General features: G+C 67.2%; 207 protein-coding genes, 1 tRNA gene, 1 other RNA gene, 3 pseudogenes and 1 riboswitch (1 of these 213 cut by a window edge). Of the genes and pseudogenes, 107 read left to right on the plus strand and 105 right to left on the minus strand.

Features of this window, described 5'->3' with window-relative positions; all coding sequences use genetic code 11:
• Nucleotides 1-935, plus strand: the 3' portion of a protein-coding gene (locus tag WS64_RS01635; protein WP_060965572.1) for an NAD(P)/FAD-dependent oxidoreductase. 487 nt of this gene lie to the left of the window's left edge; 935 of the gene's 1,422 nt are visible here — the last part of the coding sequence; its start codon lies beyond the left edge, outside the window; its stop codon occupies nt 933-935.
• A 76-nt stretch (nt 936-1,011) separates the two neighbouring features.
• On the opposite strand, the gene purB is transcribed toward WS64_RS01635, so the two are convergent.
• Nucleotides 1,012-2,400 carry an adenylosuccinate lyase gene (purB, locus tag WS64_RS01640; protein WP_060965573.1) on the minus strand — a complete coding sequence of 463 codons (1,389 nt, stop codon included), beginning with the start codon at nt 2,398-2,400 and terminating at the stop codon, nt 1,012-1,014.
• Between the two features lie 254 nt (nt 2,401-2,654).
• On the opposite strand from purB, the gene WS64_RS01645 reads away from it, so the two are divergent.
• The gene (locus WS64_RS01645; protein ID WP_059581067.1) at nt 2,655-3,620 is read left to right on the plus strand and encodes a LysR substrate-binding domain-containing protein; all 966 of its coding nucleotides are present in this window, start codon (nt 2,655-2,657) and stop codon (nt 3,618-3,620) included.
• 7 nt (nt 3,621-3,627) lie between these two features.
• Here the strand turns inward: WS64_RS01645 and WS64_RS01650 are convergent, their stop codons facing one another.
• Nucleotides 3,628-3,825, minus strand: coding sequence for a hypothetical protein (locus tag WS64_RS01650; RefSeq protein ID WP_060965574.1), 198 nt, complete (start codon nt 3,823-3,825; stop codon nt 3,628-3,630).
• 93 nt (nt 3,826-3,918) lie between these two features.
• On the opposite strand from WS64_RS01650, the gene WS64_RS01655 reads away from it, so the two are divergent.
• The 5 genes from WS64_RS01655 to WS64_RS01675 all read left to right on the plus strand — a co-directional run bounded on the left by WS64_RS01655 (nt 3,919) and on the right by WS64_RS01675 (nt 8,612).
• On the plus strand, nt 3,919-5,205 hold the full coding sequence (locus WS64_RS01655; protein WP_059581070.1) for a Glu/Leu/Phe/Val family dehydrogenase: 1,287 nt from the start codon (nt 3,919-3,921) through the stop codon (nt 5,203-5,205).
• A 289-nt stretch (nt 5,206-5,494) separates the two neighbouring features.
• Nucleotides 5,495-6,388, plus strand: coding sequence for a glutamate/aspartate ABC transporter substrate-binding protein (locus tag WS64_RS01660; RefSeq protein ID WP_059581206.1), 894 nt, complete (start codon nt 5,495-5,497; stop codon nt 6,386-6,388).
• An 84-nt stretch (nt 6,389-6,472) separates the two neighbouring features.
• Entirely contained in the window at nt 6,473-7,213 is a 741-nt protein-coding gene (locus WS64_RS01665; protein ID WP_059581071.1) for an amino acid ABC transporter permease, read from the plus strand.
• Entirely contained in the window at nt 7,213-7,890 is a 678-nt protein-coding gene (gene gltK / locus WS64_RS01670; protein ID WP_059581074.1) for a glutamate/aspartate ABC transporter permease GltK, read from the plus strand. Before WS64_RS01665 ends, gltK begins: the two co-directional genes overlap by 1 nt.
• Nucleotides 7,887-8,612, plus strand: a complete 726-nt coding sequence (locus WS64_RS01675; protein WP_059581077.1) for an amino acid ABC transporter ATP-binding protein — start codon at nt 7,887-7,889, stop codon at nt 8,610-8,612. Before gltK ends, WS64_RS01675 begins: the two co-directional genes overlap by 4 nt.
• 82 nt (nt 8,613-8,694) lie before the next feature.
• On the opposite strand, the gene WS64_RS01680 is transcribed toward WS64_RS01675, so the two are convergent.
• Both WS64_RS01680 and WS64_RS01685 read right to left on the minus strand, forming a co-directional pair.
• Nucleotides 8,695-13,926 (minus strand): autotransporter outer membrane beta-barrel domain-containing protein, encoded by a 5,232-nt coding sequence (locus WS64_RS01680; protein ID WP_060965575.1) that lies wholly within the window; start codon nt 13,924-13,926, stop codon nt 8,695-8,697.
• Nucleotides 13,927-14,544: 618 nt separating this feature from the next.
• Nucleotides 14,545-15,459 (minus strand): class II glutamine amidotransferase, encoded by a 915-nt coding sequence (locus tag WS64_RS01685; RefSeq protein ID WP_179231711.1) that lies wholly within the window; start codon nt 15,457-15,459, stop codon nt 14,545-14,547.
• Between the two features lie 204 nt (nt 15,460-15,663).
• On the opposite strand from WS64_RS01685, the gene pyrC reads away from it, so the two are divergent.
• The 3 genes from pyrC (at nt 15,664) to rnpB (ending at nt 18,039) form a co-directional block, all read left to right on the plus strand.
• Nucleotides 15,664-16,728: a dihydroorotase gene (pyrC, locus tag WS64_RS01690; RefSeq protein WP_059638126.1), complete on the plus strand. Its 1,065-nt coding sequence runs from the start codon at nt 15,664-15,666 to the stop codon at nt 16,726-16,728.
• On the plus strand, nt 16,725-17,615 hold the full coding sequence (locus tag WS64_RS01695; RefSeq protein WP_060965576.1) for a DUF3025 domain-containing protein: 891 nt from the start codon (nt 16,725-16,727) through the stop codon (nt 17,613-17,615). The genes pyrC and WS64_RS01695 overlap by 4 nt, the downstream gene beginning before the upstream one ends.
• Before the next feature lie 12 nt (nt 17,616-17,627).
• Nucleotides 17,628-18,039, plus strand: an RNA gene (gene rnpB / locus WS64_RS01700) — RNase P RNA component class A.
• Between the two features lie 67 nt (nt 18,040-18,106).
• On the opposite strand, the gene WS64_RS01705 is transcribed toward rnpB, so the two are convergent.
• Both WS64_RS01705 and WS64_RS01710 read right to left on the minus strand, forming a co-directional pair.
• Entirely contained in the window at nt 18,107-18,571 is a 465-nt protein-coding gene (locus WS64_RS01705) for an OsmC family protein (protein ID WP_012492957.1), read from the minus strand.
• Nucleotides 18,572-18,981: 410 nt separating this feature from the next.
• On the minus strand, nt 18,982-19,287 hold the full coding sequence (locus WS64_RS01710) for a DUF1090 family protein (protein ID WP_060965577.1): 306 nt from the start codon (nt 19,285-19,287) through the stop codon (nt 18,982-18,984).
• Nucleotides 19,288-19,598: 311 nt separating this feature from the next.
• Here WS64_RS01710 and rplM point away from each other — a divergent pair, with 311 nt between their 5' ends.
• The 3 genes from rplM (at nt 19,599) to erpA (ending at nt 21,033) form a co-directional block, all read left to right on the plus strand.
• Nucleotides 19,599-20,027 carry a 50S ribosomal protein L13 gene (gene rplM, locus WS64_RS01715; protein ID WP_009687896.1) on the plus strand — a complete coding sequence of 143 codons (429 nt, stop codon included), beginning with the start codon at nt 19,599-19,601 and terminating at the stop codon, nt 20,025-20,027.
• Nucleotides 20,028-20,038: 11 nt separating this feature from the next.
• Complete coding sequence (gene rpsI, locus WS64_RS01720; protein ID WP_011883283.1) at nt 20,039-20,431, plus strand: 30S ribosomal protein S9; 393 nt, start codon at nt 20,039-20,041, stop codon at nt 20,429-20,431.
• Nucleotides 20,432-20,661: 230 nt separating this feature from the next.
• On the plus strand, nt 20,662-21,033 hold the full coding sequence (erpA, locus tag WS64_RS01725; protein ID WP_034187117.1) for an iron-sulfur cluster insertion protein ErpA: 372 nt from the start codon (nt 20,662-20,664) through the stop codon (nt 21,031-21,033).
• A gap of 107 nt (nt 21,034-21,140) precedes the next feature.
• Here the strand turns inward: erpA and WS64_RS01730 are convergent, their stop codons facing one another.
• Nucleotides 21,141-22,289 (minus strand): anhydro-N-acetylmuramic acid kinase, encoded by a 1,149-nt coding sequence (locus tag WS64_RS01730; RefSeq protein ID WP_060965578.1) that lies wholly within the window; start codon nt 22,287-22,289, stop codon nt 21,141-21,143.
• 142 nt (nt 22,290-22,431) lie between these two features.
• Here WS64_RS01730 and tyrS point away from each other — a divergent pair, with 142 nt between their 5' ends.
• Genes tyrS through WS64_RS01745 form a run of 3 tightly spaced genes read left to right on the plus strand, consistent with a single transcriptional unit; the run spans nt 22,432 to nt 24,817 of the window.
• Nucleotides 22,432-23,673 (plus strand): tyrosine--tRNA ligase, encoded by a 1,242-nt coding sequence (gene tyrS / locus WS64_RS01735; RefSeq protein WP_060965579.1) that lies wholly within the window; start codon nt 22,432-22,434, stop codon nt 23,671-23,673.
• The gene (dtd, locus tag WS64_RS01740; protein WP_006483442.1) at nt 23,670-24,128 is read left to right on the plus strand and encodes a D-aminoacyl-tRNA deacylase; all 459 of its coding nucleotides are present in this window, start codon (nt 23,670-23,672) and stop codon (nt 24,126-24,128) included. The genes tyrS and dtd overlap by 4 nt, the downstream gene beginning before the upstream one ends.
• 23 nt (nt 24,129-24,151) lie before the next feature.
• Nucleotides 24,152-24,817 carry a histidine phosphatase family protein gene (locus WS64_RS01745; RefSeq protein ID WP_059581098.1) on the plus strand — a complete coding sequence of 222 codons (666 nt, stop codon included), beginning with the start codon at nt 24,152-24,154 and terminating at the stop codon, nt 24,815-24,817.
• Nucleotides 24,818-24,880: 63 nt separating this feature from the next.
• On the opposite strand, the gene WS64_RS01750 is transcribed toward WS64_RS01745, so the two are convergent.
• The 10 genes from WS64_RS01750 to WS64_RS01795 all read right to left on the minus strand — a co-directional run bounded on the left by WS64_RS01750 (nt 24,881) and on the right by WS64_RS01795 (nt 35,433).
• The gene (locus tag WS64_RS01750) at nt 24,881-26,014 is read right to left on the minus strand and encodes a ParB/Srx family N-terminal domain-containing protein (protein WP_081103760.1); all 1,134 of its coding nucleotides are present in this window, start codon (nt 26,012-26,014) and stop codon (nt 24,881-24,883) included.
• A 144-nt stretch (nt 26,015-26,158) separates the two neighbouring features.
• Nucleotides 26,159-27,112: an oxygenase MpaB family protein gene (locus WS64_RS01755; protein ID WP_060965580.1), complete on the minus strand. Its 954-nt coding sequence runs from the start codon at nt 27,110-27,112 to the stop codon at nt 26,159-26,161.
• A 24-nt stretch (nt 27,113-27,136) separates the two neighbouring features.
• The gene (gene ruvB / locus WS64_RS01760; RefSeq protein WP_060965581.1) at nt 27,137-28,207 is read right to left on the minus strand and encodes a Holliday junction branch migration DNA helicase RuvB; all 1,071 of its coding nucleotides are present in this window, start codon (nt 28,205-28,207) and stop codon (nt 27,137-27,139) included.
• Nucleotides 28,208-28,315: 108 nt separating this feature from the next.
• On the minus strand, nt 28,316-28,897 hold the full coding sequence (gene ruvA, locus WS64_RS01765) for a Holliday junction branch migration protein RuvA (RefSeq protein ID WP_031402135.1): 582 nt from the start codon (nt 28,895-28,897) through the stop codon (nt 28,316-28,318).
• 183 nt (nt 28,898-29,080) lie between these two features.
• On the minus strand, nt 29,081-29,623 hold the full coding sequence (gene ruvC, locus WS64_RS01770) for a crossover junction endodeoxyribonuclease RuvC (RefSeq protein WP_059638140.1): 543 nt from the start codon (nt 29,621-29,623) through the stop codon (nt 29,081-29,083).
• 154 nt (nt 29,624-29,777) lie between these two features.
• Nucleotides 29,778-31,343, minus strand: a complete 1,566-nt coding sequence (gene purH, locus WS64_RS01775; RefSeq protein WP_059581113.1) for a bifunctional phosphoribosylaminoimidazolecarboxamide formyltransferase/IMP cyclohydrolase — start codon at nt 31,341-31,343, stop codon at nt 29,778-29,780.
• A gap of 44 nt (nt 31,344-31,387) precedes the next feature.
• The gene (locus tag WS64_RS01780; RefSeq protein ID WP_006476892.1) at nt 31,388-31,621 is read right to left on the minus strand and encodes a Fis family transcriptional regulator; all 234 of its coding nucleotides are present in this window, start codon (nt 31,619-31,621) and stop codon (nt 31,388-31,390) included.
• Nucleotides 31,618-32,685 (minus strand): tRNA dihydrouridine synthase DusB, encoded by a 1,068-nt coding sequence (gene dusB / locus WS64_RS01785; RefSeq protein WP_059581116.1) that lies wholly within the window; start codon nt 32,683-32,685, stop codon nt 31,618-31,620. The genes WS64_RS01780 and dusB overlap by 4 nt, the downstream gene beginning before the upstream one ends.
• A 137-nt stretch (nt 32,686-32,822) precedes the next feature.
• Nucleotides 32,823-34,010 (minus strand): UbiH/UbiF/VisC/COQ6 family ubiquinone biosynthesis hydroxylase, encoded by a 1,188-nt coding sequence (locus WS64_RS01790; RefSeq protein ID WP_060965582.1) that lies wholly within the window; start codon nt 34,008-34,010, stop codon nt 32,823-32,825.
• 37 nt (nt 34,011-34,047) lie between these two features.
• A complete protein-coding gene (locus WS64_RS01795; protein WP_060965583.1) occupies nt 34,048-35,433 on the minus strand; it encodes an aminopeptidase P N-terminal domain-containing protein in 1,386 nt (461 codons plus the stop codon).
• A 184-nt stretch (nt 35,434-35,617) separates the two neighbouring features.
• Here WS64_RS01795 and WS64_RS01800 point away from each other — a divergent pair, with 184 nt between their 5' ends.
• Nucleotides 35,618-36,232 (plus strand): glutathione S-transferase family protein, encoded by a 615-nt coding sequence (locus WS64_RS01800; RefSeq protein WP_060965584.1) that lies wholly within the window; start codon nt 35,618-35,620, stop codon nt 36,230-36,232.
• A 116-nt stretch (nt 36,233-36,348) separates the two neighbouring features.
• On the opposite strand, the gene WS64_RS01805 is transcribed toward WS64_RS01800, so the two are convergent.
• The 3 genes from WS64_RS01805 to WS64_RS01815 all read right to left on the minus strand — a co-directional run bounded on the left by WS64_RS01805 (nt 36,349) and on the right by WS64_RS01815 (nt 39,800).
• Entirely contained in the window at nt 36,349-37,968 is a 1,620-nt protein-coding gene (locus WS64_RS01805) for an FMN-binding glutamate synthase family protein (RefSeq protein ID WP_059581124.1), read from the minus strand.
• Between the two features lie 120 nt (nt 37,969-38,088).
• Nucleotides 38,089-39,294 (minus strand): tRNA 2-thiouridine(34) synthase MnmA, encoded by a 1,206-nt coding sequence (gene mnmA / locus WS64_RS01810; protein ID WP_060965585.1) that lies wholly within the window; start codon nt 39,292-39,294, stop codon nt 38,089-38,091.
• Nucleotides 39,291-39,800 carry an NUDIX hydrolase gene (locus WS64_RS01815; RefSeq protein WP_059501004.1) on the minus strand — a complete coding sequence of 170 codons (510 nt, stop codon included), beginning with the start codon at nt 39,798-39,800 and terminating at the stop codon, nt 39,291-39,293. The genes mnmA and WS64_RS01815 overlap by 4 nt, the downstream gene beginning before the upstream one ends.
• A 282-nt stretch (nt 39,801-40,082) precedes the next feature.
• Between WS64_RS01815 and WS64_RS01820 the strand changes: the two genes are divergently transcribed.
• The 3 genes from WS64_RS01820 to WS64_RS01830 are packed head-to-tail and all read left to right on the plus strand — an operon-like array spanning nt 40,083 to nt 43,011.
• Nucleotides 40,083-41,222 carry a Re/Si-specific NAD(P)(+) transhydrogenase subunit alpha gene (locus tag WS64_RS01820; protein ID WP_059638152.1) on the plus strand — a complete coding sequence of 380 codons (1,140 nt, stop codon included), beginning with the start codon at nt 40,083-40,085 and terminating at the stop codon, nt 41,220-41,222.
• An 11-nt stretch (nt 41,223-41,233) separates the two neighbouring features.
• Nucleotides 41,234-41,560: an NAD(P) transhydrogenase subunit alpha part 2 gene (locus tag WS64_RS01825; protein WP_006476884.1), complete on the plus strand. Its 327-nt coding sequence runs from the start codon at nt 41,234-41,236 to the stop codon at nt 41,558-41,560.
• Nucleotides 41,557-43,011 carry an NAD(P)(+) transhydrogenase (Re/Si-specific) subunit beta gene (locus tag WS64_RS01830; RefSeq protein ID WP_059581136.1) on the plus strand — a complete coding sequence of 485 codons (1,455 nt, stop codon included), beginning with the start codon at nt 41,557-41,559 and terminating at the stop codon, nt 43,009-43,011. The genes WS64_RS01825 and WS64_RS01830 overlap by 4 nt, the downstream gene beginning before the upstream one ends.
• A 103-nt stretch (nt 43,012-43,114) precedes the next feature.
• Here WS64_RS01830 and WS64_RS34805 read toward each other — a convergent pair whose 3' ends face one another.
• The 9 genes from WS64_RS34805 to WS64_RS01875 all read right to left on the minus strand — a co-directional run bounded on the left by WS64_RS34805 (nt 43,115) and on the right by WS64_RS01875 (nt 53,081).
• Nucleotides 43,115-43,387 (minus strand): T6SS amidase immunity protein Tai4 family protein, encoded by a 273-nt coding sequence (locus WS64_RS34805; protein WP_060965586.1) that lies wholly within the window; start codon nt 43,385-43,387, stop codon nt 43,115-43,117.
• Nucleotides 43,388-43,918: 531 nt separating this feature from the next.
• Nucleotides 43,919-44,605 (minus strand): helix-turn-helix transcriptional regulator, encoded by a 687-nt coding sequence (locus WS64_RS01840; protein ID WP_059581139.1) that lies wholly within the window; start codon nt 44,603-44,605, stop codon nt 43,919-43,921.
• A gap of 73 nt (nt 44,606-44,678) precedes the next feature.
• Nucleotides 44,679-45,083 carry a VOC family protein gene (locus WS64_RS01845; protein ID WP_059581142.1) on the minus strand — a complete coding sequence of 135 codons (405 nt, stop codon included), beginning with the start codon at nt 45,081-45,083 and terminating at the stop codon, nt 44,679-44,681.
• Nucleotides 45,084-45,401: 318 nt separating this feature from the next.
• Nucleotides 45,402-46,703 carry a THUMP domain-containing class I SAM-dependent RNA methyltransferase gene (locus tag WS64_RS01850; RefSeq protein WP_059581144.1) on the minus strand — a complete coding sequence of 434 codons (1,302 nt, stop codon included), beginning with the start codon at nt 46,701-46,703 and terminating at the stop codon, nt 45,402-45,404.
• 157 nt (nt 46,704-46,860) lie between these two features.
• Entirely contained in the window at nt 46,861-48,975 is a 2,115-nt protein-coding gene (locus WS64_RS01855) for a site-specific recombinase (RefSeq protein ID WP_060965587.1), read from the minus strand.
• A 477-nt stretch (nt 48,976-49,452) separates the two neighbouring features.
• Nucleotides 49,453-50,175, minus strand: coding sequence for a PqiC family protein (locus WS64_RS01860; RefSeq protein ID WP_060965588.1), 723 nt, complete (start codon nt 50,173-50,175; stop codon nt 49,453-49,455).
• A complete protein-coding gene (locus WS64_RS01865) occupies nt 50,172-51,791 on the minus strand; it encodes a PqiB family protein (protein ID WP_060965589.1) in 1,620 nt (539 codons plus the stop codon). The genes WS64_RS01860 and WS64_RS01865 overlap by 4 nt, the downstream gene beginning before the upstream one ends.
• A complete protein-coding gene (locus WS64_RS01870; RefSeq protein ID WP_060965590.1) occupies nt 51,784-52,419 on the minus strand; it encodes a paraquat-inducible protein A in 636 nt (211 codons plus the stop codon). Before WS64_RS01870 ends, WS64_RS01865 begins: the two co-directional genes overlap by 8 nt.
• Nucleotides 52,416-53,081: a paraquat-inducible protein A gene (locus WS64_RS01875; RefSeq protein ID WP_059581157.1), complete on the minus strand. Its 666-nt coding sequence runs from the start codon at nt 53,079-53,081 to the stop codon at nt 52,416-52,418. Before WS64_RS01875 ends, WS64_RS01870 begins: the two co-directional genes overlap by 4 nt.
• 257 nt (nt 53,082-53,338) lie before the next feature.
• Between WS64_RS01875 and WS64_RS01880 the strand changes: the two genes are divergently transcribed.
• The 5 genes from WS64_RS01880 (at nt 53,339) to WS64_RS35055 (ending at nt 57,197) form a co-directional block, all read left to right on the plus strand.
• Nucleotides 53,339-53,899, plus strand: coding sequence for a cytochrome b (locus WS64_RS01880; RefSeq protein ID WP_060965591.1), 561 nt, complete (start codon nt 53,339-53,341; stop codon nt 53,897-53,899).
• A gap of 8 nt (nt 53,900-53,907) precedes the next feature.
• The gene (locus WS64_RS01885) at nt 53,908-54,468 is read left to right on the plus strand and encodes a YceI family protein (RefSeq protein ID WP_060966873.1); all 561 of its coding nucleotides are present in this window, start codon (nt 53,908-53,910) and stop codon (nt 54,466-54,468) included.
• A 65-nt stretch (nt 54,469-54,533) separates the two neighbouring features.
• Complete coding sequence (locus WS64_RS01890) at nt 54,534-55,115, plus strand: YceI family protein (RefSeq protein WP_060965592.1); 582 nt, start codon at nt 54,534-54,536, stop codon at nt 55,113-55,115.
• 200 nt (nt 55,116-55,315) lie between these two features.
• Complete coding sequence (locus WS64_RS01895) at nt 55,316-56,593, plus strand: MFS transporter (protein WP_060312674.1); 1,278 nt, start codon at nt 55,316-55,318, stop codon at nt 56,591-56,593.
• A gap of 220 nt (nt 56,594-56,813) precedes the next feature.
• Entirely contained in the window at nt 56,814-57,197 is a 384-nt protein-coding gene (locus tag WS64_RS35055) for a hypothetical protein (RefSeq protein ID WP_081103763.1), read from the plus strand.
• A gap of 14 nt (nt 57,198-57,211) precedes the next feature.
• Here WS64_RS35055 and WS64_RS01900 read toward each other — a convergent pair whose 3' ends face one another.
• On the minus strand, nt 57,212-57,454 hold the full coding sequence (locus WS64_RS01900) for a hypothetical protein (RefSeq protein WP_060965593.1): 243 nt from the start codon (nt 57,452-57,454) through the stop codon (nt 57,212-57,214).
• Nucleotides 57,455-57,510: 56 nt separating this feature from the next.
• On the opposite strand from WS64_RS01900, the gene WS64_RS34105 reads away from it, so the two are divergent.
• Nucleotides 57,511-57,762, plus strand: a complete 252-nt coding sequence (locus WS64_RS34105) for a hypothetical protein (RefSeq protein WP_155720379.1) — start codon at nt 57,511-57,513, stop codon at nt 57,760-57,762.
• A 151-nt stretch (nt 57,763-57,913) separates the two neighbouring features.
• Here WS64_RS34105 and secF read toward each other — a convergent pair whose 3' ends face one another.
• The 5 genes from secF to queA form a co-directional block, all read right to left on the minus strand.
• Complete coding sequence (gene secF / locus WS64_RS01905) at nt 57,914-58,864, minus strand: protein translocase subunit SecF (protein WP_059581175.1); 951 nt, start codon at nt 58,862-58,864, stop codon at nt 57,914-57,916.
• Between the two features lie 18 nt (nt 58,865-58,882).
• Entirely contained in the window at nt 58,883-60,901 is a 2,019-nt protein-coding gene (gene secD, locus WS64_RS01910; RefSeq protein WP_059581177.1) for a protein translocase subunit SecD, read from the minus strand.
• Nucleotides 60,902-61,007: 106 nt separating this feature from the next.
• Entirely contained in the window at nt 61,008-61,331 is a 324-nt protein-coding gene (gene yajC, locus WS64_RS01915) for a preprotein translocase subunit YajC (protein WP_006476868.1), read from the minus strand.
• A gap of 233 nt (nt 61,332-61,564) precedes the next feature.
• Nucleotides 61,565-62,764, minus strand: coding sequence for a tRNA guanosine(34) transglycosylase Tgt (gene tgt / locus WS64_RS01920; protein ID WP_060965594.1), 1,200 nt, complete (start codon nt 62,762-62,764; stop codon nt 61,565-61,567).
• A gap of 210 nt (nt 62,765-62,974) precedes the next feature.
• Complete coding sequence (queA, locus tag WS64_RS01925; protein ID WP_060965595.1) at nt 62,975-64,042, minus strand: tRNA preQ1(34) S-adenosylmethionine ribosyltransferase-isomerase QueA; 1,068 nt, start codon at nt 64,040-64,042, stop codon at nt 62,975-62,977.
• A 167-nt stretch (nt 64,043-64,209) separates the two neighbouring features.
• On the opposite strand from queA, the gene recG reads away from it, so the two are divergent.
• From recG to ubiA, 7 genes are all read left to right on the plus strand, one after another.
• Entirely contained in the window at nt 64,210-66,525 is a 2,316-nt protein-coding gene (recG, locus tag WS64_RS01930) for an ATP-dependent DNA helicase RecG (RefSeq protein WP_060965596.1), read from the plus strand.
• Between the two features lie 126 nt (nt 66,526-66,651).
• Nucleotides 66,652-67,611, plus strand: coding sequence for a LysR substrate-binding domain-containing protein (locus WS64_RS01935; protein ID WP_006754461.1), 960 nt, complete (start codon nt 66,652-66,654; stop codon nt 67,609-67,611).
• Between the two features lie 393 nt (nt 67,612-68,004).
• The gene (locus WS64_RS35465) at nt 68,005-68,133 is read left to right on the plus strand and encodes a hypothetical protein (RefSeq protein ID WP_269138936.1); all 129 of its coding nucleotides are present in this window, start codon (nt 68,005-68,007) and stop codon (nt 68,131-68,133) included.
• 101 nt (nt 68,134-68,234) lie between these two features.
• The gene (katG, locus tag WS64_RS01940) at nt 68,235-70,421 is read left to right on the plus strand and encodes a catalase/peroxidase HPI (protein ID WP_060965597.1); all 2,187 of its coding nucleotides are present in this window, start codon (nt 68,235-68,237) and stop codon (nt 70,419-70,421) included.
• Between the two features lie 102 nt (nt 70,422-70,523).
• Nucleotides 70,524-70,694 (plus strand): hypothetical protein, encoded by a 171-nt coding sequence (locus tag WS64_RS34810; protein ID WP_167351603.1) that lies wholly within the window; start codon nt 70,524-70,526, stop codon nt 70,692-70,694.
• 120 nt (nt 70,695-70,814) lie between these two features.
• Nucleotides 70,815-71,303: a non-specific DNA-binding protein DpsA gene (dpsA, locus tag WS64_RS01945; protein WP_059574306.1), complete on the plus strand. Its 489-nt coding sequence runs from the start codon at nt 70,815-70,817 to the stop codon at nt 71,301-71,303.
• Between the two features lie 207 nt (nt 71,304-71,510).
• A complete protein-coding gene (gene ubiA, locus WS64_RS01950) occupies nt 71,511-72,374 on the plus strand; it encodes a 4-hydroxybenzoate octaprenyltransferase (protein ID WP_060965598.1) in 864 nt (287 codons plus the stop codon).
• A 119-nt stretch (nt 72,375-72,493) separates the two neighbouring features.
• On the opposite strand, the gene proC is transcribed toward ubiA, so the two are convergent.
• The 6 genes from proC to WS64_RS01980 form a co-directional block, all read right to left on the minus strand.
• On the minus strand, nt 72,494-73,306 hold the full coding sequence (gene proC, locus WS64_RS01955) for a pyrroline-5-carboxylate reductase (protein WP_060965599.1): 813 nt from the start codon (nt 73,304-73,306) through the stop codon (nt 72,494-72,496).
• Between the two features lie 53 nt (nt 73,307-73,359).
• A complete protein-coding gene (locus WS64_RS01960; protein WP_059642166.1) occupies nt 73,360-74,058 on the minus strand; it encodes a YggS family pyridoxal phosphate-dependent enzyme in 699 nt (232 codons plus the stop codon).
• A gap of 130 nt (nt 74,059-74,188) precedes the next feature.
• Nucleotides 74,189-75,415, minus strand: a complete 1,227-nt coding sequence (gene glcF / locus WS64_RS01965) for a glycolate oxidase subunit GlcF (protein WP_059642162.1) — start codon at nt 75,413-75,415, stop codon at nt 74,189-74,191.
• Nucleotides 75,416-75,422: 7 nt separating this feature from the next.
• Nucleotides 75,423-76,511, minus strand: a complete 1,089-nt coding sequence (glcE, locus tag WS64_RS01970) for a glycolate oxidase subunit GlcE (protein WP_059574301.1) — start codon at nt 76,509-76,511, stop codon at nt 75,423-75,425.
• A 186-nt stretch (nt 76,512-76,697) separates the two neighbouring features.
• The gene (locus tag WS64_RS01975; RefSeq protein ID WP_059574300.1) at nt 76,698-78,191 is read right to left on the minus strand and encodes an FAD-linked oxidase C-terminal domain-containing protein; all 1,494 of its coding nucleotides are present in this window, start codon (nt 78,189-78,191) and stop codon (nt 76,698-76,700) included.
• 38 nt (nt 78,192-78,229) lie between these two features.
• Nucleotides 78,230-79,639 carry an FAD-binding oxidoreductase gene (locus tag WS64_RS01980; RefSeq protein ID WP_059574299.1) on the minus strand — a complete coding sequence of 470 codons (1,410 nt, stop codon included), beginning with the start codon at nt 79,637-79,639 and terminating at the stop codon, nt 78,230-78,232.
• A gap of 157 nt (nt 79,640-79,796) precedes the next feature.
• On the opposite strand from WS64_RS01980, the gene WS64_RS01985 reads away from it, so the two are divergent.
• Both WS64_RS01985 and hmpA read left to right on the plus strand, forming a co-directional pair.
• Complete coding sequence (locus WS64_RS01985) at nt 79,797-80,348, plus strand: cob(I)yrinic acid a,c-diamide adenosyltransferase (protein WP_059642159.1); 552 nt, start codon at nt 79,797-79,799, stop codon at nt 80,346-80,348.
• A gap of 95 nt (nt 80,349-80,443) precedes the next feature.
• Entirely contained in the window at nt 80,444-81,652 is a 1,209-nt protein-coding gene (gene hmpA, locus WS64_RS01990) for an NO-inducible flavohemoprotein (protein ID WP_060965600.1), read from the plus strand.
• Nucleotides 81,653-81,744: 92 nt separating this feature from the next.
• Here the strand turns inward: hmpA and WS64_RS01995 are convergent, their stop codons facing one another.
• The 6 genes from WS64_RS01995 to WS64_RS02020 form a co-directional block, all read right to left on the minus strand.
• Nucleotides 81,745-82,134, minus strand: a complete 390-nt coding sequence (locus WS64_RS01995) for a type II toxin-antitoxin system VapC family toxin (RefSeq protein ID WP_060965601.1) — start codon at nt 82,132-82,134, stop codon at nt 81,745-81,747.
• The gene (locus WS64_RS02000; RefSeq protein ID WP_059574295.1) at nt 82,131-82,400 is read right to left on the minus strand and encodes a type II toxin-antitoxin system Phd/YefM family antitoxin; all 270 of its coding nucleotides are present in this window, start codon (nt 82,398-82,400) and stop codon (nt 82,131-82,133) included. The genes WS64_RS01995 and WS64_RS02000 overlap by 4 nt, the downstream gene beginning before the upstream one ends.
• A gap of 125 nt (nt 82,401-82,525) precedes the next feature.
• A complete protein-coding gene (aroG, locus tag WS64_RS02005) occupies nt 82,526-83,599 on the minus strand; it encodes a 3-deoxy-7-phosphoheptulonate synthase AroG (protein WP_059642150.1) in 1,074 nt (357 codons plus the stop codon).
• 395 nt (nt 83,600-83,994) lie between these two features.
• The gene (gene tldD / locus WS64_RS02010) at nt 83,995-85,461 is read right to left on the minus strand and encodes a metalloprotease TldD (RefSeq protein WP_059574293.1); all 1,467 of its coding nucleotides are present in this window, start codon (nt 85,459-85,461) and stop codon (nt 83,995-83,997) included.
• An 86-nt stretch (nt 85,462-85,547) separates the two neighbouring features.
• Nucleotides 85,548-86,375 (minus strand): carbon-nitrogen hydrolase family protein, encoded by an 828-nt coding sequence (locus WS64_RS02015; protein WP_059642148.1) that lies wholly within the window; start codon nt 86,373-86,375, stop codon nt 85,548-85,550.
• A 60-nt stretch (nt 86,376-86,435) separates the two neighbouring features.
• Entirely contained in the window at nt 86,436-90,635 is a 4,200-nt protein-coding gene (locus WS64_RS02020) for a YhdP family protein (RefSeq protein WP_060965602.1), read from the minus strand.
• Between the two features lie 233 nt (nt 90,636-90,868).
• Here WS64_RS02020 and glnE point away from each other — a divergent pair, with 233 nt between their 5' ends.
• Nucleotides 90,869-93,673: a bifunctional [glutamate--ammonia ligase]-adenylyl-L-tyrosine phosphorylase/[glutamate--ammonia-ligase] adenylyltransferase gene (glnE, locus tag WS64_RS02025; protein ID WP_060965603.1), complete on the plus strand. Its 2,805-nt coding sequence runs from the start codon at nt 90,869-90,871 to the stop codon at nt 93,671-93,673.
• A gap of 127 nt (nt 93,674-93,800) precedes the next feature.
• Here the strand turns inward: glnE and recN are convergent, their stop codons facing one another.
• Together recN and WS64_RS02035 are read right to left on the minus strand one after the other, a co-directional pair.
• Nucleotides 93,801-95,450: a DNA repair protein RecN gene (recN, locus tag WS64_RS02030; RefSeq protein WP_060965604.1), complete on the minus strand. Its 1,650-nt coding sequence runs from the start codon at nt 95,448-95,450 to the stop codon at nt 93,801-93,803.
• A gap of 19 nt (nt 95,451-95,469) precedes the next feature.
• Nucleotides 95,470-96,372: an NAD kinase gene (locus WS64_RS02035; protein ID WP_006492558.1), complete on the minus strand. Its 903-nt coding sequence runs from the start codon at nt 96,370-96,372 to the stop codon at nt 95,470-95,472.
• Between the two features lie 131 nt (nt 96,373-96,503).
• Here WS64_RS02035 and hrcA point away from each other — a divergent pair, with 131 nt between their 5' ends.
• The 3 genes from hrcA to WS64_RS02050 all read left to right on the plus strand — a co-directional run bounded on the left by hrcA (nt 96,504) and on the right by WS64_RS02050 (nt 99,223).
• On the plus strand, nt 96,504-97,526 hold the full coding sequence (gene hrcA / locus WS64_RS02040) for a heat-inducible transcriptional repressor HrcA (protein WP_059451324.1): 1,023 nt from the start codon (nt 96,504-96,506) through the stop codon (nt 97,524-97,526).
• Between the two features lie 140 nt (nt 97,527-97,666).
• Nucleotides 97,667-98,731 carry a ferrochelatase gene (gene hemH / locus WS64_RS02045; RefSeq protein WP_060965605.1) on the plus strand — a complete coding sequence of 355 codons (1,065 nt, stop codon included), beginning with the start codon at nt 97,667-97,669 and terminating at the stop codon, nt 98,729-98,731.
• An 84-nt stretch (nt 98,732-98,815) separates the two neighbouring features.
• Nucleotides 98,816-99,223 carry an RNA-binding S4 domain-containing protein gene (locus tag WS64_RS02050; protein ID WP_059574287.1) on the plus strand — a complete coding sequence of 136 codons (408 nt, stop codon included), beginning with the start codon at nt 98,816-98,818 and terminating at the stop codon, nt 99,221-99,223.
• Here the strand turns inward: WS64_RS02050 and WS64_RS34815 are convergent.
• The gene (locus tag WS64_RS34815; RefSeq protein ID WP_006476841.1) at nt 99,195-99,356 is read right to left on the minus strand and encodes a hypothetical protein; all 162 of its coding nucleotides are present in this window, start codon (nt 99,354-99,356) and stop codon (nt 99,195-99,197) included. The two genes, WS64_RS02050 and WS64_RS34815, sit on opposite strands and share 29 nt — an antisense overlap.
• A 353-nt stretch (nt 99,357-99,709) precedes the next feature.
• Here WS64_RS34815 and grpE point away from each other — a divergent pair, with 353 nt between their 5' ends.
• The 5 genes from grpE (at nt 99,710) to WS64_RS02075 (ending at nt 106,214) form a co-directional block, all read left to right on the plus strand.
• A complete protein-coding gene (grpE, locus tag WS64_RS02055) occupies nt 99,710-100,255 on the plus strand; it encodes a nucleotide exchange factor GrpE (RefSeq protein ID WP_059574286.1) in 546 nt (181 codons plus the stop codon).
• Nucleotides 100,256-100,265: 10 nt separating this feature from the next.
• Nucleotides 100,266-100,721 (plus strand): thioredoxin family protein, encoded by a 456-nt coding sequence (locus WS64_RS02060; RefSeq protein ID WP_060965606.1) that lies wholly within the window; start codon nt 100,266-100,268, stop codon nt 100,719-100,721.
• 148 nt (nt 100,722-100,869) lie between these two features.
• Complete coding sequence (dnaK, locus tag WS64_RS02065; RefSeq protein ID WP_059574284.1) at nt 100,870-102,822, plus strand: molecular chaperone DnaK; 1,953 nt, start codon at nt 100,870-100,872, stop codon at nt 102,820-102,822.
• A 267-nt stretch (nt 102,823-103,089) separates the two neighbouring features.
• Nucleotides 103,090-104,226, plus strand: coding sequence for a molecular chaperone DnaJ (gene dnaJ / locus WS64_RS02070; protein ID WP_006476837.1), 1,137 nt, complete (start codon nt 103,090-103,092; stop codon nt 104,224-104,226).
• 5 nt (nt 104,227-104,231) lie between these two features.
• Nucleotides 104,232-106,214 carry a chorismate-binding protein gene (locus tag WS64_RS02075; protein WP_060965607.1) on the plus strand — a complete coding sequence of 661 codons (1,983 nt, stop codon included), beginning with the start codon at nt 104,232-104,234 and terminating at the stop codon, nt 106,212-106,214.
• 5 nt (nt 106,215-106,219) lie between these two features.
• On the opposite strand, the pseudogene WS64_RS34120 reads toward WS64_RS02075, so the two are convergent.
• The 10 genes and pseudogenes from WS64_RS34120 to hda all read right to left on the minus strand — a co-directional run bounded on the left by WS64_RS34120 (nt 106,220) and on the right by hda (nt 112,934).
• Nucleotides 106,220-106,749 (minus strand): annotated as a pseudogene (locus tag WS64_RS34120) (STY0301 family protein).
• Nucleotides 106,665-106,859, minus strand: a complete 195-nt coding sequence (locus WS64_RS35130; protein ID WP_347876622.1) for a BPSL0067 family protein — start codon at nt 106,857-106,859, stop codon at nt 106,665-106,667. The pseudogene WS64_RS34120 and the gene WS64_RS35130 overlap by 85 nt, the downstream one beginning before the upstream one ends.
• A gap of 2 nt (nt 106,860-106,861) precedes the next feature.
• A complete protein-coding gene (locus WS64_RS34130) occupies nt 106,862-107,308 on the minus strand; it encodes an STY0301 family protein (protein ID WP_155720382.1) in 447 nt (148 codons plus the stop codon).
• The gene (locus WS64_RS02085; protein WP_059642133.1) at nt 107,305-107,685 is read right to left on the minus strand and encodes a BPSL0067 family protein; all 381 of its coding nucleotides are present in this window, start codon (nt 107,683-107,685) and stop codon (nt 107,305-107,307) included. Before WS64_RS02085 ends, WS64_RS34130 begins: the two co-directional genes overlap by 4 nt.
• Before the next feature lie 158 nt (nt 107,686-107,843).
• A complete protein-coding gene (gene panB / locus WS64_RS02090) occupies nt 107,844-108,659 on the minus strand; it encodes a 3-methyl-2-oxobutanoate hydroxymethyltransferase (protein ID WP_060965608.1) in 816 nt (271 codons plus the stop codon).
• A gap of 43 nt (nt 108,660-108,702) precedes the next feature.
• Nucleotides 108,703-109,389, minus strand: coding sequence for a deoxynucleoside kinase (locus tag WS64_RS02095; RefSeq protein ID WP_060965609.1), 687 nt, complete (start codon nt 109,387-109,389; stop codon nt 108,703-108,705).
• Entirely contained in the window at nt 109,386-109,928 is a 543-nt protein-coding gene (gene folK / locus WS64_RS02100) for a 2-amino-4-hydroxy-6-hydroxymethyldihydropteridine diphosphokinase (RefSeq protein ID WP_059574279.1), read from the minus strand. Before folK ends, WS64_RS02095 begins: the two co-directional genes overlap by 4 nt.
• A 35-nt stretch (nt 109,929-109,963) precedes the next feature.
• Nucleotides 109,964-111,505, minus strand: a complete 1,542-nt coding sequence (gene pcnB, locus WS64_RS02105) for a polynucleotide adenylyltransferase PcnB (RefSeq protein ID WP_060965610.1) — start codon at nt 111,503-111,505, stop codon at nt 109,964-109,966.
• Nucleotides 111,506-111,510: 5 nt separating this feature from the next.
• Complete coding sequence (locus tag WS64_RS02110) at nt 111,511-112,188, minus strand: histidinol-phosphatase (RefSeq protein ID WP_011656045.1); 678 nt, start codon at nt 112,186-112,188, stop codon at nt 111,511-111,513.
• 11 nt (nt 112,189-112,199) lie between these two features.
• Entirely contained in the window at nt 112,200-112,934 is a 735-nt protein-coding gene (hda, locus tag WS64_RS02115; protein WP_059574276.1) for a DnaA regulatory inactivator Hda, read from the minus strand.
• Between the two features lie 253 nt (nt 112,935-113,187).
• Here hda and purM point away from each other — a divergent pair, with 253 nt between their 5' ends.
• The gene (gene purM, locus WS64_RS02120; protein ID WP_059574275.1) at nt 113,188-114,243 is read left to right on the plus strand and encodes a phosphoribosylformylglycinamidine cyclo-ligase; all 1,056 of its coding nucleotides are present in this window, start codon (nt 113,188-113,190) and stop codon (nt 114,241-114,243) included.
• 102 nt (nt 114,244-114,345) lie between these two features.
• Here the strand turns inward: purM and tet are convergent, their stop codons facing one another.
• Nucleotides 114,346-115,545, minus strand: a complete 1,200-nt coding sequence (gene tet, locus WS64_RS02125) for a Tet(A)/Tet(B)/Tet(C) family tetracycline efflux MFS transporter (RefSeq protein ID WP_060965611.1) — start codon at nt 115,543-115,545, stop codon at nt 114,346-114,348.
• A 56-nt stretch (nt 115,546-115,601) separates the two neighbouring features.
• Here tet and tetR point away from each other — a divergent pair, with 56 nt between their 5' ends.
• Nucleotides 115,602-116,234: a tetracycline resistance transcriptional repressor TetR gene (tetR, locus tag WS64_RS02130; protein ID WP_060965612.1), complete on the plus strand. Its 633-nt coding sequence runs from the start codon at nt 115,602-115,604 to the stop codon at nt 116,232-116,234.
• Between the two features lie 4 nt (nt 116,235-116,238).
• On the opposite strand, the gene miaA is transcribed toward tetR, so the two are convergent.
• Together miaA and mutL are read right to left on the minus strand one after the other, a co-directional pair.
• Nucleotides 116,239-117,213: a tRNA (adenosine(37)-N6)-dimethylallyltransferase MiaA gene (gene miaA, locus WS64_RS02135; RefSeq protein ID WP_060965613.1), complete on the minus strand. Its 975-nt coding sequence runs from the start codon at nt 117,211-117,213 to the stop codon at nt 116,239-116,241.
• Entirely contained in the window at nt 117,210-119,195 is a 1,986-nt protein-coding gene (gene mutL, locus WS64_RS02140) for a DNA mismatch repair endonuclease MutL (RefSeq protein WP_060965614.1), read from the minus strand. The genes miaA and mutL overlap by 4 nt, the downstream gene beginning before the upstream one ends.
• A 183-nt stretch (nt 119,196-119,378) precedes the next feature.
• Here mutL and WS64_RS02145 point away from each other — a divergent pair, with 183 nt between their 5' ends.
• The gene (locus WS64_RS02145; protein WP_059574270.1) at nt 119,379-120,062 is read left to right on the plus strand and encodes a DedA family protein; all 684 of its coding nucleotides are present in this window, start codon (nt 119,379-119,381) and stop codon (nt 120,060-120,062) included.
• 89 nt (nt 120,063-120,151) lie between these two features.
• Here the strand turns inward: WS64_RS02145 and WS64_RS02150 are convergent, their stop codons facing one another.
• The 5 genes and pseudogenes from WS64_RS02150 to WS64_RS02165 form a co-directional block, all read right to left on the minus strand.
• Entirely contained in the window at nt 120,152-120,964 is an 813-nt protein-coding gene (locus tag WS64_RS02150) for a mechanosensitive ion channel family protein (protein WP_059574269.1), read from the minus strand.
• A 200-nt stretch (nt 120,965-121,164) separates the two neighbouring features.
• A pseudogene (locus WS64_RS35135) lies at nt 121,165-121,319 on the minus strand (mannose-1-phosphate guanylyltransferase/mannose-6-phosphate isomerase); the annotation flags it as partial.
• An 85-nt stretch (nt 121,320-121,404) separates the two neighbouring features.
• Complete coding sequence (gene cysC, locus WS64_RS02155) at nt 121,405-121,935, minus strand: adenylyl-sulfate kinase (RefSeq protein WP_060011431.1); 531 nt, start codon at nt 121,933-121,935, stop codon at nt 121,405-121,407.
• A gap of 601 nt (nt 121,936-122,536) precedes the next feature.
• Nucleotides 122,537-123,370, minus strand: coding sequence for a class II glutamine amidotransferase (locus tag WS64_RS02160; RefSeq protein ID WP_060965615.1), 834 nt, complete (start codon nt 123,368-123,370; stop codon nt 122,537-122,539).
• A 201-nt stretch (nt 123,371-123,571) separates the two neighbouring features.
• Nucleotides 123,572-123,901 carry a carboxymuconolactone decarboxylase family protein gene (locus tag WS64_RS02165; protein ID WP_059574266.1) on the minus strand — a complete coding sequence of 110 codons (330 nt, stop codon included), beginning with the start codon at nt 123,899-123,901 and terminating at the stop codon, nt 123,572-123,574.
• A gap of 130 nt (nt 123,902-124,031) precedes the next feature.
• On the opposite strand from WS64_RS02165, the pseudogene WS64_RS32155 reads away from it, so the two are divergent.
• The 3 genes and pseudogenes from WS64_RS32155 to WS64_RS35630 form a co-directional block, all read left to right on the plus strand.
• Nucleotides 124,032-124,320 (plus strand): annotated as a pseudogene (locus tag WS64_RS32155) (cupin domain-containing protein); the annotation flags it as partial.
• A gap of 124 nt (nt 124,321-124,444) precedes the next feature.
• On the plus strand, nt 124,445-124,888 hold the full coding sequence (yiaA, locus tag WS64_RS02170) for an inner membrane protein YiaA (RefSeq protein ID WP_060966875.1): 444 nt from the start codon (nt 124,445-124,447) through the stop codon (nt 124,886-124,888).
• Nucleotides 124,889-124,925: 37 nt separating this feature from the next.
• Nucleotides 124,926-125,303, plus strand: a complete 378-nt coding sequence (locus WS64_RS35630) for a glycosyltransferase family 2 protein (protein ID WP_244166580.1) — start codon at nt 124,926-124,928, stop codon at nt 125,301-125,303.
• 240 nt (nt 125,304-125,543) lie between these two features.
• Here the strand turns inward: WS64_RS35630 and WS64_RS02175 are convergent.
• The 9 genes from WS64_RS02175 to WS64_RS02215 all read right to left on the minus strand — a co-directional run bounded on the left by WS64_RS02175 (nt 125,544) and on the right by WS64_RS02215 (nt 132,120).
• Nucleotides 125,544-125,620 (minus strand) — tRNA-Lys (locus WS64_RS02175).
• Between the two features lie 108 nt (nt 125,621-125,728).
• Nucleotides 125,729-126,478 carry a tol-pal system protein YbgF gene (ybgF, locus tag WS64_RS02180; RefSeq protein WP_006484965.1) on the minus strand — a complete coding sequence of 250 codons (750 nt, stop codon included), beginning with the start codon at nt 126,476-126,478 and terminating at the stop codon, nt 125,729-125,731.
• 19 nt (nt 126,479-126,497) lie between these two features.
• Nucleotides 126,498-127,010 carry a peptidoglycan-associated lipoprotein Pal gene (gene pal / locus WS64_RS02185; RefSeq protein WP_006484980.1) on the minus strand — a complete coding sequence of 171 codons (513 nt, stop codon included), beginning with the start codon at nt 127,008-127,010 and terminating at the stop codon, nt 126,498-126,500.
• A 17-nt stretch (nt 127,011-127,027) separates the two neighbouring features.
• Nucleotides 127,028-128,323, minus strand: coding sequence for a Tol-Pal system beta propeller repeat protein TolB (gene tolB / locus WS64_RS02190; protein ID WP_059574261.1), 1,296 nt, complete (start codon nt 128,321-128,323; stop codon nt 127,028-127,030).
• Between the two features lie 109 nt (nt 128,324-128,432).
• A complete protein-coding gene (gene tolA / locus WS64_RS02195; RefSeq protein ID WP_059574260.1) occupies nt 128,433-129,488 on the minus strand; it encodes a cell envelope integrity protein TolA in 1,056 nt (351 codons plus the stop codon).
• Nucleotides 129,485-129,934 carry a protein TolR gene (gene tolR / locus WS64_RS02200; RefSeq protein ID WP_006484943.1) on the minus strand — a complete coding sequence of 150 codons (450 nt, stop codon included), beginning with the start codon at nt 129,932-129,934 and terminating at the stop codon, nt 129,485-129,487. The genes tolA and tolR overlap by 4 nt, the downstream gene beginning before the upstream one ends.
• Before the next feature lie 10 nt (nt 129,935-129,944).
• Entirely contained in the window at nt 129,945-130,622 is a 678-nt protein-coding gene (tolQ, locus tag WS64_RS02205; protein ID WP_059574259.1) for a protein TolQ, read from the minus strand.
• A gap of 144 nt (nt 130,623-130,766) precedes the next feature.
• Complete coding sequence (gene ybgC / locus WS64_RS02210) at nt 130,767-131,252, minus strand: tol-pal system-associated acyl-CoA thioesterase (RefSeq protein ID WP_059642101.1); 486 nt, start codon at nt 131,250-131,252, stop codon at nt 130,767-130,769.
• A 121-nt stretch (nt 131,253-131,373) separates the two neighbouring features.
• Nucleotides 131,374-132,120 (minus strand): SDR family NAD(P)-dependent oxidoreductase, encoded by a 747-nt coding sequence (locus WS64_RS02215; RefSeq protein WP_059574257.1) that lies wholly within the window; start codon nt 132,118-132,120, stop codon nt 131,374-131,376.
• Between the two features lie 180 nt (nt 132,121-132,300).
• Nucleotides 132,301-132,401, plus strand: a riboswitch (ZMP/ZTP riboswitch).
• 137 nt (nt 132,402-132,538) lie between these two features.
• On the opposite strand from WS64_RS02215, the gene glyA reads away from it, so the two are divergent.
• The 7 genes from glyA to WS64_RS02250 all read left to right on the plus strand — a co-directional run bounded on the left by glyA (nt 132,539) and on the right by WS64_RS02250 (nt 137,336).
• A complete protein-coding gene (gene glyA, locus WS64_RS02220) occupies nt 132,539-133,786 on the plus strand; it encodes a serine hydroxymethyltransferase (protein ID WP_059574256.1) in 1,248 nt (415 codons plus the stop codon).
• A 6-nt stretch (nt 133,787-133,792) separates the two neighbouring features.
• Nucleotides 133,793-134,272, plus strand: a complete 480-nt coding sequence (gene nrdR, locus WS64_RS02225; protein ID WP_050011738.1) for a transcriptional regulator NrdR — start codon at nt 133,793-133,795, stop codon at nt 134,270-134,272.
• 153 nt (nt 134,273-134,425) lie between these two features.
• Nucleotides 134,426-134,989 (plus strand): GspH/FimT family pseudopilin, encoded by a 564-nt coding sequence (locus WS64_RS02230; protein ID WP_060965616.1) that lies wholly within the window; start codon nt 134,426-134,428, stop codon nt 134,987-134,989.
• Nucleotides 134,986-135,399 carry a type IV pilus modification PilV family protein gene (locus tag WS64_RS02235; RefSeq protein ID WP_060965617.1) on the plus strand — a complete coding sequence of 138 codons (414 nt, stop codon included), beginning with the start codon at nt 134,986-134,988 and terminating at the stop codon, nt 135,397-135,399. The genes WS64_RS02230 and WS64_RS02235 overlap by 4 nt, the downstream gene beginning before the upstream one ends.
• A complete protein-coding gene (locus WS64_RS02240) occupies nt 135,389-136,222 on the plus strand; it encodes a type IV pilus assembly protein (protein WP_060965618.1) in 834 nt (277 codons plus the stop codon). Before WS64_RS02235 ends, WS64_RS02240 begins: the two co-directional genes overlap by 11 nt.
• 143 nt (nt 136,223-136,365) lie before the next feature.
• The gene (locus WS64_RS02245) at nt 136,366-136,893 is read left to right on the plus strand and encodes a hypothetical protein (protein WP_208606842.1); all 528 of its coding nucleotides are present in this window, start codon (nt 136,366-136,368) and stop codon (nt 136,891-136,893) included.
• Complete coding sequence (locus WS64_RS02250; protein WP_059642088.1) at nt 136,890-137,336, plus strand: type IV pilin protein; 447 nt, start codon at nt 136,890-136,892, stop codon at nt 137,334-137,336. The genes WS64_RS02245 and WS64_RS02250 overlap by 4 nt, the downstream gene beginning before the upstream one ends.
• 67 nt (nt 137,337-137,403) lie before the next feature.
• Here the strand turns inward: WS64_RS02250 and WS64_RS02255 are convergent, their stop codons facing one another.
• From WS64_RS02255 to WS64_RS02265, 3 genes are all read right to left on the minus strand, one after another.
• Nucleotides 137,404-137,847 carry a DUF3318 domain-containing protein gene (locus WS64_RS02255; protein ID WP_059574252.1) on the minus strand — a complete coding sequence of 148 codons (444 nt, stop codon included), beginning with the start codon at nt 137,845-137,847 and terminating at the stop codon, nt 137,404-137,406.
• 43 nt (nt 137,848-137,890) lie between these two features.
• The gene (locus tag WS64_RS02260; protein ID WP_059574251.1) at nt 137,891-138,280 is read right to left on the minus strand and encodes a phage holin family protein; all 390 of its coding nucleotides are present in this window, start codon (nt 138,278-138,280) and stop codon (nt 137,891-137,893) included.
• 122 nt (nt 138,281-138,402) lie between these two features.
• A complete protein-coding gene (locus tag WS64_RS02265) occupies nt 138,403-138,705 on the minus strand; it encodes an ElaB/YgaM/YqjD family protein (protein ID WP_006494044.1) in 303 nt (100 codons plus the stop codon).
• Nucleotides 138,706-139,022: 317 nt separating this feature from the next.
• On the opposite strand from WS64_RS02265, the gene WS64_RS02270 reads away from it, so the two are divergent.
• Entirely contained in the window at nt 139,023-139,661 is a 639-nt protein-coding gene (locus WS64_RS02270; protein ID WP_006476788.1) for a peroxiredoxin, read from the plus strand.
• Between the two features lie 130 nt (nt 139,662-139,791).
• On the opposite strand, the gene WS64_RS02275 is transcribed toward WS64_RS02270, so the two are convergent.
• Nucleotides 139,792-140,979, minus strand: coding sequence for an acyl-CoA dehydrogenase (locus tag WS64_RS02275; RefSeq protein ID WP_059574250.1), 1,188 nt, complete (start codon nt 140,977-140,979; stop codon nt 139,792-139,794).
• A 113-nt stretch (nt 140,980-141,092) separates the two neighbouring features.
• Here WS64_RS02275 and WS64_RS02280 point away from each other — a divergent pair, with 113 nt between their 5' ends.
• Both WS64_RS02280 and WS64_RS02285 read left to right on the plus strand, forming a co-directional pair.
• Complete coding sequence (locus tag WS64_RS02280; RefSeq protein ID WP_060965619.1) at nt 141,093-141,884, plus strand: IclR family transcriptional regulator; 792 nt, start codon at nt 141,093-141,095, stop codon at nt 141,882-141,884.
• 157 nt (nt 141,885-142,041) lie between these two features.
• The gene (locus WS64_RS02285) at nt 142,042-142,452 is read left to right on the plus strand and encodes a GFA family protein (protein WP_060965620.1); all 411 of its coding nucleotides are present in this window, start codon (nt 142,042-142,044) and stop codon (nt 142,450-142,452) included.
• 245 nt (nt 142,453-142,697) lie between these two features.
• Here WS64_RS02285 and WS64_RS02290 read toward each other — a convergent pair whose 3' ends face one another.
• Nucleotides 142,698-143,501, minus strand: coding sequence for an EAL domain-containing protein (locus tag WS64_RS02290; protein WP_059574247.1), 804 nt, complete (start codon nt 143,499-143,501; stop codon nt 142,698-142,700).
• A gap of 352 nt (nt 143,502-143,853) precedes the next feature.
• Between WS64_RS02290 and WS64_RS02295 the strand changes: the two genes are divergently transcribed.
• Genes WS64_RS02295 through fahA form a run of 5 tightly spaced genes read left to right on the plus strand, consistent with a single transcriptional unit; the run spans nt 143,854 to nt 149,810 of the window.
• A complete protein-coding gene (locus WS64_RS02295) occupies nt 143,854-145,515 on the plus strand; it encodes an FAD-dependent oxidoreductase (RefSeq protein WP_060965621.1) in 1,662 nt (553 codons plus the stop codon).
• A gap of 28 nt (nt 145,516-145,543) precedes the next feature.
• A complete protein-coding gene (locus WS64_RS02300; protein ID WP_060965622.1) occupies nt 145,544-145,774 on the plus strand; it encodes a DUF2783 domain-containing protein in 231 nt (76 codons plus the stop codon).
• Nucleotides 145,771-147,132: an MFS transporter gene (locus tag WS64_RS02305; protein ID WP_060965623.1), complete on the plus strand. Its 1,362-nt coding sequence runs from the start codon at nt 145,771-145,773 to the stop codon at nt 147,130-147,132. Before WS64_RS02300 ends, WS64_RS02305 begins: the two co-directional genes overlap by 4 nt.
• Before the next feature lie 15 nt (nt 147,133-147,147).
• A complete protein-coding gene (hmgA, locus tag WS64_RS02310; protein WP_059642069.1) occupies nt 147,148-148,482 on the plus strand; it encodes a homogentisate 1,2-dioxygenase in 1,335 nt (444 codons plus the stop codon).
• Nucleotides 148,479-149,810, plus strand: a complete 1,332-nt coding sequence (gene fahA / locus WS64_RS02315; RefSeq protein ID WP_060965624.1) for a fumarylacetoacetase — start codon at nt 148,479-148,481, stop codon at nt 149,808-149,810. The genes hmgA and fahA overlap by 4 nt, the downstream gene beginning before the upstream one ends.
• Before the next feature lie 167 nt (nt 149,811-149,977).
• On the opposite strand, the gene WS64_RS02320 is transcribed toward fahA, so the two are convergent.
• The 5 genes from WS64_RS02320 to WS64_RS02340 all read right to left on the minus strand — a co-directional run bounded on the left by WS64_RS02320 (nt 149,978) and on the right by WS64_RS02340 (nt 155,558).
• Nucleotides 149,978-151,138 (minus strand): MFS transporter, encoded by a 1,161-nt coding sequence (locus WS64_RS02320; protein WP_060965625.1) that lies wholly within the window; start codon nt 151,136-151,138, stop codon nt 149,978-149,980.
• Nucleotides 151,139-151,231: 93 nt separating this feature from the next.
• Nucleotides 151,232-152,401, minus strand: coding sequence for an MFS transporter (locus tag WS64_RS02325; protein WP_060965626.1), 1,170 nt, complete (start codon nt 152,399-152,401; stop codon nt 151,232-151,234).
• Between the two features lie 223 nt (nt 152,402-152,624).
• On the minus strand, nt 152,625-153,362 hold the full coding sequence (bluB, locus tag WS64_RS02330; protein WP_060965627.1) for a 5,6-dimethylbenzimidazole synthase: 738 nt from the start codon (nt 153,360-153,362) through the stop codon (nt 152,625-152,627).
• Nucleotides 153,363-153,545: 183 nt separating this feature from the next.
• Nucleotides 153,546-154,544 (minus strand): 2-hydroxyacid dehydrogenase, encoded by a 999-nt coding sequence (locus tag WS64_RS02335; RefSeq protein ID WP_059574239.1) that lies wholly within the window; start codon nt 154,542-154,544, stop codon nt 153,546-153,548.
• A 30-nt stretch (nt 154,545-154,574) separates the two neighbouring features.
• Nucleotides 154,575-155,558 (minus strand): LysR family transcriptional regulator, encoded by a 984-nt coding sequence (locus tag WS64_RS02340; RefSeq protein ID WP_060011437.1) that lies wholly within the window; start codon nt 155,556-155,558, stop codon nt 154,575-154,577.
• Nucleotides 155,559-156,341: 783 nt separating this feature from the next.
• Here WS64_RS02340 and WS64_RS02345 point away from each other — a divergent pair.
• Entirely contained in the window at nt 156,342-157,553 is a 1,212-nt protein-coding gene (locus tag WS64_RS02345) for a pyridoxal-phosphate-dependent aminotransferase family protein (RefSeq protein ID WP_059574237.1), read from the plus strand.
• Between the two features lie 27 nt (nt 157,554-157,580).
• Here the strand turns inward: WS64_RS02345 and WS64_RS02350 are convergent, their stop codons facing one another.
• Nucleotides 157,581-158,516 (minus strand): AraC family transcriptional regulator, encoded by a 936-nt coding sequence (locus WS64_RS02350; protein WP_060965628.1) that lies wholly within the window; start codon nt 158,514-158,516, stop codon nt 157,581-157,583.
• A gap of 134 nt (nt 158,517-158,650) precedes the next feature.
• Between WS64_RS02350 and WS64_RS02355 the strand changes: the two genes are divergently transcribed.
• From WS64_RS02355 to WS64_RS02365, 3 genes are all read left to right on the plus strand, one after another.
• Nucleotides 158,651-159,541: a DMT family transporter gene (locus WS64_RS02355; RefSeq protein ID WP_060965629.1), complete on the plus strand. Its 891-nt coding sequence runs from the start codon at nt 158,651-158,653 to the stop codon at nt 159,539-159,541.
• Between the two features lie 121 nt (nt 159,542-159,662).
• On the plus strand, nt 159,663-160,316 hold the full coding sequence (locus tag WS64_RS02360; RefSeq protein ID WP_244166561.1) for a hypothetical protein: 654 nt from the start codon (nt 159,663-159,665) through the stop codon (nt 160,314-160,316).
• A gap of 9 nt (nt 160,317-160,325) precedes the next feature.
• Nucleotides 160,326-160,919: an RES family NAD+ phosphorylase gene (locus WS64_RS02365; protein ID WP_060965630.1), complete on the plus strand. Its 594-nt coding sequence runs from the start codon at nt 160,326-160,328 to the stop codon at nt 160,917-160,919.
• A 36-nt stretch (nt 160,920-160,955) separates the two neighbouring features.
• Here WS64_RS02365 and WS64_RS02370 read toward each other — a convergent pair whose 3' ends face one another.
• Nucleotides 160,956-162,170 (minus strand): MFS transporter, encoded by a 1,215-nt coding sequence (locus tag WS64_RS02370; RefSeq protein ID WP_059574233.1) that lies wholly within the window; start codon nt 162,168-162,170, stop codon nt 160,956-160,958.
• A 332-nt stretch (nt 162,171-162,502) separates the two neighbouring features.
• Here WS64_RS02370 and xdhA point away from each other — a divergent pair, with 332 nt between their 5' ends.
• The 4 genes from xdhA (at nt 162,503) to WS64_RS02390 (ending at nt 167,763) form a co-directional block, all read left to right on the plus strand.
• A complete protein-coding gene (gene xdhA / locus WS64_RS02375) occupies nt 162,503-164,134 on the plus strand; it encodes a xanthine dehydrogenase small subunit (RefSeq protein WP_060965631.1) in 1,632 nt (543 codons plus the stop codon).
• A gap of 18 nt (nt 164,135-164,152) precedes the next feature.
• Nucleotides 164,153-166,516: a xanthine dehydrogenase molybdopterin binding subunit gene (xdhB, locus tag WS64_RS02380; RefSeq protein WP_060965632.1), complete on the plus strand. Its 2,364-nt coding sequence runs from the start codon at nt 164,153-164,155 to the stop codon at nt 166,514-166,516.
• Between the two features lie 84 nt (nt 166,517-166,600).
• Nucleotides 166,601-167,260, plus strand: a complete 660-nt coding sequence (xdhC, locus tag WS64_RS02385; protein ID WP_060965633.1) for a xanthine dehydrogenase accessory protein XdhC — start codon at nt 166,601-166,603, stop codon at nt 167,258-167,260.
• Between the two features lie 101 nt (nt 167,261-167,361).
• Nucleotides 167,362-167,763: a polyketide cyclase gene (locus tag WS64_RS02390; RefSeq protein WP_060965634.1), complete on the plus strand. Its 402-nt coding sequence runs from the start codon at nt 167,362-167,364 to the stop codon at nt 167,761-167,763.
• Nucleotides 167,764-167,807: 44 nt separating this feature from the next.
• On the opposite strand, the gene WS64_RS02395 is transcribed toward WS64_RS02390, so the two are convergent.
• From WS64_RS02395 to WS64_RS02405, 3 genes are all read right to left on the minus strand, one after another.
• Nucleotides 167,808-168,755, minus strand: a complete 948-nt coding sequence (locus WS64_RS02395) for a LysR family transcriptional regulator (RefSeq protein ID WP_060965635.1) — start codon at nt 168,753-168,755, stop codon at nt 167,808-167,810.
• Nucleotides 168,756-168,863: 108 nt separating this feature from the next.
• Complete coding sequence (locus tag WS64_RS02400) at nt 168,864-169,502, minus strand: 2-hydroxychromene-2-carboxylate isomerase (RefSeq protein ID WP_059574337.1); 639 nt, start codon at nt 169,500-169,502, stop codon at nt 168,864-168,866.
• 94 nt (nt 169,503-169,596) lie between these two features.
• Nucleotides 169,597-171,039 (minus strand): TAXI family TRAP transporter solute-binding subunit, encoded by a 1,443-nt coding sequence (locus WS64_RS02405; protein ID WP_060965636.1) that lies wholly within the window; start codon nt 171,037-171,039, stop codon nt 169,597-169,599.
• Nucleotides 171,040-171,471: 432 nt separating this feature from the next.
• Here WS64_RS02405 and WS64_RS02410 point away from each other — a divergent pair, with 432 nt between their 5' ends.
• The gene (locus WS64_RS02410) at nt 171,472-171,837 is read left to right on the plus strand and encodes a BON domain-containing protein (protein WP_059574226.1); all 366 of its coding nucleotides are present in this window, start codon (nt 171,472-171,474) and stop codon (nt 171,835-171,837) included.
• A gap of 137 nt (nt 171,838-171,974) precedes the next feature.
• Entirely contained in the window at nt 171,975-174,062 is a 2,088-nt protein-coding gene (locus tag WS64_RS02415) for a D-(-)-3-hydroxybutyrate oligomer hydrolase (RefSeq protein WP_060965637.1), read from the plus strand.
• 287 nt (nt 174,063-174,349) lie between these two features.
• On the opposite strand, the gene WS64_RS02420 is transcribed toward WS64_RS02415, so the two are convergent.
• The 5 genes from WS64_RS02420 to WS64_RS02440 form a co-directional block, all read right to left on the minus strand.
• Nucleotides 174,350-175,138, minus strand: coding sequence for a sulfite exporter TauE/SafE family protein (locus tag WS64_RS02420; protein ID WP_059574336.1), 789 nt, complete (start codon nt 175,136-175,138; stop codon nt 174,350-174,352).
• A gap of 307 nt (nt 175,139-175,445) precedes the next feature.
• The gene (locus WS64_RS02425) at nt 175,446-176,885 is read right to left on the minus strand and encodes a DHA2 family efflux MFS transporter permease subunit (RefSeq protein WP_060965638.1); all 1,440 of its coding nucleotides are present in this window, start codon (nt 176,883-176,885) and stop codon (nt 175,446-175,448) included.
• Nucleotides 176,886-177,030: 145 nt separating this feature from the next.
• Nucleotides 177,031-177,762, minus strand: a complete 732-nt coding sequence (locus WS64_RS02430) for a DsbA family oxidoreductase (protein WP_060965639.1) — start codon at nt 177,760-177,762, stop codon at nt 177,031-177,033.
• A gap of 205 nt (nt 177,763-177,967) precedes the next feature.
• Nucleotides 177,968-178,762: a helix-turn-helix transcriptional regulator gene (locus WS64_RS02435; protein WP_081103765.1), complete on the minus strand. Its 795-nt coding sequence runs from the start codon at nt 178,760-178,762 to the stop codon at nt 177,968-177,970.
• Nucleotides 178,759-179,721 carry an ornithine cyclodeaminase family protein gene (locus tag WS64_RS02440; RefSeq protein WP_060965640.1) on the minus strand — a complete coding sequence of 321 codons (963 nt, stop codon included), beginning with the start codon at nt 179,719-179,721 and terminating at the stop codon, nt 178,759-178,761. The genes WS64_RS02435 and WS64_RS02440 overlap by 4 nt, the downstream gene beginning before the upstream one ends.
• Nucleotides 179,722-180,099: 378 nt before the next feature.
• On the opposite strand from WS64_RS02440, the gene WS64_RS02445 reads away from it, so the two are divergent.
• From WS64_RS02445 to groL, 11 genes are all read left to right on the plus strand, one after another.
• On the plus strand, nt 180,100-180,879 hold the full coding sequence (locus WS64_RS02445) for an ABC transporter substrate-binding protein (protein WP_059642012.1): 780 nt from the start codon (nt 180,100-180,102) through the stop codon (nt 180,877-180,879).
• Between the two features lie 67 nt (nt 180,880-180,946).
• Nucleotides 180,947-182,191 carry an NAD(P)/FAD-dependent oxidoreductase gene (locus tag WS64_RS02450; RefSeq protein ID WP_060965641.1) on the plus strand — a complete coding sequence of 415 codons (1,245 nt, stop codon included), beginning with the start codon at nt 180,947-180,949 and terminating at the stop codon, nt 182,189-182,191.
• A 509-nt stretch (nt 182,192-182,700) separates the two neighbouring features.
• Nucleotides 182,701-184,950 (plus strand): beta strand repeat-containing protein, encoded by a 2,250-nt coding sequence (locus WS64_RS02455; protein WP_060965642.1) that lies wholly within the window; start codon nt 182,701-182,703, stop codon nt 184,948-184,950.
• Nucleotides 184,951-185,278: 328 nt separating this feature from the next.
• Nucleotides 185,279-185,638: a COG4315 family predicted lipoprotein gene (locus WS64_RS02460; RefSeq protein ID WP_060965643.1), complete on the plus strand. Its 360-nt coding sequence runs from the start codon at nt 185,279-185,281 to the stop codon at nt 185,636-185,638.
• Between the two features lie 27 nt (nt 185,639-185,665).
• A complete protein-coding gene (locus WS64_RS02465; protein ID WP_059642002.1) occupies nt 185,666-186,181 on the plus strand; it encodes a sigma-70 family RNA polymerase sigma factor in 516 nt (171 codons plus the stop codon).
• On the plus strand, nt 186,178-186,960 hold the full coding sequence (locus WS64_RS02470; RefSeq protein WP_060965644.1) for an anti-sigma factor family protein: 783 nt from the start codon (nt 186,178-186,180) through the stop codon (nt 186,958-186,960). The genes WS64_RS02465 and WS64_RS02470 overlap by 4 nt, the downstream gene beginning before the upstream one ends.
• 26 nt (nt 186,961-186,986) lie before the next feature.
• Nucleotides 186,987-187,409, plus strand: coding sequence for a cupredoxin domain-containing protein (locus WS64_RS02475; protein WP_060966878.1), 423 nt, complete (start codon nt 186,987-186,989; stop codon nt 187,407-187,409).
• Entirely contained in the window at nt 187,406-188,038 is a 633-nt protein-coding gene (locus WS64_RS02480) for a LolA family protein (protein WP_059641996.1), read from the plus strand. The genes WS64_RS02475 and WS64_RS02480 overlap by 4 nt, the downstream gene beginning before the upstream one ends.
• 44 nt (nt 188,039-188,082) lie before the next feature.
• Nucleotides 188,083-188,598, plus strand: coding sequence for an SRPBCC family protein (locus tag WS64_RS02485; RefSeq protein ID WP_060965645.1), 516 nt, complete (start codon nt 188,083-188,085; stop codon nt 188,596-188,598).
• Nucleotides 188,599-188,990: 392 nt separating this feature from the next.
• Nucleotides 188,991-189,284: a co-chaperone GroES gene (groES, locus tag WS64_RS02490; RefSeq protein ID WP_011351136.1), complete on the plus strand. Its 294-nt coding sequence runs from the start codon at nt 188,991-188,993 to the stop codon at nt 189,282-189,284.
• Nucleotides 189,285-189,330: 46 nt separating this feature from the next.
• Nucleotides 189,331-190,971, plus strand: coding sequence for a chaperonin GroEL (gene groL, locus WS64_RS02495; protein WP_006485462.1), 1,641 nt, complete (start codon nt 189,331-189,333; stop codon nt 190,969-190,971).
• Nucleotides 190,972-191,118: 147 nt separating this feature from the next.
• On the opposite strand, the gene WS64_RS02500 is transcribed toward groL, so the two are convergent.
• Nucleotides 191,119-191,985 (minus strand): hydroxymethylpyrimidine/phosphomethylpyrimidine kinase, encoded by an 867-nt coding sequence (locus tag WS64_RS02500; RefSeq protein ID WP_059574212.1) that lies wholly within the window; start codon nt 191,983-191,985, stop codon nt 191,119-191,121.
• A gap of 256 nt (nt 191,986-192,241) precedes the next feature.
• Between WS64_RS02500 and WS64_RS02505 the strand changes: the two genes are divergently transcribed.
• The 8 genes from WS64_RS02505 (at nt 192,242) to WS64_RS02540 (ending at nt 198,845) form a co-directional block, all read left to right on the plus strand.
• Complete coding sequence (locus tag WS64_RS02505; RefSeq protein WP_004186709.1) at nt 192,242-192,412, plus strand: rubredoxin; 171 nt, start codon at nt 192,242-192,244, stop codon at nt 192,410-192,412.
• A gap of 102 nt (nt 192,413-192,514) precedes the next feature.
• Nucleotides 192,515-193,816 (plus strand): hypothetical protein, encoded by a 1,302-nt coding sequence (locus tag WS64_RS02510; RefSeq protein ID WP_060965646.1) that lies wholly within the window; start codon nt 192,515-192,517, stop codon nt 193,814-193,816.
• A 184-nt stretch (nt 193,817-194,000) separates the two neighbouring features.
• Complete coding sequence (locus tag WS64_RS02515) at nt 194,001-194,579, plus strand: YqgE/AlgH family protein (RefSeq protein WP_006491354.1); 579 nt, start codon at nt 194,001-194,003, stop codon at nt 194,577-194,579.
• Nucleotides 194,576-195,025 carry a Holliday junction resolvase RuvX gene (ruvX, locus tag WS64_RS02520; protein ID WP_059641986.1) on the plus strand — a complete coding sequence of 150 codons (450 nt, stop codon included), beginning with the start codon at nt 194,576-194,578 and terminating at the stop codon, nt 195,023-195,025. The genes WS64_RS02515 and ruvX overlap by 4 nt, the downstream gene beginning before the upstream one ends.
• Nucleotides 195,012-195,524, plus strand: coding sequence for a bifunctional pyr operon transcriptional regulator/uracil phosphoribosyltransferase PyrR (gene pyrR / locus WS64_RS02525; RefSeq protein WP_060965647.1), 513 nt, complete (start codon nt 195,012-195,014; stop codon nt 195,522-195,524). The genes ruvX and pyrR overlap by 14 nt, the downstream gene beginning before the upstream one ends.
• Before the next feature lie 73 nt (nt 195,525-195,597).
• Nucleotides 195,598-196,629, plus strand: a complete 1,032-nt coding sequence (locus tag WS64_RS02530; protein ID WP_006476735.1) for an aspartate carbamoyltransferase catalytic subunit — start codon at nt 195,598-195,600, stop codon at nt 196,627-196,629.
• A 61-nt stretch (nt 196,630-196,690) separates the two neighbouring features.
• Nucleotides 196,691-197,968 (plus strand): dihydroorotase, encoded by a 1,278-nt coding sequence (locus WS64_RS02535; protein ID WP_060312829.1) that lies wholly within the window; start codon nt 196,691-196,693, stop codon nt 197,966-197,968.
• A gap of 19 nt (nt 197,969-197,987) precedes the next feature.
• Entirely contained in the window at nt 197,988-198,845 is an 858-nt protein-coding gene (locus WS64_RS02540) for a lysophospholipid acyltransferase family protein (RefSeq protein WP_060965648.1), read from the plus strand.
• 42 nt (nt 198,846-198,887) lie between these two features.
• Here the strand turns inward: WS64_RS02540 and WS64_RS02545 are convergent, their stop codons facing one another.
• On the minus strand, nt 198,888-199,727 hold the full coding sequence (locus tag WS64_RS02545) for a symmetrical bis(5'-nucleosyl)-tetraphosphatase (RefSeq protein ID WP_060965649.1): 840 nt from the start codon (nt 199,725-199,727) through the stop codon (nt 198,888-198,890).
• Between the two features lie 485 nt (nt 199,728-200,212).
• Here WS64_RS02545 and WS64_RS02550 point away from each other — a divergent pair, with 485 nt between their 5' ends.
• Together WS64_RS02550 and WS64_RS02555 are read left to right on the plus strand one after the other, a co-directional pair.
• Nucleotides 200,213-200,995, plus strand: coding sequence for an ABC transporter permease (locus tag WS64_RS02550; RefSeq protein ID WP_059574206.1), 783 nt, complete (start codon nt 200,213-200,215; stop codon nt 200,993-200,995).
• 10 nt (nt 200,996-201,005) lie between these two features.
• A complete protein-coding gene (locus WS64_RS02555) occupies nt 201,006-201,755 on the plus strand; it encodes an ABC transporter ATP-binding protein (RefSeq protein ID WP_059641972.1) in 750 nt (249 codons plus the stop codon).
• Between the two features lie 155 nt (nt 201,756-201,910).
• Here the strand turns inward: WS64_RS02555 and WS64_RS02560 are convergent, their stop codons facing one another.
• The 6 genes from WS64_RS02560 to WS64_RS02585 are packed head-to-tail and all read right to left on the minus strand — an operon-like array spanning nt 201,911 to nt 208,624.
• Nucleotides 201,911-203,266 carry a glycosyltransferase gene (locus WS64_RS02560; RefSeq protein ID WP_060965650.1) on the minus strand — a complete coding sequence of 452 codons (1,356 nt, stop codon included), beginning with the start codon at nt 203,264-203,266 and terminating at the stop codon, nt 201,911-201,913.
• The gene (locus tag WS64_RS02565; protein ID WP_059641966.1) at nt 203,263-204,300 is read right to left on the minus strand and encodes a glycosyltransferase family 4 protein; all 1,038 of its coding nucleotides are present in this window, start codon (nt 204,298-204,300) and stop codon (nt 203,263-203,265) included. The genes WS64_RS02560 and WS64_RS02565 overlap by 4 nt, the downstream gene beginning before the upstream one ends.
• Complete coding sequence (locus WS64_RS02570) at nt 204,297-205,331, minus strand: glycosyltransferase family 4 protein (RefSeq protein ID WP_060965651.1); 1,035 nt, start codon at nt 205,329-205,331, stop codon at nt 204,297-204,299. The genes WS64_RS02565 and WS64_RS02570 overlap by 4 nt, the downstream gene beginning before the upstream one ends.
• Entirely contained in the window at nt 205,331-206,434 is a 1,104-nt protein-coding gene (locus tag WS64_RS02575; protein ID WP_060965652.1) for a DegT/DnrJ/EryC1/StrS family aminotransferase, read from the minus strand. The genes WS64_RS02570 and WS64_RS02575 overlap by 1 nt, the downstream gene beginning before the upstream one ends.
• A 13-nt stretch (nt 206,435-206,447) precedes the next feature.
• A complete protein-coding gene (locus tag WS64_RS02580) occupies nt 206,448-207,071 on the minus strand; it encodes an acetyltransferase (RefSeq protein WP_059641958.1) in 624 nt (207 codons plus the stop codon).
• Entirely contained in the window at nt 207,068-208,624 is a 1,557-nt protein-coding gene (locus tag WS64_RS02585; protein ID WP_167351604.1) for an FkbM family methyltransferase, read from the minus strand. Before WS64_RS02585 ends, WS64_RS02580 begins: the two co-directional genes overlap by 4 nt.
• Before the next feature lie 699 nt (nt 208,625-209,323).
• On the opposite strand from WS64_RS02585, the gene rfbB reads away from it, so the two are divergent.
• From rfbB to WS64_RS02640, 11 genes are all read left to right on the plus strand, one after another.
• On the plus strand, nt 209,324-210,385 hold the full coding sequence (gene rfbB / locus WS64_RS02590; protein WP_059574202.1) for a dTDP-glucose 4,6-dehydratase: 1,062 nt from the start codon (nt 209,324-209,326) through the stop codon (nt 210,383-210,385).
• 11 nt (nt 210,386-210,396) lie between these two features.
• A complete protein-coding gene (gene rfbA / locus WS64_RS02595; protein WP_059574201.1) occupies nt 210,397-211,290 on the plus strand; it encodes a glucose-1-phosphate thymidylyltransferase RfbA in 894 nt (297 codons plus the stop codon).
• Nucleotides 211,275-211,826 (plus strand): dTDP-4-dehydrorhamnose 3,5-epimerase, encoded by a 552-nt coding sequence (gene rfbC, locus WS64_RS02600; protein WP_059641952.1) that lies wholly within the window; start codon nt 211,275-211,277, stop codon nt 211,824-211,826. The genes rfbA and rfbC overlap by 16 nt, the downstream gene beginning before the upstream one ends.
• Nucleotides 211,827-211,834: 8 nt before the next feature.
• Nucleotides 211,835-212,719 (plus strand): dTDP-4-dehydrorhamnose reductase, encoded by an 885-nt coding sequence (rfbD, locus tag WS64_RS02605; RefSeq protein WP_059641949.1) that lies wholly within the window; start codon nt 211,835-211,837, stop codon nt 212,717-212,719.
• A 241-nt stretch (nt 212,720-212,960) separates the two neighbouring features.
• Nucleotides 212,961-214,406, plus strand: a complete 1,446-nt coding sequence (locus WS64_RS02610; protein WP_059574198.1) for a mannose-1-phosphate guanylyltransferase/mannose-6-phosphate isomerase — start codon at nt 212,961-212,963, stop codon at nt 214,404-214,406.
• Between the two features lie 209 nt (nt 214,407-214,615).
• Complete coding sequence (locus WS64_RS02615) at nt 214,616-216,124, plus strand: class I SAM-dependent methyltransferase (RefSeq protein ID WP_230943830.1); 1,509 nt, start codon at nt 214,616-214,618, stop codon at nt 216,122-216,124.
• Entirely contained in the window at nt 216,124-219,846 is a 3,723-nt protein-coding gene (locus tag WS64_RS02620) for a glycosyltransferase (protein WP_060965654.1), read from the plus strand. The genes WS64_RS02615 and WS64_RS02620 overlap by 1 nt, the downstream gene beginning before the upstream one ends.
• A 12-nt stretch (nt 219,847-219,858) precedes the next feature.
• Nucleotides 219,859-220,899 carry a GDP-mannose 4,6-dehydratase gene (gene gmd, locus WS64_RS02625; RefSeq protein WP_059574196.1) on the plus strand — a complete coding sequence of 347 codons (1,041 nt, stop codon included), beginning with the start codon at nt 219,859-219,861 and terminating at the stop codon, nt 220,897-220,899.
• Entirely contained in the window at nt 220,877-221,794 is a 918-nt protein-coding gene (locus WS64_RS02630; protein ID WP_060965655.1) for an NAD-dependent epimerase/dehydratase family protein, read from the plus strand. The genes gmd and WS64_RS02630 overlap by 23 nt, the downstream gene beginning before the upstream one ends.
• A 202-nt stretch (nt 221,795-221,996) precedes the next feature.
• Nucleotides 221,997-223,061, plus strand: coding sequence for a glycosyltransferase family 4 protein (locus WS64_RS02635; RefSeq protein WP_244166562.1), 1,065 nt, complete (start codon nt 221,997-221,999; stop codon nt 223,059-223,061).
• Complete coding sequence (locus WS64_RS02640) at nt 223,058-224,248, plus strand: glycosyltransferase (protein WP_059574194.1); 1,191 nt, start codon at nt 223,058-223,060, stop codon at nt 224,246-224,248. The genes WS64_RS02635 and WS64_RS02640 overlap by 4 nt, the downstream gene beginning before the upstream one ends.
• The last annotated feature ends 477 nt before the right edge of the window (nt 224,249-224,725 follow it).

Consider the following 224,725-nt stretch of genomic DNA (forward strand, 5'->3'; position numbering starts at 1 on the left):
CGGCAGCGGTTCACCCCGGCCACATGAGCGCGCTGCTCGACGGCGCCGATGCGCGCCGCCATCTGGGCGATGCGGGCGTGACGCTCGTCGGCCGCCATCAGCTGCACGACGAATACGTGCGCTCGGGGCTGTATCACGGCGCGGCGATCGACGCGATCGGCGGGCAGATCCATCCGCTCGCGCTCGTGCGCGGCCTCGTGCACGGCTTCCGGCTGAACGGCGGCGCGCTGTTCGAGGGCACCGAGGTGCTGGAGCTCGACGAGACGCCCGCGGGCGTCGTCGCGACGACGCCGGGCGGCACGATCACCGCGCGCCGCGGCGTCGTGCTCGCGCTGCACAACACGACGTTCCGGCTGCTCGACGACGGCGCGGCGACCACGGTGCCGTTCTTCACGTACGTGAGCGTGACGGCGCCGCTCGACGTCGACGTCGCGACGCTGATGCCGGCCGGCATGCCGGTGTACGACACGCAGTTCCAGATCGACTACTACCGGCCGGTGCGCGGCAATCGCCTGCTGTTCGGCGGGCAGGGCACCGGCAGCTGCTGGGCGCAGTCGGACGTGAACGCGTACTTGCTGACGCGGCTGAACACGGTGTTTCCGCAGCACGACGGCCGCTTCGCGCTCGACTACTGCTGGAGCGGCGTCAGCGACTTCACGCTGAACGGCGCCACCGACAGCCGCAAGACCGACGGCCGCGTGCCGATGTACATGGTGCAGGGCTGGAGCGGCCACGGCGTCGCGCAGACGGTGCGGATCGGCAAGGCGATCTGCGACGATTTCGTGGGCCGCAACGACGATTTCTCGATGCTCACGGGCATCGACCATCGCGCAATTCCGCTCGGCCGGCAGCTGTCGCCGATCGCGATCCCGGCCGCGAAGGCGGCGATGAGCGTGATGAGCGCGCTGAACCCGGGGCGGATGATTTCGTTCTGACCGACTGCGGCAGGCAACAAAAAGCCCGATGCGAATCGCTTCGCATCGAGCTTTTTTTCGTCCGGCGACGCGGCGCTTACGCGATCCGCTTCGCGAGTTCGACGGCCGTGCCGATGTACGACGCCGGCGTCATCGCCAGCAGGCGATCCTTCGCATCCTGCGGGATCGCGAGCGTGCCGACGAATTCCTGCAGCGCTTCGCGCGTGATGCCCTTGCCGCGCGTCAGTTCCTTCAGTTGCTCGTACGGGTTCTCGATGCCGTAGCGGCGCATCACCGTCTGCACCGGCTCGGCAAGCACTTCCCAGCAGTTGTCGAGATCTTCGTTCAGGCGCTGCGGGTTCACTTCGAGCTTGTCGAGGCCGCGGATCAGCGAGTCGTACGCGAGCAGCGAGTAGCCGAGCGCGACGCCCATGTTGCGCAGCACCGTCGAGTCGGTCAGGTCGCGCTGCCAGCGCGACACCGGCAGCTTGTCGGCGAGGTGGCGCAGCGTCGCGTTCGCGAGGCCGAGGTTGCCTTCCGAGTTCTCGAAGTCGATCGGGTTGACCTTGTGCGGCATCGTCGACGAGCCGATTTCGCCGGCCTTCGTCTTCTGCTTGAAGTAGCCGACCGAGATGTAGCCCCACACGTCGCGGTCGAGGTCGAGCAGGATCGTGTTCGCGCGGGCGACCGCGTCGAACAGCTCGGCCATGTAGTCGTGCGGCTCGATCTGGATCGTGTACGGGTTGAACGTGAGCTTCAGGCGGTTTTCGATCACGTCGCGCGAGAACGCTTCCCAGTCGAATTCCGGATATGCGGACAGGTGCGCGTTGAAGTTGCCGACCGCGCCGTTCATCTTGCCGAGGATCTCGACCTTCTCGATGCGCGCGATCGCGCGGGCGAGGCGCGCGGCGACGTTCGCGAGCTCCTTGCCGAGCGTCGTCGGGCTGGCCGGCTGGCCGTGCGTGCGCGACAGCATCGGCTGCTCGGCGTGCGCGTGCGCGAGCGCGACGAGGCGCTGGTGGACCGTGCGCAGCGCCGGCAGGATCACGTGTTCGCGCGCGCCGGCGAGCATCATCCCGTGCGACGTGTTGTTGATGTCCTCGGACGTGCACGCGAAGTGGATGAACTCGCTCGCCTTCTCGAGTTCGGCCTGGCCCTTCACCGATTCCTTCAGCCAGTATTCGACGGCCTTCACGTCGTGGTTCGTCACGCGCTCGATTTCCTTGATGCGCGCGGCGTCGTGCGCGGTGAAGCGCTCGGCGAGCTGCAGCAGGAATTGCTCGGAGGCTTCCGAGAAGCGCGGGACTTCCGCGAAGCCGGCGCGCGACAGCGCGATCAGCCAGTGCACCTCGACGGTGACGCGGTGGCGCATGAAGGCGGCTTCGGAGAGCCAGTCGCGCAGCGCTTCGGTCTTGCTGGCGTAGCGGCCGTCGATGGGCGAGAGCGCGGTGAGGGCGAAAAGCGTATCGGGACGAGTGTCGGACATGATCGGGCAGGGCCTTTTGGGGCCGGGGCGAACGAGGGGAGGAGAATCCGGCATTTTACCATCGGCGCGCGTCGCTCCCGACCGAATCGGTCCGGCCGCGGGCGCCACGGTCGAGCGATGCTCGGCGGCGCGCGAATGGCGTGCCGGCGCGCGCCTGCCCAGGCGCGCCGGGCCGCGCGCCAAGCCGCCGGCCGGGCCCGCCCGCCGGTAGAATGCAGGCTTCTTCCCGACCGCCGCCCGCCGCGCCCGCCTGCATGGAACTGAAATGGCTCGAAGACTTCGTCTCGCTCGCGGAAACGCGCAGCTTTAGCCGGTCCGCCGAGCTGCGGCACGTGTCGCAGCCGGCGTTTTCGCGGCGCATCCAGGCGCTCGAGGCGTGGCTCGCGACCGAGCTGATCGATCGTTCGGTGTATCCGACGCGGCTCACGCAGGCCGGGCAGATCTTCTACGAGCAGGCGCTGACGATGCTGTCGCAGGCGCACGAGGCAAGGACGCTGCTGCGCGGCCACGTCGGCGCGCCGGTCCCGACGATCGAGTTCGCGGTGCCGCACACGCTGTCGCTCACGTATTTCCCGCGCTGGCTCGAGCGGATCGAGGCGAAGATGGGCCAGGTCCACACGCGGCTGCGCGCGCTGAACGTGCACGACGCGGTGCTGTCGCTCGTCGAGGGCGGCTGCGACCTCGTGATGGGCTACCACCACCCGAGTCACCCGGTCGCGCTCGACCCGGCCCGCTACGACATGCTGGTCCTCGGCAGTGAGCCGATCAGCCCGTTTTCCGCGCCCGGCCGCGCGGGCCGGCCGCGCCATACGCTGCCGGGCGCGGCCGACGCGCGCGTGCCGTACCTGTCGTATACGCCGAACGCGTATCTCGGCCGGATGACCGAAGTCATCATCGCGAACGCGCCCACCCGGCTGTTTCTCGATCGCGTGTACGAAACCGACATGGCCGAAGGGCTGAAGGCGATGGCGCTCGCCGGCCACGGCGTCGCGTTCCTGCCGCACAGCGCGGCCGACGATGCGGTCGCGGGCGGCCGGCTGATCCGCCTCGACCGGTCGGCGCGCGGCGGCGCGCATCCGTTCACGCTGACGATGGAGATCCGGCTGTACTGCGACAAGCTCGCGCTGCAGGGCGACGATCCGCGGCAGAAGCTCGTGCGCGCGCTGTGGGACGTCGTGCGCGACGAACTGCGCGAGACTGCCGGCGACACCGCCGGTTGACCGACGGTTAACCGCCGACGGTTAATCCGGCCGGCGGCCCGGCGGCCCGGCGGCCCGGCTGACGGCGGCCTTGCGGCGCCTGTCGGACGGCCGTCCGCAGCCCCGCCCGTGCCTGCCCGATCCGGTTTTCCCCGAACGCGATGCACGGCCGATCGCCGGCGTTCTTGCGCAGATCGACCGCGGATTTGCGGAAAATCGCGATCATGCAAGAAACGCATAATCGAATAAACAAACGGCATTGGATAAAAAAAACGGCTTTTTCGACAATGGGCGCAATCCGTTGAACGTTGGAGCTTCCATGTCTTCGCAACAGCAGTCCATCCCGTCCTACCTGCACGCCGACGATCTCGGCCCGTGGGGCAACTACCTTCAGCAGGTCGATCGCGTCGCGCCGTACCTCGGTTCGCTGTCGCGCTGGCTCGAAACGCTGAAGCGTCCGAAGCGCATCCTGGTCGTCGACTGCCCCATCGAGCTCGACAACGGCACCGTCGCGCACTTCGAGGGCTATCGCGTGCAGCACAACGTGTCGCGCGGCCCGGGCAAGGGCGGCGTGCGCTACCACCAGGACGTGACGCTGTCGGAAGTGATGGCGCTGTCGGCATGGATGTCGGTGAAGAACGCGGCTGTGAACGTGCCGTACGGCGGCGCGAAGGGCGGTATCCGCGTCGACCCGCGCAAGCTGTCGCGCGGTGAGCTCGAGCGCGTGACGCGCCGCTACACCAGCGAAATCGGCATCATCATCGGCCCGAACACCGACATTCCGGCGCCGGACGTCAACACCAACGAACAGGTGATGGCGTGGATGATGGACACGTACTCGATGAACCAGGGCCAGACGTCGACCGGCGTCGTGACCGGCAAGCCGATCGCGCTCGGCGGTTCGCTCGGCCGCAAGGAAGCGACGGGCCGCGGCGTGTTCGTCGTCGGCTCGGAAGCGGCGAAGAAGAAGGGCCTCGAGATCGAAGGCGCGCGCATCGCGGTGCAGGGCTTCGGCAACGTCGGCGGCATCGCGGCGAAGCTGTTCCAGGAAGCGGGCGCGAAGGTGATCGCGGTGCAGGATCACACGGGCACGATCTACCAGCCGGCCGGCCTCGATTCGAACAAGCTGCTCGACCACGTCGCCCGCACGGGCGGCGTCGCGGGCTTCGAAGGCGCGGAGCCGATGCCGAACGACGAGTTCTGGACGGTCGAGACCGACATCCTGATCCCGGCGGCGCTGGAGAACCAGATCACCGAGAAGAACGCGGCGAAGATCCGCACGAAGATCATCGTCGAAGGCGCGAACGGCCCGACGACGACGGCGGCCGACGACATCCTGAGCGCGAACGGCGTGCTCGTGATCCCCGACGTGATCGCGAACGCGGGCGGCGTGACGGTGTCGTACTTCGAGTGGGTCCAGGATTTCTCGAGCTTCTTCTGGACGGAAGACGAGATCAACCATCGCCTCGAGCGCGTGATGCGCGAAGCGTTCGCCGGCGTGTGGGCGGTCGCGGAAGAGCACAAGGTGACGGTGCGTACGGCGGCGTTCATCGTCGCGTGCAAGCGCATCCTGATGGCGCGCGAAATGCGCGGCCTCTACCCCTGACCGGGCGTCCCTGATCGGGCGTCCCTGACCGGGTGTCCCTAACCGGGCGTCCCTAACCGGGCGTCCCTGATCAACGACCATGATCGATTCATGATGCAATCCACCCGATTGCGGAAATGAACCCTCGCGGGCGATGCCGAATCCGGCATCGCCCGCGCGCGCATTCGGGGCGCCCGAAGCCGGGAGGACGGCTTCTCGCAGGGCGATTCGTAGTGCGGTTAACAACCAGTACTTTCAAAAATATTACTTTGATACACTGGCGCGGGTTTTAGCCAAGGAGATGACCAAAATGAAATACCACAAGGCAGTCCTGATGGTCGCGGCGCTTTGCGCGTTCGCAAGCGGCGCGCATGCTCAGGAGACGGGCACGCTGAAGAAGATCAAGGACACCGGCGTGATCGCGCTGGGCCACCGCGAATCGTCGATTCCGTTCTCCTATTACGATCAGAACCAGCAGGTGGTCGGCTATTCGCGCGAATTCCAGATGAAGATCGTGGACGCGGTGAAGAAGAAGCTGAACCTGCCGAACCTGCAGGTGAAGAACATCCCCGTCACGTCGCAGAACCGCATTCCGCTCGTGCAGAACGGCACGGTCGACATCGAGTGCGGCTCGACGACCAACAACCTCGAGCGCCAGCAGCAGGCTGCATTCTCCGACACGATCTTCGTGATCGGCACGCGCCTGATGACGAAGAAGGATTCGGGCGTCAAGGATTTCGCCGACCTGAAGGGCAAGACGGTCGTGACGACGGCCGGCACGACGTCGGAGCGCCTGCTGCGCAAGATGAACAACGACAAGCAGCTCGGCATGAACATCATCAGCGCGAAGGATCACGGCGATTCTTTCAACACGCTGGAATCGGGCCGCGCGGTCGCGTTCATGATGGATGACGCGCTGCTCGCGGGCGAGCGCGCGAAGGCGAAGCAGCCGGGCGAGTGGGTGATCGTCGGCACGCCGCAATCGGAAGAGGCTTACGGCTGCATGATGCGCAAGGGCGACGCCGACTTCAAGAAGGTCGTCGACGACGCGATCTCGCAAGTCGAGAAGTCGGGCGAAGCCGCGAAGATCTACGCGAAGTGGTTCGAGAACCCGATCCCGCCGAAGGGGCTGAACCTGAACTTCCCGCTGTCCGATTCGATGAAGAAGCTGTACGCGAACCCGAACGACAAGGCGCTCGACTGACCAAGCGGCCGTTGACGCAGAAATGACGCTACTGAAACGGAAGAGGCCATGCTTCTTCCGTTTCTTTTTGCTGGAGTCTTGCCCATGTCTTACCACTGGAACTGGGGCATCTTTCTGAGCCCCGTGTCGACCGGCGAGCCGACGACCTATTTCGGCTGGCTGCTGTCCGGCTTCTGGGTGACGATCGAGGTGTCGCTCGTCGCCTGGGTCATCGCGCTGATCGTCGGATCGCTGTTCGGCGTGCTGCGCACCGTGCCGAACAAATGGCTCGCCGCGATCGGCACCGTGTACGTGTCGATCTTCCGGAACATCCCGCTGATCGTGCAGTTCTTCGTCTGGTATCTCGTGATACCCGAGTTGCTGCCCGCGTCGATCGGCACGTGGATCAAGCAGTTGCCGCCCGGCACGCAGTTCTTTACCGCGTCGATCGTCTGTCTCGGCCTGTTTACGGGTGCCCGCGTATGCGAACAGGTGCGCTCGGGCATCAACGCGCTGCCGAAGGGCCAGCGCGCGGCCGGCCTCGCGATGGGCTTCACGCAATGGCAGACGTATCGCTACGTGCTGCTGCCCGTGGCGTACCGGATCATCGTGCCGCCGCTCACGTCGGAATTCCTGAACATCTTCAAGAACTCCGCCGTCGCGTCGACGATCGGCCTGCTCGATCTGTCCGCGCAGGCGCGCCAGCTCGTCGACTACACCGCGCAGACCTACGAGTCGTTCATCGCGGTCACGCTCGCGTACGTGCTGATCAACCTCGTCGTGATGGCGTTCATGCGCTGGATCGAAGGCCGTACGCGGCTGCCCGGCTATATCGGAGGCAAGTGATGCATCAGTTCGACTGGAGTAGTATTCCCGGCGCGCTGCCGACGCTGTGGTCGGGCGCGATCGTCACGTTCAAGATCACGCTGATCGCGATCGTGGTCGGGATCGTCTGGGGCACGCTGCTGGCGCTGCTGCGGCTGTCCGGCGTGAAGCCGCTCGCATGGTTCGCGAAAGCGTACGTGACGGTGTTCCGCTCGATCCCGCTCGTGATGGTGCTGCTGTGGTTCTTCCTGATCGTGCCGCAGGTGCTGCAGGGCGTGCTCGGGCTGTCGCCGACGATCGACATCCGCCTCGCGTCGGCGATGGTCGCGTTCTCGTTGTTCGAAGCCGCGTATTATTCCGAGATCATCCGCGCCGGCATCCAGGCGGTGCCGCGCGGGCAGGTGAATGCCGCGTTCGCGCTCGGCATGAACTACGCGCAGGCGATGCGCCTCGTGATCCTGCCGCAGGCGTTCCGCGCGATGGTGCCGCTGCTGCTCACGCAGGCGATCGTCCTGTTCCAGGATACGTCGCTCGTGTACGTGATCAGTCTCGCGGACTTCTTCCGCACGGCCGCCAACATCGGCGATCGCGACGGCACGACCGTCGAGATGGTCCTGTTCGCCGGCGCATGCTATTTCGTGATTTGCTCGTTGGCGTCTGCTCTCGTCAAGGGTCTCCAGAAAAAGGTCACAAGATGATTTCCATCAAGAACGTTTCGAAGTGGTACGGCCAGTTTCAGGTCCTTACCGAATGCACGACCGAGGTCAAGAAAGGCGAAGTGGTCGTCGTGTGCGGCCCGTCGGGCTCCGGCAAGTCGACGCTGATCAAGACCGTGAACGGCCTCGAGCCGTTCCAGCAGGGCGAGATCCTCGTGAACGGCCAGTCGGTCGGCGACAAGAAGACGAACCTGTCGAAGCTGCGCTCGAAGGTGGGGATGGTGTTCCAGCATTTCGAGCTGTTCCCGCATCTGTCGATCACCGAGAACCTGACGCTCGCGCAGATCAAGGTGCTCGGCCGCGGCAAGGACGAAGCGGCGGAGAAGGGCATGAAGCTGCTCGATCGCGTCGGCCTGAAGGCGCATGCGCACAAGTTTCCGGGCCAGTTGTCGGGCGGCCAGCAGCAGCGTGTCGCGATCGCGCGCGCGCTGTCGATGGACCCGATCGCGATGCTGTTCGACGAGCCGACGTCCGCGCTCGATCCCGAGATGATCAACGAAGTGCTCGACGTGATGGTCGAACTCGCGCAGGAAGGCATGACGATGATGGTCGTCACGCACGAGATGGGCTTCGCGAAGAAGGTCGCGCATCGCGTGATCTTCATGGACAAGGGCGCGATCGTCGAGGACGACCGCAAGGACGATTTCTTCTCGAATCCGAAATCGGAACGCGCGAAGGACTTCCTCGCGAAGATCCTGCACTGAGCGTTCGCGCGTTTTCGCGCGCACCCATGCGAAAACCGCCCAGCACGTAGCCGGGCGGTTTTTTTTCGTCCGCCGCCGGGCGTTACCAGCTGTACCGGTAGCCGACCTGCCCGACGATGCCGCGCCGGTAATCGCCGCCGATGTTGCGCGCGATCTTCGCATTCGCGTACAGCTCGCCCGACTTGCCGAAGCCGGCGGTCACGCCGACGCCGAGCTCGTACCAGGTGCGCCCGAGATGCGTCGCGAACGGCGTGCCGCCGACCACGGTTTGCCCCGGCGACAGGAAGTCGTGCAGCACGTCGGCCGTGAAGTACGGCGTCGCGGCGCCGCCGCCCGCGTCCGACGGGAGGTTCGGCCGGAAGATGCGCACGCCGACGCGGCCGCGCAGCGCATTCGACGTCGTGCCCGATACGGCCGACACGTTGTCGTTGAACCCGTTCAGCTTCAGGTACTGAACCATGAGCTGCGCCTGCGGCTCGACCGCGACCGGCAGCGTACCGATCGCGAACGGTTTGCCGACTTCCTGCGACAGCGCGACGCCGAAGCCGTTCTGCGACGCTTCGTTGCCGTAGCTGTCGCGATAGCGGTTGCCGTAGTGCGTGACCTGGCCGACGCTGTCGAAGTAGGTGCCGTCGGACAGGTAGCGCGTCCAGTAGCCGCCGACGCTCTGCGCGTGCATCTCGACCGAGCCCGTCGACGTCGACAGGGTGGGCGAGCCGGCGCGCGCCATGTCGCTGAAGCTCGCGTTCGACACGCCGATGCTGGCCGTCACGCCCGCATGCGTGCTGCCGGCGCCGTCCGGCGCCTGGTCGAGGGTCCAGTCCTTGCCGAACTGCGCGAAGAACGTGCGCTCGTCGGCGGAGAAACGGCCCGCGTTCGCATCGAGGCTTTGGCCGCCGATGCGCCCCCACACGCCGTCGCGATTGCCCGGCGCCTGCTTCTCGACGTTGTAGATGTCGCCGACGCGCTCGTGCAGCCTGCCGAGCGTCGAAAAGCCGTAGTCGGCGTTCAGCAGCGGTGTCATCGCGTAGCCGGAGACGCCCGGACGATACGCGAGCGCGCCGCCGTTGCCATTCCCGTTTCCGTTGGTGCCGCCGTCGCCGCCGCCGGACGGGTGGATCGGGCCGCCGGGGTCGGTCGGGTCGAGCTGCGAACGCAGGTACCAGCCGTTCGCATCGCCTTGCCCGCCGCGATAGAGCCGGTATTCGTACGCGCCGGCCTGTACCGGGCCGGCGAGATGGAACGCGGACGCGGCGGTCGTGCCGCCGTTGGCCGTGACGACCACGGGAATCCCGTCGCCGGTCGTCTGCGCGCCGGTGCCGGCCGTGTTGGCGATCTTCAGGCCGGTCGTGCCGCTCGCCGTGCCGCCGTTCACGATCAGACGGTCGGTCGGCGACGCGTCGGCGCCGAGATACGTGTTCAGCGCGATCGTGCCGCCGTTGCCGACGTAGCCGCCCGTCGTCAGCGTCTTGTAGCTGCCGGTCAGCGTCGGCGAGCCGGTCGGCGCGGCGAATGCGACGAGGCCCGCGTTGTTCAGGCGGCTCAGGACCGAACTGCCCGTCATGCGCCACGTGCTGGTGCCGTCGACGGTCAGCGCGACCGGGTCGATTTTCCCGGTCAGCGTCGTGCCGTTCGCGAGGAACACGTTGCCGGTGCTCGACGCGTCGGAAACGATGTCGCCCGCGAGGTTCACCGCCGATGCGTCGAACGTCACGTTGCTGCCGTTCGCGAGGTTCAGCAGCGTGCCGTTGCCGGCCGTCACGACCGTGCCGTTGCGCACCGCGATGTCGGCCGTGCCGCCGCGCGCGGCGAAGGCCGGCCCGGTGACGGACGTCACGCTGCCGCCGTCGACGAGCACCGAGCTGGTCGCGCCGTTCGCGAGCGTGTCCGACGTCAGCACGCCGGCCGTCGCGCCCGTGAGCGCCGTGCCGGTCAATGCGAGCACGCCGCCGCTGTTCGCCGTTGCGCCGTTGCCGGCCGCGCTGGCGAGCGACGAACCCGTATCGGCGATGCGCCCGCCGTCTTGCGCGACGATGGCGTCGGCCGCATTGCCCGACGCGGTGACTTTCGCACCCGACAGCAGGGTCGTCGCGCCGCCGTCCATGACGATCGCATGGGCGTTCGCGCCGGTCGTCGCGACGGTCGTCCCGTTGGCCGCGAGCGTGGAATCGGCGCCCGACACGAACAGGGCGCGCGCATCGGCGCCCGTCGTGCGGACGACCGTGGCCGCATCGGTCGCGATGCGCGCGCCCGCGCCGGTCGACGTGAGGCCGGCGGCGCCGTTGCCGGTCGTCGCGATCTGCGTGCCGGACAGCGCGATCGTCGCATTCGCACCGAGGTTGCGGATCGCGCTGCCCGATCCGCCGACCGCGATCGACGTCGCGCCGGCCGCGATGCCGCCGCCCGTGACGGTCGAGTCGATCAGCACGCCGTCGGCGCTGCCGTTCGCGACGACGGTGCCGGCGCCCGACAGCGCGACCGATGCGCCGGCCCCCGTCAGGCGCACGCCCGCGACGCCGTCGTCGGCCTCGATCGAGCCTGCGTTGGCGAGCGTGGCCGACGCGCCTTGCACGAGCGCGCCGGTGCCGTTGGCGACGCGGATCGTCGACGCGTTGTTCACCGTGCCGAGCGTGCCGGCCACGACGCCCGTCGAGCCGGCGCCGGTCAGCAATATCGTGCTGCGATTCTCGAGCGTGCCGAGGTTCCGCGCGATGAAACCGGTCACGCCGGCGGTCGACGCCGTGACGGCGGCGTGGTTGGTGAGCGTCGTCGCGACCGGCGCGCCGGCATTCGCGCCGGCGAGGTCGTGCGCCTGCCCGTCCACCACGCCCGCGGTCGCGCCGGCCGCGTTCAGGTCGATCGTCGCGCCGGCGTCGATCGTGCCCTTCGCGCCGCCTTCGACCGCGATCGCGATGCCGTTCGCGCCGTTGACGTGGTAGACCGCGTTGCCGGTCGACAGCGTGGTGCCGGCGTCGGTCGCGAGTACGCCGCGCGCCCGCTGGCCGTTGACGTCGGTCGTCAGCGCGCCGGCCGCCGACGCGCCCGTGTAGGCCGCGCCGCCCGCGACGCGGAACAGCGTCGAATCGTCGGTGTCGACGCCCAGATGCTGCGCGGCGACGTTGATTTTCGAGCCTGCACCGTATGCATAGAAGCCGATCTGGTTCGTGCCGGACATGAAGGCCGGCACGGCGTTCGCACCGACGTCGATCGTCGCGCCCGAACGCGCATGCACGCCGATCGCGCCGGTGCCCGTCAGGTTCAGCGCTCCGTCGAGCGTGGCCTTCGCGCGCGGCCCTTCGGCCCAGACGCCGTAGTTGCGCGTGCCCGACGCGGGATCGAGGCCGCCGGCGACGTCGATCGTGCCGGTCGACGTCGCGGCCGTCGCGTTCGCGCCGGTCCCGACGACCATGATGCCGATGCCGTTCACGCCATTCAGCGTGATCGTGCCCGTGTTGGTCACGGTCGCGGCGGTGTCGACGGCGAGCATGCCGACGTTGGCGAGCGGCGTGCCGGGCGCGGCGCCGTTGACGACGATCGCGCCCGCGTTGGTCAGCGTGCCGGAGCTCGAGCCGATGCTCGCCAGCGCGGCGCCGTTCTGCGTCTGTGTGCCGATCACGATCGTGCCGAGATTGCTCGCGGTGCCCGACGCGCCGAGCAGGATGCCGTACGCGTGCGCGGCGAGCGCGACGTCGTTTGCCGTCTGGCCGGGCGCGTACTGCGCGGCGCGGCCGAGATAGATCGTGCCGCCGGCTTCGTTCGTGAAGCGGCCGCCGGCGACGAGGCCGCCGATCACCTGGCTGTCGAGCGTCGTCGCGTTGACGCCGACATTGATCGTGCCGGCGTTCGACGCCGTTGCGCCGTCCGTCACGGCGACCGCGTAGTTCTGCAGGTCGGGCCGGTTGCCGTCCAGCGTCCACGCGCCGACGTTCATCACGCCGTTGTTGACGAACGACGTGCCCGCGCCGTTCGCGAACACGCCGGCGCCTTCGGTGTACGCGTTGTAGTTGAAGTTGTTCGGCGGCGCGCTGCCGCTCGTGTCGAAGTCGTCGCCGGACGCGTACCCGGACGAGATCACGCCGTTGTTGACGCCGCTTGCGCCGCTCAGCAGGCGCACCAGCGTGAAGTCGCCCGACAGGCGGCCGTCGTTGATGAAGTGCGCGCCGTTTTCCGCGAGGACGGCCGAGCTCGACACGATCGTGTTGGTGCCGCGAAAGTCGATCTGGCCGTCCTTGCCGATCTGCAGCGTCGCGTTCGCGCCCGTGCCGTGCATCACCGACAGGAAATCGATCGGCAGCGTGTTCTTGTCGCCCGCGGACACGTCGTTTCGATACTGGAAGGCTTGCTGCGAGAACGTGACGGCCTGGCCGAACGCGCTGTCGTAGGCGGCCTGCGAGCCGAGCGCGCCGCTTTGCACCGAGCGCACGAGAAAATCGTTGTACGCGGCGAGCGACGCGGCGTCGGTCACCCGCCACGTGCTGCCGTCGAATGCGGTGAAGGTGCCCGCGTAGGCCGGCACGTCGAGCTGGCGGGTGCCGACCGCGCCGCCGTCCGCCAGGTAGTCGCCGGTGGTGAACCGGATCTGGTTGCGCGAATTCCAGTTCACGGTGCTTGCCGCGGCACCCGTGCCGTCCGCGACGGTAAGGTCGGTCGCCTTCGCGGCCATCGAGATCGCGTTGCCCGGCGCATCGGGGGCATTCGCCGCATTGCCGATCGACACGTTGAGCGTACCGCCGGTGGCGGCGACGGTGCCGATGCGCGTGTTCACATACTGATCGCCGTTCACGTCGTGGTAGACGGGCACCTCGGTCGCGCCGGCCGTCGACGGGGAGAACGCGGACGAATCGTAGGTCGCGACCGACGTGTGGGTGCGGGTGATCGAGTCGGGTGTGCTGACGCTGTGCGTCTTGCCGCCGAGCGACAGCAGCGGCTGGTTCGGGTTGCCCGACACGAGGGTCGTGCTCCCGATCGGCGTGAGCGCGTAGCCCGGGTCGCCCGCGGCGGCGCTCCATGCGCCCGACACGCCGACGGTATCGCCGCCGGACACGGTGGCGGAGCCGGCCAGGTTGTCGTTGACGGTCGGGCTGAAACTGTCGAGCGCGCAGGCGCCGCCGTTCGCGATGGCCGTACCGCCGCCGCACGTCGATGCATGCGCGGCGCCGACCGACAGCGCGGTCAGCAACGCGCCGAGTGCCGCCGCGCGACGGCCCGTGCCCGATTCGCCGCCCGAGCGCTTGCCGCGCGCGCGAGTCGTTTCCGCCACCGCGACCCAGCAGCCGGCGGCTTCGCTCCATATCGATCGAAATGAGTGATTCACGACATACCCCTCTTTCTTCTTTTTGACGTGGCATTCGCCGCCATTCGGCGAATTCGCATTCCGCGGTGGAGAAATGATTCGAAGGGGGCGTGCGGCGGCTATGGCTGCGTGTCGCGCCAATCGTGTTTCGTTGACACCGAGGATGGGCGGAGTCTACTGATTCGAGTGGCCGTCGATTATCGATAAGCCGGAAACTGTAATGATGCGAACCGTAATGCGTGGTATTTTTGATTTGTGTGGTTAATCGAACCGAAAGCCGTGGTGGGGGCGGCGGTTGGGCCGGTGCGTGAAAATCCGGAGCGGTTGCCGGAGTAGGTGGGATAGCGCACGGTTCCCGCCGGGACGATACGTTAAAATGCCGGTCCGGGATCCTGTTTTTAATTGATGGTTATTTATTTGATTCCTTCTGCTATTTTATTTTCGCTCGTCAATTAATAAAATCAAGCGAATGTCGTGCGGCATCGGGCGATTGGCGCCGGTCGGCGGCCGAAGTGAAACCGTATTGGCTGGAGCGGGCGATTTGCGCCGATGGCGGGCGTGGCCGGTTGCGCGGCATGAAGTCCGCGCAGCAGGCAGGAAATGAGCAGAAAGCAGGCGCGGCCGGTACCGCGCCGGGTTTCAGAAATCGATCGCGTCGTCGGCGTCGCCGTCGGCCGCGGTGGCGAGCGCTTCGCGAACCGCCGTGCGCGGCGCCGATGCCGACGCGTCGAGCGACGGGTTGCGCAGCTTCTCGAGCACGCGCTCGGGCACCGGAATCCGCATCCGCGCGGCGACGTCGCCGCACTGGAACATGATCAGCTCGCCCGGCTCGAACGCGGTCCAGACCTCGTTGTCGGTGAGCGGCTGCGTCGCGATCACCGCGACGCGATCCTCGGGCGTCGTGTATTTCGCGAAATCGATCGACAGGTCTTCGTCGACGAGATGCGCGGTCGAGAACGGCCAGCGCCGCACGAGGTAGTGCAGCCGCGTCGAGCAGTGCGCGAAGAGCGCCTGGCCGTTCGACATCAGGAAGTTGAACACGCCGTGATCGGTGATGCCGCGCGTCAGTTCGCCGACCCGCTCGAACAGCTCGGGCAGCGGCGGCTGCGCGCCGGGAAAGGCCTCGCGCAACCCCTGCATCAGCACGCAGAACGCCTGTTCGCTGTCGGTCGTGCCGACCGGATGGTAGACGCTGCCGTCCATGTCCGGCGCGTAGTCCTGCAGGTCGCCGTTATGCGCGAAGATCCAGTGCCGGCCCCACAGCTCGCGCATGAACGGATGGCTGTTCTCGAGCAGGATGTGCCCTTGCGTCGCCTTGCGGATGTGCGCGATCGTGTTCTTGGATTTGATCGGGTAGCGTTTCACCATTTCGGCGATCGGCGACGTGGCCGATGCCTGGTGATCGATGAAGAGGCGACAGGCCTTGTCCTCGAAGAACGCGATGCCCCAGCCGTCGGCATGGTGATCGGTGAGCCCGCCCCGGGCCGCGAAACCTGTGAAGGAGAATGTGACGTCCGTCGGCGCGGCGCAGTTCATTCCAAGGAGTTGGCACATTTTACGTGGGGCGGCAGGCTGAAGCGGGGGTAACGAACCGGGCGAACCCCGGTACAATGCGGCTTCTAGCATATCACCGAGCCCTGAGCGGTAAAAAGCGGATTCCGCTGGCCAAAGGCCCCGTGTTGCGGTTTGCCGTCAGTCGGCCCGCGCACGCGCGTTCCGGCCCCGCCGATGGCAAGCCCGTTCCTCACGACGCCTCCTATGACTGCCTCGAACGCTTCTTCCCCGGCGACGCTTTCGCTCGCCCGTCCCGACGACTGGCATCTGCACCTGCGAGACGGCGACATGCTCGCCGCCGTGCTGCCGCACACCGCCCGCCAGTTCGGCCGCGCCATCGTCATGCCGAACCTGAAGCCGCCCGTCACGACCACCGCGCAGGCGCAGGCCTATCGCGAGCGCATCCTCGCCGCGCTGCCGGCCGGGATGACGTTCGAACCGCTGATGACGCTGTACCTGACCGACAACACGCCGCCCGACGAAATCCGCCGCGCGCGCGAAAGCGGCTTCGTGCACGGCGTGAAGCTGTACCCGGCAGGCGCCACGACGAATTCCGACCACGGCGTCACCGATCTCGCGAAATGCGCGAAGACGCTCGAGGCGATGCAGGAAACCGGCATGCCGCTGCTCGTGCACGGCGAGGTGACCGATGCGTCGATCGACCTGTTCGACCGCGAGAAGGTGTTCATCGATCGCGTGATGACGCCGCTGCGCCGCGATTTCCCGGGCCTGAAGGTCGTGTTCGAGCACATCACGACGAAGGACGCGGCCGATTACGTGCGCGATGCCGACGCGGCGCCCGGCCTGCTCGGCGCGACGATCACCGCGCACCACCTGCTGTACAACCGCAACGCGCTGTTCGTCGGCGGGATTCGCCCGCATTACTACTGCCTGCCGGTGCTGAAGCGCGAGACGCATCGCGTGGCGCTGGTCGAGGCCGCGACGTCGGGCAACCCGCGCTTCTTCCTCGGCACCGACAGCGCGCCGCACGCGCGCGGCGCGAAGGAAACCGCGTGCGGCTGCGCGGGCTGCTACACGGCGCTGCACGCGCTCGAACTGTACGCGGAAGCGTTCGACACGGCCGGCGCGCTCGACAAGCTGGAAGGCTTCGCGAGCTTCTTCGGCGCCGATTTCTACGGGCTGCCGCGCAGCGCGGAGACGGTCACGCTGCGCCGCGAGGCATGGGAACTGCCGCGCGAGATCTTCGCGGGCGACACGCCGGTCGTGCCGCTGCGCGGCGGCGAGACGATCGGCTGGAAGCTCGTGTGAGCGGCGCGCCGCCGCGCGGATCCGGCCCCGCGGCCGGGCGCCCGGCGGCGGATTTCGCGCGGATCGACTGGTCCGCGCCGTGGCTCGCGCCGTACGCGGAGCCCGGCCGCGTGTGGCAGGCGGCCGCCCGTGCGGGCGAGGCCGCGCTGCTCGATGCGTTGAACGGCGCGTTGGCCGGCGTGTCGCGAGGCGGCGATCGCGTCACCGGTCGCGGCAGGCCGCTGCGCTTCGTGCCGCAGGCCGGGCTGCCGCCCGGCGTCGCGTACGAGACCCATATCGCGGGCACCGGCGGCGTGCCGACCCGCCACAATCTTCACGACTTCTTCAATGCGCTCGTCTGGTTCGCGTACCCGCGCACCAAGGCCGCGCTGAACGCCCGCCAGGCCGCCGCGATCGACGCGGCGGGCGGCGTCGGCCCCGTACGCGGCACGTTGCGCGATGCACTCACGCTGTTCGACGAGAATGGCGCGCTGTTCGTCACCGCCGAGCGCGCGCTCGCCGATGCGCTGCGCGGCTTCGACTGGGCGCGGCTGCTGGTGGCCGCGCGCGATGCGTGGGGCACGCGCTGCGAGGCGCGACTCGTCGGCCACGCGCTCCTCGAACAGCTCGTCGCGCCTTACAAGTCCTGCACTGCGCACGCATGGATCGTCGAAGTGAGCGCCGACTATTTTTCATGGCCCGACGCGCAACGGATCGCGCACGTCGACGCGCGAATCGCCGCCGAACTCGCGACGCGCGCGCTGACGCCCCGCGATTTCGCGCCGCTGCCGGTGCTCGGCGTGCCGGGCTGGTGCGCGGCGAACGCCGACCCCGCGTTCTACGACGATCCGGCCGTGTTTCGCCGCGGCCGCCGCTCGCGCGCTGCCGACGGCGGCGCGCAGTGCTAGAATGCGCGTCGCAAAGCAGGCCAGGCAGTCGCGGCCTCGGCGCCTTCGGGCGCGCGGGGGCGAGGAAAGTCCGGACTCCACAGGGCAGGGTGATGGCTAACGGCCATCCGTGGCGACACGCGGAACAGGGCAACAGAAAGCAAACCGCCGATGGCCCGGCGCAAGCCGGGATCAGGTAAGGGTGAAACGGTGCGGTAAGAGCGCACCGCGGCGACGGCGACGTTCGCCGGCACGGTAACCTCCACCCGGAGCAATTCCAAGTAGGCAGGCGCGCATCTTCGGATGCAGGACGGGGCCCCCGTCTCGTCTGCGGGTAGGAAGCTTGAGCGCGTCAGCAATGGCGCGCCTAGAGGAATGACTGCCACGCGTTGCGCGCTCCGGTGCGCAGCGTGCACAGAATCCGGCTTATCGGCCTGCTTTGCCGTTCGAATGCGAAAGGGCCGGCGCTCCCCACGGGGCGCCGGCCCTTTTTTCATGCGCGCGCCCTGTGCTCAGGCGGCGACGATGTCGAACGAATGCGTGAGTTCGGCCGTCTTCGCGATCATGATCGACGCCGAGCAGTACTTGTCGTGCGACAGGTTGATCGCGCGCTCGACCGTGGCCGGGTTCAGGTTGCGGCCGGTGACCGTGAAGTGGAAATGCACCTTCGTGAACACCTTCGGATCCTCGCTCGCGCGCTCGGCCTTCAGCGTGACCGAGCAGCCGGTCACTTCCTGGCGGCTCTTCTTCAGGATCAGCACGACGTCATAGGCCGTGCAGCCGCCGGTGCCGAGCAGCACCATTTCCATCGGCCGCGGCGCGAGGTTGTGGCCGCCGCCTTCGGGCGCGCCGTCCATCGTGACGAGATGGCCGCTGCCGGTCTCGGCGGAAAACGCCATGCCGTCCTGACCCATCCAGCTTACTTTGCATTCCATGCTTGCACTCCAGCGTTGCCTGATTCGGATTCGATCCGGCATTGTAGCCCGTGGCGCAACGGTCGGCTGATGCGCTGCACGACGTGCAACGCCCGTGCCTCGCGAGCGGAGTGACGGGTGGCGATTTCCCTGTCGGATTTAGGGGTTTTGCTCTAGGTGCGGGCGATTTTGAATCATGTCTGACGTATTTATGCCTTTGATTTGCAACAGGAATTTGTTCTTGTGAACGCGTCGGCCGGTATCTCGTATCGTGAGATTTGATTTCGCAATGCAAATTTTCTTGCGAAGTCGGCGGGGCATTCGTATAATGAGATCCATTGGTTGTCGCGCTGCGGCAACCTCCGAATGTCTCCTCCACCCTCCTCCTAAGGTGGATTAAGCCCGAACCAGCCGTTCGGGCTTTTTTTCGTCCCATGCAAACGTCGGCGCACGGTTTGTGTGCGCCGCGATCGTCACGCCGGCTGTCGCGCGGCCGGCTGCGACGTCGCGTCGGGCGGCGTGCCGCGCGAGCCGGCTTCGGTCGCCGGCGCATGGGCGGCCGACGCGTGGCCGTGGCCGCGTGCGCAGAAGTGGCGCACGCGTTCGCGCACCGCGCGCAGGCGCGCGATGCGGTCTTCGGCATGGGCGGTTCGGGCTTCGGCGATGCGCGCATCGATCGCGTCGAGCTTGGCTTCGCAGCCGGAGCCGGCGGCGACGGCGGGCGCCGCCGCAGCCACCAGGGCGGCCGCGAGGAAGGGCGTGAGTCGTTGTTTCATCATGCTGGTTTGTTGTTTTTCGGGTTCGGCCGGTCTGGCGCGGCAAGGTCATGTGCCGCGCGTCGATGGGTGCCGCCGCAGGCGCTCGGTTCGCCTGGCTTGGCGGGGCACGACCGAATTTTGGCCCATTTCGGCCGCCGCGAACACGGGGCGCGGATTCTCTTTGACCACGCAGCCGTATTTCCTTTATAATTCAGGGCTTTTCCGCATTCATGCCCACGGAAAAAGAACAGGGAGAGCCTGCACCGCGCCTCGAAGCGCACACAGACAAGCAGGAAGAACACATCGGGCAAAGCATTTTTTTTGGATCGATCATGAAGACGTTTTCCGCAAAAGCCCATGAGGTGACGCGCGAATGGTACGTGATTGACGCGACGGATAAGGTTCTCGGCCGTGTTGCCAGCGAAGTGGCACGCCGTCTGCGCGGCAAGCACAAGCCTGAGTTCACCCCGCACGTCGACACTGGTGATTTCATCATCATCATCAACGCGAGCAAGTTGAAGGTCACGGGCAACAAGACGCTGGACAAGAAGTACTACCGTCACTCGGGCTACCCGGGCGGTATCTATGAAACGACGTTCGGCAAGATGCAGGAACGCTTCCCGGGCCGCGCGCTCGAGAAGGCGGTCAAGGGCATGCTGCCGAAGGGCCCGCTCGGCTACGCGATGATCAAGAAGCTGAAGGTCTACGCAGAAGCGACGCATCCGCATTCGGCTCAACAGCCGAAGGCGCTCGAGATCTAAGGGGAGCCCACATGATCGGTAACTGGAACTACGGCACGGGCCGCCGCAAGAGCGCAGTCGCACGTGTCTTCATCAAGGCTGGCAAGGGCGACATCATCGTCAACGGCAAGCCCATCGCTGACTACTTCTCGCGCGAAACGTCGCTGATGATCGTGCGCCAGCCGCTGGAACTCACGAACCACGGCCAGACGTTCGATATCAAGGTCAACGTCAACGGCGGCGGCGAAACGGGTCAGGCAGGCGCAGTGCGCCACGGCATCACCCGTGCACTGATCGACTACGATGCGACGCTGAAGCCGTCGCTGTCGAACGCAGGCTTCGTCACGCGCGATGCACGTGAAGTCGAGCGTAAGAAGGTCGGTCTGCGCAAGGCACGCCGCGCGAAGCAGTTCTCGAAGCGTTAATTCCGCTTCATGGCCTCGCCGCTTCCGGGCGGCGTCCGCCGGAAAAACCGTCAGCTTTCACGCTGGCGGTTTTTTTTATGCCCGCTGGTTTACCCGCGCCCGGGCCGCCGTGGCGGCCGCCCGTGCAGGCACGCTTGACGAAATCGACAAGAACCTATTGATTTCATGGACATCAGCACGATCTTCTGATCGGCCCTACAATAGCGGCTAAAGCTTTTTGGAGAGTTCGAATGAACGCTGTTACCGAATCCGCAGCAACGACGACCGATATGCCGCTGCCGTTCGTCTTCACCGACGCCGCGGCCGACAAGGTCAAGCAATTGATCGACGAAGAGGGCAATCCCGACCTGAAGCTGCGCGTGTTCGTGCAGGGTGGCGGCTGCTCGGGCTTCCAGTATGGCTTCACGTTCGACGAGGAAGTCAACGAGGACGACACCGTGATGGACAAGAACGGCGTCCAGCTCCTGATCGACTCGATGAGCTACCAGTACCTGGTCGGCGCCGAGATCGACTACAAGGACGACCTCAACGGCGCCCAGTTCGTGATCAAGAACCCGAACGCGACCACCACCTGCGGGTGCGGTTCGTCGTTCTCGGTCTGAGCGCACCACAGATCCGCGCCGGTTCGCCGGAATGAAAAACGGGGCTTCATGCCCCGTTTTTTAATGCGCGCTCGTCCTGCAGCGCCCGCGACAGGCCGGGTACCGCATCAGCGCGGATAGAGCGCGCCGAGCACGCGGTTGGCGGCCGCGCCGGTGACCGTCGCGAGATTGCCGGGCTGGCGCGCGGTGAAGCGGTACGCAAGCCACGCGAACGCGAGCGCTTCGACCTGCTGCGGCGGCACGCCGAGCGCGGCCGTCGTATCGACGCTCGCCGGCACGCCGGCCTCGCCTAGCGCGTGCCGAAGCGCGTCGAGCAGCACCGGATTGCGTGCGCCGCCGCCGCATACGAAAACGGCCTTGCAGCCCGGTGCGTGCTGCGCGATTTCGCGCGCCACCGACACGGCGGTGAGCGCGGTGAGCGTGGCCTGTACGTCCTCCGGCGCCACCTGCGGGAATGCGGCGAGCTTCGCGTCGAGCCACGCGGGATTGAACAGGTCGCGCCCGGTGCTCTTCGGCGGCGGCGCGGTGAAATACGGTTCGTCGAGCAGCGCATCGAGCAGCGCCGCGTGGAGGGCGCCGCGTGCGGCGAACTTTCCGCCGTCGTCGTACGGCTTGCCCAGATGGCGGGTCGCCCATGCGTCGATCAGCGCATTCGCGGGGCCGCAGTCGAAGCCGCGCACGTCGCCGCCCGCGCCGGGCAGGATCGTGATGTTGCTGATCCCGCCGAGATTGCACACGACCCGCGTTTCGCCCGGCGCGCCGAACACCGTCGCGTGGAAGGCCGGCGCGAGCGGCGCGCCGTGGCCGCCGGCCGCCACATCGCGGCTGCGGAAATCGGCGATCACGTCGACCTGGGTCAGCTCGGCGAGCAGCGCCGGATTGTTGAGCTGGCGCGTGTAGCCGCGCTCGGGGCGGTGGCGCACCGTCTGGCCGTGCACGCCGATCGCGCGGATCTCGTCGCGCGACAGCCCGGCCGTGCGCTGCAATTCATGGCAGCACACCGCATAGCGCGCGACGAGCGCATTCGCCGCGAGCGATTCGCGGTCGATCTCGTTGTCGCCCGGCTGCTGCAGCGCGAACAGCGCGTCGCGCAGCGATTGCGCGAAGCCGACGAACGCTTCGGCGAGCACGACCGGCGCGCGGCCGGCCTCGAAACGCACGGCGACACCGTCGACGCCGTCCATGCTGGTTCCCGACATCAGCCCGAAGTAGATGCCGTCTGCCGGATCGGCATGCTGCGGCTGTCGTTGCGGCACGTTGGATTCTCCTGGGTCGTGCGGCGCGGGCCGGTGCCGCGCGCCTTGCGCCCGATTATCCGCGCAACGCGACGCGTCGTTAAGCGATGCGCGCGCAAGTTATGGGAAAATCCCTGTTTTTGCGACATTCTTCCTGGCACCGATGAGCACCGAACCCAGTTCCAAGCCCGTTTTCCCGATCACCGACGAAGTCCGGCATGCGCTCGCCGTCACGAAGCGCGGCGTCGACGAGCTGCTGATCGAGGAAGAGTTCGCGCAGAAGCTCGCGCGCAGCGCCGCCACCGGCACGCCGCTGCGCATCAAGCTTGGCCTCGACCCGACCGCACCGGACATCCACATCGGCCATACGGTCGTGTTGAACAAGATGCGGCAGTTGCAGGACCTCGGTCACACGGTGATCTTCCTGATCGGCGATTTCACGTCGCTGATCGGCGATCCGTCGGGCCGCAACGCGACGCGCCCGCCGCTCACGCGCGAGCAGATCGAATCGAACGCGAAGACCTACTTCGAGCAGGCCGCGCTCGTGCTCGATCGCGACAAGACCGAGATCCGCTACAACAGCGAATGGTCGATGCCGCTCGGCGCGGACGGGATGATCAAGCTCGCGTCGCGCTACACGGTCGCGCGGATTCTCGAGCGCGAGGATTTCACGAAGCGCTTCCAGGGCGGCGTGCCGATCTCGATCCACGAATTCCTGTACCCGCTGATGCAGGGCTACGATTCGGTCGCGCTGAACGCCGATCTCGAACTCGGCGGCACCGACCAGAAGTTCAACCTGCTGGTCGGCCGCGAACTGCAGAAGCAGTACGGCCAGGAACAGCAGTGCATTTTGACGATGCCGCTGCTCGAAGGCCTCGACGGCGTCGAGAAGATGTCGAAGTCGAAGGGCAACTACGTCGGCATCAGCGAGAAGCCGACCGAGATGTTCGGCAAGCTGATGAGCATCTCGGACACGCTGATGTGGCGTTACTTCGAGCTGCTGTCGTTCCGCAGCCTCGACGAGATCGCCGGCTTCAAGCGCGAGGCCGAAGGCGGCCGCAACCCGCGCGATTTCAAGGTGCTGCTCGCGCAGGAAATCGTCGCGCGGTTCCACTCGCAAGCCGATGCCGAGCGTGCGCTGGAAGACTTCAACCACCGCGCGAAGGGCGGCGTGCCGGACGACATTCCGTCGGTCACGCTGGCCGGCGCGCCGCTGGCGATCGGCCAGTTGCTGAAGCAGGCCGGCCTCGTGCCGTCGACGAGCGAAGCGCTGCGCAACATCGAGCAGGGCGGCGTGAGGATCGACGGCGCGACCGTGTCGGACAAGGGCCTGAAGGTCGAGGCCGGCGAGTTCGTCGTGCAGGTCGGCAAGCGCCGCTTCGCACGCGTCACGCTGACCGCATGATCGCGCTGATCCAGCGCGTGACGCGCGCCGACGTCCGCGTCGGCGGCCGCACGACGGGCGAGATCGGCGCGGGCCTGCTCGCGCTGGTCTGCGCGGAGCGCGGCGATACCGAGGCCGCGGCCGACAAGCTGCTCGCGAAGCTGCTCGGCTACCGCGTGTTCAGCGACGCAGCCGGCAAGATGAATCTGCCGGTGTCGAACATCGATGGCGAAGGTCGCGCAGGCGGCCTGCTGCTTGTGTCGCAGTTCACGCTCGCGGCCGATACCAACAGCGGGCTGCGTCCGAGCTTCACGCCGGCCGCGCCGCCCGACGAAGGCGCGCGGCTGTTCGACTATTTCGTCGCGGCCGCGCGGGCGCGCCATCCCGTCGTCGAGACGGGCGAGTTCGGCGCCGACATGCAGGTGTCGCTCGTCAACGACGGCCCCGTGACGTTCTGGCTGCAAGTGCGGCCCTGATTCTTTCCCGGAGGCGCGCCGCGATGGCCACCACGCAGATTCTTTTCATCCGCCATGGCGAGACGGCCTGGAACCGCATCAAGCGCATCCAGGGGCATATCGACATCCCGCTGGCCGATACGGGGCTCGCACAGGCGCAGCGGCTGGCGGCGCGGCTCGCGCGCGAGGCGCGCGACGGCGCGCGGATCGACGCGGTGTATTCGAGCGACCTGATGCGCGCGCAACAGACCGCCCAACCGTTCGCCGATGCGCTCGGGCTGCCGCTGCTGCTGCGCGAAGGGTTGCGCGAACGATCGTACGGCGCGTTCCAGGGGCACGACAGCACCGAAATCGAGGCGCTGTTTCCGGACGCGTATGCGGTGTGGCAGACGCGCGATCCGGGTTTCGCGCCGGAGGGCGGCGAGTCGCAGCGTGAGTTCTATCACCGCGTGCTGCATGCGCTCGAACCGATCGTCGCCGCGCATCCGGGCGGCCGGATCGCATGCGTCGCGCACGGTGGCGTGCTCGATTGCGTGTATCGCTTCGCGAACGGGATCGAGCTGTCGGCGCCGCGCAACTATCAACTGCTCAACACCAGCATCAACGTCGTCGATTACGTCGATGGTCGCGCGCAGGTCGTGCGGTGGGCCGACGTGTCGCATCTCGAAGCCGCGAGCGACGATGACGACGGGTACCGCAAGGTGCTCTGAGCAAGCCAATCGCGTCCGGCCCGGGCGGCTCCCCGGGGGCCTTGCTGTCTTCCGGCGTGACGCTTACTGCGGCAGCCCGTGGCGCGTCTTGTAGTCGAGCGCGTACGCGATCTTGCCGGGCTTGTCGGCCGTGATCGGCTGGCGCAGCTTGTCGAATTCCCCCTTGCTGTATTTCTTCCCGCCGTTGATCGCATCGGCGCGCCCGAGGTCGGCGCCCGTCTTGCCGTCGATCACCGGGTCCGTGGCCGCGACCATCCGCGCAGACGCATTCCAGACCGCATTCAGGTAGCCCGTGTCGGCCTTCGCCGGATCGGGATCGGTCGTGCCGCCGCGCGTCAGGTCGTAGCTCGCCAGCGCGAACGTGCCCGGCTGCGCCCGCAGCCAGTCGGCCCAGTAGAACTCGAGGTAGTCGGTTGTTTGCGCGGGTTTGCTGTAGCCGATGTCGCGCGTGAAATAGACGAGCGACCGGTAGCGGTCGTTCGTCATCCCGAGCGTCAGGCCGAGGCCGCTCGGCAGTTGCGCGGTCGCGATCGGCTTGCCTTCGCCGTCCTTCAGGCGCAGATAGCCGCGGCTTTGCATCTGCTGCCAGAACGCGTCGCCCGAGTAGTCGCCGAGGTTGTCCTTGACGACGACGTGCACGTGCAGCGCCGGGCCGCCGTCGGGCGTCTCGTAGTAAGTCGACAGGCCGTGGTGGCCGTCGGTCAGGTACAGCGTATCGCCGTTCGGGCCGATCACGACGGGGTTCAGCACCGAGCGGTCGCGGGCGGTCGCGTCGGTCGTCGCGCACGTGTAGCTCGCCGGATCGCGCAGCGACGATCGGGTCGTGTAACCGCCCGATGCGATGCCGCCGAGGCCCTCGTCCGCGCAGAAGTCGTCGAACTTCTTGTCGGGCTGCAGTTCGTAGCGGCCGAGCTTGTAGTAGATCTGGTCGTAGCCGAGCGCGCCCTGCGTCGGATGGAGATCGCCTAGCGTCACGTCGAGCAGGTCGCCGGCGCGGGCGGCTTTCCACTTGCCCGGTTGCGGCGTGGTGGTTGCGGGCGGCGTGGGAGCCGACGTCGTCGTGCCGCCGGACGGCAGTTGCGCGTCCGTGCGCGCGACGGCGGCGACATCGTCGCCTCCGCACGCGGCGAGGGCGAGGACGCCGGACAGGCTGGCGGCAAGGGCGAGACGGATCGGCAGGCGTGGCATCACGGGCATCGGGTGTCGTAGCGGGTAGGCGGAACTCCGCGCGGGCCACCGGCGTGCGTGACGAGCCGGACGTGCGACCGTGCGCGGGTGCGAGCGTGTCAGCTTGCCACAGGTATTTGACGGTAAATTGAAATGATCCGAAGAAACGGATCGTCAGCCAGGCGGGGCGCCGTCGGACGGGGCGGCCGTCGCGCGGCGGCGCGCACGCTTCGACGCGCCGTTGACGAGCGCCCAGCGCAGCACGGGCGCGACCGCGCGTATGCCCGGCCGGACCAGCGCGCGCCGCACCGGCGCGAACGCTGACACGCCGAGCATGCGCTGCGCCCACGGCGGCAGCAGGTCGATTCCGGCATGCATCACCAGCGACGCGGCAGGCCGCAGCGCCGGCTTCGCGACCGGCACATTCAGCAGGATGGACATCACGTCGAACGTGCGCGGCCCGGCTTCGAGTTCGGGCAGCATGCGTGCGAGATAGGCCGCCACCTCGGCGCGCGAACGCGGCACCGCTTGGGCGCCCAGCAGCTCGGCGATCAGCGCCGTCTCCGCGTAATAGCGGTCCTGCAGTTCGCCCGGCAGCGCCGGATTCACGTAACGCAGATGCGCGGCGAGGAAGCTCGACACTTCCGCGACATGCACCCAGGTCAGCAGCGCGGGATCGTCGGCGCGGTACGGCCGGCCGTCCGGCGCGTTGCCCGAGATGTGCGCGTGGATCGCCTTCACGCGCTCGATCAGCGCGAGCGCGTCCGCGCGGCTGCCGAACGTCGTCCCCGTGATGAACGTGGCGGTGCGCCGCAGACGGCCGAGGATATCGGTGCGGAACGACGAATGATCCCAGACGCCGGCGAGCGCTAGCGGGTGGAGCGCCTGCAGCAGCAGCGCGGCGATGCCGCCTGTCATCATCGACGTGAAATCGGCATGCACGTGCCAGCAGACGGCGTCGGGGCCGAACAGCCCAGGGTCGCCGGGCGGTGAAGAGAGATCGATCGACGGGCCGCCGCCGCCCACCGTCAGGTGCGTGATGCCGGCCACGAGCCGCTTGCGGATCGGCTCGGCCCAGCGCGGGCCCGGCGCGGGTGCGGTGGGGCGGTGGCTGGGCGGCGTCGTCATGGCGGGTGCGACTCGGGCGACGGACTACTTCCCGTCCGGAGTATCCCACTCGTCGCGTTCGGTGCGGCGGGCCTCGGGCACCGACAGCCCGAAGTGGCGATACGTGAGCAGCGTCGCGACGCGCCCGCGCGGCGTGCGCTGCAGGAAGCCCTGCTGGATCAGGTACGGTTCGAGCACGTCCTCGATCGTGTCGCGCTCCTCGCCGATTGCCGCCGCGAGGTTGTCGATGCCGACCGGGCCGCCGTCGAACTTGTACAGGATCGCTTCGAGCAGCTTGCGGTCCATCAGGTCGAAGCCGACCGGATCGACGTCGAGCATCGCAAGTGCGGCATCGGCGACGGCCGCGGTGATCTGGCCGTCGGCCTTCACTTCCGCGAAGTCGCGCACGCGGCGCAGGAGCCGGTTCGCGATCCGCGGCGTGCCGCGCGAGCGCTTCGCGATTTCCAGCGCGCCGTTCGGATCGATCTGCGCATTGAGCAGCGACGCCGAGCGCCGCACGATGCGCGACAGTTGATTGGCGTCGTAGAACTCGAGGCGCGCGACGATCCCGAAACGATCGCGCAGCGGGTTGGTCAGCATCCCCGCGCGAGTGGTCGCGCCGACCAGCGTGAACGGCTGCAGGTCGAGCTTCACGCTGCGCGCGGCCGGACCTTCGCCGATCATGATGTCGATCTGGTAATCCTCGAGCGCCGGATACAGGATTTCCTCGACGACTGGCGACAGCCGGTGGATTTCGTCGATGAACAGCACGTCGTTCGCCTCGAGGTTCGTCAGCAACGCGGCGAGATCGCCCGCGCGCTCGAGCACGGGCCCCGACGTCTGGCGCAGGTTCACGCCCATCTCGCGCGCGATGATGTGGGCGAGCGTCGTCTTGCCGAGACCCGGCGGCCCGAACAGCAGCACGTGGTCGAGCGGCTCGGAGCGGCGTTTCGCGGCTTCGATGAAGATCTCGAGCTGGCCGCGGACCTTTTCCTGGCCGACGTAGTCGTCGAGCTGGCGCGGCCGCAGCGCCCGTTCGAACACCTCCTCGTGCGACGAGGCGGGCGTGGCGGCGATGATCCGCTGCTCGGTGGCGAGTTTGTCGGTTTCAATCATGCGGCCATTGTACCGCGCGACGGAGCCCGGGCCACCTGGCCGAAGGGCCGACTGGCGCGCGCCGCGCGGCGGCGCGACACTGGCTTCGACGGCCGGATCGACCGCGTGTTACGCCTTCGACAACGCCTTCAGCGCGAGCTTGATGCCTTCGGACACGCCGGTGCCGGCCGGCACGTTCTTGATCGCGGCAAGGCCTTCCTTCTCGGAGTAGCCGAGCGCCAGCAGCGCGTTGAGGATGTCGGTCGCGTGGTCGGACGGCGAAGCCGCGCCGGCGAGCGCGCCGAGGTCGGCGCCGAGCTTGCCCTTCAGCTCGAGCAGCAGGCGCTCGGCTGTCTTCTTGCCGATGCCGGGCAGGCGCGTGAGGCGTGCGGCGTCCTGCATCGTCACCGCCTGTGCGAGCTCCTGCACGCTCATGCCGGACAGCACGGCGAGCGCCATGCGCGCGCCGATGCCGGTGATCTTCAGCAACTCGCGGAAGGTCGTGCGTTCCTGCGGTGTCAGGAAGCCGTACAGCAGGTGCGCGTCTTCGCGGACGATCTGCTGCGTGAGCAGCACGATGCGTTCGCCCGTTTGCGGCAGGTTGTAGAAGGTGCTCATCGGCACGTCGATTTCATAGCCGACGCCGTTGCAGTCGACGAGCAGATGAGGCGGGTTCTTTTCGAGCAGGATGCCGGCGATGCGACCGATCATGGAGGACGGGATGCGAGGAAGAAAGCGCGAGTGTAGCGCACGCGCGGCGCGATGCCGATGGGCGCGGCCGTCAGGCCGAAGCGGCGCGCGTCGCGGGCATGTCGGGCGTGGGTGAAACGATCGAGGCGGCAAACGCAGCCCGCGCAGTCGAGCCGACGCGCGCGGCCGAAGCGCGCGGCCGCGTCAGCCGACCAGCCTGCCGCGCCGCACGCGCAGCCCTTTCTGCGCGAGCGCCGGCGCGAGCCCGCCGAGCGTGCTGAGCGTGTTGCCGCCGTGCGCGTGGCAGATCGCCATGCCGAGCGCGTCGGCGGCGTCCGAGCCCGGCTGGCCGGACAGGTTGAGCAGCCGCGTGACCATGTCCTGCATCTGCGTCTTGGTCGCGCGGCCGTAGCCGACCACGGCCTGCTTGAGCTGCAGCGCCGTGTATTCGGCGACCGGCAGCCCGCCCGCGACGAGGCCGCAGATCGCGGCGCCGCGTGCCTGGCCGAGCAGCAGCGTCGACTGCGGGTTCACGTTGACGAACACCTTTTCGATCGCGGCCTGGTCGGGCGCGTGTTCGCGCACGATCGTCGAGATGCCCTGGAAGATCGTGCCGAGCCGGGTGGCCAGGTCGGCCGTCGGCGTGCGGATCACGCCGCTCGTGACATAGGCGAGCCGGTGGCCGCTGACGTCGATGACGCCGAAGCCGGTGACGCGCAGGCCGGGGTCGATGCCGAGAATTCGCATGAGTGAGGAGAGTGGCGTGATGCAGCGATACTACAACGAATGGGGCGGCAAGCCGGTCGCGCGGTCGCGCGCGAAGGCGCCGCGCAATAAAAAACCCGGCGGAGGGGATGCCGCCGGGTTCCGGTACAGCGGCCGCGCGGGCCGCATGCGGCGATCAGTGACGGAAGTGGCGCACGCCCGTCAGGATCATCGCGATGTTGTGCTCGTCGGCTGCCGCGATCACTTCGTCGTCGCGCATCGAGCCGCCCGGCTGGATCACGCAGGTCGCGCCGGCCGCCACGACCACGTCGAGGCCGTCGCGGAACGGGAAGAACGCATCCGACGCGACGGCCGAGCCGGCGAGCGTCAGCCCCGCGTTCTGCGCCTTGATGCTCGCGATACGGGCGGAATCGACGCGGCTCATCTGGCCGGCGCCGACGCCGAGCGTCATGCCGTTGCCGCAGAACACGATCGCGTTCGACTTCACGTACTTCGCGACGCGCCATGCGAACAGCAGGTCGTCCATTTCCTTCGGCGTCGGGTGGCGCTTCGTGACGACGCGCAGCTCGTGCGGCTGCACGTTCTTCGAATCGAGCGACTGCACGAGCAGGCCGCCGCCCACGCGCTTCAGGTCGAATGCGTTGTGGCCGTCGCCCAGTGCGATTTCGAGCAGGCGCACGTTCTGCTTCGCGGCGAACACCTGCTTCGCGGCGTCGGAGAACGACGGCGCGATCAGCACTTCGACGAACTGCTTCGCCACCGCTTGCGCGGCCGCTTCGTCGACTTCGCGGTTGAACGCGATGATGCCGCCGAATGCGGAGGTCGGGTCGGTCTGGAATGCCTTCGCGTACGCGTCGGCCGAGTCGTTGCCGACCGCGACGCCGCACGGGTTCGCATGCTTGATGATCACGCAGGCCGGCGCGTCGAACGTCTTCACGCATTCCCACGCCGCGTCCGAATCCGCGATGTTGTTGTACGACAGTTCCTTGCCCTGCAGCTGGCGGTAGTTCGCCAGCGCGCCGGCCGGCGCCGCGAGGTCGCGGTAGAACGCCGCGCTCTGGTGCGGATTCTCGCCGTAGCGCAGGTCCTGCACCTTGTCGAACGCCAGGTTCAGCGTGGCCGGGTACGTGCTGCGCGATGCGTGCTTCAGCTCGTCGGTCAGGCTGGTCAGGTAGTTCGTGATCGCGCCGTCGTATTGCGCGGTGTGCGCGAACACCTTCGTCGCGAGACGGAAGTTGGTCGGGTAGCCGACGGTGTTGCCGTTCGCCTTCATTTCATCGAGCACGACCGCGTAGTCGGCCGGGTCGACCACGACCGTCACGTCGCGGTGGTTCTTCGCTGCCGAGCGCAGCATCGTCGGGCCGCCGATGTCGATGTTCTCGATCGCGTCGGCGAGCGTACAGTCGTCCTTCGCGATCGTCGCGACGAACGGATACAGGTTCACGACGAGCAGGTCGATCGTCGGGATGCCGTGCTGCTCCAGCGCCTGCATGTGCTCGGGCAGGTCGCGGCGGGCGAGGATGCCGCCGTGCACCTTCGGGTGCAGCGTCTTCACGCGCCCATCGAGCATTTCCGGGAAGCCCGTGTAATCGGCCACTTCGGTCACGGGCAGGCCGGCGTCGGCGAGGAGTTTCGCGGTGCCGCCCGTCGACAGCAGCTTGACGCCGAGGTCGGACAGCGACTTCGCGAAGTCGACGATGCCGGTCTTGTCGGAAACGGAAATGAGCGCTTGCTTGATCATGATGGAACCACCAATAGCCAGGGAAACGGGGACGGGACGGCCGCCTACAGCAGGCCGTGCTGCTGCAGCTTCTTGCGCAGCGTATTGCGATTGATGCCGAGGTACTCGGCGGCGAGCGACTGGTTGCCGCCGGCCTGTACGAGCACGACCTCGAGCATCGGCTTTTCGACGCAGGACATCACCATTTCATAGACGTCGTGCGGATTGGAGCCGTCTAGATCCCGGAAATACACGTCCAGGCTCTCGCGGACACATTGTTCGATGTTGTGCTTGCTCATGCTGCTAACTGGTTATGGTCGTCCGGCTCGCCCCGGCCGTTTTCCGCTTCGTCATCGACGTAGACGAGGTGGTCCGACAGCGCTTTTTGCGCCTCGAAGAATGCATTGACGGCGGCGAGCTGCTCGCGGGTGGAATCGAGCGTGTTCATTCGGTGCCGGAACCCGTTGGCACCGGAAAGGCCGCGAGTGTACCAGCCGATGTGCTTGCGCGCAGTACGGACGCCGGTGAATTCGCCATAGAAAGCGTAGTGGTCTTCCAGGTGTTCGTTCATCACGTGCTGGATCTCGTCGATCCGCGGCGGGGGCAGCAGCTCGCCGGTTTGCAGGAAATGATCGATTTCGCGGAACAGCCACGGCCGGCCTTGCGCGGCGCGACCGATCATCAGCGCGTCGGCGCCGGTTGCGTCGAGCACGGCCTTCGCCTTGGCGGGCGACGTGATGTCGCCGTTCGCGACGACCGGAATCCGCACGGCCGCCTTCACGGCCGCGATGGTGTCGTACTCGGCGTCGCCGCGGTACAGGTCGGCGCGCGTGCGGCCATGCACGGTGAGCATCGAGATGCCGGCCGCTTCGGCCAGGCGCGCGACCGTGATCGCGTTCTTGTGCTCGCGGTCCCAGCCGGTGCGGATCTTCAGCGTGACGGGCACCGCATCGGGCCCGGTGCCGACCGCCGCCACGACGGCCTCGACGATCCGCTGCACGAGCGGCTCGTTCTGCAGCAGCGCGGAGCCGGCCGCGACGTTGCAGACCTTCTTTGCCGGGCAGCCCATGTTGATGTCGATGATCTGCGCGCCGTTGTCGACGTTGTAGCGGGCCGCTTCGGCCATCATCGCCGGATCGGCGCCGGCGATCTGCACCGCGATCGGCTCGACCTCGCCTTCGTGGTTCGCGCGCCGCATCGTCTTCGCGCTCTTCCACAGCTGCGCGTTGGACGCGACCATCTCGGACACCGCGTAACCGGCCCCCAGCCGCTTGCACAGCTGGCGGAACGGACGATCCGTCACCCCGGCCATCGGGGCGACGAACAGGTTGTTACGCAATACGTGAGGGCCGATAACGGGCATCGCAATGGCGCCGCCCGCGACACGCGCGGGCAGGGGAAGGGAAGGCGGAAAACGGGCATTTTACCGTATTCCCATGCCCCGCCGATTTGACCCGGTTTGCCTGGTGTGCCCGGAGGGGCCGTACGGTGCGCCGCGCGTCAGTTGCGCTGGCCGAACATCATCTGGCGAGCGATCGCCTTCTTGAGCGGCGGCACGAATTCGAGCGCGGTGAGCGCCGCGCCGCGCAGCAGCGGAAGCGGGCCCGAGTCGATCGTAAACAGGCGCGCCAGCGTGTCGGTCGCGCCGATCGTGAGGCGCCGGTCGAGCGCGCGGCGCGCGTTGAAGGTCGCGAGCGCGGTCGCTTCGAAGCCTTGCGCGGAGAGTGCGTCGACGAGCGTATGCGCATCGCGCAGCCCGAGGTTGAGCCCCTGGCCCGCGACCGGATGCAGCGTTTGCGCGGCGTTGCCGACGATCGCGATGCGGCCGCTCACGAGCGTTTGCGCCGCGCTCAGCCCGAGCGGGAACGACGCCCGCCCCGCGATCGCGACGAACTGGCCCATCCGCTCGCCGAATGCCGCGCCGAGCTCGCCAAGGAACGCGTCGTCGGGCAGCGCCGCGCGGCGTGCGGCCTCGTCGGGCGTGCAGCACCATACGAGCGAATACTCGGCCTGACGCGGCCCGCCGAGCGGCAGCAGCGCGAGCGGGCCTTCGTGCGTGAAGCGCTCCCACGCGACGTTCGGGCGCGGTGCCGATACCGTGACCGTCCCCACGATCGCGGTCTGCCCGTAATCGCGGCGATGCTTGCCCGTATCGGCGTGCCGTTCATGAAACAGCCCGCCTTCGGCATTGATGACGATGCGCGCGCGCAGCGTGCGTTCGCCCTGAGGGCCGTCGAGCGTCAGCGTGACGCCGTCGGTGTCCTGCCGCGGCGTGCGTGCGGTGGTGGACGTGAGCCAGTCGACCCGCGTGTCGCGCACGGCGCCCGCGAGCGCCTGCACGATCGAGCCGTAACGCACGACGTAGCCGAGCGCGGCGAGCGCGTGTTCGTCGCGGTCGATCAGCGTGCGGCCGAAATGGCCGCGTTGCGACACGTGGATATGTTCGATCGGCGTGGCGTCGGCCGGCCACGCGAGCGTGTCGAGCAGCACGCGGCTGCCGTGCGATACGGCGATCGCGCGCGGGTCGTTCGCGCTCGCGGCAGGTTCGCGCGCGTCGATCAGCGCGATCGACGCATGCTGGGTCGCGCTGCGGCGTGCGAGCCAGCCGGCGAGCGCGAGTCCGACGGGGCCCGCGCCGACGATGGCGAGGTCGTAATCCGGCGTGGCCGGCGAGGAAGCGGTCGTCATCTTGATTCGTGAAACGGAGGTAACGGTCGGCGGCCGGTCATGCGTCCGCGCGCATCAGCGCCTCGATTTCGTCGGCCGCGACCGGCACGCCGCGCGTGATCAGCTCGCAGCCGTGCTCGCGCACGATCGCGTCGTCCTCGATGCGGATGCCGATGTTCCAGTACTCGGGCGGCACGTCGTCGGCCGCGCGCACGTACAGGCCGGGCTCGACGGTGAGCGTCATGCCCGGCTTCAGCGTGCGCCACGGCAGCGCGCCGTTCGCGTCGCGCGCGGCGAGCCGCTCGCGATAGTCGCCGCAGTCGTGCACGTCCATCCCGAGCCAGTGGCCGGTGCGGTGCATGTAGAAGCGCGTGTATGCGCGCTCGGCGATCACGTCGTCGACGTTCGAGAAGCGCGTTTTCGGGATGATGCCGGTGTCGAGCAGCCCCTGCGCGAGCACGCGTACGGCCGCATCGTGCGGCGCCTCGAACGGCACGCCCGCGCGCGTCGCGTCGATCGCGGCCTGCTGCGCGGCGAGCACGATGTCGTACAGCGTGCGCTGCGCGGGCGAGAAGCGGCCGTTGGCCGGAAACGTGCGCGTGATGTCCGATGCATAGCCGTCGAGTTCGCAGGCGGCGTCGATCAGGATCAGGTCGCCGTCCCGCGCGGCCGCGTTGCCGGCCGGGTAGTGCAGCACGCACGCATTCGCGCCGGCCGCGACGATCGACCCGTACGCGGGCGCCTGCGCGCCGTGCTTGCGGAACAGGTACAGCAGCTCGGCCTCGAGTTCGTATTCGCGGATGCCGGGGCGGCACGCCTGCATCGCGCGGCGGTGCGCGAGCGCGGAGATGTGCGCGGCGCGCATCATGATCGCGAGTTCGTGTTCGTCCTTCACGAGCCGCATGTCGTCGAGCAGCGGCGTAAGGTCGAGCAGCGCGTCCGGCGCGGCGACGCCGGTGCGTGCCTGCGCGCGCACCGCGTCGATCCAGCCGGCGAGCCGGCGCTCGAAGTCGGGCGATGCGCCGAACCGGTAGTGCACGGTGCCTGCATCGGCGAGCAGGCGCGGCATCTCGGTGTCGATCACGTCGACCGCGAATGCGGCATCGAAGCCGAACGCGTCGCGCGCGGCGTCGGGCCCGTAGTGAAAGCCTTCCCAGATTTCGCGGTCGACGTTCCTGGCGCGGCAGAACAGGATCGATTCCGGCGCGCCGTGCGGCGCGGCCGCGTTCAGCACGAGCACGGCATCCGGCTCGGTGAAACCCGTCAGGTAATGGAAGTAGCTGTCGAACCGGTACGGGTAGGCCGTGTCGCGGTTGCGCAGCATTTCCGGCGCGGTGGGGACGATGGCGACGCCGCCGCCCGCGGCACGCAGTGCGGCAAGCACGCGTTCACGGCGCTGGCGGTAGACGTCGACGGCGATGGCGGTATCGAGGGGCGCGTTCATTCGTGCGATTGTAGCGCCGCGCGCCGCGGTGCGTGAGAGTGGGGCGGAAGCCGCGCCGGCCGGGCCGCGCGCGGCGGCTGTTGCAAACCATCCACAGGCCGGACGGCCGATTTTCTACCCGGCCGCGCGGGCCGGTTATGATCGGCGACAACGTATACTCGCGGCGGTTCCCTTAAAAAGGCAGATGATGAAATTAATCGGTTCGCTCAGCAGCCCGTACGTCCGAAAGGCGCGGATCGTGCTTGCCGAAAAGAAGATCGACTACAAGCTGGAGCTCGAGAACGTGTGGGCGCCGGAGACGGATATTCACGCGTCGAATCCGCTCGGCAAGGTCCCGTGCCTCGTGATGGAAGATGGCGCCGCGGTGTTCGATTCCCGCGTGATCTGCGAATACGTCGATACGCTGTCGCCGGTCGGCAAGCTGATTCCGCCGTCGGGCCGCGAGCGACTCGAAGTGCGGTGCTGGGAAGCACTGGGCGACGGCGTGCTCGACGCGGCCGTCGCGATCCGCCTCGAGCACACGCTGCGGGAAGAAGCGCAGCGCAGCCCGAGCTGGATCGCGCGCCAGCAGCGCAAGATCGACGACGCGCTCGTCGCGATGTCGCAGGGTCTCGGCGGCAAGACGTGGTGCGTCGGCAATCATTACACGCTCGCCGACATCGCACTCGGCTGCGCGCTCGGCTATCTCGACTTCCGGATGCCCGAGCTCAACTGGCGCGATCGCCACCCGAACCTCGACAAGCACTTCGTGAAGCTGCAACAGCGACCGTCGTTCGCCGATACGCTGCCGCAGAACTGAGCCGCGGCACGGCCTTCACGCATTCGCCAGACGAAAGAAAAGCAAAAGCGCCCCGCGGGGCGCTTTTGCTTTTGCGGCGCGGGCCGGCCGCCGTCGTAACGGGGCTGCCGTGCGCTTTACTCGATCGACGCGTACACGGCTTCGCCGAGCGTGAACGAATCGCTGCGCGCGATCGGCCACCACTTGTCGTACAGCGAGAAGCCGCAGGTCTGGCCGTCGAGCAGCGCACCGGGTTTCAGATATTTCAGCAGTTGCGACATCAGCCGCACTTCGTGCGGCGCGACCCGCTGCACGATGTGATGCGCGCGCAGCTCGGACGGATGCGCGAGGCCGGCCGCCTGCACGAGTTCCTGCAGCGCATGCAGCGTATTGCGGTGGAAGTTGTATACGCGCTCGGCCTTGTCGGGCACGACGAGCGCGCGCTGGCGCACCGGGTCCTGCGTCGCGACGCCGGTCGGGCAGCGGTCGGTGTGGCAGTGCTGCGCCTGGATGCAGCCGACCGCGAACATGAAGCCGCGCGCCGAGTTCACCCAGTCCGCGCCGATCGCGAGCGTGCGCGCGATGTCGAACGCGGTGATGATCTTGCCGCTCGCGCCGATCTTCACGCGGTCGCGCACGCCGATCCCGACGAGCGTGTTGTGCACGAGCAGCAGCCCTTCCTGCAGCGGCACGCCGACGTGGTCGGTGAATTCGAGCGGCGCCGCGCCCGTGCCGCCTTCCGCGCCGTCGACGACGATGAAGTCGGGCACGATGCCCGTCTCGAGCATCGCTTTCGCGATCCCGAAGAACTCCCACGGATGGCCGATGCACAGCTTGAAGCCGGTCGGCTTGCCGCCGGACAGCGTGCGCAGCCGTTCGACGAATTCGAGCAGCCCGCGCGGCGTCGAGAATTCCGAGTGCGTCGCGGGCGAGATGCAGTCCTTGCCCATCGGCACGCCGCGCGTCTCCGCGATTTCCGGCGTGATCTTCGCGGCCGGCAGCACGCCGCCGTGGCCGGGCTTCGCGCCTTGCGACAGCTTCACCTCGATCATCTTGACCTGCGGATCGGCGGCCTGCTTCGCGAACTTGTCCGGGTTGAAGGTGCCGTCGTCGTTGCGGCAGCCGAAGTAGCCGGACGCGATTTCCCAGATGATGTCGCCGCCGTTCTCGCGGTGGTACTTCGACAGCGAGCCTTCGCCGGTGTCGTGCGCGAACCCGCCTTTCTTCGCGCCGAGGTTCAGCGAGCGGATCGCGTTCGCGGACAGCGAGCCGAAGCTCATCGCCGAGATGTTGAAGATCGAAATGTCGTACGGCTGCGCGCGATTCGCGCCGACGCGGATGCGGAAATCGTGGTTCGGCAGCTTCGTCGGCGCGAGCGAATGGCTGATCCATTCGTGCGCGACGGCCTTCACGTTCAGCTCGGTGCCGTACGGGCGGTTGTCGGCAACGTTCTTCGCGCGCTGGTAGACGAGGCTGCGCTGCGCGCGCGAGAACGGTTTTTCGTCGGTGTCGTCCTCGACGAAGTACTGGCGGATTTCAGGCCGGATGAATTCGAACAGGAAGCGGAAGTGGCCCCAGAGCGGGTAGTTCCGCAGGATCGCGTGGCGGTCCTGGTTCAGGTCGTACAGGCCGAGCGCGACGAGGGCGATGGGGATGACGATCCACAGCCAGGAAAGGAGGTGGACCGACGCGAGTGCGGCTGCGGCGACGAGCAGCAGGACGGCGCACCACATCGCGAGGTAGCGTCTGGAAAGCATGGGGGACTCCGCAAGAATCTTGAGATACCGCCATGCGTACGCTGCGAAGGCGGCGCGCCGGCCGCGGCGGAATCGTGTTCCGCCGGGCGCGGCGTGCCGCAAGTCTAAACCGAATGGGTGTCAGCGTGCTTCGGCGAGCGCCGGCGCGTGGCCCGCCGCCGCAGCCTGACCGGGCTGGCCGGTCGCCGCGGATTCGATGATGCCGCCGCCCAGACAGATCTCGCCGTCGTACAGCACGGCCGACTGACCGGGCGTGACGGCCCACTGCGCGTCGTCGAACGCGAGCGAGAAGCGCGCCTCGCCTGCCGGGCCGGCTGCCGCGGCGTCGATCGCGGCCCGGCCTGTCGCGGCTCGACCTGTCGCAGCCCGACCGAATGCGCACGCCGCATCGGCCTGCCGGTAGCGCGTCTTCGCGCCGCACGCGAAGCCGTCCGCCGGCGGCTCGCCGGCGACCCAGCTCACGTTGCCGGCGACGAGCTCGCGCGACAGCAGCCACGGATGATCGTGGCCCTGCACGACGTACAGCGTGTTCGACGCGATGTCCTTCGCGGCGACGAACCACGGCTCGCCGCTGCCGCTCTTGCTGCCGCCGAGCCCGATGCCCTTGCGCTGGCCGAACGTGTAGAACGCGAGGCCGATGTGCTCGCCGACCACCTTGCCGTCGGGCGTCTTCATCGGGCCGGGCTTCGTCGGAAGATAACGGTTCAGGAAATCGCGGAACGGCCGTTCGCCGATGAAGCAGATGCCGGTCGAATCCTTCTTCTTCGCATTCGGCAACCCGATCTGCGCGGCGATCTCGCGCACCTTCGTCTTCGGGATCTCGCCGAGCGGGAACATCGTCTTCGACAGCTGCGCCTGGTTCAGCCGGTGCAGGAAGTACGACTGGTCCTTCGTGTGATCGAACGCCTTCAGCAGTTCGAAACGCCCGTCGCGTTCGCGCACGCGCGCATAGTGGCCGGTCGCGATCATTTCCGCGTCGAGCGACATCGCGTGGTCGAGGAACGCCTTGAACTTGATCTCGGCGTTGCACAGCACGTCGGGGTTCGGCGTGCGGCCGGCCGAGTATTCGCGCAGGAATTCGGCGAACACGCGATCCTTGTATTCCGCCGCGAAGTTGACGGCTTCCACGTCGATGCCGATCAGGTCGGCCACCGACACGACGTCGATCCAGTCCTGGCGCGTCGAGCAGTACTCGCCGTCGTCGTCGTCTTCCCAGTTCTTCATGAACAGGCCGACCACGTCGTAGCCCTGTTCCTTCAGCAGCCACGCGGTCACCGACGAATCGACGCCGCCCGACATGCCCACCACTACACGGCGCTTGCTCATTTGCCGACCGCCTGACGTTCGAATGCCTCGGGGCGCGGGGCGACCGAGTGCGTGTGTACGAAATCGAGCGGAATGCGCCGCCCGGCGAGATAGTCGTCGACGCAGCGCATCACCGCGGGCGAACGATGGCGCTCGCTGCAGGCGCGCAGCTCGTCGGCCGTCATCCACAGCGTGCGGACGATGCCGTCGTCGAGCACGTGGCCCGCGACCGGTTCGCCGGCCGTGCCGCAGAACGTGAAGCGCAGGTAGGTCGCGCCGGCGCTGCCGGGGCGGTCGTAGTGCGCGAGATAGACGCCGACGAGCGCGTCGGGCGTGAACGGGTGCGCGGTTTCCTCCAGCGTTTCGCGGATCACCGCGTCGGCCAGCGTTTCGCCGGCTTCGAGGTGACCGGCCGGCTGGTTGATGCGCAGGCCCGTCGAGGTTTCTTCCTCGATCACGAGAAAGCGGCCGGCGCGCTCGACGAGCGCGGCGACCGTCACATGCGGGGTCCAGATTTCGGGTTTCATGGTTCGGCATTTTACCGGTTGCGCCCGAACGCTGCCGGCCGTTCCGTTAGACGAATCCGACCCTTTCGGATTCGTCGGCCCCGGCGGGACATGGCGGCGCGGATCAAACCGACGTCGCATTCGAGCACGATCGTGCGGAAAGTGCTGGCGGGGCCATCGCTTTCGGTTAAAGTGCAGCGTGAACGCCGTTGCTCGTGAGCCGGTAAGTCAGCCTGTCCGGCTCGTTGCGCAGTAAAAAGATCGCAAGAAAAGAAATACTGACAATGACTGGAGGAACTGACGATGCATATTGGAGTGCCTGCTGAAACGCGGGCCAACGAGGCGCGTGTGGCCGCGACGCCGGAAACCGTGAAGAAATACGCGGCGGCCGGCCATCGGGTCAGTATCGCGAAAGGGGCCGGCACCGCGGCCAGCTATCCCGACGAAGCCTATGCGGCCGCCGGCGCCGAATTGACCGACCAGTCGGCCGCTTTCGACGCCGACATCGTGCTGAAGGTCCAGGCGCCCACCGACGCCGAACTGCCGTCGCTCAAGCGCGGCACCGTGCTGGTCGGCATGCTCGAGCCGTTCAATGGCGAGCAGGCGGCGAAACTCGCCGCGGCCGGCGTGACCGGCTTCGCGCTCGAGGCCGCGCCGCGCACGACGCGCGCGCAGAGTCTCGACGTGCTGTCGTCGCAGGCGAACATCGCCGGCTACAAGGCCGTGCTGGTGGCCGCGTCGCTGTATCCGCGCTTCATGCCGATGCTGATGACGGCCGCGGGCACCGTGAAGGCGGCGCGCGTGCTGATTCTCGGCGCGGGCGTCGCGGGCCTGCAGGCGATCGCGACCGCGAAGCGGCTGGGCGCCGTGATCGAGGCGTCCGACGTGCGGCCGGCCGTGAAGGAGCAGATCGAGTCGCTCGGCGCGAAATTCCTCGACGTCCCGTTCGAAACCGACGAAGAGCGCGAAGCCGCGCAGGGTGTCGGCGGCTATGCGCGCCCGATGCCGCCGTCGTGGCTCGGCCGCCAGGCCGCGCTCGTGCACGAGCGCGCGAAGCAGGCCGACATCGTGATCACCACCGCGCTGATTCCGGGGCGCCCGGCGCCGACGTTGATCTCGGTGGAGACCGTGCAGTCGATGAAGCCCGGCGCGGTGCTCGTCGATCTCGCGGCCGGCCGCGGCCCGGAATTCGACGGCCGCAAGGGCGGCAACTGCCCGCTGACCGTCGCCGACCAGGTGATCGTGCACAACGGCGTGACGATCGCCGGCTACACGAACCTCGCGTCGATGGTCGCGTCGGACGCGTCGGCGCTGTACGCGCGCAACCTGCTCGATTTCATGAAGCTGATCGTCACGAAGGAAGGCACGCTGAACATCGACCTGACCGACGACATCGTCGCCGCGACGCTGCTGTGCCGCGACGGTGAAGTCACGCGCAAATAACGGAGGAGACCATGGAAGTCATCAATCACACGGTGATCAACGTGATCATCTTCGTGCTGGCGGTGTACGTCGGCTACCACGTCGTCTGGAACGTCACGCCGGCGCTGCATACGCCGCTGATGGCCGTGACCAACGCGATCTCGGCGATCGTGATCGTCGGCGCGATGCTCGCGGCGGCGCTCACCGTCGGCGCGACCGGCAAGTTCTTCGGCACGCTCGCGGTCGCGCTCGCGGCCGTCAACGTGTTCGGCGGCTTCCTCGTGACGAGGCGCATGCTCGAGATGTTCCGCAAGAAGGAGCCCAAGCGTGTCGAGGGCGGCAAGGAGGGCGCGCGATGAGCATGAACGTCGTTACGCTGCTGTACCTCGTCGCGTCGGTGTGCTTCATCCAGGCGCTGAAGGGCCTGTCGAACCCGAAGAGCGCGCGGCGCGGCAACCTGTTCGGGATGGTCGGGATGGCCATCGCGATCCTCACGACGATCGCGCTGATCGTCAAGCAGGCCGCGTGGCTCGGCGCGAACCTGCCGCTCGGCCTCGCGCTCGTGCTCGGCGCGCTGATCGTCGGCGGCGGCGTCGGGGCATTCGTCGCCGCGCGCGTCGAGATGACGAAGATGCCGGAACTCGTCGCGGCGATGCACTCGCTGATCGGTCTCGCGGCCGTGTGCATCGCGTATGCGGTGGTGTCGGAGCCGGAAGCGTTCGGGCTCGTGCCGCAGGACGCGGTGTCGTCGAGCTTCATCCCGTACGGCAACCGCGTCGAGCTGTTCATCGGCACGTTCGTCGGCGCGATCACGTTCTCCGGTTCGGTGATCGCGTTCGGCAAGCTGTCGGGCAAGTACAAGTTCCGACTGTTCCAGGGCGCGCCGGTCGTGTACGCGGGCCAGCACCTGATCAACCTGATGCTCGCGATCGCGATGCTCGGCTTCGGTATCCTGTTCTTCATCACGCAGGCGTGGCTGCCGTTCATCATCATGACGGCGATCGCGTTCGTGCTCGGCGTGCTGATCATCATCCCGATCGGCGGCGCGGACATGCCGGTGGTCGTGTCGATGCTGAACTCGTACTCGGGCTGGGCCGCGGCCGGCATCGGCTTCTCGCTGAACAACGCGATGCTGATCATCGCCGGTTCGCTGGTCGGCTCGTCGGGTGCGATCCTGTCGTACATCATGTGCCATGCGATGAACCGCTCGTTCTTCAACGTGATCCTCGGCGGGTTCGGCGGCGAAGCGGCGGCCGGCGGCGCGGGGGGCGCGCAGGAGCAGCGGCCGGTGAAGTCGGGTTCGGCCGACGACGCGGCGTTCATGCTCGGCAACGCGGAATCGGTCGTGATCGTGCCGGGTTACGGGCTCGCCGTCGCCCGTGCACAGCACGCGCTGAAGGAGCTGACCGACAAGCTGGTCGAGAAGGGCATCGACGTGAAGTATGCGATCCACCCGGTCGCCGGGCGGATGCCGGGGCACATGAACGTGCTGCTCGCGGAAGCGGAAGTGCCGTACGAGATCGTGCACGAGATGGAGGACATCAACGGCGAATTCGGCCAGGTGGACGTGGTGCTCGTGCTCGGCGCGAACGACGTCGTGAACCCGGCCGCGAAGAACGATCCGAAATCGCCGATTGCGGGGATGCCGATCATCGAGGCGTACAAGGCGCGCACGGTGATCGTCAACAAGCGCTCGATGGCGGCCGGCTATGCGGGCCTCGACAACGACCTGTTCTACATGGACAAGACGATGATGGTGTTCGGCGATGCGAAGAAGGTCATCGAGGACATGGTGAAGGCCGTCGAGTGACGACGAGGCGGCGCGCCGGCGGCGTTCATGACGGAGCGAATGCGGTCGCGCGCATGCCATGACATGTGCAATGCAGGGGGCGCACGTATCGCGCCCCGCCGCGCTAGCGCGCTTTTGTCAGCCGATCGGAAAGCGCGTCGAGTTCCCGACTGTGGAAGAGGTCGATGCACTTCATCGTATTGAACGACGCTGGAATCGATCCGCTGTATTGTCGTTTGACGTACCGTTGCGTGAGCGCGCGGAGCGCGTCGCAGGCCTCGATCGGCTGATCGCCGAATTCCAGATAGGCGCTTGCGGTGGCATTGGCGTCGTCACGATCGCGGGTATCGTGCGCGATCCCGGCCAGGCAAACGCCGAGTGCCCAGTTCTTCAGCAACGTTTTTTGCGAATACCGTTCGACAGCATGGCGAGCATCGGGGGCCGCGACCGTGGCTTGGGGTGCCGCCGTGACGGAGCCGATTGCGAGAGCGCGAGCAGCGGGTCTTTCAGCGCAATACCCATATCGATGCGGTTTCCGGAATCCGTGTCCCGACTTCATCGACCGAAACTTTGACTCTCATGAAGGCGTGCCATGCACTGGAGAATGGCGGCCTCGACATGTTGTTAATCCAATCGGAATTGACTGAGAGGCGCGAGCCGATTCCTTAAATCCTCAGGATCATGGGCGGATCGTGCCGTGAAAAAATCGACAAGCAAGCTCGATTGTGCGCAGTGTGCTGACTATCCAGAAAATGGACGTGTATGAAAAATCTCGCCGGCTTTGTTTATTTTGCGACGAACGGTTCCGTCCGACCGCTTCGTTCCAAGAAGCGGTCGGTACGGAAATTCGAATGAAAACGAGAGAGATTCGAAAGTGACGGCGCCGATTTTCCCGGCGCCGTTTTCCATCCCGCGACGGCCCGATGCGTCACTTCATCGGCGCTTCCGCGATCCGCATGTAGTCGGCGATCCGCCGGCCTTCCATGTCCGGAAACTGCTCGTGCACGGTGATATCGCCCATCCGCGCGATGTCGAAGGTGCGGAAATCGCCGCGCAGCTCGCACCACGCGCCGATCGTCCAGCGCCCGCCCCAGTAGACGAGCCCGAGCGGCCATACGCGGCGCTGCGAATGCGCGCCGAGCCGGTCGCGATAGGCGAAGCTGACGATGTGGCGCGTGTCGATCGCCTGGTGGATCGCGTCGACCTTCGCGCAAAACGTCTCGTCGATGTGGAACGACGGCGCGAACACGGGCAGCCGATCGAGCGCCGTACGCTTGTCGGCCGGCATCGCCGACGCGATCTTCGCGAGCGCCGAGCGCGCGCCGCTCGCGAAGCGCGCACCGCCCCAGGTTTCGAGCATCCGCGCGCCGGTGGCGAGCGCCGCCAGCTCCTCGGCCGTGAACGTGAGCGGCGGCAGGCTCGCGTTGCGGTTCAGCCGGTAACCGATGCCGGCTTCGCCTTCGATCGGCACCCCTGACAGTTGCAGGTCGCGCACGTCGCGATAGACCGTGCGCGGCGACACCGACAGCCAGTCGGCCAGTTGCTGCGCGGTCGTGAGACGACGCCCGCGCAACAGCTCGGCGATCTGGAACAGACGGTCGGCACGGCGGGTCATGACGGCACCTCGATTCCTCTGGCTACGGGGACTTCGCGATGATAGCGCCGCGCCGGCCCGCTGACCGCTGCGCTCAGTGGCATTTCGGCGCGTGCAGGCCGACGCGGTTGCCTTCCGTGTCGATCAGGTAGCCGACGTAGCCGTAGTTGTTCGGCAGCTCGACGACCGAGCCCTGCACGACACCGCCCGCGCGCTTCGCGCGTTCGAGCGCGGCGACGACCGATTCGCCGGCGTTCAGGTAGACGAGCACGCCGTTCGCGCTCGGCTTCATCTGCTGCGGATCGAACACGATGCTGCCGCCCGTGCTCGACGCTTCGTGATCGAACATCGCCATCGGCACGCCGCCGATGACCTCGCGCTGCAACGTGGTTTGCAGCACGGTTTCGTAGAAGCGGATCGCACGGTCGAAATCGAGGGACGGAATGTCGAACCACGCGATCGCGCGTTCCAGGGTTGCGGTTGCAGTTGCGGACGTCATGACGAGCTCCTTGTTGTTCGGGTTGTTCTGGACGGAAACCAGCCTTGCATTGCGCCGGGATTGCAGTGTGAGCGGGGGCTCCTGACAGCGTGCTGTCAGTAGTGATGGCGGTGCTGACAAAAGGCCCCGCCGGCCGCATCGGCGGCGTGCGCCCGGGCGGCGGCGCGTACGGGCCGGGCGGGGCGGGGCGGAGCGGACGCGGCCCCGCTTGCATCGATGCCGCGCAAAGCAAAACGCCCGGCGGATGCCGGGCGTCATCGGAGTGTCAGCAGGCGGCAGCGGCCGCCGCGACGTTCGCGCGAGTTCGGCGCGTCAGGGTCAGGCGTCGCCTTCCTGCGCGGCCGGGCGCGCCTTCACGCTGCCGGCGATCAGGTCGAAGCGGAACAGCCGGCATTCGAGCGCGCCGTTGAACAGCGGCGTCTTGGCCGATTCGCGCAGCCGCAACTGGCCGGGCAGCGAACGGTCGGACGTCAGCAGGAACGCCTGCCAGCCCGTGAAGCGCTGCTTCAGCGCATCGCCGAGCGCGTTGAAGAACTCGCTGTCCGGCGCGTCGGTGTGCGTGCGGCGGAACGCGTCGTCGTTGCCGCGGTTGCGGCCGGTCTCGCGCACCTCGCCGCGCGCGCTGCGGCCGCGCACTTCGATCCGCTCGCCGTACGGCGGGTTCGCGAGAAGGATGCCCGGCCCGTCGCACGGCGGCGTCATCCCGCGCGCGTCGACCTGCTTGAGCCACACCGACGGCACGCCCGCGCGCTCGAGGTTCGCGCGTGCCTTCTCGAGCATGTCGCCGGAGATGTCGCTGCCGTACACGCCGAGCGCTTCGCCGCGCTGGGCCCGCGCCGCGCGCTTCGCGTCGAGCGCCGGGACCTTCAGCCCCTGCCACGCGGTGATGTCGTACTGCTTGAGCTTTTCGAAGCCGAACCGGCGCTCGACGCCCGGCGCCACGCCGAGCGCGATCTGCGCGGCTTCCGCGAGGAACGTGCCGCTGCCGCACATCGGGTCGTACAGCGCGGTACCGGGCTTCCAGCCCGTCAGCCGCAGGATGCCGGCCGCGAGGTTCTCGCGCAGCGGCGCCGCGCCCTTGTCGAGGCGCCAGCCGCGCTTGAAGAGCGGCTCGCCCGACGTGTCGAGGTACAGCGTGCATTCGCCCGCGGTGAGGAACGCGAACACGCGCACGTCCGGCGCACCGGTGTCGATGCTCGGGCGCGAGCCGGTTTTCTCGCGCATCCGGTCGCAGATCGCGTCCTTCACGCGCAGTGTCGTGAATTCGAGGCTTTTCAGCGGCGACTTGATCGCGGTGATGTCGATGCGCAGCGTCTGCGTCGACGCGAACCAGCGTTCCCACGGCTGCTCGAGCGCTAGCGCGTAGACGTCCTGTTCGTTGCGGTACGGGCCGTGCGCGATCTTCAGCAGGATCCGGCTCGCGATCCGCGAATGGAGGTTGGCGGCCATGCCGGCGGCCCAGCCGCCGCTGAAATGGACGCCGCCCGGCACCTGCGCGCCCGCGGTGAACGGCGCGCCGTTCAGGTGGCGGCCGGCGATTTCGGCCAGCTCGGCGGCAAGCGCCGCTTCGAGGCCGCGCGGGCAGGGGGCGAAGAATTCGAACAGGGTGGGCGAGGACATAAGGCGGGTGAGGACGTGCAAAAGTCCACTATTGTACGCGGCGCGGGCGACCGGGGCCGGCGTTTCGGCGCGGCGGCGCCGGCGCAACCGGCGTTCGCGCGCGCCGGCAGGGGCGGCGAGGCGGGGGCGCGGCCGGGCGCCGCCGCCTCGCCGCCGGTCAGTGCGCGCCCGGCTGGCCGACGCGCGTGCTCGGATTGCCGGCCGGCCAGAACAGCGCCTGCGGATTCGACAGCACCGTGCGGACGATCGCCGCGACGAGCGCGCGCACCTTGGTCGGGCGCAGGCTGCGCGAGCGCACGGCCATCGTGAACGCGAGCGCGAAGCTCACGAGCACGTTGAGGATCGCCATGCTGAGCACGCCGGCGGCGGCCCACCACAGCTCGGGCGTGCCGAGCGCACCCTTGCCCAGTACGCCGAGCGCGACCCCGATCGAGCCGGCCGACAGCGTCACGTGCCGCACCTCGAACGGGAACATGAACACGGTGACGATCGCCGGGACGAGGCCGAGCATCAGGCCCAGGCCGACGTTCGCGACCACGCCGGCGACGTTCGACCGGCAGAAGTGCGCGAGCTTCGCGGCGCCGGCCGCGCCGAGCGTGAGGCGCAGCCGGCGGTTGTACGTGAGCGCGTCGCCGACCCGGTGCAACACGAACCAGTTGTCGGCCCAGCCCGCGAGCAGGCTCGACGCCCACAGCAGCACGCCCGTCAGCGCCGCGTAGAACGGCGTCGGGCCCAGCAGCGAGAACGAATGCAGCGTCGCGTGCGCCTTCTCCGGCGAAATCACGTTCGTGTGCAGCACGTTGGCCGCGAACAGCTGCACGAGCAGGCACACGGGCAGCACGACGAGCACGTTGCCGGAAATCGCGGCCGCCTGCGTGCGGATCAGCGCGATCACCGACGCGACGAACGCCTTCACGCCGTCGTCGTGGCCGGTGTCGTCGAGCTCGCGCGCGAGCGTCGGCGCGGTCATCGCGGGCTGCTTGGTCGCGAGCGTGAAGTGCAGGAAGTGCATCAGCATGAAGCTGGCCGCGTAGTTGATGCCGGCGAGCAGCCCTTCGAGCATCGACTGCAGGTGCGCGCCCGTGATCGCGAACTTCACGCACACCGTCGCGACGGTGACGAGGCCGCCGCCCGCGGCCATCCGCAGCATCTTCAGGTACTCGGCGCGGCCGCGCGAGATGTAGTGTTCGCCGGTGTCCGCGTTGGTCTCGACGAGCTTGCGCGCGAACAGCGAGAAGTTGCTGCGCACGAGGTGCGCGACGCTCTGGCTGTTCTGGTTCGCGTCGACGAGCTCCGCCGTCAGGTGCGCCATTCCGTGCAGGTCGTCGCGCGCCATCCACGCGTTGAGCAGCGTTTCCGCGCGCAGGATGCGCATGCGCATCCGCTCGACCTGGAACACGATGTCGACCGACACGCCGTTGCGGTACAGGTGCGCGAACACGTCGTCGACGGCGATCCGGCATTCGTCGAGCAGCACGCGCAGGTAGTTGACCTCGTGCAGCAGCTTGCTCGGGTCGCCGCCGTCCTCGACGGCCGCATGCGCGGTCTCGACCGCGAGCATCGCGCGCGTGAGGCGGTAGAACGGCTGCGATTCGAGCGGCTTGCGCGCATCGTCGTCGGACAGCCGGCTGCGCACCGTCTGCGACAGGCCGGTCGAGCTGATCTGGCAGGTCAGGTTGTGCAGCGCGGCCAGCAAGTCGCGCGAGAACGAGCCGGGCTCGTGGCGCTCCTCGTCGGTGACGTCGAACGACAGCAGCTCGGCGAGGCGCGCGAGCAGGTCGTCGGGCAGCGCGTCGATCCATTTCGCGTCCTCGGGCGCCGGGAACATCAGCGTGAACAGCGCCGACAGCTCGCGGCGGTTCGGCGCGGGCGGGATCAGCGACGAGTCGATCCGCTCGAACAGCGCGCCGAAGAAGCCCGAATGCACGGGCATGCCGGCGTCGCACAGCAGCGAGATGCCGTCGCACTCGCGCAGGATGCCGCGCAGGATGCGCGCGGCGTGCGCTTTCCACGCGGGGTTGCGATCGAGCACATGGAACAGGTAGCGCAGCCGCGCATGGGCCGGATACGCGCGCGTGTCGGCGTCGCGCGCGGCCGGCGCGTCCTGCACCGTGCCGTTGCGGCGCAGCCAGTGCGCGAGCTCGATCAGCCATTCGCTGCGCTCGGCGTACGACGCGTCGGCGTCGGCGTGCGCGAGCAGCGCATCGAGCTGGTGACCGGCATTGCGCGACGCGCGCCACTTCTTGATCAGGGTCGTCAGGGAACGAAACATAAACGGAATAGCGAAAGCCCGGGACGGGCGGGTTCGGGATGCCGGCCGGGAAAACGGCGCGGCGCCGGGAGAACGGGTGAGACGCGCCGGCGCCGAATGCGGCACGGCGGCCCGTGATGCGGCTGCCCCGCCGCGGTGCACGCGGTTCGCGTGCGGGCGCCGGGCGGTACGACGGTTGGGCCAAACGCGGCCCGGCGTCGCTGGCCGATGCGCGCGACGAGCGACGCGAGCCCGAAAGTGCGTAGGATCGTCAATCGGGCCGGAAAACGCAAGCCGACCGCGTTGCATGGCGCGGGTTCCGGGGGCTTTGACAAAGAATGTCAACGGCCGTTTCGGCCGATGGGACGCAGGCGCGAGGCGGGCTGCGGCGTGCTGCCGGTGTCCGGCGCGTGCGACCGGACGCGCCGCGCCGGGCGACACCGCGCACGCGAACGCCGCGCCGTGTCGAACGTTCGCGCCCGTGCCGCCTGCGTTCGCTTATGCGCCCGACTTGCCCGTCGCGCCGGCGTCGCCGCCGGGCGTCGGGTTGGCCGGACACGGCACGACCGGCGCGGCGGCCGTCTTGCCGCCAGCAGCCGGCGCGGCCGCCGCGCCGCCGCGAGCGGCCATCGCGCGCACGCCGGCCGCGGCCTGCGTCGCAATCACGTCGAGCGCGCGCCGGTGGCCGGCGACGAGCGCGTCGTAGCCGTCGGCGACGGGTTCCGCGACGCTCGTGCGGCAGGTCATCACGGCCTGCGTGGCGAGCGAGCGCACGCTCCACACGGCGTCGAGCGCGGCGCGCTTGCCCGGCCACGACTCGAAGCGCTGCACGTTCACGCTGATCCGGTACACGGGCACGCCGGCCGGATAGGCGGAATTCGCGACGTCGATCGTGCCGAGCTGCGCGGCGAGATCGTCCGACAGCGCGCGGCGGATCTCGTCGGCGGGCGGCGACGCCCAGCGTTCCTGCTCGAGCACGTCGACCTGCGCGGCGTTCTTCTGCACGACCAGCTGGTTCTTCGCGACCTGCTCGGGCACGCCGACCGACGGCACCTCGATCAGGAACGCCGGGTTGGCCGGCGCGGTGCGCAGCGGCGCTGCGGCGTCGGCCGGGCTGAGCGTGTAGAACCGCGCGGGCGGCGAGCTGCACGCGGCGAGCGCGAGTGCGGCGAGTGCTGCCGCCGCGCCGCTCGCGAAACCGTTCACGCGTGTCGTCGTCATGGTTGATCTCCTGGCTTGCCCTTGAGCAGCGATTCGGGGTGACGCTCGAGATAATCGGCGAGCGCATTCAGCGATTGCAGCGTGCGCGTGAGCTCCTTCAGCGCGCCGCGCACGTCGGACTGCAGCGGCGAATCCTGCTGCAGCGTCGCCTCGGCGGTCGAGAAGGTCTGCTTCGCGGCCGACAGCGTGTCGCGCGCTTGCGGCGCGACCTGCGTGTCGAGCTGCTTGAACAGCTTGTCGGCGTTCGCGAGCGCGCTGTTCAGGTTTGCGCCGATCTGGTCGAACGGCACCTTGTCGAGCTTCTTCGCGATGTCGGCGACCTGCAGCTGCAGCTCGTCGAGCGTATTGGGCACGGTCGGCAGCTCGAGCGGCTGGTGGGCCGTGTCGATCTTCGCGGCCGGCGCCTTCGGGAAGAAGTCGAGCGCGACGTACAGCTGGCTCGTCAGCAGGTTGCCGGTGCGCAGCTGGCCGCGCAGCCCGTGCTGGACGAGCCGCTCGACGATCTCGCGGCGCGCCGGTTCGCCCTTGCTCTCGATCGTCTCGCGGAAGCGGCGGCCGAGGCGTTCCGGATACACGTTCATCGTCACCGGCATCAGGAAGTTCTTCGTCTTCGGATCGAAGTCGATGCCGATGTTCGTCACCTCGCCGAGCACGATGCCGCGGAAGTCGACCGGCGCGCCGACGGCGAGCCCGCGCAGCGACTGGTTGAAGTTCATCACGACCTGCAGCGGCTGGCCGTCCGGGTCGCGCATTGCGTCGCCTTCGTCGGAGCCGAGACGGAACGTCGTGTTGTTCGGCGCGGTCGTGCCGGTGCCCTGGTTCGGCGGCGTCTGGAACGCGATGCCGCCGAGGATCACCGTCGCGAGCGACTGCGTGTTCAGCTTCAGGCCGCTCGAATCGAGCCGCAAGTCGACGCCGCTCGCCTGCCACCACCGCGTGTTCATCCCGATGTACTGGTCGTACGGCGCATTGACGAACACGTTGAACGTGACGCCCGTGCCGTCCTTGTCGAGCGAGAAGCCGACCACCTGGCCGACCTGCACGCGGCGGTAGTAGACCGGCGAGCCGATGTCGACCGAGCCGAGCGAATCGCCGCGCAGCACGTACTGCGTGCCTTTCTGGTCGCCCGTGACGGCGGGCGGCGTCTCGAGGCCCGTGAAGTCGGTCAGCGTGTCCTGGCCGTGGCCGGCGTCGACGCCGATGTATGCGCCGGACAGCAGCGTGCCGAGCCCCGACACGCCGGTCGCGCCGACGCGCGGCCGCACGATCCAGAAGCGCGAGCCCTTGACCGCGAAGTCCTCGGCTTCCTTCTTGAGCTGCACCTGGACCAGCACGCGCGACAGGTCCTTCGACAGCTTGATCGTCTTGACCATGCCGATCTCGACGTCCTTGTACTTGACCTGGGTCTTGCCCGGCTCGAGCCCTTCGGCGCTGTGGAAGCTGATCGTGATTTCCGGGCCGCGCTCGCGCACGGACTTGATCACGAGGCCGATGCCGATCAGCGCGGCGATCAGCGGCACGAGCCAGACGAGCGACGGCAGCCAGCCGCTTTTCGTCGAGATCGCCGGATCGGGCGGCCGGGGCGCGTCTTGCTGCGGGCCTTGTGGATTATTCATGGTGATTCCCTGAGGTTTCGACTGGATCCCAGATCAGGCGGGGATCGAACTGCATCGACGCGAGCATCGTCAGGATCACGACCGAGCCGAACGCGAGCGCGCCGGGGCCGGCCGTGATGACGGCGAGCGAACGGAAATGGACGAGCGCGACGGTCAGCGTCACGACGAAGATGTCGAGCATCGACCAGCGGCCGATGCGCTCGACGATCCGGTACAGGCGCGTGCGCTGCAGCGGCCGCCAGGCGGCGCGGCGCTGCGCGCTGGTCACGAGAATCGTCAGCACGCCGAGCTTGAGCATCGGCACCAGAATGCTGGCGACGAACACGACCACGGCGAGCGGCCAGTCGCCGGACGTCCAGAAATAGATGACGCCGCTCATGATCGTGTCCTGCTGCGAGCCGACGATCGACGACGTGCGCATGATCGGCAGCAGGTTCGCCGGAATGTACAGGATCGCGGCCGCGAGCAGCAGCGCCCACGTGCGCATGATGCTGTTCGGCGTGCGCACGTGAAGCGCGCTGCCGCAGCGCGCGCAATGCGCGTGCGGCCGGTCGATCGTCTGCACGAGCCCGCATGCGTGGCAACTGGCGTAGCCCTCGCGGGCGGCGGTCGGCGTGGCCCTCGTCATCGGCGGGGCGCGTCCGGCAGCGGCGCGGCGGCGTCGGGCCGCCCGGGCGCGCGGCCGGCGCGCAGATCGTCGGCGATGTCCCACACCGTACGCGGGTCGAACATCAGCACGACGGCGGTCATCAGCGTGAGCGCGCCGAACGCGAACAGCGCCGCGTCCGGCACGACGCGCGCGAGGCTCACCATTTTCACGATCGTGACCACGATGCCGAGCATGAACACCTCGATCATCCCCCACGGCCGCACGAGCTGGATCGTGCGCAGCACGAGGTTCAGGCCCGGCGGCACGACGCCGCGGCGGATCGGCAGCAGCACGTAGAGCAGCGCGGCCATCTCGACGAGCGGGAACAGCACGGTCGAGCAGAACACCATCACGCCGACGGCCGCCATGTCCTGATGCCACAGCGTGTCGATCGCGCCGATCAGCGTCGTCTGCACGCGGGTGCCGTTCAGGTCCATTTCCAGGATCGGGAACGCCTGCGCGATGATGAACGTGACGAGCGCCGCGACCGCGAGCGCGGTGATGCGCTCGATCTGCGTGGTGCTGTTGCGATAGAGCAGCGCGTCGCAGCGCGGACAGCGCGCGATTTCGCGACCGTGAAGACGCGGTTTATGCAACAGTGCGTCGCATTCGTGGCAGGCAATCAGGTCGTATCGTTGCATGGAAAAGGCGGTGTTGCGGCGGCTCGGGGACGCGTCGACGGGGCCGGAACCCGCGCCAATCTTACCAAAACGGCTTTTTCGATGGGTCAACGTCCGGTTGCCGGGTGACCGGGCGGTAACATGACGCAGGCATGGCAGCCGGCTGGCGCGCCTGTTCTCAGAGTCCGCGCGGGACAAAAGGTTGCGGTAGCATGGCGGCCTTGACTCGCGTCGGTCGAATTTGCCGGCGCAGCCGTTCGCTCAACTGAGGACCCACGATGGCATCGAATTCGCTGCCGGCCCGGCCGGTACGTTACTCGCAGACCGCGATCGCGCTGCACTGGCTGATCGCGCTGCTGATTATCTGCGGCTTCGCGCTCGGCTGGGTGATGACGGACATCCCCGGCTTCACGCCGACCAAGCTGAAGTACTTCTCGTGGCACAAGTGGATCGGCGTGACGGTGTTCGCGCTGGCCGTCGTGCGCGTGCTGTGGCGTGCGACCCACGTGCCGCCGCCGCTGCCGGACGACACGCCGGCGTGGCAGCGCGCGGCGTCGCACGGCGTGCACATGCTGCTGTACGTACTGATGATCGTGATCCCGGCGACGGGCTACCTGTACAGCTCGGCGTCGAACATCCCGGTCGTCTATCTCGGCATCGTGCCGCTGCCGCGCCTGATCGACCCCGATCCGGCGCTCAAGGAAACCTTCAAGACGCTGCACGTGACTTTGAATTACATTCTGCTTGCGCTCGTTTCGCTGCACGTGCTCGCGGCGCTCAAGCACCAGCTGTTGGACCGCGACGGCCTGCTGTCGCGCATGCTTCCCTTTGCCAAATGAAGGATCCCATGAAAGTGTCTTTCTCCCGCTCCATGCTGACCGCGTTCGCCGCGGCGGCGCTTGTCGCGTCGGGCGCGGCGCATGCCGATGTCGATCTCGCGAAGAGCAAGGTGTCCGCCGTGTCGAAGCAGATGAACGTGCCGACCGAAGGCGCGTTCAAGAAATTTTCCGCGCAGGTGAAGTTCGACCCGGCCAAAGCCGCGCAGGGCAGCGCGCAAATGACGATCGACGTCGCGAGCTTCGACCTCGGCGACAAGATGTACAACGACCAGGTCGCCGGCAAGGACTGGTTCGACGCGAAGACCTATCCGCAGGCGACCTTCGTGTCGTCGGCGATCGCGCCGGCCGGCGGCAACAAGTACAACGTGACCGGCAAGCTGACGATCAAGGGCAAGGCCGAGACCGTCACGGTGCCCGTCACCGTCACGCAGAGCGGCGCGACGCAGACGTTCGACGGCGTGCTGCCGATCAAGCGTTCGGCCTTCAACGTCGGCACCGGCGAGTGGAAGGACACGTCGATCGTCGCGGACGAAGTACAGATCAAGTTCCATCTCGTCGCAACGAAGTAAGCGGCTGGTTGCCGCCTCAACTGAATGCCGCGCGAGGGCGCGGCGCCGTTTCCAGGAGAAAAAGTTTGAAAAAGCATCTGATCATCGCCGCCGGCGCGCTGGCCGCTTCGCTGTCGTTCTCGGCCTTCGCCGAAAGCGCGACCTACGAGTTCGACTCGAGCCACACGTACCCGAGCTTCGAGGCCGACCATTTCGGCGGCCTGTCGGTCTGGCGCGGCAAGTTCGACAAGTCGAGCGGCACCGTGACGCTCGATCGCGCGGCGAAGACCGGCACGGTCGACGTGACGACCGACATCGCGTCGATCCACACGGGCAGCGCGAAGCTCGACGAGCACCTGCAGACGGCCGAGTTCTTCGACGTGGCGAAGTTCCCGCAGGCGAACTACAAGGGCACGATCAAGTTCGACGGCGACAAGCCGGTGTCGGTGGTCGGCAACCTGACGCTGCATGGCGTCACGAAGCCGCTCACGCTGAAGATCGATTCGTTCAAGTGCATGCCGCACCCGATGCTCAAGCGTGAAGTGTGCGGCGTCGACGCGGTCGGCGAATTCAGCCGCGACGATTTCGGCCTCGACTACGGCAAGCAGTACGGCTTCAAGATGAAGACGAAGCTGCTGATCACGGCCGAAGCCGTCAAGCAGCAGTAATACTCCCCGACGCGGCCGGCCATCGCGTCGGCCCCCCGCGGGCAAACCGCCGCGCTCCCGTTACCGGGGCGCGGCGGTTTTTTTGCGCGCCTATAATCGCCCGAACGTCGCATGTGGCCATGTGGCGCCGGGCAGGCCGACGGCGCGACGTCGGCCGCCTCGAACATCGAACAGAACGTACAACGACAAGGAGATCGCCGATGCATGCCGTCACGCAGTCCAGCTCCATGGCTTCGTCGCCGCGCGTCTGGCGCGCGGTGGTCGCCGCGTCGATCGGCAACGCGCTCGAGTGGTTCGATCTCGTCGTCTACGGCTTTTTCGCGGTGACGATCTCGAAGCTGTTCTTCCCGGCCGGCAACGACACCGTGTCGCTGCTGCTCACGCTCGGCACTTTCGGCGTGTCGTTCTTCATGCGGCCGCTCGGCGCGATCGTGCTCGGCGCATACGCCGATCGCGCGGGCCGCAAGGCCGCGCTCACGCTGTCGATCCTGCTGATGATGGCCGGTACGCTCGTGATCGCGGTGTTGCCGACTTACCAGACGATCGGCGTCGCGGCGCCGCTGATCCTCGTCGCCGCGCGGCTGATGCAGGGCTTCTCGGCGGGCGGCGAGTTCGGCAGCGCGACCGCGTTCCTCGCCGAGCATGTGCCCGGGCGGCGCGGTTTCTTCGCGAGCTGGCAGGTCGCGAGCCAGGGGCTCACGACGCTGCTCGCGGCCGGCTTCGGCACCGTGCTGAACGCGCAGCTCACGGCGGACCAGATGGCTGCGTGGGGTTGGCGCGTGCCGTTCTTCTTCGGGCTGCTGCTCGGGCCGGTCGCGTACTACATCCGCGCGAAGGTCGACGAGACGCCCGAATTCCTCGCGGCCGAAAGCACCGCGAGCCCGCTGCGCGATACGTTCGCGTCGCACAAGGCGCGGCTCGTCGCCGCGATGGGCGTGGTCGTGCTCGGCACCGTCGCGACCTATCTCGTGCTGTTCATGCCGACCTACGGCGTGAAGCAGCTCGGCCTCGCGCCGTCGGCCGCTTTTGCCGCGATTCTCGTGGTCGGCGTGATCCAGATGGCGTTCGCGCCGCTCGTCGGCCACTGGTCGGATCGCTATGGCCGCGTGCGCGTGATGATCGCGCCGGCCGTCGGCATTCTCGTGCTGATCTATCCGGCGTTCGCGTATCTGGTCGCGCATCCGGGTTTCGGCACGCTGATCGCGCTGCAGGTGCTGCTCGCGTTCCTGATGACCGGCTATTTCGCGGCGCTGCCGGGGCTGTTGTCCGAGGTGTTTCCGGTGCAGACGCGCACGACCGGGATGTCGCTCGCGTACAACGTCGCGGTGACGATCTTCGGCGGCTTCGGGCCGTTCATCATCGCGTGGCTGATCAAGACGACCGGGATGAAGACCGCGCCGAGTTTCTACCTGATGTTCGCGGCCGTGCTGAGCCTCGTGGCGCTGGTGGTGCTGCGGCGGCGGTTCGGGTTCCGGTGAGGCTTGGGTGAGGCGGCGATGTGTCCGCCGCCCTCCAAAGGGGGGGCGATTTTTTTATGTGCCGCCTTTTTCGGTTGGTGATATTTCGGAGACTGCCCTGTAGCTCGAAATGAGCCTTACAAAATTCAGTCACGTCTTATGGCGATTTTGCCCTTCGCTTTGTAGAGTCTTGCGGGATATTTCGCAAACCACTCGGGCAATTTAGCCGGAAAGGACTGATATGGCGGTTCAGGCACCACCGAAGACGGGCTTCGAGAAATGGCAGGACGGCATCGACAAGGCGGTAGGCGATACCAGATGGGATTCCCGGGATTGCGAAATCCGGATGGCAGTTGATGAGTACAGCATCTGCAAGTCGTCCCCCTACGAAATTCTGGAGAAGAAATTCGATGGCGACCAGGAGCGAATAGTCTTTCGCTTGAAGAATCGCAGTAGTCGATGCCGTTACTCTGTCGTAGAAGTTGAGCGAGCAAGCGGCTACAACTGGAACGTGAGCGGCTACCAATCTTTGGAAGGGTTTCGGAAAAGAGATTTACCGGAATGGAGTAATTCACCGTTACCAGAAAGGCAAATATTGTCGTGCTCGATGACCGGGCCGGATTGAGTTGGAAGCCGGAATCATGTAGACGGATTACCTTCCGATTCGCAGACCGGCTTCGCCGGCATCGACCATGGTTTCGCATCAACCTTCGCAATCGCGCGCCCTACCAGCGCATCGAGCGCTTGCCGGAGTTGCGAGTCGACGGTCGTGCCGAATTCACGCGGCGGCAGCGCCGCACTCGTCGACCGATCGACCTTCGCGTGCGGGAACGGGACGGGCACGAGCCGGTTCGCATCCGGCGCGCCGGGCGGTGGTTTCACTTATGCGGCAAAGCCAACTGCGCATTGAAGGCGATGCAATACAGGACAGGGCGAATATGCGCAAAATCGTATTATTAGTCGCGGCTATTACTTTTCCAATCATCTCCATAGCCGCGCCGGATACCTCGGTTCAGAGTGAGCGCGAACTGCGCGGCGAATGCTCGAACGGAGTGATTGGCGTCTCCTCATTGGGCGGAGGTGCTATAGGCAATGCACTTGAGATGCAGCGTCTGGCCTGTGTTGCAGAACTCAACAACAGACGCGCCGCGCAACTACGCGACGCGGTGTCTGACTTGCCGTTGAAATAGCGTGGCCATATCCCCATCGCGACGCGACGGCACGATACCGTAGCCCGCCACCTGTGCCGTCGCGCCGCGAGAAGAGGGCGGCGACGCCCACATGAAAAAAGGCCGGTCCAACAGGACCGGCCTTCGTATATCCGCCGAAACCGCGCAGCGCTCAAACCTGCGCGCCCGCGTTCGGATCGTCCGGATCGTGCGCGGTCTTCTTTTCCTTGATCAGGTCTTCGCGCTTGATGCCGAGCCACATCGCGAGCGAGCCCGCGACGAACACCGACGAATAGATGCCGAACATGATGCCGACCGTCAGCGCGAGCGCGAAGTAGTGCAGCGTCGGGCCGCCGAAGAAGAACATCGACAGCACCATCATTTCCGTCGACGTGTGCGTGATGATCGTACGCGACATCGTGGTCGTGATCGCGTGGTTGATCACTTCCTGCACGCTCATCTTGCGTTCGCGGCGGAACGTCTCGCGGATCCGGTCGAAGATGACGACCGACTCGTTGACCGAGTAGCCGAGCACCGCGAGGATCGCCGCGAGCACCGCCAGCGAGAACTCCCACTGGAAGTACGCGAAGAAGCCGAGAATGATCACGACGTCGTGCAGGTTGGCGATGATGCCGGCCACCGCGTACTTCCATTCGAAGCGGAACGACAGGTAGATCACGATGCCGATCACGACGCACGCGAGCGCGAGCAGACCGTCGGTCGCGAGCTCGCGGCCGACCTGCGGACCGACGAACTCGACGCGCTGCAGCGTGACGTCCGGGCTCTGCGCCTTCAGCGCGCCCATCACCTGGTCGCTCTGCTGCGCGGACGTGAGGCCTTCCTTCAACTGCAGGCGGATCAGCACGTTGCGCGACGTGCCGAAGTTCTGCACCTGCGCGTCGGCATAGCCGAGCTTGCCGAGCGTCGCGCGCACGGGTTCGAGCTCCGCGGCCTGCTGGTACTGCACCTCGATCACCGTACCGCCGGTGAATTCGACGGACAGGTGCAGCCCGCGGTGGAACAGGAAGAACACGGCGGCGAGGAACGTGACCAGCGAGATCACGTTGAACACCAGCGCGTGCCGCATGAACGGAATGTCTTTACGGATGCGGAAAAATTCCATGGCTTCGTCTCCGGGGCCTTATTGGGTCGAGCCCGGTTTCTTCGGCGACACGCCTTGCTGCGCGCGGTTGCGCAACTGCGGCTTGCCGGCGCGCGGCGCGTTGCCCTTTGCCGGGGCGGCGAGCTTCGCGGCGCGCGCGGTGTCGGTCGATTCGTCCGCGTCGGTGAACGACGCGGCGGCCGCGCCTTCCGGCTTCCACACCTGGCCGATCGCGAGCGACTTCAGCTTCTTGCGGCCGCCGTACCAGAGGTTGACGATCCCGCGCGAGAAGAACACCGCGGAGAACATCGACGTCAGGATACCGAGACAGTGCACGATCGCGAACGCGCGAACCGGGCCCGAGCCGAACGCGAGCAGCGCGAGGCCGGCGATCAGCGTCGTGACGTTCGAGTCGAGAATCGTCGCCCACGCGTGCGCGTAGCCGGCCTGGATCGCGAGCTGCGGCGGCTGGCCGGCGCGCAGTTCTTCGCGCACGCGCTCGTTGATCAGCACGTTCGAGTCGATCGCCATGCCGAGCGCGAGCGCGATTGCCGCGATACCGGGCAGCGTCAGCGTCGCCTGCATCAGCGACAGCACGGCGACGAGCAGCAGCAAGTTCACCGACAGGCCGATCACCGATACCACGCCGAACAGCATGTAGTACGCGATCATGAACACGGCGATCGCGCAGAAGCCCCAGATCACCGAGTGGATGCCCATCTTGATGTTGTCGGCGCCGAGGCTCGGGCCGATCGTGCGTTCCTCGATGATGTCCATCGGCGCGGCGAGCGAACCGGCGCGCAGCAGCAGCGCGAGATCGGCCGCGGCCTGCGGCGTCGGCTGGCCCGTGATCTGGAAGCGGTCGCCGAGCTCGGACTGGATCGTCGCGACCGTCAGCACTTCGCCCTTGCCCTTCTCGAACAGCACCATCGCCATCGGCTTGCCGATGTTCTCGCGCGACACCGTGCGCACCGCGCGGCCGCCCGCCGAATCGAGGCGGATGTTGACCGACGGACGCTGGTGTTCGTCGAAGCCGGCCGATGCGTCGATGATGCGGTCGCCGGTGAAGATCACGTCCTTCTTCAGCAGCACGGGCGCCTGGTTGCCCTGCGTGAACAGCTCCTCGCCCGGCGGCACGGGGTCGTTCGGGTTCGGGTGCGTGTTGATCGGATCGGCAAGGCGCGCCTCGAGCGTCGCGGTGCGGCCGATGATGTCCTTCGCCTTCGCGGTGTCCTGCACGCCCGGCAGCTCGACGACGATGCGGTCGCTGCCCTGCTGTTGCAGGATCGGCTCGGACACGCCGAGTTCGTTGACGCGGTTGTGCAGCGTCGTCAGGTTCTGCTTGAGCGCGGCGTCCTCGACGGATTTCTGCACGGCCGGCGTGAAGGTGCCGACCACCTGCGTGCCGCCGCCGCCGGGCTGCGTCGCCCATTGCAGCTCGGTGATCGACGCGGCGAGCACCTTGCGGGCATCTTCCGCCGTCTGCGCATCGCTGAAGTTGACGACCACGGACTGCTCGACGCGGCTCACGCCGCCGTCGCGGATGTTCTTGTCGCGCAGCAGCGCGCGTGCATCGGACGCGTCGGAGTCGAGCTTCTTCGTGAGCGCGCCCGTCATGTCGACCTGGAGCAGGAAGTGCACACCGCCGCGCAGGTCGAGGCCGAGATACATCGGCAGCGCGTGCAGCGCGGTCAGCCAGCGCGGCGACGCGCTCTGCAGGTTCAGCGCGACGACGTACTGCGGATCGTTCGGGTCGGTGTTCAGCGATTTCTGCAGCAGGTCCTTGACGCGCAGCTGCGTATCGGTGTCCTTCAGGCGCACGCGGATGTTCGCGCTGGTCGCCGTGTTCTCGAAGGTGATGTCGTCCGGCTTGATCTGCGCGGACGCGAGCGCCGATTCGACCTGGGTCAGCGTGGTCGAGTCGAGCTTGACCGTGGCCTTGCCGCTCGACACCTGCACCGCCGGCGCTTCGCCGAAGAAGTTGGGCAATGTGTACAGAAGGCCGATGGCGAGCGCCACGACCATCACGACATATTTCCAGAGTGGATAACGATTCATGAGGGGGCCGAACGGGTGGTTGGCGTGAAAGCGTCGCGTCCGGCGCCGCGGCGGCCCGCTCTCTCAGGCGGGCACGGCGCGGGGAGCCGGACGCTCGGTGAAGGCCTTACAGCGACTTGATCGTGCCCTTCGGCAGAATGGTCGTGACGGCAGCCTTCTGCACGGTGATTTCGGTGCCTTCGGCGATTTCGACGCCGATGTAGCCTTCGGTGACCTTCGTCACCTTGCCGACGAGGCCGCCGCTCGTGACGACTTCGTCGCCCTTCGCCATGGCCGCGAGCATGTTGCGGTGTTCCTTCTGGCGCTTCATCTGCGGACGGATCATGATGAAGTACAGCACCGCGAACATCAGGATGAGCGGCAGGAAGCTCATCAGGCTCGATTCGGCGCCACCGGCACCTTGCGCGAAGGCATTGGAAATGAACGGCACGTTGGTCTCTCCGTAGGGGAAGATCGAAAAATAAGCCGGTTATTCTACCACCGGCCCCATGCGCAAACGGCGCGGCAAATGCGCTTTCGGATCAAGCTGTTAAAGCATGATCCGATACCATTGCGGCTTGTTTGGAAAGGCAATTGTAATGTTTGGCGGTCGCGACCGGTATCGGGATCGCTCAATTTAGTACGCGTCCTATGCGGCGGGCTGTGATGCGGGCAGTCGGCCCGTCAGTCGACCCCTCTCGCCCGATCCTCCGCGAAGCGCTGCCGGAATGCGTCGAACGTATGCGTTTCGATCGCGTCGCGGATCTCGCTCATCAGTTGCAGGTAGTAGTGCAGGTTGTGGATCGTGTTGAGCTGCGCGCCGAGGATTTCGCCGACCCGGTGCAGGTGATGCAGGTAGCCGCGCGAGAAGTTCTGGCACGTGTAGCAGGTGCAGGTCGAATCGAGCGGCTTCAGCGAGTTCTTGTGCGTCGCGTTGCGGATCTTCACGTCGCCGAAGCGCGTGAACAGCCAGCCGTTGCGCGCGTTGCGGGTCGGCATCACGCAGTCGAACATGTCGATGCCGTTCGCGACGCCGTCGACCAGATCCTCCGGCGTGCCGACGCCCATCAGGTAGTGCGGCTTGCTGGCCGGCAGCTTCGGGCCCACGTGCCGCAGCACGCGCATCATGTCTTCCTTCGGCTCGCCCACCGACAGCCCGCCGATCGCGAGGCCGTGGAAGCCGAGTTCCGAGAGGCCCGCGAGCGATTCGTCGCGCAGATCCTCGAACATCCCGCCCTGGACGATCCCGAACAGCGCGTTCGGGTTGCCGAGCCGGTTGAATTCGTCGAGCGAGCGCTTCGCCCAGCGCAGCGACATGCGCATCGAGTCGGCCGCTTCCTTGTGCGTCGTCGGCACACCGTTGGTCGCGTACGGCGTGCATTCGTCGAACTGCATCACGATGTCCGAGTTCAGCACCTTCTGGATCTGCATCGACACTTCCGGCGACAGGAACAGCTTGTCGCCGTTGATCGGCGACGCGAACGTGACGCCGTCCTCGGTGATCTTGCGCAGGTCGCCGAGCGAGAACACCTGGAAGCCGCCGGAGTCGGTCAGGATCGGCTTGTTCCAGCCCATGAAGCCGTGCAGGCCGCCGTGCGCGTCGATCGTGTCGAGGCCCGGGCGCAGCCACAGGTGGAACGTGTTGCCGAGGATGATCTGGGCCTTGATCTCGTGCAGCTCGCGCGGCTGGATCGCCTTCACGGTGCCGTAGGTGCCGACCGGCATGAAGATCGGCGTCTCGACCGTGCCGTGGTTGAGCTTCACGCGGCCGCGGCGCGCGTGGCCGTCGGTCGTCAGCAGTTCGAATTCGAGCCCGTTGGCGGGGCGGTCCTGCACGGGGGCGCTCGGATGAGCGTGCGTATTGTGGGATGAACCTTCGGTCATCGCGTCATTCTCCTTGCCACCGAAGAACAGTTCGGCGCATGTTGGAAACGCCGCCGGGCAGCCGGCGGCGGGGAAAGCGGGTGCGCGCCATCGTAGCGCGTACGGCGGGAAAACGGGGTAACAGCGCGAGGCGCGACCGCGAGGCGCGACCGCGAGGCGCGCAACGGCTGCTGGCGATCGCAGGCCGGTGCGTGATCGCGCACGCCGCGCTTACGCGCCCGGCGCCTCCGGCGTGTCGCGCCGCGTGAGCAGCATCGCGTCGCCGTAGCTGAAGAACCGGTAGCGTTCGGCGATCGCGTGCCGGTACGCGGCGCGGATCGTCTCGACGCCCGCGAACGCGGACACCAGCATCAGCAGCGTCGATTTCGGCAGGTGGAAATTCGTGACGAGCCGGTCGACCACGCGGAAACGGTAGCCGGGCGTGATGAAGATGTCGGTCTCGGCCTGCGTCGCCGCGAGCGCGCGGCCGGCTTCGTCGGCCGAGCGCGCCGCGGCTTCGAGCGCGCGCATCGACGTCGTGCCGACCGCGATCACGTTGCCGCCGCGCGCACGCGTCGCGGCGATCTTGTCGACGAGCGACTGCGGCAGGTCGTACCACTCGCTGTGCATCTTGTGCTCGGCGATGTTCTCGACGCGCACCGGCTGGAACGTGCCGGCGCCGACGTGCAGCGTCAGCGTCGCGCGCTCGACGCCCATCGCATCGAGCTTCTCCAGCAGCGGCTGGTCGAAATGCAGCCCGGCCGTAGGAGCTGCCACCGCGCCCGGGTTGCTCGCGTAAACCGTCTGGTAGCGCGTTTCGTCGGTCGCGTCGGGATCGTGCTCGATATACGGCGGCAGCGGCAGGCGGCCGTGTTGCTCGATCAGGTCGAGGCACGGCGCGGGAAAGTGCAGCGTGAAGAACGGCTCGACACGCTCGCCGACCGTCACGTCGAACGCATCGGCCAGACGCAGCGTCGTGCCGGCGCCCGGCGACTTGCTCGCGCGGATCTGCGCGAGCGCCGTGTGCGTGCCCGTCACGCGCTCGATCAGCACCTCGATCCTGCCGCCGCTGGCCTTCTGGCCGAAGAAACGCGCCTTCAGCACCTTGGTATCGTTGAACACGAGCAGGTCGCCGGGCGCGATGCACGCCGGCAGCTCGGTGAAATGGCGGTCGACCAGGCGGGCGGGCTCGACGGTGCCGTCCACCTCGAGCAGGCGGCTCGCGGTGCGGTCGGGCAGCGCGGTTTGTGCAATCAGCTCGGGCGGCAGATTGAAATCGAAATCGGAAAGCGTGAACATGCGGGCTGGTTCGAAGCGGCCGGCGGGCGTCGCCGGCAGGGCGGAAACGCGTAATCGGGGCGCGCGAGCCGCTATGATGACGGGATGCGCGGCCTGGCCGGCGTCGTTCGTTCGGACGACGTGAAAGCCGCTATTGTACTTGCCTTGCGAAGCACCCAGACGATCCGATGCCTGTGTCACCACGCCGTTCCCCCGCTGCCGTCGCCGATTCCGCCGATCCGTTCGACGCAGACGATGCCGGCTCGTTAGCGCCGCCCGCAGCGGGCCCCGGCGCGCGCCGCGCCGGCCCGAAGCGCGGCGCCGACGGCCGGCTCGCGCAGCCCGCGGCGGCCGCGCCCGAGGCCGACGGCGCCGCCGCCGCGAGCGACGAAGCAGGCGCGGCCGGCGCGAAGCGCAAGAAGAAGCCGGCCGCCGACAAGCCGGTGAAAACCGCCGACAAGCTCGCGAAGCTCGGCCTCACGCGTTCGATCGATCTCGTGCTGCATCTGCCGATGCGCTACGAGGACGAAACCACGCTCACGCCGATCGGCGAGCTGTTGCCGGGCGGCATCGCGCAGACCGAAGGCGTCGTGTTCGACAACGAGGTCGCCTACCGGCCGCGCCGCCAGCTGGTCGTGAAGATCCAGGACGACGACGGCGAGCAGCTCGTGCTGCGCTTCCTGAATTTCTACGGGTCGCAGGTCAAGCAGATGGCCGTCGGCCAGCGGCTGCGCGTGCGCGGCGACGTGCGCGGCGGTTTTTTCGGGATGGAGATGGTGCATCCGGCCGTGCGCGTCGTCGAAGCCGACGCGCCGCTGCCGCAGGTGCTCACGCCCGTCTACCCGAGCACGGCCGGCGTATCGCAGGCGTACTTGCGCAAGGCGATCGAGAACGCGGTCGAGCGCACGCCGCTGCCCGAACTGCTGCCGCCCGAGATCCAGCGCGATTACCTGAAGCCGCTCGACGTGCCGACGCTCGAGCAGGCGGTGCGCATCCTGCACCATCCGCGCGTCGATTCCGACGAAGCCGCGCTGATGGACGGCTCGCATCCGGCGTGGACGCGCATCAAGTTCGAGGAGTTGCTCGCGCAGCAACTGTCGCTCAAGCGGGCGCACGAAGAGCGCCGCACGCGCGCCGCGCCCGCGATGCCGCGCCGCGGCGCGAGCGATGCCGATGCGCTGACGACGCGTTTCTACGCGGCGCTGCCGTTCACGCTGACCGGCGCGCAGGCGCGCGTCGTCGACGAAATCGCGCACGACCTCACGCTCGCGCACCCGATGCAACGCCTGCTGCAGGGCGACGTCGGCAGCGGCAAGACGGTCGTCGCCGCGCTGGCCGCCACGCAGGCGATCGACGCCGGCTACCAGGCCGCGCTGATGGCGCCCACCGAAATCCTCGCGGAGCAGCACGCGCGCAAGCTGCGCGCGTGGCTGGAGCCGCTCGGCGTGAAGGTCGCGTGGCTCGCGGGCAGCCTGAAGGCGAAGGAGAAACGCGCGGCGATCGAGGCGGCCGCGCTCGGCACCGCGCAGCTCGTGATCGGCACGCACGCGATCATCCAGGATACGGTCGAATTCGCGCGGCTCGGCCTCGTGATCGTCGACGAGCAGCACCGTTTCGGCGTCGAGCAGCGTCTCGCGCTGCGCGCGAAGGCGGCGAATGCGGCCAACGGCGCGCGCGACTTTCAGCCGCACCAGTTGATGATGTCGGCCACGCCGATCCCGCGCACGCTCGCGATGACGTACTACGCGGACCTCGAGGTGTCGACGATCGACGAGCTGCCGCCCGGCCGCACACCCGTGCTCACGCGCCTCGTCGGCGACGCGCGGCGCGACGAGGTGATCGCCCGCGTGCGCGAGGCCGCGCTGACCGGGCGCCAGGTGTACTGGGTGTGCCCGCTGATCGAGGAGAGCGAGACGCTGCAGCTGCAGACGGCCGTCGAAACCTACGAGACGCTCGCCGCCGCGCTCCCCGAACTGAAGGTCGGCCTCGTGCATGGCCGACTGTCGCCGGCCGACAAGGCGGCCGTGATGGACGCGTTCACGCGCAACGAAGTGCAGCTGCTGGTCGCGACGACCGTGATCGAGGTCGGCGTCGACGTGCCGAACGCGTCGTTGATGGTGATCGAGCACGCGGAGCGCTTCGGCCTGGCGCAGCTGCACCAGTTGCGCGGCCGTGTCGGGCGCGGCACCGCGGCGTCGGTGTGCGTGCTGCTGTACACCGGGCCGCTGTCGATCGCCGGTCGCGAGCGGCTGAAGACGATGCGCGAGACGACCGACGGCTTCGAGATCGCGCGGCGCGACCTCGAAATCCGCGGGCCGGGCGAATTCCTCGGCGCGCGCCAGTCGGGCGCGGCGATGCTGCGCTTCGCGAACCTCGAGACCGACGGCTGGCTGATCGACCCGGCCCGCGAGGCCGCGGCGCGGCTGATTGCCGCGTATCCTGAGGTCGTCACGCAGCATCTGGCGCGCTGGCTCGGCGCGCGCGAGCAGTACCTGAAGGCCTGATCCACCGGCTCGGGGCCGGATCGAACGCCACCGATCGACGCATCGCGATGCAGAGAAACTTGGCGAACCGGTGCCAACAGGTGTATAAATTAAACCTATCGCCTGTATATCTCTGATTGACCCACAATGACGCTGACTGAATTGAAATACATCGTCGCAGTCGCGCGCGAGCGGCATTTCGGCCGTGCGGCCGAAGCGTGCTTCGTGAGCCAGCCGACGCTATCGGTGGCGATCAAGAAGCTCGAAGACGAGCTCAACGTGCAGATTTTCGAGCGCGGCGCGAGCGAAGTGAGCGTGACGCCGATCGGCGACCAGATCGTCACCCAGGCACAGCGCGTACTCGAGCAGACTTTCGCGATCAAGGAGATCGCGAAGCAGGGCAAGGACCCGCTCGTCGGCCCGTTCCGCCTCGGCGTGATTTACACGATCGGGCCGTACCTGCTGCCGACGCTCGTCAAGCAGATGATCCAGCGGGTGCCGCAGATGCCGCTGATGCTGCAGGAGAACTACACGCTGAAGCTGCTCGAACTGCTGAAGCAGGGCGAGATCGACGCCGCGATCATGGCGCTGCCGTTCCCCGAAACCGGCCTGATGGTGCGCCCGCTGTACGACGAGCCGTTCGTCGTCGCGCTGCCGGCCGGCCACCCGTGGGAGAAGCGCGACGAAATCGACGCCGAGGACCTGAAGCAGGAAACCATGCTGCTGCTCGGCAACGGCCACTGCTTCCGCGATCACGTGCTCGGCGTGTGTCCGGAACTGATGCGCTTCTCGCAGACGGCCGACGGCATCCAGAAGACCTTCGAGGGCTCGTCGCTCGAGACGATCCGCCACATGGTCGCGAGCGGCGTCGGCATCACCGTGCTGCCGCGGATGTCGGTCGCCGAGATCGGCCCGCGCGCGAACGGCCCGGATGCCGAGCTGTTGTCGTACGTGCCGTTCAACGAACCGGTGCCGGACCGCCGCGTCGTGCTCGTATGGCGCAAGAGCTTCACGCGGATGCCGGCGATCGACGCGATCAGCGACGCGATTGCCGCGTGCGAGCTGCCCGGTGTCGCGAAGCTCGACATGCCGGCCACGATGAACTGACGCGCCTTCTGCATGCGTGTGTGGCAGCGTGATGAACGGGGTCGTGCGACCCCGTTTATTTTTCCCTATCAAATAGATGAAATTTATTAAATTCAAATAATTGATAGATTTATATAGAATCCTCACCATGGATCGGCATCGAGCCGACGTGCGGGATGCACGTTGAATGCAAGCGTCAAAGGAGGATGTCATGATGCGGTCGGTATTGCAGCACGCGCAGTGGAACGTCCCGTCGCGCGGGACAGTCGTGCATCGCGCCAGGGCGGCGGTTCGCAGCCTGCGTCCGATTGCATTCGCGTACCTGGCGGATCGTGTGTATGGCGGATGAGTGCCGCCCCGCGCCGGTCCTGTGTTCCCCGATTCACCCGCCGTCAAGCCATGACGGAGCATCGCATGTCCGATACCGGAAAAAACACCCGCCTCGCCGGCACGACGGCAGCCGGCGACCGCTTCCCCGAGCGCCCCGCCTGCGGCGCGCGACAGCGGGAACGCGTGCGGAAGGCCGCGCACGACGTCCGGTAGCGCGACAGGAGAACCCGCCCGTTCTGTTTCTTACCCCCCGCAATGCTCCACGAACCGCGCCCGGCACGTGGGGGCCTACGAGCAAGTAAAGGAGAAAAAGCATGTCGAACGAAACGAAGTGCCCGTTCAACCACACCGCAGGCAGCGGCACGACGAACAAGGACTGGTGGCCGAATCAGCTGAACCTGAACGTCCTGCATCGGCATTCGGCGCTGTCCGATCCGATGGACCCGGATTTCGACTATGCCGAGGCGTTCAAGAAGCTGGACCTCGCCGCGGTGAAGCAGGACCTGCACGCGCTGATGACGACCTCGCAGGACTGGTGGCCGGCCGACTTCGGCCACTACGGCGGCCTGTTCGTGCGCATGGCGTGGCATAGCGCCGGCACCTACCGCACGGCCGACGGCCGCGGCGGCGCCGGCGGCGGGCAGCAGCGCTTCGCGCCGCTCAACAGCTGGCCGGACAACGTCAGCCTCGACAAGGCCCGCCGCCTGCTGTGGCCGATCAAGCAGAAGTACGGCCGCAACATTTCGTGGGCCGACCTGCTGATCCTGACCGGCAACGTCGCGCTCGAATCGATGGGCTTCAAGACCTTCGGCTATGCCGGCGGCCGCGTCGACACGTGGGAGCCGGACGACGTCTACTGGGGCTCGGAAAAGATCTGGCTGGAACTGAGCGGCGGCCCGAACAGCCGCTACACCGGCAAGCGCGAGCTCGAAAGCCCGCTCGCCGCGGTGCAGATGGGCCTCATCTACGTGAACCCGGAAGGCCCGGACGGCAACCCCGACCCGGTCGCCGCCGCGCACGACATCCGCGAGACGTTCGCGCGCATGGCGATGAACGACGAGGAAACGGTCGCGCTGATCGCGGGCGGCCACACGTTCGGCAAGACGCACGGCGCCGGCCCGGCCTCGAACGTCGGCCCCGAGCCGGAAGCCGCGGGCCTCGAAGAGCAGGGGCTCGGCTGGAAGAGCACGTTCGGCACGGGCAAGGGCAAGGACACGATCACGAGCGGCCTCGAAGTCACGTGGACGTCGACGCCGACGCAGTGGAGCAACGATTTCTTCAAGCACCTGTTCAGCTACGAGTGGGAGCTCACGAAGAGCCCGGCCGGCGCGCACCAGTGGGTCGCGAAGGATGCCGACGAAGTGATTCCCGATGCGTACGACGCGTCGAAGAAGCATCGCCCGACGATGCTGACGACCGACCTGTCGCTGCGTTTCGACCCGGCCTACGAAAAGATCTCGCGCCGCTTCTACGAGAACCCGGCCGAGTTCGCCGACGCGTTCGCACGCGCATGGTTCAAGCTCACGCACCGCGACATGGGCCCGCGCTCGCGCTATCTCGGCCCGGACGTGCCGGCGGAACACCTGCTGTGGCAGGACCCGATCCCGGCCGTCGATCACCCGCTGATCGACGCCGCCGACGTCGCCGCGCTCAAGGCGAAGGTGCTGGCCACCGGCCTGTCGGTGTCGCAGCTCGTGTCGACCGCATGGGCGTCGGCGGCGACGTTCCGCGGCTCGGACAAGCGCGGCGGCGCGAACGGTGCGCGCATCCGTCTCGCACCGCAGAAGGACTGGGAAGTGAACCAGCCGGCGGCGCTCGCGGCGGTGCTCGAAACGCTCGAAGGCGTGCGGAAGGCGTTCAACGATGCGCAGACGGACGGCAAGAAGGTGTCGCTGGCCGACCTGATCGTGCTGGCCGGCGCGGCGGGCGTCGAGCAGGCGGCGAAGAACGCGGGTGTCGCGATCACGGTGCCGTTCGCGCCGGGCCGGATGGATGCGTCGCAGGAAGAAACCGACGTCGACGCGATGGCCGTGCTCGAGCCGGTGGCGGACGGGTTCCGCAACTACCTGAAGCACGCGTACAAGACGCCGGCCGAGGCGCTGCTGGTCGACAAGGCGCAGTTGCTGACGTTGACGGCGCCGGAGATGACGGTACTCGTCGGCGGCCTGCGCGTGCTCGGCGCGAACGTCGGCGACTCGAAGCACGGCGTGTTCACCGATCGTCCGGGCACGCTGACGAACGACTTCTTCGCGAACCTGCTCGACATGGGTACGGAGTGGAAGCCGGTGTCGGGCGCGAACGACGTGTTCGAGGGGCGCGACCGTGCGACGGGCGCGGTCAAGTGGACGGGCACGCGCGTCGACCTGATCTTCGGCTCGCACTCGCAGTTGCGCGCGCTGGCCGAGGTGTACGGCAGCGCGGATGCGAAGGAGAAGTTCGTGCGCGACTTCGTCGCCGCCTGGAACAAGGTGATGAACCTCGACCGCTTCGATCTCGCGTGAACCCGGCCGCATCCTGATGTGGTGATGCAGTAACGTGAAGCGGCCGGTCGAACGACCGGCCGTTTCTTCTCTGAACGATGTCTTGTCGAAGGAGTGACGACCATGACCCAGATGATGCTCAACGTGCGCGCCGCGGCGTCGCCCATTCTGCGATCGCCGGTCGAGCTGGCGCGTTACGCCGTTGGCTTCGCGATCGTCGTCGGCGGGGCGGCGGAACTGGTCTCGCAGGCGCTGCACGCGCTCGGGCCGTTCATGTCGATCGCCGGCGGTTGAGTGCGGTGACGCCTTCGCGACGTTAAACTGGCGAGTCGCGAACGGATGCCGCGCGACGCGGCATGCGGCTTGCTCGACGCATTTTCGCCGGTTCAACATTTCGAATGAGGAGTCTCGAAGATGGCCAAGAAAGGCAACGCCACGCAAATCAACATCGGTATCAGCGACAAGGACCGCAAGAACATCGCGGACGGCCTGTCGCGCCTGCTTGCCGATACGTTTACGCTGTACCTGAAGACCCACAATTTCCACTGGAACGTGACCGGACCGATGTTCAACACGCTGCACCTGATGTTCGAGGAGCAGTACAACGAACTGTGGCTCGCGGTCGATTCCGTTGCCGAGCGCATTCGCACGCTGGGCGTCGTCGCGCCCGGCACGTTCGCCGATTTCGCGAAACTGTCGTCGGTGCCCGAAGCGAAGGGCGTGCCGGCCGCCGAGGACATGATCCGCCAGCTCGTCGAAGGGCACGAGGCGGTCGTGCGCACCGCGCGCGAGATCTTCCCGATCGCCGACGCGGCGAGCGACGAGCCGACCGCCGACCTGCTGACCCAGCGCCTGCAGACGCATGAAAAGACCGCATGGATGCTGCGGTCGCTGCTCGCGTAAGCTTCGCGCTGCCGCGGACTTCAGGCCGGCCCGATGCCGGCCGGTCTTGAATCTGTCCCCGGATCGATGCGTGCGACCGTGCGGCCACGCGCGGCGGGCCTCGGCGGCCAGCCGGCCCGCCTCGGCCGCTGGCCGCGCGTCGCGCCGACATGACGCGGAGCACCGCTCGGCTCTAAAATGCCGGGATTCCCTTCCCGGTGCTTGACCATGCTTGCCCGCTTCCCCCTGTATCTGCGGCTCGTCCGGATGGACAAGCCGATCGGCAGCCTGCTGCTGCTGTGGCCGACGCTCAACGCGCTGTGGATCGCATCGGACGGCCACCCGCGCTGGCCGCTGCTCGTGATCTTCGTGCTCGGCACGCTGCTGATGCGCTCCGCCGGCTGCGCGATGAACGACTACGCCGACCGCGATTTCGACCGCCACGTGAAGCGCACGGCCGACCGGCCGCTGACGTCGGGCAAGATCCGGGCGTGGGAAGCCGTCGCGATCGCGGTCGGGCTGTCGTTCATCGCGTTCCTGCTGATCCAGCCGCTCAATACGCTGACGAAGGAACTGTCGGTCGTCGCGCTGTTCGTCGCCGGTTCCTATCCGTTCATGAAACGCTTCTTCGCGATTCCGCAAGCGTATCTGGGCATCGCGTTCGGCTTCGGCATCCCGATGGCGTTCGCGGCCGTGCAGGACACGGTGCCGGTACTGGCCTGGGTGATGCTGGTCGCGAACATCTTCTGGTCGGTCGCGTACGACACCGAATATGCGATGGTCGATCGCGACGACGATATCAAGATCGGCATCCGCACGTCGGCGCTGACGTTCGGCCGCTTCGACGTCGCGGCAGTCATGCTGTGTTACGCGGTGACGCTCGGCATCTACGTGTGGATCGGCGTGACGCTGGGTTTCGGCCTCGTGTACTGGGCGGGCTGGGCGGCGGCGGTCGGCTGCGCGCTGTATCACTACACGCTGATCAAGGATCGCGAACGGATGCCGTGCTTCGCGGCGTTCCGCCACAACAACTGGCTCGGCGGCGTGTTGTTCGCGGGCATTGCCGTGCAGTACGCGCTGGCGGCGGTCTAGCGATACATCTCGACGATGAAGAGAAGCGGCCCAACAAGGCCGCTTTTGTTCGATCCGTTGAGAACCACGTATTGGGTGGCGACGGTCGGGGCGTGTCCGCCGATTGCAATCGGCTACGGCTACGCGCGGCCGAGCTCGTCGCCCATTTCCTTCGCGCGCGCTTCGGCCGCGAGCGCGCCGCGCACGATTGCTTCCTTCACGCCCTGCGCGTCGAACGCCGCGAGCGCGGCGGCCGTCGTGCCGCCTTTCGACGTCACGCGTTCGCGCAGCACGCTCGCCGGTTCGCCCGACTGCGCGGCGAGCTGCGCGGCGCCGGTGAACGTCGCGACCGCGAGCGCTCGGCCCTGCTCGTCGTTCATGCCGAGGCGGCGCGCGGCTTCCTGCAGCGCTTCGATGAAATAGAACACGTACGCGGGGCCGCTGCCCGAAATCGCGGTGACCGCGTCGAGCTGCGATTCGTCGTCGAACCATACGATCTCGCCGACCGCGCCGAGCACGCTCGATGCGAGTTCACGGCCCGCGGCGTCGACGCCCGGCAGCGCGGCCAGGCCCGTGACGCCCATGCCGACCAGCGCGGGCGTGTTCGGCATCGTGCGCACGACGCGCGCGTAGCCGCCGAGCCAGCGGGCGAGATCCGTGCCGCGGATGCCGGCCGCGATGCTGATCACGAGCTGCGATTTCAGGTGCGGCGCGAGCGCCTGCGCGACGTCGTGCAGCACCTGCGGCTTCACCGCGAGCACGATCGCGTCGTAGTCGGCGAGCGTCGCGTCGACGGTCGCGCCGGTGCGCACGCCGAATTGCTGCGCCGCGCGCGCGCGGACGTCGTCGTTGATGTCGATGGCATACAGGCCGTCCGCGGCGACGCCGCGCTTGATCAGGCCGCCGATCAGGGCCGCGGCCATGTTGCCGCCGCCGATGAATGCGATTTTCATGATGTCGGGAATGAGCGAGTGAATGAACGGAAAGGCGGAAAAGGGCGCGGCGTTCAGTGCGCGTAATCGCGCGCGCCGAAGATCGCGGTGCCGATGCGCACGATCGTCGCGCCCTCGAGCACGGCCGCCTCGAGATCGGCGGACATGCCCATCGACAGCGTGTCGAGCGGCAGGCCGTCGGCGCGCAACGCGTCGAACAGCGCGCGCAGCGCGCGATGCGGCGCGCGTTGCGCGGCCGTGTCGCCGGCCGGTTCGGGAATCGCCATCAGCCCGCGTAGCCGCAGGGACGGCAGCGCGGCGACCGCCCGCGCGACCTCCGCCACGTCGGCCGGCGCGACGCCGCTTTTCGACGCCTCGCCGCTGATGTTCACCTGCACGCACACGTTGAGCGGCGGCAGGTGGGCGGGGCGCTGCTCGGACAGGCGCTGGGCGATCTTCAGCCGGTCGACCGAATGGACCCAGTCGAAGCGCTCGGCGACGGGGCGCGTCTTGTTCGATTGCAGCGGCCCGATGAAATGCCATTCGAGGCTCGCGCGCAGATCGGCGAGCGCGTCGATCTTGTCGATCGACTCCTGCACGTAGTTTTCGCCGAACGCGCGCTGCCCGGCCGCATGCGCGGCGCGCACGTCGTCGGCCGGAAACGTCTTCGACACGGCGAGCAGCGAGACGGTGGCGGGGTCGCGGCCGGCCGCGCGGGCGGCGTCGGCGATGCGGCGGTGAACGGAGTCGAGACGGGCGGCGAGATCGGACATGACGGGCACGAAAGCGGGCACGGAGGCAGCACGGAAGCGGGTATGAAGCCGATGCGCGGCGACGCGCCGCGCATCGATCCGCTCATTATACGGACGGCGCGCGCCGGCACGTCGCGCGCGTGAACAGGCCCTAACCGTACAGCAGATGCTCGACGAGCTGGACCCAGTGGGCGACCGGCACCTGCGTGCCGCTTTGCAGATGCGCGATGCAGCCGATGTTGCCGGACACGATCATCTGCGGCTCGAGCGCTTGCAGCTTCAGCAGCTTCTGCTTGCGCAACCGGTACGACAGCGACGGCTGCGTCAGCGAGTAGGTACCGGCCGAGCCGCAGCACAGGTGGCTGTCGGCCGGCAGCCGCACGTCGATGCCGAGCGTCTCCAGCAGGCGCTCGACCTTGCCGCGCGACTGCTGGCCGTGTTGCAGCGTGCACGGTGGGTGATAGGCGACCGTATGGATCGCGCGGCGCCGCGCGATCGTCGCGAGCTCGGCCTCGAACGCGAGCAGCACGTCGGAGATGTCGCGGGTCAGCGACACGATGCGCTGGGCCTTCTCCGCGTAGGCCGGATCGTCGCGCAGCAGGTGCGCGTATTCGAGCACCGTCGCGCCGCAGCCCGACGCGTTCATCACGATCGCCTCGACGCCCTGTTCGACGTGCGGCCACCACGCGTCGATGTTGCGGCGCGCGTCGTCGAGCGCCTCGTCGTGATAGTTCAGGTGCAGACGGATCGCGCCGCAGCAGCCCGCGTCGGGCGCGACGACCGTCTCGATGCCGAGCGCGTCGAGCACGCGTGCGGTCGCGATGTTGATGTTCGGCAGCATCGACGGCTGCACGCAGCCGCCGAGCATCAGCATCTTGCGCGTATGCGTGCGGTGCGGCCATTCGAGCAGCCGCGTGCGCGGCGGCACCTTGTCGCGCAGCCGCTTCGGCAGCAGCGGCCGCACGTGCTGGCCGAGCCGCATCACCGGCGAGAACAGCGCCGCGTTCGGCACGACGCTCGCGAGCACGCGGCGCATCAGTCGCTGCTGCGCGGGGCGCTGCACCTGCGCCTCGACGTGCTTGCGGCCGATCTCGACGAGCCGGCCGTACTGAACGCCGGACGGGCAGGTCGTCTCGCAACTGCGGCACGTGAGGCAGCGGTCGAGATGCTGTTGCGTGCTGCGCGTGACGGCGGCGCCCTCGACCATCTGCTTGATCAGGTAGATGCGGCCGCGCGGGCCGTCGAGTTCGTCGCCGAGCAGTTGATAGGTCGGGCAGGTCGCGGTGCAGAACCCGCAGTGCACGCACTTGCGCAGGATCGCGTCGGCCTCGTCGCCGTCGGGTGTGTTGCGGATGAAATCGGCGAGGTTCGTTTGCATCCAGCCCTCAGAGTTCAGGGTAAAGCCGGCCGCGATTGAAGATGCGCGCGGGATCGAACGCGCTCTTCAGCCCGCGGTGGATCTTCATCATCGGCGCGGGCAGCGGCGTGAACACGCCCGCGCTGCGGTCGTAGGTGTCGCCCGCGCGGAACAGCGTCGCATGGCCGCCGGCCTGCTTCGCGCTCATGCGCACGGTTTGCGCGTCGGCGTCGGTGATCCACCAGCGCTGCGCGCCGCCCCATTCCATCAACTGGGTGCCGGGCAGGTGCATCGGTTCGGTGATCGACGGCAGCGACAGGCGCCACAGCGCATAACCGGGCGGGATGCCGTTGAAGAACGGATCGGTGTGTTCGCGCACGCCGGACCAGAAGCGCTCGGCCTCGACCGCGTCGACGACCTCGCCGCCGAGCAGCGTTTTCGCGGATTTCACCGCGGCTTCCGCGCCCGACAGGCGCAGCACGAGCGTGCCGTTGCGCCACGCGCTCGCGCTGACGGGCAGCGGATGGCCGCCCCATTCGTTGAGCTTGCGCACCGCGTCGGTCGCGGTCATCTCGAACTTAAGCGTGACTTCGGCGACGGGCATCGGCAGCACCTTGATCGACAGGTCGAGCATCAGCCCGAGCGTGCCGAGCGCGCCGGCCATCAGCCGCGACACGTCGTAGCCGGCGACGTTCTTCACGACCTGCCCGCCGAAGCGCAGCATGTCGCCGCGGCCGTTCATCAGCGTGACGCCGAGCACGAAATCGCGCGGGGCGCCGCAGGTGGCGCGGCGCGGGCCCGCGAGCCCGGCCGCGACGCAGCCGCCGACGGTGGCCGCGCGGCCGAAATGCGGCGGCTCGAACGGCAGCATCTGGCCGCACTCGGCGAGGACGGTTTCAAGCTGCGCGAGCGGCGTGCCCGCGCGGACCGTGACGACGAGTTCGGCCGGGTCGTATGACACGATGCCCTGAAACGCACGCGTGTCGAGTATTTCGCCCTCGAGCGCCTGGCCGTACCAGTCCTTGGTGCCGCCGCCGCGAATCCGCAGCGGCCGGCCGTCGGCACTGGCGGCGCGGATGCGCTCGGCCCATCCGGCGACGATGTCGTCCTCTTCCATGTTCCGTTGCTTTCTCGTCTCGTTGTCCGGTCGATTGTACCGGGGTGGCGCGATTGCACATCGCGACTATCCCTAAGCCCCATCGCGGTTGCGGCACGCCGGCGCCGGCGCGCGAACGCGCCGAGCCGGTACGGCAGAGCCCCGTACCGCGGCCGCCGGTGCGGGGGCGCGACCCGCGCGTGCCGCTCAGAAGCGCGGCAGGTCGGGGTGCGGCAGCAGCCCGCCGCGCACGTGCTGGCGGCCATATTCGGCGCAGCGCGCGCGGGTCGGGATGCCCTTGTCCGGGTTCAGCAGCCCGGCCGGATCGAACGCGCGCTTGACCGCGAAGAACGCGTCGCGCTCCTGCGGCGAGAACTGCACGCACATCGAATTGAGTTTTTCGATGCCGACACCGTGCTCGCCCGTCACGCTGCCGCCGAATTCCACGCAGCATTCGAGGATTTCCGCGCCGAACTGCTCGGCGCGGTGCAGTTCGTCCGGATCGTTCGCGTTGTACAGGATCAGCGGATGCATGTTGCCGTCGCCGGCATGGAACACGTTGATGCAGCGCAGCCCGTAGCGCGTCTCGAGCTGCTCGATGCGCGCGAGCAGCGGGCCGATCGCGCGGCGCGGCACGGTGCCGTCCATGCAGTAGTAATCGGGGGAAATGCGGCCGGCGGCCGGGAACGCGTTCTTGCGGCCGGACCAGAAGCGCAGCCGCTCGTGTTCGTTGCGCGACACCTGGATGCGCGTCGCGCCGTGCTCGCGCAGCACGGCCGTCATCCGCACGATTTCCTCGGCGACTTCTTCCGGCGTGCCGTCCGATTCGCACAGCAGGATCGCCTTCGCGTCGAGGTCGTAGCCCGCGTGCGTGAACGCCTCGACGGCCTGCGTGGCCGGCTTGTCCATCATCTCGAGCCCCGCCGGGATGATGCCCGACGCGATGATCGCAGCCACCGCCTCGCCGCCTTTCACCACGTCGTCGAAGCTCGCCATCACGAGCTGCGCGGTCTGCGGCTTCGGGATCAGCCGCACCGTCACCTCGGTGACGATCGCGAACATCCCTTCGCTGCCGATCATCACCGCGAGCAGGTCGAGGCCCGGCATGTCGAGCGCGAGCGAGCCGAATTCGACGATCTCGCCGTCGATCGTCACCGCGCGCACGCGCATCACGTTGTGCACGGTCAGCCCGTATTTCAGGCAATGGACGCCGCCGGAATTTTCCGCGACGTTGCCGCCGATCGTGCAGGCGATCTGCGACGACGGATCGGGTGCGTAATACAGGCCGTACGGCGCGGCCGCTTCCGAGATCGCGAGATTGCGCACGCCCGGCTGCACGATCGCCGTGCGCGCGTACGGGTCCACTTCGACGATGCGCGTGAAGCGCGCGAGCGACAGCACGACGCCGAGCGCGATCGGCAGCGCGCCGCCCGACAGGCTCGTGCCGGCGCCGCGCGGCACGATCGGCACTTCCATGCGGCGGCAGATCTGCACGATCCGCTGCACCTGCGACTCCGTCTCCGGCAGCGCGACCGCGAGCGGCAGCCGGCGGTAGGCGGACAGGCCGTCGCATTCGTACGGCGCCGTGTCCTCGTCGCGGTACAGCAGGCAGTGGGTCGGCAGCACGGCCATCAGCGCCTGCACGATTTCGCGCTGGCGCTGCGCGCGGGCGGCGCTCGACAGTTCGACGGGAGCGTTCATGGGGTCTCCTGCGTGGGGCGCGACGTCGCGCCGCCGTGTCAGCACGTGAAAATCTTGCCCGGATTCATCAGGTTGCGCGGATCGAGCGCGAGCTTGATCGCGCGCATCGTGTCGATTGCGTTGTCGCCGTGCTCCTTCGGCAGGAAGCGCATCTTGTGCAGCCCGACGCCGTGCTCGCCGGTGCAGGTGCCGCCCAGGCGCAGCGCACGCTCGACGATCCGGTCGTTGATGTGTTCGGCTTCGGCCAGTTCCTCCGGCTTGTCGGGATCGATCAGGATCGCGACGTGGAAATTGCCGTCGCCGACGTGGCCGACGATCGGACAGGGCAGCGACGACGCACGCAGGTCGACCTCGGTTTCCTCGACGCATGCGGCGAGCTGCGAGATCGGCACGCATACGTCGGTCGTCACCGCGCGGCAGCCGGGCTTCAGCTGAAGCATCGCGAAATACGCGTTGTGGCGCGCGGACCAGAGCCGCGTGCGATCCTCGGGGCGCGTCGCCCATTCGAAGCCCTGGCCGGCGTTCTGGCCGGCGAGCGCCTGCACGAGTTCGGCCTGTTCCTTCACGCCGGCCTCGGTGCCGTGGAATTCGAAGAACAGCGTCGGCGCTTCGGCGAGCGTCAGGTTCGAGTGACGGTTGATCGAGCGCACCGCGAGCGCATCGACGAATTCCACGCGCGCGATCGGCACGCCGATCTGGATCGTCTCGATCACCGTGCGCACCGCGTCGCCCATGGTCGGGAACGTGCAGATCGCGGCCGACACGGCCTCGGGCAGCGGGTGCAGGCGCAGCGTGATCTCGGTGATCACGCCGAGCGTGCCTTCGGACCCGACGAACAGGCGCGTGAGGTCGTAGCCGGCCGATGACTTGCGCGCGCGCGAGCCGGTTTTCACCACGCGGCCGTCCGCGAGCACCGCAGTGAGGCCGAGCACGTTCTCGCGCATCGTGCCGTAGCGCACGGCGTTGGTGCCGGAGGCGCGGGTTGCGGTCATCCCGCCGATGCTGGCGTCGGCGCCCGGATCGATCGGGAAGAACAGGCCGGTGTCGCGCAGTGCGTCGTTGAGCGCCTTGCGCGTGATGCCCGGCTCGACCGTCACGGTCAGGTCTTCGGCGTTGATCGACAGCACGCGGTTCATTTCCGACAGGTCGAGCGACACGCCGCCGCGTACCGCGAGCAGGTGGCCTTCGAGCGACGAGCCGGCGCCGTACGGGATCAGCGGCACGCCGTAGAGCGAGCACAGCGACACGACTTCGCGCACGTCGTCGGTGCTGCGGGCGAACACGACGGCGTCGGGCAGTTGCGGGTCGAACGGGGATTCGTCGCGGCCGTGATGGGCGCGGACCGCATCGGCGGTCGACACACGCTCGCCGAAGGCGGCGCGCAGCGCATCGAGCATGGCGGGGGGCAGCGGGCGGCGCGTGGCGGCCGGCGGGGCAGGGTGATTCACGAATGTCTCCTGACTGCTTGTCGTACTGTCGGCTCATTCTACGCCGTAACGTCCGCTGCGCCTCGCGCCTCGCGCCTCGCGCCTCGCGCCGCGGGCTGCGATAATCGCGTTCCAGCCAACCGGGCCGCGTGGCGGCCGCGCACGAGAGGATATTCGCATGGGCAACCGCTTGAGCAAGATCGCGACGCGCACGGGCGACGACGGCACCACCGGCCTCGGCGACGGGCGGCGCATCGGCAAGGACGACGCACGGATCGCCGCGATCGGCGACGTCGACGAACTGAACTCGCATCTCGGCGTGCTGCTGGCCGAGGCGCTGCCCGACGACGTGCGCACGGCGCTCGTCACGATCCAGCACGACCTGTTCGATCTCGGCGGCGAGCTGTGCATCCCCGGCCACACGGTGCTCGACGACACGCATCTCGCGCGCCTCGACCAGTGGCTCGCCGACTACAACGCGACGCTGCCGCCGCTGAAGGAATTCATCCTCCCGGCCGGCTCGCGCGCGGCGTCGCTCGCGCACGTGTGCCGCACCGTGTGCCGCCGCGCGGAGCGCTCGATCGTCGCGCTCGGCCGCGGCGACACGCTCAATGATGCGCCGCGGCGGTACGTGAACCGGCTGTCCGACCTGCTGTTCGTGCTGGCGCGCGTGCTGAACCGCGCCGGCGGCGGCGCCGACGTGCTGTGGGAGCGCGGGCGCGTCCGCTAGCCAACCATCACGCTTGTTACGCGCTGCGACAATTTGCCCGAGGGGCGTTCGTTTTTAAACAAGTATCGTATATGCATGTTTAACGGAGAACGAACATGACCCACCTCACCGCCGACCAGATGGCCCGTGTGAAGGCCACCGCCCCCGTCCTCGCCGAGCACGGCGCGACGATCACGAAGCACTTTTACCAGCGCATGTTCGCGCGTCATCCGGAACTGAAGAACCTGTTCAACCAGACGCACCAGAAGACCGGCAGCCAGCCCGAGACGCTCGCGAAGGCCGTCTATGCGTATGCGGCGAACATCGACAATCTGGGCGCGCTGGGCGGCGCGGTGTCGCGCATCTCGCACAAGCATGCGAGCCTGAACATCCGTCCCGAGCATTACCCGATCGTCGGCGAGAACCTGCTCGCGGCGATCGTCGAAGTGCTCGGCGACGCGGTCGATGCCGGCACGCTCGAAGCGTGGCGCGTCGCATACGGCCAGCTCGCGCAGATCCTGATCGGCGCCGAGGCCGACCTGTACGCGAATGCCGCGTGGAGCGGCTTCCGCCCGTTCAAGGTCGCGCGCAAGGTGCGTGAAAGCGACGAGATCACGTCGTTCTACCTGACGCCCGCCGACGGCGGCGAAGCACCGACGTTCGAGCCGGGCCAGTACATCACGGTGAAGCGCTTCGTCGGCGATCTCGGCGTCGACCAGCCGCGCCAGTACAGCTTGTCCGACGCGCCGCACGGCAAGTGGCTGCGCATCTCGGTGAAGCGCGAGGCCGGCAAGCCGGAAGCGATCCCGGCCGGCAAGGTGTCGACGCTGATGCACGACGGCGTGGAAGAGGGCGCGATCGTCGAGGCGACCGCGCCGATGGGGGATTTCTCGCTGAAGCGCGAGGCCGATACGCCGGTCGTGCTGATCTCCGGTGGCGTCGGCATCACGCCGATGATGTCGATGGCGTCGACGCTGATCGCTGAAGGCAGCAAGCGCGACGTGCGCTTCATCCACGCATGCCGTTCCGGCGCGGTGCACGCATTCCGCGACTGGCTGAACGACGCGGTGCACGAGCATGCGAACGTCAAGCGCACGGTGCTGTACGAGCTGGTCGGCCCGAACGATCGCGCGGGTGTCGATCACGACCTCGAAGGCCGCCTCACGCAGGAGCGTGTGAAGCAGTACGCGCTGGTGCCGGATGCCGATTACTACATCTGCGGCCCGATCGCGTTCATGAAGGCGCAACGCGACGCGCTGGTCGCCCTCGGCGTCGCGCCGGAACGCGTGAACACGGAAATCTTCGGTTCGGGCGCGCTCGAGTGAGGGTCCGGCGGCCGGTGTCGACCAACGCAACGATGCAATGACGAAGCCCGGCGCGAGCCGGGCGTTTTGCTAGCGGCGCCGTGGGGGCGACTTCAGGCGCGCAACATCAGCGTTGCGTGGTAGCGCCACACCTTCGGATCGGCACTGACGAGCGGCATGCCTTCATGGAGTGCCTGCGCGACCATCACGCGGTCGAACGGATCGGCATGGTCCGGGAAATCCGGCAACGCGGCGACTGCCTCGGCGTGATCGCTGCTGATCGGCAACTCCGCAAAACCTGCCAGCCGAAATGCCGAACGCGCATCTCTCGGATGGACGGGCAGATTGCCTTTGCGGTACTTGATCGCGATTTCCCAAATCGACGCGGCGCTGACGTACAGCGTGTTTTGGGGATGTTCGATCAATGCGGCCGCGGTTGCCGAAAGTTGCGGTGCGCCTTCAGCCGCCCAGAGCGCGATGTGCGTATCGAGCAGCAGCTTCACGGTGCAAGCCCTTGGTCCGAGCTGGCATCGAAGTCGGCGGCGATCGATTCATCGCCGGCATTGAATGCCTCGACGCTTGTCGGAATGTTCAGTCCGGCAAGCAACTGACGGGCTGCGCCGATCCGCTTCGGCGCGGTGTACGGAACGATCCGGGCGACCGGATGACCATTGCGGGCGATCACGACTTCGGCTTCGCGCCCCGATTCAAGCGCTTCCACGAGGCTGGAAAGCCGCGACTTGGCATCGTGCATGTTGACGGTCGACATGATCGATCCTCTGGTTAGCTAGATGATGTTAGCTAGTCTAGCAGAGCAACACGTCGGCCGCAGGCTGGCCGTATGGCCAATTCGCCGCCAGGCGGGGGCCATACGGTCAGCCTGGCGGCGTTTCTTCAGTTCCCGCTGCCGCGCGCGACGCGCCGCGCCTTCACCGATTCCGCGAGGCCTTCGAGCACCTTCACGCTGTCGTCCCACGCGATGCACGCGTCGGTGATGCTCTGGCCGTAGGTCAGCGCGCAGCCTTCCTTCAGGTCCTGGCGCCCCTCGACGAGGTGCGACTCGATCATCACGCCGACGATGCGCTCGTCGCCGGCCGCGATCTGGCGGCCGATGTCCGCGCACACGGGAATCTGATTCTCGTGCTTCTTCGAGCTGTTCGCGTGGCTCGCGTCGATCATCAGGCGCGCGGCGAGGCCGGCCTTGCCGATGTCCGCGCACGCGGCGTTCACGCTGTCCGCGTCGTAGTTCGGCGTCTTGCCGCCGCGCAGGATCACGTGGCAGTCCTCGTTGCCGGCCGTCGACACGATCGCCGAATGGCCGCCCTTCGTCACCGACAGGAAATGGTGCGGCTGCGACGCGGCCTTGATCGCGTCCACCGCGATCTTCACGTTGCCGTCGGTGCCGTTCTTGAAGCCGACCGGGCACGACAGCCCCGACGCGAGCTCGCGGTGCACCTGCGACTCGGTCGTGCGCGCGCCGATCGCGCCCCACGAGATCAGGTCGGCGATGTACTGCGGGCTGATCATGTCGAGGTATTCGGTCGCGGCCGGCAGCCCCATTTCGTTGATCTGCAGCAGCAGCTCGCGCGCGGTACGCAGCCCTTCGTTGATCTTGAAGCTGTTGTCCAGGTGCGGATCGTTGATGAGCCCCTTCCAGCCGACCGTCGTGCGCGGCTTCTCGAAGTACACGCGCATCACGATTTCCAGTTCGCCCTTGAAGCGCTCGCGCTCCTTCACGAGCCGGCCCGCGTATTCGATCGCCGCCTTCGTGTCGTGGATCGAGCACGGCCCGATCACGACGATCAGCCGGTCGTCCATTCCGTGCAGGATGCGGTGCATCGACTGGCGCGCGTGGTAGATCAGCTCGGACGCGGCTTCGGAGCACGCGAATTCGCGGATCAGGTGGGCGGGCGGCGTGAGTTCCTTGAGTTCGCGAATGCGGACGTCGTCGGTGTTGTGCGGGGGCATGCTGTTTCTCCTTGGTTCCGGGCGCCGTTCGGTCAGTGCGCGTGCGGCAGATTCATCAATTCAGGCAATTCAGTGGTGCCGGTCGGGGCTGCGGGCCGCTGCGGCGGCGACCGGCTGGCGAAGGGCGAAAAAAAACCGCCGGGTTCGCCGGCGGTTTTTTCGGGAATTTCGGTTGCGCTTCACGCGCCATCAACCCTCTCGATCCGCCAGCGGTCTGAGATACCAAAAAAAGTAAAAGTAAAGCTTGGCGGACATGACGGAAATTCGGCTCGTCAAAAAAGTTGATTCGGAACTTATACCCGGTCAGCGCGCGGCTGGCAACCGGGGGTGCTCAAAAATGCGGACAATCCGCGCGTTTTCATCGAAATGCGCGGATTGTCTGCGCCACGATGCGGTTATGCCGTACCGCCGACCGTCATCTTGTCGATCCGCAGGGTCGGCTGGCCGACGCCGACCGGCACGCTCTGGCCTTCCTTGCCGCATACGCCGACGCCCGTGTCGAGCGACATGTCGTTGCCGATCATGCTCACGTACTTCAGCGACTCCGGGCCGCTGCCGATCAGCGTCGCGCCCTTCACCGGGTAGGTGACCTTGCCGTTCTCGATCATGTACGCCTCGGACGCCGAGAACACGAACTTGCCGTTCGTGATGTCGACCTGGCCGCCGCCGAAGTTCACCGCGTACAGGCCGTTCTTCACCGACGCGATGATTTCCTGCGGATCCTTGTCGCCGTTGAGCATGTACGTGTTCGTCATGCGCGGCATCGGCAGCGCCGCGTACGACTCGCGCCGCGCGTTGCCCGTGACCGGCATCTTCATCAGGCGCGCGTTCAGCGTGTCCTGGATGTAGCCCTTCAGGATGCCGTCCTCGATCAGCGTCGTGCACTGCGTCGGATTGCCTTCGTCGTCGATGTTCAGCGAGCCGCGGCGGTTCGGCAGCGTGCCGTCGTCGACGACGGTCACGCCCTTCGCGGCCACCTGTTCGCCGATCCGTCCCGCGAACGCGGACGAGCCCTTGCGGTTGAAGTCGCCCTCGAGGCCATGGCCGATCGCCTCGTGCAGCAGCACGCCCGGCCAGCCCGGGCCGAGCACGACCGTCATCGCGCCGGCCGGCGCGGGTCGGGCGTCGAGGTTGACGAGCGCCGCGTGCACGGCGTCGTCGACGTAGCGCGACAGGACTTCGTCGGTGAAGTAGCCGTAGTCGAAGCGGCCGCCGCCGCCGCCCGAGCCGATCTCGCGGCGGCCGTTCTGCTCGGCGATCACCGTGACCGACACGCGCACGAGCGGGCGGATGTCGGCCGCGAGCGCGCCGTCGCTGCGCGCGACGAGCACGACATCGTATTCGCCGGCGAGGCCGGCCATCACCTGCGTGACGCGCGGGTCGCGCCCGCGCGCCATCTGTTCGATGCGTTCGAGCAGCTTGACCTTGGCCGTCGCGTCGAGCGACGCGAGCGGGTCGGACGGCAGGTACAGGTCGCGGCCCGAGATGCCCGTCAGCGACGTGGCGGCCTTGATCTTCTGCCGGCCGCCGCCGGCCGCCGCGATCGCCTTGGTGGCGGCGGCGGCTTGCGCGATCGCTTCGGGCGACAGGTCGTCCGAGTACGCGAACGCGGTGCGGTCGCCCGCGACCGCGCGTACGCCGACGCCCTGGTCGATGCTGAAGCTGCCCGATTTGACGATGCCTTCCTCGAGGCTCCATGCCTCGCTGCGGGTCGCCTGGAAATACAGGTCCGCGTAATCGACGCGATGCGTGAAGATGTCGGCGATCGTGCGCGTGAGCAGGCTTTCGTCGAGGCCGTACGGCGTGAGCAGGATGTCCTTCGCCAGCGCGAGGTTGCGGATGCCGGGTTCGATGATGTTCATGCGGATATCGGGAATTCTCAAAAAAGTTGTCGGGTGCTGCCGGGCAGATGGGTGGGCCGCGCGGCGTTTCAAGCGGTGCGGCGGATTCAGGTCAGCACGCGGTGCCGCCACGCGGGCAGGCTCTGGCGTACGTCGGCGATGCGTTGCGGATCGAGCGTGCCGAGCACGACGCTCGCACCCTCGTCGCGCACCGCGACGATCTCGCCCCACGGGTCGATCAGCATGCTGTGGCCCCACGTGCGCCGGCCGTTCTCGTGCTTGCCGCCCTGCGCGGCCGCGAGCACGTAGCACTGATTCTCGACGGCCCGCGCGCGCAGCAGCGTTTCCCAGTGCGCGCGGCCCGTCGTATACGTAAACGCCGACGGCACGACCATCAGCGCGCAGTCGCCCATGCGGCGATACAGCTCCGGAAAGCGCAGATCGTAACAGACCGACAGGCCGACCCGCCCGAACGGCGCGTCGAACGCGACGACCGTGTCGCCCGCGCGGATCGTGCGCGCCTCGTCGAACGATTCGTCGCCTTTCTCGAAGTTGAACAGGTGGATCTTGTCGTAGCGCGCGGCCTCGTTGCCGGACGGGTCGAACACGAGCGTCGTGTTCAGCACGCGGTCGGGCTGCGGCGCCTTCAGCGGCAGCGTGCCGCCGATCACCCAGATGCCGTGGTCGCGCGCGGCGTCGGCGAGGAATTGCTGGATCGGGCCGTCCCGGTACGGTTCGGCGAGCGCGAGCTTGTCGGTGTCGCGGTGGCCCATGAAGCAGAAATACTCGGGCAGCAGCACGAGCTGCGCGCCTTCGCCGGCGGCCTCCGCGATCAGGCGGCGCGCTTCGGCGAGATTGCGGGTGACGTCCGGCGCGCTCACCATCTGCAGCGCGGCGACCTGGAAGGGCGTGGCGGAACGGGCGTGGTCGGTCATCGCGGAATCGCTTGCGTCATAAATGGGGTGCGGCCCGGCACCCTGCGGCGCGATATGCGCTCAATGGCTCGATGCATCGGCCGGACCGTGATTCATCTTACCCTGATCGCTCCGCACCCGCTCGATGTGCGGGTGCGCCCACGAGCCGGTGATCGCGTAGTCGAGCGCGAACGCGTGCGACAGCGTTTCGGACAGCGCGTAGTTCGCGGCCAGCACGCCGACGCCGAGCAGCGGGTTGATGATGGCTGCACCGATCGCGGCCGCGCCCGCGCTGATCTTCGGCGCGACGTGCGCATGCAGGTCCTGCGTTTCGGTGCCGAGGTCGACGGCGCCGCGCACGGTGACGTTCGCCGGGCCCGTCATCATCGAGAAATCGTCGGTGCGCGCGATCCCGTTCGAAATCCGGCCGGTGCCGGTGATCTTGTCGAACGGCAGCCCCTTGCCGACCACGTCGCGGAAGTTCAGCGTCAGGAAGCGCGCGAGGCTCTGCAGGCTCAGCACGCCGAGCAGTTTCGCCGCGCCCGGGTCGACCTTCAGGATCTTCCCGTGTTCGAGGTCGACCGCGACCTGGCCGCCGAGCGACGGGAAGTCCAGCGCGGTCGGGCCGCCGCGCCAGCCGACCTTGCCCGTGACCGAGCCGTGACCGTCCGCGAGCGTGCGCGGCAGGCCGACGCGGTCGAGCAGCGCGCCCGCGTTGTCGATGTCGAGCTTGAAGTCGAACACGGTGCGGCGCGGCGCGTCGTTTTCGTCGGCGCCGCGGGCCAGCGCGCGGCGCGACGTGCGCCAGTTGCCGGTGGCCGTGAGCTTCGCGGCCGGGTTCGACAGTTCGAGCTTGTCGAGCTGCCACACGGGCGTGCCGTCTTCGTCGATGTTGCGCGCGTTCACGACGAGCCGGCCGATGTCGTGATCGCGCGCGACGACCTGGTCGACGATCAGGTCGATCGACGGCATCGGGCGGTCGGTCGGCGTCGGCAGGTTCATCGCGCGGCCGACCAGGTCGTGCTGCGCACTCTGCGGCACGACGAGCTTCGCGAGCCGCGCGTTGAGCACGCCCGCGCCGTTGTGGCCGCCGCCCGGCGCCCACGACAGGTAGCCCGACACCTGGTTCGACGCGATGTTCGCCTGCCAGAGGTCGTCGACGTGCGACGCGCCGACGATCACGTTCTCCCAGTTGCGCTTGAGCAGCTTCAGCGTGCCGAAATGGAACGCGAAGCGCTTCGGCGCGAAGCTCGCGAAATCGACGCGCGGCGCGGCCGGCGGCGCGGGCGCGCGCGGCGTGTCGGGCCGCAGCGTGTGGGCGAGCGCGAGCCACGCGTCGGCGTCCAGCTCGGCGACGTCGACGGCCGCGCTCACGCCGTCCTGCGGCATGTCGGGCATCCGGTGGATGCCCATCGCGCCGCGCACCGCGCGCAGCGGCTGGCCGCGCGTCGCGTCGAGCAGGTAGGTCGCGGACACCGGGCCGAGCGTGAGGTCGGCGTGTTCGAGGCGTTTGCCGTCCGCCTGCGGCGCCGGCTGGAGCGTGAAGCGGAACGGCATCGGCGTGCCGGCCGGTTTCGCGAACGGCGCCGGGAAGTTCAGCGCGACGCCCGTCAGGTCGGATTGCGCGCTGACGTCGGGCAGGCGGCCCGGCGCGCCGCGCACGGCGACCTGGTACGGTGCGTCGCCGACCACGTGTTCGAGCAGCGCGGCGGCCGCGCCGTGCAGGTTCAGGCCGCGCGCGGCGTCGAGCGCGAGCCGGCCGTCGACGTCCACCGCGTACGGGCCGTGCGACCGGAACGTGCCGTTCGCGCGCACCGGGCCGCCGAGGAAGCGCCCCGACAGGCCGTGCAGCGACGCGCCCGCCTCGGTGAAGCGGACGCTGCCGCGCAGGGCCGACAGCGGCGGCACGCCGCTCGTCGACAGCGTGTTTCCGCCGAACGCGAGCGCGCCTTCGACGTGCGTGTGCGGATGGGGGACGTGCTGCGGAATCGTGATCTTGAGCGCGAGCGACGCGGGCCCCTGCGCATCGATCCGCTGGCCGATGTGGCCGCTCATCGTGCCGAGCGAGCTGTTGTCCGCGTAGTCGATCAGGTCGGCGAGCGGGCCCTGCGCATGGCCGTCGATGATCAGCGGCGAGTGCGACGGATTGCCGAGATCGTCGATGCGGCCCGCGACCTTCGTCAGCGTGACGCGCTTGTAGCGCGCGCGCTCGATGTCGAACCGCAGCTTGTTCTGCGCGAGTTCGAACACGCCGTCGATCCCGTCAAGCGCCGGCCAGACGCTCGGCGTGCCGTTCGCGAGCTTGCGCGGCGGGTACGGCGTCGGCTCGAAGCGGCCGCCGGTGAACGGCGCGACGATGTGGAACACGCCGGCGTCCGGCTCGTGTTCGAACGGGAATTTCTCGAGCGGGCCGCGTGCGACGATCGACGCGCCCTTGGTCACCTTGCCGTCCTGCAGCGCATGGCCGAGATAGTCGCGCAGGTGCTCGGACATCCCGGTCGGCAGGTAGCGCGGAATGCGCGCGACCGACGCGCGCGCGAAATCGGCGCGCAGGTCGAGCGAGCCGCGGCCGTGGCCGGGGTTCGTGTACGAGCCGGACACCGCGATTTCGGCATCGGGGTTCGACACGAGCAGATCGGGCAGCGACACGTCGACGCGCGCGTGCCTGTCGCCGGGCGCGGGCGTGATCGTCCATTTGGCGTTGCCGCGCAGCCGGTCGAACGTCAGCCGCGGCTCGTCGAATTCGCCGGGCACGGTGACCGCCGCGTTGACCGTGTCGATATGCGCGGAGCCGCCGGTCTCGTTCGCATCGACGCGGCCCCACAGATTCTCGACGCCCGGCCAGCCGGCGCGCGGGTGGCCGCGCGGCGAGAGCCCGGGCGGCGGCTCCTGCGCCGCGAAGCTGATGCCTTGCAGATCGCCGAGGAAGCGGTAGCGGACGATCGGCGCGGCGCCCATGCGCCCGTCCTCGTCGGCGAGATCGGCGTGCGCGGGTTTCGCGCGCTCGACCTCGATGTGATAGTTCGACACCATCCCGCGCGGGTCGATCTTGATCAGCTCGTTGCGCAGGCGCGCCGGCAGCGGCAGCCCGCGGATGAATTCGCTGAGGATACCGAGATCGACGCGGTCGCCGACCACGCTGAGCAGTTGTCCCTGGGTCGCGGTCGGCACGCGGTAGCGTGCCGTCAGCGTCGACAGCGCGAGCGAGCGGGCGAGCGGCGTGCCGTCCGGCAGCGGCGGCTGGCCGAGCTCCGCATTGAAGCGCGTCAGGTGCAGCGTGTAGTCCTGGCCCGCATCGAGCGCCATGTCCCAGCCGAAGCGGACCGTCGGCACGTCGAGCCGCGGCTGCGTCGGGCGCACGCGCAGCGCGACGTCGGCGCCTTGCAGATCGCCGCCCGCCGAGCGCAGGTGGCCGTCGCCGAAGGTCGCCCAGATTGCGTTGTCGATCCGGCCCGCGTGGATCGTGAGCGGCATGTCGAGGTAGCGCGCGAGCGTCTGCAGGTCGACCGGGCCGGTCGACAGGTACGCGTCGCCGGTCCAGTTCGACGGCTTGCCGATCGGCGCGAGCGGCTTGTGCCTGAAGCGCGCGCGGAAATCGAGCGGGCCGAGCAGCAGCGTGCCGTTCGCGGGCGCCTGCAGCGCGGCCTTGTGCACGCGGCCGTCGTTGAGCACCGCGAGCCGGATGCCCGACAGCACGAGCTCCGGTGCATCGTGCTGCGCGTCGCGCCAGCGCAGCGTGCCGCCGCGCAGCACGATCGCCTCCTGTTTCAGCAGCCACGTGCCGAACGTGTCGTTGCCGCCGTGGGTGGTGGCCACGCCGACGCCCGCGACGCTCAGCGAGCCGTCGGCCGCACGCGCGACGACGAGGTCGGGCTGGTCGACGATCAGGCTCGACAGCGCGGGCGACAGCCGCAGCAGCGACATCCACGACAGCGCGGCCGTCGCGTGCGGCACCGACAGCGCGACCTTGCCGTCGCGGCCGCGGATCGTCAGGTTCGTGAGCTCGACGCCCGGCTGCATGCCGGACCAGTTCGGGGAAAGCTTGCCGATCGAAAGCTGCGCGTGGAGCTTGTCGGATACGGCACGCTCGATGCGCGGGCGGTATTCGTCGATGCGCGGCAGCAGCACGTAGCGCAGCCCGAGGAACGCGCCGGACGCGACGAAGTAGGTGCCGATCCCGACTGCCAGCGTCACCCTGAACACGCGACGCAGGACCGGGTGATCGTGCTTCGGAGGTCCCGCTTCGGGCGCAGCTACGGCGGATTCCTGACGGTCGGACATGCGGCGGACGGGCGGCGATATGGTAGTTTTGCAGACTGACGTTGAAATGTATCACACGGGTTCGTGTCGGCGGCCGTTGGGGGCCGTACGGCACGGGCTTTCCGGCGCGCGGCGTCGCGACGGGCGCACGCGCGTCCGGCGCGGCCGCGCCGAGTCCATTCGGGCCGGTCGGCAGCGGGGCGCGCACACGCCGGCCCGCTGCCCGCCGGTCTTTCCGCCAGGCCCGCTTTTCGATGACCGACGCTTCCGCCCTGCTCAGCACGTCCTATTCCCGATACCTTGCCCGCGCGGCGGCCGCCCGGCCCGCGCTGGCCGCGCAGATCGCCGCGTGGGCGGCCGCGCCGCTCGGCCGCGCGCGGCTCGACGCGCGCCTCACCGAGCTGCTCGCGACGCCGGCCGGCACGTCCGCGCCGGGCGAGGAGCAACTGAAGCGCGCGCTGCGGCAACTGCGGGCCGAGGCGTTCGGCGCGGTCGCGGAGCGCGACCTGCGCGGGCTGGCGGACGTCGCCGAAGTGACGGGCGCGATGACCGATCTCGCCGAAGTGGCCGTGCAGCGTTCGCTCGCGCTGCTGTCGGCCGAACTCGAGGCGCTGTACGGCGAGCCGCGCGGCGCCGACGGCCAGCGCGTCGTGCTCGGCGTGGTCGGGATGGGCAAGCTCGGCGGCCGCGAGCTGAACGTGTCGTCGGACATCGACCTGATCTTCGTCTACGAGGACGACGGCGAGACGACGGGCGGTACGCGTTCGCCGCTGTCCACGCAGGAATACTTCACGCGGCTCGGCCGGCGCCTGATCGGCGTGCTGTCCGAGGTCACGGCCGACGGCTACGTGTTTCGCGTCGACATGCGGCTGCGCCCGAACGGCGATTCGGGGCCGCTCGTCTGCAGTATCGGCATGCTCGAGGAATATTTCTACGTGCAGGGGCGCGAGTGGGAGCGCTATGCGTGGATCAAGGGGCGGCTCGTGTCGGAAGGCGACAGCGACGCGGCGCGGCGGCTCGCGGCGCAGCTCGAGTCGATCGTCAAGCCGTTCGTGTACCGTCGCTATCTCGATTTCGGCGTGATCGGCGCGATCCGTTCGCTGCACCAGCAGATCCGGCACGAAGCCGCGCGGCGGGCGTCGATGCGGCCCGACAAGGCCGACGACATCAAGCTCGGGCGCGGCGGGATCCGCGAGATCGAGTTCAGCGCGCAGGTGTTCCAGTTGATCCGCGGCGGCCAGGATGCGGAGTTCCGCGTGCGGCCGACGCTCGCGGTGCTGCGGCATGCGCAGGCGCGCGGGCTGATCGGCGACGACGTATGCGCGCGCCTGACCGACGCCTACCGTTTCCTGCGCACGCTCGAGCACCGGCTGCAATACCGCAACGACGCGCAGACGCACGCGATGCCGGTCGAGCCCGACGAGCGCGCGGCGCTGGCCGCGTCGCTCGGGTTTGCCGACTACGCGGCGCTGATGACGGTGCTGGACGAGCACCGGAACTTCGTCGAGGCGCAGTTCGACCAGATCTTCGCGGACAAGGTGAAGGGCGGCGGCCCTTGCACGGCCGGCGACGACACGGCCGCCGCGTGGATCTGGAGCGGCGCGCTGGCCGACGACGGCGAGGACGACGCGCTGGTCGCGCGCCTCGACGGCCTGGGCTTCGCCGATCCGGCCGCCGTGCTCGCGCGGCTGCGCGCGATCTGGCAATCGTCGCGCTATACCGGGCTGCCGGAAAAGAGCCGGCAGCGCTTCGACAGCGTCGCGCAGCGCGCGCTCGACGCCGCGCCGACGATCGACGCCGCGCGCCGCGACGAGACGATCGTGCGCCTGTTCGACCTGCTGGAGACGGTCAGCCGGCGCGGCGTCTATCTCGCGCTGCTGACCGAATACCCGGCCGCGCTCGACCGCGTGCTGTCGGTGCTCGGCGCGACGCGCTGGGGCGGCGGCTACCTGATCCGCCACCCGCAGCTGCTCGACGAGCTGCTCGACGACGAGGCGATCGCGAGCCCGTTCGACTGGCCCGCGTTCAAGGAGGCGCTGCGCGCGCGGCTCGCCGCGGCCGACGGCCCCGAGCAGCAGATGGACCTGCTGCGCCATGCGCAGCACGCGGAGGTGTTCCGGATCCTGCTGATCGACCTGGCCGGGCAACTGTCGGTCGAGCACGTGAGCGACCGGCTGTCCGAGCTGGCCGACGCGGTGCTCGACGTGACGATCGAAGTCGTCTGGTCGCAGCTCGCGAAGCGCCATCGCGACGTGCCGATGTTCGCGGTGATCGCGTACGGCAAGCTGGGCGGCAAGGAGCTCGGCTATGCGTCCGATCTCGATCTGATCTTCCTGTACGACGATCCGGACGAGCGTTCGGCGGACGTCTACACGACCTTCACGCGGCGCCTGATCACGTGGCTCACGACGGCGACCGGCGCGGGCGCACTGTTCGACATCGACCTGCGGCTGCGGCCGAACGGCGAGGCCGGGTTGCTCGTCACCGATCTCGACGCATTCCGCCGCTATCAACTGCGCGAGGGCGACGCCGCGAACACCGCGTGGGTGTGGGAGCACCAGGCGCTGACGCGCGCCCGCTACAGCGCTGGCGACGCGCGGATCGGCGCGGCTTTCGAGGCGATCCGCCAGCAGGTGCTGACGACGCCGCGCGACGGGGCGATCCTCGCGAAGGAGATCGTCGACATGCGCGGGAAGGTGTTTGCCGGCCACCCGAACCAGACCGGGCTGTTCGACCTGAAGCACGATCGCGGCGGGATGGTCGACATCGAGTTCATCGTCCAGTACTGGGTGCTGCTGCACGCGTCGAGCGACGCCGAGCTGATCCGCAATACCGGCAATATCGCGCTGCTGCGCGAGGTCGCGCGCTTCGGGCTGATGGGTGCGGACGAGGCCGAGCGCGTCGGCGCGGCGTATCGCAAGTACCGCAAGCTGCAGCACAAGCTGCGGCTCGACGGGATGGAGAAGGCGCGCGTCGATCCGGCCCTGGTGGCCGACGAGCGGGCGGCCGTGACGGCGCTGTGGGCGCGCGTGTTCGGGGCGGTCGAACCGGGCGTTTGAGTCGCCCGTTCGAATCGGGCGTACGATCGGCGGCGCGGGCCGGCCGCGATCGACCGGCTGGCCTGCCGTAACAAAAGACCGGCGCATGCGCCGGTCTTCCCGCATTCGGGCCAACGTGGTGCCGGCGTCAGGCCGCCAGCATTTCCTTCGCGTGCTTGCGCGTCGTTGCCGTGATTTCGAGCCCGCCGAGCATCCGCGCGACTTCCTCGATACGGCTGGCGCGGTCGAGCGCGACAACGGTCGATACCGTGCCGCCGCGCTCGTCGGCGCCCTTCGCCACCTGGAAATGATGGTCGCCGCGCGCGGCGACCTGCGGCAGGTGCGTCACGCACAGCACCTGGCGGTCGCGCCCGAGCTGGTGCAGCAGGCGGCCGACCACTTCGGCGACGCCGCCGCCGATTCCCGTATCGACTTCGTCGAAGATCAGCGTCGGCGTCGGGCTCGCGGCGCTGGCGATGACCGCGAGCGCGAGGCTGATCCGTGCGAGCTCGCCGCCCGACGCGACCTTCGCGAGCGGGCGCAGCGGCACGCCCGGGTGCCCGGCCACGCGGAATTCGACCTGTTCCAGCCCGTGCGGGCCGCCGTCGGCGAGCGGCACGAGCGCGACTTCGAAGCTGCCGCCTGCCATCGACAGTTCCTGCATGCCGGCCGTGACGGCCGTGCCGAGCGCCTTCGCGGCCTGCGCGCGCGCCTTCGACAGGCGTTTCGCATCGGCGAGATAGGCTTCCCGCGCCTTGGCCTGCGCGGCTTCGAGCGCGCCGAGATCGGCGGCGGCGTCGAGCGCGGCGAGTTGCGCGCGGCGCGCCGCATGCTCCTCGTGCAGCGTGTCGGGCGGTAGCCGGAACTTGCGCGCGGTCGAGTGCAGCGCGTCGAGCCGCGTTTCGACCTGCGCGAGCCGCTCCGGGTCGAGATCGACGCGCTGGGCATAGTGCGACAGCGAATACACGGCTTCCTGCAACTGGATCTCGGCCGGCTCCAGCGATGCCAGCGCATCGCCGAGCGCGGTGTCGTAGTCGGCCAGGCTGCGCAGCTTCGACACGATCGCGCCGAGCTGCGCGAGCATCGCGTCGTCGGACTCGGACAGCACGTTGAGCGCGCCGCGCACGCCTTCGATCAGGTTCGCCGAATGCGACAGGCGCTTGTGTTCGTTGCTGACTTCGTCCCATTCGCCGGCTTGCGGCGCGAGCTTGTCGAGTTCGGCGAGCTGCCACGCGAGCTTTTCGCGCTCGAGCTGCAATTCGCGCTCGTGCGCCTTCGCGGCGTCGATCGCCTGCGTCGCGTCGCGCCACACGCGCCACGCGCGCGCGACGTTCGCGGCATCGGCGACGAGCCCCGCGTGCGTGTCGAACAGCTCGCGCTGCGCGTCGGGCCGCATCAGCAACTGGTGCGCGTGCTGGCCGTGGATGTCGACGAGCATCTCGCCGAGTTCGCGCAGTTGGGCGAGCGTGGCGCTGGTGCCGTTGATGAACGCACGCGACCGGCCGTTCGCGTCGATCACGCGGCGCAGCATCACGGTGTCCTCGGCGTCGAACGCGTGGTCGTCGAGCCAGCGCGCGACACGGTCGTGCGGCGTGAACTCGGCCGTGATGTCGGCGCGGCCGCAGCCGGTGCGCACGATGCTCGCGTCGGCGCGTTCGCCGAGCGCGAGGGCGAGGGCGTCGATCAGGATCGACTTGCCGGCGCCGGTTTCGCCTGAAAAGACGGAAAAGCCGCTGTCGAATTCGAGATCGAGCGCGGCGACGATGACGAAGTCGCGGATCGAGAGGTGGCGGAGCATGGTGTCGGGCGGAGCGGCGTCAGGACGCCTTGTCGTCTTCGTTCGATGCGTGTTCGTTCCAGTGCAGCTTCTTGCGCAGCGTCGTGTAGTAGCTGTAGCCGATCGGGTGCAGGAACGGCACCGTGTGCTTCGAGCGGCGCACCTCGATCGTGTCGTTCAGCTCGAGCGACGTGAACGACTGCATGTCGAAGTTCACGTTGACGTCGCGGCCGCCGACGATCTGGATCGCGATCTTCGAATCGTCGGGCAGCACGATCGGCCGGTTCGACAGCGCGTGCGGCGCGATCGGCACGAGCACGATGCCCGCCAGCTGCGGATGGAGGATCGGGCCGGCCGACGACAGCGCATACGCGGTCGAGCCGGTGGGCGTCGCGACGATCAGGCCGTCCGAGCGCTGGTTGTACATGTAGCGGCCGTCGACCGACGCACGCAGCTCGACCATCCCGGAGAAGCCGCTGCGGTTCACGACGACGTCGTTGAACGCGAGCGCGTGGTAGATCGGTTCGCCGTCGCGTACGATCCGCGCCTCGAGCAGCGAGCGCTCCTCGCGCTCGAACTTGCCGGCCAGCATCACGGGCACGAGCGCCTGCATGTCGGAGGCCGCGATGTCGGTGATGAAGCCGAGCCGCCCGTGGTTGATCCCGATCAGCGGTGTCCGGTACGGCGCAAGCTGGCGGCCGATGCCGAGCATCGTGCCGTCGCCGCCGAGCACGATTGCCACGTCCGCTCGTGCCCCGATTTCGGCCGGGGTGAGCGCCGGGTAGCCGGCGATGCCGATTTCCCGCGCGGTATCGCCTTCGAACACGACCTCGAAGCCGAGCGTGGCAATGCTGTCCGCCAGCGTGGCGAGCGGCTCGGCGATGCCGGGCGTGTTGCTCCGGCCGACGAGCGCGACAGTGTTGAACTGATTACCGGTTTTCATGCCGGCATTACACCATAGCTCGTTGACGAAAAGAACCGCCCGTGCGCCGACGGGGCCGGATCGGGCCGGCCCGCGCAATGGTGGCCGACGCCACTCGCCGTGCTTGCGCGGTTGCGCTAAAATTTTCCACCATGCTAGATCCTCGCGCACGAACCCTCCTGAAAACCCTGATCGAACGGTATATCGCCGACGGTCAGCCAGTCGGATCGCGCACGTTGTCCCGTTACTCCGGGCTCGAGCTGAGCCCGGCGACGATCCGCAACGTGATGTCCGACCTGGAGGAGCTCGGCCTCGTGTCGAGCCCGCACACGTCGGCCGGCCGCGTGCCGACGCCGCGCGGCTACCGGCTGTTCGTCGACACGATGCTGACGGTCGAGGCGCCGATCGACGCGGAGGCCGTCGCGCGTCAGGTGCAGAACACGCTGCAGGCCGGCGAGCCGCAGCAGCGGGTGGTGGCGGCCGCCGCGAGCGTGCTGTCGAACCTGTCGCAGTTCGCGGGCGTCGTGCTGACGCCGCGTCGCAGCCACGTGTTCAAGCAGATCGAATTCATGCGCCTGTCCGACAAGCGCATCCTGCTGATCATCGTCACGCCCGAGGGCGACGTGCAGAACCGCATGCTCGCGACGCCGCGCGACTATTCGCCGTCGCAACTGACCGAGGCGTCCAACTACATCAACGCGCATTTCGCCGGCCTGTCGTTCGACGAGGTGCGCCGCCGCCTGCGCGACGAGATCGACCAGTTGCGCGGCGACATGACGACGCTGATGCACGCGGCCGTGACGGCCAGTACCGAGGTGCCCGACACCGAGGACACCGTGCTGATTTCCGGCGAGCGCAACCTGCTCGAGGTGGCGGACCTGTCGTCCGACATGGCGCGGCTGCGCAAGCTGTTCGACGTATTCGACCAAAAGACGGGCCTCCTGCAACTGCTCGACGTGTCGAGCCACGCCCAGGGCGTGCAGATCTTCATCGGCGGCGAATCGACGCTCGTGCCGATCGAGGAAATGAGCGTCGTGACCGCGCCTTACGAGGTGAACGGCAAGATCGTCGGCACGCTCGGCGTGATCGGCCCGACCCGCATGGCGTACAACCGCGTGATACCGATCGTCGACATCACCGCGCGCCTGCTGTCGCTCACGCTGAGCCAGCAGTAGCCGCCGCCCCGACGCCGTCCCGCCATCGTGCCGCGGCGTCGCGCGCGCCGCCAGTCGGCCGAACGGCCAGCCGACCCGAGCGCCACGGCCCGCTATAATTGAGGGCCGTCCGACTGCGTGCCCCGAGCACGTTCCTGCCCATGCGTTTCGATCTTGAGCCGCCATCGAGCGTCGCGGCTGCCCATCGCATCGGTGTGCTGCTGATCAATCTCGGCACGCCCGACGCGCCCACCCCGCGCGCGGTGCGGCGCTACCTGGCCGAATTCCTGTCGGATCCGCGGGTCGTCGAAATTCCGCAGGCCGTCTGGCAGGTGCTGCTGCGCACGCTGATCCTGCCGCTGCGCGGCCGCGCGTCCGCGAAGAAATACGCGGCCGTCTGGATGCCCGAAGGCTCGCCGCTGCGTGTCTACACCGAGCGCCAGACCGACAGCGTGCGGCACCTGCTCGCGTCGAACGGCTATCACGTGATGGTCGACTACGCGATGCGCTACGGCAGTCCGAACATTGCGCTCGCGCTCGCGCAGTTCAAGCGCGCGGGCGTCGAGCGCGTGCTGCTGATGCCGATGTATCCGCAATACTCGGCGTCGACCACCGCCACCGCGTTCGATGCCGCGTTCGGCGCGCTCGCGCGCATGCGCAATCAGCCGGAAGTGCGCACGGTGCGGCACTACGCCGACCATCCGGCCTATATCCACGCGCTGGCCGAGCAGGTGCGCCAGTACTGGGCGCAGCACGGCCGGCCCGATTTCGCGGCCGGCGACAAGCTGGTGCTGAGTTTCCACGGCGTGCCGAAGCGCACGCTCGACCTCGGCGATCCCTATCACGACCAGTGCCAGCAGACGGGTGCGTTGCTGATGGCCGCGCTCGGGCTGTCGGCCACCGAATGCCGCGTCACGTTCCAGTCGCGCTTCGGCAAGGCCGAATGGCTCCAGCCGTATACCGCGCCGACCCTGCGCGAATTCGGCGAGGCCGGCGTGCGGCGGGCCGACGTGTTCTGTCCCGGCTTCACGGCCGATTGCCTCGAGACGATCGAGGAAATCGGCATGGAAGTGCGCGACGAGTTTCTCGCCGGCGGCGGCAAGACCTTTCACCGCATTCCGTGCCTGAACGGTGCCTCCGCATGGATCGGCGCGCTCGGCGAGATCGTCGCGGAAAATCTGCAGGGCTGGCCCGTCAAGGCCGCGCAGCCCGAACCGGTCAATTGAGATGAAACGATTCCCACGCGCGCGTTGTTCGCCGTTCCCCGGGGCGGCGGTCAGCCTTCACACGGCGGCCCGGCGGAGGCTTGCATGAACTACAGGATTTCCACGGAGCCGGGCGCGAAGCTGCGCATCGACAAATGGCTGTGGGCAGCCCGATTCTTCAAGACGCGCTCGCTCGCGACCGATGCGGTCGACAAGGGGCACGTGAAGATCGGCGGCGCGGCGGTCAAGCCGGCGAAGGACGTACGGGTGGGCGACGAGGTCGAGATTGCGATCGACGGCATCGTCTGGCACATTGCCGTGCTGGGCGTGTGCGACGTGCGCGGGCCCGCGAGCGTCGCGCAGACGCTCTACGAGGAAACGGCTGCGGGGCGAGCCGCGCGGCTCGCCGAACTGGAGCGGCGCCGGACGTATCGCGAGCCGGCGGCCGAGCTGCACGGCCGGCCGACGAAGCGCGACCGGCGCATCATCGACAGATTTTCTGGTGGGAGCTGAACATCTGGTCGAACGTCGCCCGCGCGCTTCCGTATTCGGTCGTGCGGTCGGTGACGGCCCCCGACAGGCAGATGGTGGTGGTGCCGGCAATGAGTACCAGCGCGACCACCGATATCGCAAAGGTCAGTTTCACGGTACTCCCCTCGAGAACAAGGGTGAAAACGGCGCCAGGTGGAAGGTCACGCGGCGGTCAGCTAGGGTAAACGCGCTTTTCCGACGCTTGAGTGGAGTGTAGTGCAGCCGGCCTGTGTGCAGCTAGTACTTGCCGGGTAAGCGTTGTTACAGGCCGTTTCGCCCGAGGCGGCGGACGATGCGGTGCCTGCCCCGGCAGACGCGCGGTTGTTTCGCGGCATTGGAGAATGCCGGCGAATAACCCTCTTGAAACCGCAGTTTTCGCCCTTATTTGCACCAGTAATGTGCGGTGCCGCCGGGTATACGTCCGGCGGTTGCCGATTTGGCTTCAACCTCTAATCGACTTTCAGCGACATGGAAAACACGCAAGAGAACCCGGCTACCCAATCGGCCGAAGACATCGGCAGCGAGAAGCAGGCGGAGCAAGGCGCCGCACCCGCCGCCGAAGCCGCCGACGCGGCGCTCGCGGAGGCTCAAGCCAAGGTCGCCGAGCTCCAGGAAAGCTTCCTGCGGGCGAAGGCCGAAACCGAGAACGTGCGCCGCCGCGCGCAGGACGACGTGTCGAAGGCGCACAAGTTCGCGATCGAGAGCTTCGCGGAGCACCTGCTGCCCGTGCTGGACAGCCTGGAAGCGGCCGTCAACGATACCTCCGGCGACATCGCGAAGGTGCGCGAGGGCGTCGAGCTCACGCTGCGCCAGTTGACGAGCGCGCTCGAGAAGGGCCGCGTCGTCGCGATCAATCCGGTCGGCGAGAAGTTCGATCCGCACCAGCACCAGGCCATTTCGATGGTGCCGGCCGAGCAGGAGCCGAACACCGTCGTCACGGTGCTGCAAAAGGGCTACATGATCGCCGACCGCGTGCTGCGCCCGGCGCTCGTCACCGTCGCGCAGCCGAAGTAAGGCGGCCGACATGGTGCCCGCCGGCGTCGATCGGGCCGCGTTCGACGCGTTCGACATGCAGGCGCTCGACGCCGGCACGTTCGACGCGGCCGTCGACGGCGCGGGCGACGCGCTGGCCGTGGTGTTCTTCTGGGGCGTCGACTGCTTCAACTGCGAGATCGCGAAGAAGGCGATGCTCGCCCAGCCCGACGCGATCCGCGCGCTGGGCCTGAAGTGGTTCCATTGCAACGTGTACGAGCACCATCAGCTGGGGCGCCGCTTCGGGCTGCACGGCGTGCCGACGTGGTTCTTCTTCCACCGCGGCAAGCGGTTGGGCCGCGCGACGGGCTGGCATGGTCTCGCGCAGTTCCAGGCAGCGGTTGCGGCGGCACGCGAGAAGATCGGCGCGGCGGCCGGTGCCGCGGCGGCCGGTGCGCCGTCCCGCGAGGGCACCGGCCCGCGCGATCCGCTGGCCGGCGGCGATTGAAAAAATTTAATATCCGCATCGCACGCCGGGTCTTGAAAACGGATCGGGCGGACGCATTTCGGGAACAGAGTTGAATTCTGGCGTGCGAAACCGCCCAAAAACGCGGCGTTTCGCGCAGCAAACAAGCATTTCTGGAGATTAGGAAAAAATGGGAAAGATCATCGGTATTGACCTCGGCACCACGAACTCGTGCGTCGCCATCATGGAAGGCAACCAGGTCAAGGTCATCGAGAACTCGGAAGGCGCTCGCACCACGCCGTCGATCATCGCGTACATGGACGACAACGAAGTGCTCGTCGGCGCGCCGGCCAAGCGCCAGTCGGTGACCAACCCGAAGAACACGCTGTTCGCGGTGAAGCGCCTGATCGGCCGCCGCTTCGAAGAGAAGGAAGTCCAGAAGGACATCGGCCTGATGCCGTATGCGATCATCAAGGCCGACAACGGCGACGCATGGGTCGAAGCGCACGGCGAAAAGCTCGCGCCGCCGCAGGTGTCGGCCGAAGTGCTGCGCAAGATGAAGAAGACGGCCGAAGACTACCTCGGCGAGCCGGTCACGGAAGCCGTGATCACGGTGCCGGCGTACTTCAACGACAGCCAGCGCCAGGCGACCAAGGACGCCGGCCGCATCGCGGGCCTCGAAGTCAAGCGGATCATCAACGAGCCGACCGCGGCCGCGCTCGCGTTCGGCCTCGACAAGGCCGAGAAGGGCGACCGCAAGATCGCCGTGTATGACCTCGGCGGCGGCACGTTCGACGTGTCGATCATCGAGATCGCGGACGTCGACGGCGAAATGCAGTTCGAAGTGCTGTCGACCAACGGCGACACGTTCCTCGGCGGCGAAGACTTCGACCAGCGCATCATCGATTACATCATCGGCGAGTTCAAGAAGGAGCAGGGCGTCGACCTGTCGAAGGACGTGCTCGCGCTGCAGCGCCTCAAGGAAGCCGCCGAAAAGGCGAAGATCGAGCTGTCGTCGAGCCAGCAGACCGAAATCAACCTGCCGTACATCACGGCGGACGCGTCGGGCCCGAAGCACTTGAACCTGAAGATCACCCGCGCGAAGCTGGAAGCGCTGGTGGAAGACCTCGTCGAGCGCACGATCGAACCGTGCCGCATCGCGATCAAGGACGCAGGCGTCAAGGTGTCGGACATCGACGACGTGATCCTGGTCGGCGGCCAGACCCGCATGCCGAAGGTGCAGGAGAAGGTGAAGGAGTTCTTCGGCAAGGACCCGCGCCGTGACGTGAACCCGGACGAAGCCGTCGCGGTTGGCGCGGCGATCCAGGGCCAGGTGCTGTCGGGCGACCGCAAGGACGTGCTGCTGCTCGACGTGACCCCGCTGTCGCTCGGTATCGAGACGCTCGGCGGCGTGATGACGAAGATGATCAACAAGAACACGACGATCCCGACGAAGCACGCCCAGGTGTATTCGACGGCGGACGACAACCAGTCGGCCGTGACGATCAAGGTGTTCCAGGGCGAACGCGAAATGGCGGCGGGCAACAAGCTGCTCGGCGAGTTCAACCTCGAAGGCATTCCGCCGGCCCCGCGCGGCGTGCCGCAGATCGAAGTGACCTTCGACATCGACGCGAACGGCATCCTGCACGTCGGCGCGAAGGACAAGGCGACCGGCAAGGAAAACAAGATCACGATCAAGGCGAACTCGGGCCTGTCCGAGGCTGAAATCGATCAGATGATCAAGGACGCGGAAGCGAACGCAGCGGAAGACCACAAGCTGCGCGAGCTGGCCGATTCGCGCAACCAGGGCGACGCGCTGGTCCACAGCACGAAGAAGGCGCTGACCGAGTACGGCGACAAGCTGGACGCGGGCGAGAAGGAAGCGATCGAAGCGGCGCTGAAGTCGCTCGAGGACGTGCTGAAGGACACGTCGGCCGACAAGGCCGCGATCGACGCGAAGGTCGAGGAGCTCGGCAAGGTCTCGCAGAAGCTCGGCGAGAAGATGTACGCCGACATGCAGGCCCAGCAGGCAGGTGCGGCCGGCGCGGCCGGTGCGGCGGAAGGCGCGGCCCACGCGGGCGGTGCGCAACAGGCTGCCGACGACGTCGTCGACGCCGAGTTCAAGGAAGTGAAGAAGGACTAAGCCAGGTTGCAATGGCACCGCATGCCGCGCGCGCGAAAACGCGCGCGGCGCGACTGACCAGCGGCTGAAAAGCGGTCTGTCTTTCCTTCCGGATGGCCGGATCGACTCCACGCCTGGCGGGCCTTGCGGCCCTCCGGGCACATTTGTTTTTTGGCGGGTGCTGCGCGAGCCGTCCGCGGACGGTGCAGCGCCAGACGAGTCGAGAGACTTTACTGCGGGCGAAAGGAGCCGCCGCGTGCGCGATGCGTGGCGGCACAGTGAATCGATATGGCGAAACGGGATTACTACGAGGTTCTGGGCGTCGCGAAGAATGCGAGCGACGACGAAATCAAGAAGGCATATCGCAAGCTTGCGATGAAGTATCACCCTGACCGCAATCCGGACAGCAAGGATGCGGAAGAGCATTTCAAGGAGGCGAAGGAAGCCTATGAAATGCTGTCGGATGGCCAGAAGCGGGCCGCGTACGACCAGTACGGCCACGCGGGCGTCGATCCGAACATGGGCGGTGCGGGCGCGCAGGGCTTCGGCGGCTTCGCGGATGCGTTCGGCGACATCTTCGGCGACATCTTCGGCCAGGCCGCGGGCGGCGCCGCGCGCGGCGGCCGCGGCGGCCCGCAGGTGTATCGCGGCGCCGACCTGCGCTACAGCATGGAAATCACGCTCGAGCAGGCCGCGCACGGCTACGACACGCAGATCCGCGTGCCGAGCTGGGTGTCGTGCGAAGTGTGCCACGGTTCGGGTGCGAAGCCCGGCACGAAGCCGGAAACCTGCCCGACCTGTCACGGCCAGGGCACGGTGCGCATGTCGCAGGGCTTCTTCAGCATCCAGCAGACCTGCCCGAAGTGTCATGGCACCGGCACCTACATCCCCGAGCCGTGCGCGCATTGCCACGGGTCGGGCAAGGTGAAGGAAACCAAGACGCTCGAAGTGAAGATTCCGGCCGGGATCGACGACGGGATGCGGATCCGCTCGGCCGGCAACGGCGAACCGGGCATCAACGGCGGGCCGCCGGGCGACCTGTACGTCGAGATCCACATCAAGCCGCACTCGGTGTTCGAGCGCGACGGCGACGATCTCCATTGCCAGATGCCGATTCCGTTCACGACCGCCGCACTCGGCGGCGAGATCGAGGTGCCGACGCTGGCCGGCCGTGCGTCGTTCCCGGTGCCGGAAGGCACGCAGTCGGGCAAGACGTTCCGCCTGCGCGGCAAGGGCATCAAGGGGCTGCGTTCGAGCATCGCGGGCGATCTGTACGTGCACGTGCAGGTCGAGACGCCCGTGAAGCTGACCGACCAGCAGCGCGACCTGCTCAAGCAGTTCGAGAAGTCGCTGGCCGAAGGCGGCGCGCGTCACAGCCCGCAGAGCAAGAGCTGGTTCGACCGGGTGAAGAGCTTCTTCGAGTAACGGGCATGACTGAAGGCAACGAGAGCGCGTCGTTCGCGCTCTTGGACGATTGCGACTCGACCGCGTCCGCGCGGTCGAGTCGTTTGTATTCGGGCTTCGTGCGCGAACGCGTGTGCACGGACCCGGCGCAGCTCGACGCCATCGATGCGGCGCTCGCGCGGGATCTGCGCGACGGGCTGCATGCGGTCGTCGTCGGCGATTACGAATTCGGACGCAACCTGCAAAAGGCGCAGCCGGGCGATGCCCCGCTGCGCTTTTTGCTATATGCGCGCTGCGAGCGGCTGTCGCGCGACGAAGTCGACGCGTGGCTCGCACAGCAGGATGGCGGCGGCCCGCCGTCGATCGCCGGTGTCGCGCACGTCGCGAAGAGCGTGTCGCGCGACGCGTTCGACGCGGCGATCGGCGCGGTGCAGGACGCGCTGCGCGCAGGCGATTCGTATCAGGTCAACTACACGTACCGGCTGAATTTCGACGTGTTTGGCACGCCGCTCGCGCTGTACCGGCGGCTGCGCGCGCGCCAGCCCGTGCGGTACGGCGCGCTGATCGCGCTGCCCGGCGGCGCGTGGGTCGTATCGTGCTCGCCCGAGCTGTTCGTCGAGAAGCAGGGCGACGTGCTGCGCGCGCGGCCGATGAAGGGCACCGCGCCGCGTTCGGCCGATCCGCGCGACGATGCGGCGGCCGCCGCGTTCCTCGCGAGCGATCCGAAGAACCGCGCGGAAAACGTGATGATCGTCGACCTGCTGCGCAACGACGTGTCGAGGATCGCACGCACGGGCAGCGTCAAGGTGCCGGCGCTGTTCTCCGTCGAGCCGTATGCGTCGGTGTGGCAGATGACGTCGACGGTCGAAGCCGGCTGGCGCGACGGCACGACGTTCGCGCAGATGCTGCGCGCGCTGTTTCCGTGCGGGTCGATCACCGGTGCGCCGAAGTACAAGACGATGGAATTGATCGACGCGATCGAGTCGACGCCGCGCGGGCTCTATACGGGCGCGATCGGGTGGCTCGATGCGCCGCGAGACGGCGCCGTGGAGGACGCCGCGCAAGACGTTCCGTCGGCGAGCGACGGCGCCGCGCGACAGGTTGACGGGGCCGGTGCGTCGCCGGGCCGTGCGGCGTCCTGCGGCGATTTCTGCCTGTCGGTCGCGATCCGGACGCTGACGCTCGATGCGGCTGGCGTCGATAATGACGCGGACGGCACGGGCATCGCCGCGGCCGGCCGGCGGCGCGGCACGATGGGCGTCGGCGCGGGCATCGTGCTCGACAGCGTCGCGGCCGACGAATATGCGGAGTGCGAATTGAAAGCGCGATTCCTGACCGATGCCGACCCCGGCTTCCAGTTGTTCGAAACGACCGCCGCGACGCGCGCGGGCGGCATCCAGTATCTCGAGCGCCATCTCGCGCGGCTGCAGCGCAGTGCCGATGCGTTCGGCTTCCGCTTCGACGCCGACACGCTGCATCGCGAGATCGATGCACGCTGCGCGGCGCTCGACGGTGACAGTCCATACCGGATGAAGCTCGCGCTCGCGAAGGACGGCGCGGTCGACATCACGGCCGCACCGCTGAAGGCGCTGCCCACCGGGCCGGTTAGCGTGATGCTCGCGTCCGAGCACGGCTTTGCGCCGACCTGCGCGAGCGACGCGCTGCTGCTGCACAAGACCACGCGCCGTGCCGAATACGACCGCGCGTGGCAGGCGGCCGAAGCACTCGGCGGATTCGACATGCTGTTCGTCAACGAGCGCGGCGAGGTGACGGAAGGCGGGCGCTCGAACCTGTTCGTGAAGCTCGACGGGCAATGGGTGACGCCGCCGCTGGCTTCCGGCGTGCTGCCGGGCGTGATGCGCGGCGTGCTGCTGGACGATCCGGCACTAAACGCAACGGAGCGCGCGCTGACGCTCGACGATGTGCTGAACGCTGACGAATTGATGATCTGCAATGCGTTACGCGGGCCGATGACGGCGCGGCTAATTCGCGACTGCGCATCGGCCTGAACGAATTATTTTCGTGGCGTACATTGCCAGGTTTGTACGATGGCGTGCCCTCGTTTATAGCGCGCGACGCAAGTTTGCGCATGTTTGCCGAGTGGCCGTGCGATCACGACGCTCGTATTGCCGTAGTCACACGAGACCAGTAGTCTTCACGGGCTTCGGCCAGCGACCAGGTATAAACATCGCTTTTGGACTCGGTGCGCGAGCGATTGGGCAGCAATGACATTATCCGGTCCGGCGGCCCCGACCAGAAGGTGACACCGGCAAGCGGATAGGTGCGTTGCGTGTCGAAGTTTTTCCAGCCATCGGGTGGTTGACCGTGGAGCTGCTGGGTGACGGCAAGGCGCGCGGGGCAATTTGCAATGGCGGCGGATACGGGTAAGACGGTGAGCGAACTGAATGCGAACGCGGTAATGGTGAGCAGCCGGTACGGCGTTTGCCGGATGAACATCATCATTTCACCACCGAAAATGCATCGGCATTGTTGCTCGGATCGATGTAACGGCCATTTTTGTCCTTGCCCTTGAATGGAATACATCGTCTCTTGATTGCCGTGCGAATATGGGACGCGTATGGAATTGCGATGTGTACGACGCGTGATCGATGTTCTCGAGCGCGCGTCGACATTGTCTTCGCCTTCCGCTGCATCCTCAGCCGCAGTGCCAGTCGATCATCCTTGGCGGCGTCCGCTTCGCGTCGTAGCGGACCGTGCAGGTTCGCGCGGCAGTGCCCAGCGGACGGGCAATGATCGCGGCCGTGTCGAAATACTCGCAACTCACCCAGTAATCGGTTTCGGCTGCCGCGAGTGGCCACGTGTTGACGAGCATATCGCGCCGTTTGACGCCGCTCGATGGGGCGAGCATGGCGAGTTGATCGGGCGGCCCGGACCAAAACGACACACCGATCAGCGGATGTGCCTTCTGTGAGTCGTAAGGGCGCCAGCCGTCGGGCGCGGGACCGTTGACCGTCTGTGAAACCGCCAGGCGGGCCGGACACTGAACAGGCGCCGAAGTGGCGTACGCCGACGAGATGCAACTAGCTGTCAGCAACGCGGCGAGCGCCGCATTGGCTGGAAAACAGGCGAGTGCCATCGTCATCGCACCACCGAGAACGCATCGGCGTTGTTGCTCGGATCGATATAGCGACCGTTTCTGTCCTTGCCCTGGAACCGGATGTGCCGTTTCCGGATTTTCGACAGACTGCGCCATTGTTCGATGACGTAGATGCCTTTCGAATCCTGACTCAGATAGAACGCCGCATGGTTGCCGTACGACCTGTTTCGATATTGTTCGCTTTCGAAGGTCGCGATGACCGTGCCCGGACGAATGGTCGAATCGCCCTTTACCGTCTTTTCCGGTCGCCAGCCCGAGGTCGCGCCCACTTTGGTATGGACCTTCACGAGCGCAACGCACTCACCATCGCCTTGTAGTGGTTCGCCGGCCAATTCGGCTGCGCGTTCGTATACGTGGGACATTTCGCCTCCATGGAATGATGGAAGCGCAATGGTCTCCGCAACGAAGGCCTACGGATATAGGACGTGTTTGAAAATGCAGTGCTGCCAAATCGAACGACGGGTGTCGTCGAGGAGGTGGCGGCCTTTGCCTTCGCATCGAGCCGCCATCTCGTCCGAAATCAGAACGAATGCTCCGGGCCCGGGAACGTGCCGTCCTTCACGGCGCGTACGTACGCTTCGACGGCCGCCTGAATGTTCGGCTGCCCCTGCATGAAATCCTTCACGAAACGCGGCCGCTTGCCGGGGAACACGCCGAGCATGTCGTGCAGCACGAGCACCTGCCCCGAGCAGTCGACGCCCGCGCCGATGCCGATCGTCGGAATCTTCAGCATGTGCGTGACTTCGGCCGCGACGAGCGTCGGCACGGCTTCGAGCACGACGAGCTGCGCGCCGGCGTCCTCGATCGCGCGCGCGTCGCGCAGCAGTTGCGCGGCGCCGGCTTCCGTCTTGCCCTGGACCTTGAAGCCGCCGAACGCATGCACCGATTGCGGCGTGAGGCCGAGGTGCGCGCACACGGGCACCGAGCGTTCGACGAGGAAGCGGATCGTATCGGCGAGCCATTCGCCGCCTTCGAGCTTCACCATCTGCGCGCCCGCGCGCATCAGCTTGACCGCGTTCGAGAACGCGTCGGCCGGCGTTCCGTACGTGCCGAACGGCAGATCGGCGACGACCAGCGCGCGCGGTTGAGCCCGCGCGACACAGGCGGTGTGGTACGCGATGTCGTCGGGCGACACGGGCAGCGTGGTCGTGTGGCCCTGCAGCACGTTGCCGAGCGAATCGCCGATCAGCAGCACGTCGGTGCCGGCGCGATCGAGCAGCGCGGAAAAGCTCGCGTCGTAGCAGGTCAGCATCGCGATCTTCTCGCCGGCGTCGCGCATTGCCTGCAGCTTGGGTACCGTCACGGCAGGCCGGCTCGATTCCTGGAGATAGGTCATGGGAAATCCGGGTCGGTGGGGAAGAACGACGGGCGATGACGCGTCAGCGCGTCGTCTCGCCCTTGACGAAGAATTCCTTGCGGCCGCGCATCGTCTCGATGCGCTCGATCAGCAGGGCAAGGTCTTCGGGGGAATCCAGCGGGTTCAGGTGCTCGGCTGCGACCGTCAGCACCGGCGTGCGGTCGTAGTGGTAGAAGAATTCGTTGTACGCGTCGACGAGCGAGCGCAGGTACGCATCGCTGATCTGCAGCTCCATCGGTAGCCCGCGCTTCTGGATGCGCGAGAACAGCACTTCGGGGCTGGCCTGCAGATAGACGACGAGGTCGGGCGACGGCGCCTGCGGCACGTCGACGTGCGTGGCGACCGAGCGATACAGTTGCCATTCGTCTTCCGGCAGGTTCAGCCGCGCGAAGATGTCGTTCTTCTGCGGCATGAAATCGGCGATGACCGGGCGGCCGGTGTCGAGCACGCCGATCAGCTCGCGTGCCTGCTGCGCGCGCTGCAGCGCGAACGACAACTGGACGGGCAGCGCGTAGCGCGCGGTATCGCGGTAGAAGCGTTCGAGGAACGGGTTGTCCTGCGGGCGCTCGAGCAGCGCCTGCATCGACCAGCGCTCGCCGAGCAGGCGCGCGAGCGTCGTCTTGCCGACGCCGATCGGGCCTTCGATCACGAGATAGCGGTGCGGGGCGCGCAGGTCGGGCGCGGTGACGGTCAGCGGAGTCGAGTTCATCGGCAGCGGGTCTTGTCGGCGTCTGCGTCGGCCGCGAGCGCCTTCTGCATCGGGCACTGGCAGGTCTGCACCTTTTCGACGCGCTGATCGGCGACGGCGGCGAGAAAGGCGTCGGCACGGCCGCGCGCGGGGATGTCGAGCGCCGGCTCGATCTCGACGAGCGGCACGAGCGCGAACGCGCGGTCGGTAAGGCGCGGGTGGGGGACGATCAGGTCGGGTTCGTCGATCGAATCGGCGCCGAACAACAGGATGTCGAGGTCGAGCGTGCGCGGCGCATTGCGATACGGACGCTCGCGGCCGAAGTGATGTTCGATCTTCTGGCAAAGCGCGAGCAGTTCGCGGGCCGACAGCGTCGTGTCGAGCTTGACGACGCAGTTGTAGTAGTCGTCGCCGCCCGCTTCGAACGGCGCCGTGCGATACAGGCTCGATTTGCCGAGGATCGAGATGGTGCGCTGCTGCGCGAGGCACACCACCGCGTCCTTCAAGGTCTGGCGCGCATCGCCGAGATTCGCCCCCAGTCCGATATATGCAACCGTCATGGCATCACTTCCTACGTCGTTCGCCGGCGGGCGCGTCAGTCGTCGGACCCGCCCGCGGTATCCGGCGCCTGCTCGGCGGCACCTTCACCCGGCTTGCGGTTTCGCGCACCGCCGCGGCGGCGCCGCTTGCGGGGCGATTTTTCCTTCGAGCCGCCCTGCGCGAGCAATGCCTCGCGAGCGGCCGCGTCGCCTTCGATGAAATCCGTCCACCACTGTCCGACTTCCGCATCGAGCTCGCCGGATTCGCAGCGTAACAGGAGGAAATCATACCCCGCTCTAAACCTTTGGTGTTCCAGCAGCCGCATCGCGCTGCGGCCCGAGCGTTTCTCGAGGCGCAGTTGCAGGCCCCAGATCTCGCGCATGTCGGCCGAGTAGCGCTTGTGGATCGCGAGTTTCTCGGTCTGCATGTCGAGCACGTCGTCCATCGCGCGATGCAGCGCCGGCACCGGGATTTCGCCCTCGGCCGTGTATTGCTCGAAGCGCTGGCGCATGTCGTGCCACAGCAGCGTCGCGAACAGGAAGCCCGGCGACACCGGCTTGCCGGCGCGCACGCGCGCGTCGGTGTTGTTCAGCGCGAGCGTGATGAACTTCTCGCCCTGCGGCTGTTCGAGCACGACGTCGAGCAGCGGCAGCAGCCCGTGATGCAGACCTTCCTTGCGCAGCTTCTTCAGGCACGCGAGGGCATGGCCCGACAACAGCAGCTTCAGCATTTCGTCGAACAGGCGTGCGGCCGGCACGTTGTTGATCAGGTCGGCGAGCGCGTGGATCGGCTCGCGCGTATGCGGCTCGATCTCGAAATCGAGCTTCGCCGCGAAGCGCACGACGCGCAGCATCCGCACCGGATCCTCGCGAAAGCGCGTGGCCGGATCGCCGATCATCCGCAACAGGCGGGCGCGTACGTCGGCCATCCCGTCGTGGTAGTCGAGCACCGTCTGCGTCGACGGGTCGTAGTACATCGCGTTGATCGTGAAGTCGCGGCGCGCGGCGTCCTCGTGCTGCTCACCCCACACGTTGTCGCGCAGTACGCGGCCGCTCGCGTCGACCGCGTGCGTGCGGCGATCGAGTTCGTCGCGCTTCAGGCGCCTCGGCGGCTCGGCCGCAGCCGCGGCCGCCTCGGGCGGCGCGTCGACCAGCGCGCGGAACGTCGACACCTCGATCAGCTCCTGGCCGAACTGCACGTGCACGATCTGGAAGCGGCGGCCGATCAGGCGCGCGCGGCGGAACAGGCGCTGCACCTCGGTCGGCGTCGCGTCGGTCGCGACGTCGAAGTCCTTCGGCGCGATGCCGAGCAGCAGGTCGCGCACCGCGCCGCCGACGATGAATGCACGAAAGCCCGCCTGCTGCAGCGTGTCGGTCACGCGCACCGCGTTCTTCGAGATCAGCGCCGGGTTGATGCCGTGCACGCTGGCCGGCACGACGGTCGGCTCATGGTTGCTGCGCGGTTTCTTCGCGCCGCCGCGGGCGCCCTTCGGGGCGCGCGGGGCGGCTGGGGCCGCTTCGTCGGCCGGGGCCGCGGCGGGAGGCGTTTGCTCGGTTTCGTCCTGGCCGAGCAGCTTGCGGATGAATTTTTTGATCACGACGTTCAGAAGAGATCGAGGATACGCCAGCCGCGGTTGCTTGCATGCGCGCGCAGCGTGTCGTCAGGGTTGGTCGCGATCGGGTCGGTGACTTTCTCGAGCAGCGGGATGTCGTTGTGCGAGTCGCTGTAGAAGTAGCTATGTTCGAAGTCGTCCCAGTGCTTGCCGAGCGATGCGAGCCATGCTTCGGTGCGCACGATCTTGCCTTCGCGATAGCTCGGCGTGCCGGTCGGCCGGCCCGTGTACGGCGAGTCGGGATGCCCGTCGGTCGTTTCGACCTCGCACGCGATCAGCGTGTCGACGCCGAACGCGGTCGCGATCGGACGCGTGATGAATTCGTTGGTGGCCGTCACGACGCAGCACAGGTCGCCGGCATCGACGTGCTTGCGCACGAGTTCGAGCGCGGCGGGCGTCATCGCGGGGCGGATCACCTCGTGCATGTACTGCTCGTGCCATTCGGCCAGCTGCGCGCGCGAATACTTCGCGAGCGGCGTGAGCATCGCGCACAGGTACGCGTGGATGTCGAGCTTGCCGGCCTTGTAGTCGGCGAAGAACTGATCGTTCTGACGCGAGAAGCTTTCCGCGTCGACGATGCCGAGCTTCACCATGAAGCGACCCCATTCGTGGTCGCTATCGGTGGGGATCAGCGTGTGATCGAGGTCAAAGAGTGCCAGATTAGTCATGGAAGCGCATTTTACTCGAAGCGGTTCGGGCCCGTGCCCGGTGGTGTGATGTCGTCGCCGGGACGCGCGAGCATCCGGCGCAGCAGCGGCAGCGTGACCGCGCGTTTCTGCTCGAGCGAGAAGCGGTCGAGCGCGTCGAGCAAGGCCATCAGGCTCGGCATGTCGCGGCGGAAATGGGTCAGCAGGTACGCGGCGATGTCGTCGGTGAGCGCGATCCCGCGCTCCTTCGCCGCGAGCTTGAGCACGGCGATCTTGCCGGCGTCGGACGGCGGCGACAGGTGGAACACGAGCCCCCAGCCGAGGCGCGTGCGCAGATCCTCGCGCACGTCGAGCGCGAGCGGCGCCGCCGGGCCCGCGGCGACGAACGCGCTCGACGGGTGCGCGCGCACTTCGTTGAACAGGTTGAACAGCGCGACCTGCTGCGTGTCGCTCATCCGGTCGCAGTCGTCGATCGCGTAGATGCCGATGCGCGGGTCGAACGTGAACGCGCCGAGCGGGCTCTGCGGGCTCAGGTAGCGCGCATAGCCGTACGACGCGTCGCTCACGAGCGCCTGCAGCAGGTGGGTGCGGCCGCTGCCGGGCTCGCCCCAGATATAGAACGACCGGTCCGGCACGGGGCCGGCCGCGAGCGCGAGATCGAGCTTCTGCAGGCGCGTGACGAGCTCGTCGTTCTCCTCGCTCATGATGAAGTTGTCGAACGTGGCGGGCGGCGGCGTGCCGAGATCGAGCGTCAGTTGACGGGACACAGCAGTCACAATGCGGATCGGTTGAAAATACGCGTGCCGTACGCCGGGCGCGCGCGCGGGAAGGCGCCTCGGCCGGCTTCACGCGCGACCGTACGCACGGCGGCGCGGCGCGGGCTTCGGCGCGCTTCGCCCGGCGATGAAAACGGGGACGTGTTGACCAAGATGCAATCCCTGACGATTCGGTGCTGGGAATTCCGGCCAACGGGCCGGCTTCGGGTAAAATCGCATTTTACCGACCTTCTCGCATTCCCCCATGAATCCTCCGAAATCCGCTCCCGACGCTCAGGGTCTGTCCTATCGCGACGCAGGCGTCGACATCGACGCCGGCGACGCGCTCATCGACAAGATCAAGCCTTTTGCGAAGAAAACCCTGCGCGACGGCGTGCTCGGCGGCATCGGCGGGTTCGGCGCGCTGTTCGAAGTGCCGAAGAAGTACAAGGAGCCCGTGCTCGTGTCGGGCACCGACGGCGTGGGCACCAAGCTCAAGCTGGCCTTTCATCTGAACAAGCACGACACCGTCGGCCAGGATCTCGTCGCGATGAGCGTGAACGACATCCTCGTGCAGGGCGCCGAGCCGCTGTTCTTCCTCGACTACTTCGCGTGCGGCAAGCTGGACGTCGACACGGCCGCCACCGTCGTCAAGGGCATCGCGCAGGGCTGCGAACTGTCGGGCTGCGCGCTGATCGGCGGTGAAACGGCCGAAATGCCGGGCATGTACCCGGACGGCGAATACGACCTGGCCGGCTTCGCGGTCGGCGCGGTCGAGAAGAGCAAGATCATCGACGGCAGCACGATCGCCGAAGGCGACGTCGTGCTCGGCCTCGCATCGAGCGGCATTCACTCGAACGGCTTCTCGCTCGTGCGCAAGATCATCGAGCGCGCGAACCCGGATCTGTCCGCCGATTTCCACGGCCGCTCGCTCGCCGACGCGCTGATGGCGCCGACGCGCATCTACGTGAAGCCGCTGCTCGCGCTGATGCAGAAGCTGACGGTGAAGGGCATGGCGCACATCACCGGTGGCGGCCTCGTCGAGAACATTCCGCGCGTGCTGCGCGAAGGCCTCACCGCGGAGCTCGACCAGAAGGCATGGCCGCTGCCGCCGCTGTTCAAGTGGCTGCAGGAGCACGGCGGCGTCGCCGATGCGGAAATGCACCGCGTGTTCAACTGCGGGATCGGCATGGCCGTGATCGTCTCGGCGGCCGATGCCGACGCAGCGATTGCCGACCTGACCGCCGCCGGCGAACAGGTGTGGAAGATCGGCACCGTGCGTGCGACCCGCGAAGGCGAGGCGCAGACGGTCGTGGTCTGACGCACCGCAAGCAGATGCAGCACGGAAAGCCACCCGGAATCGATCCGGGCGGCTTTTTTTTCGGGCGCTCGAGCGCTCAGTATGGCCGGCGCCCGCCGACGCTCAAGCGGACGCTCGCGGCGCATTCGCCGGGCGCGCACCGGCCAGCAGCGGCGGCACGAGCAGGTACAGCAGCGCGGCGCCAGCCCACACGAGTCCCGGCCACGTCGCGCGCGTCGCCGCGTAGGTTGCGGTAACGACCAGCGGCCCCGCGACGCCGATCAGGCTCGCCACGCTCGCCAGCGTGCCTTGCAGTTCGCCCTGGCGCGTATCGTCCACCTGCCGCGCGAGCATCGCCTGCAACGCCGGCAGCGTCATGCCGCCGGCCGCGAACAGCGGCAGCAGTGCAAACGGCACCCATGAGGCCGTGGCGAACGCGATGACCGCAAGCCCGAGCGCATCGCCTGCCAGCCCCAGTGCGAGCGCGCGCCGCTCGCCGAGCCGCGCGATCAGCGGCCCGATCGCGAACGCCTGCGCGAGCGCGTGGCATGCGCCGTAGCCGGCGAGCGACAGTCCGGCGACCGGCGTCGACCAGCCGAAATGCTCCTGGCCGTACAGGATCCACAGCGTCGCGGGCGCCTGCGACACGAGTGCCACGATCACGTAGATGCCGACCAGCGGCGCGAGCGCGGGCGCGCCGCTCAGCCGGCGCAGGCTCGCGAACGGGTTGAGCGTGCCGGCCGTCCGGCCTTCCCGGGCCGCGCGCGGCCGCGATTCCGGCAATGCGCGCCACACGAGCACGAGATTCAGCGCGTTGAGCAACGCGGCCGCGATGAACGGCGCACGCAGGTGCAGCGCGCCGAGCAGCCCGCCGATCAGCGGGCCGGCGATGAAGCCGATGCCCATCATCGCGCCGAGCTGGCCGAAGCGCCGCGCACGGTCGGGTTCGGCCGTCACGTCGGTCACGTACGCGGTCGCGACCGCGACGTTCGCGCCGGTGATGCCGGCGATCAGCCGCCCGACGTAAAGCCACGTGAGCGTCGGCGCGAGTGCCATCAGCAGATAGTCGAGCGCGGCGCCCGCGAGCGACGCGAGCAGCACCGGGCGGCGGCCGAGACGGTCGCTCAGCGCGCCGAGCAGCGGCGCGCACAGGAACTGCGCGAACGCGTACAGCGCCAGCAGAATGCCGTAGTGGGTGTCGGTCCTGCCCGCGCCGGCGAGCGCGCGCAGTAGCCCGGGCAGGATCGGCATCACGATGCCGACGCCGATCGCGTCGAGCAGGACCGTGGCGAGAATGGCAATCAGGGACGGATTCAAGGGCATCACTCTATCGATGATAGAGTGGGGATTATTCCACAGTTTCCCTATCGGTGATAGAGATGAAGGACACAGGCGCGCGGCTGACGCGCGACACGGTATTGCGCGCGGCGCTCGAACTGCTGAACGAAGTGGGCATCGACGCGCTGTCGACGCGGCGGCTCGCCGAACGGCTCGGCGTGCAATCGCCGACGCTGTACTGGCATTTCAGGAACAAGGCCGAGCTGCTCGACGCGATGGCCGAGGCGATCATGCTCGAGCGCCACGGCGCGTCGCTGCCGAAGCCGGGCGACGTGTGGGATACGTGGCTCGCGGAGAATGCGCGCAGCTTCCGCCGTGCGCTGCTGGCTTATCGCGACGGGGCGCGCCTGCACGCCGGCACGCGGCCGCGCGCGCTGCATTTCAGCTCGATCGAACGCAAGATCGCGCTGCTCGGCGACGCGGGGTTCACGCCGGACGAAGCGGTCGACGTGATGGTCGCGATCGGCCGCTTCGTGGTCGGATGGGTGCTGGAAGAGCAGGCGGCGCCGGACGCGGACGCCGATGCGTCGCTGCCGGACGCGGCCGACTATCCGTTGTTCGCGAAAGGCTGGGCCGTGCTGCGCGAGCGCGGCGGCGACGAAGCGTTCGAGCGCGGCATCGCGTGGATCGTCGACGGCGCCCGCGCGCGCCTGGCGGCGCGTCGGGCGGATTGAGCGGTCAGCGCGGCGTGCGGCCGTCGAGCACGCGTTCGAGCGCGTCGAGCGCGCGAGCCGTCGAAGCCGGCGCGATGCAGTCGACGACGATCCGTTCCGGCATCGCGCGCAGCCACGTGATCTGGCGCTTGCACAGCTGACGTGTCGCGAAGATGCCCTTGTCGCGCATCGTCCGGTAGTCGGTATCGCCGTCGAGGAATTCCCACGCCTGCCGATAGCCGACGCAACGCATCGACGGCAGATCGGGATGGAGATCGTCGCGGCGCCGCAGCCGCTCGACTTCGTCGATGAAACCCGCATCGAGCATCGCGTCGAAGCGCTGCGCGATCCGTGCGTGCAGCACCGCGCGATCCGACGGCTCGAGCGCGACCGGCACGAAGCGGTACGCGGCGGCCGCATCATCCGTGCGGCGCGGCGCGGCGAGCAGCGCCGACATCGGCCGCCCGCTCAGCATGAAGACTTCGAGCGCGCGCTGGATCCGCTGCGAATCGTTCGGCGCGAGCCGCGCGGCCGTGTCGGGATCGACCTGCGCGAGCCGCGCGTGCAGCGCGGGCCAGCCGTCGCGCGCGGCGTCGGCGTCGAGTGTCGCGCGGATCTCCGGGTCGGCTCCCGGCAGGTCGTTGAGCCCTTGCGTCAACGCCTTGTAGTACAGCATCGTGCCGCCGGCAAGCAACGGCGTGCGGCCGCGCGCGACGATCTCGCCGATCAGCCGCAGCGTGTCCGTGCGGAATTCCGCGGCCGAATACGCATCGGCCGGGTCGATGATGTCGATCAGGTGATGCGGCACGCTCGCGCGCTCGTCGCGCGACGGTTTCGCGGTGCCGATATCCATGTCGCGGTAGACGAGCGCCGAGTCGACGCTGACGATCTCGATCGGGCGGCGCGCGGCGAGCGCCAGCGCCGCGGCGGTCTTGCCCGAGGCGGTGGGGCCGAGCAGGCAGGCGATCGTCGTCGGAGTGGGCTGCGAGGAAGCGCTCATTGCCCGCGCATGAAGAGACGGTCGAGATCGTTCAGCGTGAGCTGGTACCAGGTCGGCCGGCCGTGATTGCACTGGTCCGCGCGCTCGGTCGCCTCCATCTGGCGCAGCAGCGCGTTCATCTCGTCGAGCGTCAGGCGCCGGTTCGCGCGCACCGCGTGATGGCACGCGAGCGTGCCGAGCAGCTCGTGCTGGCGCTCGGTGAGCACACGCGAGCCGCCGAACGCATGCAGGTCGGCGAGCACCGCGCGCGCGAGCGATTGCAGGTCGGCATCCTTCAGCAGCGCCGGCACCGCCCGGATCGCGAGCGTCGTCGGCGACAGCACCGCGAGGTCGAAGCCGAGCGATTCGAGCGTGTCGCGCTCTTCCTCGACCGTGCCGATTTCGACCGGCGTGGCCGTCATCGAGATCGGCAGCAGCAGCGACTGCACGGCGACCGAGCGATCGGCGAGCGCGTTCTTGAACTGCTCGTACAGGATTCGCTCGTGCGCCGCGTGCATGTCGACGATCACGAGGCCGTACGCATTCTGCGCGAGCACGTAGATGCCGTGGATCTGGCCGAGCGCGAAGCCGAGCGGCTGCTCGTCGTGCGCGCCGGCGGCGAGCGGCGCCGCGGCGAAGCCCGGCAGCGGCGCGACCGGCGCGTCGGCCGCGTCGCGGGCGACGAGCGTCGTGCCGTCCGGCGTGCCCGCGCCGCTGTCCTTGCGGCCGAACAGCGCATCGTAGAGCGCGAGCGGCTGCGCGACGGGCAGCGTGCCCTGCGTCATCCGCGCCTGGCGCATCCAGGTATTGCCCGCCGACGATGAAGACGACGGCGACGAGAAGCCGCTGCCGCCTGCCGCGTGGCCCTGGCTTTGGCCGAGCGGCGTGTCGACGAACGACGCCGGCCCGCGCGGCGCCGGGGAGAGTTGCGCGGCATGGCCGCCCGCGGTGGTTTCCGGCGACGCGCCCGCATGGCGGGCAAGCGCACGCTGCACCGCATGGAACACGTACTGGTGGATCGAGCGCGAATCGCGGAACCGCACCTCGATCTTCGACGGATGCACGTTCACGTCGACGGCTTCGGGCGGCAGGTCGAGGAACAGCACGTACGACGGGTAGCGATCGCCGTGCAGCACGTCCTCGTAGGCCGCCCGCACCGCGTGCGTCAGCAGCTTGTCGCGCACGAAACGGCCGTTCACGAAGAAATACTGCTGGTCGGCGCGCCCGCGGCTCGCGGTCGGCAGGCCGGCGCAACCGTACACGGCGAGCGGGCCCGCCCGCTCGTCGAGCGGCAGGTGCGCGGTCGCGAAGCCGTCGCCGAGGATCTTCGCGACGCGCTGCGCGGGCTCGGTCGCGTTCCAGTGCTCGACGGCCTTGCCGTTGTGCAGCACCGAGATCGCGACGTCCGGCCGCGCGAGCGCCGCGCGGCGGATCATTTCGAGGCAGTGGCCGAATTCGGTCTGCTCGCTTTTCAGGAACTTGCGCCGCGCGGGCGTGTTGAAGTACAGCTCGCGCACCTCGATCGTCGTGCCGATCGAGCCGGCGGCGGGCGACAGCACGCCCGTCTGCGCATCGATCTTCATCGCGTGCGCGGCATCGGCCGTGCGGCTCGTGATCGACATCTCGGCGACCGATGCGATCGATGCGAGCGCTTCGCCGCGAAAGCCCAGCGTCGCGACCGCCTCGAGCTCCTCGAGCGAGCGGATCTTGCTGGTCGCGTGACGCATCAGCGCGAGCGCCAGTTCGTCCGGCGGAATGCCGCAGCCGTCGTCGGTGATCGAGATGCGCTTGACGCCGCCTTCCTCCAGCACGATGCGCAGCGTCGTCGCGCCGGCGTCCATCGCGTTCTCGAGCAGCTCCTTGACGACCGACGCCGGGCGTTCGACGACCTCGCCGGCGGCGATCTGGCTGATCAGCTGGTCGGGCAGGGGCTGGATCGCGCGCAGCGGGCGCGCGGCGGGGGCGGGCGCGGCGCCCGCGGCCGTTTCGGTGATATCGGACATGGCCGAATTATAGCGAGGCGGCGAACGCGTGCCGGCGCGAGCGGCCGTTACGTTTTTTCACGGAGCCTCAAGGGAGTTTCGGTATCATCACCCCGTTGCACGCGCCGCCCTGGCCGGCAGGCGCGTCGGCCATCTCTGGCCTGTCCCGGCCGTTCCGGCCCCATCGCCTTCGAGGAATCGCATTTGGATACGCTGCTTCATTTCGTCAACCTTGTCCTGCATATCGACGCTTTCCTCGGCGATTTCATTCGGCAATACGGCGCGTGGGTCTATCTCGTCCTGTTCCTGATCGTGTTCTGCGAGACGGGGCTCGTCGTCTTCCCGTTCCTGCCCGGCGATTCGCTGCTGTTCATCGGCGGCGCTTTCGCGGCGACGGGTGAAATGAACGTCGGCCTGCTGATCGTGCTGCTGCTCGTCGCGGCGATTACCGGCAACACCGTGAACTACCTGATCGGCCGCTGGGTCGGCCCGAAGGTGTTCAATACGCATATCCCGGTGCTCGAGCGCTTCCTCGATCGCGCCGCGCTGCAGAAGACCCACTCGTTCTACGACAAGCACGGCGGCAAGACGATCGTGCTCGCGCGCTTCATTCCGGTCGTGCGCACGTTCGCGCCGTTCGTCGCGGGGGCGTCGTCGATGAGCGTCGCGCGCTTTCAGTTGTTCAACGTGATCGGCGCGCTGGTGTGGGTGCTGCTGCTCGTGCTGCTCGGCTATTTCTTCGGCAACATCCCGTTCGTCCGCCAGTACCTGAACGTGATCGTGCTGGTCGGGATCGGCGCGGCGATCGTGCCGGTCGCGCTCGGCGCGGTGTGGAAGCTCGTGCGCGGGCGGCGCTCGAACGGCGCGCCGAAGGCGGGCGGGCGCTGACGCGACGCGCTTCGACGCAATAAAAAAGCGTGGCGGCGGCCACGCTTTTTTTCGTCCGCGCGGTTCGCCGTGCGGCTCGGCTGCTGCCGTCACGCGTTGCGTTGCGAGACCGGCGTTTCGGGCGTCGGATAGCCGGCTTCGCGGAACGTCTCCAGGATCACGCGGTTGGTGTCGCAGTACACCTGCCAGTAGTTCTCCGGTTGAGTCGACGGGCGCACGAACAGCAGCGGGCCTTCCGGCGTGAACTGCAGCACGCCGACGTCCGGTGCCGGCACTTTCAGCACGTTCGGCACCAGCTGGATCTGCGTCTTCAGGCGGTTGATCGCATCGGCCGCATCGACGCTGTTCGCGATCTTCGCGGTCAGGTCGACGCGGCGGTGCGGCGTCGCGCTGTAGTTCGCGATGTTGTCCGAGAAGATCTTGTTGTTGCCGACGATCGTCACGATGTTGTCGGCGGTGATGATCGTCGTGCCGAACAGGCCGAGCTCCTTCACCGTGCCCGTGACGCCGCCCGCGCTGATCACGTCGCCGATCTTGAACGGGCGCAGCACCTGCATGAACACGCCGGCGGCGAAATGCGCGAGCAGGCCGCCCCAGGCCGTGCCGATCGCGAGGCCGAGGCCGGCGAGCAGCGCAGCGAACGAGGTCGTCTGCACGCCGAAGATCTGCAGGATCGCGAGGATCAGCAGGATCGTCAGCAACACGCCGACGACGGAGGTCAGGTAGTCGGTGAGTGTCGGGTCGACCTTGCCGCTGCGGCGTACGACCTTGCCGAGCAGGCGCGTGCCGATGCGGATCGCCCAGCGGCCGACGAACCATAAGACGATCGCGGCGAGGAGGTTGAGGCCGAAGTCGAGGCCGCGGGTCATCAGGAATTGCTGGGCAGTGGCGAGATCGATCATGCGTTCTCCGAAGTCAAGGGTAAAAGGGCGGCGCATGCACCGGAACGGGTGCGCTTTTATAACCTGACCGGCGAGCGGCGGGCAACCGGGCTGACATTGCTTGACGTAGTGAAAAACGGGCGGGACGTGGATGCGTGCGGCCCGTTTGAGGACGGCCTGTCGTGGCGCGCGGCGCGCGGCGGGCGTCGAGTGGCTTGCCGTGCTGCGCGGCCGTAAGTGCCGTCGAGGCGGGCGGTGTCGCCCTCGCCGAGATACTGCCCGACTGCACTTCGATCGGTTCGAGCGGAATCTTGCCGGGGTTCGCCGGACGATGCGTCGTGCCGAGCGGGATGTCGGTCGGCTGGTTTTCAGTCAGATCGCGCCGCGGTGGCCGACGATGGCGCGGTGCTCGCGGCGAGGGCGATGCACGACGGGCAGCGGACGACGTTCGACGATGGGCATCAGCCGTTCAACGGCAATTTGCGCATGATCGCGTGCACGCATTCCAGCGGACCTGCCTCGCCCGTGCGCACATGCACGTCGGGCGATACCGGCTGCTCGTAGATCGATTCGATGCCGGTGAACTGCCGAAGGGTCCCTTGCCTTGCCCGCGCGTAGAGCCCTTTGGGGTCGCGCGCTTCCGCCACGTCCAGCGCGACGTCGACGAAGACTTCGAAGAACATGCCCTGCGGAAAACGTGCGCGCGCTTTGGCGCGTGCCTCGCGAAACGGCGAGATCTGGGCAACGATGACGACGAGCCCGGCATCCACCATCAGGCGCGCGACCTCGGCTGTCCGACGAATGTTCTCGTGGCGGTCTGCGTCGCTGAATCCGAGGTCCTGATTCAATCCTTCGCGAAGCCGATCGCCGTCCAGCAGAAAAGTCCGCAGACCGCGCGCATCGAGTTGCTGCTTCAGCAGGTTCGAGAGCGTCGATTTGCCGGCGCCGGAGATACCGGTGAGCCATACCACGAAGGCATGGTCCTGCTTCATGCTGGAAAGCACGGATGGATCGCGCGTGAGCGTGACAGGGGGAGAACTGGGGAGATCTTGAGCCATCTCGGATTCGATGTGCCGGTAACGGCCTCGTACTTTAATTGTGAAGCGGATTCATCCGTCGGCGAATTGTAGCGGTGCTTTTCAAAATTGGTAACTTGAATATTTTAATCAGGAATAAACGTTCGCCTTCAGTCGCCGTGACGGCGTGCGAGCATCGCCCGCACGGTAATGATTGCCGATGCGCCGTAATAATTCGAAATGAATGCGTGTCGCTGACAGGGTTCTCGACCGTGTGTCGATTATTGCCGTGGTTCCCGGTCGGGATGAATCGCAAGGGTATCGATTTTTTTATTCAGCGAAAACTGTGCTAGTGCGCAGCATCCGCTTTCGCCATGCGACTCCGTCGCTCATTATCGAATTGGGGAATTATCCGAGGCGTTTGCCCGATCGTATTCGTCGAGCGACGATTCGTATCGCTTTCGATTGATCTGGCAGTACCGGGCGTCGGCCCGGCGCAACCGGATCGGCGAAACGGCCGTATCGCACCGAAGTACTCGCCACCTGGACGCGCTCGATTCGTCAGGACTGCGGCATGTCACTTGTGCCGCGGCCCGAACGGCCGCTGCTGCACGTCGGCGCCGTGCGCGACGATCGCCATCCCCTCCGGCACTTCCTCCCACGCGCCGCGCAGGTCGACGAGCGGTTCCGACACGACCATGAACGCGTCGTCGCCGGCTTCGGCGATGCGCGGGTTATGTGGATACAGCTCGTGCAGATGCTTGAATGACGTGCTGTGGAACAGCGAGCGCGATTGCCGTTCGCTCGAATAGCGCACCGCGACGATCCGTTCGCCGTCGGTCGCGCAGATCGTCATGTTCAGCGGGTCGGTGACGCGATGCCGCGCGGCGGTTTCCTCGACCACGCCGACCATCCGTTCGAGCGCCGGCAGCGGCGCCTGCTCGAGACCGTACGTGAGCGCGAGGCGGAACATCAGCTCGGAGTCGGTCGAGCCTTCGAGCGTCGGGAACAGCGCGGGATCGACCTTCATCGTCAGGTCGCGACGCAACTTGTGGAAGTCGCGGATCAGCCCGTTGTGCGCGAACAGCCAGCGGCCGTGGCGGAACGGATGGCAGTTGGTTTCCTGCACGGGCGTATCGGTCGCCGCGCGAATGTGCGCGATGAACATCCGCGAGCGGATCGCACGCGCGGCTTCGCGCAGGTTGCGATCGTTCCATGCGGGATGCACGGAGCGATAGCGGAACGGGAGTTCGTCGGGATGCCCGTACCAGCCGATGCCGAAGCCGTCGCCGTTGGTGGTCGTGGCGCCCAGCTCCGAATGCAGGCTCTGGTCGATCAGCGAATGCTTCGCGCGGAACAACACGGTTTCCAGATGGATCGGATTACCCGTATAGGCGAGCCAGCGGCACATGGAGCGCTCCTTCACGATGTATCGTTCGCGCATGGTAGCCGACTGAGCGGCGTTGCCGCATCGAGGCGCGTCACCGGCAATCGTCATACATGGCCGCCGCATAGGCGCGATGGACCACCGTGCGGCCACACTGCGGGCGTGACGCAACGCAGCCGTTCGACGCTGCGGTGCGGCACGACGGCAGTGCCGCACCGCGTCGGCTCAGTCGCCGAGCGCGTCCATCACACGCGCCGAATAGACGAGCGCCGCGCCGGCATTCAACGCAATCGCGACGCCGAGCGCTTCCGCCACTTCCTCCCGGGTCGCGCCATGCTTGGCCGCTTCGGCCGTGTGCACGGCGATGCAGCCGTCGCAGCGCGTCGTGACGGCCACCGCGAGCGCGATCAGCTCGCGCGTTTTCGCGTCGAGATGGCCGGTTTTGGCCCCGGCGCCGGACAGCGCCTGGTAGCCGGCCAGCGTGTCGGGCGACAGCTTGGCGATGTCGCCGATACGCGTCGAGAGCTCCTTCCGGTATTCGTTCCAGTTCAGCATGATGCGTCCTTTTTCGAGAAGAGTGACGAGCGCGGCGGCTGCCGCGATCTCGGGCGAAGCAAGGCTATTCTGATCGCTCTCGATAAGGGTTTCGATAGGCGGGAGTGTCAATTTTTAGCGCAATCGTCTCATGGATGCATTGAGTCAACTGCTGTCGCTGGGTCGCAGCCATGTCGAGCTCGACGTGCGCTGCCTGCTCGACGGCCTGGTTCGCGATGCCGCACGGCCCGCTGCCGCCCGGCGAGGCGGCGTTCCACCTGGCGCCGGCTGGAACCTGCCGGCTGCGTGTCGCCGACGCACGCACGTTGCAACGCTCTGACGGCGATTTCGTGCTGTTTCCCGGCGCGGACGACGTGTTCATGCTCGCGTGCCGATGCGCGGCTCGGCCCGCCGGGCCAGGCCGTGCTGCAGGCGCCGGCGCAACCGTGGACGGTCGAACCGCTCGGCGCCGCGGCCGCGATGTCGCGCGCCGAAGCTGCTACCATGCGCAAAACGCAGTTCAACGACAACGATTTCGAACAACAAGAAAGAGAGGGCAAAGCAATGAACCAGACCACCATCCAGCAACCGTCGTTCGCGTTCGTGGCCGCGTCGTGGGCCGCGCTGCTCGCCGGTTTCGCGGCATTCCTGATCGGGCTCTGGAACGCCGGCATGCAGCTCAACGAGAAGGGCTACTACTTCACCGTGCTGGTGTTCGGCCTCTATGCGGCGATCTCGCTGCAGAAGAGCGTGCGCGACCGCGCGGAAGGCATTCCCGTCACCGGCATCTACTACGGCCTCAGCTGGATCGCGCTGCTGCTGTCGATCGCGCTGCTGATCGTCGGCCTCTTCAACGCGACGCTGCAATTGAGCGAGAAGGGCTTTTACGCGATGTCGTTCGTGCTCGCGCTGTTCGGCTCGGTGGCCGTGCAGAAGAACACGCGCGACTTGCAGGACGCGAAGCCGCGCTATACCGACGCGGATTCCGCGCCGTCGATTCAGGAATAACGGCGCGCGCGGCGGGCGCCGGATCGACTTCGTCGAGATCGGCGCGAACACCGGCTACGACGAAGCGAGGAACGACGGCTTCGATCGCGTCGACGCGTCGCGTTGCGACATCGTCGGATTCTGCGATGCCGATTGCCGGCCGGCCCGCGACTGGCTCGAGCACCTGCTCGCGCCGTTCGCGCGCGACGCGATCACCTGTCGCGGTGGCGGGGCGGACCGGCCATGCACCCAACGTGTACGCGATCGACCGCGGCAACCATACCGTGTTGTGGATCGACGCCCGGGGCGATGCGGCGGTGGTTGCTGGACGGCTCGATTCACGCGGCAATCGGCCGGGCGCGTTGCGGGATGCGCTGAATCGTCCGGCGGGGATGGTCGTCGCGCCGAACGGCGATCTGCTGGTCGAAGTCGGTGACGACGGAATCGTGCGATGGCGCGCGTCGGGCGCGCCGTGGCGCAGGTGCCGGTTGCGGCGGCGACGTCCGAAGGGGCCGTGGAGGCAAACTTGCGGCAGCCGTGAGGGGCAGCGCGATCGAGGTTTGCGGGGGGCTTCATCGGCGCTGGCGGGTCTCAGCGAAGGGCGTCCAACGCGGCAAAGGCGACAGACGCAAAAAAGCCTCCGCGAGGGAGGCTTTTTTGCACTATCGAAGATAGTTGGTAGGGTGGGAGGGACTCGAACCCTCGACTCTCTGATTAAAAGTCAGATACTCTAACCAACTGAGTTACCACCCCACGTTCTTGAAACCTGCTGGTTCGTTGCCTCGACAACTTGGGCAGCGACCTAAAGAGCAAAAGATTATAGCGACGGGTTGATGGACTGTCAACAACGCGCCACGATAATTATTTGATCGTTTCGAGCTTGCCCTGCGCCGTCTGCGCCGCGTTCGACCCGGCGTACTGCGACACGACCTGCTCGAACGTCTTCTTCGCGGCCGCCTTCTGGCCTTGTTCGAGCTGGTTCGTGCCGATCGCCACGAGAGCGTCGGCCGCGCGCGGATGTTGCGGGAACTTGCTGACGATCCCTTGCCACGTCGCGGTCGAACCACGGTAGTCGCGCAGCGCGTATTGCGCGTTGCCGTACCAGTACTGCGCGGTCGGCTGATAGGGGCTCTGCGGATACTTCGCGATGAACGCGCGGAACGAAGCCGCCGCCGCCTTGAAGTTGCCGTTGCGGAACTGCTGCTGCGCCGCGCTGAGCGCATCCGTTTCACCCGGCTGCACGGTGCCTTCGACACCATCGATCGTCGCCTGCTGCGGCTCGAACTTCTTGAGCCGCGTGTCGAGATCCTGGTAGTACTCCTTCTGCTGCCGCTCGAGCGTCGTCAGCCGGTTCGTCAGATCCTCGTTCTCGCCGCGCAGCGTCGCGACCTGCTGGTTCAGCTGGTCGATACGGCCGGATTGATCGAGGATCGTACGCTGGGCGGCCGACAACTGGCTCGACAGGTTGTCGCTCTTGCTGCGCAGATCGAGCACGGCGCGGCGCGCCTCGTTGTCGTCGAACATGCCGGCGTGCGCCGGCGCGGCCGACCACGCCGCGCCCGCGACGCAGAATGCTGCGGCAACGCGCAGCCAGGTTGAACGGTGCGTCATACGGCGATTCTTCCGTTACTTACTGTTGGTAGACGAGGTCGGCGCGACGGTTCTGCGCCCACGATGCTTCGTCGTGACCCGTTGCCTGCGGCTTTTCCTTGCCGAGGCTCACGGCTTCCATCTGCGAGTCGTTCACGCCGAGCAGCGCCATCGCACGGCGGACGGCTTCCGCACGCTTCTGGCCCAGCGCGAGGTTGTACTCGCTCGTGCCTCGTTCGTCGGTGTTGCCCTGGATCAGCACGTGACGCTGCGGGTGGCTCTTCAGGTACTGCGCGTGCTGCTGCATCAGCGGCTGGTACTCGTCCTTCACCGAATAGCTGTCGAAGTCGAAGTAGATGCTGCGCTTCGCGAGCGGGCTGTTCGGATCGTTCAGCGGGTCGACGTTCACTTGCGCGACGTTGTCGGCGCTCGGCTGCGTGCTGACTGCGCCCGCGTTGTTTGCCTTGTCGTCGAGCTTCACACCCGACTTGCACGCGGCGAGCGCGCTGATCATCATCACGGCCAGGGCCAGACGAGCTTTATTCGACATCATGGTTACTCTCCTTGTGGTCATTGCATGAAGGGCCCCCACGACGGCTCGCGAACGGAGCCGCCCTGGACGGACAGGATCTGCGGCGGCGCGCTGCCGTCGGAAGGCACGGCGGCCAGAACGTTGCGGCCACCCGACTGGGTAGCGTACAGAAGGTACTGGCCGTTTGCCGCGAAGCTCGGCGATTCGTCGCGATTGGTATTCGTGATGGCGTTCGCCGCGCCAGTCTGCAGATCCTGAACGTACAGCTTGAAGCCCCCACCCGTGCGGGAGATGTAAGCGAGCAGCTTGCCGTCCGGGCTCACGCGCGGGCTCGTGTTGTAGCTGCCGGTGAAGGTCACGCGCTGCGCGGCACCGGCGCTTTCACCCTGTGCGGGCATCCGGTAGATCTGCGGCGCACCGCCCCGATCGCTCGTGAAGTAAATCCAGCGGCCGTCCGGCGAGTAGAACGGCTCGGTATCGATCGAACTGCTCTGCGTGAGACGGCGCAGGCCGCCCCCGTTCGCGTTGACCGTATAGATTTGCGTATTGCCCGTCAGCGACAGCGCGACGGCGAGCGTGTTGCTGTCCGGCGACCACGCCGGCGCGCTGTTGTTGCCCTTCTGGTCGGACACCATGTAGCGGCGGCCGGTCGGCAGGTCGTGGATGTAGACGATCGGCTTCTTGCGCTCGAACGATACGTACGCGACCTTCGTGCCGCTCGGCGACCAGGCCGGCGAGATGATCGGTTCGGTGCTCGACAGCGCAATGCGCGCGTTCTGGCCGTCCGAATCCGAAATCTGCAGCTGGTAGCGATTGCCCGTCTTGATCACGTACGACAGGCGCGTGGCGAACACGCCGCGCACGCCGAGCAGCTTCTGGTAGATGTAGTCGGCGATCTTGTGGCCGGCCGTGCGCAGCGTGGTGTCGGTGGCCGTCAGCGACAGGCCGCCAAGGCTTTGCTGCTTCACGGTGTCGTACAGGATGAAGTTGACCTTGTACTGGCCGTTCGCGTCGCGGTTCACGCTGCCGGCGACGAACGCGTTCGCGCCCTTGGCCTTCCATGCGCCGAGATCGACCGAGGCGGTCTCGGGCACGGGCGTGCTGCCTGCGTCGATGTTGGTGAACTTGCCGCTGCGGGCGAGGTCGGCGCGTACGATCGACGTGACCTGCTGCGGCAGGTTCGCCTCGTTCGTGAAATTCGCGGTGGCGATGGGGAACTGGGTCGACCCGACACCGGTGATCAGCACGTTGACCTGGGCGTTAGCGGCGCTGCCCGCCGTAATCAGACACGAGGCCACGAGTGCCCTGAAACCTAGCTTTGTCATCAAACTCATGCTTCTTGCTTCCCGTATGGCTTGGATCGCTGCGCAACCGCAGAGACAGTAAAAATACCCGATTCGTTCCCATCCGACAGCGACGCCCGGAGTGTAAGCGCATTTCGCTTCACTCCGCCGCCTTGAAGGTAATCGTAATGTCGGACGGGGTACGGCCGTTGGAATCGGGCGGCAACGGGACCGACGCGTGGATCGCATTCACCACGGCTTGATCCCACCCCGAATTCCCGCTCGAGCGGGAGACCGATGCGCTCAATACGTCACCGGACGGCGTGCACCGAATCTTGACGACGGTGGTCAGGCCTGCCCGCTCGCCGCCCCAAACGATGTTCGGCTTGACGCGGCGGCGCACCTTGTCGGCATAGCCGGGCGTCGCGGCATTGCCGCCGGAGCCCGTGCCGGTGCCGCTTTTCGCCAGGCCGTCGCCGCCGCCTTCGCCGGCGCCGGACAGGCCTTGCAGTTGCGCGAGTCGCGCGCTGCGCTCGCGGTCGAGCTTCGCGTTCGCCGCCGCATTGGCCTTCGCGCGCGCCGCGGCTTCGGCCTTCGCCTTGGCCTGGGCTTCCGCCTTGGCCTTCGCGGCCGCGTCAGCCTTCGCCTTCGCTGCCTGCTGCGCTTCGAGTTGCGCCTGCTTTTGCTGCTGGAGCTTCTGTTGTTCGAGTTTCTGCTGCTCGGCGAGCTGCTGTTGCCTGAGCTTCTCGGCCTGCTTCTGTTTGTCGCGTTCCGCGGCCTTCTGGGCGGCGAGGGCGGCCGCCTGCTGCGCGGCGAGCTGCGCACGCCGGGCTTCCTCTTCCTGCTGGGCCTTCAGTTGCTGGGCGCGGCGCTGCTGCTCGAGTTGCGCTTCGCGCGCGGCCGCTTCCTGCTGGCGCTTCTTCTGCTGCAGCGCGATGTCGGCCTGCTCGTCGCGCACCGGGGCAGGGGGCGGCGCGACCTTCGCGGGCGGCGCGGGCGTGACCACCGGCCGCGGCGCGGGGACGTCGGGCACTTCGGTCCACAGCTCGGCCTCGGCGCCGGCCGGCGTGCTGTTCTGCCACTGCACGCCGTGATAGAGGAACAGCGCGAGCAGCACGTGCATCAGCGCGGCGAGCGCGAACGCGCGCCACGTCCCGCGCTCGCGGGGAGGCTGGAGCGGGTACGCGGATCTGCGCGTGGATTGCTGCCGGTTCATTGCGATTTGACGAGGAGGCCGACGCGCTTGACGCCGCGCGCCTTCAGATCGGACATCACGGTCATGACGGCATCGTACTGCACGGTCTTGTCGGCTGCGATCACGACCGGCTGGTCGGGGTGATCGGCCTGCCGGGCCGAGATGAAGCTGTCGAGCTCGGCCTTCGTCATCGTGTCTTCCTGGGTCGCGCCCGAGTCGCCCTTGTACTTGACGCTCATCGTGCGGTCGGCCTTGATGTTGACGACGACGGGCGGCGTCTGCTCTTGCGGCGCGGCATTGCCGACGGTGGGCAGGTTGATGATCGACGGGGCGACGAGCGGTGCGGTGACCATGAAGATCACGAGCAGCACCAGCATCACGTCGATGTACGGCACGACGTTGATGTCGGCCATTGCGCGGCGCGAGCGGCCGCCGCGCATGCTGGATCGGATGGGGCTTCCTGCCATGGCGCGCTCCTTACTGGGCCTGACGCTGCAGGATGTTCGAGAACTCTTCGATGAAGGTCTCGAAGCGGATCGCGAGGCGATCGATGTCGTGCGCGTAGCGGTTGTACGCGACCACCGCGGGAATCGCGGCGAACAGGCCGATCGCGGTGGCGACGAGCGCCTCGGCGATGCCCGGCGCGACGTTCGCGAGCGTGGCCTGCTGCACGTTAGCGAGGCCGCGGAACGAGTTCATGATCCCCCAGACCGTGCCGAACAGACCGATGTACGGGCTGACCGAGCCGACCGACGCGAGGAACGCGAGGTTCGCCTCGAGCACGTCCATTTCACGCTGGAACGACGCGCGCATCGCGCGGCGCGCACCGTCGAGCACGAGGCCCGGGTCGCTCAGGCGCTTTTCCTTTCCCTTCAGGAATTCGCGCATCCCCGATTCGAAGATCCGCTCGAGTGCGCCGATCGTATGGCGGTTGTTGGCTGCGCTCTGATACAGCGCCTGCAGGTCGCCGCCCGACCAGAAGTCCTTTTCGAAGCGTTCGGTCTGCGCGCGCGCGCGGCGGATGGCAAACCATTTGCGGAAGATGAAGGTCCACGACATCAGCGACAGCAGCAGCAGCAGCCCCATCACGGCCTGGGCCAGCACGCTCGCGTTGAGGACGAGGGAAATGATCGACAGGTCTTGAACAGTATTCATAGAGGTTTGAGTAACGTCCCTTCGGGGGTGCCCGGCAAGGGCGTCCGGCGTGCGTGCGGCGCGGCGCGCCGGCCATGCCTGACGCCGAACCTTGCTTAGTATCGAATCAGAACGGCAAGTTCATAGGCTGTGTCTAAACGGCGCTCATGCGAGCTTCGTTGACAAACCAGTCTGCCCGGCGTCGATGACGGGCCCGCGTTGCAGCGCGTCGAGCACGGCCGGCGGGATGGCCGCGGGCCGGATGCCGTGACGGTCGACGCAGCCGAGGCGGATGTGCCCGACCACGAGCAGCGTGTCGCCACACCAGGCTTCCTGCGTGAATTCCACCGACGCGCGGCCGATGCGTCCGGGCCGGCTCGCGATCGTCAACGTGTCGTCGAGTCGCGCCGGCGCGCGGTAGTCGAGCGACGTGTTGCGCACGATGAAGATCGCACCGGTATCGTCGGCGAGCCGACGCTGGTCGACGCCGCAGGCGCGAAGCCACTCGGTTCGGGCGCGTTCGAAGAACTTCAGGTAGTTGGCATAGAAGACGATGCCGCCTGCGTCGGTATCCTCGTAGTACACGCGCACCGGCCAGGTAAAGCCGGACGGCGCTTCCGGGGAGCGGGTGGGCTGAGTCATGGCGCGCATTCTACCGGAAGGCAAAGACCGGATTCGTAACCGATTCGTAACGGAATGTAGTGCGTCGTGGCACACCGTCATGGCACACCGCGGGCCGGCCGGAGGCGGGCCCGCGGCTGCGGGCGACGTGTCAGCCGCGATGGACCGTGAGGCCGGCCGGGGCTTGCGCGACCGGCATCATTTCGATCGTGTTGATGTTGACGTGCGCGGGGCGCGTCGCAATCCAGTAGATCGTGTCGGCGATGTCCTCGGCGGTGAGCGGCTGGACGTTCTGGTAGACGTTCGCCGCCTTTGCATCGTCGCCGCGGAAGCGGACGTTCGAGAACTCCGTGCCGCCGCACAGGCCCGGTTCGATGTCGGTGACGCGCAACGGCGTGCCGATCAGGTCGGTGCGCAGGTTCAGGCTGAATTGTCTGACGAAGGCCTTGGTCGCGCCGTACACGTTCCCGCCCGGATACGGATAGGTGCCGGCCACCGAGCCCAGGTTGAAGATATGGCCGCGACCGCGCGCGATCATGCCGGGCAGCAATGCGTGCGTGACGGTCACGAGGCCCGAGCAATTCGTGTCGATCATGGTCTGCCACTCGTCGAGGCTCGCCTTCTGGGCCGGCTCGACACCGAGTGCGAGGCCGGCATTGTTGACGAGTACGTCGAGCGCCGCGAATTCGGCGGGGAGGGCGGCCGGCACGGCCTCGACGGCCGCGCGGTCGCGCACGTCGAGCTCGAGCGGCAGCAGGGCGTCGCCGAGTTCGGCGGCGAGCGCGTCGAGACGGTCCTTGCGGCGTGCGGTCGCGACGACGCGATGGCCGCCCTTGACGAAGGCACGGGAGATGGCGGCGCCGAAGCCGGCGGACGCGCCTGTGACGAACACGATCATTGCTGCTCCTGGTCGGTAACGGAATAGCGGGTGGAATCCCGCAAGCCTACTGAGAATGCCGCACCGCGGCAAGGCGGCAAAGCGTGTCGGCACGGGCGCGTAGAGTCCGGCCCCAATTGATTCGGGCGCCCTGCCGCGCGGTTGCCTATTCATGACGCATCCAATACACTAATGCGCTCATCACCCCTGCGTGACTGGCGATAGAACCCTTCGGGTTCAAGGTGGAGCATCCCACCGTGAAGCGCGGGGCGCCGTTTTTGCCGTTCGCCTGGGCAGCCGTTGTGCGCCGTCGCGTGCATCGCCGGTGGCTGTCCTGCCTCGCGTCATACGGATTCTTCCGCCACGTCGAGCTGGTCTCGCCAGCAGCGCACCGTACTCGGCCACTCCGGTCAACCTGTACACACTTAACGGAAACCGTATGTTTGACAGAGCCCAAAGCACCATCGCGAACGTCGATCCCGAAATCTTCGCAGCGATCGAGCAGGAAAACCGCCGCCAGGAAGATCACATCGAGCTGATCGCGTCGGAAAACTACACGAGCCCGGCCGTGATGGCCGCGCAGGGCTCGCAGCTCACGAACAAGTACGCGGAAGGGTACCCGGGCAAGCGCTACTACGGCGGTTGCGAGTACGTCGACGTGGTCGAGCAGCTGGCGATCGACCGCGTGAAGCAGCTGTTCGGCGCGGAAGCCGCGAACGTCCAGCCTAACTCGGGTTCGCAGGCGAACCAGGGCGTGTTCTTCGCGATGCTCAAGCCGGGCGACACGATCATGGGCATGAGCCTCGCGCATGGCGGCCACCTGACGCACGGCTCGCCGGTGAACATGTCGGGCAAGTGGTTCAACGTGGTGAGCTACGGCCTGAACGAAAACGAAGACATCGACTACGACGCGGCCGAGAAGCTGGCGAACGAACACAAGCCGAAGCTGATCGTCGCGGGTGCGTCGGCGTTCGCGCTGAAGATCGATTTCGAGCGTCTGGCGAAGATCGCGAAGTCGGTCGGCGCGTACCTGATGGTCGACATGGCCCACTACGCGGGCCTGATCGCGGCGGGCGTGTACCCGAACCCGGTGCCGCACGCGGATTTCGTGACGACGACGACGCACAAGAGCCTGCGCGGCCCGCGCGGCGGCGTGATCCTGATGAAGGCCGAGTACGAGAAGCCGATCAACTCGGCGATCTTCCCGGGTATCCAGGGCGGCCCGCTGATGCACGTGATCGCGGCGAAGGCCGTGGCGTTCAAGGAAGCGCTGTCGCCGGAGTTCAAGGCATATCAGCAGAAAGTGGTCGAGAACGCGCGCGTGCTGGCCGAAACGCTGGTCAAGCGCGGGCTGCGGATCGTGTCGGGCCGCACGGAAAGCCACGTGATGCTGGTGGACCTGCGTGCGAAGAACATCACCGGCAAGGCAGCGGAAGCGGCACTCGGCGCGGCGCACATCACGGTGAACAAGAACGCGATCCCGAACGACCCGGAAAAGCCGTTCGTGACGAGCGGCATCCGTCTCGGCTCGCCGGCGATGACGACGCGCGGCTTCGGGCCGGCGGAAGCCGAGCAAGTTGGCAACCTGATCGCCGACGTGCTGGAGAACCCGGAAGATGCGGCGACGATCGAGCGCGTGCGCGCGCAGGTCGCCGAGCTGACCAAGCGTTTCCCGGTCTATCGCTGATCGTCGATGCGCTGCCCGTTCTGCCGGCATGACGACACGCAGGTCGTCGACTCGCGCGTGTCCGAAGATGGCGCCGCGATTCGGCGGCGCCGCCGCTGCTCGGCTTGCGACAAGCGCTTCACGACGTACGAGCGGGTCGAGTTGTCGCTGCCGTTCGTCGTGAAGAAGGACGGCAGCCGCACGGAATTCGACCGTCGCAAGATCGTCGCCAGCATGCAACTCGCGCTGCGCAAGCGGCCGGTTGCCGCCGACGCGATCGATGCGGCGGTCGCCCGCATCGAATATCAACTGCTCGCGACTGGCGAGCGTGAAGTGCGTAGCGAGAAGCTGGGCGAGCTCGTGATGAACGAGTTGCGCGGCCTCGATACGATTGCCTATGTGCGCTTCGCATCGGTGTATCGCCAGTTCGAGGATGTCTCCGAATTTGCCGACGTGATCGAAGAGTTCCGTCGCGCCTCTCCCGCCAAGACCCCGCGTAAGCGCTGACGCGCTGCGTTCGTTCATCGTCTGCTCCGTTGGTTCGATTCGCGCCGATTGTGTCGGTCGCGATCGCATGTCGCCAGTCGGCCGTTCGGCCAATGGCGTGCGTCCGCACGCGCCGCTACAGTCGTCGCATCACCGTGGCGGAGGACGATTGCGATGGAACCGGGCGCTCAATCCTTGAAGAATGTGGTGCAACGATTGGGCGGATTCACGCTCGTCGAGCTGATGGTCGCCCTGTCGCTGGCGGCGGGGCTCGCGCTCTATGCGGTGCCCACGTTCGACCAGTGGCGCATGCGTGAACGCGTGGATGCCCGCTCGCGCGCGCTGCTCGGTGCGCTGTCGTTTGCGCGTACCGAGGCAACGCGCCTCGGCGCGCGCGTCACGCTGTGCCGCGCCGGGCGCGACGGCGCCTGCCTGCGTGCCGGAGAGCGGTGCGATCCGGCCGAATGGTCGTGCGACTGGATCGTCAGCGGGCAGGTCGACGGGCACTCGCGTGTGCTGCGACGCTATCCGCGCGATGCGGAAGTGGCCGTCGTGGGCGCGGCACATGAGCTCGCGTTTGCGCCGCCGGCCGGCCAGTCGATCGGCGGGATCCGGCGTTTCGAGTTGCGTCCGAGGCGCGGCGTGTCCGATGCCGACGACGCGCGCGCATCGCGTTGCGTGCGCATCGCGGCCGGCGGCCGCGCGCGGATGGTCGCCGGTCGCTGCGACGCGGCATGATCGCCATGCGCCATGCCATGCGCGGTACGTCGTTGCTCGAGGCGACGCTGGCCATCGCGCTGCTCGCCACCGTGATGTTGGCGGTCGCCGGCAGCCAGCTCGCGATGGCGCGTGCGCAGCGCGCGACGATCTGGCGCGAGCGCGCGCTGTGGCTGGCCGATGCACGTATCGAGCGTCTGCATGCCGCCGCGGCGGTCGACGACGGCCTCGCGGCGTCGGCGGCGACGTCGTTGCCCGGTGGCGCGATGGCGCTCGACGGCGGGCCGGGCGGCGTCCGCTACGCGGTCGTCGGCTGGCGGGGCGGCAACGGGGGCGCGTCGCCGCGCTGCGATGCGGCAGGGGCGTCGTCAGCGCAGCCGCGATCGTGTGTCCGGATACCGTTTCGGGAGAGGGCGCGCGATGAGCGCTGATCGCCGTACGTGTGGCCATACGCTGCTCGAAGTGCTGATTGCGATGACCGTTGGGCTACTCGTGCTCGCGGCGGCCGGTGCGCTGTACCACGCGCAGCGCATTGCGCAGCGTCGCGCGGAAGACGGGTTCAGGATGCGCGACGCGGCGGCGGCCGCGCTGATGCTGATCGGTCAGCAGATCCAGATGGCGGGTTTCCGGCCGCTCGATGCCGAAGCGGCATTGCCGTTGCCGCCGGTGTTCGGCTGTTCGACGGCACGCGTGCGCGGTAGCGGCGCACAGGTGCGCTGCGAGCCCGCGCGTTCGGCGTCGGACGCGTTGCTGGTCCGGTATGTCGGCGATGCCGTATCCACGTGGACGACGGTGAGCGGCCAGGCGTCGGATTGCCTCGGGCAGGGTGTCGGCGAGCCGGGCGAGCCGGCGCCGATGGAGAATCGCTTCGATGCGCATGTCAGCCCGTCGACGGGCGAGCCCGAACTGTATTGCGAAGGAAGCGGCCGTCCGGGCACGCCGCAGCCCGTCGTGGCGGGGATCGACCAGTTGCGCATCCGTTATTTGCGTCGCGGCGCCATGCGGTTCGTCGACGCCGATGCGATGCGTGCCGACGACTGGCGCGAGGTCGTGGCCGTGCATGTCTGCGTCAGGGCGCGCGGCGAGCCGATGCGCGAACCGGCGCGCCAGGTCGACTGCGACGGCCGCGTTGCCGTGCCATCGGACGGCCGCGCCCGTTTGACGCTCGATCGCATCGTCGCGTTGCGCAACGTCGCGCTCGCCGCCGACGCTGCGTCGCATGATGCGATTCGAGCAAGCGAGGTGGTGCGATGAGCGGAGCATCGCGATACATGCGGGATGGCATCTCGCGACGCGGCGAGGCTGGCCACGCGCACGAGCGCAGCGTCGCGAGCGGCGGCGATCGGCAGCACGCCGTACGTGCTCGCGTTCCAGCGGCGACCCCGCGCGAGCCGCACATGCGTTTCCGGCCCGGTCGCCGTGCGTGGCGGCGCGATGCGGGCCTTGCGTTGCCCGCGGTGATCGCCGTCGGCGCAGCGGTCGCGGCACTGACCGGCACATGGTTCGACGCCGCGCTGACGGAGTCGCGCCGCACGCGCGCGTTGTCCGATCGGCTGATCGCGTTCCACGCGGCCGATGCCGCGCTTGCCGAGTGTACCGCGCGATTGCTGCGCGGCTCGGCGCCGTATGTGTACGAAAGCGAATCGCATGCGGAGCCCGACGCGTGGCGACGCATGCCGCCGCTGGCGGCTGCCGAAGCGTTCGCGCCATTCGCCGAATGGCCGATGGCCGAGCAGCCGCCGCGATGCCTGATCGAGGCGTGGCGGCGTCCGGCGGGGCAGGCACGCGATCGCGCTTATCTTGTGACCGCGCGCGGTGTCGGCGCGCACGCGTCGAGTGCCGTATGGTTGCAGCAGCAGGTTGCGATACGGGACGGCCATATCGTCGTGCTGCGCTGGCGTCGTGTCGCGGCGGTGCTTCGATGAACGGCCGCCTGTTCATGATTCGAGCGGCGGGGTTCACGCTGATCGAACTGATGATCGTGCTCGCGATCGTCGCGGTGCTGGCCGGGTGGGGTATCCCGTCGTATCGCGAGCATGTCGTGCGGGTTCACCGCGTGTCGGCGGTGTCCGCGCTGTACCGTGCGGCCCAGTATCTCGAAACGCTCGACGGTGCACCGCCTGCGGCATTGCCGGACGCGCTCGCGCAGGCGCCGCCGGACGGGCAGGCCGTGTATCGATTGACGCTCGGGCGGCCGGACGGCGACGAGTCGCCGGTGAGCTATGAACTGGCAGCGACGCCGCTCGACACGGGGCCGATGCGCGACGATGCATGCGGCACGTTCACGCTGCGCTCGGACGGGACGAAAGGCAATGCGGGAAGCGGGGGCGCCGACGAACCAGGCGCTGCCTGCTGGGGCGTGCGCTGAGTTCGCAACGAACGCGCGCAACGAACGCGCGCGGCGGCGCATGGCCGTGCGCGCGGGAGGCCCGCGGTCAGTCGTCGCGTGCGTCGAGCCCGCGCTCGTCGCGGGACTGCTTCCAGATCCGGTAGACCTCCCATGCGGCGAAGCCGAGCGTGCCCCACTTCAACGCGGGGCCCGCACTTGCGCGCAGCAGCGAGCGAACGGGTTTCGCCAGCACGAGCGATGCGAGCGAACTCAGCATCGGATACTGGTTGACGAGATGGCCGAGGCTTGCGTTCAGGTTCCTGGCCGACTGGCCGAACTTGCCGGTCGACAGCCCGGGGATGAACACCTTGAGCCAACTGAAGCGCGTGACGGCCTGGCGCATTTCGGCGGCGGCTTCCGCGAGTTCGAGCCGCTCGACTTCGGATCGCAGGATCAGCAGTTCCTTGCGCAGCGCGCGGTGCTGCGACGCGCTCCAGTTCGATCGCGACGAATGGGAGCGGGATGGATTGCCCGTGATGTTCTGGCTCATGGCGCGTCGGCGAAGTAGGTGGAAGGGATGAGCGCGAGGGCGTTCACGGCTTGCCGCGGAACAGGTCGCGGTCTTTCTCGAGTTCGGCGAGCGTCGCCTCGAACACGGTTGGCGCGCCCCGCAGGCCCGAGCGCGCCTTCAGCCCGCATACGATGCCGCCAACGGCATACAGCGCGGTGATCGCGGCGAGCGACTGCCAGCGGTAGGTATCCCAGAACGCGATCGCGATCAGCACGGTCAGGCTGATGAGTGCCATCGTCGCGAGCATCATCGCGGCGAGGCCGAGGAACAGCACGCCCATCAGGCGCTCCTTCTCCTCGGCAAGCTCGATGCCCACCAGTTCGAGGCGCGTTTGCAGGAGGCCGATGGCCGAGCCGACGAGGCGGCGCAGCGGTCCTTGACCGGATGGCTGCGAGGGGGTGTCTGTCGTCATGGATGCGGTGCTTGCGCGTACAGTGAGCAGCTAGGACAAAGCCGCCGGCGCAGGCCGGCCGGCTTCGACGCCCGCGCGCCGCGTCATCATGCGGCCCGCGGGACGAAACGGCGCAAAGCGCGTTACTTGCGGTTGATCAGCAGGCCGATCAGCACGCCAACGCCGGCAGCCACGCCGATCGACGTCCACGGATGCTCGTGCACGTAGTCGTCGGTCGCGCGCGCGGCCTTCTTGCCTTTCTCGACCACCACGACCTGGACGTCGGCTGCCTTTTCCTTGGCCTGCTTCAGGCGCGACATGGCTTTCTCGCGCAGCTCGGCCGCACGGTCGCCCGTGCTGCTCGCAGCTTGCTTGAGCAGGTCTTCGGCGTCCGAGAGAACGGTTTTGATATCCGACATCAGTTTCTCCTTGTTGATTTCCGACATTGCAACTCCCTTCGTGCTGTCATGCTGCAGGTTCACATCGTAGCGAAACCCGTGCCTGCTGGCGAGCCGGGAAGACGCACGGCGGCAGCGCAAGACTGCATGGTAAACGACTTGTAATGATGAACAGAGCGGCAAACGGATTGAAAAGTTTCCCCGCTGCCGTCCGTTCTCCCACGACGCCGGGCAAAAATGACAAAAAAGTATGAATATCAAACGGAATAATCGTTCGCACGGCCCATTGCTTCCCGTAAGCTGATGGACTGCCCCGCGCTGTCCGGCGCGCGGTTTCAACCAGCATCGTTCGAGGAGGGAACATCATGAGTCTGCGTCTTGGCGACATCGCACCGGATTTCGAGCAGGAATCGAGCCTGGGCACCATCAAGTTTCACGAGTGGCTCGGCAACAGCTGGGGTGTCCTGTTCTCGCACCCGGCCGACTACACGCCGGTGTGCACGACCGAACTCGGGCTGACCTCGAAGCTGAAGGGCGAATTCGAGAAACGCAACGTGAAGGTGATCGCGCTGTCGGTCGACGGCGTCGAATCGCACAAGGGCTGGATCAACGACATCAACGAGACACAGTCGACGGTCGTGGGCTTCCCGATCATCGCCGACGCGGACCGCAAGGTGTCGCAGCTGTACGACATGATTCATCCGAACGCGAACGAAACGCTGACGGTGCGGTCGCTGTTCGTGATCGACCCGAACAAGAAGGTGCGGCTCACGATCACCTATCCGGCCAGCACGGGGCGCAATTTCGACGAAGTGCTGCGCGTGATCGATTCGCTGCAGTTGACCGACAATTACAAGGTCGCGACGCCCGGCAACTGGAAGGACGGCGACGACGTCGTGATCGTGCCGTCGCTGCAGGATCCGGAAGAACTGAAGAAGCGCTTCCCGAAGGGCTTCAACGCGGTGCGTCCGTATCTGCGCCTGACGCCGCAGCCGAACAAGTAAGCATCGACGCAGCCCCTGCCCGCGGCTACGATGACAAAGGCCCGTCCGGCAGCGATGCCGGGCGGGCCTTTTACGTGGCGGCGCTCGCAGGCGCGGCATCGCCGCCGCCGCGTGCGTCATGGCCGAATCATCAGAAGAACGCCTGGATGCCCGTCTGCGCACGGCCGAGGATCAGCGCGTGGATGTCGTGCGTGCCTTCGTACGTGTTCACCACTTCGAGGTTCACGAGATGGCGCGCGACGCCGAATTCGTCGGAGATGCCGTTGCCGCCGAGCATGTCGCGCGCGAGCCGCGCGATGTCGAGCGCCTTGCCGCACGAGTTGCGCTTCATGATCGACGTGATCTCGACGGCGGCCGTGCCTTCGTCCTTCATCCGGCCGAGGCGCAGCACGCCTTGCAGGCCGAGCGTGATTTCGGTCTGCATGTCGGCGAGCTTCTTCTGGATCAACTGGTTCGCGGCGAGCGGCCGGCCGAACTGCTGGCGGTCGAGCACGTACTGGCGTGCGGTGTGCCAGCACGACTCGGCGGCGCCGAGCGCGCCCCACGCGATCCCGTAGCGCGCCGAGTTCAGGCAGGTGAACGGGCCGCGCAGGCCGCTCACGTTCGGCATCAGGTTCTCTTCGGGCACGAACACCTCGTCGAGGACGATCTCGCCGGTGATCGACGCGCGCAGCCCGACCTTGCCGTGGATCGCCGGCGCCGACAGGCCCTTCCAGCCCTTCTCGAGGATGAAGCCGCGGATCGCGTCCTTGCCGTTTTCTTCCAGTTTCGCCCACACGACGAACACGTCGGCGATCGGCGAGTTGGTGATCCACATCTTCGCGCCGGACAGCGCGTAGCCGCCCGGCACCTTCTTCGCGCGCGTGACCATGCTGCCCGGGTCGGAGCCGTGGTTCGGCTCGGTCAGCCCGAAGCAGCCGATCCATTCGCCGGTCGCCAGCTTCGGCAGGTATTTCTGCTTCTGCGCGTCGGAGCCGAATTCGAAGATCGGCACCATCACGAGCGACGACTGCACGGACATCATCGACCGGTAGCCCGAATCGACGCGCTCGACTTCGCGCGCGATCAGCCCGTAGCTCACGTAGTTGAGGCCGGGGCCGCCATACTCCTCCGGAATCGTCGGGCCGAGCAGGCCGAGTTCGCCCATCTCGCGAAAGATGGCCGCGTCGGTGCGTTCGTGGCGGAACGCTTCGGTGACGCGCGGCGCGAGCTTGTCCTGTGCGTAGGCCTGCGCGGCGTCGCGCACCATCCGCTCGTCCTCGGTCAGTTGCTGGTCGAGCAGCAGCGGATCGTCCCAATGAAAAGTTGCAGCACTCATCGTCTCATCTCCTGTTGGTCCGGTCTTCGAGCCGGCCCCATGCCAAAGTTCGCTTGACTATGGTTCCGCTATGCGGAACAATGTTTTGCAAATTGAACTCAGTGTAGCACCGGATGACGCTTTCAACCATCGACGACACCACGATCGACGAGCGCAAGTTCGTCGTCGCGCTCGCGCGCGGGCTCGACCTGCTGCGCGCCTTCCGGCCCGGCGAGACGATGCTGGGCAATCGCGATTTCGCGGAACGCACGGGGCTGCCGAAGGCGACGGTGAACCGGCTCGCCTATACGCTGACCGTGCTCGGCTATCTGCGCTACGACGAGACGCTCGGCAAGTATGCGCTGGACGCCGGCGTGCTGTCGCTCGGCTACGCGTTGCTGTCGGGCTCGGGGACGATCGATCTCGCGCGGCCGCACATGCAGGCGCTCGCGCGCGAGATTGGCGCGGCCGTGTCGCTCGGCTGCCGCGACGGGCTCGACATGATCTATCTGGAGACGATCCGCAGCGAGACCGCGCTGACGCTCGGGCTCGCGCCCGGTTCGCGGCTGTCGATGCTGACGAGCTCGATGGGGCGCGCGTACCTGGCCGTGCAGCCGGAGGACGTGCGCGGCGCGCTCTATGCCGAGCTGCACCGCGCGGCCGGCGGCGCGGCCGATGCCGATGCGCTCGTCGCCGCCGCGCAGCACGCGGTGGCCGAGTTCTCGGCGAGCGGTTGCTGCTATTCGTTCCGCGCGTGGCACACGGACGTGAACGCGGCGGCCGTGCCGTTTCGCGAGCCGCGCGAGGGGCGCTGGCTGATCCTGAGCTGCAGCGGCCCCGCATCGTCGATGGACGAAGACGTGTTCCGCACGCAAGTCGGGCCGAAGCTGAAGGCGCTCGCGCAACGGCTCGGGCAGACGGTCTGAGCAACGGGCGCACGCGGAGGTCGCCGTCGCGCGGCCATCGGTTCGTTGGTCGCGGGTGCGGAAGCGGAGGGCGCGGCGCGGCCCGGTTGCGTATTGTGCGACGGGCGAACTGCGCTCATCATCGTTCGCCTGTGTCCTGACGATCACGAGGTTCGCGATGCCGCACCCCGAAACGATGGAAGGCGGATGCGCATGCGGCGCGATTCGCTACCGGATCGCCGGCCTGCCGGCCGATGCCGGCTTCTGCCACTGTCGGCTCTGCCAGCGTACGACCGGCGCGGCGGTCGTCGCATCGGCATCGGTGCCGATCGACGCATTCGAATACCTGCAGGGCGAACCGAGCGTCTATGCATCGAGCGCGTGGGGCGAGCGGCGTTTCTGCGGCCGCTGCGGCGCGCAGCTCGAATACCGGCGCTCCGTGGAGCCGCGGACGGTCGAGATCAATTACGCGACGCTCGACGAGCCGTCGCGGCTGCGTCCGGCGTGGCATGTCTGGTACGGAAATCGTTTCCCGGGCATCGAGATCGACGACGATCTGCCGAAGTACGACGACGGTGGAAGAGAATAAGAATAGGCGGTTGGTTTACGCCGACGCGCCGGTGTGGATCTCGCGCGCAAGCAGGTTCGACCTTTGCGCGTAACGAACAGGAAACCGGCCGGCGTCGAGCGATGCCGCGTGCTGAAACCTGAAACCTGAAACCTGAAACCTGAAACCTGAAACCTGAAACCTGAAACCCGATTCCCGAAGCGGCACGACACGCCGTCATTCAGCGTGCCACGCCCGCGCGCGGCGCGCACCGTCCGCCGCGCCGCTCAGGCCGTCACGACCTTCGCGAACACCGGCCCCTGCATGAACCGCACGTCGTGCTGGCGAAGCAGCTCGCACTGCGTCTCGTCGACCACACCGTCGAAAATCAGCGGAATCCGCACGCGCTGCGCATAGGCGACGAGCGCCTTGACCATCCCGTCGCGCAGCGCGATGCCCGCATCCATCTTGATGTAGTCGGGGCGCGCCATGTCCGATTCGACCGCGAGGATGCGGCCCGGGTCGGGCAGCTTGTCCGCGACCTTGAAGCCGTGATGCTGGTAGCTGCGCGTCAGGTAGCCGAGGAACGTCTTGTGGGCGACCGCGACCGCCGGCAGCTCGATCACGATCCGCTCGGGCGGCAGCCCGAAGCGCTGCAGCACCGACGAGAAATGCTTGCCGTGGTCGTACTTCACGCTCTTGAGCAGCCGCTCGTGCACGCGCAGGAACAGCAGCCCGTGACGCTGCGCACCGAAGAAATTGATCGCGTGCAGCGCGCGCGACAGGCGGTCGATCGCGACGAGCGTCTGGTCGTCGACGGCCGCGTCGACCGGATCGTGCTGCGCGCCCGTGACCAGCGTGACGGCCTGGAAGCCGAGCTCGTCGCCGTAGCGCTCGATCGCGTCGGCGAACGACGTCGATTGCGGCGCGCCGGGCATCGTCACGTCGTAGATCGGCTCGTACGCACTGGCGAGCGTGCGCTCGGGCAGATTCGCGCACGCGGTGCCGCCTTCGGCAAGCGCGAGGTGCTCCCGCAGATACGGCAGTTGCCCGGCACGGGCGACCAGCTCGGGGATGGTAGGCGGAATCATCGGCGTGAAAAGGAAAAATGGCGGCCGAAAGGGCCGCCTCGTTGTCTTGATATTAGCAGCGCGCGCCGCGCTCGGCTCGGCGTTTCGCTCATATGGTTATCCCGTCCCCGAGCGAACGACTAGGGTTTACGTTGATTTCACTATTCGTAATTGGTTTTACTATTCGTAAATCCAAAGATTTGTCGCCGATCAAGAAATGCGGCAGGCAGGCGCCGCGAAACGGCGCCGTTCACGAATCAACAGGAAGCAAGGAGCGAGACGTGGCGGTTGACAGGACAGGCGGGCACGCGCGCCGGCAGGAGACGGACGCGATGCCGGGCGCGGCGGTGCGCCCGGCGGGATTGAGGAGCGGATGGCGACCATGAGCATCGATTACCAGACGCTGAAGTTCGAGTACCGCGCCCGCGCGCACGACGCGGCCGTCCACCCGGTGATCGTCGTCGGCGCGGGGCCGGTGGGCCTCGCGGCCGCGATCGACCTCGCGCAGCAGGGCGTGCCGGTCGTGCTGCTCGACGACGACGACACGCTGTCGACCGGCTCGCGCGCGATCTGCTTCGCGAAGCGCACGCTCGAGATCTTCGACCGGCTCGGCTGCGGCGAGCGCTTCGTCGACAAGGGCGTGAGCTGGCACGTCGGCAAGGTGTTCCTGCAGGACGAGCAACTGTACGCGTTCGACCTGCTGCCCGAGGAAGGGCACGCGCGCCCCGCGTTCATCAACCTGCAGCAGTACTACGTCGAAGGCTATCTGGCCGATCGCGCGTTCGAGCTGCCGAACATCGACATCCGCTGGAAGCACAAGGTGACGGGCGTCGCGCAGTCGGCCGAACACGCGGTGCTGACGATCGAGACGCCGGACGGCGTCGCGACGCTGCACGCGCAGTACGTGATCGCGGCCGACGGCTCGCGCAGCCCGATGCGCACGATGATGGGCCTGGAGAGCCGGGGCCGCACGTTCAAGGATCGCTTCCTGATCGCCGACGTGAAGATGAGGGCGGAGTTTCCGACCGAGCGCTGGTTCTGGTTCGATCCGCCGTTTCATCGCAACCAGTCGGTGCTGCTGCACCGCCAGCCCGACAACGTGTGGCGCATCGACTTCCAGCTCGGCTGGGATGCCGATCCCGTCGCCGAGAAGCAGCCGGAGCGCGTGATCCCGCGCGTGCGCGCACTGCTCGGGCCGGACGTCGAGTTCGAGCTCGAGTGGGTGAGCGTCTATACGTTCCGCTGCCAGCGGATGGACACGTTCCGTCACGGCCGCGTGCTGTTCGCCGGCGATTCGGCGCACGGCGTGTCGCCGTTCGGCGCGCGTGGCGCGAACAGCGGCGTGCAGGATGCGGACAACCTCGCGTGGAAGCTGAAGCTGGTGCTGGACGGCCACGCGCACGACCGTCTGCTCGACACCTATGCGAGCGAGCGCGAGTTCGCGGCCGACGAGAACATCCGCAACTCGACGCGCTCGACCGATTTCATCACGCCGAAGAGCGCGGTGTCGCGCGTGTTCCGCGATGCGACGCTGAAGCTCGCGCGCGACTGCGAATTCGCGCGCAGGCTGGTGAACAGCGGGCGCCTGTCGGTGCCGGCCGTGCTGGCCGATTCGCCGCTGAACACGCCGGACCGCGGCGGCGACGCATTCGCATGCGCGATGCGGCCGGGCGCGGCGGCGGCCGATGCGCCGGTGCGTGCGCACGGCGCGTCCGGCTGGCTGCTGCGGCATCTGTGCGGCGGCTTCACCGGCGTGCTGTTCGGATTGCCGGGCGACGCGGCCGCGCTCGCGCAGGCCGTCAGTGGTCTCGCGCCGACGGTGCGGCCGGTGCTCGTCGTGCCGGCCGGGCACGCGCGGCCGGCAGCCGGCGTCGACGTCGTGGAGGACGTCGACGGGCTCGCCGCGCAGCGCTACGACGCGCAGCCCGGCACGTTCTACCTGCTGCGTCCCGACCAGCACGTGTGCGCACGCACGCGCACGCTCGACCGTCAAGCGATCGCCGACGCACTGGCGCGCGCGACCTGCGCACGCTGACTACGATAAAGACACCGGAGACACCGTCATGCCCTCACTCGATACCCGCCCGCGCCTGGCCGACCCCGACGCGTTCTACGAAGCGCTGATCGACATGCATCGCGACCTGTCGGACGCCGACAGCCAGCTCGTCAACGCGAAGCTGATCCTGCTGCTCGCGAACCAGGTCGGCGACGCCGACGTGCTGCGCGAAGCGATGGCGCTCGCGCGCCAGGGCGTGACGCCGCCCGTGCATCCGTCCGCCGAGGTGGCGCAATGAGCGCGGCGCCGGCCGATACGCGCGTGCTCGAAGTCGAGCGCGTGATCGACGAGACCCATCGCCCGGGTTTTCACTGGATGCTGCTCGCGCTGTGCGGGCTGTGCCTCGTGATTGACGGTTTCGATGCGCAGGCGATGGGCTACGTCGCGCCGAGCGTGATCGCCGAATGGGGCGTGCCGAAGCAGGCGCTCGGGCCGGTGTTCAGCGCGAGCCTGTTCGGGATGCTGCTCGGCGCGCTCGGGCTGTCGGTGTTGGCCGACCGGATCGGCCGGCGTCCGGTGCTGATCGGCTCGACGCTGTTCTTCTCGGTGACGATGCTCGCGACGCCGTTCGCGAGTTCGATCCCCGTGCTGATGGCGCTGCGCTTCGTCACGGGCCTCGGCCTCGGCTGCATCATGCCGAACGCGATGGCGCTGGTCGGCGAATTCAGCCCGGCCGCGCATCGCGTGAAGCGGATGATGATCGTGTCGTGCGGTTTCACGCTCGGCGCGGCGCTCGGCGGATTCATCAGCGCGGCGCTGATTCCGGCGCTCGGCTGGCGCTCGGTGTTCTTCGTCGGCGGCGCGGTGCCGCTCGTGCTGACGATCGCGATGGTCGCGCGGCTGCCGGAGTCGCTGCAGTTCCTGGTGCTGAAAGGGCGCGTCGCGCAGGCGCGCGACTGGCTCGCGCGCTTCGCGCCGGCCGCCGGCATCGATGCGAACACGCGGCTCGTCGTGCGCGAACGCGCGGCGAGCGGCGCGCCGGTCGCCGAGCTGTTCCGCCATGGCCGCCTGCCCGTCACGCTGCTGCTGTGGGCGATCAGCTTCATGAACCTGATCGACCTGTACTTCCTGTCGAACTGGCTGCCGACCGTGATGCGCGACGCCGGTTATTCGCCGGGCACGGCGGTGATCGTCGGCACGGTGCTGCAGACGGGCGGCGTGATCGGCACGCTGTCGCTCGGCTGGTTCATCGAGCGTTACGGCTTCGTGCGCGTGCTGTTCGCGTGTTTCGCGTGCGCGGCCGTGTCGGTGGGGCTGATCGGCTCGGTCGCGCATGCGCTGCCGTGGCTGCTGGTCGTCGTGTTCGCGGGCGGGTTCTGCGTGGTCGGCGGACAGCCGGCCGTGAACGCGCTCGCGGGCCAGTATTACCCGACGTCGCTGCGCTCGACGGGCATCGGCTGGAGCCTCGGCATCGGCCGGATCGGCTCGGTGCTCGGGCCGCTCGTCGGCGGGCAACTGATTGCGCTGAACTGGACCAACGGCGCGCTGTTTCACGCGGCCGCGGTGCCCGTGCTCTGCTCGGCGCTGTTCGTGCTGGGCTTGGCCGGTGTGACGCGGCGCGGCGGCGCGCAGGCGCCGAACGCCGCCTTGAATTGATGGAGAAAGGAAACGATGACGCTTGACCTGTCGAAACCGGCGAGCGCCGGCTACCTGAGCGGTTTCGCGAACGAGTTCGCGACCGAGGCGCTGCCCGGCGCGCTGCCGCACGGCCGCAACTCGCCCCAGCGTGCGCCGTACGGGCTGTACGCGGAGCAGTTGTCGGGCACCGCGTTTACCGCACCGCGCGGCCACAACCGCCGCTCGTGGCTGTACCGGATTCGCCCCGCCGCCGTGCACCGGCCGTTCGAGCCGTATGCGGGCGCGCAGCGGCTCGTGTCGGAGTTCGGCGATTCGGCCGACGTGCCGCCGACGCCGCCGAACCAGTTGCGCTGGGATCCGCTGCCGATGCCGGTCGAGCCGACCGATTTCGTCGACGGCCTCGTGACGATGGCCGGCAACGGTTCGGCCGCCGCGATGAACGGCTGCGCGATCCATCTGTATGCGGCGAACCGGTCGATGCAGGACCGCTTCTTCTACAGCGCGGACGGTGAACTGCTGATCGTGCCGCAGCAGGGGCGCCTGTTCATCGCGACGGAATTGGGCCGGCTCGACGTCGAGCCGTTCGAGATCGCGGTGATCCCGCGCGGCGTGCGTTTTTCGGTCGCGCTGCCGGACGGCGACGCGCGCGGCTACATCTGCGAGAACTTCGGCGCGCTGCTGCGGCTGCCGGATCTCGGCCCGATCGGCTCGAACGGGCTCGCGAACCCGCGCGACTTCCTGACGCCGCAGGCCGCGTACGAGGATCGCGAAGGCGCGTTCGAGCTGATCGCGAAACTGAACGGACGCCTGTGGCGCGCGGACATCGGCCATTCGCCGCTCGACGTCGTCGCGTGGCACGGCAACTACGCGCCGTACAAATACGACCTGCGCCTGTTCAACACGATCGGCTCGATCAGCTTCGACCATCCCGATCCGTCGATCTTCCTCGTGCTGCAGGCGCAGAGCGACACGCCGGGCGTCGACACGATCGACTTCGTGATCTTCCCGCCGCGCTGGCTCGCGGCCGAGGATACGTTCCGCCCGCCGTGGTTCCACCGCAACGTCGCGAGCGAGTTCATGGGGCTCGTGCACGGCGCGTACGACGCGAAGGCCGAAGGCTTCGTGCCGGGCGGCGCGAGCCTGCACAACTGCATGTCGGGCCACGGGCCCGACGCGGACACGTTCGAGAAGGCGTCCGCGAGCGACACGACGAAGCCGCACAAGGTCGACGCGACGATGGCGTTCATGTTCGAAACCCGCACGCTGATCCGGCCGACGCGCTACGCGCTCGATACCGCGCAGCTGCAGGCCGATTACTTCGAATGCTGGCAAGGCATCAAGAAACACTTCAATCCGGAGCAAAAGTGAGCGATACCCAAGACTGGCGCGCGACGCTCGATCCGGCTCGCAAGAGCTGGGTCGACACGGCGAACGATCCCGCCTGCGATTTCCCGATCCAGAACCTGCCGTTCGGAATCTTCAGCGATGCGAAGCAGACGGCGCGCCGCGCGGGCGTCGCGCTTGGCGACCAGATCGTCGACCTGGCCGAATTGAAGCGGGCCGGGCTGCTGACGTTGCCGCTGCCGAGCCCCGAGGATTTTTTCGAGATGCGCGATCGCGCGTTCGAGCAGCCGACGCTGAACGATTTCATCGCGCTTGGCCGCGATGCATGGCGCAGCGTGCGCGTGCAACTGTCCGACCTGTTCTCGCGCGACAACGCACGGCTGCGCGACGATGCGGCGCTGCGCGCGAAGGTGCTGGTGCCGCAGCGCGACGCGACGCTGCATCTGCCGGTCGAGATTCCCGGCTACACCGATTTCTATTCGTCGAAGGAGCACGCGACCAACGTCGGCTCGATGTTTCGCGATCCGAAGAATGCGCTGCTGCCGAACTGGTCGGAGATGCCGATCGGCTACAACGGCCGCGCATCGTCGGTGGTCGTGAGCGGCACGCCGGTGCGGCGCCCGAACGGGCAGCTGAAGCTGCCCGACCAGGAGCGTCCGGTGTTCGGCGCGTGCCGCAAGCTCGATATCGAACTGGAGACGGGCTTCATCGTCGGCCGCGGCAACGCGCTCGGCGAGCCGATCGCGTGCGAGGACGCGGAAGCGCATATCTTCGGGATGGTGCTGCTGAACGACTGGAGCGCACGCGATATCCAGCAGTGGGAGTACGTGCCGCTCGGCCCGTTCAATTCGAAGGGCTTCGCGACGACGATCTCGCCGTGGATCGTCACGCTCGACGCGCTTGAACCGTTTCGCGTCGCGCAGCCCGAGCAGTCGCCGCAGCCGCTCGCGTATCTGCGGCATGCGGGCAAGCACGCGTTCGACATCGCGCTGGAAGTGACGCTGCGCGCCGAAGGTGCGGCCGAGGCCACGTCGATCTGCCGGACGAACTTCAAGCACATGTACTGGACGATGGCGCAGCAGCTCGCGCATCACACCGTTGCCGGCTGCAACACGCGCGTGGGCGACCTGATGGGCTCGGGCACGATCAGCGGGCTGACGAAGGATTCGTTCGGCAGCCTGCTCGAACTGACGTGGAACGGCAAGGAGCCGCTCGCGCTGACGGGCGGCGGCAGCCGTACGTTCATCGAGGACGGCGACGAGCTGACGCTCGCCGGCTGGTGCCAGGGGGACGGCTATCGCGTCGGCTTCGGCACGTGTGCGGGCAAGATCTTGCCGGCGCGGAGCGCGTGACGGATCGCGGCGACGGAACGTCGCGCGCAGGTCACGCGTAGTCTGGAAGGACAGGGCGGCCCGCATTGCGCGGGCCGTTTCCGTTTACCGGAGAGTGGGCGCGAGCGGGCCGATGCGTACCGGTGCATGATGCCGCGCGCCAACGCCAACGCCAACGCCAATCTGCATCAGATCGCGCGTTGCACCGCGGCGCGTCGTTCCCACAACGCGGCCGCGACGAACGCGGCGACACAGGCGACCAGCACGCCGACCAGCGCATGGCTGCCCAACTGCTCCATCAACGCGCCGGCAACCAGCGGCCCGCCGAAGCTCGCGGCGCTCCACGACGCCGACACGAGCGAGCTCGCGGTGACGAGTGCGGCGCCGCGGAAACGTTCGCCGCACGCGACGAGCGACAGCGTATAGATGCTGCCGGCGGCCGCGCCGAGCACGAACAGCAGCGGCCAGCACAGCCACGGATTGGCGATGACGAACGGCAGCAGCGGCAGGCCGCCCAGCACGATCCAGCCCGCGCCGAGGTGTACGCGTTCGCGGCCGAGCTTGTCCGCGAGCCAGCCGATCGGGAACTGCATCGCGGTATCGCCGAACAGCATGATCGACGCGAGCAGCACGGCGGTCGCGCTCGCGACGCCGTGATCCATCGCGTAGAGCGGCAGCAGCGACAGCGCGAGCGTGTCGAACAGCGCGAAGAAGCCGGTGCCGATGATCAGCGCGGGCATGCGCGGCAGCACGTCGAGCCAGCGGCCGTGCGCTTCGTGATGCGCGTCGTCGCCGGCGAGCGGCGCGCGGCGGATCGTCGCGAGCGTCGGCAGCGCGAGCAGGAACAGCGCGCCGCACAGCGCGAAGCGAATGCGCGTCGCGCCGGCGATCTGGCTGACCAGCACGGGGCCGGCCATCTGGAACAGCGTGAAATTGGTTGCATAGATCGCGACCACGCGGCCGCGTGTCGAATCGTCGGCGAGCTGGTTGACCCATGCTTCGCCGATCGTGAACAGCAGCATCAGCGCGGCGCCGCACAGCACGCGCAGCACGCCCCACAGGATCAGGTTCGACGTGAACTGCATCAGCGCGGTGGCGGCCGCGAGCAGCACGACCGACACGACGATCGCGCGGCGCGCACCGATGCGCCGCGCGAGCGCGGTGACGAACGGCACGATCGCGAGGCCGCCGAGGGCCTGCGCGGCCGTCAGCATGCCGACGACGTTGGTGCCGTGTCCGGCTTCGGTCAGCGCGAGCGCGGTGAGCGGCAGCGTGGCGCCGGTGCCGAGGCCGACGACCGCGACGCTCAGGATCAGCGCGAGGAAATCGCGATTGAGAATGGCTTTCATCGGCCGGGATGCTACACCGCGGCCCTTCAAAGGTCCATGAAGGCCGTCACGTTTGAATGGCGTTGCGCACGCAACGATTACTGCAGGGTTGCGTCATACGTACTCGGTCGGCACGACCACGGGGCGGCGTTCGAGCGACGCCGACCACAGCGTGAGCGCGAGCGCCGCGACGGCCATCGCGACGCCGACCCACGGCAGGTTCACGAGCGATACGCCCGAGCCGATCGCCATCCCGCCGAGCCACGCGCCGGTCGCGTTGCCGAGGTTGAACGCGCCCTGGTTCAGCGTCGACGCGAGGTTCGGTGCGTCGCTCGCGCGATCGACGATCATGATCTGCAGCGGCGGCACGATCGCGAACGCGAGGATGCCCCACACGAAAATCGTCGCGAGCGCGGCGAACGGCAGATGCATCGTGCCCGCGAACAGCGCGAGAACGATGCCGATCAGCGCGAGCGTCGCGATCAGCGACGGCATCCGGCGCCAGTCGGCGAGCTTGCCGCCGAGCGTGCCGCCGACCGTCAGGCCGAGGCCGAACAGCAGCAGCACGTAGGTGACCTGATGCGGCGAGAAGCCCGTCACGTCCTCGAGGATCGGCGTAATGTACGTGAACACGCTGAACAGGCTCGCGGACGCGAGCACGCTGATGCCGAGCACCATCAGCACCTGCGGATGCTTCAGCACGCTGAATTCGCGCGTGATGCTGGTGTCGGGCATCGCGAGGTGCTTCGGCAGACACACCGCGAGCGCGCCGGCCGCGGCGATGCCGATGCCGGTGACGGCCCAGAACGTCGCGCGCCAGCCGAACGCCTGGCCGAGCGCGGTGCCGAGCGGCACGCCGAGCACGTTCGCCAGCGTGAGGCCGGTGAACATCAGCGCGATCGCCTGCGCGCGGCGGTTCGGCGCGACGAGGTTGCTCGCGACCACCGAGCCGATGCCGAAGAATGCACCGTGGCAGAACGCGGTGACGACGCGCGCGGCCATCAGCACCGCATAGCCGGGCGCGATCGCGCAAAACAGGTTGCCGGCGATGAACAGGCCGATCAGGCCCATCAGCGCGCGCTTGCGCGGCATCTTCGCGGTGACGATCGCGAGGATCGGCGCGCCGATCGTCACGCCGAGCGCGTAGCCGGACACGAGCATCCCGGCGGCCGGGATCGACACGCCGAGATCGCGCGCGACATTGGGCAGCAGGCCCATGATCACGAATTCGGTGGTACCGATTCCAAATGCGGCGACGGCAAGGGCGAAAAGAGGCAGGGGCATCGCGGTAGGCTCGGGAAAAGAGGCCGCTCGAGCCCAAGCGCGGGAGACGCGGGCGGGCGGTCGGTGAGGCGAACGTCAGCCGCGATTCTACTTCAGTGAAAACCCTTATGTTTGGGGCCAAAACGGGTGTTGCCGGCGTGCGACGGGGCGGCAAGCGGGAAGTTCATACTGTGGGATTTTCGGCGATTCGGTCGCGAGGCGATGGCGGTTGCCGAACCTTGGATCAGGCGATGGGTTCGGACGATCCATTGGGCATCGTGGCCGACGTTTCTTTCATTTCAGTCTCTATTGACGACGCAGCCGATCGGGCCCCGTCGGTCGCCGCCTGATTGTCCCAGCCGTTCTCGAACAGGCAGGCTTCGATCGGCATCCGCGCGGCCCAGCGTTCTTGTTCCAGCATCGGCTTCGCATAGAACGCATCGACGTGCCCGACGCACAACACGGCGATCGGCTTCGCGCCGTCGGGCATCCGCAGCAGCGTGCGCAGCGCATCGACGTCGAACAACGACACCCAGCCCATCCCGAGCCCTTCCGCGCGCGCCGCGAGCCACATGTTCTGGATCGCGCACGCGGCGGACGCCAGGTCCATCTCCGGCAGCGTGCGGCGGCCGAATACGTGGCGCTCGCGGCCGTCGGCGAGCGCGACGACCAGCAGCTCGCCGCATTCGCGCACGCCTTCGACCTTCAGCCGCATGAACTCGTCCTGGCGTTCGCCGAGCGCGTCGGCGGTCGCGCGGCGCTCGGCCTCGACCAGTGCGTGGATCGACGTGCGCAATGCGGGATCGGTGATGCGGATGAAGCGCCACGGCTGCATGAAACCGACGCTCGGTGCGTGGTGCGCCGCGCGCAGCAGGCGCGCGAGCACGGCCGGATCGACGGGCGCCGGCGTGAAATGGCGCATGTCGCGCCGTTCGAAGATGGCGCGGTAGACGGCGGCGATGTCGGAATCGTCGAAACGCATGAGCGGCAAAGGCAGGGATGACGTCGACGCAACGATAGCAGACGGCGCGCGCGGGAATCGTTACGTCACCTGAAACAATGCGCGGAATTGTGGATGATGGCGAGTGCGGTGTGCGGCAACCGGCGCAAGCAAACGATTGCGAATGCGCTGCCGGCCGTCAAACGTGCCGTTTTTCGTGGTTTCTCAGCGGTTTGCCGTCACGACGTTCCGCGGCGCGCCCGCATGCCACGCCTCGATGTTCAGCAGCGTCGTGTGCGCGATCTCGGCCAGCGCCTCGCGCGTGAAGAACGCCTGGTGCGACGTGACGATCACGTTCGGGAACGTCAGCAGGCGCGCGAGCACGTCGTCCTGCAGCGGCAGGTCGGAGTGATCCTCGAAGAAGAGCCCGCTTTCCTCCTCGTACACGTCGAGCCCGAGATGGCCGAGCTGGCCGCTCTTGAGCGCGTCGACCAGCGCCTGCGCGTCGACGAGCCCGCCGCGCCCGGTGTTGATCAGCATCGCGCCATGCTTCATCCGCGCGAGCGTCCGTTCGTTGATCAGGTGGTGGGTCGACGGCAGCAGCGGGCAATGCAGGCTGACGACGTCGGCGCGATGCAGCAGCTCGTCGAGCTCGACGTAGCGCGCGCCGAACGCGATCAGTTCGTCGTTGTACGGCGGCACCGAGTGGGCGAGCACGTGCATCCCGAAGCCCATCATGATCTTCGCGAACACGCTGCCGATGATGCCGGTGCCGATCACGCCGACGGTCTTGCCGTGCAGGTCGAAGCCGAGCAGGCCGTTCAGCGAGAAGTCGCCTTCGCGGGTGCGGGCGACGGCGCGCGGCAGGCGGCGGTTGAGCGCGAGGATCAGCGCGACCGCGTGCTCGGCGACCGCGTGCGGCGAATACGCGGGCACGCGCACGACCGTGACGCCGAGCCGTTCGGCGGCAGCCAGGTCGACATGGTTGAAGCCTGCCGAGCGCAGCGCGATCAGCCGCGTGCCGCCGTCGGCGAGCCGTTCGAGCACGGCCGCGTCGACGGTGTCGTTGACGAACGGGCAGACGACGTCATAGCCGTGCGCGAGGATCGCGGTTTCCGCGTCGAGGTGCGACGGCTGGAAGTGCAGCCGATAGCCGAACTGCCGGTTGGCGGCGGTAAACGAATCGTCGTCGTACTGCCGGCTGCTGAACAGGATCACGCGCACGCTGCACCTCCGAGGGCTGACGCGCGCAGTTTACTGCAGGCCCGTGACGATGTCGGAGCGGTCGGGGCCGCGCACCGGCCGCAGGAAGCCGTAGTCCGTCCGCTCGCGGCCGGACGGCGCGCCGAAGTGCTCGAGCGCGTGCTCGACGAAGCTGCGTGTGCGGGCCGGCACGTACTGGCGGTTCGGATAGACGAGCGACAACTGCGCGTCGGGATCGTCGATCCGGTAGCCGGCCATCAGCCGCACGAGCGTGCCGTGGTTGAGCGCGTCGGCCACGCACGGCTCGGGCAGCACCGCGATGCCGGCGCCGGCCACCGCCGCCGCCTGGACGAGCGCGAGCTGGTTGACCGTGCAGGCCGGGCGTACCGTGACCGAATGGACGACGCCGTCGTGGCCGACCAGTTGCCACGTCGGCGCGTGCTGGTGCGGCGCGAGCGTGACCCAGTCGTGGCCCGGCAGGTCGTCGGGCACGCGCGGCTCGCCGCGGCGGTCGAGATAGGCGGGCGCCGCGCACGCGACGAACGGGTTCGGCGCAAGGGTGTGGCCGATCAGCGACGGGTTGCCGTCGAGCCGGGTGCCCGTGACGATGCCGACGTCGTAGCCTGAATCGAGCACGTCGAGCGGCCCTTCGGCGACGGTCAGCTGCACCCGTAGCTCGGGATAGCGGTGCCGGAAGCTGCTGACGAGCGGCGTCAGCGCGAGCGGCGACAGCAGCCCCGACGCGACGACGCGCAGCGTGCCGGCCGGTTCGCGCACGGCATGCGCGACGGACGATTCGAGGTGGTCGAATTCCTCGAGCAGCGCGCGGCAACCGTCGAGGTAGCGCACGCCGGCCTCGGTGAGCGACAGGTTGCGCGTGGTGCGATGGATCAGCCGGGTGTTCAGGTGGCCCTCGAGCATCGCGATGGAACGCGTGACGAGCGCATTGGACACGCCGAGATGGTGCGCCGCGCGCCGGAAGCTTTGCTGCTCGGCGACGCAGACGAATACACGCATGGTCTGAATCTGGTTCATGGCTTGCGTATTTCTGGCCCGGTTGATTGATTTTGGTTGTGATTTATCGCCGCGCAACGCCGAAAGCGCATCGCGCGGCCCCTAGCGCTCCCTCGTATCGAAAATGGAATTTCGATTCCGCAGACGATTGTTCAATAAAGAACCGATATCCGTCAACCTGCGAAAACGGGCGGCTTGCGTAAAATCGAAATCGCGAGTAACGGTTTAACGCTGCGGTGCAGCAAGGAGGTGCGGCGTAAAACCAGAGCGGTATTGGTGGATTCGTTGGGTTGGCGAATATTTCAAAATAAATCAATTACTTGTATGAAATTCTTGCGCGCCGGGACAGCGCCTTTCGGAGTCGCTCCCCAATACATGCCACAATAATAGATGTTTTTTCCACGTTCGGATTTTGTGTATCGAATTCGTTCCGCGATTTGTATCAGGTACCGGTCTATTCGTTCCGATCCCGCCAATGGGGCTGAACTGTCGGTTTCGACGAATAGTCTCGATATTGGCGGAGAAAATCGCGCCTGCGGAACGCGAATGGAACCGTTTCGCAACCGGCGGCCCGCCCTTTTCAATCCGGACGGCCGTCGCGCGCGTGGTGCGCGGCCGGTTGGCCCGGTCCGGCGACCGGGCCACCGTCGTGCTGTCCGAACGGGGCTGCCTCTTGCGCAAGGCGGCGGAACACGGAATGATCGTTCAGTTCGCTGCGCGTGCAACGGGCGCGTGCAACGGGCGCGTGCATACGGGCGCCGTCCCGCGGGCGTTCGCGCACTTCCTTTCCTCACTTTTCCAGCCATGTCCATCGATCATTCGCCGATTCCCTGTCCCGTCGTCGTGCCGCTCGACGCGATCCTGCCCGAAGAACCGCTGCTGATGATGGGGGCCGGTCCGGTCCCGATCCCGGCCGCCGTCGCCAAGGCGAACACGATCGTGATCAATCACCTCGGCGCGACGATGGCGAAGATCATCGAGCAGGTGAAGGAGATGGCGCGCTACGTGTTCCAGACCCGCACGAAATGGGTGCTCGGCGTCGCGGGCCCCGGCTCGGCCGCGATGGAAATGGCGATCTCGAACCTCGCGTGGCGCGGCACGCGCGTGCTGTCGATCCGCAACGGGTTCTTCAGCGCGCGGATGGCCGAGATGGCCACGCGCGTCGGCGCCGACGTCGCGACGCTCGAAGTGGCCGACCGCGCGGTCGCGAGCCTCGACGAGATCGCCGACGCGATCGCGCGCGAGCGGCCCGAGATCGTCACGATCGTGCAGGGCGAGACGTCGAACACCGTGTGGAATCGCGACCTGCGCGACATCGCCGCGCTCGCGAAGGCGGCCGGCGCGCTGGTCGTCGTCGATGCGGTATGCACGCTGTCGACGATGCCGCTCGAGATGGACGCGTGGGGCATCGACGCGGTGATCACCGGCGGCCAGAAGGGGCTGTCGTCGATTCCGGGCGTGTCGCTGATCGCGTTCTCCGATGCCGCGTGGGAACGCATGAAGCACCGTCCCGAGCCGAATGCGCACTGGTGCCTCGACATGGCGCTCGCGGAGAACTTCTGGCACAACGCCGGCTATCACTACACGGCGCCCGTGTCGGGCGTGCTCGCGCTGCACGAGGCGCTGCGGCTCGTGTGCGCGGAGACGCTCGAGAGCCGCTTCGCGCGCCACCTGCGCTGCTCGCTGGCGCTGCAGGCGGGCGTCGAATCGATGGGGCTCAAGCTGTATGCGCCGAAGGACTGCCGGCTCAATTCGGTGGTCGGGATCGAGACGCCGGAAGGGCTCACGCCCGGGATGGTGTGCGGCCATATCTCGAAGCAGTACCAGGTCGAGATCTCGGGTTCGTTCGGGTTGCCGATCGTGCGGATCGGCCAGATGGGCGAGCAGTGCCGCGAACACAACCTGTTCCGCACGCTGCATGCGTTCGGCCGCACGATGGTCGACCTGAAGGTGCCGGTCGACCTGCCGGCCGGTGTCGCGGCGCTCGAACAGGAACTGTCGCGGCGCGGCGCGTAAGCCGGGCGGCGCGGCACGGGGCCGCGCTCAGCGGCGCTGCATCGCGCGCCGGTACGTATTCGGCGTCGTGCCGTGCGCGTCGCGAAAGCGATGGCTGAAGTGGCCGGCATTTGCGTAGCCGCAGTCGGCCGCGATCTGCGCGAGCGGCAGCGCGGTCGTGCGCAGCAGCTCGCGGGCCCGGGCGAGCCGTTGCTCGGCCACCCACGCGTGCGGCGCGCGGCCGAACGACAGCCGGAACATCCGCGAGAAGTGATATTCGGACAGCGCGGCGACCTCCGCGAGTTCGCCGAGCGTCAGCGGCTGCGTCAGGTACGTGTCGATGTAGTCGCGCACGCGGCGGCGCACGGCCGGCGCGAGCCCGCCGCGGAACGACGTGTCGGTGCGCATCGTGCTCTGCCCGCGCAGCAGCAGGCTCAGTACTTCGTGCGCGGTCTCGTTCACGCGCAGCCGCTCGTCGGCATCGTCCCAGCCGTCCAGCGCGAGCGAGCGCAGCAGCGCGGCGACGCGCGCATCCTCGAAATAGGTGCGATCGGCGAGCTTCAGCTCGCGCGGCTCGCGATCGAGCTCGCGGATCGCGCGCTGCGTGAAGTGCTCGGGCAGGAAATACAAATGGATGAAATGCATTTCGCCGCGCACCCACCAGCGTGATTCGTGATCGCCCGGCAACGCACACAGCAGGCTCGGCGCGCCGTAGCGCGGCACGCGCTGGCGCTCGGTCCGGTAGCCGCCGTCGAGGTAGCACGACAGCGTGTGGTGGCCGGGCTGCTCGTAGACCGTCTCGCTTTCGTCGGTGATTCGCGTCCATTCGGCGATCGCGAGATGGTCGCCGAGCCACGCGAAGCGCTCGAGCGTCGCGTTCGCGTCGGCGAGCGTGCGGCACACCGACTGCAGGCCGAACGGCAGATCGCCGCCGGCCAGGGCGGCGGCGCGGTCGATGGGCGGGGCGCAGAGGGAGAGACTCATGATGCGCCGAGTATAAGCGGGCGCGCGGCGCCGCGTGCGGCGCGCCGAAAAAGACCGCAATTCCGGACAATCGGCACGCGTCGTGCGGCGGCATAGTCGGGATCCCGATTCACCCGATTGTCCGGATTGCCGCCATGAACCTGTCGCTTTATTTCGTCACCGTGCTGATCTGGGGCACCACCTGGATCGCGATCAAATGGCAGCTCGGCTCGGTGCCGCCGCCCGTGTCGATCGCGTGGCGCTTCTGGCTCGCGGCCGCCGTGCTGTTCGCGCTGCTGCGCGTGATGCGCCGCCCGGTGCGTCCGCCGCGCGAAGCGTGGCGCTTTCTCGTCGCGCAGGGCTTCGCGCTGTTCTGCCTGAATTTCCTGTGCTTCTACTACGCGGAGCAGGTCGTGCCGAGCGGGCTCGTCGCGGTGATCTTCTCGACCGCGCCGCTGCTGAACTCGATCAACGGCCGGCTGTTCATGGGCCGCCCGCTGCGGCCGTCGGCGATCGCCGGCGCGCTGCTCGGGCTGACCGGCATCGCGTGCCTGTTCTGGCAGCAGATGGCCGGCCATCTCGACGACCACGCGACCTGGGCGGGGCTCGCGATCGCGTTCGCCGGCACGATGTGCTTCTCGGCGGGCAACCTGCTGTCGAGCCGGATGCAGTCGATGGGGCTGCACCCGCTCGCGACCAACGGCTGGGCCATGCTGATCGGCGCGGCGATCCTGACCGTCGGCAGCGCGGCGGCCGGAATGCCGTTCACGCTCGACATGAGCCCGCGCTATCTCGGCGCGCTCGTGTACCTGGCCGTGCCGGGCTCGGTGATCGGCTTCACCGCATACCTCACGCTCGTCGGCCGCATCGGGCCGGAGCGCGCCGCGTACTGCACGGTGCTGTTCCCGATCGTCGCGCTGGCCGTGTCGACGGTGTTCGAGGGCTACCAGTGGTCGCTGCTCGCGGTGATCGGGCTGCTGCTCGTGGTGGCCGGCAATCTCGTCGCATTCGACCTCGCGCGGCGGTTGTTTCTGCGGACGGCATGAGAAGTTCGCGGTTGCGCGAACACATGGTCGACGCAACCGGCGAACGGCCCATTTGGTTGACATGGTTGACTTGGTTTCGATTCGGGGCTACGCTCGAGCATTCCGGACGTGACGGGAGGTGATGATGATTGCGCGAGCGCATACGCTGGAAGGGACGGCCGTCGTTCTTGATGTCGAGGCGGAGGAAGCGCTGCGCAGCGCTGTCGGCGCCGCGACCATGCTCGGCCCCGATCGCGCGCGGGCGCTGCTCAGCCTGTCCGACGAGCAATTGGGGCACCTGTTCAAGGCCGGCATCGCGCAGGTCATCGATCTGGCCGGCACGATCACGTTCGGCATCGCCGCTGCCGCGACGCGCGACAGGAAGCCGACCGGCGGGAAGAAGCGGGCGGCGGGCGTCGCCGCCGATCTGGAGCGGCAGGTGCAGGCGGAACGGCGCATGCTGGTCGCCGACGGCAAGCTGCTGCCTGCCGCGCAGACATGGGCCGGCCTCGGCATGACGCGGCAGGCGCTCAGCAAGGCCGTGGCGTCCGGCCGGATCTTCACGGTCGATGTCGGCGCCGCACAGTACTATCCGGGCTTCTACCTGGCGGGAGATATCGACCGCAAGACGTTGGGCAGGGTGACGCAATGTCTGGGCGATTTGCCGGGATGGAGCAAATGGCAGTTCTTCACGACGCCGAAGGCGTCGCTGGGCAACGTTACGCCGCTCGTCGCGCTGTCGCGCGGGAAGGTGGACGAAGTCGAGCGCGCCGCCACGGCGTTCGCCGAGCGCTAGGCGGCCCGTTTGCTGACGGCGCCGGGGGAACATTTCGCGAGCGCGACACTGGTGACGCGCGAGGTGGCGCCGACGGCGCTCGTGCGCATCTCGCGATTCGCGACGGGCGAGCCGTATTTCGGCAAGTCGGGCGGCAACCGCTTCGACGATCCGCGCAAACGGCGGCGGTACGGCACCAGCTACTTCGGTTTCGATCTGCATTGCGCGTTCGCCGAAACGGTGCTGCATGACGAAGTCGCCGATCTGGTGCTGGGTGGCTTTCCACTCGTGACGACCGAGCTTGATCGCTACGTCCTTTCATTTGACGGCGCGCCGTTGACCGTCGCCGTCCTGCACGGCTCGCCGCTGAAAAATCTCGGGGGTGACGGTGCGTTGTCGACCCTCGCACCGTACGACGTTCCGCAACGGGGGTCGCTTGCCCTCCACCGGCATCCCCGCCGCGTCGACGGGTTTTTGTACATGTCGCGCCATCTCAACACGTCGGAAGCGCTCGTGCTCTTCGATCGTGCCGAACCGAAGCTCTCGCTCGGGCGCGCCGTCCCGTTCAGGCGTCATCCCGATGCGGCCCGCGTATTGCGGGACTTCAACGTACTACTGCGTTGATGTGCGTCGCGGGCGCGGCAACGCGCCTCCCGCTTCTCACGCCGCCGCACCGCTCCCCGCCACCCGCGCCTGCCGCTGGTACAGCATCATCGACAGCGCGACGCCTGCCGCGGCGGCCACCGCCGCGAACAGGAACACCTGCGGATAGCCGAACGCGCCCGCGACATAGCCGGCGAGCGGGCCGGTGATGCCGAGCGACAGGTCGAGGAACACCGAATACGCGGACAGCGCCGCGCCGCGGCTCGCGGCCGGCACGAGCGCGACGGCCTCGACGCCGAGCGCCGGGAAGATCAGTGCGAAGCCGAAGCCCGTCAGCGCCGCGCCGACCAGCGCGACGTGCGGCACCGGCGCGAGCCACAGCAGCACGAGGCCCGCGCATTCGAACGCAAACGACACGATCGCGACGCGGAAGCCGCCGTACGTCTTGATCGTGTTCGCGAACAGCAGGCGCGCGCCGATGAACAGCGTGCCGAATACGGTGAGCGACAGTGCGGCGTTCGGCCAGTGGCGCGCCGCGTAGTACAGCGTGACGAAGGTCGCGATCGAGCCGAAGCCGGCCGAGCCGAGCGCGAGGCCGAGGCCGTGCGGCAGCACGCGCGTGAACACGCTCGCATACGACATCCGTTCGCCGTGCACGAGCGGCACGGGCGCAATCAGGCGGGCGAGGTAGAAGCCGAGCGCGGCGAGCGCGATCACGATCACGCCGATCAGCGCCGGATTCAGCGTATGCGCGATCGCGACGCCCACCGGCGCGCCGAGCGCGAGCGCGCCGTAGGTCGCGATGCCGTTCCATGAGATCACCTTCGCGTTGTGCGCGACGCCGACCCGGCCGATGCCCCACAGGATCGCGCCGGTGCCGCACAGGCTTTCGCCGACGCCGAGCACGAGCCGGCTCGCGACCAGCAGCACCAGGCTCGCGACCGGCCAGTGCGCGAGCAGCAGCGCGACGAGCAGCAGCACGCCCGACACGCCGCAGCCGACCAGCCCGCGCAGCACCGTCTGCTTCGGCCCGAGCGTATCGGCGAGGCGCCCGGCGAGCGGCCGCGACGCGAGCGTCGCGAAGTACTGGACGCTGATCGCGCCGCCCGCGACGATCGCGGAAAAGCCGAGCTCGTCGTGGACGAAGCCCGGCAGCACCGCGAGCGGCAGGCCGATGGTCAGATAGCAGATGAACGTGAAGCAGACGACGGACACGATTTGCAGCGTGAGCGCGAACCCGCTGCGCGGCGGTGTGGCGGAATCGGATGACATGGGGTCGGAACGAATGGCGAAACGAACGGAAAACGGCGGGAAAGGGAATCGGGATTTTCCCATGGAACCGGTTTTCCCGCAGGTACCGTTTAGTTAACCGCGCCCCTATTCAGGAACAGGGCGATGGTCGGCGGCCGGGACCGGGCGAAGCGCCCCGCGCGGCAAGGGCATCGGCCGGCCGTGCGCGCATATCGCGGCAGTTATATGAGCCGCATGCGTGATGGGCTATGGGTTGCGGAATTTGACGGTGATAGCGTGCAAACTGTCGGAAAAACGTCGGTCGAGCGCTCCGCGCAGGCCGCCTTGCCCCCAATTTGAAGAAACGCCGAGACATGAGTGAGCCGATTCGCTTCTACCATCGTCACGCGATCCGCGAAGTCAGCGGCGCGGACGTGACCCGCACCGTGCTGCAATATCTGCGCGAGGATGCGCATTGCACCGGCACCAAGGAAGGCTGCGCGGAAGGCGACTGCGGCGCGTGCACGGTCGTCGTCGGCGAGCTGACCGACGCCGGCGCGGTCGAGTTCAAGGCCGTCAACGCATGCATCCAGTTCCTGCCGACGCTCGACGGCAAGGCGCTGCTCACGGTCGAGGACCTGCGCCGGCCGGACGGCACGCTGCACCCGGTGCAGCAGGCGATGGTCGATTGCCACGGTTCGCAATGCGGGTTCTGCACGCCGGGCTTCGTGATGTCGATGTGGGCGCTGTACGAGAAGCATGGCCACGAAGGCTGCGGCAGTGCATGCGCGAAGGCGAAGGACGTGCCGACGCGCACCGAGATCGCCGATGCGCTGACCGGCAACCTGTGCCGCTGCACCGGGTATCGCCCGATCGTCGATGCGGCGGTGCGGATGTTCGACGCGGCCGGCGAAGGTGCGGCCGGCGTAGGTGCGACCGGCGAAGGTGCGACCGGCGAAGGTGCGGCCGGCGAAGGCGCACCGGCGCCCGCCGCGCCCGTCGACACGGCCGCGCTGGCCCGCACGCTCGCGTCGCTCAGGCGCGACGACACGTTCGACTACACGACGATCGACGGCGCGCGCTTCGCGGCGCCGCGCACGCTCGACGCGCTGGCCGCGCTGAAGGCCGAGCGTCCCGATGCGCGCATTCTCGCCGGCAGCACCGACATCGGCCTGTGGGTGACCAAGCAGATGCGCCGCCTCGATGACCTGATCTACGTCGGCCAGATCGCCGAGCTGCAGCAGATCGTTCACGGCGACGACTGGATCGGGATCGGCGCGGGCGTGACGGTCGAGAAGGCCTATGCGGCGCTGGCCGGCACGTATCCGGAGCTGACCGAGATGTGGAAGCGCTTCGCGTCGCTGCCGATCCGCAACGCGGGCACGATGGGCGGCAACGTCGCGAACGGCTCGCCGATCGGCGATTCGATGCCGGGCCTGATCGCGCTCGGCGCGCGCGTCGTGCTGCGCGGCGGCGACACGGTGCGCGAGCTGCCGCTCGAGGCGCTCTACACGGGCTACCAGCAAAAGGACATGGCGCCGCACGAATTCGTCGTCGGCCTGAAGGTGCCGACCCGCACCGGCGCGCGCGACAAGCTGCGGTTCCGCACGTACAAGCTGTCGAAGCGCTTCGACTCGGACATCTCGGCCGTGTGCGCGGCGTTCGCGTTCATCGCGGACGGCGACACGATCCGCGAGCCGCGCATCGCGTTCGGCGGGATGGCCGCGACGCCGAAGCGCGCAACCCACACGGAAGCCGTGCTCGACGGCGCGCAGTGGCACGAAGCCACCGCGCAGGCGGCGATGCAGGCGCTCGAGCGCGACTACCAGCCGCTGTCCGACATGCGCGCGACGAGCGCGTATCGCCTCGATACCGCGAAGAACCTGATCTATCGCTTCTGGCTGGAGACGCGTGCGCACGACCCGCTGCCGCCGCAGGCGCTGAACGTGCGCGAAGTGGCCGCCGAAGCAGGCGCCGAAGTGGCCGACGACGCGGCGCGCGTCTGACGACGGAGAACACCGAACATGAACCAGCAAGCAGAACCGTTCCTGAGCACCCTCGACCCGCAGGCCGACGCCGCGCAGGTGCACGTCTCGCGCGCCCACGAATCGGCCCACCTGCACGTGAGCGGGCGCGCCACCTACACCGACGACATTCCGGTCGTCGCGGGCACGCTGCACGCGGCGCTCGGGTTGTCGGCGAAGCCGCACGCGAAGATCGTGTCGATGAACTTCGACGCGGTGCGTGCGACGCCGGGCGTGGTCGCGGTATTCACGGCCGACGACATCCCGGGCGTCAACGATTGCGGCCCGATCATCCACGACGATCCGGTGCTCGCGAAGGGCGTCGTGCAGTTCGTCGGCCAGCCGATGTTCATCGTCGTCGCGACGTCGCATGAAACCGCGCGGCTTGCCGCGCGCCGCGCGCAGGTCGAGTACGAGGAGCTGCCCGCGATCCTGACCGCGCAGGAAGCGCGCGCGGCCGAATCCTACGTGATCCCGCCGCTGAAGCTCGCGCGCGGCGACGCGGCCGCGCGGCTCGCCGCCGCGCCGCACCGCGAGTCGGGCGAGATGCTGCTCGGCGGGCAGGAGCAGTTCTACCTCGAAGGACAGATCGCATACGCGGTGCCGAAGGACGACGACGGCATGCACGTGTACTGCTCGACGCAGCACCCGAGCGAGATGCAGCACCTCGTCGCGCACGTGCTCGGCGTGGCGTCGCACAACGTGCTGGTCGAATGCCGCCGGATGGGCGGCGGGTTCGGCGGCAAGGAATCGCAGTCGGGCCTGTTCGCATGCTGCGCGGCGCTCGCCGCATGGAAGCTGCTGTGCCCGGTGAAGCTGCGTCCGGACCGCGACGACGACATGATGATCACCGGCAAGCGGCACGACTTCCATTACCGCTTCGACGTCGGCTACGACGACGACGGCCGCATCGACGGCGTCGCGCTCGACATGACGTCGCGCTGCGGCTTCTCGGCCGACCTGTCCGGCCCGGTGATGACGCGCGCGGTGTGCCATTTCGACAACGCGTACTGGCTCGGCGACGTCGACATCGCCGGCTACTGCGGCAGGACCAACACGCAGTCGAACACCGCGTTCCGCGGCTTTGGCGGCCCGCAGGGCGCGTTCGCGATCGAATACATCCTCGACGACATCGCGCGTTCGCTCGGCCGCGATCCGCTCGACGTGCGCTACGCGAACCTGTACGGCAAGACCGAACGCAACGTGACGCCGTACGGGCAGACGATCGAGGACAACGTGCTGCAGGAGCTGCTCGGCGAACTCGAGGCGACGAGCGACTACCGCGCGCGGCGCGCGGGCGTGCGTGCATTCAACGCACGCAACACGGTGCTGAAGAAGGGTATCGCACTCACGCCGGTGAAGTTCGGCATCGCGTTCAACGTCACGCACTTCAACCAGGCCGGCGCGCTGGTGCACATCTACACCGACGGCTCGGTGCTCGTGAACCACGGCGGCACGGAGATGGGGCAGGGGCTCAACACGAAGGTCGCGCAGGTGGTCGCGCACGAGCTCGGCATCCGCTTCGGCCGAGTCCGCGTGACGGCGACCGACACGAGCAAGGTCGCGAACACGTCCGCGACGGCCGCGTCGACGGGCTCGGACCTGAACGGCAAGGCCGCGCAGGACGCGGCGCGCCAGTTGCGCGAGCGGCTCGCGGCATTCGCGGCGAAGCAGTTCGGCGACGGCAAGGTCGAGGCGGCCGACGTGAGGTTCGGCAACGACGTCGTGTGGGTCGGCGGTCATGGCGTGCCGTTCGGCGAAGTGGTCGCGAAGGCATACCTCGCGCGCGTGCAGCTGTGGTCCGACGGCTTCTACGCGACGCCGAAGCTGCACTGGGATCAATCGAAGCTGCAGGGCCGGCCGTTCTACTACTACGCGTACGGCGCGGCGGTGTCGGAAGTCGTGATCGACACGCTGACGGGCGAGATGCGCACGCTGCGCGTCGATGCGCTGCACGACGTGGGCGCGTCGTTGAACCCGGCGCTCGACATCGGCCAGGTCGAAGGCGCGTTCATCCAGGGGATGGGCTGGCTGACGACCGAGGAGCTGTGGTGGAACAAGGGCGGCAAGCTGATGACGCACGCGCCGTCCACCTACAAGATCCCGACCGTGAACGACACGCCGCCCGAGTTCAACGTGCGGCTGTTCCAGAACCGCAACGTCGAGGACAGCATCCACCGCTCGAAGGCCGTCGGCGAACCGCCGCTGCTGCTGCCGTTCTCGGTGTTCTTCGCGGTGCGCGATGCGATTGCCGCGGTCGGCGACTATCGCGTGAACCCGCCGCTCGACGCGCCGGCCACCGGCGAGTCGATCCTGCGCGCGGTGCAGGCGGTGCGGGCGGCGAACGCCGCGCGGGCAGGCTGACGTGAACGGCCTCTGCCCGCTCGTTTCGTGCGTCGGCTCCGACGGGGCGATCGGCTTCGTTCGGGCGACCCGCCGGAGGCCGGCGTGAACGGCCCCGCTCGTTCGCCGCGTGCCGCGCCCGACGCGGGGTGCGAAGGCGCGTGCGGCAGCGCGCCTTCGCCGTTGCAGCCGTTCGCGCCGGGCACCGGCCAGCGCAACCGCGCGACCGGTGCGCCGCCGCCGATGCACGTCGTGCTGTTCGGCGCGGGCCACGTCGGCCATGCGCTCGTCACGCTGCTCGGCGCATTGCCGTGCGTCGTGCAGTGGGTCGACACGCGCGACGAGCTGTTCCCGGACGAGTGCCCGCCGAACGTGCAGCCGGAGCCGACCGACACGCCGGAGGCCGTCGTCGACGCGGCGCCGCCCGGCGCGTATTTCCTCGTGATGACGCACAACCACGCGCTCGACTTCTCGCTCGCCGCGCGGATCATGCGGCGGCGCGACTACGCATACTTCGGGATGATCGGCTCGCGCACCAAGCGCGTGAAGTTCGAGCGCCGGCTCGCCGCGCGCGGCGTCGATCCGGCGCGGTTCGCCGAGATGGTGTGCCCGATCGGCGTCGCCGGCATCGTCGACAAGGCGCCGGGCGCGATCGCGGTGGCCGTCTGCGCGGAGCTGCTGCAGGCCCGCTCGGGCATGCCGGTGGCCGATGCGAAGGCAGCCGCGGCCGGGCGCGCACGCGACGACGTGTCCTGCGCGCGGTAACGCGCGCATGCCGCGCGGCCGGCGCACGGCCGCGCGTTTTTGCCTACACTGCACGGCAACGCGCGGCAGCGGGCCGCGCTCACTTCACCGTGCACGCGCCCATGTCCGATCACTCCGTCTATCTCGACGCGCTCGATGCGAGCCTCGTCGCCATCGAGCGCTGGCTGTCCGGCGTCGATACCGCGCCGGCGGCGCTCGATGCGCTGCTCGCCGCGTTTTCCGCCGACTTCACGATGATCCTGACCGACGGCCGCATGGTCGACCACGACGGCATGCGCGCGCTGTTCGCGAAGCTGGCCGGCGCGAAGCCGGGGCTGCGCATCGCGCTGTCGGAGATCCGCGTGCTCGCGGCGGACGCGTCGCACGCGGTGCTCACCTATCGCGAAGCGCAGCACGCGGCGGCGGGCGAGTTGCCCGCGCGCCGCGCGACCGCCGTGTTCGCGCGCGACGCGGCGGGCGTCGTACGCTGGGCTCATCTGCAGGAAACCTTCTGCACGGCCTGAGCGGCCGCGCTGCCTGACCCGTCGCGCTGCGCTTCGGCCGCGCGTCAGCGCTTGCGCGTGCGGGCGACCGTCAGCTCGTCGGACACGCTCTGCATCAGCGCGCACAGCCACGCGATGTCGGTTGGCCGGTCGGGCTGCGGGTGCGTGAGCAGATAGCTCTTGATGCGTGGGAACGGCACGGGCGGCGCGACGACGACGAGCGGCAGCAGTTGCGCATAGTGCGTCGCGAAGCGGCGCGTCGTCGTGAAGATCAGGTCCGACTGCAGCAGCACCTGCGGCACGATCCCGAAGTACGGCAGCGTCGTCACGACGCGCCGCGCGAGGCGCGCGCGTGCCAGGCCGATCTCGATCGCATTGCGCTTGTCGCCGGTGTACGGGGTGGGCGCGACGTGCGCGGCCGACGCATACGCTTCGCGCGTGAGCGGCTCGCGGGCGAGCGGATGCGCGACGCGCATCAGGCACACGATCGTGTCGGAGAACAGGTCCTGGCGCGCGAACTGCGGGTCGGGCTTCGGCCAGTTGCCGATCACGAGATCGAGCGCGCCCGACTCGAGCGCGGCCGCGTGGTCGAGCGCGGGGTTCAGCGAATCGATTTCCAGACGGGCATGCGGCGCCGCGTCGCGAAAGCGCTCGATCAGCGTCGGCATGAAGAAATCGTTCAGGTAGTCGGGCGCGGCGACGCGGAACGTGCGCCGCGCGGACGACGGATCGAACTCGCCGTGCGGCGTCGCGATGAAATCGACCTCGCGCAGCGCGCGCGACGCGGCTTCGAGCAGCGACGCGCCGTATTCGGTCGGCACCATGCCGGATTTGCCGCGCACGAGGATCGGATCGTTCAGCGTCTCGCGCAGCTTGCGCAGCGCGGTGCTGATCGCGGGCTGGGTCTGGTTCAGCCGCAGCGCGGCCTGCGTGACGCTGCGCTCGAGCAGCAGCGTGCGCAACACGCGCACGAGCCAGATGTCGAGCGAGGCGGTACGGTCGTCGTCTTCCATTGGTGGGGGATGCGGGGGACGCCAAGGGGCCGTTTTCATATGAAAACAGCCCGTTACCTTACCGCAGCCGCGCGTTGCCGTGCGTGATACCGGCCATCACGCATGCCATCACGCGCGGCCCTTCGGCAGCGTGCTGATCCGCTTGACCTCGCCCGATTCGAGCCAGTTCGGCGTGCGCGCGCAGTACAGCACCATCGGCAGCGCGTCCTCGCCCCAGAACAGTTGCTGATTCATCCAGAAGGTCGGCACGCCGAACACGCCGAGCGCGATCGCGTCGGCCGTGTTGCGGGTCAGTTGCGCGGCGGTTTCCTCGAATTCGATCAACTCGTCGCCGTGGCCGACGCCGACGCGTTCGCACAGCGCCGCGAAGCCTTCCGGCGTCGACGGATCGTTGCCTTCGCGCCAGATGAAGCGGAACATTTCCAGCACCGTCGCGATATCGGCGCGCAGCGCGATCGCGAGGCGCAGCACCTTGTCCGAATCGAACGGGTGCGCGGGCGGCATCTTGAAGCGGATGCCGAGCTGTTCCGCGCGAAACAGCGCGTGACGGTACGTGAACACGCGCTTGGCCGGCACGTCGGCGCTCGGACGCTGGCCCCAGTGGCGCTGCAGGTCGGCGAGCGACACGGCCACGGGGTCGAACGGCACGTCCGGCCATTTGTCGTGCTGCTCGAGCAGCAGATACGAGAACGGCGACACGAAGTCGAAGAACCAGGCGGGTTGGGCGGTATCGAGGCCGGTTGTCATGTCGTTCTCCAGAAGGTGGGGCGTGCGGCGCCTGACGGCGGCCTCCATGTTACGCGGCGGCGCGCGCATGCAGCAATGATCGCGGATCGTCCGCTCATGCGGAACCGGGAGTCGCCCGGGGGGCGTCGCCGGCCGGCTGCGGCGCGCTTGCCGTGCGTGCCGGCGGGCTGCCGGCGGCGGGCGGGCCCGCCGGCGTGTCCGGCTCCTGCGCGGTGAGCCGTTCGCGCACGAAGCCGATGTGCTCGCGCAGCACGTAGAACTGCCCGGCGTACGCGAGCGGCATCTTCATCCGGTTCACGGCTTCCTCGATGTCGTCGAGCTCGTCGAGCAGCTGGACGCGCTCCTCGGCCGTGTGTTCGCCGAGCGCGCGGCGCTCGAGCGCGATCAGCGCGCCGTACCAGCGGTAGATGCGCGAGCGCACGCGCCAGCCGTACAGCGACGGCACGAGCCGCAGCCCCGGAATCAGCACGACGATCAGCGGCACGACCACCACCAGCAGCCGGTCGACGAGGCTCGCGACCCAGAACGGCAGCCGCCGGTACAGGAAGCTCTTGCCCGACTTGTAGTAGCGGGCGGCGTCGTCGGACAGCGGGAAGCCGCGCGTGACGGACGACGGGAATTCGCCTGCGTGCTGCAGGATCGTCGCGTGCCCGTGCACTTCGCGCGCGGCCTCGATCAGCAGGTCGGACAGCGCGGGGTGCAGCGAGTCGCGCGCGACGAGTTCGATCGTCGGCGCGACGGTGTGGATGTCGGCAGGCGGCAGGTTGCGGCCGAGATCGTAGACGCCCATCGGCAGCGTGATCGCGGTCAGGTACGGAAACCGCCGCGCATACGCCTCGGCCTGCGTGAACGAATACACGTGCACGCCCGGCGCGCGGAACAGCTTCGCCATCACCGGGATCTGCGTCGAGTCGCCGGACAGGAAGGCCGCGTCGATCTTGCCGTCGAGCAGCGCGGTCGCGGCGTCCTCGCCGGCGGTCGGCAGCAGCTCGGTCGAGCCGCCCGGCACGATCCCGTTCATCTTCAGCAGCGCGAGGCTCAACTCGCGCGCGCCGCTGCCTTCCGCGCCGAGCGCGAGCCGCTTGCCCTTGAAATCGGACAGCCGCGCGACGATCAGGCCGCGGTACATGATCGCGAGCGGCACGTAGCCGATGCTGCCGAGCGACACGAGATGCTCGTCGCGCTCCTTCGGGCCGATGCCGCTCTGCACGAAACCGACGTCGACCGGCGCGTTCGGGTTCGACAGCCGCGCGAGGTTCTGCGCGGAACCTTCGGACGATTGGACGTCGAGCGTGACGCCGTTTTTCGCGAGGATCGTCTTGTATTTCTGCGCGGCGTTCCAGTACGTGCTGCCGGGCGGCCCGGCCGAGATCACGAGCGTGGACGGCGGCGCCGGCTGGATCAGCTTGACCGCGAGCCAGACGGCCGCGCCGGCGAGCAGCACGGTCGGGCCGATCGACAGCGCGAGGTCGCGCCACGAGACGGCGACGAAGCGGGCGAGGATGCGGCGCGGCGGGCGAGGGCTGGCAGGCTTCATGGGGTGGGTGGATGACGCTGGCGTGACGCATCGGTGACGGTCGTCACCGGACGACACGGATGCTCGCGGCGATGGTACCCGGTTTCGCCGCGCATGCGCGAGTCGGGCGGGCCCGCGCGGCTGTCCGGCGACAGCGGCGGCGGCCGTCGCGTCAAAAGCTTTGCGCTTCGGCGGGCGCTGGATTACATTGTGCGACGCAGCCGCGCCCGAATCGCGCGCGACCCGGCACGTCATGAGACCGGGCGCGTCCGGCCGGCGGCTGTCCGGCCCGGCTGGCCCGCTTCTCGCGTGCGCCGGCCGCCGGCCCGTGCCGCCTCTCTCGTATCGCCGTGGAAAACACCGGCTGTCCCGCCCGTTCGCGCGCGGGCCGGCTGTTTTTGGGGGTATCCGGCCGTACTGTGCACGGCCGTTCCGAAGTGATAAGGAGATAGCATGAAGTCGATCGTGTTGAGAGCGTTGGGTGTCGCCGCCGTGGCGGCCTGTCTGTCGGGCAGCGTGTATGCGCAGTCGAGCGACGCAGCGGCGACGGAAGCGCCGGCGGCCGCAGCGAGCGCGCCGAAGGCCGCCGCGAAAACCGCGAAGAAGGCGAACCGCAAGCTCGGCTACGCGGTGCGCAAGGCCATTACGAAGGCAGGCGGCATCGACGTGGCGAACATCGTCGTGCGTTCGAAGGGCGGCGCGATCTCGCTGGAGGGCACGGTGCCCGACCAGGCACAGATCGACAAGGCGGAAGAGGCAGCCAAGAGCGTGAAGGGTGTGACGTCGGTCTCGAACAAGCTGACGGTTCAGCAGCAGTAACGCCGGGCCGCGGCGCGCGAGCGCCGCGTGCGCCCGTTTCCAGCGGGCCCCGGCATGCCGGGGCCCGTTTGCGCTTCAGAGGCCGAAAGCCGCGCGCGGCGCGGCAGCGGACCGATAACGATATCGAGGGGGCGGCGATGACGAAGCTCGGGTGGGGCAGGCGGGTGGTGTGGGGAGCGGCGCTGGCCGCGGTCGCGATGCTCGGCGCCTGCAACGGCGACGAGTCGGCCGAGCGCAACCGGTTGCCCGGCTTCGTGTCCGGCAGCGTGCGCACGACGGCCTACGACGGCGCGAGCGACGACCTGCTGACGGCCGGCCTCGGCAAGACGGGGCTCGCCGCAACGAGCGCGCCCGGCTTCGCGAATCCGGCGCGGCCGACGAGCGCCGAATTGCGGCGCCTCGCCATCTGGTCGAACTACCGCGCGCTCGTCGACATGAGCGCGAACGGCGGCTACGGCCGCTTCTGGGGGCCGAACGTCGACCTCGACGGCAACGATACGCTCGGCGAAGGCAAGATTCCCGGCACCGAATACCTTGCGTATGCCGACGACGGCAGCGGCACCAAAAACGTCACGCTGCTCGTGCAGGTGCCCGCCCGCTTCGATCCCGCGCAGCCGTGCATCGTCACCGCGACGTCGTCCGGCTCGCGCGGCGTGTACGGCGCGATTTCCGCGGCCGGCGAGTGGGCGCTCAAGCGCGGCTGCGCGGTGGCCTACAACGACAAGGGCGGCGGCAACGGCGCGCACGAGCTCGGCTCCGACACCGTCACGCTGATCGACGGCACGCTCGCCAACGCGGTGCTGGCCGGCACTGCGAGCCTGTTTACCGCGAACGTGACGAGCGGCGATCTCGCCGCGTTCAACAACCGCTTCCCGAACCGCTATGCGTTCAAGCACGCGCATTCGCAACAGAATCCCGAGCAGGATTGGGGGCGCGTGACGCTGCAGTCGGTCGAATTCGCGTACTGGGCGCTCAACGAGCAGTTCGGGCCGCTGATCGACGGCTCGCGTCGCGGCGTGCGCTATCGCGCGGGCGACATCACGACGATCGCCGCGTCGGTCAGCAACGGCGGCGGCGCGTCGCTCGCGGCGGCCGAGCAGGACAACCGCGGCTGGATCACCGCGGTCGTGGTCGGCGAGCCGCAGATCAACGTGCGGATGGCGCCGAACGCGGTGGTCCGCGCGGGCGGCCAGCCAGTGCCGTCGTTCGGCCGGCCGCTGGCCGATTACGCGACGCTCGCGAACCTGCTGGAGCCGTGCGCGGCCGCATCGGCGTCGCTCGCCGGCGCGCCGTACCTGAGCGCGCTGCCGGCCGCGACCACGCAGTCGATCCGCACGCAGCGCTGCGCGACGCTCGCCGCGGCCGGGCTGGTGTCTGGCGCCGACACGCAGAGCCAGGCGGCCGACGCGCTCGCGCAGCTCCATGCGGCCGGCTATCTGGCGGATTCGGACCTGCTGCAGGCGTCGATGTGGGATTCGCAGGCGATTCCCGCGATCGCGGTCACCTATGCGAACGCATACACGCGCTCGCGCGTCACCGACAACCTGTGCAACTTCAGCTTCGCGACGACGAACGCGACGGGCGCGGTCGCGGCGCCCGCCGCATCGCCGATGCCGGCCGTATTCGGCGCCGGCAACGGCGTGCCGCCGACGGCCGGCATCAATCTCGTGTTCAACGACGGCGCGGGCGTCGACCACCGGCTCGCGACGCCCGATGCGAGCTTCGCGGGCGCGCTGTGCCTGCGCCAGCTATGGACGAACGGAATGCTCGGGATGCCCGCGAACGTCGACGCGGTGCGCGTGAACGCGAACCTGCACGGCAAGCCGGCGATCATCGTGCAGGGCCGCAGTGACGCGCTCGTGCCGGTGAACCACGCGTCGCGCGCGTACGTCGCGCAGAACGGGATCAGCGAAGCCGGGCGCAGCCGGCTGGTGTTCTACGAAGTGACGAACGGCCAGCACTTCGACGCATTCCTGTCGGTTCCGGGCTTCGATACGCGTTTCGTGCCGGTTCACTACTACAACGTGCAGGCGCTGAACCTGATGTGGAAGCATCTGAAGAACGGCGCGCCGCTGCCGCCGTCGCAGGTGGTGCGCACGGTACCGCGCGGCGGCACGCCGGGCGCCGCGCCCGCGCTGTCGAGCGCGAACCTGCCGCCGATCTCGGCCGCGCCAGGCGCGAACGCGATCACGACCGGCGTGGGCACGATCGACGTGCCGCTCTGACCGCGGCCGTCGCGCCGCCTCCTGCAAGCCGGACAGCCGTCCGGCTTTTTTCTGCGCGTCGTCTGGAATCGGTCGCACTGCGTTCAACGCGCAGAACCTGACGATCGAGAACGACCCGTCGGGCCACATCATCTGCCTGAACGACGCGTCGCGGACCGCGCTGAAGGGCGATCTCGCCAACTTCTACGACGGCATCCTCGCGAACCGTACTGCGCTGCAACGCGTGCTGAAGCTGCGGGCGCGCACGCAGCACCGGGACGGCGTTGTTCGTCAGGAGCGGCGCCCGCTTACGCGAGCACGAGCCGCACGCCGACCGCGACCAGGGTCGACGCGAGCAGGTTGCGCAGCAGCCGCTCGGGCGCGCGTGCCGACAGCAGGCTGCCGATCACGATGCCGGGCAGCGAACCGAGCAGCAGCGACAGCAGCATCGACCAGTCGACCGAGCCGAGCAGCCAGTGGCCCATCCCCGCGACCAGCGTGAGCGGCACCGCGTGCGCGATGTCGGAACCGACGATGCGGGTCGTCGCGAGCAGCGGATACAGCAGCAGGAGCACGGTCACGCCGATCGCGCCGGCGCCGACCGACGTCATCGACACGAGCACGCCGAGCACGGCGCCCGTCAGCACGGTCGACCACAGCGTGCGCGCGGGGCTCGGCGCGAGCGGGTTGCGCGCGGCGAATGCAGTGAGCTGAGGGCGGAAGATCAGCGCGAGCGACGTCAGCAGCAGCGCCACGCCGAGCACGAGCTGGATCATCCGCGCGGTGCCCGGCGTGTTCATCCCGTGCGTGTGCAGCCACCACAGCGTGAGCGCCGCGGCCGGCACGCTGCCCGCCGCGAGCCGGCCCGTGATGCGCCAGTCGACCGAGCCTTTCAGGCCGTGGACGAGCGTGCCGGTGGCCTTGGTCGCGGCCGCGTACAGCAGGTCGGTGCCGACCGCCGTCGCAGGGTGGACGCCGAACAGCAGCACGAGAATCGGCGTCATCAACGAACCGCCGCCGACGCCCGTCAGGCCGACGAGAATGCCGACGAACAGGCCGGACAGCGAGTACAGCAGATCGATATGGGGAAGCGACATCGGAAGCAGGCGGTTATGCGGCGTTCGGCGGCGGCGCGCGGCCCGTGGCGTGCGCGTCAAAGTCCGCCATTGTCGCAAAAGTGACGCGTCAATGGACGACTGCGTTAAAAATCGGCCGCGAAGGCCCGCCCGGCAGGCGGCCGGCGGGACGGTGAAACGCGCGTTCGGGCGGGCGCGGCCGACGACGATGATCTGGCCCGAAAGCGGCGGCGAACCGGGCGCGTACGCCGCGTGGCCGGCGCGCACGAAAAAGGCGCGACGATGCGCGCCCCGATCCGATGCCGGTTCCCGGCCCGTCCGTCGACGGTCAGTGCATCGCGGGCCCGGCGCCTTCGACCGCGCGCGGCGGCCGGATGCGCAGCGCGAAGCCGGTCAGCGCGGCCACGACCGCAAACGCCGCGCCGAACGCGAAGGCCGCATGGTAGCCGCCGTTCAGCGCGTCGAGCGGCGCCGCCTGCGCCGCCGCGAGCGCGTCGCTGCGGGCCTCCGCGAGACTCGCGAGGACCGCGAGCCCGAGCGCGCCGCCCATCATGAACGCGGTGTTGACGATGCCCGACGCGAGCCCGGAATCGGCCGGATCGACGTCGTTCATCGCGGCGAGCAGCACCGGATTGAACGCGACGCCGGCGCCGATGCCGAGCAGCGCCATCCCGGGCAGCACGTGCCACACGAAACCGCCGTCGACCGGCGCGCGCGAGAACAGCGCGAGGCCGCATGCCGCGATCAGCAGGCCGGCGGCGATCGGGCCGCGGATCCCGAAGCGCATCACGATGCGCGCCGACAGCCCGAGCGAGAACGCGGCCATGATCAGGTTCGCCGGCAGGAACGCGAGGCCGACCTGCAGCGGCCCGTAGCCGAGCACGCGCTGCATGTACAGCGCGGACAGGAAGAACCACGCGAACATCGCGGCCGCCCACAGCACGGCGATCGCGTTCGCGAGCGCGACGTTGCGCGCGGCGAACAGCGTGAGCGGCATCAGCGGATGCGCGGCGCGCGACTCGATCGCGATGAACAGCGCGAGCAGCACGACGGCCGCGCCGATCAGCGCGACGGTCTGCGTCGACAGCCAGCCGGCCTCGTTGCCGCCGACGATCCCGTAGACGGCCAGCATCAGCGACGCGGTTACCGTGATCGCGCCGGCCACGTCGAGCCGGGCCGTGCCGGCCGGCGCACGCGTGCGCGGCAGCAGCGCGACGCACATCGCATAGACCGCGACGCCGATCGGCAGGTTGACGAGGAAGATCCAGTGCCACGACAGCGAGCTCGTCAGCAGCCCGCCGAGCAGCACGCCGATGCTGCCGCCGCCCGCGCACACGAAGCCGTAGACGCCCATCGCACGTGCGCGCTCGCCGGGCTCGGTGAAGAGATTCATGATCAGCGACAGCGAGACGGCCGACACGACCGCGCCGCCGAGCCCCTGCACCGCGCGCGCGGCGATCAGCATCGCCTGCGATTGCGCGAGGCCGCAGGCGAGCGACGCGAGCGTGAACACGACGAGGCCCGCGAGGAACATGCGCCGCTGGCCGTACAGGTCGCCGAGCCGGCCGCCGAGCAGCAGGCAGCCGCCGAACGTCAGCAGGTACGCGTTGACGACCCACACGAGGGCCGTTTCGGTGAAGTGGAGGTCGGTGCTGATCGACGGCAACGCAACGTTCACGATCGTGCTGTCGAGCACGATCATCAGCACGCCGAGGCAGAGCACGATCAGCGCGTACCAGCGCTTCTCGCCGTGGATACCGTGGGTCATGGGCGCTCAGCCTTCTCTCTGACAGTTATTTGAAAGGAGGCATTGTAGACGTCATCGGCGCGGGCTTCCTGCCGGTTTGTGGCAGCAGCGAAGCGTAGTCGTGGCGGCGCGTCCGGCGGGACGCGCACGCGGTATTCGAGGCACGTTACGACCGGGCCGGCAGTTCGCAGCCGTCGGGGCCGCAGGCGGCCGCGTCGCTGCCGCCGAGTTCGACGACGCCGTCGCGCCATGCCTGGTCGAGCGCCTGCGCGAACGCGTCGGCCGGCTGCGCGCCGGACACCGCGTAACGGCCGCCGAACACGAACAGCGGCACGCCGCGTCCGCCGATCTGTTCGGCGCGCGCGATGTCGGCTTCGACTTCGTCGCGGTAGGCGTCGCTGCGCAGCACCGCTTCGACGGCCGGGCGCTCGAGCCCGGCTTCGACCGCGAATTCGGTCAGCGCGGCATGATCGAACAGCGAGCCGTGCTCGCAGAAATACGCGCGATAGAGCCGCTCGGTCAGCGCGTGCGCGCGGCCCGACGCCTGCGCGAGCTTCACGAGCCGGTGGCCGTCGAGCGTGTCGCCGACGAGCGTGCCCGGCAGGTCGTAGCGCAGCCCGACGCTCGCGGCCGCATCGGTCACCTGGCGCAGCATCTGGCCGACCTGCGCGGGCGCCATCCGGTATTTGCCTGCCAGCATCGCCTCGACCGGCTCGACGGGCTGGCCGGGCATCAGCCGGTACGCGCGCGGCACGACGTCGACGCGGTCGGCGTGCACGAACGCGGCCAGCGCCTCGTCGAAGCGGCGCTTGCCGATCCAGCACCACGGGCAGATCAGATCGGACCAGATTTCGACGGTCAGGGTCGGGCGGGCAGTCGGGGCGGGAGCGGTCGTCATGGGCGGTTCGGGGCGGCAAAAAAATGTAACTGCGACTATATCATTTTATGCTTCGGCGCTTCGGCGCTTCGGCGCTTCGGCGCTTCGGCGGCGGGCCCGCGCGGAACCCGGGCTGCACCCGCGCATCGCGAGGCTTGGACGCGGAACCGGAAGGCCGGTGCCGATGGCGCGAAGCCTGCTCGTCATCGCGCCCGCCGCATCCCGCTCAGGCGTCGCCCTGCATTTCCTTCAGGTGCTTCAGATGCTTGTAGACCGTCGCGCGCCCCATCCCGAGCACGTTCGCGACGTAGTTCGCCGCGCTCTTGCCGCGGAACGCGCCTTCCGCGTACAGCGCCTCGACGAGCTCGCGCCGGTGCTCGCGCGTGAGCCCGTTCAGCCCGACCTGCCGCTCGCGCAGCCAGCCGTGCAGGAACGTGTTGATGCGCTCCTGCCAGTCGTCGCGGAACAGTTCGTCGGGCTGCGCGACGACGCCCGCGCCCTTGATGAACAGGTCGAGCGTCGCGCGCACCTCGTCGAACACCGCGATGTTGAAGTTGATGCACATCATCCCGGCCGGCCGGCCTTCGTCGTCGAACAGCACGTTGCTCACGCAGCGCATCCGCCGGCCGTCCCAGTTCAGCTTCTCGTACGGGCCGATCACGCGTTCGCGCGCCGAATGATCGATTTCCTCGAGCGCGGAATCGTCGCCGACCTCGCGCTTCGACAGGTTGTTCGCGAGATACAGCACGGTCTGGTCGTGCAGGTCGTGGATCACGACTTCCGCGTACGGGAAGAACAGCGCGGCGATACCGTCGGCGATCGGCGCATAGCGGGTGAGCAGCAGGTCCTTGACGGGAGATTTCTTCTTGCGCATCGGTGTCGCGATCTCGGGTGGGCGGGAGCGGGGCAGCGTGTCGGGCCGGCGGGCCGGGCCACCGTCGGCCGGCATACTCGTGCGCTCGCGCGCGGCCGCCGCGGCGGTTGCGCCATTGTATCGGCCCCGTGTGCGCGCGCCGCTCATGCGAGCGTCAGATGCGTGTACAGCGCGTGCGCGATCGCGATGTCCTCGAGGCCCAGGCCGATCGAGCGGAACAGCGCGTGACGCGTGCGCGACGGCGCCGCGCAGGTGCCGGCGACGAGCGCGGGCAGGTCGCCGACGATCCGGCCGGCATCCCAGCCGTGCTCGGCCGCGGCGATCTGCATCTCGCCCGCGCTCGCGGGCGTCGTGTGCCGGTAGTCGCAGTAGACGTCCATGTCAGGCAGCCACGCGGGCGGGATTTCGTGCGCGCGCGCGACGTTCGTGCTGATCGACGTGACGAGCGCGGGACGCGTGAGCATGCCGTCGCCGAGCACGGGCGTGCCCGACGACGTGCACAGCATCACCACGTCCGCGTCGCGCACGCAGGCCTCGACGCTCGCCGCCGCGCGTGCGCGTGCGTCGAGCGCGGTCAGGCTCGCCTGCAGCGCCGCGTCGCCGGCCAGCGCGGGCGAGTACACGCGGATCGTGTCCCAGTCGCGCAGCGCCGCCGTGTGCCGCAGGTGCGCGAGGCCGACCGCGCCCGCGCCGACGATCGCCAGATGGCGCGCGTCGCGCGGCGCGAGACAGTCGACCGCAAGCGCCGTCGTACCGGCCGTGCGTTCGACGGTCAGCAGCCCCGCGTCGCACCACATCAGCGGCTGGCCGGTTTGCATCGACATCAGCGCGGTCCATGCGGTGACGACAGGTTTGCCGCCTGTCACGACATACGGCGACAGCTTCGCGCCGAACACCTGCTCGTCGGCGAGCGCGCCGAGATACGTGATGAAGTCGCCGGCCTGGTCGGGAAACAGCGTGAGCGTCTGCGGCGGCTGCACCGCGCGCGCCGCGGCCAGCGACGCGAACATCCGGCGCAGCGTGCCGAGCACGTCGAGCGACGGCAGCGCCGCGCGCACCGCGGCTTCGCCGACGGTCAGCGGCAGGGTGGGGACGGTTCGCGTCATGGGGCATCTCCGGTTCGGGCTGGACAGAAAGTCTCGAAAGACGGTGTTCTGCGGGATTTGTGATGGACGAAAAGTCTAATATAGACAAACAAAATCGTGAGAGTTTTTATTTTCGAGATGCTGTGTCGGAGTTGGTGTCACGAAAAATGCCATGAAATCAACGGTGTTTCTGGCGGTAGAAAGAAATTTCGATATGGAGGACCGAAGCCGCATCCTCGTATCCCCTATAGTCCATAGTAGACTTTGAGTCTATATTTCGCATGCAGGACCTGCCACGTCGCCATGCGGCGGCGGCCTGCACTCGAATGCCGACCCGCCGCCCACCGAGGGCGTCGGGCGACCGATCTTCATCGCCTCAATCCGGAACGGAAGACCGTCATGAACTGGAAGCTTTCCCTCTGCGCCGCTGCGGCGCTCGCGTGCGCGGCCGTCACGGCCCATGCGGAACAAACCACGTTGCGCTTCGGGATCGAAGCCGCCTATCCGCCGTTCGAGAGCAAGACGCCGGCCGGTCAGTTGCAGGGGTTCGACGTCGACGTCGGCAACGCGGTGTGCGCGAAGCTGAACATGAAGTGCGTGTGGGTCGAGAATGCGTTCGACGGGCTGATCCCGGCGCTGCAGGCGCGCAAGTTCGACGCGATCAACTCGGCGATGAACATCACCGCGAAGCGCAAGCAAAGCATCGATTTCACGCCGGCGATCTACGTGGTGCCGATCGTGATGGTCGCGAAGCGCGGTGCGCCGTTGAAGCCCGACGTCGCGAGCCTGCGCGGCAAGCACGTCGGCGTGCTGCAGGGCTCGTCGCAGGAGGATTTTCTGAAGGCGCACTGGGCCAATGCGGGCGTGGCCGTCGTGTCCTACCAGGAGCAGGACCAGATCTACGCCGATCTCGTCGCGGGGCGTCTCGACGCGGCCGTGCAGGAAGCGCAGACCGCGCAGGACGGGTTCCTCGACAAGCCGGCCGGCCGCGACTACCAGATCGTCGGCGAGCCGCTGAAGGATCCGGCGACGCTCGGCGAAGGCACGGGCTTCGGGATGCGCAAGAACGACAAGGCGCTGCAGGCGAAGATCGTCGGCGCGCTCGATGCGCTGAAAAAGGACGGCACGCTGAGCGCGCTGTCGCAGAAGTACTTCAAGCGCGACATCATCGCGAAGTAAGCGCCGCCGCGCGCCGGCCGCGGGGCCGGCGCAACGCGCATCCCATCTCGACGCAGTGCGGGGAACCATGGATTTCGACGTCATCGTTCTGGGGGCCGGCATCGTCGGCGTGTCGTCGGCGCTGCATCTGCAGGATCGCGGGCTGCGCGTCGCGCTCGTCGACCGGCGCGCGCCCGGCGAGGAAACCAGCCACGGCAATGCGGGGCTGATCGAGCGCTCGTCGGTCGTGCCGTATGCGTTTCCGCGCCAGCTCGGCACGCTGCTGCGCTATGCGCGCAACCGCTCGGTCGATCTCTATTGGGACTACCGCGCACTGCCCGCGTACGCGGGCTGGCTCGCCTGCTTCTGGCGCGAATCGTCGCCGCGGCGGCTCGCGGCCGCCGCGAGCGACCTGCTGCCGCTCGTCGCGGCGAGCGTCGTCGAGCACGATGCGCTCCTCGCGCGTACCGACGCGCAGCCGCTCGTGCACGACGGCGGGTGGATCGAGGCGTTCCGTTCGCCCGCGCTGTTCGACGAGCAAGCGCGCGCGCAGCAGCGCGTGGCGGCCGCGCACGGGCTGCGGATGACCGTGCTCGATGCGCATGCGCTGCGGGCGCGCGAGCCGGGTATCGGCGACGCATTCTGCGGCGCATTCCACTGGCAGGATCCGAAGACCGTATCGAGCCCGGGCGGGCTGACCAAGGCGTATGCGCGGCTGTTCGTGCGCGACGGCGGCACGTTCGTGCGCGGCGACGCGACGACGCTCGTGCAGGTGGATGGCGGCTGGCAGGTCCGGTCCGAACACGGGCCGATCTCGGCACGCTCGGCCGTGGTCGCGCTCGGGCCGTGGTCCGATCATGTGTTCGCGCCGCTCGGCTACCGGATTCCGCTGCGCGCGAAGCGCGGCTATCACATGCATTACCGGCCAACGCGCACGCCGTTGAACGTGCCCGTGTGCGACACCGAGGCCGGTTTCGTCGTCGCGCCGATGGAGGGTGGCCGCCTGCGGCTCACGACGGGCGTCGAGATCGCGCCGCGCGATGCGCCGCCGACCGGCGTGCAACTCGCGCGCGCCGAACCGCTGGCGCGCGACGCGTTCGGCATCGGCGAGCGGCTCGATCCGCAACCGTGGCTCGGGATGCGGCCATGCACGCCCGACATGCGTCCGGTGATCGGGCCGGCGCCGCGCCACCGTCATTTGTGGTTCGCGTTCGGCCATTGCCATCACGGGCTCACGCTGGGGCCCGCGACCGGCCGCCTGCTCGCCGAGATGATGACGGGCGCGCCGACCTATATCGATCCTCATCCGTATCGGCCCGCCCGGTTCGGCTGAACCTGCGGCGCGCGGATGCGGTTTCGGTCGTCGGCACACGCCGGCGGCCGTGCGCTTGCTTCACAGTTTTTCGTTCTGCTGTCCGGCTCGTCGAAATCCGCGCAATTGGAAATGATCTGCGTAATCGACAAGAAAGAAAATTTCGCGACAAAAGAAAATAAGCAAATTCGCGATTGGTCAATGCATTTTCATATTGCCGAAATGCGTAATGGGCGGCCCGTCGTAACGGAATAGGGCTGCATCGCCGCCGCGTGTTCCGGCCTTGGCGGAATGTACCGGTACACGTCACCACGAGGCTCGCAAACGTTACGTTACATCCTCGCTCCGATCGCGCTTTTCATCAGACTATTGTGGCGTCGCGACGCGTGAATTCGTCAGAAATCAATTAAAAAAGCGTTATTGCCGGCCAATAAGCAGACGAATCGATCCGGTTTTTGTATTGGCACGCTTCGTGCAATCCGTCCCCATGCTTTGTCAACGTAGTGCCAACCGAGATGGGGAAAATAACGATGGGACAGAATTTTAAATTGACGGGTGTGGCGCTGTCGGTCGCGACGGTGTTCGGGGTGCTGGCTTCGGGGTCCGCGATGGCCGCGGCGCTCGATGCGCTGCCGATCCCGCAAGTGATCGTCAATCCGCCGACGAACAGCGTGTCGGTCGGGTTGGGCGCGACGGGGACGTCGCCGCTGGGTTCGGTCACCGTGACGGCGGGTGGGTCGGGCGCGATCCAGACGTCGCTCGGCGAGCCGGGGCAAGTGCTGTCGGGCGCCGTGGGGGCGGTGACGGGGGCACTGGGTAATGTCGGCGGCGGCACGAATCCGCTGGCGCCGGTGCAGGGCGTGGTGAATCAGGTGACGGGCGCGCTCGGTGGCGGTAACCCGGCAGGCGCGCTGAGCGGTGCCGTGGGTACGGTGACGGGCGCACTCGGCGGCATCGGTGGCGGCAACCCGGCCGGCGCACTGACCGGCGCGCTGAACACGGCAACCGGCACGCTGAGCAACGCGCTCGGCACGGCAACGGGTGCGCTGGGCGGTGTCGGCGGTGGCGCGAATCCGCTGGCGCCGGTGCAGGGCGTGGTGAATCAGGTAACGGGCGCGCTCGGTGGCGGTAACCCGACAGGCGCGCTCAGCGGTGCCGTGGGTACGGTGACGGGCGCACTCGGCGGCATCGGCGGCGGCAACCCGGCCGGCGCATTGACCGGCGCCCTGGGCACGGTGACGGGCGCACTGGGCGGCGCTGGCGGCGGCAACCCGGCCGGCGCGTTGACCGGTGCCCTGGGCACGGTGACGGGCGCACTGGGCGGCGTTGGCGGCGGCAATCCGGCCAGCGCATTGACGGGCGCCCTGGGCACGGTAACCGGTGCACTGGGCGGCGTTGGCGGCGGCAATCCTGCAGGCGCGTTGACCGGCGCCCTGGGTACGGTAACCGGTGCACTGGGCGGCGTTGGCGGCGGCAATCCCGCCGGCGCGCTGACCGGCGCCCTCGGCACCGTAACCGGCACACTGGGCAACCTCGGCGGCGGCGCGAACCCGATCACCCCGATCCAGAACGTCGTGAACCAGGTCACCGGCACGCTAGGCAGCGGCAACCCGGCCGGCGCATTGAGCAACGCGGTCAACACGATCACCGGCACGCTCGGCAACGTCGGCGGCGCAGGGAGCCCGCTCGCGCCGGTGCAAGGCGCCGTCACGCAACTCGCCGGCACGCTCGGCAGTGGCGATCCTGCCGGTGCGCTGACGAACGCGCTGAACTCCGTGACGGGCGCGCTCAGCGGTGCGAACCCGCTGGCGCCGGTGCAGGGCGTCGTGAACCAGGTCGTCGGCACGCTGTCGGGTGCAGGCGGCGGCAGCCCGATCACGCCGATCACGAACCTCGTCAACGGTCTGCAGAACGCATTGCCGGGCGGCAACCCGGCCGGCGCGCTGACCGGCGCCCTCGGCTCGGTGACGGGCGCGCTCGGCAGCCTCGGCGGCGCGAACCCGCTGGCGCCGGTGCAAGGCGTCGTGAACCAGGTCGTCGGCACACTCGGCGGCAGCAATCCGGCCGGCACGCTGAGCAACGCGGTCGGGACGGCCACCGGCGCACTCGGCAACGCGGTCGGCTCGGCAGCGGGCGCGCTCGGCGCGCTGGGCGGTACGAACCCGCTGGCGCCGGTGCAAGGTGTCGTGAACCAGGTCGTGGGCACGCTCGGCAGCGGCAATCCGGCCGGCGCACTGACGGGCGCGCTGAACTCGGTGACGGGCGCCCTCGGCAACCTCGGCGGCTCCAACCCGCTCGCGCCGGTGCAAGGCGTCGTGAACCAGGTGGTCGGCACGCTGTCCGGCGCTGCCGGCAACAACCCGATCGCGCCGATCACGAGCCTCGTGAGCGGCCTGACGGGTGGCGGCAACCCGGCGGGCGCCCTGACTGGTGCGCTCGGTTCGGTGACGGGCGCACTCGCGTCCGGCCCCGCGGCGCTCGGCCAGGCGGCCGGCGCGCTGTCGGGTGCGGCCGGTTCGACGGCAGCGGCAGGCGGCAGCCTGCTCGGCTCGGGCGCGAACGCGGCCGGCGGCACGGCCGGCGCGGTCGGTTCGCTGCTGACGGTGGGGGCCAATTCGACCGCGACGGTCGTCAATGCGGTCGGCACGTCGGTGGGTACGGCGCTCGGTTCCGCGCCGAGTCTGTCGGTGACGCCGCATTCGGGCAACAGCTCGCCGAACAACCCGCTCGCACCGGTGACGACGCTGCTCCAGTCGCTGACCGGCGCATTGCCGAGGTAACCGGCCGAAACCGCCCGACGGCGCCGCATCGGCCGTCGGGCGAGACGGCCGCTCAATACGGGCCGTGCAATACCGGCGATGCAGTACCGGTCGCCCAACGCGGCATGACAGCGATGTCATGCCGCGTTGTCATTTCGGGCTTCCCGCGTTCTTTCGTCGCATGAACGATCGCGGCTGCCGGTCGCGGCGCCGCATGGAATAACGGGCCGTCGCCGTCCGTTTACATACCGAGTTCCGGCACCGCCGGCCGGCGGGATAATGATCGCGACGAAGCCGATCGTCCCGTCTGGCCGCATCGTGTCGCGACACGACGCCAAGGAGAACGGGAATGAAACGGATGCTCTTCGCTGCCGCGCTGACGGCGGCGATCGTGCGGCCGTCGGCCGCGGAACCGCCCCAGGCCGGCGACGGGAAACTCGTCGACGAAGCCCACATGACGCTGTACGTGTTCGACCGCGATGCGCCGGGCAAGAGCATGTGCGACGGCGCGTGTGCGGCCAACTGGCCGCCCGCGGTCGCCGACGCATACGACAAGCCGTCGGGTGCGCTGAGCGTCGTCGCTCGCGTCGACGGCACAAAGCAATGGGCGTACCGCGGCCGTCCGCTGTATCGCTGGAAGATGGACCGCAAGGCTGGCGACGCCGGCGGCGACGGGATTGGCGGCATGTGGCACGTCGCGCGGCCGTGACCGCGCGGCGACGCGCGAGGCGCCCCGATGAGCTATGAATCGGACCTGCTGGTGTGGCTGCCGCATCTCACGCGCTATGCGCGTGCGCTGACGGGCGAGCGCGCGTGGGCCGACGATCTCGTGCAGGACACGCTCGAGCGTGCGCTGAACCGGCCGCCGCGCGACGGCGGCAACCTGCGCGCGTGGCTGCTGACGCTGCTGCGGCACCGCTTCATCGACCAGTTGCGCGCGCGGCACGAGATCGCCGTGGACGACGCGACGGCGCCGTGGCAGACGATGGCCGCGCCCGTTGGCGAAGTCGGCGGGCTGGAACTGCGCGACGTGCAGCGCGCGCTGTATCGGCTGCCGGTCGAGCAGCGCGAGGTGCTGCTGCTGGTCGCGCTCGAGGAGCTGAGCTATCGCGATGCCGCGCAGGTGCTCGGCGTGCCGGTGGGCACGGTGATGTCGCGGCTCGCGCGGGCACGCGCACAGATGCGCGCGTTGCTGACCGACGCGCCGGCGGCGTACGGCACGGCCACGTTACGGGTGATCGGGAAGCCATGATGGACGATCCGCGCAAGCCTTCGAACCGGCAGGACGACGACGCGTCGGCGCAACTGCTGTCCGCGTTGCTGGATGGCGAACTGTCCGGGCACGAGCGGCGCGAGATGCTCGAGCGCCTGCAGTCCGATCCGCAGGAAGCCGAACGATTCGCGCATTACCGTGCGCAGCGCGATGCGCTGAAGGCGTTGTTTCCGTTGCCGGGCGCCGCGCCCGCATTGTTCGTGCAGCGCCGCGCGTCGCGCTGGCGCGCCGCCGCGCACGCGTGCGCGGGGCTGGCGGCCGGGCTGCTGATCGGTGTCGCGCTGCATGCGGGCTGGGCGGCATTCGGCCGCGAACCGGCGTTCGCCGCGCGCGCCGATGCCGCGTACGCGGTGTACGCGGCCGATCGCGAGCATCCTGTGGAAGTCGGTGCGGCCGATCCCACGCGTCTCGCCGCATGGCTGTCGGCGCGCGTCGGCCGGCCGGTGCGCGCACCGTCGCTCGACGAATACGGTTACGCGCTGCTGGGCGGCCGGTTGCTGCCCGGCGACGCGGGGCCGGCCGCACAGCTGATGTACCAGCGCGCGGACGGCGCGCGCGTGACGCTGTACATGACCGCATACGATGCGCGGCGCCTCGCGCCGCAGGCGCTGTCGGCGGACGGCCGCTACACGTATTTCTGGTCGGATCGCGGCATGGGTTATGCGCTGTCCGGCCGTGGCGACGAACGGCGTCTGCGCGAACTGGCGATCGACGCATGCGCAGCGCTGGGCGGGCCGGCCGATGCGTGGAAGGGATGACGCGCGGCGCCCGCGGGGAGCAGGCGATGAAGACGACGATGATGAAGGAGCTCGTGCTGGCGGCGTGCCTCGCGGGCACGATGCTTGCGCGAGCGCGGGGAAATGCGCCCGTGCGCGTGCCGGTCGATGCCGACGGCGTACAGCGTGTGACGATCGTCGGCGGCAGCTATTTTTTCCGGCCGAATCACGTGATCGTCCGCGCGAACCTGCCGGTGGAGCTGACGGTGTCGGCCGAGCCCGGCGTGGTGCCGCACAGCTTCGAGATCGACGCGCCGCCGCAGGCGGGCATCGCAGTGCATACCGAACTCGGCACGACGCCGAGGACGTTCCGTTTCACGCCGCAGCAGCCGGGTCGATTCGCCTACTATTGCACGCACCGGCTGCTGTTTTTCAGCAGCCATCGCGAGCGCGGGATGGAAGGCGTGCTCGACGTCGAGGCGGCGCCGTGATCGCCGCGTTGCTGGCCGCGAGCCTGATAGGAGCGAGCATGACCGCCGATCCCGTGACCGTCGCGCAGGCGCATTTCGACCACGTCCGCTCGTACCGCGCGACGATCCGCTCGTCGGCGCGCGACGGCGAGCACACCGAAATCCGTTACGCGTACCTGAAACCGGGCTTTGTCCGGATGGATTTCGTGTCGCCGCATCGCGGCGCGGTGCTCGCGTACGATCCCGGCGACGGCAAGGTGCGGCTGCGCCCGTTCGGCACGCATGCGCCGCCCGCGCTGACGCTGTCGCCGTCCAATCCGCTCGTGCGCGACCGCAGCGGCCACCGGGTCGACCGTTCGGACGTCGGCGAACTGCTGCGCAGCGTGCATGCGCTGCAGCAGGGCGGCGCGACGGTGACCGAAGGCGAGGAAACCATCGGCGGCCGGCGCGCGCTGCGCGTGCTGGTCACGGGCGCGCCCGCGCATGCGATCGACGGCGTGCATCGCTATCGGTTATGGCTCGACATCGACGACGGTTTTCCGCTGAAGGTGGTCAGCTACGCCGGCGACGACGATGTGCCGCTCGAAACCGTGACGCTCGACGACGTGGAGATCGACGTCGCGTTTCCCGAGCGTTTCTTCGCGCCCTGACGGCGCGCCGATCCGCGTTCCTGACGCGCAATGCTGGAGGCTGCATGGCGGAGTACCGGTTCTCGACGACCTGGCGGGTGGCCGCGCCGCTCGCGGCGGTCTGGGACGCGATCTACCAGGTCGACCGCTGGCCCGACTGGTGGAAGGGTGCCGTGCGCACCGTCGAGCTCGAACCGGGCGACGCGCGCGGCGTCGGCGCGCTGCACCGGTATACGTGGAAGGGCGCGCTGCCGTACCGGCTGACCTTCGACATGCGCGTGCGTCGCGTCGAGCGGCCGCATGCACTGGAAGGCCATGCGAGCGGCGCGATCGAGGGCGACGGCCGCTGGTCGTTCGCCGCCGACGGCGCGCGCACCGTCGTGCGCTACGACTGGCACATCCGTACGCACCTGCGCTGGATGAACTGGCTCGAGCCGCTCGCGCGACCGCTGTTCCGGTGGAATCACGACGTCGTGATGCGCGAAGGCGCGAAGGGGCTCGCGCGGCGGCTGGGCGCGACCGTCGAAACGGACGGCCGGACCTTCCGGCCGCTGTCGGGCGCGGATTGCGCCGACGCGTGAGGATCGGCCCGGCGACGCCGGCGAACGAACGTGCCGCGGCGGATGAAATTGGCGCCCGCACGTTTTTTTCGATGCGATGTCGGCGGCCTCGGGAACTCCGGGCTTACCCGGTGTCCAAACGGGGCTGGATGGAATTCGCGGGCCTCGCCGGCCCGCCCGTCGGGTCGGTTTCGATCGTCATGGCTTTGTTTTGAAAGGGTTTTTTGTTGTTTTCAGTCGTTTTCCCGCCGCGTCGCCGCCTCGAAAATTCCTCCGGTTTCCCTTCTTGAATTTGTCAAAACCCGTCCATATAATTAGCACTCGCTGCACGAGAGTGCTAACAATTCTCTGCCGGGCGATGAGCCGGGCAGTTCCCTAAGCGTTCTTCAATCTCAGTCAAGAGAGGAGTGAATATGAACCTTCGTCCTTTGCACGATCGCGTGATCGTCAAGCGCCTGGATCAGGAAACCAAGACCGCCTCGGGCATCGTGATCCCCGACGCCGCTGCTGAAAAGCCGGATCAGGGCGAAGTCCTGGCCGTCGGCCCGGGCAAGCGCGACGACAAGGGCGCCCCGATCGCGCTCGACGTGAAGGTCGGCGATCGTGTTCTGTTCGGCAAGTACGCAGGCCAGACCGTGAAGGTCGACGGCAACGAACTGCTGGTCATGCGCGAAGAAGACATCATGGCCGTGGTCAACGCCAAGTAAGCGTCCTCCGACGGTACATATTCCCAAGAATTCAAGGAGTTAGAAGATGGCAGCTAAAGACGTCGTATTCGGCGATTCCGCCCGTTCGAAGATGGTCGAAGGCGTGAACATTCTCGCCAACGCAGTCAAGGTCACGCTGGGTCCGAAGGGCCGCAACGTCGTGCTCGAGCGCAGCTTCGGCGGCCCGACGGTCACCAAGGACGGTGTGTCGGTCGCGAAGGAAATCGAGCTGAAGGACAAGCTCCAGAACATGGGCGCGCAGATGGTCAAGGAAGTCGCTTCCAAGACCAGCGACAACGCAGGCGACGGCACGACGACGGCAACCGTCCTCGCGCAATCGATCGTCCGCGAAGGCATGAAGTACGTCGCATCGGGCATGAACCCGATGGACCTGAAGCGCGGCATCGACAAGGCAGTCGCGGCGGCTGTCGAAGAGCTGAAGAAGATCAGCAAGCCGTGCACGACCAACAAGGAAATCGCCCAGGTCGGCTCGATCTCGGCGAACAGCGATTCGTCGATCGGCGATCGCATCGCTGAAGCGATGGACAAGGTCGGCAAGGAAGGCGTCATCACCGTCGAAGACGGCAAGTCGCTCGCCGACGAGCTGGACGTCGTCGAAGGCATGCAGTTCGACCGCGGCTACCTGTCGCCGTACTTCATCAACAACCCGGACAAGCAAGTCGCCGTCCTCGACAACCCGTTCGTGCTGCTGCACGACAAGAAGGTGTCGAACATCCGTGATCTGCTGCCGGTGCTCGAGCAAGTCGCGAAGGCTGGCCGTCCGCTGCTGATCATCGCAGAAGACGTCGAAGGCGAGGCACTGGCCACGCTGGTCGTCAACAACATCCGCGGCATCCTGAAGACGGTTGCGGTCAAGGCGCCGGGCTTCGGCGATCGTCGCAAGGCGATGCTGGAAGACATCGCGATCCTGACCGGCGGTCAAGTCATCGCGGAAGAAACCGGCCTGACGCTCGAGAAGGCAACGCTGGCAGAACTGGGCCAGGCGAAGCGCATCGAAGTGGGCAAGGAAAACACGACGATCATCGACGGCGCAGGCGAAGCTGCAAGCATCGAAGCACGCGTGAAGCAAGTGCGCGCGCAGATCGAAGAAGCGACGTCGGACTACGACCGTGAAAAGCTGCAAGAGCGCGTGGCCAAGCTGGCAGGCGGCGTGGCAGTGATCAAGGTTGGTGCTGCGACCGAAGTCGAAATGAAGGAAAAGAAGGCACGTGTCGAAGACGCACTGCACGCTACCCGCGCAGCTGTGGAAGAAGGCATCGTGGCAGGCGGCGGCGTTGCGCTGATCCGCGCACGCACCGCGATCGCAGGCCTGACCGGCGCGAACGCCGACCAGAACGCGGGCATCAAGATCGTGCTGCGCGCGATGGAAGAGCCGCTGCGCCAGATCGTCACGAACGGTGGCGAAGAAGCCAGCGTCGTGGTGGCGGCAGTTGCTGCAGGCAAGGGCAACTACGGCTACAACGCAGCAACGGGCGAGTACGTCGACATGGTTGAAGCCGGCGTCGTCGACCCGACCAAGGTCACGCGCACCGCGCTGCAGAACGCAGCTTCGGTTGCAGGCCTGCTGCTGACGACGGACGCTGCTGTCGCGGAACTGCCGAAGGAAGACGCACCGATGCCGGGCGGCATGCCGGGCGGCATGGGCGGCATGGGCATGGACATGTAATCGACTTCGGTCGACGATGTCCGGAGCGCGCAGCGATGCGTGTTCCAGCCAAAAGAAAAGACCCGCAGCGATGCGGGTCTTTTTTTATTTGCACGTGGAATTCGGCGCGCCGTTCGCGGCGGCGGGATCGGCTGGCCGCGTCGCCGCTCAATGCCGATGCGACGTCCTCGGCGCCGAATCGGCCTTCACTGCCGGCGGCGTGTCCGACTCGTCGTTGCTGCGCGCCCAGAAGAACCGGTCGGGCAGGTACGCACCCATGCCGGGCCGGAACGCGTCGCGCACGGCCTGGTACAGATATTCCTGCGCCTCGCGCACCGCTTCGGGCGGCTCCTGGCCGTTCGCGAGCAGCGCCGCGATGGCCGCGCCGAGCGTATCGGTGATGCCCATCAGCCGGTGCGGCGAGCGATCCCACATGTCTTCACGAAGCTGGCCTTCCTCGCCGTACAGCGTATTGACGAGCCGGTGCGAACCCGTTTCCGACGACAGGATGTATTCGCAGCCCTGCGACAGCAGGTGCGACACGGCCGCGTCGAGATTCGGCGCCTCGGCATCGCCATCCGGCTGCGCGAGCGCGATCAGCGTCGCGTGGTCGGCGACCAGCAGCGTGGTTTGCGGCGCCAGCAGATCGGCAATCGATTCGCGCAGGTCGTCGGCCGCGAGCACGTGTTCGTCGTCGAGCGTGAAATCGGGCGCGAGCACGAGCGGCACACCGTCGTAGTCGGCGACGACTTCGGCGATCGCGCTGACGACTTCCGCGCGCGTGGCCGCGCCGATCTTGAACGCGGCAACCGGCATGTCTTCGAGCAGCATGCGCGCCTGCGCGGCGACGACGTCGGGGTCGAGGCCGGTCACCTCGTCGCAGGCGGCCGAGTCGCGCACGGTATAGCCGGTCAGGACGGACACGCCGTGACAGCCCATGCTCGCCAGGGTCATCAGATCGGCTTGGAGGCCGGAGCCGCCGGTGGGATCGGACAGGCCGAAGGTGAGGACGATCGGAGGGGCGTTGCTGGACATGTAAAAATGGGGCAAGAGAAAAACGGACAAGCGACGGACGTGCGGACGGCGAGGCGGATGGGCTTTGTTCGGCCCCGTGTTGCCCGGCAGGCCGCACTTTTTAGCCATTATGCGGTGGAATCCGGCCGGTACGACGGATTTTTTAGCGCGGCGCAACGTAGTTGCCGTCCTCCAGCGCGATTGCTAGGCAGTCCGGCCCCGACACGGTACCATCATGGCTCCCGAATTTACCGACTTTTCCCCGACGCGGCTTAAGATGGAATACAAGAGCTGGATGTGCCTGATTTGTGGCTGGATTTACGACGAAGAAGCCGGGCTGCCGGAAGAGGGCATTGCCCCGGGCACGCGCTGGGAAGACGTCCCGATCAACTGGACGTGCCCTGAATGCGGCGCCCGCAAGGAAGACTTCGAGATGGTCCAGATCTGACCGGACCGCTGGCCCACGAGCACTCCGCTCAGGCCTCGCACCGGCCCGGCGCTCGCGCCGCGGCACGCGCGAGCGACTTGACGATGACAGGCGCGCGTGCCCATGACGTCCGATCCGGCGAACGTTCCCCACCCTGACGCATTGCCCAACCCGCGCGGCGGCGCCGTGCGCGCGGCCGATGCGTGGCTGGCGGCGGCCGCCGACGCGTTCGAGCGGCGCGACGACGCCGTGGCGCCGCTTGCCGCTGCCGCGGCCGTGCTGGCGGAAGCCGGCTGGCTGCCGGCCGCGCGCTTCGCCGGGCAACTATCGGCCGCCGTGCCGCTCGTTGCCACCGAGCCGACGTCGGCCGGCTGGCGTGCGGCGCTGCGGGATTTTCGTGCGGCCGTCGGGCGCCACAATCTGCGCGAGCTTGCGTGCTCGCCCGTTCTCTTCGAGCATTTCCGGGCGTTGCGCGCGCAAAGCGCCGCCGACCTGCGCGCGAGCGTGCCGCTCGATGCGCTGGCGCTCGTCGGCCGCGCGGTGCCGCCCGCCACGCTGCGCGCGCTGCCCGATACCGTCGCACCCCGGATTCGCGCCCGCTACGAGCAGGCGCTGCTCGGCGTGCTGCGTGCCGAACACGGTGCGCCGGGCGCGGCGCTCGACGAACTCGACGCGATGTTCGCCGCGCTCACCGACGACGCACCGTACGATTTCTGGCGGCTCGCGGCCGCGTGCGCGCGCGCGCTGCGGGCAAGCGGCGCGCCCGAGCTCAAGCGCTTTCTCGCGCGGACCAACCTGCTGCTCGGCGAACACGCGCAGGGCCGGCGCAGCGCGCCGCCCGACCTGGTGCGCGAGACGGTGGCGCTGCTATGGCGCGATTTCGCGCTGTTCGGCGCCGCGGCCGAGGACGTCGCGCTCGTCGACGTGCTGCACGACTACGGGTTGACGGTCGACTGGCACGTCGCCGGCACGCCCGCATCCGAGGCACTGTGGGAGGCCGATGCCGCGCGGGCCGAGCACGATGCGGTCACAGCCGCCCCCACTCGTGCGCTCGGCGTCGTGACCGTCAATGCGCATGCCTACGAGGATTTCCTGCAGACCGCCGATGCGTCGATGGCCGATCTGGCGGCCAATCCGGCCACGGCCGACGCCGGCGCCGCATGGCACGCGTCCGGCGCCGCCTACCGGGTCGGCACGGCCGCGTGCGCGCTCGGGCTCGGCCACGCGGCGCTGCTGGCCGATACGCTCGGCCTGGCGTGGCGCCGTGCGGCGCACGGCGTGCCGCTCGCCGACGGCGGCCTCGATGCGCACCGCCATGCGTCCGACATGCTGCGCGCGGCGCTCCTGAAGATCGCGGCCGGCGTCGCGCCGCCGGACCTCACGGCGGCGTCCGAAGCGCTCGGCGCGGCGCTCGGCCGGAGCTGACGAACAAGGGGACGGACACGCGACGGCGGGCCTCGCCGGGCGGGCCTGCAACACGCTGCCGACAGCGCCCGCGCGCGTGTTAGAGTGCCGTGTGATCCGCGCGCGCGCCGTTGCCAGCGCGGCGCGGCGTTGCTTGTTTATCGCGGCCCGGTCAGGTCGCGGCGTCTTTGCTAAAATTCAAACCATGTCAAAGCCTTCCGATCGCATCAATCTCACCAACCAGTTCCTGATCGCCATGCCGAACATGGCCGATCCGACGTTCTCGGGGACGGTGGTCTATCTTTGCGATCACAGCGAGCGCGGTGCGCTCGGCCTCGTCATCAATCGTCCCACCGACATCGACCTCGAGTCGCTGTTCAACCGCATCGACCTGAAGCTCGACATCGAGCCGTTGCTGCACATTCCCGTGTACTTCGGCGGCCCGGTCCAGACCGAGCGCGGCTTCGTGCTGCACGAGCCGGTCGAGGGCGCGAGCTACAACTCGTCGATGTCCGTCGACGGCGGGCTCGAGATGACGACGTCGAAGGACGTGCTCGAGGCGGTCGCGACGGGCACCGGCCCGAAACGCTTCCTGCTGACGCTCGGCCATGCGGGCTGGGGCGCCGGCCAGCTCGAGGAAGAAATTTCCCGCAACGGCTGGCTGACCGTCGCCGCCGATCCGCGCATCGTGTTCGACACGCCGGCCGAGGAGCGCTTCGAAGCCGCGCTCGGCCTGCTGGGCGTGAGCTCGTCGATGCTGTCCGGCGAAGCAGGGCACGCATGACTGGCGCGGGCGCGCGCGATGCGACGCTCCTGGCGTTCGACTACGGCGAAAAACGGATCGGCGTCGCGATCGGCAACGCGCTGACGCGCTCGGCGCGTGCGCTCGTCGTGATCCAGAACCTGAACCGCGAACACCGCTTCAAGGCGGTCGGCGACCTACTGGCCGAATGGCGGCCGGACGCGCTCGTCGTGGGCCTGCCGATGCATCCGGACGGCACGCCGCACGACATGACGCAGCAGGCGAAGCGCTTCGGCAACCAGTTGAACGGCCGCTTCGGGCTGCCCGTCACGTGGGTCGACGAGCGCTATTCGTCGGTCGAGGCCGAGGCCGGGATGCGCGAGCGCAACGTGCGCGGCCGCGCCCGCACCGACATGCTCGATGCCGAAGCCGCGCGCGTCATTCTTCAACAGTATCTCGATCAATTGTCCGACCATGAGCATCATTGACGCCGAGGCGCTTTACCGCGTCCTGCTCGACCAGATCCGCGCCGCGTACGGCACGGCGTTCGCCGAACCGGGCGGCCCGCGGCTCGCCGGCATTCACAGCGGCGGCGCGTGGCTCGCCGAGCGCCTCGCGCGCGATCTCGGCGCACCGGCGTTCGGCGTCGTCAACGTCGCGCTGCACCGCGACGACTACGCGAAGAAGGGGCTGCACAGCCAGGCCAGCCCGACGTCGCTGCCGTTCGAGATCGACGGCGCGCGCATCGTGCTCGTCGACGACGTGCTGTACACCGGGCGCACCGTGCGCGCGGCGCTCAACGAGCTGTTCGACTACGGCCGTCCGGCCGCGGTCGAGCTCGCGGTGCTCGCCGATCGCGGCGGCCGCGAGCTGCCGGTTGCCGCACGCTTCGCGGGCGGCACGCTCGACGTGGCGGCCGGCGCGACGCTCGTGCTCGCGCGCGACGATGCGCGGTTCACGCTGCGCGTCGAGTCGCACGGCGCCTGAACCACACGCGAACCGTATCCCGGGCCGCTGGTTTGCACCGCGGCCCGTTTGCATAGTTGGAATCACGCACACCATGACCACCGACACCACTGGCCGCACCGGCAATCCCGCGGCGGCCGCGAGCCCCGACCGGTTTCGCTACGGTTTCCTGAAGGGCAACCCGCAGCTCACGAAAAACGGCGAGCTGAAGCATCTGCTGTCGATCGAAGGGCTGCCGCGCTCGATCGTCAATCACATCCTCGATACGGCCGAGCAGTTCGTCAGCGTGACGGACCGTGAAGTGAAGAAGGTGCCGCTCTTGCGCGGCAAGTCCGTGTTCAACCTGTTCTTCGAGAACTCGACGCGCACCCGCACGACCTTCGAGATCGCCGCGACGCGCCTGTCGGCCGACGTGCTGAACCTGAACATCAACGCGTCGTCCACGAGCAAGGGCGAATCGCTGCTCGACACGATCAACAACCTGTCGGCGATGCATGCCGACCTGTTCGTCGTACGCCACGCGTCGAGCGGCGCGCCGTACCTGATCGCCGAGCACTGCGCGCCGCACGTGCACGTGATCAACGCCGGCGACGGCCGCCACGCGCATCCGACGCAAGGCCTGCTCGACATGTACACGATCCGCCACTACAAGCGCGACTTCACGAAGCTGCGCGTGGCGATCGTCGGCGACATCCTGCATTCGCGCGTCGCGCGCTCCGACATCCACGCACTCACCACGCTCGGCGTGCCCGAAGTGCGCGCGATCGGCCCGCGCACGCTGCTGCCGGGCGGCCTCGAACAGATGGGCGTGAAGGTGTTCCACAACCTCGACGAAGGGCTGAAGGGCGTCGACGTGATCATCATGCTGCGCCTGCAGAACGAACGGATGAGCGGCGCGCTGCTGCCGTCCGCGCAGGAGTACTTCAAGACGTGGGGCCTGACGCCCGAGCGCCTCGCGCTCGCCGCGCCCGACGCGATCGTGATGCACCCGGGGCCGATGAACCGCGGCGTCGAGATCGATTCGCAGGTCGCCGACGGCCCGCAGTCGGTGATCCTCAACCAGGTCACGTTCGGCATCGCCGTGCGGATGGCGGTGATGGGCATCGTCGCCGGCAACAGCGACTGAGCCCGCTTTCGCGCCTCCTCGTTCAGGCATTCAACGCAATCAACGCATTCACAGACAGCGCATGAAGATTCATATCAAAGGCGGCACGCTGATCGACCCGGTCGCCGGCACCGAACGGCAGGCCGACGTATTCGTCGCGGACGGCAAGATCGCCGCGCTTGGCGGCGCGCCGGCCGGTTTCAACGCGGACAAGACGATCGACGCATCGGGCCTGATCGTCGCGCCCGGCCTCGTCGACCTGTGCGCGCGACTGCGCGAGCCCGGCTACGAACACAAGGCGACGCTCGCGTCCGAGATGGCCGCGGCCGTCGCAGGCGGCGTCACGACGCTCGTGTGCCCGCCGGACACCGACCCGGTGCTCGACGAGCCGGGCCTCGTCGAAATGCTCAAGTTCCGTGCGCGCAATCTGCGGCAGGCGAACGTGCATCCGCTCGGCGCGCTGACCGTCGGCCTCAAGGGCGAAGTGATCACCGAGATGGTCGCGCTGACCGAATCCGGCTGCGTCGGCTTCACGCATGCGAACGTGCCGGTGCGCGACACGCAGGTGCTGCTGCGCGCGCTGCAATACGCGAGCACGTATGGCTACACGACGTGGCTGCGTCCGCTCGACGCGTTCATCGGCCGCGGCGGCGTGGCCGCGAGCGGCGCGCTCGCGTCGCGGCTCGGGCTGTCCGGCGTGCCGGTCGCGGCCGAGACGATCGCGCTGCACACCATTTTCGAGCTGATGCGCGTGACGGGCGCGCGCGTGCACCTCGCGCGGCTGTCGTCGGCGGCCGGCCTCGCGCTCGTGCGCGCGGCGAAGGCCGAAGGGTTGCCCGTGACCTGCGACGTCGGCGTGAACCATGTCCACCTGATCGACGTCGACATCGGCTACTTCGATTCGCAGTTCCGGCTCGATCCGCCGCTGCGCGGCGAGCGCGACCGCGAAGCGATCCGCGCGGCGCTTGCCGACGGCACGATCGACGCGATCTGCTCCGATCACACGCCGGTCGACGACGACGAGAAGCTGCTGCCGTTTGCCGAAGCGACGCCGGGCGCGACGGGGCTCGAGCTGCTGCTGTCGCTCACGCTGAAGTGGGCGGACGAGACGCGCACGCCGCTCGCGCAGGCGCTGCGCCGCATCACGGCCGCGCCGGCCGACGTGCTGCAACTGCCGGCCGGGCGCCTCGCCGAAGGCGGCGCGGCGGACCTGTGCGTGTTCGACCCGCGCGCGCACTGGCGCGTCGAGCCGCGTGCGCTGAAGAGCCAGGGCCACAACTCGCCGTTCCTCGGCTACGAACTGCCGGCCACCGTGCGCGCGACGCTCGTGGGCGGGCAGGTCGCGTTCGAGCGCCACTGAACCACGCCGGACCTTCGCCATGATCGCCTTTCGCAAGCTGCGTCTCGTCTTTCACCTGTTGCGCGGCATGGTGATCGTCGCGCTGCGTTTTTCGCACGTCACGCCCGCGCGCCGCGCCGAGTTGACGCGCCGCTGGTCGGTCAAGATGCTGCGCATCTGCGGGATGCGCCTCGTCGTCCACAACGACGGCGCGCGGCTCGACGCGAGCGCGCTCGTCGTGGGCAACCACGTGTCGTGGCTCGACATCTACGCGGTCAACGCGTGGCGGCCGACGCCGTTCGTGTCGAAGGCCGAGGTGCGGCAGTGGCCGGTCGTCGGCTGGCTCGCCGAGAAGCTCGACACCGTGTTCCTGCAGCGCGAGAAGCGCACCGAGGCGATGCGGATCATGCACGAGATGGCCGAACGCCTGCGCAACGGCGGCGTGATGTGCGTGTTTCCGGAAGGGACGACGTCCGACGGCCAGGATCTGCTGCCGTTCCATGCGAACCTGTTCCAGTCCGCGGTGTCGGCCGGCTGCGCGGTGCAGCCGATCTGCCTGATGTACGAGGATGCGCACGGGCGGCAGTCGGTCGCGCCGGCCTACACGGGCGATTTGTCGCTCGGCAAGTCGCTCGACATGGTGCTGCGCGGCGGCCCGCTCGTCGCGCATTTGTACGTGTGCGAACCGATCGCGCCGGGCGGCGATCGCCGCGCGACGTCCGCGGCGGCGCGCGATGCGATCGCGACCGCACTGGCGGCGATGCAGGAGAAGGTCGGCAAGCCGACGGCCGAGTCGCTCGCCGAGCTGCAGAAGCATGCGTATCCGGCGACCGAGCTCGGCGCCGGTGCGGCGGGCGAGGCGGCAGCGGACGCGCCCGTGCCGGGGCGCGAGGGCTGACGCGCTGCCCGGCCTGGCCGGGTCAGGCGAATCAGCGTGTGGTCACTCGCCGCCCGGCGAGCGGCACGCTTCGCACTGCACCTGCGTGACCGTGCGCTGCGCCGGATCGGCCGTCAGCCGTACGGCCGACAACTGGTTGCCCCATACGCAGCCCGAATCGAGCGCGACGACGTTGTCGCGCAGCATCAGGCCGAGCGCGGCCCAGTGTCCGAACACGACCGTCACGTCCGCGGTGCGGCGCCCCGGTACGTCGAACCACGGCAGGTAGCCGGGCGGCGCGCTGTCGGGGCCGCCGTTCGCCTTGAATTCCATCGCGCCGTCGGGCGTGCAGAAGCGCAGGCGCGTGAACGCGTTGAATGCGACGCGCATGCGGTCACGTTTTTTCAGGTTCGGGTTCCATTGGTTGGGTTCGTTGCCGTACAGGCCTTGCAGCGTGTCGCGCCAGTCGGGGGCGCGGAGTGCGCGCTGGAGTTCGTCGGCGAGTTCGAGTGCGAGCGTGGCGTCCCATTGCGGCAGCACGCCGGCGTGGACGAGCAGCTTTCCGTCTTCGACATGCACGAACGGGCGGTGGCGGACCCAATCGAGCAGGGCTTCGGCGTCGGGGGCGTCGAGGATCTCGCCGATCGTGTCGCCGGGGCGTTCGGTGCGCAGGCCGGCGGAGACGGCGAGCAGGTGGAGGTCGTGGTTGCCGAGTACCACGGTCGCGCGCGGGCCGAGCTCGACGACCGCGCGCAGCGCGGCGAGGGAGCCCGGGCCGCGGTTGACGACGTCGCCGGCGATCCAGAGCGGGGTGTCGCCGGGGGCTGAGAGCTTGGCGAGCAGCGACTGGAAAGCGGAATGGCAGCCTTGGATGTCGCCGATGGCGATGGGGGGATGGGGCATGGGTTCGTGGGTGTTCGGGAGTCGAGCATACGGTAGCAAAAGTTCGTTCCCGGAGGCTACGCGAAAATTTTCATCCGACACTAATAACTTCACCATGCCTGCGCTTTGGCCACCAAGCACGGGTCGGGCGTCGCTGTTTCAAGTTGTTAGCAACGTGGCTTTTGCATCCGGCGGCTTCATATAATTTGCCGTTCCCGCGCGAAAATTACCATCAGATGACTCTGGCGGGCATGGCGACCGGGTAAAATGCCGGGCCTGAGGCGGCTCGGATGGTTGTTCCCCCTTGCGATCTGCCGCATGGCAACGTTCGCGGCGTGCCTGGCTTGTACTCGCAGGGACGCCAAATGATCCGATTCGTGGTCATGCTTGCCCCATTTGACTGCTGTCATAGTGGGCCAGGCATCGACTCGATAACGTGCCAGGGCGCGCTGACATAGTCGACAATTCTGTCTGACGCCCCTATTCCTTCATTTTTGAAAGCTTGCATGCTGACCCTTTCACTTGCGGACCTAAAGAAAAGCATCACGGCGTGGCGGTTGTGGACCTTGCTCGGCTGGCTTGAAATTCGGCAACGCTATGCGCGTTCGCGCCTGGGGCCGTTCTGGCTCACGATCAGTATGGGTGTGATGATTTCGTCGTTGGGTGTCGTTTACGGCACGTTGTTCGGCCAGAAAATCAACGAATACCTGCCGTTTCTTGCTGCCAGCATCGTGCTGTGGGGTTTATTCTCGACGACGATCGTGGAAGGCAGCGTCGCGTACATCAACAGCGCGCCCTACATCCGGCAAATGGCCACGCCGAAACTGATCTATATCCTGCAGGTCGTGTGGCGAAACTTGATCGTCCTTACCCACAACTTCGTGATCGTCATCGCGCTGCTGGCGATCTACGGCGTGAAAAGTTGGGAGACGTTGCCAGTATTCATTCCGGCGCTGCTGGTGTATGTGCTGAACGCCACATGGATCGCGATGGTGGTGGGCCTGCTGTCGGCGCGCTTTCGCGATCTGCCGCAGATCGTGAGCGCATTGCTTCAGGTCGCGTTCTACGTGACGCCGATCATTTTCCGCCCCGATGCGCTTAATCGCTTCTCTTTCATTGTCGAGTGGAATCCGCTCGCGTATCTGATCGACCTCGTGCGTGGCCCGCTTATCGGACAGATGCCCAGTGAATTGACCTGGGCGATCACGGTCGGAATGGCAGCGATTGGATGGCCTGTTGCCCTGTTGATGACCGGACGTTATCTGAAGCGTATTCCGTACTGGGTCTGAGAGAAACGATATGGCGTTTATCGAATTACAGAGCGTAACGCTCGATTTGCCGATCTTCGACGTGCAAGGGCGTTCGCTCAAGAAGCAGGTGCTCAACATGGGGCGCCGCAACAGGATCGCCGAGGGCAACGACGGTGTGATCGTCGTGCGTGCGCTGGACGAAGTGAGTTTCCGTTTTGAGCGTGGCGACCGCGTTGGGCTGATCGGACACAACGGGGCGGGGAAATCGACATTGCTTCGTGCTATGGCGGGCATCTATCCGCCATCGTCTGGCCAGTTGTTGCGTGAAGGAAGCGTGGTGCCGCTCCTCGATATCGGCCTCGGCATGGACGAGAACTCGACCGGCATGCAGAACATTCGGCTCAGAGGGCTGTTGCTCGGCATGTCAGATGCGGAGATTCGGGAGAAGCAGCGCGAAATCGCTGAGTTCTGCGAACTCGGCGATTATCTGGACCTGCCGATTCGTACGTATTCCAGCGGGATGAAGGTGCGGCTCGCTTTTGCAGTGTCCACTGCAGTCGATGCCGAAATCCTGTTGCTCGACGAAGTGATGGGCGTCGGTGATGCGTCGTTCATGCACAAGGCGGAAGCGCGATTGGCCGATCTTCATAGCCGGGCCGAAATCGTCGTGCTGGCGATGCACTCGAACTCCGAAATCCGCAAGGTATGCAACAAGGTGCTTTGGATGGAGCGTGGTCGTGTACGCGCTTTCGGGCCGACGGAAGAAGTCGTGTCGGAGTATGAGGCGACGACGGCGTGACTTAGCGCATGCCGGGTCATGGGCCATCCTGCGCGCGGGCAGGATGTCCATGCAGGCTCGCATGCTTTAATGGCGAGCCAGGATGCATAAATCAACCGCTGGGCGGATAAACCGGGATGTATCGTTCGTTGCGGGCGCGAACCCGCAACGACAGTTCAGGTGAGTTGCAAACCGTTGGTTTGCGGCACGCTCCATGCAGGTGCGACCTCCGCCGATCTGCGTCCGCTGAAAATCTCCAGTGTCGCCAGATCTTCTTCGCGTAGCGGATTCGCAATCGTCGCTGACCAGCGCCCCGCAATTTCCGAGATCGAATGGCATGCGTCGATGACCGGTTTCGCGGCGAGCGCGCGCCGCGTCATGTCCGCTAGCGACCGCGCGTAGGCGGCTGCCGAGAAGGTATCGGTGGCCCAAAGCTGCGCTTTTTTGCCAATTGTCCTGATTTTTTCCCGATCGCGGATCAAGGCGGTCAAGCTGGACGAAATGTCGTTAATTTCATTCTTGACCGATACCTTCAGCACGTACTCGTCGGGAATCTCAGAATAGAAGCCGGCATCGGTACAGATGACGGCTTTTCCATAGAGCATTGCCTCGATCGCGGACGCAGATGCTGCTTCGAGCGTCGGCCAGCGCAAGCAACTGACGACGTCGCTCTCGGCGATCGTTTGCGCGAGCACAGCATCATCGACTTCTCCGACGATCACCAGATTCACACCGTGGCTTCTGGCCATACGAGACAGCGACAGCACTATCTCTGGCTGAACATGGCCCACGAGCTTGTAAGTGATGTTGTTTCGGAGCGTTGCACTCGCGCCAATCGCCGTGATAACGCTTTCGACACGCTTGTTCGAATTGACGTGCCCGATGGTCAGGACTTGCACGCGCCCACAGTCCTTGTGAGGCGGGTGCCGTTCGGTCTGAGCAGCCGGCGCATCATAAGGGAGTGCTGACACGCTGACAGGCCCCGAGCACGCTTTCAGCACGCGATCGCATCCCCACGAACTGTGAGTGACGACGCCGAGCGCCATCGAGCAGATCCATTCGGTCATCGGCGAGTCTTCGCACGTAGCGTCGATGAACGCGTCGCCGTTGGTGTAGGCGAAGAAGCGCGCGGCAATCGCTTCACCGTACCAGTTCTTCAGGACGGCATCGGCCTCTGGTAGGTGTGACTGCGCCCAGCTGTAAAACAGATGTCCGAGGTAAAAATCGTGAAGGCATACGATACCCGGCGCCTTCGATATCCAGTGTAGGCAACCCTCATGAAAATCGTAGCTGTTGCCGATCTGGTAGACGCACATATCCGCCGACGCAGTGGCCTGCTGTACGCTCGTGAATTCGTTCCACGCAATAAGTGGCGCGTTGAATTCGTGCGTCGGAAGATCCAGAAACCGGACCGATTCCGTTTGCACGACGCTGACTTCGTGACCTTGCGCAACGAGCTGACGAACAACCAACGACGCCATGCGACCAATTGCCGAGCGTTTGATCGTCGGCGTGAAGATCAATAGCTTCATTGCAGCAGCGCCTCCACGGTTTGCGGCCAATTCACGCCCATGCTTTCCCACAACGCCTTGGCTGCCTGTCCATAAGTGTGTGCTCGTGCGGCGTTCTGAACGACAGCGTGCATGACGCTTGCGAGCGAGGCGGCCTCGGGTTGCGCAACCCACCCCGTCTCGTTGTGCTTGACGAGCCCTAGAATACCGCCGCTATCGTCGGTCGTGATCAGCGCCTTGCCGGCCGTCGCGGCTTCCATGGCAACGTAACCCAGCGAATCTTCGTCGAATGGCAGATAGGCCACGGCCGAGGCCTCGTTGATGTAAGTGGCATACACGTCGCGCGGCAGGAAACGCAAGTCGAGCTTGACGCGATCCGACAGGCCAAGCCGCTCGACGAGTTGATGCAGGCGCGTGCCGTCGTCCGGCGTGTCCGGCGGACCGGCGATGATCAGCCGTACTCCACGGTCGGTTTTCGCGAGCGCTTCGAGGAGGAGATACTGACGCTTCATGTCGTTTACGCGGCCACCTGCGAATACGTAGCCACCGGGCTCGCCTCCGGGAAACATCTCCGGATCATTGACGGGTGGAAGCAGGACTTCAGCGTCGAAGCCGTTGTACTGCTTGAGCCGACGTTGAGTCACCGCAGAGTTCGTGAAGATGTGGCGGCTTTCCGCAAAGCTTTCGTTATCGGCATTGCGGATCATTTCGCGCAATGCGTCACCTTCCGGCCCGGGCGGGAGATTGGTCTGGCCTGCATCGAACAGGTCATACGCCTGCCGGTATTGATGCAGCAGCCAAAGCGACTTCCGGTGGTGGCGAATCAGGTACGCCGGAAATTTGAGTGCGATGACGTGGTCCGCATTCGACAATTCGAACGCCCGCACCATCAGCATCTGCGACGGAATACGCGTTGCAGGTTCCCATCGGAACGGGATGCGGAGCACTTCGGCTTCGTGGCCGGCAATCACCAGGTTTCGCTGCAGATGCGCAGCCAACTCTTCCGCACCACCCCAGACGAACGGGGCCATATTGTTGACGACGAGCACCTTCATGCTAGCAACCTTTGGAGCACGTGTTCCCACGAAATGTTGAGCGCCTTCAGGCGTTTGGGTGCCGCTTTCCCCATTTGAATCGTTTTGTTTCGATCGAGATAAAGCCGATCCATCGCTTCCGCGAGTGCTTTGGGATCGGGATCTGCCACATAACCATTGATGTTGTCTTGTACCAACTCCAGCACGCCGCCGGAATCGGACACCGTCAAGACAGGCTTCTCGGCGTGACTGGCCTCGACGCTCGGATAGCCGTACGAATCCTCATCAACCGGGATATAGGCTGCAGCGAGACAATGGGCCAGTTGCTCGATCTTTTCCTCTTCGGAAATCCAGCGATCTTCCAGCAGTACCTTTTCGTCAAGAGCCAGAGCGGAAATGGTTCGCCGGAGGTCGTCTGCGTAGCCTTGCGACCCACTTTTGCCATAAAGGCGCAGCCGGACGGGCGTGGTGACGTATTGCATCGCTTCGATCAGCAGGTGCTGCCGCTTGTGATGTTCGATTCGGCAGATACATACGATATCGTTCGAATAATCCGCGCAGTGGAACCGTTCCGGCTCGAATACCGGCGGGTACAGGATTTCGCTCGGGACGTTGTTGTACTTGTCCAGGCGTTCGGATACGACGCGACTGTTCGTGAAGATCGCCTTGGCTTCTCTCAGACCCGCGTCGTCGACCTGTCGTAGCGCGTCGCGCATGCCCAGATGCTTTTGATCATCCGGGAAGCCCCGGTACGGCGAATCCCACAGATCATAGAATGCGCGCAGGTGATGGATAAACCATACGATCTTGTGCCGATGGGGAATCAGATGCGCTTGCGGCCGGAAACAGATGATCCGGTCAGCTGCGTCCAAGTCGATCCACCGATAGGCCATCATCTGTTTGAACAGCAGATCTGGAGCATCTGTCTCCGGCAGATAGACGCGCTCGACGCGATGTCCTTGCCTTTCGAGCATGATCTGAAGCCACTCGACGATGTTTCTGTAGCCGCCATTGACGAATGGCACGAAAGACGAAACAAGCGCAATCTTCATCAGTCGGCAAGAACCTGCTGCAGGCTGTCGGCAATGCGTTGCACGTCGGCCCGCGTTAAATCCTGATGCGTCGGCAGATTGATGCCGCGCTGCGACCATAGATCAGCGATCGGATAGGTCGACTCCTCCATGTAAGGCGGCAGCACATGCATCGGGTAAAACACCGGGCGCGTTTCGATGGCCATTTCGTCGAGGCATCGCATCACGTAATCCCGCTTGTGCTCGTCGCCTTCGCGCAAGAATACGTTGTACATCCAGAACACCTGCTTGGCCCAAGAAGCTTCGGACGGCAGGACGAGCTTGTCGCGCAGTTCATTCAGGGCTTCGTTGTACCAGCCTGCCAGACGTTCGCGCTCGGCGAGCGCATTGTCGATGCCTTCCATCTGCGCCAGCCCGATTGCTGCCTGGATGTTGGTCATCCGATAGTTGTAGCCCACGACGGGGAACCAGTAGCGGCGCGTGGGGTCCATTCCTTGGCCGCGATACAGGCGCAATTTCGCTGCAAGCTCGTCGTCGTCGGTGGTGACCATGCCGCCTTCGCCGGTCGTAATGATCTTGTTGCCGAAGAAGCTGAAGGTCGCGCAGGTTCCGAGGCTACCGACACGCTTGCCGCGCACTTCCGCGCCATGGGCTTCGGCGGCATCCTCGACGACCCACAAGCCATGTTTTTTCGCGATCTCGTTGACGGCATCCATTTCGGCCGGGTGACCGTACAAATGGACGGGAATGATGCCCCTGGTCCGAGCGGTGATTTTGCGTTCGATGTCGTTTGGATCGATATTCATCGTGTCGGCGCTAACGTCGACGAGCACCGGGGTCGCGCCGCAATAGCGAACGGCGTTGGCAGTGGCGATATAAGTGACCGTCGGGATGATCACTTCGTCACCGGGCTGCAGGCCGAGAGCGACCAGCGCGAGGTGAAGGGCAGTCGTACCGTTGTTTGCCGCAATCGCGTGCTTGACGCCGCAAAATTTCGCAAATGCCTCTTCGAACGCCGGAATGTATTTTCCGTTCGAGGAAATCCAGTTCGTATCGAGGCAATCGAGAACGTACTTGCGCTCGTTTCCGGCCATCTTCGGCTGAGCTACCATGATTCGTTGCATATGAATATTCCTGTTACTTTATTTGTTTGGCGGGCACGCCAACGGCCGTGCAACCCTCGGAAATATTGCTAACCACAACGCCGCCAGCGCCGATGACAGCTCGCTCGCCAATGACGATTTCCGGAATGACCTTGGTACCGACGCCGAGAAATGTGTAATCGCCGACTACGACGTTGCCGGCCAGCGCGCTTTGAGGCGCGACATGCACCGCGCGTCCGATCCGGCAATCGTGATCGATCGTGGCACCCGTATTCACGATCGACAGGTCACCGATGCTTGCCTCTGCGTTGATCACGGCGCCGGCCATGATTGCTATACCCGAACCGATCGTCGCGCTCGGCGAAATCGTCGCCGACGGGCTGATCGCATTGACGAGCGTGTAACCGTGGCGCAGCGCCAGTGTCGCCAGGCGGTCTCGGAGCCTGTTGGCGCCAATGGCGATGAATACGCGCGCGTAACCTTCGTGCCTCAGCGTCTCTAGATTCTCGTCGCCCTTCAGCACAGGAACACCGACGCATTGTTCCGGACTGTCGGCTCCGCCAATGCAGTAAGCCACGCGTTCGCCAGCCGCCTGCAGCAGTTCGATGCAGACTTTCGCATGCCCTCCGGCCCCAACGACAACAATTTCCTGCGTCATGCGTCCAACCTTTCCCAAACGCCCGAATTCTTTCGGCTGAAAAGCAAATTGATCGAATCACAGGCAAGCAGATTTTCGATGGTCCAGTGCTCCAGCACGCCGGAAACACTATTGATTGCTCGATATTGCAAGCCGTGCGCCGCAAAGGCATTCAACCAGTCGCCGGGCGCGATGCCTGTTCGCTTGAGGTGCGCCGGGCCGAATTCGACGATGATCGCGAGTTCCGTATTGCGCTCGATGAGTCCGGCTGCGGATTCGATGACTTGGAGTTCGGCGCCTTCCGCGTCGATTTTCAGAAGATCGACCTTTTGTGTGGCCGGAACGATGTCGTCTATCTTGACCACGGAGACTTCGACCGGCTCGGTATCCGTGCTCGTGCGTTCGTCAAGCGGGAAAAGGGAATGGTGGCCGCTCGTCGCACCGAGAAACAGTTTGTGATGTCCGGTTTCGTTTGAGACGGCGGCTTGATGAATCTCCACCAGCGACGCAAACCCGTTCATCCACACGGACCGTTCGAGCAGTGCTTTGGTCGGCCCGAACGGCTCGAATGCAATAATCTTTCCTTGACCTTGCATCGATCGCGCTGCGGCAAGCGTATGGAGTCCGATATTTGCGCCCACGTCGATGAAACAGTTTCCTGGCTCGACAAGCTTTTCGATGAGCAGTCGCGTACCGCGTTCCAATTCGCCGGTCTCGAGCAGGGAGGCAAGAAGCGCGTGATCGTTCTCGGCGCAAAGCGCGAAGCCGGCTTCGGTTCTGACAAGCACGGCACCATTGCCGCAGTTGACGGCGACTCGGCGAGCCGTTGCGTGGCTGTAAATCTCGATACGGTCCAGCTTGGGATTGATGTTTGCAAACCACTCGTCAAGCCGTTGTGTCGTTTCGGACACCGCTTGTTGGGTTTCGAGATGAGTCAGACTATGGGACTCGAGCGCCTTCTGATGCGCAGCAACCATTTCCTGGCGAAGGGGGACCTGCGTGTCCCGGAATTCCTGTGCGGTCGTCGACGTTGCCTGTCGAATTTCGTGGGTGACCGCCTGCCGGGTCGTCAGTACATCCCCTTGAATCGACGCTTGCGCCTTCTGAAGCTCCTGCACCATATGAGCGGTCGCTTTCTGCAATTCCTGATGAATTGCAGATTGAGCGTGATGGATCGCCGACTGGGAGGCGAATGCATCCTGCAAGAGCTGGTGGCGAATCTCCTGCAGCTTGGTCAGGTTTGCCGACAGGGAGTTCTGAATTTCCTGGCGGAAGTCCTGCTGCAATTCTGCCATCAGATACCGGCGCGCCCTGAGCGCGATAGGGCGGATAGCGGGTTTGAGAAGCCTGTACGTGATTTGCGCCAGCGGGCGCAGCAGTTTCTTCACCTGTTGCCGGATGCTGGTATGCGTTGGATGCGTCGACGCGATGGCGTCGCTTTCGCCCGGATGAGCGGAGGCCGGGGGCGCGTTTCCTGTCGCCGTCGCCTCGTGCTGATGGGCGCGCGCGTCTCGTTTCGTTGTCGATGCAAAGGCAACGCCGACATCAGCGCCAAGCCTCAGATTTTTTTTCATTGGGGAATCCCGATCCGGCGTGTCTGGAACTTCAAACTTCAAAGTGAGTCGTGCGGGAATGCATCCGATGTTCCGGGTTGGCGTGTCCGACGACCAGTTCGGTGGCATGCCTGCGTCAGAAATGCGACGAGGATGTCTGATCCGCATGATGCGTTGCAGGCCATCCTTGAAACGATAATTATCTCATTATGTTCCGGGGAACTCCAAACGTGCTCGGCTGCATGCACGCGTCATCGCCGGTTCGCATCGCCGTGCTTGTCTCGATAGTGCGCGGCCGTAGGGATCCGCTTCCCCGAAAAAACACGAGAACATTGGGACGCGTCGGAGTGCGCACGGGGCCGCGTGGGGCCTGCGGCAGTACGACTCCGAAGGCATGGCACGTATCATTTCGTGATTGTGCGTCCGGCTGGATCGACCCCGTTGGAGCACGATATATTCGTCTTAACTGCATGATTATGCAGGATTTTTTTGGCGTTGCGGTGGGGCCGGAGCGTTGTTTCGAGTTGTTAATGGCATGGCCCTTGCGGCGGGGTACTTCTTATAATCGCCGGTCCGTCGCAAAATTCGCATTTCTTGACTTTGATACCTACGGTGACCGGTTAAAATCCGGGCCTGACGAGGCTCGGGCGTTGCCACCCGTGATATGTCATGCGACGAGCGCCCCGACCGGGCGTGCCGCACATTTCTAGAGGGAGTCCCATGATTCTGGTGACGGGCGGTGCGGGTTTTATCGGTGCCAACTTCGTTCTCGACTGGCTACACCACCACGACGAACCCGTGCTCAATGTCGACAAGCTGACCTATGCGGGCAATCTGCGCACGCTGCAGTCGCTGATCGATAATCCGAAGCACGTATTTGCGCGTGTTGATATTTGCGATCGCGCCGCGCTCGACGCACTGTTTGCCGAACACAAGCCGCGTGCGGTCGTGCACTTCGCCGCCGAAAGCCACGTCGATCGTTCGATCCATGGCCCCGCCGATTTCGTGCAGACCAATGTCGTCGGCACGTTTACGTTGCTCGACGCGGCGCGCGCGCACTGGAGCGGGCTGAGTGATGCCGACAAGGCCGGATTTCGCTTCCTGCACGTGTCGACCGACGAGGTATTCGGCTCGCTATCCCCGACCGATCCGCAATTCTCCGAAACGACACCATACGCGCCGAACAGCCCGTACTCGGCGACAAAGGCCGGCTCCGATCATCTGGTGCGTGCCTATCACCATACGTACGGCCTCCCGACACTGACGACGAACTGCTCGAACAACTATGGCCCATATCAGTTTCCCGAGAAGCTGATTCCGCTGATGATTGCGAACGCGCTTGCGGGCAAGGCGCTGCCGATCTACGGCGACGGCCAGAACGTGCGCGACTGGCTGTACGTCGGCGATCATTGCAGTGCCATCCGCGAGATACTTGCGCGTGGCGTCCCGGGCGAGACGTACAACGTCGGTGGCTGGAACGAGAAGAAGAATCTCGACGTCGTGCATACGCTGTGCGACCTGCTCGACAGCGCGCGTCCGAAGGCGACGGGTTCCTATCGTGACCAGATCACCTACGTGACGGATCGTCCAGGCCACGATCGCCGCTATGCGATCGACGCGCACAAGCTCGAACGCGAACTGGGGTGGAAGCCGGTGGAGACGTTCGAGACGGGGCTGGCGAAGACGGTACGCTGGTATCTCGACAATCAGGCTTGGGTTGACGATGTCGTATCGGGCGAATATCGCAAGTGGGTCGAGACGAATTACGCGCAACGCACTTGAGGGCATGGCCGATGGCACGTAAAGGCATCATTCTCGCGGGCGGTTCCGGCACGCGACTGTATCCGATCACGCATGTCGTATCGAAGCAGCTCCTGCCGGTCTACGATAAACCGATGATCTACTACCCGCTGTCCACGCTGATGGTGGCCGGGATCCGCGACGTACTCATCATTTCGACGCCGCAGGATACGCCGCGCTTCGAGGCGATGCTTGGCGATGGCAGTCAATGGGGGATGAATATCCGCTACGCGGTGCAGCCGTCACCGGACGGGCTCGCGCAGGCATTCATCATTGGCAGGGAATTCATCGGCAACGATCCGTCGGCGCTGATTCTCGGTGACAACATTTTCTACGGGCACGATCTGGCGAAAAAACTGGAGCGTGCGGACGCGAAGGAGTCGGGCGCGACTGTGTTCGCATATCACGTGCAGGATCCCGAGCGTTACGGCGTCGTCGAATTCGACACGCAATTTCGCGCGCTGTCCATCGAGGAAAAGCCAGCCGTGCCGCGCTCGAATTATGCGGTGACAGGCTTGTACTTCTACGACAATCAGGTGTGCGACATCGCCGCCGATATCAAGCCATCCGCGCGTGGCGAACTCGAGATCACTGACGTGAATTCACGCTATCTCGCCGATGGCAAGCTCGACGTCGAGATCATGGGGCGCGGCTATGCCTGGCTCGATACCGGCACGCACGATTCGTTGATCGATGCGGCAACGTTCATCGCGACGTTGCAGAAGCGTCAGGGGCTCGTTGTTGCCTGTCCCGAAGAGATCGCCTATCGCAGACAGTGGATCGACGCGGATCAGTTGCGCAAGCTTGCCGTGCCGCTGGCGAAGAACGGCTACGGGCGCTATCTCGAACACGTTCTTTTGGATCAGGTCGCATGGCAATTCAAGTAACGGCAACGGCGCTGCCGGAAGTCAAGATCATCGAACCGAAGGTCTTCGGCGATGCGCGTGGCCATTTCTATGAAAGCTTCAACGCGCGCGACTTCGCGGAACACGTGGCGGCGGGCGTCGAATTCCTTCAGGACAATCATTCGCGCTCGACAAAGGGGGTGCTGCGCGGCCTCCACTACCAGATTCGGCACGCGCAGGGAAAACTTGTGCGCGTCGTGGAAGGCGAGGTATTCGACGTCGCGGTCGATATCCGCAAGCACTCGCCGAATTTCGGCAAGTGGGTCGGCGTCGTGCTGTCGGCCGAGAACCATCGGCAGGTATGGATTCCGCCCGGTTTTGCGCACGGCTTCGTCGTGCTGTCCGACGCTGCGCAGTTCCTGTACAAGACGACCGATTACTGGTACCCGGAGCACGAGCGCTGTATCGTGTGGAACGATCCTGAGATCGGGATCGAATGGCCGCTCGATGTGGAGCCATTGCTGGCGCCCAAGGATGCCGCTGGCGCACGACTCAGCGAAGCCGAGGTGTACGTTTGAGGCCGGATATGAGGCAGCAGCCGACGATTCTCGTGACCGGGGTAAACGGCCAGGTTGGTTTCGAATTGTTGCGATCGCTCCAGGGGCTCGGCCGAGTGGTGCCGTGTGACCGGTCGACGCTCGATCTTTCCGATCTCGATCGTGTGCGCGCTTTCGTCAGGGATCTGAAGCCGTCCCTGATCGTGAATCCGGCCGCTTATACGGCGGTGGACAAGGCAGAGAACGACATCGAGCTTGCGCGACGCCTGAATGTCGACGTGCCGCGCGTATTTGCCGAGGAGGCGGCGCGTAGCGGCGGCGCGCTGATTCACTACTCGACCGATTATGTGTTCGACGGTGCGAAAGCGGGCGCGTATGTAGAAACCGACGCGACGAATCCCCTGAATGCATACGGAGCGACGAAGCTCGAGGGCGAACACGCGATCGCGGCGACCGGATGTGCGCATTTGATCTTGCGCACGAGCTGGGTATATGGCCGGCGTGGCAGCAACTTCCTGCTGACGATGCTGAGGCTGGCTGCCGAGCGCTCCGAGTTGCGGGTCGTTGCGGATCAGGTCGGCGCGCCGACCTGGGCCAGGACAATCGCTGCCGCGACGTCGCACATCGTCGCCCAGGGCGTTGCATCGGTTGACGCCGACTGGTGGGCGCGCCAGTCGGGTATCTACCACTTTACGTCTGCCGGCGCGACCTCCTGGTGCGGCTTTGCCGAAGCGATATTCGCTATCGCGATGGCTTCGCGCGCGCCGAGGGTGGTGCCGATTTCCTCGGATGACTATCCGACGGCCGCAACGCGGCCGGCCAATTCGCGAATGGCACTGGGGAAGCTGACGGCGGCATTCGGCTTGCAGATGCCGGATTGGCGCGATGCATTGCAACTGTGCTTGAGCGAATGACGCGCCGCGGCGCCGTCCGCGCCGGGCGAGACGGGTTGCGGGCGCCCGGGAATGCCTCGGCCCTCCCCGGCGGTTGTTCCGGGCGCCCCGGCCGTTTCCGGGGAAGGTGGTTCGCCGGCTATAATTCTCCTTTCGGCCCGGTCCGATGCGACCCGGCTGACACCGATGCCGGCGGTGTACTGATGCAAATGGCGAAGGCCTCGACCTTGCCAACGGATACTAAATTTCTGGAGTGAATGCGATGTTAATCCCCGTCATCCTGTCCGGTGGTGCTGGCACCCGACTGTGGCCAGTTTCCCGCGAAGGGCATCCCAAACCGTTCATGAAGCTTGCGGATGGTGAAAGCTTGCTCCTGAAAACCTACCGCCGGGCGGCAGCGGCGATCGGCAATGATGGGGAATCCGAGCGTGGAGAACTGTTGACGGTCACGAACCGCGACTACTACTTCATGAGCAAGGACGAGTTCGGCTATGCCGCGCTCGGCAATCAGCAGTCCGGTGTATTCATGCTCGAGCCGACCGGTCGCAACACTGCGCCTGCGGTGGCGATGGCGGCGCATCACGTTGCGGACAAGTACGGGCGCGACGCGCTGATGTTGGTGCTCGCAGCCGATCATCTGGTGCAGGATCAGCAGGGTTTCTCGGCTGCGGTCGCGAGCGCGATCGAACTTGCGAAGCAGGACAAACTGGTCACGTTCGGCATCGTGCCGACGGGGCCGGACACGGGCTTTGGCTACATCGAGGCGGGGGATCGCGTCGGGGACGGCCGCGTGGCGCTGCGCTTCGTCGAGAAACCCGACGCAGTGAAGGCTGCCGAATATGTCGCAGCCGGCAACTACCTGTGGAACTCGGGCATGTTCTGTTTCAAGGCCGGTGTGATTCTCGACGAGATGGCTCGTCATGCCCCGGACGTCGCGACGGCCGCCGATGAATGTTGGGCGTCGCTGCAGTCGGACAAGGGTTCGGCGCAGATGCTCGAGATTCCCGCCGAATCGTTCCAGAAAATGCCCGACATCTCGATCGATTATGCGGTGATGGAGCGTTCGTCGAAGGTTGTGGTCGTGCCGTCCAGTTTCGGCTGGAGCGATATCGGCTCGTGGGGCGCTGTGCGCGACCTGACCGTGCCGGACCAGGACAGCAACCGGGCCGTCGGCGAAGCGATCTTCGTCGATAGCCGGAACACCTATGTGCAGAGCCAGGATCGTGTCGTCGCGGCGGTTGGCGTCACCGATCTGATGATCATCGATACGCCGGACGCATTGCTGGTCGCGAGTCCGGATCGCGCGCAGGACGTGAAGCAGGTGGTAGCCCGCCTGAAGAAGCAGAATCACGATGCCTACAAACTGCATCGCACGGTGAGTCGCCCGTGGGGCACGTACACGGTGCTGGAGGAAGGCCCGCGCTTCAAGATCAAGCGCATTGAAGTCAAGCCGGGCGCGAGCCTCAGTTTGCAGATGCATCATCATCGCAGCGAGCACTGGATCGTCGTGTGCGGGATGGCCAAGGTCGTCAACGGCGATCAGGAAATTTTCGTTCGGACCAACGAATCCACCTACATTCCCGCCGGTCACAAGCACCGCCTCGAGAATCCCGGTGTGCTGGACCTCGTGATGATCGAAGTGCAGAGCGGCGAGTATCTCGGCGAAGACGACATCGTTCGCTTCGAAGACGTATACGGCCGGGCTTGATGCCGGGAATGACGCCAGTCCTTCGGATCTAGCGGGGCTCATGGCGTGAAGCGCCAAGCGGGAATTCCAGTCCGGGTTCGGAATTCCGGCTTGGCGCGGCTGTGCCGTTCTTGACCAGCGATGGCCTGCTCGCGGCGCAGGCCTGCCGCGGGTCTGATGTCGACATATCGCCGCACTGTTGTGCGGGCAAGTTGCCGTGGAGCACATGCGTGAAAGCGCTGGGCTGCGCCCGGAACGCGTTCACCCGTGACGTCAACCTGATCCAGGAGCCGCGCTTCCCGCGGTGCTACTTGCCGGTGGTGGATAATTTCGTCGATGTGGCTTGGCTGCTGGACGATGGTGAGGAGTTTGTCTTAGTGGATAGCTTTTATCGCGCGTTTGAAGATCAGCATCGAGGCTCAAGGGAACTGATCAAAAGTCGGCTGGCGAAATACCGGCCGTTTATTGCACCCCTTGCGAGGCTCTATCCGGGCGGAAAAGCGTTCGATCTGGGTTGCGGTCGCGGTGAATGGCTGGAGTTGATGGGCGAGTCGGGGTTCGCCGCGATCGGCGTGGACCTCGATGGCGACATGCTGGAAGCATGTCGGGAGCGCGGTCTGTCGGTATTTCAGGGCGATGCCATCGAGTATCTTGCTGCGCTCGACGCCAATAGTCACGCGCTCGTTTCAGCGTTTCACGTTGTCGAGCATGTGTCGTTTGAGCAAGTTCGACGAATCGTCAGCGAAGCGTTGCGCGTACTGAAGCCGGGCGGTCTCTTGATCCTCGAGACGCCGAACCCGGAAAATATCGTCGTCGCGGGCTGCAATTTCTATCTGGATCCGAGTCATGTTCGTCCGATTCCTTCGGAACTCCTGAGTTTCGTGGGCGAGTATGCCGGATTTGCCAGGGTCAAGCGAATTCGGCTGCAGGAGTCCCCTGCGTTGCAGGAAGAGGGGGCGCGGGCCCATCTTATGGATGTGCTCGGCGGTGTCAGTCCGGATTACGCCATTGTTGCCCAGAAACCCTGCGGTGAAGCCGACGCGGCATTTTTCGACGCAGCGTTCGATGCCGATTACGGGCTGTCGCTGGCCGAGCTTGCTGCGCGTTTCGAGGCAGGGGCCACCAGGGCGCATGAGCATGCCGCTGAACAGATCGAGCAGACGCGGAGCGAAATCGGGCGCCTTCATCAACAGACCCAGAGCGAAATCGAGCGCCTTCATGGCGAACTGGGCTTGACTCGCGAAGAAGTGGACGGCACCCGCCGTGAACTGATGCGGGCCGTTGATGAGCTTGCGCAGATCCGCAGCGACCTGGGCAGTGTCCGGGGCGACCTGGCGCAAGTGACCGGCGAACTGAGGCGGGTCCAGGACGACGCGCAGCACGCCGCGGAGCGATTGCAGGCGGTCTATGGCAGCACGTCTTGGCGTGTTACTGCGCCCATGCGAAGCGCCGTCACGTTCGCTCGCGGAGCGAAAGCGACGTGCAAATCCGGCGTGAGGCGTGTGCTGTTCCGAAGCGTCGCGTACGTCAATCGCAACCCTCGTCTGCGACGATTGGCGGTGCGAGCGCTGGGCGCGATGCCTGGTGTGAAGCAGAGGCTCGTTCGGATCATCGTGGGGGCGCCTGCGCAATCGATGCAGAGAAAGCCGATCGATGATGACGGTTTGACACCCCGCGCGCGCGAAGCGTACATGGCGCTCAAGTCAGCGTTCGCGCCGGACCATGGGGATACTGAATAATGCGTATCGTTGTTGACATGCAAGGGGCGCAAAGCCTCAATTCGCGCAATCGCGGCGTGGGTCGTTACACCGAGTCCATCGTCAAGGCGATGATCCGGAATCGCGGCGACCACGAAATCGTACTTGCACTGAATGGCGCGTTCGAGGAGTCCGCGCGGGTCCTGCGCGAGCAGTTCGAGGCATTGCTCCCGGCGGAGAACATTCACGTCTGGTATGCAGCGGCGCCCGTCGCGCATGCGGATAAAGCCAATGCCTGGCGTCGCCGCGCCAGCGAATTGACCTATGAAGCCTTTCTGACGAGCCTGAAGCCTGACTTCATTTATATCGCCAGCTTTTTCGAAGGCTTCGGCGATGATTCGATCACCAGCATTCACGCGCTTCAGACGAACGTCCCGGTCGCGGTTACGCTGTACGACCTGATTCCATACCTCTATGCCAAGCCTTATCTGGAGAATCCTCTTTTCAAGGATTGGTACCTCGAGAAAATTGAACATCTTCGACGCGCGGATCTGTGGTTGGCCATTTCCGAATCGTCTCGCTCGGAAGGGATCGAACATCTGAATTTCTCGCCCGAGTGGTCGGTCAACATGTCCGCCGATGTCGACGCATGGTTCCGTCCCGAGCAGATTTCTGCCGAGCGCGAAACTGCGTTGCGAAGCAAATACGGGCTGACGAAACCGTTCGTGCTCTATACGGGGGGTATCGATCACCGCAAGAACGTCGAAGGCATGATCCGCGCGTTCGCATTGCTGCCGTCCGAGTTGAGGAAGTCGCACCAGTTGGCGATCGTTTGTTCGATTCAACCGGCTAGCCGTGATGCATTGACGCGCCTGGCCCGGCAAGTCGGCCTGGACGCGGCTGATGTCGTATGCACGGGCTTTGTGCCCGACGAGGATTTGCTGTCGCTCTACAATCTGTGCCGCTTGTTCGTCTTTCCTTCGTGGCATGAAGGTTTCGGTTTGCCGGTGCTGGAGGCGATGCGTTGCGGCGCGCCCGTCATCGGCGCGAATACGTCGAGCGTTCCCGAGGTGATTGGCTGGGAGGAAGCGCTGTTCGATCCCAAATCCGACGACGCGATTGCGCAGCACATGCAGCGTGGCCTGACGGACGAGGGTTATCGTCAGGCACTGATCGAACACGGGATGCGTCAGGCGGGCAAGTTCTCGTGGGATCGCAGCGGGCGGTGTGCGCTCGATGCAATCGAGCGGCGGCGTCGGGCTTGGCTCGCCGAAACGCGCGAGCCGGAAGTCCAGTCGAAACGGCCCAAACTGGCCTACGTGTCGCCGATGCCGCCGGCCCGCACCGGGATCGCTGACTACAGCGCCGAATTGCTGCCGGAACTGGCGCGCTTTTACGATATCGACGTCATCGTCGATGCGCAGGCAGCGCGTGAAATACGGCTCGACCAGTTCGCGCCCGTCTCGGTCAAAACGCCGGCGTGGCTGCGCAAACATGCGGCTTCGTACGATCGGGTGCTCTATCATTTCGGCAACTCGTCATTCCACGAGTACATGTTTTCGCTGCTGGAAGCCGTGCCGGGAGTCGTTGTTCTGCACGATTTCTTTCTCTCGGGCGTGCTTGCGCACATGGCCATTCACGGGAACCGTTCCGACGCTTGGTCCAAGGCACTGTATGACGCGCACGGGTACGTTGGCCTGCGGGCACGACATCTGAGCGCGGATATTGCGGACGCTGTGTGGGAGTACCCGTGCAGCTTGGGCGTGGTCCAGAAGAGCCTCGGCGTGATCGTCCATTCTCCCAATTCACTGCGGCTCGCCCGTCGCTGGTACGGCGGGGACGTGGCAGACTGGACCGTCATTCCTCACATGCGCGATGCGCGTATCGCGTCGCATGGCGAGGATGCCCGCGACGCGCTGGGGATCGGCAAGGACGATTTCGTGGTGTGCGCGTTCGGCGGCCTCGGGCCGTCCAAGTTGAATCACCGGCTGCTTGATGCGTGGGGCCGGTCGACCCTCGCGCGCGATCGGGCCTGTCATCTGATATTCGTCGGGGAAAATCAGCCGACCGAGTATGGCGAGAAACTCGCGCGCACCATTCGGCAAATGGGGGATCGGGTCCGCATCACCGGTTGGGCCGATGCGCAGATGTTCCGGCGGTATCTGGCGGCAGTCGATGTCGGCGTGCAGTTGCGTACGCTGTCTCGCGGCGAGACGTCCGGGACGGTGCTGGACTGCATGAATTACGGCAAGGCGACGATCGTCAATGCCAACGGAAGCATGGCAGACCTGGATCGCGAGGCGGTATGGATGTTGCCCGACGAGTTTTCCGACGAGCAACTGGTCGAGGCGCTGGAAACGCTGCGCTCGGATCCGGCACGCCGGCAACGGATAGGCGCACGCGCGCGGGACATCATCGTCAACGCTCATGCGCCCGACGTTTGTGCACAACAGTATCGCGATGCCGTCGAGCGGTTCTATCTTCACGCGAACGCGAATCCGGTCGTATTGTCTCGCGCAATCGCGGTTCGCGCCGGTCAAGCCAGCGACGACCAGTTGCGCACGTGGGCGCTGAGCACGGCGAGGAGCTTTGTTCCGCGCAACAACAAGCGGCAGTTGTTGGTCGACATCTCCGAGCTCGTGCAGGTGGACGCCAGGAGCGGGATCCAGCGTGTGGTGCGCAATCTGCTGAAGGAATGGCTGGATTCTCCGCCCGACGGCTTCCGGGTGGAACCGGTGTACGCCACGACCAAGGACTCCTATCGCTATGCGCGTGAGTTCACGATGAGGTTGATGGGGTTCGACGACGGCTGGCTGCAGGACGAGCCGATCGACTATGCGGCAGGAGACGTATTCGTCGGTCTGGATCTGCAACCGCGGGTCGTCCCAGCGCAGCGGGCGTTTTATCAAACCATGCGATTGCAGGGTGTGCAGGTCAAGTTTGTCGTCTACGATCTGCTCTGCGTGCTGCTCCCTCAGTACTTCGTTCCTGGCGCGGCCGATGGGTTTACGGGATGGCTCGATGTCGTGGCGGAGAACGATGGCGCGTTGTGCATTTCGCAGGCTGTGGCGGCGGATTTGTCGTCATGGCTGGCAACGCACGCTCCGGACCGCGCACGCTCGTTCGAGATCGACTGGTTCCATCTCGGGGCGGATATCGAAAATTTCGCGACGTCTTCGGAAATCCCGCGGGACGGAAGCAAGATGCTTCAACACCTGCGTAATGCCCCGACGTTCCTGATGGTGGGGACGCTGGAACCCCGCAAGGGGCATGCTCAGGTACTTGATGCGTTCGAGCAGCTGTGGCGCGACAATCAGAACGTCGTCAATCTGGTCGTCGTGGGGCGACAGGGCTGGATGGTGGAGGACCTGGTCGCCCGCCTGCGGGCGCACACGGAGCAGGGGCGCCACTTGTTCTGGCTGGAAAATGCCTCGGACGTCTATTTGGAGAAAATCTATGGGGCAAGTTCGTGTCTGATTGCGGCGTCCTATGGTGAAGGCTTTGGTTTGCCGCTGATCGAAGCCGCGCAACATGGATTGGCGATCATCGCGCGCGATCTGCCGGTGTTTCGCGAAGTGGCTGGCGAGCACGCATTCTATTTTTCCGCGCAAGACGGGCGCGAGCTGGCGACCGAGATCGAGGCATGGCTGGAGCTCCGAGCGCAGCAGCAGGAGCCTTCATCTCGCGGTATGCCGTTCCTGACCTGGGCGCAGAGTGCTCGCCAATTGGCAAAAATTCTCATGCGCGATGAAGCGTATTCTTAAAGTAGGATCATTATGTCTAAGAAAACTTCCATCATCACTGGCATCACGGGACAAGACGGTGCTTATCTGGCCGAGTTGCTGCTTGATAAGGGCTACACGGTCTACGGCACCTACCGCCGCACCAGTTCGGTGAACTTCTGGCGCATCGAGGAGCTCGGCATTGCCAAGCATCCGAACCTGCATCTGGTCGAATACGACCTGACCGATCTGTCGGCGAGCATTCGCCTGCTTCAGACGACCGGGGCAACGGAGGTGTACAACCTCGCCGCGCAGAGCTTCGTCGGCGTGTCCTTCGACCAGCCGGTCACGACTGCGGAGATTACTGGCATCGGGCCGCTGAACCTGCTCGAGGCGATTCGCATCGTCAATCCGAAGATCCGCTTTTACCAAGCGAGCACGTCCGAGATGTTCGGCAAGGTGCAGGCGATTCCGCAGATCGAATCGACGCCGTTCTATCCGCGCAGCCCGTATGGCGTGGCGAAGCTGTACGCGCACTGGATCACGGTGAACTATCGCGAGAGCTACGACATCTTCGGTTGCAGCGGGATCCTGTTCAACCACGAGTCGCCGCTGCGCGGCCGCGAATTCGTCACGCGCAAGATCACCGACTCCGTCGCGAAGATCAAGCTCGGCCAGCTCGACGTACTCGAACTGGGCAACATGGATGCGAAGCGCGACTGGGGCTTCGCGAAGGAGTATGTCGAGGGTATGTGGCGCATGCTGCAGGCCGACGAACCGGACACGTACGTGCTGGCCACGAACCGTACCGAGACCGTGCGCGATTTCGTGAGCATGGCGTTCAAGGCGACGGGTGTCGACCTCGAATTCAAGGGCAGTGACGAGCAGGAAGTCGGTATTGATGTCGCCACCGGCAAGACGCTGGTTCGCGTGAATCCGAAGTTCCATCGGCCGGCCGAAGTCGATCTGTTGATCGGGAATCCCGAGAAGGCGAAGCAGAACTTGGGCTGGGAGCCGAAGACGACGCTCGAGGAGCTGTGTGCGATGATGGTTCAAGCAGATTTGCGCCGAAATGAACGCGGCTTCTCGTTCTGATACGCCGCGCGCCCTGGTGACGGGGCTCGGCGGCTTCACCGGCGACTATCTCGCGAAGTCGTTGCAGGCGGCCGGCTATCGCGTGTTCGGCACGACGCACGGCTCCGAGGTGACCGGAGCCGGCATGTACCGGGTCGATCTGTGCGACCGGGCGGCGCTGGCAAAGGTCGTCGCGGACGTGCAGCCGGACGTGGTCGCGCATCTCGCCGCGGTGTCATTCGTCGCGCACGGTGATGCGGACGCGATCTATCGCACCAATGTGGTCGGCTCGCGGAATTTGCTGGAGGCGCTCGCGAGTCTGGCAAATCGTCCGCGAGCAATTCTGCTGGCGAGTAGCGCCAATATCTATGGCAACGCGGCGGTCGAGATCATTGACGAATCCGTCGAGCCGAATCCCGCGAACGATTACGCGGTCAGCAAACTGGCGATGGAATACCTGGCGCGCCTGTGGCAGGACAAGCTGCCGATCGTCGTTGCGCGTCCGTTCAACTACACGGGCGTCGGGCAGTCGCCGCAGTTTCTTCTGCCGAAGATAGTCGGCCATTTCCAGCGCGGCGAGCGTGTGATCGAACTCGGCAATATCGATGTCGAGCGAGATTTTTCCGACGTGCGGCGCGTGGTGGATGCCTATCGGCGTCTTCTGGAACAAGCGCCGGCTGGCGGCGTGTTCAACGTTTGTTCGGGCCGGGCGGTGTCGCTGAAGGCGGTGATCGCGATGATGGAGCAGATCGCCGGCTACACGATCGACGTCCAGGTCAACCCCGCGTTCGTACGTGCGAACGAAGTGCGCCGATTGCAGGGCAATGGTGCGCGGTTGCAGGCCGCTATCGGGCAGCTCGACGACATTCCGCTGGAGAGTACGTTGCGCTGGATGTTCGAAGCGGGGCGTGGGTGAGCGTCGGTTTCGGTATGGTCGCGTCGGTTTCGCGTGGTGCGTACGCCGTCTCGGCGGGTGCACGTCGGCAGTTTGTCGAACGGGCGGGGTGCGACGAGGTATCGATGTCGGTCGGCCGGATTGTACGATTCCCCGCGTTCGGCGGCCGCGTTCGCGTCGCTTGCGAGTGGGCCCGGATGAGGAGCAGCACGTGAAGTTGGGGGTGGATATCACCTGGATGGTGGGCAACTACCGCGGCATGGGGCGATTCGCCCGGCAACTGGTGGAACCGGTCAGCGCGTCGGTGCTGGGTCTGGCGCCGAGCGGCGTGAGTGCCGACGAGTGGCCGTTCGTCAGTGACGGTCACGGTTTCTTCCCGTGGTGGGAGCAGGTCGAGTTGCCGCGCTTGTGCCGTGAGCAGAAGCTCGACTATCTGCTATGCCCGTATAACACGGGGCCGCTGCGGTCCACGGGCAGCACGCGGGTGATCGCGGTCGTCCATGACCTGATCTACATGAAGCCGTGGCATGTGCTGCCGCCGGCGCGATCGTTGTATCAGACCGTTGGGCGGGTTTACCGTCGTCAAGTGGTGCCTCGGCTCGTTCGCCGGGCCGACGCCGTGCTCACCATCTCACGCTTCACACAGCGAGAGTTGATGGAGCGGTTCGGGTTGCGCGAGGCGGACGTCCCTGTCATTCCGTGCACGATTTCGGACGACTGGTTCGCGCCGCCGGTCAGTTGGTCTGCCCGCCAGCCGTATCTGTTCACGGTGGCGGGAGAAGTGCCCAGCAAGAACGTTGACCGTTTGCTGCAGGCTTTCGCGATGGCGAGGCCCGCACTGGGCGATGACGCACGGCTCAGGATCGCGGGGATCAAATCCGACCATCACGCGCACTTTCTCGGGCGAGCGAATGCGCTTGGGCTGGGGGGCGTCGTCGAACTGCTGGGCTACGTGTCGCGAGAGGATCTGCGGCAGCAGTACCGCCACGCCCGCGCGTTCGTCTTTGCGTCGTTGTTCGAAGGGTTCGGGATTCCATTGCTGGAAGCGATGGCGTCCGGTACACCGGTCGCATGCAGCAACACGACGTCGATGCCCGAGATCGTCGGCGAGTGCGGCCTGCAGTTCGATCCTTATTCGGTCGAGGACATGGCCGAACAGATCCGCCACGTATGGGGCGACAGTACGCGATTCGACGTGGCGGTCGGTGCCGGCATGGACCGCGCGCGCACCTATTCGGCGTCTGCCGTTCGTCCATCGATTCAGGATTTCTGGGCCCGCCTGTCATGAGCCAGAACAAGAAGAAACTGCTGGTGCTGACGCCGCGGTTTCCGTATCCGGTGATCGGCGGCGACAAGCTGCGGATCTACCATCTCTGTCGCGTGCTGTCCCGCCATTACTCGCTGACGCTGCTGAGCATGTGCGAGACCGACGAAGAAATGCATGCCGTGTTGCCGGACGACGGCGTGTTCGACCGCGTCGAACGGGTCTTCCTGCCTCGCCGGCTGTCGTACCTCAATACGCTGCTCGCGTTGCCGACCCGCACGCCGTTGCAGGTCGCGTACTACCGGAGCCGCGCATTTGCGGCGGCGGTGGCGAGATTGCTGCCGTCGCATGATGGCGTATTCGTGCATCTCGTGCGCTGTGCCGAATATGTACGCAAGTCGGACAAGCCGCGCATCCTCGAAATGACCGACGCGATCTCGCTCAACTACAGTCGTGTGAAGCAGTTGAAGAACGCACGAGGACTGAAGTCGCGCGTGTTCGGTATCGAGGCAAAGCGCCTGCTCGACTACGAGCGAACGATCGTCGACGACTTCGATCTCTCGGTGCTGGTTTCCAGAACCGATCGCGACTACCTGTTTCCTGGCGCGTCGGGCAAGAACGTGATGGTGTGCTCGAACGGTGTTGACCTGTCGGGCCTGCCGTACACGCCGCGCAGCATGGCGAGCCGCGTCGTGATTTTCATCGGCGACATGCGCACGGTCCAGAACCAGGATATGTGTCACTTTTTCGCCGGGGCCGTGTTGCCGTTGCTGCGCAAGCGTGCCGACTATCGTTTCCGGATCGTGGGGTCGATCGTACCTGCACTCGCCGAACGATTTCGCGCGTACGACGGCGTCGAAGTGACCGGCCGGGTCGAGTCGGTTGCGCAAGCTGCGTCAGACGGCGCAATCGGCGTATGTCCGATGCGCATCGGTGCGGGAGTGCAGAATAAGATTCTCGAGTACATGGCGCTCGGGCTACCCGTCGTTACCACGTCGCTGGGCCATGAGGGCTTGGGTGCTGAAGGGGGGCGGGAACTGTTGATCGCCGATACGCCGGAGGAATTTGTCGATTGCATCGAACAACTCGTCGCCGACGAGGCCGCGTCGGTAGAGATGGCGGCGCGAGCGCGCACCTTCGTCGAACGTGAGCATGGGTGGGAGCGAATGATTGCGCCGCTCGTCGAAAAGGTGAATGCGTTGCTGGCTTGATCGCTGTCGTGCCCGTCGCGGCCCGTATGCGTACGGCTCGGTTGCAAACAGCGGTTCGAGCGCCGTCGGCCCGGCCATTCGAGGCGCCCGGCTTGGAGGCCGCGAGCCGGCACGGTTACAATTTGGGACGCGTCCGATTGAACCCCCGGGCAGCGGCGGTCTTCTTTCATGACGACCCCGGTCACATCAGCGGTGCAGCATTTATGTCCGATCCAGAGGCCGCGCATCGATTCGTATCGGCCCTGCCGCGGCCGGGTGCGCGGTGGTGCGAATCGATGACGGTGTCCACGATCGATATCCTCCCCGTTTTCGAGAGCCATCCGTGTTCCTCTTTGGCCCCTTTCCCGTATGCGTGCGCCCGCTGGGCACTGGCGGTCCCACCTGCGATGTAGCGCGTGGCGTCGTGACGCGCGCGCTTGACGCTCCGATTTCGTGCGTGGTCATCGGCAGTGGCATCAGGCGGTTATGTAGCGATGT

The organism is Burkholderia anthina, from assembly GCF_001547525.1.
In the GTDB taxonomy this organism is placed as follows: Bacteria; Pseudomonadota; Gammaproteobacteria; order Burkholderiales; family Burkholderiaceae; genus Burkholderia; species Burkholderia semiarida.

What these genes read in the sequence shown, in the direction of transcription:
- WS64_RS02305 (WP_060965623.1), top strand. Translation starts at nt 145,771, where the DNA reads ATGAGCGCGGCGCCGGCCGATACGCGCGTGCTCGAAGTCGAGCGCGTG.
- WS64_RS01815 (WP_059501004.1), bottom strand. Translation starts at nt 39,800, where the DNA reads ATGAAACCCGAAATCTGGACCCCGCATGTGACGGTCGCCGCGCTCGTC.
- WS64_RS02545 (WP_060965649.1), bottom strand. Translation starts at nt 199,727, where the DNA reads ATGCCCCATCCCCCCATCGCCATCGGCGACATCCAAGGCTGCCATTCC.
- recN (WP_060965604.1), bottom strand. Translation starts at nt 95,450, where the DNA reads ATGCTCCGCCACCTCTCGATCCGCGACTTCGTCATCGTCGCCGCGCTC.
- WS64_RS02050 (WP_059574287.1), top strand. Translation starts at nt 98,816, where the DNA reads ATGAACTACAGGATTTCCACGGAGCCGGGCGCGAAGCTGCGCATCGAC.
- WS64_RS01845 (WP_059581142.1), bottom strand. Translation starts at nt 45,083, where the DNA reads ATGACGTCCGCAACTGCAACCGCAACCCTGGAACGCGCGATCGCGTGG.
- WS64_RS02350 (WP_060965628.1), bottom strand. Translation starts at nt 158,516, where the DNA reads ATGAGTCTCTCCCTCTGCGCCCCGCCCATCGACCGCGCCGCCGCCCTG.
- hemH (WP_060965605.1), top strand. Translation starts at nt 97,667, where the DNA reads ATGCGTTTCGATCTTGAGCCGCCATCGAGCGTCGCGGCTGCCCATCGC.
- WS64_RS02575 (WP_060965652.1), bottom strand. Translation starts at nt 206,434, where the DNA reads ATGCAACGAATCATGGTAGCTCAGCCGAAGATGGCCGGAAACGAGCGC.
- WS64_RS02425 (WP_060965638.1), bottom strand. Translation starts at nt 176,885, where the DNA reads ATGACCCACGGTATCCACGGCGAGAAGCGCTGGTACGCGCTGATCGTG.
- WS64_RS02015 (WP_059642148.1), bottom strand. Translation starts at nt 86,375, where the DNA reads ATGACCGACCACGCCCGTTCCGCCACGCCCTTCCAGGTCGCCGCGCTG.
- tet (WP_060965611.1), bottom strand. Translation starts at nt 115,545, where the DNA reads ATGCCCTTGAATCCGTCCCTGATTGCCATTCTCGCCACGGTCCTGCTC.
- WS64_RS02510 (WP_060965646.1), top strand. Translation starts at nt 192,515, where the DNA reads ATGACGTCCGATCCGGCGAACGTTCCCCACCCTGACGCATTGCCCAAC.
- WS64_RS02455 (WP_060965642.1), top strand. Translation starts at nt 182,701, where the DNA reads ATGGGACAGAATTTTAAATTGACGGGTGTGGCGCTGTCGGTCGCGACG.
- WS64_RS02095 (WP_060965609.1), bottom strand. Translation starts at nt 109,389, where the DNA reads ATGAACTCGACTCCGCTGACCGTCACCGCGCCCGACCTGCGCGCCCCG.
- WS64_RS02340 (WP_060011437.1), bottom strand. Translation starts at nt 155,558, where the DNA reads ATGAACCAGATTCAGACCATGCGTGTATTCGTCTGCGTCGCCGAGCAG.
- WS64_RS02160 (WP_060965615.1), bottom strand. Translation starts at nt 123,370, where the DNA reads ATGTGCCGCTGGCTCGCCTATACGGGTAATCCGATCCATCTGGAAACC.
- purH (WP_059581113.1), bottom strand. Translation starts at nt 31,343, where the DNA reads ATGATCAAGCAAGCGCTCATTTCCGTTTCCGACAAGACCGGCATCGTC.
- WS64_RS02475 (WP_060966878.1), top strand. Translation starts at nt 186,987, where the DNA reads ATGAAGACGACGATGATGAAGGAGCTCGTGCTGGCGGCGTGCCTCGCG.
- WS64_RS02440 (WP_060965640.1), bottom strand. Translation starts at nt 179,721, where the DNA reads ATGACGCGAACCGTCCCCACCCTGCCGCTGACCGTCGGCGAAGCCGCG.
- WS64_RS01875 (WP_059581157.1), bottom strand. Translation starts at nt 53,081, where the DNA reads ATGCAACGATACGACCTGATTGCCTGCCACGAATGCGACGCACTGTTG.
- WS64_RS02515 (WP_006491354.1), top strand. Translation starts at nt 194,001, where the DNA reads ATGTCAAAGCCTTCCGATCGCATCAATCTCACCAACCAGTTCCTGATC.
- rfbC (WP_059641952.1), top strand. Translation starts at nt 211,275, where the DNA reads ATGGCAATTCAAGTAACGGCAACGGCGCTGCCGGAAGTCAAGATCATC.
- WS64_RS02585 (WP_167351604.1), bottom strand. Translation starts at nt 208,624, where the DNA reads ATGAAAAAAAATCTGAGGCTTGGCGCTGATGTCGGCGTTGCCTTTGCA.
- ruvX (WP_059641986.1), top strand. Translation starts at nt 194,576, where the DNA reads ATGACTGGCGCGGGCGCGCGCGATGCGACGCTCCTGGCGTTCGACTAC.
- mutL (WP_060965614.1), bottom strand. Translation starts at nt 119,195, where the DNA reads ATGTCCGATATCACCGAAACGGCCGCGGGCGCCGCGCCCGCCCCCGCC.
- WS64_RS02565 (WP_059641966.1), bottom strand. Translation starts at nt 204,300, where the DNA reads ATGAAGGTGCTCGTCGTCAACAATATGGCCCCGTTCGTCTGGGGTGGT.
- WS64_RS02415 (WP_060965637.1), top strand. Translation starts at nt 171,975, where the DNA reads ATGACGAAGCTCGGGTGGGGCAGGCGGGTGGTGTGGGGAGCGGCGCTG.
- WS64_RS02610 (WP_059574198.1), top strand. Translation starts at nt 212,961, where the DNA reads ATGTTAATCCCCGTCATCCTGTCCGGTGGTGCTGGCACCCGACTGTGG.
- secF (WP_059581175.1), bottom strand. Translation starts at nt 58,864, where the DNA reads ATGGAATTTTTCCGCATCCGTAAAGACATTCCGTTCATGCGGCACGCG.
- WS64_RS02325 (WP_060965626.1), bottom strand. Translation starts at nt 152,401, where the DNA reads ATGCCCCTGCCTCTTTTCGCCCTTGCCGTCGCCGCATTTGGAATCGGT.
- WS64_RS02165 (WP_059574266.1), bottom strand. Translation starts at nt 123,901, where the DNA reads ATGCTGAACTGGAACGAATACCGGAAGGAGCTCTCGACGCGTATCGGC.
- pyrC (WP_059638126.1), top strand. Translation starts at nt 15,664, where the DNA reads ATGACTGCCTCGAACGCTTCTTCCCCGGCGACGCTTTCGCTCGCCCGT.
- WS64_RS34105 (WP_155720379.1), top strand. Translation starts at nt 57,511, where the DNA reads ATGCGCAAAATCGTATTATTAGTCGCGGCTATTACTTTTCCAATCATC.
- gltK (WP_059581074.1), top strand. Translation starts at nt 7,213, where the DNA reads ATGCATCAGTTCGACTGGAGTAGTATTCCCGGCGCGCTGCCGACGCTG.
- WS64_RS02075 (WP_060965607.1), top strand. Translation starts at nt 104,232, where the DNA reads ATGACTGAAGGCAACGAGAGCGCGTCGTTCGCGCTCTTGGACGATTGC.
- WS64_RS01885 (WP_060966873.1), top strand. Translation starts at nt 53,908, where the DNA reads ATGAAAGTGTCTTTCTCCCGCTCCATGCTGACCGCGTTCGCCGCGGCG.
- WS64_RS02265 (WP_006494044.1), bottom strand. Translation starts at nt 138,705, where the DNA reads ATGTCGGAAATCAACAAGGAGAAACTGATGTCGGATATCAAAACCGTT.
- WS64_RS02400 (WP_059574337.1), bottom strand. Translation starts at nt 169,502, where the DNA reads ATGACAACCGGCCTCGATACCGCCCAACCCGCCTGGTTCTTCGACTTC.
- WS64_RS02420 (WP_059574336.1), bottom strand. Translation starts at nt 175,138, where the DNA reads ATGTCGCTTCCCCATATCGATCTGCTGTACTCGCTGTCCGGCCTGTTC.
- ybgC (WP_059642101.1), bottom strand. Translation starts at nt 131,252, where the DNA reads ATGCGCGCCATGACTCAGCCCACCCGCTCCCCGGAAGCGCCGTCCGGC.
- WS64_RS01975 (WP_059574300.1), bottom strand. Translation starts at nt 78,191, where the DNA reads ATGAACGCTCCCGTCGAACTGTCGAGCGCCGCCCGCGCGCAGCGCCAG.
- tldD (WP_059574293.1), bottom strand. Translation starts at nt 85,461, where the DNA reads ATGAACATCATCGAACCCGGCATCCGCAACCTCGCGCTGGCGAAGGAC.
- WS64_RS01685 (WP_179231711.1), bottom strand. Translation starts at nt 15,459, where the DNA reads ATGTGCCAACTCCTTGGAATGAACTGCGCCGCGCCGACGGACGTCACA.
- tetR (WP_060965612.1), top strand. Translation starts at nt 115,602, where the DNA reads ATGAAGGACACAGGCGCGCGGCTGACGCGCGACACGGTATTGCGCGCG.
- WS64_RS02620 (WP_060965654.1), top strand. Translation starts at nt 216,124, where the DNA reads ATGCGTATCGTTGTTGACATGCAAGGGGCGCAAAGCCTCAATTCGCGC.
- WS64_RS02295 (WP_060965621.1), top strand. Translation starts at nt 143,854, where the DNA reads ATGGCGACCATGAGCATCGATTACCAGACGCTGAAGTTCGAGTACCGC.
- WS64_RS02640 (WP_059574194.1), top strand. Translation starts at nt 223,058, where the DNA reads ATGAGCCAGAACAAGAAGAAACTGCTGGTGCTGACGCCGCGGTTTCCG.
- dusB (WP_059581116.1), bottom strand. Translation starts at nt 32,685, where the DNA reads ATGCCCGTTATCGGCCCTCACGTATTGCGTAACAACCTGTTCGTCGCC.
- pyrR (WP_060965647.1), top strand. Translation starts at nt 195,012, where the DNA reads ATGAGCATCATTGACGCCGAGGCGCTTTACCGCGTCCTGCTCGACCAG.
- WS64_RS02460 (WP_060965643.1), top strand. Translation starts at nt 185,279, where the DNA reads ATGAAACGGATGCTCTTCGCTGCCGCGCTGACGGCGGCGATCGTGCGG.
- hmpA (WP_060965600.1), top strand. Translation starts at nt 80,444, where the DNA reads ATGACCCACCTCACCGCCGACCAGATGGCCCGTGTGAAGGCCACCGCC.
- WS64_RS02240 (WP_060965618.1), top strand. Translation starts at nt 135,389, where the DNA reads ATGAGCGCTGATCGCCGTACGTGTGGCCATACGCTGCTCGAAGTGCTG.
- WS64_RS02405 (WP_060965636.1), bottom strand. Translation starts at nt 171,039, where the DNA reads ATGAAGCCTGCCAGCCCTCGCCCGCCGCGCCGCATCCTCGCCCGCTTC.
- WS64_RS02535 (WP_060312829.1), top strand. Translation starts at nt 196,691, where the DNA reads ATGAAGATTCATATCAAAGGCGGCACGCTGATCGACCCGGTCGCCGGC.
- WS64_RS02270 (WP_006476788.1), top strand. Translation starts at nt 139,023, where the DNA reads ATGAGTCTGCGTCTTGGCGACATCGCACCGGATTTCGAGCAGGAATCG.
- rplM (WP_009687896.1), top strand. Translation starts at nt 19,599, where the DNA reads ATGAAGACGTTTTCCGCAAAAGCCCATGAGGTGACGCGCGAATGGTAC.
- WS64_RS01960 (WP_059642166.1), bottom strand. Translation starts at nt 74,058, where the DNA reads ATGTCCGATCTCGCCGCCCGTCTCGACTCCGTTCACCGCCGCATCGCC.
- WS64_RS01985 (WP_059642159.1), top strand. Translation starts at nt 79,797, where the DNA reads ATGGGCAACCGCTTGAGCAAGATCGCGACGCGCACGGGCGACGACGGC.
- purB (WP_060965573.1), bottom strand. Translation starts at nt 2,400, where the DNA reads ATGTCCGACACTCGTCCCGATACGCTTTTCGCCCTCACCGCGCTCTCG.
- WS64_RS01800 (WP_060965584.1), top strand. Translation starts at nt 35,618, where the DNA reads ATGATGAAATTAATCGGTTCGCTCAGCAGCCCGTACGTCCGAAAGGCG.
- WS64_RS02085 (WP_059642133.1), bottom strand. Translation starts at nt 107,685, where the DNA reads ATGTCCCACGTATACGAACGCGCAGCCGAATTGGCCGGCGAACCACTA.
- WS64_RS01830 (WP_059581136.1), top strand. Translation starts at nt 41,557, where the DNA reads ATGAGCATGAACGTCGTTACGCTGCTGTACCTCGTCGCGTCGGTGTGC.
- ruvC (WP_059638140.1), bottom strand. Translation starts at nt 29,623, where the DNA reads ATGCGAATTCTCGGCATCGACCCCGGCCTGCGCGTCACCGGCTTCGGC.
- WS64_RS02280 (WP_060965619.1), top strand. Translation starts at nt 141,093, where the DNA reads ATGACGCTTTCAACCATCGACGACACCACGATCGACGAGCGCAAGTTC.
- WS64_RS01895 (WP_060312674.1), top strand. Translation starts at nt 55,316, where the DNA reads ATGCATGCCGTCACGCAGTCCAGCTCCATGGCTTCGTCGCCGCGCGTC.
- mnmA (WP_060965585.1), bottom strand. Translation starts at nt 39,294, where the DNA reads ATGAGCAAGCGCCGTGTAGTGGTGGGCATGTCGGGCGGCGTCGATTCG.
- WS64_RS02410 (WP_059574226.1), top strand. Translation starts at nt 171,472, where the DNA reads ATGAAGTCGATCGTGTTGAGAGCGTTGGGTGTCGCCGCCGTGGCGGCC.
- WS64_RS34130 (WP_155720382.1), bottom strand. Translation starts at nt 107,308, where the DNA reads ATGACGATGGCACTCGCCTGTTTTCCAGCCAATGCGGCGCTCGCCGCG.
- WS64_RS01645 (WP_059581067.1), top strand. Translation starts at nt 2,655, where the DNA reads ATGGAACTGAAATGGCTCGAAGACTTCGTCTCGCTCGCGGAAACGCGC.
- tolB (WP_059574261.1), bottom strand. Translation starts at nt 128,323, where the DNA reads ATGAGTTTGATGACAAAGCTAGGTTTCAGGGCACTCGTGGCCTCGTGT.
- tolA (WP_059574260.1), bottom strand. Translation starts at nt 129,488, where the DNA reads ATGAACCGGCAGCAATCCACGCGCAGATCCGCGTACCCGCTCCAGCCT.
- WS64_RS02355 (WP_060965629.1), top strand. Translation starts at nt 158,651, where the DNA reads ATGAACCTGTCGCTTTATTTCGTCACCGTGCTGATCTGGGGCACCACC.
- WS64_RS02250 (WP_059642088.1), top strand. Translation starts at nt 136,890, where the DNA reads ATGAACGGCCGCCTGTTCATGATTCGAGCGGCGGGGTTCACGCTGATC.
- WS64_RS02570 (WP_060965651.1), bottom strand. Translation starts at nt 205,331, where the DNA reads ATGAAGATTGCGCTTGTTTCGTCTTTCGTGCCATTCGTCAATGGCGGC.
- WS64_RS01805 (WP_059581124.1), bottom strand. Translation starts at nt 37,968, where the DNA reads ATGCTTTCCAGACGCTACCTCGCGATGTGGTGCGCCGTCCTGCTGCTC.
- cysC (WP_060011431.1), bottom strand. Translation starts at nt 121,935, where the DNA reads ATGAAGCAGGACCATGCCTTCGTGGTATGGCTCACCGGTATCTCCGGC.
- WS64_RS02435 (WP_081103765.1), bottom strand. Translation starts at nt 178,762, where the DNA reads ATGAGCGGCGCGCGCACACGGGGCCGATACAATGGCGCAACCGCCGCG.
- groES (WP_011351136.1), top strand. Translation starts at nt 188,991, where the DNA reads ATGAACCTTCGTCCTTTGCACGATCGCGTGATCGTCAAGCGCCTGGAT.
- WS64_RS01855 (WP_060965587.1), bottom strand. Translation starts at nt 48,975, where the DNA reads ATGTTTCGTTCCCTGACGACCCTGATCAAGAAGTGGCGCGCGTCGCGC.
- WS64_RS02255 (WP_059574252.1), bottom strand. Translation starts at nt 137,847, where the DNA reads ATGAGCCAGAACATCACGGGCAATCCATCCCGCTCCCATTCGTCGCGA.
- WS64_RS34810 (WP_167351603.1), top strand. Translation starts at nt 70,524, where the DNA reads ATGACCCAGATGATGCTCAACGTGCGCGCCGCGGCGTCGCCCATTCTG.
- WS64_RS01650 (WP_060965574.1), bottom strand. Translation starts at nt 3,825, where the DNA reads ATGATCGCGATTTTCCGCAAATCCGCGGTCGATCTGCGCAAGAACGCC.
- glyA (WP_059574256.1), top strand. Translation starts at nt 132,539, where the DNA reads ATGTTTGACAGAGCCCAAAGCACCATCGCGAACGTCGATCCCGAAATC.
- WS64_RS02230 (WP_060965616.1), top strand. Translation starts at nt 134,426, where the DNA reads ATGGAACCGGGCGCTCAATCCTTGAAGAATGTGGTGCAACGATTGGGC.
- purM (WP_059574275.1), top strand. Translation starts at nt 113,188, where the DNA reads ATGAATCCTCCGAAATCCGCTCCCGACGCTCAGGGTCTGTCCTATCGC.
- WS64_RS02370 (WP_059574233.1), bottom strand. Translation starts at nt 162,170, where the DNA reads ATGTCATCCGATTCCGCCACACCGCCGCGCAGCGGGTTCGCGCTCACG.
- WS64_RS02235 (WP_060965617.1), top strand. Translation starts at nt 134,986, where the DNA reads ATGATCGCCATGCGCCATGCCATGCGCGGTACGTCGTTGCTCGAGGCG.
- hrcA (WP_059451324.1), top strand. Translation starts at nt 96,504, where the DNA reads ATGCTAGATCCTCGCGCACGAACCCTCCTGAAAACCCTGATCGAACGG.
- rfbB (WP_059574202.1), top strand. Translation starts at nt 209,324, where the DNA reads ATGATTCTGGTGACGGGCGGTGCGGGTTTTATCGGTGCCAACTTCGTT.
- WS64_RS02560 (WP_060965650.1), bottom strand. Translation starts at nt 203,266, where the DNA reads ATGAAGCTATTGATCTTCACGCCGACGATCAAACGCTCGGCAATTGGT.
- WS64_RS01705 (WP_012492957.1), bottom strand. Translation starts at nt 18,571, where the DNA reads ATGCCGGATCGAATCCGAATCAGGCAACGCTGGAGTGCAAGCATGGAA.
- WS64_RS01755 (WP_060965580.1), bottom strand. Translation starts at nt 27,112, where the DNA reads ATGACGACGCCGCCCAGCCACCGCCCCACCGCACCCGCGCCGGGCCCG.
- katG (WP_060965597.1), top strand. Translation starts at nt 68,235, where the DNA reads ATGTCGAACGAAACGAAGTGCCCGTTCAACCACACCGCAGGCAGCGGC.
- panB (WP_060965608.1), bottom strand. Translation starts at nt 108,659, where the DNA reads ATGACCTATCTCCAGGAATCGAGCCGGCCTGCCGTGACGGTACCCAAG.
- WS64_RS01840 (WP_059581139.1), bottom strand. Translation starts at nt 44,605, where the DNA reads ATGACCCGCCGTGCCGACCGTCTGTTCCAGATCGCCGAGCTGTTGCGC.
- groL (WP_006485462.1), top strand. Translation starts at nt 189,331, where the DNA reads ATGGCAGCTAAAGACGTCGTATTCGGCGATTCCGCCCGTTCGAAGATG.
- dnaJ (WP_006476837.1), top strand. Translation starts at nt 103,090, where the DNA reads ATGGCGAAACGGGATTACTACGAGGTTCTGGGCGTCGCGAAGAATGCG.
- WS64_RS01710 (WP_060965577.1), bottom strand. Translation starts at nt 19,287, where the DNA reads ATGATGAAACAACGACTCACGCCCTTCCTCGCGGCCGCCCTGGTGGCT.
- xdhA (WP_060965631.1), top strand. Translation starts at nt 162,503, where the DNA reads ATGAGTGAGCCGATTCGCTTCTACCATCGTCACGCGATCCGCGAAGTC.
- dnaK (WP_059574284.1), top strand. Translation starts at nt 100,870, where the DNA reads ATGGGAAAGATCATCGGTATTGACCTCGGCACCACGAACTCGTGCGTC.
- ruvA (WP_031402135.1), bottom strand. Translation starts at nt 28,897, where the DNA reads ATGATCGGTCGCATCGCCGGCATCCTGCTCGAAAAGAACCCGCCTCAT.
- WS64_RS01745 (WP_059581098.1), top strand. Translation starts at nt 24,152, where the DNA reads ATGGCCACCACGCAGATTCTTTTCATCCGCCATGGCGAGACGGCCTGG.
- WS64_RS02470 (WP_060965644.1), top strand. Translation starts at nt 186,178, where the DNA reads ATGATGGACGATCCGCGCAAGCCTTCGAACCGGCAGGACGACGACGCG.
- nrdR (WP_050011738.1), top strand. Translation starts at nt 133,793, where the DNA reads ATGCGCTGCCCGTTCTGCCGGCATGACGACACGCAGGTCGTCGACTCG.
- ruvB (WP_060965581.1), bottom strand. Translation starts at nt 28,207, where the DNA reads ATGATTGAAACCGACAAACTCGCCACCGAGCAGCGGATCATCGCCGCC.
- WS64_RS02020 (WP_060965602.1), bottom strand. Translation starts at nt 90,635, where the DNA reads ATGTCCGACCGTCAGGAATCCGCCGTAGCTGCGCCCGAAGCGGGACCT.
- WS64_RS02505 (WP_004186709.1), top strand. Translation starts at nt 192,242, where the DNA reads ATGGAATACAAGAGCTGGATGTGCCTGATTTGTGGCTGGATTTACGAC.
- WS64_RS01780 (WP_006476892.1), bottom strand. Translation starts at nt 31,621, where the DNA reads ATGAGCAAGCACAACATCGAACAATGTGTCCGCGAGAGCCTGGACGTG.
- WS64_RS02300 (WP_060965622.1), top strand. Translation starts at nt 145,544, where the DNA reads ATGCCCTCACTCGATACCCGCCCGCGCCTGGCCGACCCCGACGCGTTC.
- tolR (WP_006484943.1), bottom strand. Translation starts at nt 129,934, where the DNA reads ATGGCAGGAAGCCCCATCCGATCCAGCATGCGCGGCGGCCGCTCGCGC.
- glnE (WP_060965603.1), top strand. Translation starts at nt 90,869, where the DNA reads ATGACCGACGCTTCCGCCCTGCTCAGCACGTCCTATTCCCGATACCTT.
- WS64_RS02550 (WP_059574206.1), top strand. Translation starts at nt 200,213, where the DNA reads ATGCTGACCCTTTCACTTGCGGACCTAAAGAAAAGCATCACGGCGTGG.
- WS64_RS02445 (WP_059642012.1), top strand. Translation starts at nt 180,100, where the DNA reads ATGAACTGGAAGCTTTCCCTCTGCGCCGCTGCGGCGCTCGCGTGCGCG.
- xdhB (WP_060965632.1), top strand. Translation starts at nt 164,153, where the DNA reads ATGAACCAGCAAGCAGAACCGTTCCTGAGCACCCTCGACCCGCAGGCC.
- rfbA (WP_059574201.1), top strand. Translation starts at nt 210,397, where the DNA reads ATGGCACGTAAAGGCATCATTCTCGCGGGCGGTTCCGGCACGCGACTG.
- WS64_RS01675 (WP_059581077.1), top strand. Translation starts at nt 7,887, where the DNA reads ATGATTTCCATCAAGAACGTTTCGAAGTGGTACGGCCAGTTTCAGGTC.
- dtd (WP_006483442.1), top strand. Translation starts at nt 23,670, where the DNA reads ATGATCGCGCTGATCCAGCGCGTGACGCGCGCCGACGTCCGCGTCGGC.
- WS64_RS01870 (WP_060965590.1), bottom strand. Translation starts at nt 52,419, where the DNA reads ATGACGAGGGCCACGCCGACCGCCGCCCGCGAGGGCTACGCCAGTTGC.
- glcF (WP_059642162.1), bottom strand. Translation starts at nt 75,415, where the DNA reads ATGCAAACGAACCTCGCCGATTTCATCCGCAACACACCCGACGGCGAC.
- secD (WP_059581177.1), bottom strand. Translation starts at nt 60,901, where the DNA reads ATGAATCGTTATCCACTCTGGAAATATGTCGTGATGGTCGTGGCGCTC.
- WS64_RS02465 (WP_059642002.1), top strand. Translation starts at nt 185,666, where the DNA reads ATGAGCTATGAATCGGACCTGCTGGTGTGGCTGCCGCATCTCACGCGC.
- ubiA (WP_060965598.1), top strand. Translation starts at nt 71,511, where the DNA reads ATGCTTGCCCGCTTCCCCCTGTATCTGCGGCTCGTCCGGATGGACAAG.
- gmd (WP_059574196.1), top strand. Translation starts at nt 219,859, where the DNA reads ATGTCTAAGAAAACTTCCATCATCACTGGCATCACGGGACAAGACGGT.
- grpE (WP_059574286.1), top strand. Translation starts at nt 99,710, where the DNA reads ATGGAAAACACGCAAGAGAACCCGGCTACCCAATCGGCCGAAGACATC.
- WS64_RS02260 (WP_059574251.1), bottom strand. Translation starts at nt 138,280, where the DNA reads ATGACGACAGACACCCCCTCGCAGCCATCCGGTCAAGGACCGCTGCGC.
- WS64_RS02500 (WP_059574212.1), bottom strand. Translation starts at nt 191,985, where the DNA reads ATGTCCAGCAACGCCCCTCCGATCGTCCTCACCTTCGGCCTGTCCGAT.
- WS64_RS01795 (WP_060965583.1), bottom strand. Translation starts at nt 35,433, where the DNA reads ATGAACGCGCCCCTCGATACCGCCATCGCCGTCGACGTCTACCGCCAG.
- WS64_RS02540 (WP_060965648.1), top strand. Translation starts at nt 197,988, where the DNA reads ATGATCGCCTTTCGCAAGCTGCGTCTCGTCTTTCACCTGTTGCGCGGC.
- queA (WP_060965595.1), bottom strand. Translation starts at nt 64,042, where the DNA reads ATGTTCACGCTTTCCGATTTCGATTTCAATCTGCCGCCCGAGCTGATT.
- WS64_RS35465 (WP_269138936.1), top strand. Translation starts at nt 68,005, where the DNA reads ATGTCCGATACCGGAAAAAACACCCGCCTCGCCGGCACGACGGCAGCC.
- dpsA (WP_059574306.1), top strand. Translation starts at nt 70,815, where the DNA reads ATGGCCAAGAAAGGCAACGCCACGCAAATCAACATCGGTATCAGCGAC.
- folK (WP_059574279.1), bottom strand. Translation starts at nt 109,928, where the DNA reads ATGACGGTTGCATATATCGGACTGGGGGCGAATCTCGGCGATGCGCGC.
- WS64_RS02360 (WP_244166561.1), top strand. Translation starts at nt 159,663, where the DNA reads ATGATGATTGCGCGAGCGCATACGCTGGAAGGGACGGCCGTCGTTCTT.
- WS64_RS01850 (WP_059581144.1), bottom strand. Translation starts at nt 46,703, where the DNA reads ATGTCCTCGCCCACCCTGTTCGAATTCTTCGCCCCCTGCCCGCGCGGC.
- WS64_RS01860 (WP_060965588.1), bottom strand. Translation starts at nt 50,175, where the DNA reads ATGACGACGACACGCGTGAACGGTTTCGCGAGCGGCGCGGCGGCAGCA.
- pal (WP_006484980.1), bottom strand. Translation starts at nt 127,010, where the DNA reads ATGATGTCGAATAAAGCTCGTCTGGCCCTGGCCGTGATGATGATCAGC.
- WS64_RS01750 (WP_081103760.1), bottom strand. Translation starts at nt 26,014, where the DNA reads ATGCCCGTGATGCCACGCCTGCCGATCCGTCTCGCCCTTGCCGCCAGC.
- WS64_RS01820 (WP_059638152.1), top strand. Translation starts at nt 40,083, where the DNA reads ATGCATATTGGAGTGCCTGCTGAAACGCGGGCCAACGAGGCGCGTGTG.
- WS64_RS02035 (WP_006492558.1), bottom strand. Translation starts at nt 96,372, where the DNA reads ATGAAAACCGGTAATCAGTTCAACACTGTCGCGCTCGTCGGCCGGAGC.
- WS64_RS02450 (WP_060965641.1), top strand. Translation starts at nt 180,947, where the DNA reads ATGGATTTCGACGTCATCGTTCTGGGGGCCGGCATCGTCGGCGTGTCG.
- yiaA (WP_060966875.1), top strand. Translation starts at nt 124,445, where the DNA reads ATGAACCAGACCACCATCCAGCAACCGTCGTTCGCGTTCGTGGCCGCG.
- aroG (WP_059642150.1), bottom strand. Translation starts at nt 83,599, where the DNA reads ATGCCCCCGCACAACACCGACGACGTCCGCATTCGCGAACTCAAGGAA.
- WS64_RS01880 (WP_060965591.1), top strand. Translation starts at nt 53,339, where the DNA reads ATGGCATCGAATTCGCTGCCGGCCCGGCCGGTACGTTACTCGCAGACC.
- WS64_RS02150 (WP_059574269.1), bottom strand. Translation starts at nt 120,964, where the DNA reads ATGATCGATCTCGCCACTGCCCAGCAATTCCTGATGACCCGCGGCCTC.
- ybgF (WP_006484965.1), bottom strand. Translation starts at nt 126,478, where the DNA reads ATGACGCACCGTTCAACCTGGCTGCGCGTTGCCGCAGCATTCTGCGTC.
- miaA (WP_060965613.1), bottom strand. Translation starts at nt 117,213, where the DNA reads ATGAGCGCTTCCTCGCAGCCCACTCCGACGACGATCGCCTGCCTGCTC.
- glcE (WP_059574301.1), bottom strand. Translation starts at nt 76,511, where the DNA reads ATGGAAGAGGACGACATCGTCGCCGGATGGGCCGAGCGCATCCGCGCC.
- tyrS (WP_060965579.1), top strand. Translation starts at nt 22,432, where the DNA reads ATGAGCACCGAACCCAGTTCCAAGCCCGTTTTCCCGATCACCGACGAA.
- WS64_RS02215 (WP_059574257.1), bottom strand. Translation starts at nt 132,120, where the DNA reads ATGATCGTGTTCGTCACAGGCGCGTCCGCCGGCTTCGGCGCCGCCATC.
- WS64_RS02245 (WP_208606842.1), top strand. Translation starts at nt 136,366, where the DNA reads ATGCGTTTCCGGCCCGGTCGCCGTGCGTGGCGGCGCGATGCGGGCCTT.
- WS64_RS01935 (WP_006754461.1), top strand. Translation starts at nt 66,652, where the DNA reads ATGACGCTGACTGAATTGAAATACATCGTCGCAGTCGCGCGCGAGCGG.
- tgt (WP_060965594.1), bottom strand. Translation starts at nt 62,764, where the DNA reads ATGACCGAAGGTTCATCCCACAATACGCACGCTCATCCGAGCGCCCCC.
- WS64_RS01825 (WP_006476884.1), top strand. Translation starts at nt 41,234, where the DNA reads ATGGAAGTCATCAATCACACGGTGATCAACGTGATCATCTTCGTGCTG.
- WS64_RS02390 (WP_060965634.1), top strand. Translation starts at nt 167,362, where the DNA reads ATGTCCGATCACTCCGTCTATCTCGACGCGCTCGATGCGAGCCTCGTC.
- proC (WP_060965599.1), bottom strand. Translation starts at nt 73,306, where the DNA reads ATGAAAATCGCATTCATCGGCGGCGGCAACATGGCCGCGGCCCTGATC.
- WS64_RS02580 (WP_059641958.1), bottom strand. Translation starts at nt 207,071, where the DNA reads ATGACGCAGGAAATTGTTGTCGTTGGGGCCGGAGGGCATGCGAAAGTC.
- WS64_RS02630 (WP_060965655.1), top strand. Translation starts at nt 220,877, where the DNA reads ATGAACGCGGCTTCTCGTTCTGATACGCCGCGCGCCCTGGTGACGGGG.
- WS64_RS02060 (WP_060965606.1), top strand. Translation starts at nt 100,266, where the DNA reads ATGGTGCCCGCCGGCGTCGATCGGGCCGCGTTCGACGCGTTCGACATG.
- WS64_RS02395 (WP_060965635.1), bottom strand. Translation starts at nt 168,755, where the DNA reads ATGGAAGACGACGACCGTACCGCCTCGCTCGACATCTGGCTCGTGCGC.
- WS64_RS02345 (WP_059574237.1), top strand. Translation starts at nt 156,342, where the DNA reads ATGTCCATCGATCATTCGCCGATTCCCTGTCCCGTCGTCGTGCCGCTC.
- erpA (WP_034187117.1), top strand. Translation starts at nt 20,662, where the DNA reads ATGAACGCTGTTACCGAATCCGCAGCAACGACGACCGATATGCCGCTG.
- WS64_RS02285 (WP_060965620.1), top strand. Translation starts at nt 142,042, where the DNA reads ATGCCGCACCCCGAAACGATGGAAGGCGGATGCGCATGCGGCGCGATT.
- WS64_RS02000 (WP_059574295.1), bottom strand. Translation starts at nt 82,400, where the DNA reads ATGTCGACCGTCAACATGCACGATGCCAAGTCGCGGCTTTCCAGCCTC.
- tolQ (WP_059574259.1), bottom strand. Translation starts at nt 130,622, where the DNA reads ATGAATACTGTTCAAGACCTGTCGATCATTTCCCTCGTCCTCAACGCG.
- WS64_RS02320 (WP_060965625.1), bottom strand. Translation starts at nt 151,138, where the DNA reads ATGAAAGCCATTCTCAATCGCGATTTCCTCGCGCTGATCCTGAGCGTC.
- WS64_RS35130 (WP_347876622.1), bottom strand. Translation starts at nt 106,859, where the DNA reads ATGCAGCGGAAGGCGAAGACAATGTCGACGCGCGCTCGAGAACATCGA.
- WS64_RS01665 (WP_059581071.1), top strand. Translation starts at nt 6,473, where the DNA reads ATGTCTTACCACTGGAACTGGGGCATCTTTCTGAGCCCCGTGTCGACC.
- rpsI (WP_011883283.1), top strand. Translation starts at nt 20,039, where the DNA reads ATGATCGGTAACTGGAACTACGGCACGGGCCGCCGCAAGAGCGCAGTC.
- WS64_RS02430 (WP_060965639.1), bottom strand. Translation starts at nt 177,762, where the DNA reads ATGACGACCGCTCCCGCCCCGACTGCCCGCCCGACCCTGACCGTCGAA.
- WS64_RS01660 (WP_059581206.1), top strand. Translation starts at nt 5,495, where the DNA reads ATGAAATACCACAAGGCAGTCCTGATGGTCGCGGCGCTTTGCGCGTTC.
- recG (WP_060965596.1), top strand. Translation starts at nt 64,210, where the DNA reads ATGCCTGTGTCACCACGCCGTTCCCCCGCTGCCGTCGCCGATTCCGCC.
- WS64_RS01655 (WP_059581070.1), top strand. Translation starts at nt 3,919, where the DNA reads ATGTCTTCGCAACAGCAGTCCATCCCGTCCTACCTGCACGCCGACGAT.
- WS64_RS02110 (WP_011656045.1), bottom strand. Translation starts at nt 112,188, where the DNA reads ATGACTAATCTGGCACTCTTTGACCTCGATCACACGCTGATCCCCACC.
- bluB (WP_060965627.1), bottom strand. Translation starts at nt 153,362, where the DNA reads ATGCGTTTCGACGATTCCGACATCGCCGCCGTCTACCGCGCCATCTTC.
- WS64_RS02275 (WP_059574250.1), bottom strand. Translation starts at nt 140,979, where the DNA reads ATGAGTGCTGCAACTTTTCATTGGGACGATCCGCTGCTGCTCGACCAG.
- WS64_RS02555 (WP_059641972.1), top strand. Translation starts at nt 201,006, where the DNA reads ATGGCGTTTATCGAATTACAGAGCGTAACGCTCGATTTGCCGATCTTC.
- WS64_RS01790 (WP_060965582.1), bottom strand. Translation starts at nt 34,010, where the DNA reads ATGACGACCGCTTCCTCGCCGGCCACGCCGGATTACGACCTCGCCATC.
- rfbD (WP_059641949.1), top strand. Translation starts at nt 211,835, where the DNA reads ATGAGGCAGCAGCCGACGATTCTCGTGACCGGGGTAAACGGCCAGGTT.
- WS64_RS02530 (WP_006476735.1), top strand. Translation starts at nt 195,598, where the DNA reads ATGACCACCGACACCACTGGCCGCACCGGCAATCCCGCGGCGGCCGCG.
- WS64_RS02485 (WP_060965645.1), top strand. Translation starts at nt 188,083, where the DNA reads ATGGCGGAGTACCGGTTCTCGACGACCTGGCGGGTGGCCGCGCCGCTC.
- WS64_RS35055 (WP_081103763.1), top strand. Translation starts at nt 56,814, where the DNA reads ATGGCGGTTCAGGCACCACCGAAGACGGGCTTCGAGAAATGGCAGGAC.
- WS64_RS02290 (WP_059574247.1), bottom strand. Translation starts at nt 143,501, where the DNA reads ATGATTCCGCCTACCATCCCCGAGCTGGTCGCCCGTGCCGGGCAACTG.
- WS64_RS01865 (WP_060965589.1), bottom strand. Translation starts at nt 51,791, where the DNA reads ATGAATAATCCACAAGGCCCGCAGCAAGACGCGCCCCGGCCGCCCGAT.
- hmgA (WP_059642069.1), top strand. Translation starts at nt 147,148, where the DNA reads ATGACGCTTGACCTGTCGAAACCGGCGAGCGCCGGCTACCTGAGCGGT.